The sequence below is a fragment of the Geodermatophilus sp. DSM 45219 genome, assembly GCF_900104025.1.
Taxonomy (GTDB): domain Bacteria; phylum Actinomycetota; class Actinomycetes; order Mycobacteriales; family Geodermatophilaceae; genus Geodermatophilus.
Window position 1 is genome coordinate 616,910 of sequence record NZ_FNIQ01000002.1, and the last position, 229,965, is coordinate 846,874.

Sequence of the window (229,965 nt, forward strand, 5' to 3'; positions counted from 1 at the left end):
CTGTTCGTCCTCACGGCGTTCTCGCCGAGCCAGCTGGTCGGCAACCTGACGGTCTTCGCGCTGGCGGTGGTCGTCGGCTTCTACGTCATCGGCAACGTGCACCACGCGCTGCACACCCCGCTGATGAGCGTCACCAACGCGATCTCCGGGATCATCGTGGTCGGCGCCCTGCTGCAGATCGGCCACACCGGCGCCCTGGTCACCGTGCTCGCCACCGTGGCCGTGCTGGTGGCCAGCATCAACGTCTTCGGCGGCTTCGCCGTGACCCGCCGCATGCTCGGCATGTTCACCCGCGGGCCGGCCCGCGCCACCACGGAGCGCTGACATGACCATCACCTCGGCCGCCGCGGCCGCCTACGTCGTCGCCGCCCTGCTCTTCGTGCTCAGCCTCGCCGGCCTGTCCCGGCACGAGACCGCGAAGTCGGGCAACGCGTTCGGCATCGCCGGCATGGCGATCGCCCTGGCCGCCACCGTGGCGCTGGCCGCGCAGAGCGTCGAGGCCGCCGCCGTCGGGCTGGTCGTCGTGGCCATGGCCGGCGGCGCGGCCATCGGCCTGTGGCGGGCCCGCCGGGTCGAGATGACCGGCATGCCCGAGCTCATCGCGCTGCTGCACAGCTTCGTCGGCCTGGCCGCCGTCCTGGTCGGCTGGAACGGCTACCTGTCGGTCGAGGCCGAAGCCGGCACGCAGACCGAGGTGCCGGCCGACCTGCTCGGCATCCACTCCGCCGAGGTGGTGATCGGCGTCTTCATCGGCGCGGTCACGCTCACCGGCTCGATCGTCGCGTTCCTCAAGCTGTCGGCGCGGATCAAGAGCAACCCGCTCATGCTGCCCGGCCGCAACTGGCTGAACCTCGGCGCGCTGGTCGCCTTCGCCGTGCTCACCGTCGCCTTCGTCGTCTCCCCCGGCCTGGGCCTGCTGCTCGCGGTCACCGTGCTCGCGCTGGCGCTGGGCTGGCACCTGGTGGCCTCGATCGGCGGCGGGGACATGCCGGTCGTCGTCTCGATGCTCAACAGCTACTCGGGCTGGGCGGCCGCGGCGTCGGGCTTCCTGCTCGACAACGACCTGCTGATCATCACCGGCGCGCTGGTCGGCTCCTCGGGTGCCTACCTCAGCTACATCATGTGCCGGGCGATGAACCGCTCGTTCCTGTCGGTGATCGCCGGTGGGTTCGGCAACGAGGGCAGCACCGCCTCGGGCACCGAGGACGGCGAGCACACCGAGACCACCGCCGAGGAGGTCGCCGAGCTGCTGCGCGACGCCGGGTCGGTGGTGATCACCCCCGGCTACGGCATGGCCGTGGCGCACGCGCAGTACCCGGTCGCCGAGCTCACCCGCACGCTCACGGAGAAGGGCGTGGAGGTGCGGTTCGGCATCCACCCGGTCGCCGGCCGGCTGCCCGGGCACATGAACGTGCTGCTGGCCGAGGCCAAGGTGCCCTACGACGTCGTCCTGGAGATGGACGAGATCAACGACGACCTCGCCAAGACCGACGTGGTGCTGGTCATCGGCGCCAACGACACGGTCAACCCGGCCGCGCTGGAGGACCCGGGCAGCCCGATCGCCGGCATGCCGGTGCTGCAGGTGTGGGAGGCCGAGAACGTCGTGGTCTTCAAGCGGTCGATGAGCACCGGCTACGCGGGCGTGCAGAACCCGCTGTTCTTCCGGGAGAACACCCGGATGCTCTTCGGCGACGCCCGCGAGCGGGTCGAGGACATCCTCAAGGCGCTCTGACGGTCCCCGCGGCCCTACGGTCGGGACCCTATCGTCGAGAGATGGACCCCTTCCGCGGGCTGGGCCTGCCCCGCATCCCCGGCCTGTCCGAGCTGGTCGACGTCCTGCGGGAGCAGACCGAGGCGCTGGCCCAGCTGCCGCGGACGATGGCCGACCTGAACACCGCCGTCCGGGAGCTGGTCGCCGCCACGCGGGTGGCCACCGAGGCCATCGCCTCGGCGCAGCGCACCGCCGAGCGGCTCGAGGACCTGGTCGAGGAGCTGGAGGAGCCGGTGCGGGCGCTGCGGCCCGGGCTCGAGCGGGTGGGCCGGGTGCTGGACGACCCCGCCATCGACACCGTGCCCGGCACGCTGCGCACCGTCGCCGACGACCTGCTGCCGCTGGTGCACGGGCTGCGGCAGGCCACCGACCGGGTCGGCTCGGTGACCGGCTTCCTGCGCCGGCAAGCGCCCGGGAACAGGAGACGCGCGGAGGACGAGACCTCTGGCTAGGAGTCCCGCTCCAGGAGGAACGCGAACGGGTCGGGCAGGCCGCGCAGGTCCATCAGGCCGAGCAGCAGGTCGGGGGTGACCCGCCGGAAGACGTCGACCACCGGCAGCCGGTCGTAGACCAGCGCCGCGGTGGGCACGCCGCGGTGCACCACCGTGCGCAGCCGGGCAGCGGGCCGGCGGGTGGTCAGCAGCGGGCGGACGGCGGTGAACGCCAGCCGGGCCGGCCGGCCGCGGACGAGGCCCGGCGCGCGGCGGAGCAGGCCGAGCGGGGCGAGCGCGGGGTCGACCGGGCGCGGCCGCCCGGCCCGGTCGGGGAACAGCAGCGGGTGCACGGTGTCGGGGTCGAGCACCTCCTTGCCCCACCAGCGGTACGCGGTGAGCAGCCCGTCCAGCCGGGAGCCGGTGGGCAGCTCGGAGCCCCGCCAGCGGCCGGTCACCTCCCGCACCGCGACGCCGGGCAGCCGGTCGGCGAACGCCAGGACGTCGGCCGGCGCCGCGCCGCCGCGGTGCCGGTCGAGCCAGCGGACGGCGTCGCTCACCGCGGGCGCCAGTGCGGCGGGTGCTCCAGCCCGGCGGGCAGCAGCGTCGCGGCGTCCCCGACGGCGCCGGCGACCTGCCGCCGGGTCAGGAACAGCGCGCCGGACAGGTCGGCGCCGCGCACGTCCGCGGCGCGCAGGTCGGCACCGAGGAGGTCGGTCAGGTGCAGGTCGGCACCGCGCAGGTCCGCGCCGATCAGGTGCGCCCCGCGCAGGCTCGCGGCGCGCAGCCGCCTGCGGCGCAGGTCGGCCCCGACCAGGTCGGCGTTGCGCCGGTCCCTCCCCCGCGGCCGGACGCCGGAGCGCGCCAGCTCGCTGACCGACAGCAGCAGCGCCCCGGCCTCCCCCTGCAGCAGGGCGGGATCGGCGGCGGCGAGCTCCCCGGCCCCCGCAGCGGTGAGCCGCTCGACCCGGTCGCGGGCTGCGGCCACCTCCGGGTGCAGGGGCGCGGCCGCCGGGAGGGCCAGCGCCTCGGTGAGGTACCAGAGCAGCTCGTGCAGCAGCCGCTGCACCCCGAAGGCCGCGAACACCGCCGGGTCGGCGTGCCAGTCCCGCCCGCCGCCGCCGAAGGTCACCTGCACCGTCTGCTGACCGGCACCGAAGCAGTCGAAGACGGTGCACCCGGGGAAGCCGCGCTCGCGGAGGTCGGCGTGGATCCCGCACCGGGAGTCCGGCTGCAGGTGCGGGCAGGCCTGCCCGGCCGGCTTGTCGATCGCGAAGTCGGCCGAGGCGGCGAAGGCCGGCGCCACGCAGCACAGCCCGGCGCAGCGGGCGCAGTCCGCGCGCAGCCGCGCCCGGGCGTCGACGGTGTCGGGCACGGGCGGCCTCCGGCGAACGGGTCAGGCGGTGGGGCGCTCCAGCGTCACCAGCACGCCCTCGACGCCACCCGGGCCGATCCGGCCCTTGACCTCGACCGACGTGATGGCCTTGAGCTGCCACCCCTCGCGGGCGTGCTGGTTGAGCACCTTCTCCAGCTTGTCACCCGACATCTTCCCGCCGATGAGCCCCTCGCGGAGCTCGACCACCCGGTACTCGTAGCGCTGCGCCACGGGGTCCTCCTCGCCTCGGTGTGCCGGTGCTGCCGCGATGATGCCCCGGTGGACGTGCTCAGCAGCCGGGTCCTGCTCCGGCCGGTCGACCCGGCGCGGTCGCAGGCCTTCTACCGCGACGTCCTCGGGCTGGCGGTGTACCGGGAGTTCGGGTCGCCCGAGCACCCCGGGCTCGTGTTCTTCCTCGGCAACGGGCTGCTGGAGGTCTCCGGCCCCGGCGGGGAACCGCCACGCGGGGTGGCGCTGTGGGTGCAGGTGCGCGACGTCGCCGCCGAGTGCGAGCGGCTGCGCGCGGCCGGGACGGCGGTGCTGCGCGGGCCCCGCACCGAGCCGTGGGGGCTGGTGGAGGCGTGGGTCGCCGACCCCGAGGGCGTGCGGATCGTGCTGGTCGAGGTGCCGGCCGAGCACCCGCTGCGCCGCGATCCGCGCTAGAGAGAGGACCCCGACCTCCTCTCGAAGGACCCCCGTGCCCCCGCCCCTCGCAGGCTCGCGGCGGGACCCTGCACGGGGGCCGTGAGCTCGCGGCGAGCCTCTGGAGGGGGCCGCACATGCAGGCCGTTCCGGGTGGCGGGTCACGGCGCGGGCGGCGTCGGGTCGTCGTCGGGACCACCGGGACGGCGGACCAGGTCGGCGACCGACTCCTCCAGCCGCGCCCAGGTCGTGCTCCACTCGACCAGCGGGTCGAGGATCCGCTCGAAGACGGCCAGCTGCTCGTCGAAGGCCTGCAGCTGGGCGGTCATCGCCGCGATCTGCTGCCGCTGGCTGCGCACCGCCCGGTCGATGGCCCGCAGCTGGGCCGCCGAGAGCGCGCCGGGCGGCGAGGGCAGCCGTGGCATCGAGAAGGGCACCGCCCCGCGCGCGCGATCGGTGAAGGCGCGCAGCTGACCGACGAAGTCCTCGACCGACCGGCTCACCCGGCTGCCCGACCCGCTCTCACGCCCGCCGGCGTCGCTCTCGCTCATGGCCCCATCCTCCCGGCCCCCGGGTGCCTTCCGCGCGCGAGAGGCACCCGGCGTGCCAGGCTGGCGGCGTGCTGTGGGCACACCTGGTCGCGGTGGTGCACGCGCTGGCCGTCGTCCTCATGGTGACCGGCGCGCTGGTCGCGCTGCGCCGGCCGTGGGTCCTGCTGCTCCACGCGCCGGTGGCCGCGGCGATCCTCGCGGTCAACCTGGTGGGCGCGCCGTGCCCGCTGACCACCCTGGAGCTGTCGCTGCGCGAGCGGGGCGGCGGCGAGCCGTACGGCGGTGGCTTCCTCGGCCACTACGCCCTGGCGCCTCTCGGGCTGGACGTCGGCAGCCCCGCCGTCCAGGCCGGCGTCTACGTGGTGGCGGCGACGCCGAACGTGGTCGGCTACGGGCTGCTGGCCGCGCGGGCCGCCCGCGACGGGGTCGGCAGGGGCCGAGGACGGCGAGGGAGCGGGGTGCCCCTGGTGGACACCGCGCGGGGGTTGCGACCCGGTGTCGGGGCGCTGAGGCGGTGACCGACCCGGCGTCGTCAGACTGAGCCGATGACGGCGACGACCTCGCGGGTCCAGACGCTGGGTGGACCGGCGCTGTTCGTCCTGCTGTGGAGCACCGGTTTCGTCGGCGCCAAGTACGGGCTGCCCTACGCCGAGCCCTTCACCTTCCTGGCCCTCCGCCTGGGCGTCGCCGCGGCCCTGCTCGGCGTCCTCGCCGTCGCACTGCGCTCGGCCGGCATGGCCTCCCGCCACCAGTACGGCCACGCCTCGGTCGCCGGGCTGCTGCTGCACGGCGGATACCTGGGCGGCGTCTTCTACGGCATCTCGCTGGGTGTGCCCGCGGGGGTGGCGGCCGTGGTCGTCAGCCTGCAACCGGTGCTCACCGCCGTCCTCGCCGCGGCGGTGCTCGGTGAGCGGCCCGCGCCGCGCCAGTGGCTCGGACTGGCGCTCGGTGTCGGGGGCGTCGTGCTGGTCGTCGGCCCGGGCATCGCCGACGCCGGCTCGGCCGGGCCGCTCCCGGTGGCCGGTCTCGTCGCGTGCCTCGTGGCACTCGCCTCGGGGACGCTCGGCACCGTCTACCAGAAGCGGCACGGCGACTCCATCCCGCTGGTGTGGGGGACGGCGGTGCAGTACGCCGCGGCCGCGGCCGTGCTGCTGGGGATCGCGCTGGCGACCGAGGACACGTCGATCCGGTGGACCGGTGAGTTCGTCGCCGCGTTCGTCTGGCTGGTGCTGGTCCTGTCGATCGGCGCCGTCCTGCTGCTGCTCCTGCTGCTGCGCCGGGGCACGGCCGCGGGCGTCTCCAGCCTCTACTACCTCGTGCCGGTGGCCACCGCCGTCGAGGCGTACCTGCTCTTCGGCGAGCGGGTCGGCGGGCTGTCGCTCGTGGGGATCGCGGTGACCGCTCTCGGTGTCGCGCTGGTGGTGGCGCCGCCGCGGAGGCGGTGACGCGCCGACTCAGGAGCGGACGAGCGCCCGCAGCGTCTCCGCGTTCCGCACGGCGTGCCCGTGCCCGTCGTTGTTGAAGTAGGCGTAGACGTCGCGGCCGTCGCGCGCCCACTCGCCGATCCGGTCGGCCCACCAGCGCAGGTCGGCGCCGGGGTAGGAGCCGGCGTAGAGGGAGGCGCCGTCCGGCCCGTGCAGGCGGACGTAGACGAACGGCGCGGTCGCCCGCAGCACGCACGGCAGTCCTGCCCCGCTCATCACGCAGTACGCCGCGCCGTGCCGCTCGAGCAGGGCGTACACCGCCTCGTCGTGCCAGCTGGGGTGGCGGAACTCGACCGCGACCCGCACCCAGTCGGGCAGCAGGCCGAGGAAGAAGTCCAGGCGGGCGTCGTCCCGGGCCTGCGTGGGCGGCAGCTGCACCAGCAGGACGGCGCGCCGGTCACCGAGCTCGTGCCAGCACTCGGTGATCCGGCCGACCCAGGTCTCCGGCGCGTACAGCCGCTTGGCGTGGGTCAGCCCGCGCGGCGCCTTGACCGAGAGCTGGAACCCCGGGGGCAGCCGGCGGCGCCAGGAGGCGAAGGTCGCCGTCCGCGGCCAGCGGTAGAAGCTCGCGTTGAGCTCGACGGTGCTGAAGCGCCGCACGTAGTGCGCCAGCCGGTCGCGGGGCGGGGTGCCGGGCGGGTAGAGCACGCCGTCCCAGTGGTCGTAGCTCCAGCCCGACGTCCCGACGTGCACGCTCAGGGCAGCCGCCAGACCGTCGTCCGGCGCAGCCCCGGGCCCTCGGTCTCGGGGATCTCGTAGACCGCGACGGCCGTCAGCCGCTCGTGCGGGAGGTAGGGCCGCCCGGGGTCGCCGACGTAGACGTCGCAGCCGGCGGCGCGGGCCCGGTCGAGGAAGGGCAGCACCCGCTCGGTCATCTCCCGGTCGTAGCAGACGTCGCCGGCGAGGACGACGTCGATGCCGACGGGGTCCCGGCCCAGGACGTCGCCGGTGACGCCCACCCCGCCGATGCCGTTGAGGCCGGCGTTGACGCCCACCGCCGTCCGGCTGAACGGGTCGACGTCGCTGGCCAGCACCGACCGGGCACCGGCGAGCCGGGCGGCGAGCGCGACCAGCCCGCTGCCCGAGCCCAGGTCCAGGACGGCGCGCCCGGCCACCGCGTCGGCGTGGTCGAGCACGTAGCGGGCCAGCGCCTGGCCGCCGGGCCACGCGGCCGCCCAGAACGGCGGGGTCTCCCCCGCGCCGCCGTCCTCGGCCTCCATCGCCTCCCACAGCGCGACGACGTCGTCGGCCACGTGCAGCCGGACCTCCGGCACCGAGGAGGGCCGCCGGACCCGGGTGTGCGCGCGCACGAAGGCGGCCGGGACGGAGCGGGCGGTCACGTCCGGCAGTCCACCACGCGGCTGAGAGCATCGCGCGTGCTCATCGCCCGGTCGATCGTCCTGTTCCTCGCCGCCGCCCTGCTGGAGATCGGCGGCGCCTGGCTGGTCTGGCAGGGCGTGCGGGAGCACCGCGGCTGGCTGTGGGTCGGTCTGGGCGTCGTGGCGCTCGGCGCCTACGGGTTCGTCGCCACCCTGCAGCCGGACGCCCACTTCGGCCGGATCCTGGCGGCCTATGGCGGGGTGTTCGTCGCGGGCAGCCTGGCGTGGGGCATGGCGCTGGACGGGTACCGGCCGGACCGCTTCGACGTCCTCGGCGCGGTGATCTGCCTCGTCGGCGTGGCCGTGATCATGTACGTCCCGCGGACCGGCTGAATTTCCCCGACCGGCCAGACGGCTGAACGCCAGAGGCCCAGAACCGGGTCGGTTCTGGGCCTCTGGCGTTCAGCGACCCCACACTGAGGTGCTCAGTACCAGCCCTTGGACTGCGAGTGCGACCAGGCGCCGCACGCGCTGCCGTAGCGGTTCTCGATGTAGATCAGGCCGGCGTCGATCTGGCGGTAGCCGTCCGACGTCTTGGCGATGCCGGTGCTGGCCCACGTGGAGTTGAGGAACTGCGGGATGCCGTAGGCGGTGCTGGTGGGGTTCTGCGCGTTGGGATTCCAGCCGCTCTCCTTGCCCCACAGCTTCTCCAGGCAGCTGAACTGCTCGGCGCTGCCGACCTTGCTCATCGCGTACTCCTTGAACGAGCCCCGCGGCGCCGCGGACGACGAGCTGCTCGGCGCACTGGCGGCGGGTGCCGAGGCCGCGGACGACGCGGCGGCCTCCTGCTCGGCGGCCTCGGCCGCGGCCGCCTCGGCGGCGGCCTCCTCCGCGGCAGCCTTCTCCGCCGCGGCCTTCTCGGCGGCCTCGCGGGCGGCGGCCTCGGCCGCGGCCTTCTCCGCGGCCTGCCGGTCCAGCTCGGCCTGCTGGGCGGCGGCCTGGACCTGCGCGGCCTGCGCCTCGGCGGCCTCGCGCTCGCTGCGGGAGGCGGCGAGGTCCTGCAGCGGGGCCAGGTCGGGGGCGGCCGGGGTGGCGGCCTGCTCGGCGGCCTCGGTGCGCAGGCCCAGCTGCTCGGCGACGCTCACCGAGGCGGTGACCGTCTCGATCTCGGCCTCGGCGGCGGGCTGGTTGCCGGCGACGGTGCCGACGACGATCGCGCCGGCGGCGGCGGTGGCCAGCAGGATGGCGGGCCGGCGGCCGCGGGCGGGCAGCCGCAGGCGGCGGCGGGCGGCTCGGTTCGAGGCGGTGTCCGTGTCGGCCGGGACGGCCGGGAACTGCTTGGTGTCCATGCGGTGGGGGTGCTCCGGGGCGAGAGGGCGCGGGCCGGTCCTCCGGGGGAGGGCAGCCGGATGCGGCGGTCTACGGGGGGCGCCGGCAGCGGGGAGTGCACGTACGCGGCGCCGGCGGGCGCGGTCAGGCGGCGGTCAGCAGCCCGGGGAGGAGGCGCGGGGTGCGCGCAGCCGGGGGTGACCAGCGAGCCGCGAGGGCCCGTGGGCGGGGCATGCGGGTGCTCCGTTCTTCCGTGAGCCGCCTACCGGGTTAGCTGACGGGTTCGGGCGGGAAGCAGCCCTACCGGCCCGCGGATCGAGCTCGCGGGCGGGATTCACCCCAGTACTGCGGTGGGTCCCCGGCTCGCGCCCACTGGCGGCGGACGCGACTCGGCGGCGCCCGGTCAGGCTCCCCGAACGGGGACGAGACGACCGACCGGACGGCTGCCACCGTAGGCGGCGTTACCGGCCCGTGACAATCCCGGGGACCACATCTGACACGTGAGTGACGTCGCACGGCGCCGTCCGCCCCTCCCGGAGGAGGGCGGCCGAGGGAATACCGGGGGCCGCGGTACGTTGCACCGGCCGGTAGTTGCACTCTCAACCACATGGAGGCGGTCATGCAGTTCGGGGTCTTCTCGGTCAGCGACATCACGACCGATCCCACGACCGGCCGCACGCCGACCGAGGCCGAGCGGGTCCAGGCGATCGTGACGATCGCGAAGAAGGCCGAGGAGGTCGGCCTGGACGTGTTCGCGCTCGGCGAGCACCACAACCCGCCGTTCTTCTCCTCCTCGCCGACGACCACGCTGGCCTACATCGCCGCGCAGACCACCCGGCTGCAGCTGTCGACGGCCACGACGCTCATCACCACCAACGACCCGGTGAAGATCGCCGAGGACTACGCGATGCTGCAGCACCTGGCCGGCGGCCGGGTGGACCTGATGATGGGCCGCGGCAACACCGGCCCGGTCTATCCGTGGTTCGGCCAGGACATCCGCAACGGCCTGCCGCTGGCGGTGGAGAACTACGCGCTGCTGCGCCAGCTGTGGGACACCGACGTCGTCGACTGGTCCGGGCAGTTCCGCACGCCGCTGCAGGGCTTCACCTCGACCCCGCGCCCGCTGGACGGCGTCGCGCCGTTCGTGTGGCACGGCTCGATCCGGTCCCCGCAGATCGCCGAGCAGGCCGCCTACTACGGCGACGGCTTCTTCCACAACCACATCTTCTGGCCGGCCGAGCACACCGCCCGGATGGTCGAGTTCTACCGGCGCCGCTACGAGCACCACGGCCACGGCAGTGCCGACCAGGCGATCGTCGGGCTGGGCGGGCAGGTGTTCGTGCGCCGCAACAGCCAGGACGCCGTCCGTGAGTTCCGCCCGTACTTCGACAACGCCCCGGTCTACGGCCACGGCCCCTCGCTGGAGGACTTCTCGCGCGAGACGCCGCTGACCGTCGGCTCCCCGCAGCAGGTGATCGAGCGGACCCTCGGCTTCCGCGACTACGTCGGGGACTACCAGCGGCAGCTGTTCCTCATCGACCACGCCGGCCTGCCGCTGAAGACCGTGCTCGAGCAGCTGGACGTCCTCGGCGAGGAGGTCGTGCCGGTGCTGCGCCGCGAGTTCGCCGCCCTCAAGCCCGCGCACGTGCCCGACGCCCCGACCCACGCCTCGCGCGTCGCCGCCCGGCAGGCCACCAAGGAGGAGGTCCCGGCATGACCGCCCGCACCCTGGCCGTCGTCAGCGCCGGGCTGTCGACGCCGTCGTCGACCCGGCTGCTGGCCGACCGGCTCACCGCCGCGACCGTCGCCGCCCTGCGCGAGCGGGGCGACGACGCCACGGTGGAGGTCGTCGAGCTGCGCACGCACGCCCGCGACCTGGCCGACCACCTGGTCACCGGGTTCGCCAACGGGTCGCTGCGGGCCGCGATCGACACCGTGGTCGGCGCCGACGGGCTGGTCGCGGTCACGCCGGTGTTCTCGGCGTCCTACAGCGGGCTGTTCAAGACGTTCTTCGACGTCCTGGACAAGGACTCCCTCACCGGGACGCCGGTGCTGCTCGGCGCCACCGCCGGCACCGCCCGGCACTCGCTGGTCGTCGAGCACGCCATGCGGCCGCTGTTCGCCTACCTGCGCGCGATCCCGGCACCCACCGGTGTCTTCGCCGCGTCGGAAGACTGGGCCGGCGCCGGCGGTGTGGACGCCGAGCTGGCCCGCCGGATCGACCGCGCGGCCGGGGAGCTCGCCGACCTGGTCGCCGGGCGCCCGTCCGCCAAGCGGCCGGTGGACCCGTTCGCCGACGTCCCCTCGTTCGAGGAGCTCCTTCGCGGGCAGTGAGCCTGCACTCCCCCGCTATCACGGCGTCGTGACCACCTCCGGAGCCGGAGGTGTGGTCACGGCGCCGTGATCGGCGGAGAGGGTCGACCGCGGGTCTACCTCCCCGAGTCGGCTCCGCGCTCGGCGTCGGTGGTCCGCCGGGCCACCGGCACGCCCTCCGGCGCGGCCGGCGCGCCCCCGGGCACCGGCGCCGACGGCGGCACGGCCGGCTCCGGGTGCCCCCGCAGCCGCGGGTAGAACGCCACCAGGCTCAGCGCGAGGAGGACGGCGAGGACCACAGCCGTCGTGCCCAGGTAGTCGTCCCAGACGCCCGTCAGCAGCATGAAGGCCGGCACGGCGCACGTCAGCACGCCGGCGGTCACGGCGATCGCGCCGGTGTAGCGGGTGAGGTCCTCCCGCTTGAGCCCGAGGACGGCGAAGAAGAGCCCCCACAGCACGGCCCAGTAGAGCCAGATGACGCCGAAGGCCGCGTCCCTCGGCTGGACGTAGAGGAAGTTCAGCCCGGCGTAGACGACGGCGCAGGCCGCCACGAACGCCGAGAACCAGCCGAGCCCCGTGCCGTCGAGGTTGCCCAGCAGGTTGATCCCCACGTACAGGTAGGTGAACCCGAAGAGGTACAGACCCGAGGCGCCCAGGATGACGTCCGGGTCACCGTCGGCCGTGAAGATCAGGTACGTCGGCGTCACCACCTGCAGGGCGCCGACGAAGAGGTTGAGCGGTGCGGCGGCCCGGGGGTCCACCCGGCCCAGCAGCATCAGGCCGTTCACCGCCAGCACGGCCCCGACGTACAGCAGTCCGACGCTTCCCATGTGCGTTCATCTCCTCGCGTCCCGCACCGGTGGGTGGTCCCCCGTGGTGTCGGCGGAAGCTCCGGCCGGACCGGCGTCGGCGGTCCCGGACGGGCTCCGCCGGGATCAGGCGCGCGGGTGCGACCGGGGAACGGGGCCCGGTACCGGGGACGGGCGCGGCGCGCGCGCCGGGTGGTGCCCGGTGGTCATCGACGACCTCCCAGCCGGTCGGGGCGCCGCGCCAGGGGGCACGGCGTCGCCCTCGACCGCGTGCGGGACGACGATCGTGCCGCCGTCGGGAGGCGTCAATGACCCCCCGGCCGGCACCCGGCGACCATCCGACCGGTGCGTACCGGCACCGCGCGCCCTCACCCGACGATCAGGCATCGCAGCGCAGAGGCACCTCACGCGCCGGGGCGCGGCCGGGTCCCGTCCGGCATTCCCGCAGGTCCTGCGTCCTCGTCGGCGAGGGCCGCGTCGAGCAGTGCGGCGAGGCCGCCGATGCTGCGGTGCGGGCCTCCGGTGCGCCGGACGACCGGCTCCTCGTCGGCGTCGTCGTTGCCGGCCAGCGCGACGGTGAGCTCGTGCGCCGTCCGCAGCGCGGTCGTGCCGAACCGGTCGGCAGCCTCGTGCTGCGCGATCCGGGGCGGCGCGTCGTGGTCCATCGCCTCAGTGTGGTCCCGCCCGGCGGCCACCGCTGGGGACGGCCCTCGGCATGAGGCCGCGGCGCGCTGGGTACCGGGCGCCGCGGCGCCCGGATCCACGGGCCGCGAGAGCGTACGGAGGAGAGCGGTCCGTGGAGAGCCGGATCGAGGTCAGCTGGACCTGCCGCCCCTGCGAGGTGGCCGGGCAGGACGCCGAGGTGGACGCCGGTGACGGGCCGACGTGCTGGAACTGCGGTGGACCGGTCGTGGTGACCGCCCGGCCCACCGTCCGGACCGGGAGCGGACCGGACACCCGGTAGAGCGCCCGGCCGCTCCACGTCATGCCGTGGTCGGGGTTCCGTCCCGGGTCCCGGTCACGAGGTCACCGCGCACTGCCCCCTGTCCGCCCGGACCGGGCCCGACGCCGACGGCGTGATGTCGAAGTCGAAGATCGCCGTCGGCAGGTACAGCGAGCAGCAGGCGTTCGGGATGTCGACCACGCCGCTCACCCGGCCCTCGATCGGCGCGGACCCGAGCAGCAGGTAGGCCTGCTCGCCCGAGTACCCGAACTTCTCGAGGTACCGGACGGCGTTCAGGCACGCCCGCCGGTAGGCCACCGTGGCGTCCAGGTAGTAGTTCGTGTCGGTGTCGTGGTCGACCGAGACCCCGATGAAGGTCACGAACTCCGAGTACCGGGGCTCCACGTTCCCCGGCATGAACACCGGGTTGGTGGTCACGCCGTAGGTCTCCATGCCGCCCTTGATCAGGTCGATGTGGAAGTCGATGAAGCCGCCCATCTCGATGGCGCCGCAGAACGTGATCTCACCGTCGCCCTGGCTGAAGTGCAGGTCGCCGCCGGACAGCTTCGCGTCCCGCACGTGCACCGGGTAGAAGACCCGTGAGCCACGGGAGAAGTTCTTGATGTCGTGGTTGCCGCCGTTCTCCCGCGCCGGCACGGTGCGCGCGCCGTCGCGGGCGATGCCGTCGAGCACGTCGCCGCCGGCCGTCCCGCCCAGCGTCTGGTCCTCGAGCGGGAGCAGCGCCAGGGCCGGCACCCGGTCGGGATCGGTGTCCGCCAGCGCCTTCTCCCGGCGGTTCCACCGGGCGAGCAGGTCCGCCGACGGGGCGGTCCCGAACAGCCCGGGGTGGGTGAGGCCGGTGTACCGGACCCCGGGGACGTGCCGGGAGGTGGCCACCTGACCCGAGAAGTCCCAGATCGCCTTGTAGGCGTCCGGGAAGTAGTCGGTGAGGAAGCCACCGCCGTTGGCCTTGGCGAAGATGCCGGTGTAGCCCCATCCCTGTCCGGGTGCGTCGCCGTGCTCCTGCGGTGCCTGGACCGGTCCGAGGTCGAGGATGTCGACGACAAGCAGGTCGCCGGGCTCGGCGCCCTCGACCCCGATGGGGCCGCTCAGCATGTGCGCCCGGTTCAGGTCGACGTCCCGGACGTCGTTGGCCGAGTCGTTGTTGCCGATCTGGCCGTCGGTCCACTCCCGGCACTCGACCCGGATGCTCTGCCCGGGCCGCACCATCGTGGCGACCGGTACGTCCGGGTGCCACCTGTTGTGCCCGGGTACGGCCTGGTCGCGCATCGACTTGGCCTGGTCCACCGTGAACACCACGTCTGGCATGTCGCCACTCTCCGATCTGCGTCGATCGTGGGTCAGCCCGCGCGTTCGGCGGGCCGTACGGGGCCGGTCGCGGTCGGCAGCCCGCTGCCGCCGTCGGCCGGGCGGTGGGCCGGTGCGGGACCGGCCCGTCCGTCGTCCTGGTCGCCATCACGCCCTCCTCGGTCGGGGCGGACACGTCCGTCCGGACCGGTCAGGGACGGGGCAGGGCACTCCACCGCGGGTCGCGTGCGACCGGCCGGCGAGCAGCGGGCGGCACGGCCGTGGTCACCGCGGGGGCGTCGCCGCTGGCCTCCTCCCGCAGGCGCGCGGAGGCCTCCGCAGCGGGGGTCCGGTTCAGCAGCGGCGGGGTGTACCAGCGACGGCCGGGTGCACCGCAGGCCGGACACGTGCTCACCGGCTCGGCGGTGCCGATCGGCCGGTGCACCTCCCAGGGGCCGCACGCCCCGCACCGGTACAGGTAGCTGGCCATCAGCGGCTCCAGACCTCGGACGGCTGGGCTCAGCAGGGACCGTAGCCACCTCGCGGCCGGGGTCCACGGCCCTCGACCGCTGTCGGAGGGGTCGATCCCGGCGGTCCGCGCGTCCCTACTCCCGGCCCCTCCGGCATGACGGTCGGTCGGGCTCACGGCCGACCCCTCGGCGCCGGTGCACACGGGCGGCTCCCGTACAGGGTCCCGCCGCGAGCCTGCGGGGGGTGGGGAGGACGGGGTCCGCCGTCAGCGGACGGCGTCCTCCGAGGGGGTCGCCGAACTCCCCTGGGGCGCCTCGGCCGTCATGATCCGGACGATCTCCGCCCGGTCGGCGGCCGAGGGCAGCCCCCAGCCCTCCCGGTACCCGTAGACCTCGGCCAGCGGGGTCGACGCCGTCCGCCCGGTGAGCACCTCGACGGCGGAGGAGTCGATCAGCCCCGGGTGCTCCACCCCGCAGGCCTCGGCGACCTTGAGCAGGTCGCGGCGCAGCGTCCCGATGTAGCCGGCCGCCCGCACCGACTTCAGCTGCGGGTCCAGGCCGTGCGCCAGCCACGGGTTCTGCGTGGCCACACCGGTCGGGCAGGTGTCGGTGTGGCACTTCTGCGCCTGGATGCAGCCGATGGCCAGCATCGCCTCCCGGCCGACGTTGACCATGTCGCAGCCCAGCGCGAAGGCCACGATCGCGTTGTCGGGCAGGCCGAGCTTGCCCGCGCCGACGAAGGTGACCTGCTCGGCCAGCCCGGCGCGGGCGAACACCGAGTGGACGCGGGCGAAGCCCAGCTGGAACGGCAGGGACACCGAGTCGGTGAAGATCAGCGGCGCCGCGCCGGTGCCGCCCTCGCCGCCGTCCACGGTCACGAAGTCCACACCGCGGTCGGTGGTCTCCATGAGCTCGGTGAGCTCGTGCCAGAACGACATGTCGCCGACGGCGGACTTGACGCCCACCGGCAGTCCGGTCTCGGCAGCCAGCAGCTCGACCCAGTCGAGGAGGCTGTCGACGTCGGAAAACTCCGCGTGCCGCGACGGGCTGATGCAGTCCACGCCCTCCTGCACGCCGCGGGCGGCCGCGATCTCGGCCGACACCTTCGCACCCGGCAGGACGCCGCCCAGGCTGGGCTTCGCTCCCTGGCTGAGCTTGACCTCCAGGGCGCGCACGGGCGCGGAGGCCACCAGGTCCTTGAGCCGCTGGAGGTCGAACCGGCCCCGCTCGTCGCGGCAGCCGAAGTAGGCGGTGCCGATCTGGAAGACCAGCTCGCCGCCGTGCCGGTGATGCACCGAGAGCCCGCCCTCGCCGGTGTTCTGCAGGCAGCCGGCCAGCGCCGCCCCGCGGTTGAGCGCCTCGACCGCGGCGCCGGACAGCGAGCCGAAGCTCATCGCCGAGATGTTGACGACCGAGTCGGGCCGGAACGCCCGCGCCCGCCCGCGCGCACCGCCGAGCACCTTGGCCGACGGGAGCCGCACGTCGTGCGCCGAGGCCGGTGTCGACGGCGGCACGGCCCGGCCGAACGTGCGGTGGTTGATGACCGGGTAGCCGGCGGTGTACTCGAGGTCGTTGTCGGTGCCGAACCCGAAGTAGTTGTTCTCGCCCTTGGCCGAGGCGTACACCCAGCGCCGCTGGTCGCGGGTGAACGGGCGCTCCTCGTTGTTGCCGGCCACGAGGTACTGGCGCAGCTCCGGACCGATGGACTCGAGCCAGTAGCGCGCGTGGCCGACCACCGGGAAGTTGCGCAACAGGGTGTGCTCGCGCTGCAGCAGGTCGCGGGCGGCGACCGCGGCCAGGGCGCCCAGCCCGGCGCCGGCGAGACGGAGAGTGCGTCCCATCGGGCCAGGGTGGCACCGCGGGCACGGTTCCGGCGGGTGTGCCGACGTCCCTCCTCCGGGAGCGGCCGGGCGGGCGGGTGCCGGGACCGCTCAGCCGCACGGTGGCCACCACGCGTCCCCGTCCGCCCCGTCCCGGGCGACCTCGGGGCGGCTCCTATCAGGGGTCAGACGGGGTGCGACGGGGTGTCGTCGAGGGCGTCCAGTGCGGTGAGGACGTCGGTGAGCGCGTCGGTGGAGCGCTCCACCAGCGGCCGCAGCTCCCGGTAGACCGCGGCATCGGCGGGGTCGGGCTCGACCGGGTCGTGCACGGTCACCAGCGCGGTCGCGGCGTCCAGGTCCGGCAGCGCGCCCAGCGCGTGCAGGCCCAGCAGGCAGGCGCCGAGGCCGGTGCCCTCCGGGGAGTCGGCGACCCGGACCGGCAGGTCCAGTGCCGCGGCCAGCGTGCGCACCCACAGCGGGGAGGCGACCGCTCCCCCGGTGGCGCGCACCTCGCGCACCGGCACGTCGGTGGCGGAGAACGCGTCACGCACCAGCGCCAGCTGCTGGCAGACGCCCTCCACCGCGGCGCGGACCAGGTGCGGGCGGCGGTGCTCGCGGCGCAGCCCCAGGTAGGCCCCGCGCAGACCCGAGCGCCACCACGGCGCCCGCTCGCCGAGCAGGTAGGGCAGGCACAGCAGCCCCGCGCTGCCGGCGGGGACCGCCGCGGCCTCCTCGAGCAGGCGGGCGTCGAGGGCGTCGGCCTCCTCGCCCTGCGGCTCGGGGTGACCCGGTTCGACGGCCAGCGCCTGGGAGGCCCAGCGCACCACCGAGCCGCCGTTGTTGACCGCTCCCCCGACCACCCAGGCGTCGTCGGTGAGCGCGTAGCAGAACAGCCGGCGCCCGGGGTCGACCGTGGGCGTGGGGACGACGACCCGCATCGCCCCGCTGGTGCCCAGGGACACCGCGGCGACGTCGGGGCGGACCGCGCCGATGCCGAGGTTGGCCAGCACGCCGTCGGCGGCGCCGAGGACGACCGGGGTGCCGGCCGGCAGCCCGGTCGCGGCCGCGACGTCGGCGCGCAGGCCGGGCAGCACCGCGGTCGTGGGCAGCACCTCGCCCAGCTGGCCGGCCCGCACGCCGGCGATCGCCAGCGCCTCGTCGTCCCACCGGCCGGCGCGGATGTCGTAGAGGCCGGTGGTCGAGGCGATCGACCGGTCGACCACCATCGGGCCGCCGCACAGCGCGGCGACGACCAGCTCCTTGACCCCGCCCCAGCGCGGCGTCCCGCTCACCCGGTCGCCGTCCTGCGCCCGCTCCCAGGACAGCTTCACCAGCGGCGACATCGCGTGCACGGGCGTGCCGGTCCGCGCGTGCAGGGCCGGGGCGCGCCCGTCGGCCACCAGGGCCTGCGCCCACTCCGCGGCCCGGGCGTCGGCCCAGGTGACCACCGGGCCCAGCGGCGCGCCGTCGCCGTCCATCGGCACCAGGCCGTGCATGGCCGCGGACAGCGCGATCCCCACGACGCGGTCGCCGCGGTCGCGGGCGAGGGCGGTGATCGCGGTGAGCGCCTCCACGGCGGCCTGCTGCAGGCGGCCGGCGTCGAGCTCGGCGCGGCCGGGGGCGGGCACCAGCAGCGGGTAGCCGACGCTGACCAGGTCGCGGACCCGGGCGTCGGCGCCCGCGGTGACCGCCTTCGTCGCCGTCGTCCCGGAGTCCAGCCCGACGACGACGTCCACGTGCACCTCCCGTCGGGCCTCGGTCCCCTGCGCGTCCCGGCCCGACGCTAGTGGCTCAGCCGGGCAGCGGCGCGCGCTCGGCCGGCTCCGCCGGCTGCTCCTCGGGCAGCAGGCCGACCAGCGCGACCAGCGCCTCGTCGAGCCGGGCGGCGGTCCGGCGCACCTCCGCCCGCGCCCGCGCCACCTGCTCGGCGGCCGCGGCCCGCGTCTGCTCGGCCTCGGCCCGCATGCGCTCGCAGTCGGCCAGGGCGTCCTCCTTGACCTGGCGGGCGCGCCGCAGCAGCGCGTCGGCCTCGGCGCGGGCCACGGCCCGGATCCGGTCGCCGTCGTCGGCACCGGCCTCGGTCAGCCAGGCGGCCTCGTCGGCGGCCAGCCGCAGGATCTCCCCGACCCGCTCGGAGGTGCGCACCTGCTCCCGCCCGGCCGGCGAGCAGGCCAGCAGCCGGCGGGAGATCTCCAGCTCCGCCGAGCAGGCGCCGTAGCGGGCCAGCAGCTCGTCGTTGGCCCGCCGGACGGCGAGCAGCTCGGCCGCGAAGCGGGCGACGTGGTCGTCCACCTGCACCCGGTCGTAGCCGCGCAGCGCGGTGCGGAACGGCGGCCGCGGCGCGAGCAGGGCGTCCAGGGTGCCGGGCGGCTGCACCCGGTGCTGCTCCGCGCGCGGCGCCGGCGCCCCGCCGCCCCCGGTCTGGACCTCGCTGCGTCCGAACACCGCGCCTCCCCGGACTCCGTCCTCGAGCGCCCGGACGGTCCCAGACCGGCAGGCCACGCCGGAAGCCCGGTACAGCGGGCTCCGGGGCCGGGACGGCCTCGTCCGCCGCCTGCGTGCCGGGCCGGCCACGAGGTGTGAGGAAGGACCGTGGGTCCGGCCGGGTCGGCTCAGCGGTAGGCGGAGCGCCCGCGCATCCGCGCGCCGACGGCGGCGACCAGCGGGACCAGGACGACGCCGTCGCGGGCCAGTCGCGCCCGCAGCTGGCGCCGGTGCCGGACGACGCCGACCAGGCCGATCGCCCAGAACAGGTACTGGACGGCGAACGCGGCGCGGAAGGCGTCCAGCGAGTAGTCGGTCGAGGCGCCCGGCGTCAGCAGGTCGAGCACCGCGCCCACGGCCAGCACGGTGAGCAGCGAGGCGACGAAGCCGCCGACGTTGACCACCCCGCTCGCGCTGCCCTGCCGCTCGGCGGGGTTCCAGGTGCGCGCGTAGTCGAACCCGATCATCGAGCCGGGCCCGTTGGTCCCCAGGACGACGACCAGCGCCACCAGCAGCCACAGCGGCGCCGGGCCCGGCCACAGCAGGACGACGGTCCACATCACGACGGTCGCCCCGAGGATGCCGAACACCAGGTCCGAGCGGCGCAGCGGCCAGCGCCCGCACAGCCGGCCCAGCAGCGGGCCGACCCCGATGCCGACCAGCACGAGCAGGGTGAGCAGGCCCGCCGCGGTCGCCGGGCTCAGGCCCTGGCCGAGCACGAGGAAGGGGTAGCCCCACAGCAGCGCGAAGACGGTGCCGGAGAACTGGGTGACCAGGTGGGTGTAGAGGCCGATCCGGGTGCCCGACTCGCGCCAGGTCAGCGCCAGCGCGCGGCGCACCTCCGCGAGGTCCGCCGGCGCGGCCGGCTCGGTGCCGGGCGGTGCGTCGCGCAGCGCGACGAGCACGAGGACGGCGACCAGCACGCTCACCGCGGCCCCGCCGAGGAACGTCGTCTCCCAGCTCGTCCGCTGGAGCAGCGCGACCAGCGGGTAGGCCGCGGCGATCTGGCCGAACTGGCCGAGGATGCCGGTGAGCTGGGTGACCAGCGGGACGGTCCGGCCGGGGAACCAGAAGCCGACCACCCGCAGCACGCTGACGAAGGTCATCGCGTCGCCGGCGCCCACGAGGACCCGGGCGGCCACCGCCGTCGGCACGTCACCGGCCAGCGCCAGCACCGCCTGCCCGGCGGCCATGGTCAGCGCCCCGGCGAGGATCAGCCGGCGGGAGCCGAACCGGTCCAGCGCCACGCCGACCGGCACCTGCATGCCGGCGTAGACCACCAGCTGCAGCACGAGGAACAGCGAGACCGCCGACGCGCCGGCGTCGAAGCGCTCCTGGGCCTGCACCCCGGCGACGCCGAGGGAGGCGCGGTGGAACACCGCGACGGCGTACGCGGCGAGGGCCACCAGCCACACCGCGTAGGCGCGGGCCGTCGGGCGGGAGGTGGTCGGCGTACTCACTCCAGGGACATCGTCACGGCGGTCGCCGTGCGTTCCCGGTCCGCCGGTGAGATCGGTCACGAGCCCGGTGTGCCCTGTCCGGGCACGCCGCGGACCCGGAGCCTGCCAGTGGCGGGGGCAGGGGGTCCTCGACGAGGGGGACGGGGTCCTTCTACGGGTGAGGCAGGAATGACCGCCGCGGCCACCGGGCAGGAGGGACGTCGTCCGCCGCGCCCGACCGGGTCGCGGCCGCACGTCCCCGCGCACGACGACCGAAGTGAGGAGCCCCCGATGGCGTCCGTCATCCACTACACCATCGCGACCGAGGCGGAGAAGTACGCCGACTTCCGCCGCGTGCTGTGGACCGGCACGAACACCCAGCTGGTCATCATGACCATCCCGCCGGACGGCGAGATCGGCGAGGAGGTGCACGAGGACATCGACCAGATCCTCACCTTCGTCAGCGGCACCGGCGAGGCCCGGATCGACGGGTCGAAGAAGAAGGTGGCGCAGGGCGACCTGGTCGTCGTCCCCGCCGGCGCGAAGCACAACTTCGTCAACACCGGCCCGAACCCGCTGGTCCTCTACACCGTCTACGGCCCGCCGGAGCACGCCGACGGCGCGGTGCACAAGACCAAGGAGGAGGCCGACGAGGCCGAGGAGTCGGGGAAGGACGAGCCGCCGACCGGGTGACCCGCCGGGCGGGGGCGGCGCCTGCCTGTTCCGCCACCCCCGCCCTGGCACCGGCCCCGCCCTCGCAGCAGACTGCCAGGCGCAGCACCCGACCCGGCCAGCGTCGATCGAGGAGGGGCCTCCCCCATGGCAGCGTCCAGCTACTCCCCCGCGAACCCCGAGAGCGTCTTCACCTACGGGGCCCCGCAACTGAAGTTCGGCCCCGGCGCGTCCGACGAGATCGGGTACGACCTCGCCCAGACCGGCGCGAAGCGGGTCCTCGTGGTCACCGACCCGGGCGTGGCCGCCACCGGCCACCCGCAGCGGGTCGCCGACCAGATGACCGGCTTCGGCATCGAGGCGCGGGTCTTCGACGGCGCCCACGTCGAGCCGACCGACGAGAGCATGCGGTCCGCCGTCGACTGGGCCCGCGAGCACGGCCCCTGGGACGCGATCGTCGCCGTCGGCGGCGGCTCGAGCATCGACACCGCCAAGGCGATCAACCTGCTCACCACGAACCCCGGCGACCTGATGGACTACGTCAACAAGCCGGTCGGCGAGGGGAAGGCCCCGGTCAACCCGCTGAACCCGCTGGTCGCCGTCCCGACGACGACCGGGACCGGTGCGGAGAGCACGACGATCTGCGTGCTCGACGTCCTCTCGCTGAAGGTGAAGACCGGCATCAGCCACGTCCGGCTCCGCCCGACGCTCGCCGTCGTCGACCCGGCGCTGACCCGCACCCAGCCGGCCGGGGTCACCGCGGCCTCGGGGATGGACATCCTCTGCCACGCGCTGGAGAGCTACACCGCCCGGCCCTACACCACGTACGAGCACAAGCGGCCCGAGGAGCGGGTGCCCTACAACGGCGCCAACCCGATCGCGGACATGTGGTCGGAGCGGGCACTCGCGCTGCTGGCCGAGTCCTTCCGCGCCGCCGTCCGGGACGGCGAGGACACCGAGGCCCGCGGGAAGATGGCGATGGCCGCGACCTTCGCCGGGCTGGGGTTCGGCAACGCGGGGGTGCACATCCCGCACGCCAACGCCTACCCGATCGCCGGGCGGGTCAAGGACTTCCACCCCAAGGACTACCCCGCCGACGAGCCGATGGTGCCGCACGGCATGTCGGTGGCCCTGACCGCGCCCGAGGCGTTCCGGTTCACCTTCGACGCCGACCCCGAGCGCCACCTGCGCGCCGCCCGGCTGCTGGACCCGCGCGCCGAGCAGACCGGCGACCCCGCGGAGTTCCTGCCGACCGTCCTGACCGCGCTCATGCGCGACATCGACATCCCCGGCGGCATCGGTGCGGTGGGCTACGACGAGGGCGACATCCCCGACCTGGTCGAGGGCACCATGAAGCAGCAGCGGCTGCTGGCCACCGCCCCCCGGGACGTCACCGACGACGACGTGGCGGGCATCTACCGCCGGTCCCTGTCCCTCTGGTGAGACCGCGCCGCACCCGGGCGGAGGTCGTACGACCCCCGTCCAGGTGCGGCACCGACCGGCCGGCTGGTGCAGTGCCCCCGGGACCGACCGGGAGGGGTGTGCCATGGCCACGAACGCTGCCGCGTGTCGCCGGCTGCTGTGCGTGGCGCCGCTCGTGCCCGCCGGTGGGGTCGACACCCTGCTGACGGCGTTCGGCATGCTCGCCGACGACCGGCCGGACCTCACCGTGGACGTCCTCGGCGGCGGGGGGCTGTACCGAGTCCTGCGCGCGCACGCGGCGTACCTGGGCGTGGCCGAACGCGTGCACTTCCGCGGCTCGCCGCCCGCCCCGGCGGTGCGGGCGGCGGTGCACGGCTGCGCCGTCCTGGTGCTGCCGCACCGGCACGACGGCGCCGCCGCGGCGCCGACCGTCGAGGTGGCCCTGCTGGAGGCCCTCGCGAACGCCTGCCCGGTGGTGGCGACCCCGTGCGCGACGCGGGGATCGGCCCTGCCCGACACGCAGCTCGTGGTCCGCCCGGACGCACCCACCGTGCTGGCCCAGGCCCTGGAGACCGCGCTGGACGCACCGGGCTCCACCGACCGGCCCGGGGTGTGCGACGGACCGGACCACGACGGGCACCTCCTCCGGCGGGCCTGGCTCCGGGTCGTCCGGTGACACCTGGAGGGCGGACCACCGCTCCCCTGTCCGGGGCAGGACCCCGGCCCGGCCCTTGCGCTCCGGCACCGCGGGGTGGCACAACACCCGGGCAGGCTCCTCCCGCGCCTGCGGGCGACGGGGGTGCGATGACGACGGAGCTGACGGCGGCCGCCCCGCCGTCCGGGCACCCGGGATGGGTGGTCCTCGCGGACGTCGCGACCGGCGACCGGCCCGCGCCGCAGTCCCCCTCGGTGAGCCGGGTCGTCCGCCGGTTCGTGCTGGCCAACCTGGTCGCCGTCGTCCTGCTGCTGGCCGGCGGCCTCTGGGCCGGGGCGGAGGCGGCCGAGGACGAGGCCCTGGTCGACGCCCGGCGCACCACGGACCTGCTGGCCGCCGTCCTCGTGCAGCCGCTCGTCGATGAGGCGCTGCTGGCCGGGGACCCCGCGGCCGTCGCCGCCGTCGACGCCGCGCTGCGGGACCGGCTGGCGGAGACCGCCGTCCTCCGGCTCAAGATCTGGACCGCCGACGGGCGGGTCGTGTACTCCGACGAGGCCCGCCTGATCGGGCTGACCTACCCGCTGGACGACGCCGGCCGGCAGACCCTGCGCGACGGCGTCACCCGCGCCGCGGTCAGCGACCTCAGCCGCCCGGAGAACCGGTTCGAGCCCTCGGCCGGCCGGCTGCTGGAGGTCTACGGGCTGATGGCGGCTCCCGGTGGCGAGCCGCTGCTGCTGGAGACCTACTCGACGTACGAGGAGGCCATCGAGCGCCGGTTCGAGATCTGGGTGCAGTTCGCGCCCATCTCGATGGTCGTGCTGCTGACCCTGGTCGCGGTGCAGCTGCCGCTCGCCTGGCGCATGGCGACCCAGCTGCGCGCGACGCAGCAGGAGCGCGAGCTGCTGCAGGTCCGGGCGCTGGACGCCTCGACGGAGGAACGCCGGCTGATCGCCGGGAGCCTGCACGACGGCATCGTGCAGGACGTCTCGGCCTCGGCGCTGCTGGTCGCCCGCGCCGCCGACGACCTGCGGGCCGGTCCGGGGGACGGGCGGCACCGGCAGGTGGGCGAGGTGCTCGGCCAGGCGGCCCGGGCGCTGCGCGAGTCGGTGGGCTCCCTGCGCTCCCTGCTGGTGGAGATCCACCCGCCGACCCTCGAGCGCGCCGGGCTGCCGGCGGCCCTGGCCGACCTGACCGCGCGGCTGCGGCCGCGGGGCATCGAGGTCCGGCTGGACGTGGCCGGGGACCTCGACGTCGAACCCGAGACCGCCACGCTGCTGCTGAGCACCGTCCAGGAGGCACTGCGCAACGTCGTGAAGCACGCCCGCGCCCGCAGCGTCGCCGTCACCGTCGCGCAGCAGCCCGGGCGGCTGGTCCTGGAGGTCACCGACGACGGCGTGGGCTTCGACGTGGCCCCGGCGGTGGGCCGGTCGCGCACGGGCCACCTGGGACTCCGCCTGCTGGCCGACCGCGCCGCGGCGGCCGGGGCCCGGCTCGCGGTGCGCACCGCCCCGGGTGCCGGGACGACGCTGCGGCTGGAGGTGTCCACCCCGTGATCGACGTGCTGGTCGTCGACGACCACGCGCTCATGCGCACCGGCCTCTCCGGCCTGATCACCGCGGCCGGCGACATGCGCGTGGTCGGAACGGCCGCCGACGGCGCCGAGGCGGTCGCGGAGGTGGCCCGGCTGGCGCCGCACGTGGTGCTCATGGACCTGTCCATGCCGGTCCTGGACGGCGTCGGCGCCACCCGCCGCATCGTCGAGGAGCACCCCGACGTCGAGGTGCTGGTGCTGACCTCCTTCTCCGACCAGCGGCGGGTGATCGAGGCCCTGGACGCGGGCGCCAGCGGCTACGTGCTCAAGGACGCCGAGCCGACCGACCTGCTCGCCGCCATCCGCTCGACCGCCCGCGGCCACTCCCCCCTCGACCCGCGGGTGGCCCGTACCGTGCTGCACGCCCGGCGCTCCCCCGCCCGCGAGGCCGAGCTGACCGACCGGGAGCAGGAGGTGCTCGCACTGGTCGGCCGCGGCCTGGCCAACAAGCAGATCGCCCGCCGCCTCGGCATCCGCGAGAGCACCGTCAAGGCGCACCTGACCAGCGTCTTCCAGCGGATCGGCGTCCGGGACCGCACCTCCGCGGCGCTCTGGGCCCGCACCCACCTCCCCGAGGAGGACGCGCCGGCGGGGCCCCCCGCAGGGGCCCGCCGCGAGCCTGCGGGCGGAGGGGGGTAGGGGTCCTCCCTCACCCCTGCCGGAGACGCTCCACCAGCGGCGCGGTCGAGGCCGGCAGCAGCCGGGCGACCGGGGTGGGCAGCCGCAGCTCGACGGCGACGTCCTCGTCGACCCGGTAGGGCTGGGTCAGCAGCAGCGACCCGAGGGTGCGGCGCAGCCGGGACACCTCGGCCCGCACGGTGACCGTCCGCGTGGGGTCGCCGAAGAGGTCCCCGGCCAGGGCCGCGGCCGAGCGCCCCGCCGGGTGCCGGGTGAGGGCGAGCAGGATCTCGGCGTGCCGCAGGCTCAGCGGGGCCGCCCAGCTGCCGCTGGCCGAGGTCACCTGCACCTGCGGGCGCGGGCCGGCGAGGTCGAGGACCAGCCCGGCCGGCCGGTCGTCGTCCCCCGGGCCGTGCGGGCGCAGCAGCCAGCCGCCGGGCAGCGGCTCGACCGTGCACCGGCCCAGTGCCGGGATCCACAGCGGGCCGGGGTGCACCTCGTCGGGCAGCGCGACGCGGTCGGGTGCGGCCAGGCCGGTGGCGGCGGCGGTGCACCCGTCGACGCCGACGACCAGCGCCGGTCCGGTCAGCCGGGCCAGCATCGGGGCGGCCAGCGTGCGCAGCCGCTCGACGTGCCGCACGTGCGCGCGGGACAGCTCCTGGCCGGCCAGCGCGGCGACCGCGTCGACCAGCGCGATGGTGCTGGGGTGCACGGTGGAGGCCGGGCCGGAGAGGTCCACGACGCCCAGCACCCGCCCGGTGACCGGGTCGCGCAGCGGGGCGGCGGCGCAGGTCCAGGGCTGGTGGCCCTCCGCGTAGTGCTCGGCGGCGTGCACCTGCAGCGGCGCGCGGACCACCACGCTGGTGCCGATCGCGTTGGTGCCCACGACGTCCTCGTCCCACGAGGAGCCCTCGACGAAGCCGAGCCGGTCGGCCAGCCGGCGCACCCCCGGGCCGCCCTCGCGCCACAGCACCCGGCACCCGGCGTCCCCGACGACCAGCACCTGACCGGCGTCGCGGGCCACCGGCAGCAGCCGCTCGCGCAGCAGCGGCAGCAGCGGGACCAGGCCGCTCTCGGCCCGGCGTCGCTCCAGCCCGGGCCCGTCGAGCGGCGCGACGTCCGGAGTGCCCGAGGGGTCCAGACCGCTGCCGCGCAGCCGTCGCCAGGACGCGCCGATGACCGGCCGCGGCGCCGCGGGCGGGGTGCCGCCGGCCAAGGCGGCGGCGCGCACGCGCGCGAGCAGCCGGGTGTGCACCCGCGGGTCGGCCCCCGGCGGGAGGGCGCTCTGCGCGGCGGTCATGGGCGACTCCTCGGCTGTGACCTGCACCACGACTCTATGCCGTGCAACCCCCTGCAACGGCTCCCCCACCTGCGTTCCGGCGGGTCTGCTGGACCGTGACCCGTCCCGCGACGACGCAGGAGGCGCCCCGCATGACCCAGACCGTCGAACGACCCCAGACCACCGGCTCACCCGCCGAGCGCACCGACGCCTGGCTCGCCGCGTTCCAGGACGCGCTCACCGCGCGCGACGCCGACCGGGTGGCCGGGATGTTCGCCGCCACCAGCTTCTGGCGCGACCTCATCGCCTTCACCTGGAACATCACCACGGTCGAGGGCCCCGACGGGGTCCGCGACCTGCTCCGCGCCACCCTCGAGACCACCGACCCGCACGGGTTCCGCACCACCGAGGAGCCCACCGAGGACGGCGGCGTGATCACCGCCTGGATCGAGTTCGAGACCGCCGTCGGCCGTGGCCGCGGACACCTCCGCCTCCAGGAGGAGGGCAGCAAGGCGTTCACCTTGCTGACCACCCTGTACGAGCTGAAGGGGCACGAGGAGCCGCTGCGCCAGCGCCGGCCGATGGGCGCCGAGCACGGCGCGAACCGTGAGCGCACGACCTGGCGGGAGCGCCGCGAGCAGGAGGAGGCCGAGCTCGGGTACACCACCCAGCCCTCCGTGCTGGTCGTCGGCGGCGGCCAGGGCGGCATCGCGCTCGGCGCCCGGCTGCGGCATCTCGGCGTCCCCGCGCTGGTGATCGACAAGCACGCCCGTCCCGGCGACCAGTGGCGCAGCCGCTACAAGTCGCTGTGCCTGCACGACCCGGTCTGGTACGACCACCTGCCCTACCTGAAGTTCCCGGACAACTGGCCGGTCTTCTCGCCCAAGGACAAGATCGGCGACTGGCTCGAGTCGTACGTGAAGGTCATGGAGGTGCCCTACTGGGGCGGCACCGTGGCGCGCTCGGCGAGCTACGACGCGGAGACCGGTGAGTGGACCGTCGAGGTCGAGCGCGACGGGCAGCCGGTCACCCTGCGCCCGAAGCAGCTGGTGCTGGCCACCGGCATGTCCGGCAAGCCGAACGTCCCCCGGCTGCCGGGCCAGGACGTCTTCCGCGGCGAGCAGCACCACTCCTCGGCCCACCCCGGGCCGGACGAGTACAAGGACAAGAAGGTCGTCGTCGTCGGGAGCAACAACTCGGCGTTCGACATCTGCGGGGCGCTGTGGGAGATCGGCGCCGACGTGACGATGGTGCAGCGCACCTCGACGCACATCGTGAAGAGCGACAGCCTCATGGACATCGGCCTGGGGGCGCTCTACAGCGAGGAGGCGGTCGCCAACGGTGTCACGACCGAGAAGGCCGACCTGGTCTTCGCCTCGATCCCGTACCGGATCATGCACGAGTTCCAGATCCCGCTGTACGCCCAGATGAGGGAGCGCGACGCCGACTTCTACCGCCGGATGGAGGACGCCGGCTTCTGGCTGGACTGGGGCGACGACGACTCCGGCCTGTTCATGAAGTACCTGCGCCGCGGCTCGGGCTACTACATCGACGTGGGCGCCGCCGAGCTGGTGGCCGACGGTGAGGTCGAGCTGGCGCACGGGCAGGTCGACCACCTCACCGAGGACTCCGTCGTCCTCGCGGACGGCACCGAGCTGCCCGCCGACCTCGTCGTGTACGCCACCGGCTACGGGTCGATGAACGGCTGGGCGGCCGACCTCATCTCCCAGGAGGTCGCCGACAAGGTCGGCAAGGTGTGGGGCCTGGGCTCGGACACCACCAAGGACCCGGGGCCGTGGGAGGGCGAGCAGCGCAACATGTGGAAGCCCACCCAGCAGGAGGCGCTGTGGTTCCACGGCGGCAACCTGCACCAGTCGCGGCACTACTCCCTGTACCTGGCGCTGCAGCTCAAGGCCCGCGCCGAGGGGATCCCCACCCCGGTGTACGGCCTGCAGGAGGTGCACCACCCGTCCTGAGGCACGGGACGGCGTCGCCGCGGCTCAGGCGGCGGCGCCGTCCCGGCGGGCGTGCGCGGCCGCGACCACGTGCGGCACCAGCGCCTGGGCGATGTGCGCGTAGCCGGCCGACGACGGGTGGAAGCGGTCGGCGGAGAACAGCGCGGGGTCGGTGCCGAAGGCGGCGGTCACGGCGTCGGAGACGGCGGCGACCTGCGCGCCGGCCGACCGGGCGACGGCCGCCTGCTCGCGCTGCAGCAGCGCGGACGCGCTCTGCACCAGCGGTCGCAACGCGGGTGGCACCCACGGCACCGTGGACATGTCCGGTGCGGGGACGACGACCGCGTCGGTGCCGGCCGCGCGCAAAGCCGTGAGCGCTCCCGCCAGGGCCGCGGCCGCCTGCGCCGGCGGGACCAGCCGCGCCAGGTCGTTGGCGCCGACCACCACGACGGCCAGGTCGACGTCCAGGGGCGCGGCCCGGCGGACCTGCGCGCTGAGGTCCCGGGAGACCGCCCCGGGGACGGCGAGCACGTGCAGGTCGACGTCGTAGCCGGCGTCGGTCAGCGCGGCGGCCAGCCGCGGGCCGAGGGCGTCGCCGGGGCCGGCGGCACCGGAGCCGTACGCGAGGGAGTCACCGAGGAGGGCCAGTCGCAGGCCCTCGTGCAGGGCCCCGGCCCCGTCCCGGGTCCCGCCCCGAGCGGAGCGAGGGGTGGGGAGGACGGGGTCCTCCTCCGAGTGGCGGGGGGCGGGAGGGTCCTTCGGCACACCCCGTGCAACGCGGTCGCACGCACCGCCATGCCCGGCCCGCGGGACGCCGCTCGGGCGTCGGTCGAGTGGACGGTGTGCGCCGAGGCGCAGTTCTCGAGCCGGGAACTGCGCCTCAGCGCACACCGTCGGTGGGCTGCGGCCTCAGGCTCTGGGGCCGCCGGCCGCGTAGACCACCTGGCCGGAGACGAAGCCGGCGCCCTCGCTGACGAAGAACGACGCCAGGTGGGCGATGTCCTCGGGCTGGCCGACGCGCTGCACCGGGATCTCCTTGGCGGCGTAGGCGATGAAGTCCTCGAACGCGACGCCCAACCGGTCGGCGGTCGCCTTGGTCATCTCGGTCTGGATGAAGCCGGGCGCGATGGCGTTGGCGGTGACGCCGAACTTGCCGAGCTCGATGGCCAGGGTCTTGGTGAAGCCCTGGAGACCGGCCTTGGCCGTCGAGTAGTTGGCCTGCCCGCGGTTGCCCAGCGCCGAGGTGCTGGACAGGTTGACGATCCGGCCCCACTTCGCGTCGATCATGTGCTTCTGCACCGCGCGGGTCATGAGGAAGGCGCCGCGCAGGTGCACGTTCATGACCACGTCCCAGTCGACCTCGGTCATCTTGAACAGCATGTTGTCGCGGATGACGCCGGCGTTGTTGACCAGCACCGTCGGCGCGCCGAGCTCGGCGGCGACCCGGGAGACCGCGGCCTCGACCTGCTCGGCGTCGCTGACGTCGGCGCCCACGGCCAGTGCCCGGCCGCCGGCGGCCTCGATCGTCTCGACGGTCTCCTTGCCCGCTGCCTCGTCGAGGTCGAGCACGCCGACGGCGAACCCGTCCTGGGCCAGGCGCTTGGCCACGGCCGCGCCGATGCCCCGCGCGGCCCCGGTGACGATCGCCACGCGGGCGCCGGTGCTGTTCGACTCGCTCATGTGTCCTTCTCTCCGTCTCTGCGCCGTCCGGTGCGCTGGACCACACCGTACGGACCGGACCCGCGGGGCTACCGGCGGGTAGCCCCGGCGCGCCGCGGATGTGCGGCGCCCGGGACGTGCGCCCAGCTCAGGGCCAGATGCTCGCCACGACGATGCCGGCGACGGCCAGCTGGACGGCGCCGAGCACCAGGCTCGCCGGGTGGAAGGCGACCTCGGTCACGTGCTGGCCGAGCTTGCCGGGGGTGAGCAGGTCGAGCACCAGGAACGCGACCGCCTGCAGCACCACGCCCAGCAGTCCGAAGACCACGGTGTAGAGCAGCGCCTCACCGAACCCGCTGGTGGCGTTGGTCCAGATGGCGGCGAAGATGACCAGCCCCTGGGCCAGGAACCCCGCGGCGAGCACGATGCCGGCGTTGACCGACCGGTCCTCGTGGATCTGCCGGCCGAGGTGGCCGGGGGTGAGCAGGTCGAGCACGAGGAAGCCGAGGGTCAGCAGCACGATGCCGACCCCGGTGTAGGCGACGGCGTAACCGATGCTGGCCAGCACGAGGAGACCTCCGGGGACGTGGGACGGGGCGCCGGAGTTGTCTACCGCACTCGCGCCCGTCCGTCGGTGCTGGCGTGCCGGGTCAGCCGGCGGTGACCAGGTCCACCCGGTCGACGCGCCTCCTCCGTCGTCGGCGGCACGGACCGGGCGACCGTCCCGAGGAGCCCGGCCGTCGGCACCCGGGCGCGGACATCCTTCAGGCGGTCTGGCGCAGCGGCGTCACGTCGGCGTCGTCGTCCAGCGCCGGCCGCGGCGCCGGGTGCTCGACCAGCGCCAGCACCCGGCCGGCCATGAAGCGGGCGGTGCGGACGGTGGTGCCGCCCCGGGTGGTCTCGGTGACCTCCACGAGCCCGCGGCCGTGGCTCACGTCCACCCGCCGGCCGGCCCGGGTGGCCTCGATCTCGTAGGTGCGGGTGCTCCCGCCGGCGTCGATCACGATCTCGACACGGTCGCCCTTCATCGCGTCCTCCAGACGTCGCGCCGGGCGGTGCGCCCGACATGGTGACAACGTCCTCCCGGGGTCCGACATTCCGACCTGACCTGCGGTTTCAGTCCTCCGGCGGGCGCTTGTGCGGCCGCGGGACGTGCAGCGCGCGGACCGACGCGAGCGCCGCCCGGCGGGCGTGCGCCCGCTGGCGCGCCCGGCTGGTGCGCGGGGCCCGCGGCTCTTCGCGCAGCATCGCGTCCAGCCAGTGCCCGCGCGGGTCGACGTCGACCAGCAGGGCCTTGAGCAGCAGGGTCAGCGGGATGGCCAGCAGCGCCCCGAGCGCGCCGAGCACCCAGCCCCAGAACAGCAGCGCGACGAAGGTGACCGTCATCGACAGGCCGACCGAGTCACCGACGAAGCGGGGCTGGATGAGCGTCTGGACGACGAAGTTGAGCAGCGCGTAGACCGCGACGACGACCCAGAAGTCGGTCCACCCGCCGTCGAGCAGGGCGAGGATCGCCGGCGGCACCAGGCCCAGGACGAACCCGATGTTGGGCACGTAGTTGGTGACGAAGGACAGCAGCCCCCAGACCACCGGCAGCGGGATGCCGATGACCGCGAGCGCGACGGTGTCGCCGACCGCCACGACCGCGCCGAACACGGTGCTGACCCACAGGTAGCTGCGGGTGCCGCGGGCGAACAGCCCCAGCGCGATCGGCAGGTGCGGGCGCTCGGCGGCGATGAGCGCCAGCCGTCGGCCGAACCCCCCGGACTCGATGGACAGGAAGACCAGCGCCGCCAGCAGCAGCACCAGCGTGGAGGCGGCGTCGGTGGCCCTGGCGAGCACGCCGGTGGCCACGCCGACGAGCTGGCTGTAGTCGAACTGCGCGACGAGGTCGGACAGCTGCCCGGAGACGATGCCGCGGTCGTTGAGGTCGGCGACCACCGAGGCGATGAGTGCCTCGGCCTCCTCGGCATAGTCCGGCAGCAGGGCGGCGAACTGGGCGATCGACACCACGAGCAGAGCGACGAAGGCGAGCAGGACGGTCCAGACGAGCAGCAGCAGCACCGAGGTGCTGGCCCAGCGCGGCCAGCCGTGCCGCTGCAGGAAGCGCTGCACGGGGGTGAGCGCGATGACCACCACGAGGGCCAGCAGCACCGGGCCGACCAGCCAGGCGATCGAGCGGACCCCGGCGATCGCGATGGTGGCGGTGGCCGCGCCGATCAGCAGCACCATCCAGCGCGGCATGCCGCCGGTGGCCGGACCCGGCGTCCCCTCGGGCAGCAGGTCGGCGTCGACGACCGCGGTCTCCGCGGCGGCCCGGGCCGCGACCGCGGCGTGCTCGGCCTCCGCGGCGACGGCCGCCGGTACCCCGGTGGCGCCGGCGGTCAGCGGCACGCCCGTCCCGGCGCCCGACACCCCGCGCTGAGCGGTCACGCGCCCCCCTCTCCCCACCCCGGCCCAGCCTGGCACGCCCGTGCGGCGGGGTCAGGTCAGGGACGCGCAGCGTCCAGCAGCGCGGTCATGGCCGGCAGGTCGAAGAAGGCAGCGGTCTCCCGGGCGCTGGGGCCGCCGGCGTCCGGGTCGGCACCGGCCGCGAGCAGGTTCCGCACCGTCTCCTCCGACTGCTTGAAGACCGCCGCGGCCAGCGCCGTCTGGCCGCGGTCGTTGACCCGGGTGGGGTCGGCGCCGCGCTCGAGCAGCGCCGCGACGGTCTCCGGGTGGCCGCGGTAGGCGGCCAGGATCAGCAGCGTGTCGCCCTTGTCGTTGGTCAGGTTCGCCGGCACCCCGGCGTCGACGTAGGCGGCCAGCTCCTCGGTCGCCCCGGCCCGGGCCAGGTCGAAGACCCGAGCCGCCAGCTCGATGACACCCGGGTCGATCCCGCCGTTCTGCTGCTCGGTCACGGCGTCGAGCGTAGGAGGTCGGCCCGGCGGGAGGGACGGCGCGGCGCTCAGCTCCCCGTCACGCCGGCGACGCGGTCGGTGAGCGCGAGCACCCGACGCCAGACGTCGTCGCAGGCCTCGGCCCAGTCGCCGTACGCGCGGTCGAAGAAGGAGTGCGGCGCCCCGTCGTACACGGCGGTCTCCACCTCGGCACCGCCCGCCCGCAGCCGCTCGGCCAGTGCCAGCTGGTCCTCGACGGGCGTGGCGGCGTCGGCCCCGGCGATGACCATCAGGGTCGGGCGGACGGCGGGCGCGTCGCCGGTCACCTCCGGCCTGCCGTAGAAGCCGACGCAGGCGGCGACGTCCGGACCGCTGTCCGGGTCGCTGCCGGCCAGCCTCCAGGAGTGGCTGCCGCCGAAGCAGAAGCCCACGGTGACCACCGGCAGGTCGGCCCGGGTGCGCCCGCGCAGGTAGCCGACGGCGGCGGCCACGTCGGCGTCCACGCCGGCCGCGGTGACCTGCGGGACGTGGGTCTGCCAGTCGAAGTCCCGGTCGCGGGTGCCGGTCACCGGCAGCCCCGCCGTCCGCCCGAACCAGTCGACGGCCAGGGCCGGCAGCCCCGCCTCGGCGAAACGCTCGGCCAGCGCCACGTAGTAGGGGTGCAGCCCGCGGACGTCGGGCAGCAGCACCACCCCGACCCGGGCCTCGCCGGCCGGGGCGGCGTACGCCACGGCGACCTCCGTGCCGTCGGCGGAGGTCAGGGTCAGCGTGCCGCGCTCGGCGACGTCCCCGCTCCGGGGCGGGGCGGGCGGGCGGCTGTCGGGGTCGTGGCACATGGCGCCGGTTGTACCTGCGGCGGACGTCCGCCGCCCGCTCAGGTGTCGGCGGCGGCGTCGGCCGGCTCCGGGGACCCGCCGAAGACGGCGGCGGCGACCTCCCGGCGCACGTCGGCCAGCCAGTGGTGCTGCTTGTCGGCCTGGTCGATGAGCCGGTCGAACAGCGCCCGGTCGATCCGGGGGTCGGCCTCGGCCGCGGCGCGCAGCGTCTCGAAGCCGGCCCGCTTGGCGAGCACCGCGGTGGCGATGAACTCGAACTCGACGAGGTCCGAGAGCGGGGAGCGGGACAGCAGGTGGCCGTTGAGCTTGGCTCGGGACAGCTTCTCGCCCAGCCAGACCGCGGCCTGCTTGTACTCCCGCACCGGCAGGCCGAGCCGCTCCATCTGCGTGCGCAGCGCCGTCCGCTCCTCGCGCAGCTCGTCGAGCAGCTCCTGCAGCCGTGGCTCGTAGGCCGTCCCCCGCCACCGGCCGAGCATCCGGCTCACCAGCTCGACCCCGCCGGTGGCCGAGGCCAGGTGGTCGTTGGTGTAGACGCCGAGCAGCTCGGCGTTGCGGATCCCGCCTGGCGCGGTCGGCTCGGACACGGGTTCTCCCGGGGACGGAGGTGCGATGCGCACCCATCCTCTCCCCGCGGTGATCACCCCGCGCGGCGGCCCCCGGTCAGCCGGCCGCCCGCGCGAGCAGCCGGGCGGCGGTCGGCCGCAGCTCCCGTTCCAGCTCCCAGAGGCCGGCGGCCAGCCGCTGGCCCACCGCCTGCCGGGAGATCCCGAGCGCGGCCGCGGCCGCGGCCTGGCTGCGCCCGGCGCCGACCAGCTCCACCGCCTCCCAGGCCGGGGCGCTGCGGCGCTGCACCACGACGGCCAGCGCGGTGAGCACGGCCTGCGCGTCACCGGCGTCGGCGGGGACGGCGCCGCGGACCGCGAGCCGGACACCGCGCTGCCGGGCGGCGTCCACCGCACGGCGGGCGCCGAGGAACGCCGGCCCGGCGCGGGTGCCCTCGGGTGGCACCGGACCGGCGCCGACGCCCACGGTCCAGCCGCCCTCGCGCACCAGGGCGAGGACGGCGTCGACGACGGCCGCGGGGTCGGTGAGCACGGACTGCACCCCGTCGTCCCCCGCCCGCTCGGCCCTCAGCACGAAGCGCACCGTCGGAGCCTCCGGCCGGGCCTACAGCTGGCCGACAACCTCCGGCGGGAAACCCCCCGTGGCGATCGGGCCCCACCGCTCGACGGTGACGCGCAGCAGCGACTTGCCCTGCCGGGTCATCGCCGCGCGGTACTCGTCCCAGTCCGGGTGCTCGCCGCTGATGGCCCGGTAGTAGTCGACCAGCGGCTCGAGCGCCTCGGGCAGGTCGAGCACCTCCGCGGTGCCGTCGACCTGCACCCAGGGACCGTCGAAGTCGTCGGAGAGCACGCACACCGACACGGCCGGGTCGCGGCGGGCGTTGGCGGCCTTGGCCCGCTGGGGGTAGGTGGAGACGACCACGCGCCCCTCCTGGTCCAGCCCGCAGGTGACCGGGGACAGCTGCACGCCACCCCCGCTGCGTCGGGTCACCAGCACCGCCTTGTGGCGGGGACGGAGGAACTCCTCGAGGGCGCGGCGGTCGACGCGGTCCGCGGTGGCGGTCTTCGGCATGGCCGGGACGTTACGACGGCCACGTCATGATCGTGGCGGCCCGGTCCGGGGTACCGACCTGTGCTGTGATCAGTCGCATGAGGCTCCGTCTGCCCGGCCGACCGGCGCCCGGGGACCCCCCGGGGGACACCGCCGTGGCGCCCCGCGACCGCAGCGAGCCCGAGCGGGCCTCCGTCGCGGAGACCCCGACGCCCGTCCACGGCCGGGGTCCACGCCTGCAGGCCGGGATCCGGACGCTGGCGGTCTTCTCGGCGCAGCTGCTGCTGATCGCGGCGGCGGTGGTCGTCGTCGGGTGGGTGCTCGGCAGGTTCTGGGTGATCCTGCTGCCGGTCGTGCTGGGGCTGCTCATCTCCACCGTGCTCTGGCCGAGCACCCGGTTCCTGCGCGACCACGGCTGGCCTCCGGCGCTGGCCGCGGTCACGGTGCTGCTGGCCTTCCTGGCCGCGCTGTCGGGCATCGTCGTGGCCATCGCCCCGCAGGTCGCCGACCAGGTGGGCGAGCTGGCCGACCAGGCGACGATCGCCCTGGAGGACATCCAGCAGTGGCTGCAGGGCCCGCCGCTGAACCTGCAGCAGGAGCAGATCGGCACCGCGGTCGACCAGGTCATCAACTCCATCCAGGGCAACGCGCAGAACATCGCCGGCTACGCGCTCACCGGCGCCAGCGCGGTCGGCAACGGCCTGATCAACCTGGTGCTGGCCCTGGTGCTGGTCTTCTTCTTCCTCAAGGACGGCCCGCGCTGGGTGCCGTGGCTGGCGGCGCAGACGGGTCACAAGGCCGCGCCGCACGTGGCGGCGCTGTCGTACAAGACCTGGTCGACGCTGTCGGAGTTCATCAAGCAGCAGGCGCTGGTCGGGTTCATCGACGCGTTCTTCATCGGCCTGGGGCTGTGGATCCTCGACGTCCCGCTGGTGCTGCCGCTGGCCCTGCTCACGTTCTTCGCCGCGTTCATCCCGATCATCGGCGCCTTCGTCGCCGGCGCGTTCGCCGTGCTGATCGCGCTGGTCGACGAGGGGCTCACCGTCGCGCTGATCGTGCTCGTGATCGTGCTCGTCGTGCAGCAGATCGAGGGCAACGTGCTGCAGCCGATCATCCAGGGCCGCGGCTTCAACATCCACGCCGCCGTGGTGATCCTCGCGGTGACCGCCGGCGGCAGCCTGTTCGGCATCATCGGGGCCTTCCTCGCCGTGCCGGTCACGGCCCTGATCGCGGTGGTCTACCGGTACGTGCGCGACGAGCTCGACGAGAAGTCACCGGAGGTCGCCGACGACGGCACCCGCACCCGCCTGGCCGACGACGAGGACGGCGAGGGCACCCGGCTGGTCAGGGAGGAGGTCGCCCCGCCGCGCACGGACGACGTCGGCGCCACCGAGCACGACCGGGGCGTGGAGCCCGCCTCCCCCGGGGTGTAGTGCGGTCGCACCGGGAATGCCGGCGGCACGCCGGGAGCTGACCCCGGCGACACACCAGGACGACAGGAGGCACCACCGTGGCGCACCGACCGGAGGAGCTCGTCGAGCTGCTCCCCGAGGCCGAGCCGCTCCTCGCCCGCGAGGCCGCGGTCAGCGAGGCCGGCGACCGCCGCGGCCTGGTCCTCGTGCACGACCTGGCCGGCGAGTTCGACGCGGCCTCGGCCGGCGCGCTGGCCGGCGCGCACCTGCTCAGTGCCCTGCGGCACGAGGTGATCGCCCGCTTCGACGCCGACAGCCTGGTCGACTACCGCGCGCACCGGCCGCGGATGACGTTCCACGGCGACCGCTACGAGTCGTTCACCGCGCCGGAGATCCTGCTGTACGCGCTGGAGGACGACGCCGGAGAGCCCTTCCTGCTGCTGCACGGTGCGGAGCCGGACTTCGCCTGGGAGCGGTTCGTGGCCGCCGTGCGCTGGCTCGTCGAGCGGCTGGGCGTCACCTCGGTGGTGTCGGTGCAGGCCATCCCGATGCCGGTGCCGCACACCCGGCCGGTCACCGTGACCGCGCACGCCACCCGGCGCCAGCTGATCGCCGAGTACCCCGTGTACTGGGGCGAGATGCGCATCCCGGGGTCGGTCTCGGCGCTGCTGGAGCTGCGGATGGGCGAGGCCGGCGTGGACGCGCTCGGCGTGGCCGCGCACGTCCCGCACTACCTGGCGCAGGCGACCTTCCCCGCGGCCTCGCTCACGCTGCTGGAGCACCTGTCCCGGCTGACCGGCCTGCACCTGCCCACCGAGGAGCTGCGGGACGCCGCCGAGGCCCACCGCACCGAGGTCGACGAGCAGATCGCCCGCTCGCCGGAGAACACCGCCGTGGTCGCGGCGCTGGAGCAGCAGTTCGACCAGTTCACCGCCGCCCGGGAGGGCAGCGAGCTGCTCAGCGAGGTGGGCGAGGTCCCCAGCGGGGAGGAGCTGGGGGCCGAGCTCGAGCGGTTCCTCGCCGAGCAGGAGCGCCGCCGCGGGGAGTGAGCGAGGCGCGCGAGAGGCACCTGACGCGGTGAGCGGGGCGCCGATGTGGGGGCGGTTCGACGACGTCGCCGGCGGGACGGCGCGCTGCTTCCCCGAGACCTCCCGCGTGCTCGTGGCCACCACGGCCGAGGACGTCGTCCCCGTGCTGGCCGAGGTCGAGCGGGCCACCGCCGCCGGGAGCTGGGCCTTCGGCTACCTGTCCTACGAGGCGGCGGCCGGGCTCGACCCGGGTCTGGCGGTCGTCCCGCGCCCGCCGGACGACAGCCTGCCGCTGGCCGTCTTCGGGCTGGCCGACCGGCCGGTCGACGTCCCCGTGGTGGGCCCGCCGGCCGGCCGGGAACGCGCGTACTCGGTGGGACCGTGGGCCCGCGGGTGGACCGAGGCGGGCCACCGGTCCGCCGTCGAGCGGGTGCGGGAGCACATCGCCGCCGGTGACACCTACCAGCTCAACCTGACCGTGCGGATGCGCGCTCCCGTGTCCGGCGACCTCGAGCAGCTGTACGCCGACCTGGCCGGCGCCCAGCGCGGCCCGCACGCGGCGTACCTGGACCTCGGCCGGTACGCCGTGCTGTCGGCCAGCCCCGAGCTGTTCTTCCGGTGGCGCGGCGACGAGCTGCTGACCCGGCCGATGAAGGGGACGGCGCGCCGCGGGCCGACGACGGCCGAGGACGAGGCGGCCCGCGCGCGGCTGCTGGCCAGTGCCAAGGAGCGCGCCGAGAACCTGATGATCACCGATCTGCTGCGCAACGACCTGGGCCGGGTGGCCGAGGTCGGCAGCGTCGCCGTGCCGGCGCTGTTCACCGCCGAGCGGTACGGGACGGTGTGGCAGCTGACCTCCGACGTCACCGCCCGCGTGCGGCCGGGTACCGGGCTGACCGACGTGTTCCGGGCGCTGTTCCCGTCGGGGTCGGTCACCGGGGCGCCCAAGCGGCGCTCGATGGAGCTCATCACGGGGCTGGAGGACTCCCCGCGCGGCGTCTACTGCGGCGCGATCGGCTGGGTCGCGCCGCCCGGTGGTCCCGAGCGGGCGGTGTTCAGCGTGGCGATCCGGACGGTGACCGTCGACCGGGCGACCGGGACGGCGGAGTACGGCACCGGCGGGGGGATCACCTGGTCCTCGGAGCCCGCGGCCGAGCACGCCGAGCTGCTGGCCAAGGCGGCGATCCTCACCGAGCGCCCCGAGGAGTTCGCGCTGCTGGAGACGATGGCCGCGGAGCCGGACGGCGGGCTGCGCGACCTCGACCGGCACCTGGCCCGGCTCGCGGGCTCCGCGGCCTGGTTCGGCTTCCCCCTCGACGAGGCCGCGACGCGGGAACGGCTGGCCGCCGCCGTCCCCCCGGGCACGGCCGCGCGGGTGCGGCTGCTGCTGCACCGCGACGGGCGGGTCGACGTCGAGACGCACCCGTTGCCGCCGCCGGCCGAGGGCCCGGTGCGGCTGGCGGTCGACGGCGAGCCGGTCGACCCGGACTCGGTGTGGCTCCGGCACAAGACCACCCGCCGGGAGGTCTACACCGAGCGCGCCGCCCGCCACCCGGGCGCCGACGACGTCGTCCTCGTCAACACCGCGGGCCACGTCACCGAGACGACGATCGCCACCCTCGCCGTCCGGCTGGACGGTCAGTGGTGGACCCCGCCGCTGTCGGCCGGCTGCCTGCCCGGGGTGGCCCGCGGCCGGCTGCTCGAGCAGGGCCGGCTGGCCGAGCGCGACCTCACGCCGGACGACCTGCGCCGCGCCGACGCACTCGCCGTCGTCAGCTCGCTGCGCGGCTGGCGACCCGCCGTCCTCACCTGACCGGGGTGGGCGGCGCCTCAGACCACCGGCCGACGGGACAGCACCAGCACCGCGATCGCAGCCGGGACGAGCGGCGTGGCTCCCAGGAGCAGCCGGCTGCCGCCCCCGGCGAGCTCCCCGGCCAGGAACGGCGCCACCAGACCGGCGACGCCCCACGCGGTGAACACCCGGCCGTAGACGGAGGGGAAGGCGCCGGGCCCCACCCGGTCGGCCGTGGCGGCGGGGACCAGGGCGGACACCGCGCCGTAGGCCGTCCCGACGACCAGGAAGCCGGTCAGGACGACGACGGGGCCGACCGGCCAGGCCAGCGCGGCGAAGGCGACGGCGCTGGCGGCGAGCGCGGTCGCCAGCGCCGGGAGGCGCCCGACGCGATCGGACCACCACCCGGCGGCCAGCCGGCCGGCCAGGTTGCCGGCGGCCAGCAGCGAGACCGCCGCCCCCGCGGCCGCGGCGCCCAGACCCGCGGCGGACGCCAGGGGCGCGGCGGTCGCGAACACCACCAGGCCGGGCGCGGCTCCGCCGGCGAAGACGGTCCACAGGGCTGCCAGCGTCCCCCGGGGCACCGGCGTCCGCCCGCGGGCCGGCGGGTGCCCGGCCGCCGGCCCGCCCGGGGCGAGGGCGGCGGCGAGACCCACCAGCCCGGCGACCAGCACCGCCAGGACGGCGAGGCCGGTGCGCCAGCCGGTGCCGGGCAGGACGCGCGGCGCCACGAGGCCCAGCACCACCGGCCCCGCCGCGTACGCGCCGACGACCAGGCCGCTCGCCGCGCCCCGGCGTCCCTCGGGGACCCGGGCGGCGAGCGACACCGCGACGCCGTAGGCCAGCCCGTTGGCCGCGCCGAAGAGCAGCCCCACGCCGAGCCACGGCGCCGCAGGCCCCTGCCCGCCGGCCGTCAGCCCGAGCCCGGCACCGGCGGCGAGGGCGGCCGCGGCCAGGAGGCGGCGCGGCCCGAAGCGGGCCAGCCCGCGGCCCACGCCGAGCTGCACCACGGTGAACACCGCCAGGGCGAGGGCGAACACCGCCGGGCCGCTGTCCGCCGGTGCCCCGGTGCCGGCCACCACGAGGGGGGCCACGAGGCTCCAGGCGAACAGCGTCCCGACGGCCAGGTTGGCCACGGTGCCCGAGGCGACCAGGCGCACCGTCGCCGGGCCGGGCGCCACCCGGGCGGTCAGGAGGTGACGCAGACCTGCCCGCGGTCCCGGCGCTGCGGGCCCTGCCCGCCGGGCCGGATGTCCTCGTCGAAGATCTCGGTCGGCAGGAAGACCGAGCAGCAGGCGTTGGGGATGTCCACCACGCCGCCGATCCGGCCCTCGATCGGCGAGGTGCCGAGGATCAGGTAGGCCTGCTCTCCCGTGTAGCCCCACTTCTCCAGGTAGCGGATCGCGTTCAGGCAGGCGTTGCGGTACGCCAGGGTGGCGTCCATGTAGGCGTTGGTGTCGTCGCGGTGGTCGACCGAGACGCCGATGAACGTGAGGAACTCCGAGTAGCGCGGCTCCACCCGGCCCGGCATGAAGATCGGGTTGGTGGTGACCCCGTAGGTCTCCATGCCGCCCTTGATCAGGTCGACGTGGAAGTCGATGAAGCCGCCCATCTCGATGGCGCCGCAGAAGTTGATCTCGCCGTCGCCCTGGCTGAAGTGCAGGTCCCCTCCGGACAGCAGCGCGCCGTCGACGTACACCGGGTAGAAGACCCGGCTGCCGCGGGTGAAGTTCTTGATGTCGTGGTTGCCGCCGTTCTCCCGCGCCGGCACGGTGCGGGCGCCGTCCCGGCCGATCGCCGCGAGCAGGTCACCGCTCGCGGTGCCGCCGAGCACGTTGTCCGGCAGCGGCGGCAGCCCCAGGGGCGGCACCCGGTCGGGGTCGGTGGCGATCAGCGCCCGCTCCCGGGCGTTCCAGCGGGCCAGCAGGTCCGCCGACGGCGCGGTGCCGAACAGCCCCGGGTGGGTGATGCCGGTGTACTCGACGCCCGGGACGTGCCGCGAGCTGCAGGTCTGCCCCTTGAAGTCCCAGATGGCCTTGTAGGCGTCCGGGAAGTAGTCGGTGAGGAACCCGCCGCCGTTGACCTTGGCGAAGATCCCCGAGTAGCCCCAGCCCTCACCGCAGTTGGGCCCCTCGGTCTGCGGCACCGGGCCGAGGTCGAGGATGTCGACGACCAGCAGGTCGCCCGGCTCCGCGCCCTCCACGGCGATCGGCCCGGAGAGCATGTGGGCGTGCGAGAGGTCGACGTCCCGGACGTCGTTCGCCGAGTCGTTGTTCAGGATCTGGCCGTCGGTCCACTCCTTGCACTCCACCCGGATGCTCTGCCCCGGCCGGACGGTCACCGCCGGGGGGATGTCCGGGTGCCAGCGGTTGTGGCCGGGGACGGCCTGGTCCCGCATGGACCTGCTCTGGTCGACGCTGAAGACGACGTCGGGCATGACGGTTTCCTCTCAGTGGACGCCCGGCGCCGTGCCGGGTCGGGTGGTGGGACGGGCGGCGGGGGCCGACAGCGACCGGCTCAGCGGGACGCTGGCGGCGAGGACGAGCAGGCCCAGCACGGTCACGACCACGAGGGTGGTGTCCGAGTCCGACCACCAGCCGGCGATGATCAGGAAGGCCGGGACGGCGGCCGTGAGCAGGCCCTCCCCCACCGCCAGGACGCCGATCGCCGGACCCAGGTGGGCCCGGTGCAGGGCCATCAGCAGGAAGAAGGTGGACCACAGGACCGCCCAGAGCAGCCAGATGACGGTGAAGGTCCGGTCCCCGACCTCGACCCACGAGTGGACGGCGAAGCCCACGGCCGCCAGCGCGACGACCAGCGAGAACCAGCCGAGGCCCTCGTTCCCCCAGCCGGTGATCCCGTTGATGCCCACCCAGAGGTAGGTGAAGCCGAAGAAGTAGAGACCCGCGGCGAGCGCGATGAGCCCCGGGTCACCCGCGGCGAAGATGATGAGGTAGGTCGGGGTGACCACCTGGAGCGCGCCGACGAACAGGTTCAACGGCGCCGCGCCGCGCGGGTCCACGTACCCCAGCAGCATGACCCCGTTGACCACCAGGACGGCGCCGACGTAGAGCAGACCGACGGCGGCCACGGGTCACCAGCGCGGCAGTGACGGGTGCGGGCCCGCGGGGCGGTGCGCCGCGTTGACGGGGACGCCCCCGGTGGTGGGGCTCCACCGGCGACTCCGGGGGCGCGGGGCGCCCATGGGGATCGACCGGACGACCTGCGGTGTCTCGGCGCTCGCGTCGGCGACCGCCATCGCGCGGTGCACCCCGGCGGGCGTGGTCGCCAGAGCGGGCGCGGTCCACACCCGGGTGGACTCCGCGGCACACGCCGGACAGGGGTGCGTGGGTCCCACCGAGGACATCGGGACCGCCACCTCGAACTCCGCGCAGGCGGGGCATCGGAACACGTACACAGCCATGGGCCCTCACTTCCTTCCACGTGGAACTTATCCACATGGAAGCTTCTGTCAAGAGGAGCCCGGGAACCGGCTACAGGGTGGCGAGGACGTCGAAGTCGTAGCCGTCGGCGACGGCCAGGTGGACGCGCTGCTGGAGGTGGTTGCCGGTGAAGGACACCGGTCCGCGCGGCCCGTCGTAGCCGAGCCCGTCGGCGACCGCGAGCATCCGCTGCACGTCCAGGCTCCCGGCCCGGTGGGCGAGTGCCGCCAGGGCCATCAGCCCCTCGTAGCAGGACTCCGCGGCGTTGTTCAGCGGCGGCGCGTCGGGGCCGTGCTGGTCGACGTAGGCGCCACCGAACTCCAGTGCCGAGGAGGTCGCCAGCGAGCGGAAGTAGGAGGCGCAGACGAAGAGGTTCCGCGTCGCCTCCGCCCCGCTGGCCAGGAGCATGTTCTCCTCCATGAGCGGGGTGAAGCGGACCATGCTCTCCTGCAGCCCCTGTGCGGCGAACACGCGGTTGAACTGCACGGCGTCCTGGCCGACCAGGTACAGCAGCACGCCCTGGGCGTCACTGCGCCGGATGCGCTCCACCACACCCCGGTAGTCGTCGGTCCCGAGCGGCACGTAGGCCGTCCCGGTCAGGTCCAGGTCCAGTCGCCGGGCGAACTGGCGGGTGACCTCGACCGAGGCCCGGGGCCAGACGTAGTCGTCCCCCACCACGAACCAGCGCCGCACCCCGCAGACGTCCCGCAGCCACCGCAGCGCGGGAGCGATCTGCCGCGCGGGCGTCTCACCGGAGCAGAAGACGCCCGGCCGGGCCTCGCCACCCTCGTACAGGGAGGTGTAGACGTAGGGGATCCGGCCCGCGGTCACCGGCGCCACGGCGTGCCGGACCGCCGAGATGTGCCAGCCGGTCACCGCGTCGATGCGCCCGGCGTCGACCAGGCGGCCGACGTCGGCTCCGACCCGGTCCGGGCTCGCGCCCCCGTCGATGACCTCGACGGCCAGCTCCCGGCCGAGGACCCCTGCCTCGTTGATGCGCCGCACGGCGGTCGCCGCGACCGCCTCGCAGGACGGCCCGAAGATCCCCGCCGGCCCCTGCAGGGGCACGACCAGCCCCACGCGCGCGATCTCGTCGGACCGGCGCATGGATCCCCCCAGGCGTGCCTGACGCAGGCATCGGAGCGGAGCACCTCGGGCCTCTGCGAGAATCGGCACCGAGTAGGGGACCACTATGCTGACCCGCCCCGGCCATGGGAAGGGTCCTCGGCCGATGAGGGGCGGGCATGCTGCAGGAGACGTCAGGGCGGCCGCAGCCGCACGTCGACCTGCTCCGGCAGGTCGCCTCGGGCCTGACCTCGCGCGTCGAGGAGATCCTCGTCGACCACGAGCTCACCTTCGACCAGTGGCGCGTGCTGGACACGCTGACCCAGCAGGGCCCGCTGTCGATGAGCGACCTCGGCGGGCGGACCCGGGTCCCGGGGCCGACCCTGACCCGCATCGTCGACCGCCTGGTGGAGCGCTCGCTGCTCTACCGCAACGTCGACGCGACCGACCGGCGCCGCGTGCTCGTGCACGCCGCCGACCGCGGCCGGGCCCTGTGCCGGTCACTGGCCCCACGGATCTCCGAGGCCGAGCGGAGCGGCCTGGCGGCCCTCTCCGCGGCCGAGGCCGACACCCTGCGCTCCCTGCTGGAGCGCCTGGCGACCGCCTGACGGCCGGCCGCGGGGTTGCGCCCGGCCGGGGCGGGCGTGGAGGCTGACGCACGATGCTTCCACGTGGAAGGAACCGCCGTGCCCGCACCGACCGACGCCGAGCTGTTCGACCTGGGTGACCTGCCGCTGCAGAGCGGTGCGACCCTGCGGAACGCACAGCTGGCCTACAAGACGTACGGCACGCTGAACGCCGACCGGTCCAACGTGATCGTGCACCCGACGTGGTTCAGCGCCTGGCACGACGCCAACGAGTGGTCCATCGGTCCCGGCCTGGCGTGCGACCCGGAGCGGTACTTCATCGTCGTCCCGAACCAGCTGAACAACGGGTTGTCGACGTCCCCCAGCACCACCCCGCCACCGTTCGACGGCCCGCACTTCCCGCCGGTCACCTTCCACGACCAGGTCGAGGCCCAGCACCGCCTGCTCACGCAGCAGTGGGGCATCGAGTCGATCGAGCTGGTGCTGGGCTCCTCCATGGGCGCCGGCCAGACCTACCAGTGGGCCGTCAGCCACCCCGAGATGGTCAGGCGCGCCGCACCGATCGTCGGCTCCAGCCGGACGAGCGAGCACAACCAGGTGTTCATCAAGAGCCTGCGTGCCGCCCTCACCCTCGACCCGGCCTTCCGCGGCGGTGAGTACTCCCGCGACGCCCGCCCCACCGCCGGGATGCGGGCGTTCGCCCGGATCTACGCCGGGTGGGGGCTGTCCCAGGCGTTCTACTGGGAGCGCGAGTACCGGAGCATGGGCTACTCCTCCCTCGAGGACTTCCTGGTCGGGTTCTGGGAGGGGTTCTGGCTCGACGAGGACCGGGACCCGAACAACCTGCTAGCCATGCTGTGGACCTGGGAGCACGGGGACGTCGGCCGGACCCCGGGCTTCGACGGCGACACCGAGGCGGCGCTGCGCTCCATCCGCTGCCCGCTGGTGGCCATGCCGGCGCGGACGGACCTCTACTTCCCGCCCGAGGACGAGCAGTGGGCGTCCCGGTTCATCGAACGGGGTGAGGTGCGGGTCATCGACACCATCTGGGGCCACTTCGCCGGGCTCGGGATGAACGCCGCCGACAACGCCGTGGTCGACGAGACGCTGCGGGAGCTGCTCGCCCGTCCGGTGTGAGCCCGGGACGCGGACGGGCCGCGACCGGGGTGTCCCGGTCGCGGCCCGCCGCGGTGGTGCTGGTCAGCCCCTGATCAGAGGGTGACCTCGACGTGCTCGTTGGGCACGCAGTGCGTCATGGTCAGACCGCTGACGTCCCGGGGGCCGTTCTTGCCGAGGTTGGCGGCGCGCTGGAGCTCTTCCTCGGTCAGCGTCTGGGTCTGCAGCGGCTGCAGGTGCCGGACGTCGTCCGCCGTGATGCCCAGGCCCTCGCCGATGCGCTGGCCCATCTCGTCCTCGGCCATGAAGAAGTGCCAGACCATCCGCTCCTGGATCGGGCGGTCGCACTGGGAGAGCGCGTCGACGAAGTTGGCGACCAGGTCGTCCTTCTCCCACTGCTCCGACAGCAGGTAGCGCTCGCCGGCCTGCGCGTAGTCGTTGGTCCGCGGGATCCGCTTGCGGGTCAGCCGGCCGGTGATCTCGGGGCCCTGCTCGTCGTGCGTGGGGTACTGCGCCTCGCGCAGACCACCGAGGATCGACGGCTCGTAGTTGACGTGCGGGTTCTGCCCCGGGCCCAGGTCCACCGCGTAGGCCATCTGGCCGTCGCGCTGGTTGGTGGCGACCTTCGCACCCTTGGCCTGGTTCACCGGCAGCTGCAGGTAGTTCGGCCCGACCCGGTAGCGCTGGGTGTCGGAGTAGGAGAACGTCCGGCCGACCAGCATCTTGTCGTCGGAGAAGTCCAGGCCGTCGACCAGCACACCGGTGCCGAAGGCGATCTGCTCGTTCTCCAGGAAGAAGTTCTCCGGCGCCCGGTTCAGCGTCATGGTGCCGACCTTGCGCAGCGGGAACTCGTTCTCCGGCCACACCTTGGTGTCGTCGAGCGGGTCGAAGTCCAGCTCGGGGTGCTCGTGGTCGTCCATCAGCTGGACGTGCAGGTCCCAGGACGGGAACTCGCCGCGGCCGATGGCGTCGTAGAGGTCCTTGGTGTGCGCGCCGAGCTCGTTGGCCTGGACCGCCGCGGCGTCCTTCGCCGTCATCGACTTCACGCCCTGCTTCGGCAGCCAGTGGTACTTGACCAGCTTCGTCTCGCCCTCGGCGTTGACCCACTTGTAGGTGTTCACGCCGAAGCCCTGCTGGGTGCGGTAGTTCGCGGGCAGGCCGCGCGGGCTGAACACGAGGGTGAACATGTGCAGCGACTCGGGGGTCTGGCTGGCGAAGTCGAACACCCGGTTGGCGACCTGGCGCTCGAAGGTCACCGGGTCGGGCTTCTGCGAGTGGATGAAGTCGGGGAACTTGATGGCGTCCCGGATGAAGAAGACGCCCAGGTTGTTGCCGACGAGGTCCCAGTTGCCGTCCTCGGTGTAGAACTTCACCGCGAAGCCGCGCGGGTCACGCGCCGCCTCGGAGGAGTCCCGGCCACCGGCGACGGTGGAGAAGCGGACCGCGACCTCGGTCTCCTTGCCCTTCTGCTGGAAGAGCTTGGCGCGGGTGTACGTCGCGACGGGCTCGTCGCCGACGGTGCCGTCGGCGACGAAGACGCCGAACGCGGTGGCGCCGCGGGCGTGCACCACGCGCTCCGGGATGCGCTCGCGGTCGAAGTGGCTGATCTTCTCGAGGAACTGGTAGTTCTCCAACGTGGCCGGGCCGCGGGCACCCACCGTGCGCTGGTTCTGGTTGTCGTAGACCGGGTGGCCCTGACGGTTGGTCAGGACCGCGCGGTCCACCTCGCTCGGCGCAGGGCCCTGCGATGCGACGTCGGTCATCCTGATGCTCCTCCTCGATTGTCGTGCTGATCGACCTGAGCGGTCCCTGCTGGCGTCCCTACCCGGCACTCGCGGCACAGACCCCAGAAGACGACCTCCGCCTCGTCCACGACGAAACCCGCCGTGTCCGAGGGCGTCAGGCACGGAGCCGCCCCCACGGTGCAGTCGACGTCAGCGACCGCACCGCACGAGCGGCAGACCAGGTGGTGGTGGTTGTCGCCGACCCGCAGCTCGAACAGCGCGGGCGCGCCCGCCGGCTCGATCCGGCGGGCCAGGCCGCCGGAGACGAGGGCCTCGAGCACCCCGTAGACCGCCTGGGGCGACAACGTCGGGTGCAGGGCGCGAGCGGCGGTGACGATGGCGTCGACGTCCGCGTGCGGACGCTCGGCGAGCACCTGCAGCACCGACAGGCGGGGCCGCGTCACGCGCAGCCCCGCCGTGCGGAGCTGCTCCTGCCGGGTCGTCTCCATCGACGACCACCCAACCCCGTTTTCTTGTCCGAGTCAAATGAAGGACCCCCGTGCCCCAGCCGCTCGCGCGCTCGCGGCGGCCCCTGCAGGGGCCGTCAGGCGAAGACGATGGTCTTCTCGCCGTCCACGATGACCCGGTCCTCCACGTGCCAGGTGACCGCCTGGGCCAGCACCTGGCGCTCGACGTAGCGGCCGATCCGGCGCATGTCCTCCACCGTCGCGCGGTGGTCCACCCGGGCGACCTCCTGCTCGATGATCGGCCCGGCGTCGAGCTCCGGCGTCACGTAGTGCGCGGTCGCGCCGATCAGCTTCACGCCGCGGTCGTGCGCCGCCCGGTAGGGGTTCGCGCCGACGAACGCCGGCAGGAAGCTGTGGTGGATGTTGATCAGCCGCTCCGGGAAACGGCTGCAGAAGTCCGCCGAGACGATCTGCATGTACCGGGCCAGCACGACCAGGTCGACGTCCCCGACCAGGTCCAGGGCGCGCGCCTCCGCCTCGGCCTTGGTCTCCGGCGTCACCGGGACGTGGTGGAACGGGACCCCGGCCGCGCGGGCCACCGGCTCGAGGTCGGGGTGGTTGGAGACGACGGCGGCGATCTCGGCGCGCAGGTCGCCGGCCCGCACCCGGTAGAGCAGCTCCTGGAGCACGTGGTCGGTCTTCGAGACGAACACCGCCAGCCGCGGCCGGTGCGCGGCCTCGGTCAGCCGCCAGGTGAACTGCCACTGCTGCGCCAGCAGCGCGAGGGCCGCCTCCAGCTGGTGCCGGCGGCCGGGCAGGTCGGCGAGGAAGAACTCCAGCCGCAGCGTGAACGTGCCGCCCACCGGGTCCGACGAGTGCTGCTGCGAGTCGATGATGTTCGCCCCGACGTCGGCCATCAGCCCGCTGAGGACGGCGACGATGCCCGGCCGGTCGGGGCAGCGGACGACCAGGCGACCGACGTCGGCGAGCCGGTCGTCGCGCGGGCCGAGCGGGGGCAGTTCAGCAGGGGCGGACACGGGTGCCGAGGATGCCAGGCCGGGACGCCGGTCCCCAGCGCCCTCCCTCGTCCGAGCCCTCCCTGGGCCGGCTTCCCCGGACGGACCCGGCCCCCTCGACGATCAGCTGGGCTCACCGGCGCGGGTCCTGGCTCAGCACCGGTGGTGAGCCAGGACCCCCGATGGACAGCTCAGCTGATCATCATCGTCAGGCCGCCGGCAGGACGGCGCGCTGCGCTCCGCCGATGTCGAACAGGTCGCCGTACTCCTCGACCCGGGCCAGCACCTCCTCGGTGCGGAAGCGCAGCCAGCCCGGGTCGGCGCCGTCGAGCACCGCCTCGACCTCGTCCCAGCCGATCGGCGTGGACACCGGCGCATCGGGCCGGGCCCGCAGCGAGTACGGGGCGACGGTGGTCTTGGCCGGGTTGTTCTGGCTCCAGTCCACGAGCACCTTGCCCGGCCGCAGCACCTTCTCCATCCGCCACACGACCCGGTCGGGGGTCTCGGCCGACAGCTCCTGCGCCAGCTGCCTGGCGTACCGGCTGGGGTGCTCGCGGTCGGTGACCCGGATCGGCGCGTACACCTGCATCCCCTTCGAGCCCGAGGTCTTCACCACCGGGTCCAGGCCGTCGGCCACCAGCCGCTCGCGCAGCCGGTCGGCGACCTCGCAGCACTCGAGGATCCCGGCGTCCGGACCCGGGTCGAGGTCCAGCACGAGCAGGTCCGGCAGCGCCGGCTGCAGCCGGCTGCCCACCTGCCACTGCGGCACGTGCAGCTCCAGGGCCGCGAGGTTGGCCGCCCAGGCCAGGTCGGCGACGGTCTCCAGGACGACCATCTCGAGGGTCTCCCGGCCGCGGGAGCTGCCCGGGCTGGGCACGGTCACCTTCCGCACCCAGTCGGGCGCGTGCCGGGCGCTGTTCTTCTCGAAGAACGCCTGCCCCTCCACCCCGTCGGGCCAGCGGGTGAAGGTGACCGGCCGGCCGGACAGGTGCGGCAGCAGCACCGGGGCGATCCGCACGTAGTAGTCGATGACCTGGGCCTTCGTGAAGGAGACCTCGGGGAAGAGCACCTTCTCCAGGTTGGACACGTGCAGCTGCCGCCCGTCGACGCGCACCAGCTGCCGGCTCACGGCATCTCCAGTACCCGGCACGCGCTCACCACTCCTCGACCACGTCCTCCGGGACCAGGTCGTCGCGCAGCCCGCGCCACGACGGGTGGCGCATCCGGCCGTCCGCGGTCCACCCGGCGAACGCCACCTCACCCACGAGCTCCGGCAGCACCCAGTGCGCGTCCCGGGTGACCTCGCGCGGCAGCGTGTCGGCGAACGGCGGCCGGTCGGCCCGAGTGAACAGCGGCTCGAGCTCCCTGAGCGCCGCGGCGGTGAACCCGGTCCCGACGTGCCCGGCGTAGCCGAGCCGGCCGGCGTCGTCGTGCACGCCGACCAGCAGCGAGCCCACTCCCCCGGCGCGGCGCCCCTGCCCCGGCCGCCAGCCGCCGACGACGACCGCCTGCGTGCGGACGTTCTTCACCTTGCGCCAGTCCGGCCCGCGGACGCCGGGGCGGTACGGCGAGTCCAGCCGCTTGGCGACGACGCCCTCCAACCCGTTGTCCCGGCTGGCGGCCAGCACCGCGGCCCCGCCGCCGCGGAACCACGGCGTCGGCACCCAGCGCTCCCCCGCGACGCCGAGCGCCTCCAGCCGTTCCCGGCGCTCGGCGTACGGCAGCGCCAGCAGCTCCTCGCCGTCCCAGGCCAGCAGGTCGAACACCAGGTAGGTCACCGGGGCGGCCGCGGCCATCCGGCGGACCTCCGGGCCGGTGCGGTGCATCCGCCCCTGCAGCGCGCCGAAGTCCGGCCGTCCGCGCGCGTCGAGGGCCACCACCTCTCCGTCGATCACCGCGCTGTGGCCGATCAGCGCGTCCGGTAACCGGCTCAGTTCGGGATAACGGACGGTGGTGTCGGTGCCGCTGCGGGCCCAGAGGGTCAGCGACCCGCCCTCGACGACCGCCAGCGCCCGGACGCCGTCCCACTTGAACTCGTAGCCCCACGCGCGGTCCTGCTCCGGTGGGGGGAGCTCCCCGGCGGTGGCGAGCATGGGCACCAGCGGCGGCCCCTCCGCGGGCGGCGCGTCCAGCGCCCGGACCGACCAGCTGCCGTCGGCCTGCCGGGAGAGCACGTGCCGGCCACGCAGCCGGCGGCCGACGAAGGACACGGTGAGCCGGTCCTCGCGCTCCTCCTCGACCGCACAGCGGCCGGCGTCCCAGGTGCGGTACCCCGGGCCCGCGCACCCCGGCACCGGGACGGCGGGACGCGCGGGCCCGCGCCCGGTCGGCGCCCCCGCGGGCAGCTCCCAGCACCGGGGCACGCCGTCCCGTTCCAGGCACAGCTCGACGACCGACCCGTGCCGGTGGACGGCGAACGGCTCGCCCGCCGGAGGGGTGGCCCGTGGGGCACGGTCCCGGGCAGGCACCTCAGGCGGTGCGGCGGGCCCGCTTGGCCGGCGGCTTGTCGGCGGTCGCCTTCTCGGCGGCCGTCGTCCTCTCCGCGGCGGTCTTCTTCGCGGCGGTCTTCGGCGCGGTGGCCTTCCTCGCCGCGGTGGCCTTCCTCGCCGTCGTCCGGCGGGCGGGCGCGTCCTCGTCGGCGGCCGCCGTGGCCGTCCGCGCCGCGGTGGCCTTCTTCGCCGGGGTGCGCTCCGCCGGCGGCTCCCCGGCACCGCCCCGGGCGGCCTCCACGCTGCGGCGCAGCGCGCTCATCAGGTCCACGACGGCGGCACCGGAGTCGGCGGTCTCCGGCAGCGGCTGCACCTCACCGCCGCTCTGCTTGGCCTCGAGCAGCTCGGCCATCGCCTCGCGGTAGTCGTCGGTGAACTCCGTCGGGTCGAACGCACCGGTCATCGACCCGATCAGCGCCTCGGCCATCTGCAGCTCCTGCGGCCGGACGGCGACGTCCTCGTCGAGGAAGGCGAAGTCGGGACGGCGGATCTCGTCGGGCCAGCGCATGGTGTGCAGCACCATCACGCCGTCCTTGACCCTCAGCGCGGCCAGAGACTCCCGCGACCGGATGGCGATCTTGGTGATGGCGACCCGCCCGGCGTTCTCCAGCGCGTCGCGCAGCAGCACGTACGGGCGGGTGGCTGAAGGGTCGGGCTCCAGGTAGTACGTCTTCTCGTACTGGATCGGGTCGATCTCGTCCTGGTCGACGAACTGCAGGACCTCGATCTCCCGCCGCGAGGCCAGCGGCAGCTCCTCGAAGTCCTCGTCGGTGAGCACCACCAGCTGGCCGTCGGGCAGCTCGTAGCCCTTGGCGATCTCGGAGTACTCGACCTCGGCGCCGTCGATCGAGCACACCCGCCGGTACTTGATGCGCCCGCCGTCGGCGGCGTGCACCTGGTTGAACCGGATGTCGTGGTCCTCGGTGGCCGTGTACAGCTTCACGCCGATGCTGACCAGGCCGAAGGACACCGCCCCGCGCCAGATCGACCGCATGCCCGTGCTCCTGTCGAGAGACCCGTCCGTGGACCGCGGGCGGGGAAGGCCGGAGCGGTCAAGATCACCAGGATAGGTGCGCCGCAGCCCCTGCGGCAGGTCGGGCGCCGCGGTCTCCCCCGGACGGAGGGGTCAGTCGCCGCCCTCGCCGTCGTCCCCCGTCGCGGAGCTCTGGACCGCGTCGTAGGCGAACTGGAGGACGTCGGACCCGGCGACCGCGGTCATCGTCAGCGCGGCCAGCCGGGTGGCGTTCGGCGCGGCGACGTAGCCGAAGACGAACACCGTCCCCACCCACTGCGCCAGGCAGAACGGGCAGGTCACCAGCTCGCCGACGGCGTGCTTCCAGCCGCCGTGGGAGCGGACGTCCTCCGACAGCTCGGCCTCCCCCGACGCGCCGTTGAACGTGGCGAACGGCGCGCGCAGCGGGCTGGTGACCGGGTCCTTGGCGATCCGCCGGGCGAGCCGGAACGTGCCGACGGTCAGCAGGACGGCGTCCCCCAGCGGGATGCGCTCGGGCAGCTGCCTCCCGGACGCGCGGACCGCGGCCGCGCCGGCCGCCACCACCGTCGCGTAGACGCTCATCGCGCCGAGGAAGCCGCCGAGCGGCCGGTCCTCCCCGCGCGTGTACGCCTGCTGCTGGGCCTGCGCCCAGCGGCGGACGGGGGTGCCGAGATCTGCGAGGGCCATGGCAGCTGCGCTACCCCGCCGCCCGGGCGGGCATGCGGCGGGCCGGCGCCGCGTCCGCGAGCCGGGTCACGCATGGGGCGGGGTCCGACGGGTAGGGCGAGATCACGACGCCGGTCGACCGACCGGTCCCCGTCCACGGACGGACGCGCGTGCGCACGGCGGGCGCACGCAGAACGGAGGCAACCCGATGACCGAGCCGGACCGCGGAGCGACCCACTCCGCCCTCAACGACGCCGAGTTCCCCGACGACGAGCGCGGCCTCACCGGCACGCGGGACGACGTCCGCGGCGACACCGGGGCCACCGGGCCCGAGGGCCAGACCGCGAGGGACGTCTTCCCCGAGGACGGCGGCGTCCCGGACGTCTCCCAGGACGACTTCCCGACCATGCAGCGGTCGGAGGACCCGCAGTTCGCCCCGGAGCCGGGCGACCGGGAGAGCCACCGGACCGCCGGCTTCGGCACGACCGCGTTCGAGCAGTCCGAGGGCCAGTCGCTCTCCGGGCGGCTGGAGCAGGAGATCGCCGACGACGTCCCGGACGTGCGCCCCGCCGAGGACCCGGACCGGGGCATCGGGCAGCTCGAGCAGGACTACGACACCACCCCGGACACCGACTCCGGCACCAACCGCACCGCCGACGACGTCGAGGCCAGCCGCGACCCGGTGGTCGGCGGCGAGGGCCCCGAGGAGACCGCCGTCCACCTGGTGGACTGAGCCGCGGGCTCCGTCGGCCCACCGGCCGACACCGCGGCCAGGAGCCGTCCCGGCCCCCGCCGAGCACGCCCCGACGCCCCGTCCCTGTACCGACTCCACCCGGCGACGAGCTGCCCCTTCCGGGGGAACGCGCTGCTCACGGCGGTGCGAGGGGTCACCGGATCGGGGCGGTCCGCGGCGTGGGTTGGCGAGTTCCAGATCGGATGTCTACGTTGTTGTTGCGGTTGAGCAGGCAGCCGCGGCCGCGCCGGTCGACCACCGGTTCGGACACGTTCGACGACGTGCGTGTCCGGGGGCCACGACATCCGGGGGGCCGCTCAGCGGTAGATTGTCCGGGCGGTCGTGCCGCCGGGTACGGCCGTTGAGAGGAGCTCAGCCCGTGACCACATCCGACCTGCCCGCCGAGGGGCAGCCCGACGTGTCGACAGAGGGCACGGAGGCACCCTTCGACGACGTGATCACGCTCTCGACCTCCACCGGTGAGGACGGCGTGGTCACGGTGACGGTCGTCGGCGAAGTGGACACGTTCACCGCCCCGGTGCTCCGGTCGTCCCTCGACACCCAGCTCGAGCAGCAGCCCAAGGGCCTGGTCATCGACCTGTCCGGCGTCCAGTTCCTGGGTTCGGCCGGTCTGGCCGTCCTCGTGGAGACGCAGAAGTCGGCCCGCTCCCGCGACGTCGACCTCCGCCTGGTGGCCACCACCCGCGCGGTGACCCGCCCGCTCGAGGTGACCGGCCTGATCGACCTGTTCACCATCGTCGACGGCAGCGCCCGCTGACGAAGGACCCCCTGCCCCCCACCGCTCGCTAGCTCGCGGCGGGCCCTGCAGGGGGCCACGAACGACGAGAGGCCCCGCTCCGGCGGGGCCTCTCGTCGTCATGCGCTCAGCAGTTGGCACACCGCCTGCTCCAGCGCCCGCTGCGCCGACCGGTCGTCGGGCGCCGACGCCGCCTCCTGCAGGGCGTGCTGCACCGTCTCGCCGTTCTCGTACCGGTCGACCACCCGCGGGTCGACGTAACTGGCCTTGCACACCGCGGGGGTGTTGCCCAGCGTCTCCGACACCCGCTCGTAGGCCTGCTTGAGCACCCGCTTGCGGGCGGTCTTCGTGGCCGGCGCCGGCGTCTCGGCCAGGGTCGCGGCCATCAGCACGGTGGCGTTCCAGGTGCGGAAGTCCTTCGCGGTGATCTCCGCGTCGCTGATCTCCTTGAGGTAGGCGTTGACCTCGGCGCTGGTGACGTCGTGCCAGGTCCGCTCCCCGCCGGCCGGGTCCTCCACCCAGTAGCCCAGCAGCTCCTCGCTGCCGTCGGGTCGCTTGAGCAGCTCGCGGACCACGTCGGCGGTCGGCTTGTCGGTCAGCTCCAGCTCCCGGTCGATGCCGCCCTTCGCGGTGTAGGAGAAGAACACCTGCTCTCCGCGCACCCGCACGTGCTCCTTGCGCAGCGTCGCCAGGCCGTAGGTGCCGTTGTCCTCGGCGTACTGCTCGCTGCCGACGCGGAAGGCGCCGAGGTCCAGCAGCCGGACGGCGGCGGCGAGCACCCGCTCCCGGGTCAGCCCCGTGCCGTGGATGGCCTCGACGACGGCGTCGCGCACGTCGGGCAGCTGGTGGGCGATCTCCAGCACCCGCTCGTGCTTCTCGGCGTCCCGGCGGGCCCGCCACTGGTCGTGGTAGCGGTACTGCCGGCGTCCCGCGGCGTCCACTCCGGTGGCCTGGATGTGCCCGTTGGGCCACGGGCAGATCCACACGTCCTGCCAGGCGGGCGGGATCGCCAGGGAACGCAGCCGGTCGAGCCGCTCGTCCTTGATCAGGGTGCCGTCGGTGTCGTAGTAGGCGAAGCCGCGGCCGGCCCGCTTGCGACGCCATCCGGGACCGTGCACGTCGCTGCGGCGGAGTCTCACGGCAGGTGGATGCGCACCGCCGGCGTTCCGCAAACGCGGGGGGACGGCGGTTCGCCCCTCAGCGCAGCTCGACCAGCCCGCCGAGCCCGCTGATCTCCAGGATGTGCCGGGTCACCCCGCCCTCCGGGGCGTGCACCACCAGCCGCCAGCCCTCCTCGCCGGCGATCCGCGCCATCGCGAGGACGACGCGCACCGCGGCGCTGCTGAACAGGGTGACCGCGGTGAGGTCCAGCTCGACCCGGCCGGTGCCGCCGTGGCTGGCCTCCAGCAGCCGGATGCGCATCTGCTCCGCGCCGACCATGTCCACCGCGCCGGCCGCCCGCACCACCGGGCGCTCGGCGCTGCGGTCGACGACGACCTCCGCCGCGCTGGTGCCGCCGGGACGCACCTGGTCCTCCTCGGGGGTGCGGCGCAGCCGCAGGCTGAGCGTCACCGTCGTGCCGTGCTCGCCCTGCAGCACCACGCCGTCGACCAGCTGGCGCATGATCAGCAGCCCCCGGCCGCGGTCGCCGGGGTCGCGGTCGGGCGGCCGCCACCGGCCCTGGTCGCGCACGGTGACGGTCAGCTGCCCGTCGACGTCGACCGCCGCGGTCACCTGCATCCGGCCCGGCTCGACCCCGCGGTAGGCGTGCTCGGCGGCGTTCGCGGCCGCCTCCCCCACCGCGACCATGACGCCGACCCGGTCCTGCTCGCCCATGCCCAGCCCGGACAGCCACGCGCCCAGGTGGCGGCGGACCGCCGGCAGTGCAGCCGGCACGGCCGGCAGGTCGAGCTCGAGCGGGTCGGTCGCCTCCGCGCGGCGGTGCGCGACCAGGACGGCGATGTCGTCGGGCCGCTCCTGGGAGTCCATCAGCCCCTCGACGATGGCCGCGGCCAGCTCACCGGGTGCGTCGTCGGCGAGGGCACCGGGGGCGGTGAGCGCGGCGCGGGACACCTCGGCCAGCCGGTCGAGCCCCATCGCCGACAGCGATCCGGAGGTGGCGACCGCGCCGTCGGAGAACAGCACGAGGGTGGCTCCCTGGGGCAGCTGAGCGGTCGCCACGACGGTCGGCGCGCCGGGCAGGCTGCCCAGCGGCGGGCGCGGCTCCAGCGGCAGGAACTCCGCGCTGCCGTCGGCCTGCACGACCAGCGGGGCCGGGTGCCCGGCCGCGGCGTAGCTCAGCCGGCCGGTCGCCGCCTCGAGCACCCCGTAGAACACCGAGGCACCCTCGACGTCGTCCATCTGCCCGGCGAAGGCGTCGAGCGCGGCGACCACCGCGGCCGGCGACGGGTCGCGCAGCGCGAGGGAGCGCATGGCCCCGCGCAGCCGGCTCATCGCCCCGGCGGCCAGCACCCCGTGGCCGACGGCGTCGCCGACGACGAGTGCGAGCCGGCCGCGGCCCAGTGGGACCGCGTCGTACCAGTCGCCGCCGGCGGCGTGCGGGGAGCTGGCGCGGTGGTAGCTGCCGGACAGCCGGACGTCGGGCAGCAGCGGCAGGGCCGGGGGCAGCAGCGCGAGCTGCACCTGGTCGACGAGGTCGCCCTCCGCGACGGCGACCGGGGGCCCGGGCTCGACGGGGTCGGTCTCGACGATCAGCAGGACACCGGGCCGGCCTCCCACGTGCAGCGGCTGCAGCACGACGGTCGCGGCCCGCCCGTCCGCGTCGAGGTCGCCGTGCACCGTCGCCGACCGGCCGCTGCGGGCCACCTCGCCGGCGAGTTCTGCCACCCGGGGCCCGGGCACCGCGGTCAGGTCGCCGGGTGCCGTGCCGAGGGCGCGTGCCCGCGCGTTGGCCCACACCGGCTCCAGGGCGGGTCCGGCCAGGCACCAGATGGCGGCGGCGGCGTCCTCCAGCGCGGCCACGAGCGCCGCACCGCCGACGTCGTCCATCGGTGCGTGCCCGGACGGCGGGCTCTGCTGGCTGGTGTTCATCCCTGGCCAGCGAACCGCAGGCCCCAGACCCCTGCAACCGCGCCGACCGGCCGTGTGACCTGGGGTTTGGCACATGCGGCGACCGGGGTACCCGGTTTCTTCGGGCGTACCGCCCCCACCGTGCCGGCCGGGACGTTGCGGGCGGTCGGGCAGGATGGACGCGAACCGCACGGACCGGGGTCTCCAGGGCCACCGGCGCGCGGTGGCCACGCGAGGACGAGGAGCGGACGACGGATGGTGGACTCGAGGGGTGCCCTCGCGCAGGACGGGCGGCGCGCCGAGCGACTGGAACTGCGGGTGCCCACCACCCCCACCCAGCTGCCCGCTGTGCGGGCCATGGCCGGTGACCTGGCGATGCGGATGGACTACGACCTGGACGCGGTCGAGGACCTCCGGCTGGCCGTCGACGAGGCCTGCGCCACGCTGTCGGCGATCGTCTCCGACGACCGCCGGCTGACCGTGGTCTTCGAGACCACCCGCCAGGGGCTGCACATCGACGCCTGGGTGCCGACCGTCGACGGCACCGACGTGCCCCGCGACGGCTTCGGCTGGGCGGTGCTGCACACGCTGGTGGACAAGGTCGAGGCGGGCCCCGCCACCCAGGCCACCGTGCCGGCCGGGGACGGCGGCGACTCGCCGGTCGCCGTCATCTCCATGGACAAGTACCTGCCGGGACACCACCCGGACCAGCTGCTCGGGGACACGGGCCAGAACGTCTCGGTCACGCGGTGACCGGGGCGGCAGCCCCGGAGCCCCAGACCGTCGAGGAGGACACCCTGCGCGACGACGAGTCCCCGACCGGCCGCCGTGGCCCCGAGGGAGAGGTCGCGTCCGAGGACAAGCCGGTCGTGGTACCCGACCCGCGCACCGAGCTCGTGCCCGGCCCCGACGTCCCGGCTCCGGCCGGGGACGACGTGGCCGGGGACGACGTGGCCGACGACGCCGCGGAGACCGAGGACGACGCCGAGTCCGCTGCCGACGACGAGACCGCTGCCGACGACGAGGACGAGGCCGCCTCGACCGACGCCGCGTCGCCGAGCGCCCCGCCGATGTCGGAGAACCGGAAGCGGGCCGAGCGCACCGCCCCGCTGTTCGCCGAGCTGGCCACCCTCGACAAGGACGACCCGCGCCGCGAGCGGCTGCGCGAGGTCCTCGTCGAGGAGCACCTGCCGCTCGTCCGGCACTTCGCCCGGCGGTTCAGCAACCGCGGCGAGCCGTTCGACGACCTGCTGCAGGTCGGCACCCTCGGCCTGATCGCGGCGATCGACCGGTTCGACCCGAGCCGCGGCGTGGAGTTCCTCTCCTTCGCCGTCCCGACGATCACCGGCGAGATCAAGCGGCACTTCCGCGACCAGGGCTGGTCGGTCCGCGTGCCGCGGCGGCTGCAGGAGCTGCACCTGTCGCTCAACGCGGCGGTCGGCGAGCTGGCGCAGAAGAACGGCCGGGCGCCCACGCCGTCGGAGCTGGCCGAGCACCTGGGCATCCCGCGCGCCGAGGTGCTCGAGGGCCTGGCCGTCGCCAACGCCTACCGCAGCAGCTCGCTCGACGAGCGGCTGTCGGGCGAGGACGACTCCCCCACCCTCGCCGCCACGCTCGGCGAGGAGGACGCCGCACTGGAGGGCGTGGAGTACCGGGAGTCGCTGCAGCCGCTGCTGGCCACCATCCCCGCCCGCGAGCGGCGGATCCTCATCCTCCGGTTCTTCGGCAACATGACCCAGTCGCAGATCGCCGCCGACATCGGCATCTCGCAGATGCACGTGTCCCGGCTGCTCAGCCAGACCCTGGCCAAGCTCCGCGAGGGCCTGCTCAAGGACTGACGGAGAGCCCCGTCCTCCCCACGCTCCGATAGCTCAGGGGGGCGTCAGCGGCTGTCCGCGGCAGTTGATCATGGGGTTGTCGCACGGACGGACGGCGGGTCCGCGCGCGTCCCCTGCAACAACCCCGTGATCAACCCGCGGTGACGGTCCCGCGGTGACGGTCCCGCGGTGGCGATCCCGGGGGGACCGGTCAGGGGCGGGGCTGGACCTCCCCGCCTGTGGTCTCCTCTTCGGCGGCGCGGGCCAGGGCCGTCGTGTCCGGGATCCCCGGTGCGGGGACGGCGGGCGTGGTGTCGGTGATGCTCGACAACTCGATCCTCGCCTCCGGCTGGTCGGCGGCCCGCGGCAGCGCGGACTCGAACCAGCCCGAGGTGTCCAGCTCCGCCGTCGGCCGGCTCGCGCCGTCCCGGGACGGCTCGACGTCCATCCAGGACCGGCCGTCGCCCTCGGCACCGCCCAGCTTGGCCAGGCCGTCCAGGGCCTTGCTGAACTCGCTGGGGACGATCCACATCTTGTTCGCGTCGCCCTGCGCGATCTGCGGCAGCGTCTGCAGGTACTGGTAGGCCAGCAGCCCCTGGTCGGGCTTGCCGTCGTGGATGGCCTGGAAGACCGTCTCGATCGACTTGGCCTGGCCCTGCGCCTGCAGGTACAGCGCCGCCCGCTCGCCCTCGGCGCGCAGGATGCGGCTCTGCCGCTCGGCCTCCGCCTCGAGGATCGCCGCCTGCTTCTTGCCCTCCGCCGACAGGATCGCCGAGGCCTTCTGCCCCTCGGCGGTGGTGATCGCCGACTGCCGGGCGCCCTCGGCCGTCAGGATGATCGCCCGCTTGTCGCGGTCGGCGCGCATCTGCTTCTCCATGGAGTCGCGGATGGACGGCGGCGGGTCGATCGCCTTGATCTCGACGCGGGCGACCCGCAGACCCCAGGGCCCGGTGGTGCCGTCCAGCACCTCGCGCAGCTGGCTGTTGATGCCGTCACGGCCGGTCAGCGCGCCCTCCAGGTTGAGCCCGCCGACCACGTTGCGCAGCGTCGTGGTGGTCAGCTGCTCCATGCCGGTGATGTAGTTCGCGATCCCGTACACGGCCAGCCGCGGGTCGGTGACCTGGAAGTAGACGACGGTGTCGATGCCCACCTGCAGGTTGTCCGAGGTGATCACCGGCTGCGGCGGGAAGGAGATGACCTGCTCGCGGAGGTCGATCGTCGCGCGCACGCGGTCGACGAAGGGCACCAGCAGCGAGAGGCCGGGCGAGAGCGTGCGGCTGTAGCGGCCGAGCCGCTCGACGACCTTGGCCTGCGCCTGCGGCACGATCGTCACGCTCTTGGCGACGACGACGATCACCAGCAGGGCGACGACGATGAGGGCGATCAGTGCGGGGGTCACGGGAGCACTCCTTGTTCGGCGGTCCGCCGCCGATCCTGCCCTGGTCCGATCACGTTCTGGGCACGACGCTGCACGGCATCACCCGCCGGGAGGGTCACTCCAGCTCGAGGGCGTCCCCGACGACGGCGGTGGCGCCGTCCACCTGCAGGATCCGCACCGTCGCGCCGACCGGGAACCGCTCGGCGCCGTACTGGCTGCGGGCGGTCCACTCGTCGGCGCCCAGCCGGATGCGCCCGCCGCGGCCGTCGACCGCCTGGGTGACCTGCGCGGTGCGGCCGATCACCGCGGCGACGCCGTCCGGCTGGTCCGGCGTCCCCTCGGTGAGGTGCCGCTTGGCCAGCGGGCGGACCAGCGCGAGCAGCAGCGCGGAGACGACGACGAACGCGACCAGCTGCAGCACCACGGGGCCGCCGAGCAGCGCGACGGCGACGCCGCCGGCCGCACCGCCGGCCAGCATCAGCAGGAACAGGTCCCCGCTGGCCAGCTCGCCGGCGGCGAACAGGCCCGACGCGATCAGCCACAGCAGCCAGGGGTCCACGGCGGAATCCTCGCAGACCGCGACCGGACCGGAGCGGACCTGGCCACCGGCGTCACCCGGGCCCGCGACCGGCATAACCTCGCCGGGTGCACGACTTCCCCGCCGGCCGGTTCGCGGTCTGGTCCACCGCCTGGCTCACCGGCCGCACCTCCTACGACGACGCCCTCGACGCCCTGGTCGGCGACACCGCGCACCGCGTCGCCGGCCTGCCCGGCACCGACGAGGCGGTGCCCCTCGGCTGGGCGCTGACCGCGTTGCGCGGCGCCGGCGAGCGCCGCGTCCGGCTGGTGCTGCCGGTGCCCGGCGACGTCCGCGGGCTGCCCCGCGTGCCGGGCCTGGCCGAGCTGGCGCTGGAGGCCGGGCAGGCCGCCGTCGGCGGGCAGGTGGCCCTGGTCCCCGAGCCGCTGGGCCCCGAGGTGGTGCAGTGGACGGCGTTCGACCTGACCGGCGCCCCGCCCGCGCCGCCGCCGGTCGAGGGGTCGCTGCGGGCGGTGTCGGGCGCGCTGGACCTCGCCGTCGGCGACGCGGCCCGCACGCTGGCCGACCTGGACCTGGCGCGGTGGCACCCCGAGGTGCCGGCGCTGCTGGCCGGGCTGGCCAAGGCCGCCCACGTGCCGGGGATGCCGCCGGGCACCGACCCGCTGGCGATGTCGCTGCTGGCGCGGGCCCAGCGGCTGGCCACGGTGCTCGACCTGGCGCTCACCGACGCCCCGGGTGGCGCGGTCACCCACGGGCAGGCCGCGGCCCGGGACGGCGCCCTGCGCCCGCTCGGCGACGCCGTCCGCGAGGCGATCACGGCCGCCTTCAACGACGTCCCGAGGTGACGCCGGACCAACTCGTACGCCGACGCACTCCCGCGCCGTTCCGCCCACTCCCGCGCCGTTGCAGCAGCGCGGGAGCAGGCGGAACAGCGCGAGAGTCCGCCCTCAGCGGGTGGGGCGCGGCCGCGGTGCGGTGAAGCAGCAGCGCGCGGGGCAGTTCGTGCCCAGCCGCGGCGCCGTCCCGGCCCGGCGCTCCTCCACCAGCTCGCGCACCATCGCGACGAACGCCGGGTGGGTCCCGGCGGTGGCCGCACGGGCGAAGGCCAGCCCCAGCTCCTCGGCCGTCTCCCGGGCCTCGTTGTCGAGGTCCCAGATCACCTCGACGTGGTCGCTGACGAAGCCGATCGGGAACAGCACCACGGCCCGCTCGCCGCCCTCGGCGAGGGTGCGCAGGTGGTCGTTGACGTCGGGCTCCAGCCACGGCACGGACGGCGGCCCGCTGCGCGACTGCCACACCAGGTCGAACTCCCGGCCCGGGGCCACCGCGTCCACCACGAGCCGCGCCGAGCGCCGCAGCTCCTCCTGGTAGGCACCGCCGGTCGGCCCGGCGACGGCGGCCATCGCGTCGGGGATGCTGTGCGCGGTGGCGACCAGCCGGGCGCCGTCGCGGACGTCCTCGGGGAGGGCGGCGAGCGCCGCGGCCAGCGCGTCGGCGTTGGCCCGCACGAAGCCCGGGTGGTCGCCGTAGTGCGGCAGCTTCTCCGCCGTCGGGCCGCCGCCGGGCGCGGCGCCGGTGAGCACCGACCGGGCCCGGGCGACGTCCTCGTGGTACTGCCGGCAGCCCGACCAGGACGCGAAGCCCGACGTCGGGAAGACGTAGACGTGCTCGACGCCGTCGTCGGCCATCTGCCGCCAGACGTGCTCGACGTAGGGCTCCCAGTTGCGGTTGCCCCAGTAGACCGGCAGGTCGATCCCGGCGGCGGCGAGTTCCTTCCCCACCGCCGCGGTGAGTGCCCGGTTCTGCTCGTTGATCGGGCTGACCCCGCCGAAGTGCTGGTAGTGCTCGGAGACGTCGAGCAGCCGCTCGGGGGGGATGCCGCGGCCGCGGGTGACGTTCTCGAGGAAGGGCATCACGTCGTCCGGGCCCTCGGGGCCGCCGAAGCCCAGCACCAGGAGTGCCTCGCGCCGTCCCGGCGGCGCGGGCTCGGCGGCGGGCGTCCGCCCGCCGTTGTTGCGGGCGGCCAGCGAGGGGTCCTCGTCGGGACGCTGGCCGGCGGGGGTGATGTCGACGTCGGTGGCGAGCGGCACGGTTCCTCTTCCTCCTGCGGGCGCCGGTGGATGCGGTCGGCGTCGCCTCCTTCATACGCCCGCGGCGGGGGTCACACGCCCACGGCGTGGAAACCCCCGTCGACGTGCACGATCTCGCCGGTGGTGGCCGGGAACCAGTCCGACAGCAGCGCGACGACGGCCTTGCCCGCGGGCTCGGTGTCGGTCACCGACCAGCCGAGCGGGGCGCGGCCCTCCCACGCCTCCTCGAACTGGGCGCTGCCCGGGATGGACTTCATCGCCATGCTGCGCAGCGGCCCGGCGGCGACGATGTTGGACCGCACGCCCTCGGGGCCGAGCTCGCGGGCCAGGTACCGGCTGACCGACTCCAGCGCCGCCTTGGCCGCGCCCATCCAGCCGTAGACCGGCCAGGCGACGGAGGCGTCGAAGGTCAGCCCGACGACCGAGGAGGGGTCGGCCAGCAGCGGCCGGCAGGCCTGGGTGAGCGAGGCGTAGGACCAGGCCGAGACCTGGAACGCCGTCGCCGCGTGCTCCCAGGCGACCTCGGGGAAGCCCTCCCCCATCGCCTCCTGAGGCGCGAAGCCGATGGAGTGCACGACGCCGTCGAGGCTGTCGAAGCCCTGCTCGCGCAGCCGGTCGGCCAGCGTCGCCAGGTGCTCGGTGTCGGTCACGTCGAGCTCGACCACGGCCGCCTCCTGCGGCAGCCGCTTGGCGATCCGCTGGCACAGCGACAGCGCGCGGCCGAAGTTGGACAGGACGACGGTGGCGCCCTGCTCCTGCGCGAGCCGCGCGGTCGCGTACGCGATCGACGCCTCGGTGAGGACCCCGGTGACCAGGATCTCCTTGCCCTCGAGGATGCCGCCGCTCATCAGTGCCCCATTCCCAGTCCGCCGTCGACCGGGACGACCGCCCCGGTGATGTAGCCGGCCGCGTCGCTCGCCAGGAAGCGGACGACGCCGGCGATCTCCTCCGCGGAGGCGTAACGCCCCAGCGGCACCTGCCCGAGGATCTCCTGCTGCCGCTTCTCGGGCAGCTGCGCGGTCATGTCGGTCTCGACGAAGCCCGGGGCCACCACGTTCGCGGTGATGCCGCGGCTGCCGAGCTCGCGGGCGATCGAGCGGGCCAGGCCGACCAGGCCGGCCTTCGACGCCGCGTAGTTGGTCTGCCCGGCCGAGCCCAGCAGGCCGACGACGGAGGAGACGAAGACCAGCCGGCCGCTCCGCGCGCGGACCATCTTCGCGGCGGCCCGCTTGGACACCCGGTAGGCGGCGGTGAGGTTGGCGTCGAGGACCTCGGTGAAGTCCTCCTCCTTCATCCGCATCAGCAGCCCGTCGCGGGTGATGCCGGCGTTGCTGACCAGGACCTCCACCGGCCCCTGGTGCTCCTCCACCTCGGTGAACGCGCGGTCGACGGCGGCGGCGTCGGTGACGTCGCACTGCACGCCGAACAGGCCCTCGGGGGCGCCGCTGCCACGGTGGGTCACCGCCACCGCGTCACCCTGCTCGGCGAACGCGCGGGCGATCGCCAGCCCGATCCCGCGGTTCCCGCCGGTCACGAGCACCGATCTCGCCACGTGCCACCCCTTGCGCCGGTCCGTCCAGTCCGGCTCCCGAACCTAGTCGGTCGGCGCAGGTCACACCCGGTCACCGGGGTGGGCGGCGGGGACCGATGAGTCCGGGCGCCGGCCGCGGTCGGGAGCAGCATGACCGCTCCCGCACTCCCCCGTGCCGCCGTCGACGCGGCGGTGGCCGCCGAACGGCACCGCGTCGCCGACCTCGTCGCCGACCTCACCGACGAGCAGTGGGCGACGCCGTCGCTGTGCGCTGCGTGGACGGTGCGTGACGTCGTCGCCCACCTCACGGTCACCACGAGGACGACCGTGCCGCGGCTGCTGCCGGCCGCGGTGCGGGCGCGTGGCAGCTTCGACCGGATGGCGGTCGACCTCGCGGCGGCGCGGGCGGCGGCGTACACCACCGCCGAGCTGGTCGCGCAGCTGCGCGAGAGCGCGGGTTCGACGCGGAGGGTGCCCGGCAGCACGCCGATGGACCCGCTCATGGACCTCGTCGTCCACGGCCAGGACGTCGCCCGGCCCCTCGGCCGTCGGCACGTCACACCTCCCGACGTGGTGGCGGCCTGCCTGGCCTACGTCGCCGCGAACAGGTTCATGGGTGGGCCCCGGCGACTGGCCGGGGTGCAGCTCGTCTCGACCGACACCGGGTGGACCCACGGCGACGGCGCCGAGCTGCGCGGGCCCGACGTCGACCTGCTGCTGGTGGCGGCGGGACGACGTGCCGGCCTGGACGCGCTGCGCGGTCCCGGCGCCGCGGTGGTGGCCGCCCGCCTGGGCTGAGGAGTCGCCGCCCGGCCGGGCACGTCGTCGTGGTCGGGGCGCCCTCCCCCGCGGGGGAGGCGCCCCGGCCCGGGCTCAGCGCCGGGTGCCGACGGCGACCAGGTACTCCTTCTCGAAGCGCGCCGCGTCCGCCGTCCCGCGGTTCCACTCCTCGCAGAAGCGTTCCAGCGCCTCGTCGAGCTCGGCCTCCCGCCCCTCGCGGGCCGCGTTCGCCCGGGCCGCGATCGTCGGCCCGTAGTACGCCGTGAAGTGCCGGGCGTAGTCCTGCGGGTGGGCGAAGGCGGTGACCTCCAGGACGTCGCGGGTCAGCGTCCGCCACTCGACCCGGTTGCCGAACAGCTCGTGCACGTGGTCCTCGCCGCCCCACAGCGGCGGCGGCTGGGCGCCCGGTGGAGGCGGCGGCGCGAACGGCTTCATGGTGCGGAACAGCGCGCCGATCATGCCCTCCGGCGTCCAGCAGAGCAGCCCGATCGTGCCGCCGGGCCGGCACACCCGGACGAGCTGGTCGGCCGCCTCCTGGTGGTGCGGCGCGAACATGACCCCGATCGAGGACATCACGACGTCGTAGGACCCGTCCTCGAAGGGCAGGTGCTCCGCGTCCGCCTCGGTCCACTCCAGCTCCAGCCCCGCGGCCTCCGCACGACGCCGTCCCTCGGCGAGCAGCTCGGGGGTCAGGTCGCTCGCGGTCACGCGCGCACCCCGTTCCGCGGCGGGCAGCGAGGCGTTGCCGGTGCCGGCGGCGACGTCGAGGACCCGCTGCCCCGCGCGGACGTCGCAGGCCTCCACCAGCCGCGGGCCGAGCGGCAGCAGGAAGGTCTCGACCATCCGGGGGTAGTCCCCGGAGGCCCACATCTTGCGGTGCCGCGCCTTCAGCTCGGAGTCGCTGGTCGTGACGGACATGGCTGTTCCCTCTCCTGGAGTCGGCCGGGTCCCTGGAGACACTGGCCCTCCCCGTCCGCCCGCGACCAGGGACGAACTGCCCCGCTCAGGCGCTCAGGGCCTCGCCGCGTCCGGCCCGGGGATCCGCCGAGGGGGTGCGGGTGTGGTTCCAGCCGCCGCAGCAGGTCGACCGCTGTGGCGGCGACGACGCGGCGCCGTCACCGGTGCCCGGCAGGCCGAGCGCCGGCGCCCCGCCGTGCCCGGACGGCCTCGGCCAGCTCGGCGAGCACCTCCTCGGTCGTGTCCAGGTCGACGCAGGCGTCGGTGACGCTCACGCCGTACTCCAGCCTCTCGGGGTGCCTCCGGTCGAGGTCCTGCCTCCCGGCGACGAGGTTGCTCTCCACCATGACGCCACGGATCGCCCGCTCGCCGGCTGCCACCTGCCCCGCCAGGTCCCGCACGACCTCGCTCTGCCGCCGGTGGTCCTTCCGGCTGTTGCCGTGCGAGGCGTCGACGACGACCACCTCCGGCAGTCCTCGCTGCGCCAGCTTCCGCTTCGTGTCAGCGATGTGGGCTGCGGAGTAGTTGGGGCCGTCCTTGTCACCGCGCAGGATGACGTGGGCGGTGTCGTTGCCGGTCGTCGACAGCTGGGCGCTGACGCCGTGGTGGTCGACGCCGAGGAACTCGTGCGGGGCGCGCGCGGTGAGCACGGCCGAGATGGCGGCCTCGATGCTCCCCTCCGGGGAGTTCTTGAAGCCGACGACCGACGAGAAGCCCGACACCCGCTCCCGGGCGGTCTGGTCGGTGACGTTGCGCGCGCCGACGCCGTTGTAGGTGACCAGTCCGTTGACGTACTGCGGCGTGAGCGCGTTCAGCGGCTCGGCCGCCACCGGCACGCCCAGGGCCGTGATGCGGCACATGAGCATCCGCGTGGCGACGAGGCCGATGCTGATGCGGCTCGAACCGTCGAGGAACGGGTCGTAGGCGAAGCCCTTCCAGTCCACCTCGGTCCGCGGCTTCTCGGTGTACGTCCGCATCAGGATCTCGAGGTCCTCGCCGTGCCGGTCCCGCATGCGCGCGAGGAAGGCGGCGAACTCCAGTGCGGCAGCCGGGTCGTGGATCGAGCAGGGGCCGGCGATGACGGCCAGGCGGTCGTCGAGCCCGGTGACGATGTCGGTCACGGCGCGACGCCCCGCCTGCGTCGTGGCGGCGGACCCCGCCGGCAGCGGGACGACGGTCGCGACGGCGGCCGGGGTGACCACGACGCTCAGGCCGGTGATCCGGGTGTTCACCAGGCCGGAGAGGTCGGCGGCGTCCGAGGGTGAGACGCCCAGCCGCTGCTGGACGCCGGGGAGCAGCTCGGTCAGCGCGGCGTCGATCTGCCCGTTCACCTGCGTCTGGACGTCGAGCAGCAGATCGGCGACCCGCGTCGCCGCGTCCAGGATCCGGTCAGCGGGAATGGTGGGCCTCCTCGTCGTCACCGGCCGTCGGGACCCGACGGGGCCGCCCGCCACTCGGGAGGCCCGGCATGCGTCAGGCAGCCAACCACAGCGAGGGCGCCCCGCTTCGACCATCCGCTGGGAGACCGGAGGCTCTGACAGCCAGACCCGCCGACGTGCGGCGCCCGACCCCGGAGTTCAGCGGTCGTCCAGCAGGTTGCAAGTCGCCGCCGCCAGCGTTGCGGCCATGACGACCTCCTCGGCCACCAGGAATCCCGCTCCGCGCCGGCCGCAGGGTTGGCGGTTGGCCCTGCTCGCCTCCGGAGCCGCCCTGCTCGCCGGCGGCCCCATGCACCCCGACTCCGACGCGTCGGGCTCGATGCGCGAGGAACTGGCGACGATGACCGCCGACGACATGTGGGTGCCCGGGCACGCGCTCGCCGTGGCCGGCACGGTGCTGCTGGTCGTGGGCCTGTGGATGGCCCGGCGCCGGCAGGTCTGGCACCGGATGGCCGATCGACCCCTCGCCGTCGCCGTCGTAGCCCTCGCCCTCTACGCGGTCGAGACGGTCTTCCACCTCGCCGCCGTCGTCGACAGCCACGCGCTGCACCACGGTCACGCCGCCCCGGTCGCCTTCACCCACCTGGGGCTGGCCGCCGTGCTGTACCCCGTCAGTGGCCTGGCCGTCGTGTACCTCGCCGCGACCCTGGTCAGGATCCAGGGTGGCCTGCGCCGCGTCGTGGCCCTGTTCGGCGTCGTCGGCGGGGCTGGCGCACGCCGTGGTGGTGCCACTGACGTTCCTGTCGCCCGACACCGAGTTCACGCCACTGTTCGCGGTCGCGGTCGCGGTCGCGGTCGCGGTCGTGCTGCTGGCGCTGTGGGCGCTGGGTACCGCGGCGACCGGTGCACGCGCCGAGGAGACCGCCCCCACCCAGGAGCTGGCAGCCGTCGGCTGACCGCCGCCACCGGACCCACCTGCCAGGCGGCGCCCGGGAGAACCCGGGCGCCGCCCGCTGCTCGTCCGGGCCCCGATCCGGTCCCGCCGCCCCTGGCATCCGCCCCGTGCAGGTCCGGGTCTTCGGCGAGCTGGCGGTGGAGGTGGACGGCGCGCCTGTCGACCTCGGTGGGCCCACGCCGCGGGCACTGCTCGCGCTGCTCGTCGCCGCCGAGGGCAAGCGGGTGTCGGTGTCGCACCTGGTCGACCGGATCTGGGGCGAGCCGCCGCCGGCCAGCGGGGTGGCCGCGTGTCCTGCGATGTCCCCCGCCTCCACGCGGTGCCCTCATCGACCGAGCCATAGCCTCACGTCATGCGAGCCGTGCAGATCACCCGCTTCCGCGGTCCCGAGGTCCTCGACGTCGTCGACCTCCCCGACCCCACACCGGGCGACGCGCAGCAGCTGTTCGACGTCTCCACCGCCGGCGCCAACTACGCCGATACGCATCACCGGCTGTCGTGACACCTACATGACGGCCGCAGAATCGCGCGGCCACGAACTTGGGTTTGGTTGCCCATCACGCTCACCTTGAAATCCGGAGCGTGCGCTGCACAAGTTGAGTAGCGCCGCACTATGCAAAGTACGACCGCGCATTCAAGAAGAGGCCGCGCTCGAACGAGTCAAGTGGCAAGACCTCACTGTCTAACGCAGACAGTTGACTCAAGAGGTCATCCAGTGACGATGCGGGCGACAGTAGACCGTCAAGCTTAAGTACCAGCTGCGCAGGAATGCCGTACTCTTCCAGATTCGAGAAGTATCGAGGGAGGAAAAGATCTTCGCACCGGCCCGCGAAGTATGTGTAGTCGCCAGGGCGAATCCCCAGGCGGGGCAGTACGGCCTTCTGCAGACTATCGGCGACGCGGAGAAAGCGCGGAAGGTTGTGCCCCGGCCAGTAACGCAGGAACTCAAGGGTGTTCTCGACCGCGTCATCGACGGCCTCCTGACCGAGTCGTTGCAGGACCAACTCGTCTAGGTCGCCCCCGGCGGACCTCAGTCGCGATATGAAGAACGCGAGTTGGGCACCAGAGGACACACCAGCCACTCGCCCCTTTTGCCGCTTGAGCGAATCTAGGATCAGTTGCCCAAGCACCCTGAGCTCATCGTAAGTAGGCTCACCAGTCCAGGCGAGTTGAGTCGCCAGTCCCCTATCCGCCGCCACACGTCGCGCAAACGCCAATTGGTTCTCTGGCTCGACCCCCACGTTATCGGCGAGCAGGCTCGGTGCGATCAAATCTTGACCCACCACATCACCCAAACGCTGCCGGGACGAAGAGGTCAACTCGTCCTCGGGTAGCTGCAGGAGCAGAGACGTGTTGGCATTATCGGACTGAGTGAGAACAGGAATGTCCACGACCGGCAGTTCTGGATCGGGAGGATCGTGAAACATGACGACTCGACCAACGAAGTGTTGAAACATCCGACCCGAGCGGCCACTGATGTTATTGAAAGTAAAGTAGTCATAGGCCGCCTGGCCGATTCGATTATCGAGGATCACAACGTTCTTGGCTCGGGTATTGACCCCCTCGATCAACGTGCTCGTACATACCAGTTGAGCGAGCTGGCCGTCATTGAAAGCTCTGACCATCCACTGACTTATTGAACGGGGCAAGCGTGCATGATGGACGCCGATTCCTCGACGCAAAGCCGCTGGCACATACCAATCGGGGTGAAAGTTTCGCTCAAGCCAGTCCGCCGCCTCAAGCACGGAGCCGTCGACGTCATCGCCACTTCGATTAGTCAGCTGCCATAAACATACGTCCCTAACGCGACGCGGCGATCTACAATACACGAGACTCGGTCCGGTCAGATTGTCCAGTAGCTCGACCAAGGCTTCACGCTTGCTTGCCTCTGGCACACGGATGCGCTCAACATCTGCCGCGACTGTTTTGAAGTCGGTATGCACGAAGCGCGCGCTGAACGTGCCCGGGATATCTGGACTTATGGACTGAACGGCGGGGCCCAGAAGTAAAAACTGGGCGTCGGTACGAAGAAGTCGCTGAAGGGCACTATTGAGTAGAGTTCCTCGCTCTTCATCCTGACGAGTGTCGAGTTTATAGAACTCGTCAATCACGAAGAAGTCGAGCGCCGGCAATCCATCTAGGTCGAGTAGCCGCTCCTGGGTAACAACCAGAACATTCTTTTGGCCCCAGATCTGAGTCTGGTGCGTTAGCACCTTATATCCGAGGTTCAGGTCATGGAGCCTGCGCCTGGTCTCATCGATCAACGCCAGCGTAGGGACAATTATGGCCACGTTGACGTACCGGCCCGAGGCGAGGACCGCATCGATCAGTGCGCTCTTGCCGAAACTTGTGGGCGCGCTGACCATAAGGTTCTCGCCCTGCATGATGGCCCGGTATATCTCAGCTTGCACACGGTGCAGCACCAAATCGGACGCACCGATCGGCCGGTGAGCCTCGAGCGCAATAAGGTCCCGCGCACCTAAGTCATCGCGAAAGAGGTAGGGGTACAGCCCGACCTCACGCAGGAGTCCATCAAGAAGTTCGACGTACTCAGTGAACTCGGAACGTCGCGCGTGCAACCGGACCGCGAGATCGACAGCGTCAGCTTCGGCCAATGACGACAGTTGTCGCCCATGTGCCACGAAACGCAAGAGGTCGAACGCGTCGTCCAGTATGGGTGCCGTATCACGCAGTCGGGCGCGGGCGCCCGCCGCATCTAGATATTCTGCCATAGCATCAGCTGGTTATGCAACACCTTGACAAGTCCAGCCTTGTCTGGCAACGGTAGAAGAAACAGTCGAACTCGGACTTCTGCCGGCAAGTTCTTCGCTGAGAAGGTGGCCCAGTGCCCCCTAACTTCCTCTTCCAAGGCTAAGGCGTAATCGTCCGTGTGCTTCGTGTGAGCCTGTGTCGTCGGGCTGTCGTAAGTAAGAAGGACCGGGATGGTTAGTCGAGCGAAGACCGTATCCAATGACGTGTTGGGGTTCAGGAGACTCTTCACTTTATGAGCATGAGGCCAGGAAGCGTCGATCTTATTAGCGATCAGCGTGAACTCTTGCCGCAAGTAGTCGGCGTCCGTATGTTCATGCAATTCGGACACAACAGCCGCGATGGCTTGCGAGACGCTACTGTAGAGCTTGGCTTCACCTAGCCACAGCTCCAGCACGCCGTCAGCTTCGACTATGTGAACCGCGTCGAAGCCCTTGACCGTGTTGTTGGCGGCATCTTTGAAGTACAGTTTACTGATAGCGGGCTCTGTTCCGAAGACTTGCCGGATGATCGCGTGCAAGATCAGCTCTCCAAATTCGCCTCGCTTTGAGTACTTGTCACTCGAATACACGACAGCCGCAGCCCGGCGGAGTAGCACAACGGCCGTAGCGTCGGAGAAACTTTGGCGCTCAGCCCAGGTGAGGGCAAATTCAGGTAACCACTCGAACAGATGCCGTGCGTACTGCTCGGTTCGCCACGTTCCCAGCTCGTAGCACGCACAGAGTGCCGTAAGCGTGGGGTCCAGGTCGAGGTCGTTGACCAGCACCTCTAGGAAGGGGTCCGGCATACTCACAGTGCCGGTACTGTAACCGTCCGATAGATGTAGTGCTGAGAATCCCGCCGGGCCGCGACGTCCTCCTCGCGCCTCCACCCCAGGGACGGCCATGTGAGGCAGTACCGCCTGTCCCTGGTCAAGCACTTAGCCTCACGAGCATGCGCGCAGTCCAGATCACCCGCTTCGGCGGTCCCGAGGTCCTCGACGTCGTCGACCTGCCCGACCCCACACCGGGCGACGGGCAGCAGCTGTTCGACGTCTCCACCGCCGGCGTCAACTTCGCCGACACCCACCAGATCGAGAACAGCTACCTCGCCGCCCAGCAGCTGCCGCTGGTGCCCGGCGCGGAGTTCGTGGGGACGACGGCCGGCGGCGGCCCGCGGGTGGTCGGCCTGCTCGACGGGGGCGGCTACGCCGAGAAGGTGGCCGCGCACCCGCGGCTGGCCTGGCAGGTGCCCGACGGGGTGACCGACGAGCAGGCGCTGGCCGTCGTCCTGCAGGGCAGCACCGCGTACCACCTGCTGCGCACCAGCGCTCACCTCGCCGCAGGGGAGACCGTCGTCGTCATCGCCGGCGCGGGCGGGGTCGGGTCGCTGGCCGTCCAGCTGGCCCGCCGCTGGGGCGCCGGGCGGGTCATCGCGACCGCGTCCAGCCCGGAGAAGCGGGCGCTGACCGAGGAGCTGGGCGCCGACGCCGCGGTCGACCCGGCGCTGGCCGACGACGACCCCAAGGCGTTCACCGCGGCGCTGCGCGAGGCCAACGGCGGCCGGCCCGTCGACGTCGTCCTGGAGATGACCGGCGGCAACGTGTTCACCGGCTCGCTGTCGGCGCTGGCCCCGTTCGGCCGGGTCGTCACCTACGGGATGGCCGCCCGGCAGGAGACCGCCGCCGTCCCGCCGGGGATGCTGCTGCAGAAGAGCCGCGCGGTCGTCGGCTTCTGGCTGGCGCACTGCATGGCCCGCCCGGCGATGCTGGACGACGCGATGGCCGAGCTGCTGCCGCTGGTCGCCGACGGCGCGCTGCGGCCGGTCGTCGGCGGGCGGTACCCGCTGAGCGCCGTCCGCGAGGCGCACCAGGACCTGCTCGCCCGCCGCACCACCGGGAAGCTCGTCCTCGACCCGAGCCGCTGACCGAGGGTTCCTGGAACGGCCCCGCTGCAGGGGCCCACCGCGAGCGCAGCGAGTGGTGGGGGGCAGCGGGGTCCTTTCAGAGCAGACGGTTGGTCCAGAGCAGGCTGAGGACGACGCCGATCAGCGCGAACAGCACCCCGCCGCGGACGAACCAGTAGCTGACGTCGCGGGGCTCGGTGGTGTAGCCGATCTGGCTGCCGAGGTCTTGGTAGACCTCCTCGAGCTCCGCGGCGCTGGCCGCCTCGCTGTAGCTGCCACCGGTCTGGTCGGCGATCTCCTCGAGCGTCGCGCGGTCCACGGGCACCGGCACCCGCTCGCCGTCGAGGTCGAGGGTGCCGTAGTCGGTGCCGAAGGCGATGGTCGAGACCGGGATGCCGGCGTCGAGCGCGGCGTCGACGGCCTGGGTGTCCGGCCGGCCGACGGTGTTGTAGCCGTCGGACAGCAGCACGACGCGCGCCGGCGGCACCTCCTCGCCGTCGGCGTCCAGCGAGGACTGGAAGTTCTCGATCGCGGTCAGCGAGGTGAACACCGCCTCGCCGATGGCGGTGGACTCGGCCAGCTCCAGGTTGTCGATCGCGGTGCGCACCTGGCCGCGGTCGGTCGTCGGGGTCACCACCGTGGTCGCGGTGCCGGCGAAGGACACCAGCCCCAGGTTGATCCGCTCGGGCAGCACGTCGACGAACTCCTTGGCCGCCACCTGCATCGCCTCGAACCGGCTGGGCTCGATGTCGGTCGCCTGCATCGACAGCGAGACGTCGACGGCCATGATCACCGTCGCCCGCTCCCGCGGCACCCGGACCTCGGTGCTGGGCACCGCCAGCGAGACGATCAGCGCGGCCAGCGCCAGCGCCACCAGCCCGAACGCCACGTGCCGCCGCCAGCCGGGTCGCTTGGGCACCAGCGTGCCGAGCAGCGCGACGTTGGTGAACCGGGCGGCGTAGGCCTTGCGGCGCAGCTGCAGCACCACGTACAGCGCCACCAGCGCGACGACGGCCAGCAGGCCGAGCAGCCACCACGGGGCCTGGAAGGTCATCGGGAGGCTCCTCCGCTGCCGGCGCGCCGGCGGTCGGCGACGAACCGGACGACGTCCATCAGCCAGTCGCGGTCCGTGCGCAGGTGCAGGTGGCCGGCGCCGGCGCGGCGCAGGGCCGCGGCGATCGCCCGCCGCTGGGCCGCGGCGCCCTCGGCGAACCGGGCGCGGAACGCCGCGTCGCCGGTCGGCACCTCGAGGGTCTGGCCGCTCTCGGGGTCGACGACGGTGAGCAGTCCGACGTCGGGCAGCTCCAGCTCCCGCGGGTCGACGACCTCGATGGCCAGCAGCTCGTGCCGGGCCCGGAGGCCGCGCAGCGGGCGCTCCCAGTCGGGCACGTCGGAGGCGTCCGAGCCGAGGAAGTCCGAGACGACGACCACCAGGCCGCGGCGGCGCGGCGGGCGGCGCAGCGACTCCAGCGCGGCGGCCAGGTCACCGCGGCGCCCGCCCTCGGCCCGCGGCGTCCGCACGACCGAGCGCAGCAGCCGGTCGGCGGCCAGCCGGCCGGGCATCGCCGGGTACCGGTCGACGCGCTCCCCTGTCGTGACGACGGCACCCAGCCGGTTGCCGCCGCGGACGGTGAGGTGGCTTACCGCGGCCAGCCCGGCGATGGCCAGGTCGCGCTTGGTGCAGTTGGCGGTGCCGAAGTCGAGGCTGGCGGAGAGGTCGACGACCGCCCAGGTCTCCAGCTCGCGGTCGGCGATCGTCTCGCGGACGTGCGGCACCTGGGTGCGCGCGGTCACCGGCCAGTCCATCCGCCGGACGTCGTCCCCCGGGTGGTAGGTGCGCGAGTCGCCGGCCTCGCTGCCCGAGCCCGGCACCAGCCCCAGGTGGTCGCCCTGGAGCAGGCCGTCGAGCCGGCGGCGCACGGTGAGCTCCAGCCGCTGCAGCAGGACGTCGGCCGGCCCCTCGGCGAAGTGCGGCGGAGCGCCGGTGCCGTCCCCCGCCCCCGGGTCGATGCCGGAGCCGGGCGTGGGTGCGGCGCCGGTCTGCTCCGGCGTCGCGGTGCCGCCGGACCGGCGACGCAGGATCACGCCGGTGCGGGCCCGCGGTCGGCGCCGTCGGCCGACCCGTCGGGACGGCCCTGCGGCGGGCCGGCCGGGCCCGGGGCGCTGAAGGGACCGCCGGCCGGCACCGGGCCGGGGTGCCCGGGGCCCTGCGGACCGGGACCCCCGAACGGCTGACCGGGCTGGCCGTACTGCGGGCCGGGCGGACCGTACTGCGGACCGCCGAACGGCGCGGCGGGCGGGACCGAGGGGCCTCCGGGGCTGCCCGGGCCGAAGCCGCCGGAACGCTGCCGCGGGGCGACCTGGGGCAGCGGCACCGTCTGCAGGATCCGCTTGACCACGTGGTCGGCGGGCACGCCGTCGGCCAGCGCGTCGTAGGAGAGCACCAGCCGGTGGCGCAGCACGTCGGCGGTGACGTCGAGGACGTCCTGCGGCAGCACGTAGTCCCGGCCGCGGACCAGCGCCAGCGCCCGGCTGGCGGCGATCAGCCCGAGCGAGGCACGGGGGCTGGCGCCGTAGGACACCCAGGAGGCGACGTCCTCCATGCCGTGCTCGCGCGGCGCGCGGGTGGCGACCACCAGCCGGACGACGTAGTCGACCAGCGCGTGGTGCACGAACACCTCGGAGGCGGTGCGCTGCATGCGGACGAGGTCCTCGGGGCCCAGGACGGTCTGGGCCACCGGCGGGGTCGACCCCATCCGGTAGATGATCTCCCGCTCCTCCTCCGGGCTCGGGTAGTCGACGAGCACCTTCATGAGGAAGCGGTCGCGCTGGGCCTCGGGCAGCGGGTAGACGCCCTCGGACTCGATCGGGTTCTGCGTGGCCAGCACGAGGAACGGGTTCGGCAGCGGGTGGGTCACCCCGCCGATGGACACCTGCCGCTCGGCCATGACCTCCAGCAGCGCCGACTGGACCTTGGCCGGCGCGCGGTTGATCTCGTCGGTGAGCACGAAGTTGGCGAAGACGGGGCCCAGCTCGGTGTCGAAGGCGTCCTGCCCGGCCTTGTAGATGCGGGTGCCGATGATGTCGGCCGGCACCAGGTCGGGGGTGAACTGCAGGCGGGCGAAGCGGCCGCCGACCACGGTGGCCAGCGTCTCGACCGCGAGGGTCTTCGCGACGCCGGGGACGCCCTCGAGCAGCACGTGCCCGCGGGCCAGCAGCGAGACGAGCATCCGCTCGACCAGCCGGTCCTGGCCGACGATGACCCGCTTGATCTCGAACAGCACCCGCTCCAGGCGGGCGGCGTCGACCGACGGCGGCACCGGCTGCCCGGCGGACTGCTGGAGCGGGGTGCTGGCGGCGCTGCTCACGGAACTCCCTGACGTGCCGGTCCACGGCTCCGTTCCCGGACGGGTCAGGAGGCCGCGACGGGACCTCGTGCCCGTCCCCCGCCAGTGTCCTACACGTTGCCGGACACCAGCTGGACGCGCACGCAGGTGAGCCGTCCGCACACCGTCCGTGGCCGACGCCCGCCCTCGGTGGAGCGCGTGCACAACCCTGCCCGCGGGGCGGGCCGACTGCTAGCCTCGATGATGCGTCGGGCAGCTCCCCCCGTGGCTGCCCGACGCCCCATCTCTCAGGCGGTCGGCCGGACGGCGCCGTAGTAGTCGTCGCCGAACCACATCGTGGAGACCCGCACGACGTCCCCGCTCTGCGGCGCCTGGATCACCTGGTTGCCCCCGATGTAGAGCGCCACGTGGTAGATCGACTGGTAGTCCGAGGTGCTCCCCCAGAACACCAGGTCGCCGGGCCGCAGGTCCCCGGCCGCCACCGTCCGGTCGCGGAAGCGGTGGTACTGCTCGCGGCTGGTGCCGCCGATCCGGATGCCGGCCTGGGCGTAGGCGTACTCGGTGAGCCCCGAGCAGTCGAAGCCGTAGACCGCCGTGTCCGGCGGGATGCCGAGGGTCGGCCCGCTGCTGGTGCCGCCACCCCAGCTGTAGGGCAGCCCGCGCTGGGTCATGGCCGCGGCGATCGCGACGTCGACCGCCGACCCCGAGGGCGCGCCGGCCGTGGTGCTGCTGGGCACGGGGGACGACGGCCGCGAGGTCGAGCCCGAGGTCGAGCCCGAGGACGACGGGCTCCGGGTCGGGGACACCGCCGCCGGCGCCGGCGCCGGCGCCGGCGCCGGCGGGCGGGCCTGCGCCGCGGCGGCGGCGGCCGCCTGCGCGGCGGCCGCGGCCTCGGCGCCCTGGGCTCCGAGCAGGACCGTCTGCGCCGCCGTGAGCTCGGCCTCGAGCACCCGCCGCTGGTCGGCGAGCTGGGCGGCCTGCGCCCTCGCCGAGACCTCCTGGGCCTGGGCGGAGGCCAGCGAGTCGGCCGCCGCGGCCTGGGCCGCGTCGGCGGCCTGCACCGCGACCTGCGCGGCGTCCTCGGCCGCGGTGGCCTCGGCCTCCAGCACGGTCAGCTCGGTGACGACGTCGACGCGGTGGCTGCCGGCGGCGTCGAGCAGCGCGGCCCGCTCGATCAGCTGCGCGGGGCCGTCGGCGGTGACCAGCGCGGCCGCGCCCGGGTTGGTGCTGCCCTGCATGTAGCTGGACCGGGCGAAGGCCACCACCTGGTCGCGGCCGACCTGCAGCTCGGCGGCGGCCTGCACGGCGGCCGCGGCGGCGGCGTCGGCCGCGGCCCGGGCCTCCTGCTGCGCCGCTTGGCGCTCCTCGTACTCCTGCAGCGCGATCTGCGCGCCCTGCCGGGCGGCGTCCACCCGCGCCTGGGCCTGGCTCAGCTGGGCACCGATCTCGGTCACCCGGGCGGCCGCGGCGTCGCGCTCGGCCTGCGCCTCGGCGACCGAGGGGTCACCGGGAGCGGCTCCCGCCGTCCCCGGCACCAGGCCCGCCACCACGAGGGCGGTGACCACCGTCCCCGCACCGCGCACCAGCCAGTGGCGGCTCGCCCGCTCGTCCGTCCTGCCCACGTCCCGACCTCTCCCACGACCTCGTCGACCCGGCGCCCGGAGGCGCACTCCGGTGCCGGAACGACAAGATCAGGAGCGGGGTTGAGCGGTCACTCCCCACATGGGGGGAGACCGGACCCCCTGTGATGGCCCGCGCGGCGTCCCCTGACCCGCGCGGGGACCAGGGGGTCCTCCAGGCGGCGTGCCGCACGCGCGGACCGCGAGCCGCCCACCGGACCCCGCCTGCCGCTCAGACGGCCGCGGCCACCAGGCTGGCCACCAGCACCAGGGGCAGGGAGACGACGGCCCCCAGCGAGGTCGCCATCGTCAGCGTCTTCAGGCTGCCCTTGGTGGAGAGGTCGAGCAGCGTGGTGAACATCCAGAAGAAGTTGCTGTTGACGTGGAGCGCGAACATGGCGCCCGACGCGATCGCCAGCGCGATGACGACGGGGTCGATCCCCAGCGAGCCGACGATCGGCGCGATGATGCCTGCGGCGGTGATCGCCCCGACCGACACCGAGCCGATCGCGAAGTGCAGCACCGCGGCGATGAACCAGGCGAGCAGGACGCTGAGGATCACCGGCGCGTCGGCTTCGGCGGAGAACAGGCCCGCGAGCGTCTCGTCCATGCCGCTCTCGGCGATGACGGCGCCGAGGGACCCGCCGACGCCCGTGACGAGCAGGATCTCCCCGGTCGTGTGGAAGCCCGCGGTGAGCACCGTGCCGACCCCGTTCGCGCCCAGCGACGGCCGGACCATGCCGAAGGCGATCAGCAGCCCCACGAAGAGGGCGATGTTGGCATCGCCGAGGAAGGTGATCACCGGGTTCGAGACCTCGGCCAGGCCGGCGATCGCCCCGGTGGCGATCAAGACCAGCGGTACCAGGATCGGCAGCAGACGCACCCACAGGGGCAACCGGGCGGTGCCCTCGGCCAGCGGCACGTCCTCGGTCTCGTCGTGCGGACGGCCCTCCTCGACGACCACGTCCGGGTCGAAGTCGGTCGTGTCGTTCCAGTAGCCCCGCCCCAGCAGCAGCCGGAACAGGAACGTCGTGACCAGCGCGGTCAGCAGCCCGATCGGCAGCCCGTACAGCAGGTAGGTCCCCAGCGGCACGTCCAGGAGCCCGGCGATGGCGACCGCTGCGAGGCCGGGCACGACGAAGACGTACCCGGCGAAGATGCCGATGCCCATGGCCCCGGCGAGCCACGGCAGGCCGATCCGGCGGTCGACGGCCGGCGCCGACTCCTTGGCCATCGGCGCCGCCAGCACGACCTGCACGTCGACGTAGATGGACGGGAAGATCGTGGAGAGCGTGCCGGCCATCGCGTACGGCAGGCGGCGCCCCACCCGGCGCGCGAGGACCTCCACCAGGTCGTTGAAGGTGCCCATCGCGTGCAGCAGCGCTCCGATCAGCACGCCGAAGCCGATGAGCAGGCCGACCTCGGCCATGATCTCGCCGAACCCCCCGGTGATCTGGGCCACCGTCCCCTCGGCGCCCAGCCCGGTGGCGAGCCCGAGGTACACGCACGCCAGCAGCAGGGAGATCACCGGGTCGACCTTGAACCGGATGATGAGCACGATCGCGCCCAGGATCGCGATCGCGGAGTGCAGGATCTCCATGGGCGATTCCGATCCGAGCGACCAGTGGCGACGCCACGCTGTTGGACGACGTCACGCTATTGGACGACGCCGGAATTGCGGGGCGCTGCTCCCCTTCTCCTCGGTCTCGGCGCGATCGGCATCGACGTCGGCCGGCGACGCCACGCGGAGTCGCACGGGACCGTGCACGTCACGCCCACCATCGGCTTCCGACCGAACCTCGTCGAGGCCTGCTCCGGCACCATTTCCGGCCGAGCCGTACGCCGCGGTCACCCGGCAGCGCCGAGCAACTCGTCGGCGCGAACCGCACCGTCAGCGAGGGCTGGGACGACCGCCCATTCTCGACCCGGACAACGGACGGAATCGTCCGCCCCACGTCACCCGTGAACGGCGATCAGCCGCGCCACACTAGTTCACCCGGCGGTCGGAGTCCGGCCAGAAGGCCTCGCGCAGCTTGAACTTCTGGATCTTCCCGGTCGCGGTGCGGGCCAGCTCGTCGCGGAACTCGACCCGCTTCGGGATCTTGTACCCGGCGATCCGGCCCCGGCAGTGGGCGACGATCTCCTCGGCGGTGACCTGCTGGCCCTCGGCGACGACGATCAGCGCGGTCACCATCTCGCCCCACTTCTCGTCGGGGACGCCGATGACCGCGACCTCGGCGACCGCCGGGTGGCTGAAGACGGCGTCCTCGACCTCGATCGAGGAGACGTTCTCGCCGCCGGTGATGATCACGTCCTTCTTGCGGTCGGAGATGGTGAGGTAGCCGCCGTCGTCGATCGTGCCGCCGTCCCCGGTGTGGAACCAGCCGCCCTCGAGGGCCTCGGCCGAGGCGTCGGGGTTGTTCCAGTAGCCGGCCAGCACGGTGTTGCTCTGCACGAGCGCCTCGCCGCTCTCGCTGGTCCGCAGTCGGGTGCCCAGCGCCGGCACCCCGGCCCGCGACAGCCGCCTGGCCCGCTCCTCCGGCTCCAGGTCGTCGTACTCCGCGCGCGGCCGGTTGACGGTCACCAGCGGGGCGGTCTCGGTCAGGCCGTAGATCTGGTTGAACTCCCAGCCCAGCTCCGCCTCGACCCGGGCGATCGTCTTCGACGGCGGCGGGGCGCCGGCGACGATGATCCGCACCCGGTCGCGCCCGGGGACCTCGCCGTCCCAGTCGGCCGCGGCGTCCAGGACGGCGTTCCACACCGCCGGCGCCCCCGCCATCACGGTCACGCCGTGCTGCTCGACCCGGCGCAGGATCTCCGCGCCGTCGATCTTGCGGATCACCACCTGCCGGGCGCCCAGGCCGGCCGTCGTGTACGGCAGCCCCCAGCCGTTGCAGTGGAACATCGGCAGCGTGTGCAGGTAGACGTCGCGGTCGCTGACCTGCATGTGCATGCCGAAGGTCACCGCGTTGACCCACTCGTTGCGGTGGGTCATCTGCACGCCCTTGGGCCGGGCCGTCGTCCCGCTGGTGTAGTTGATCGTGGCGGTGGCGTCCTCGTCCGGGGACGACCACGGCACCGGCTCGGTGTCGTAGCGGAGCAGCTGCTCGTACTCCTCGCCGATGGTGAACCGGTGCTCGGCCTCGACGCGCTTGAGCGAGGCCTCCAGCTCCGGGTCGACGAACAGCACCCGGGCGCCGCTGTGCCCGACGATGTAGGACACCTCCTCCGGCTGCAGCCGGAAGTTGACCGGGACGACGACCCGCCCGGACGACGGCAGCGCCAGCAGGCACTCCAGCAGCCGGCCGGCGTTGTGGCTGACGACGGCGACCCGCTCGCCCTCCCCCACGCCGAGCGCGTCGAGCCCGGCCTGCAGCGCGCGACCGCGGCGGGCGATCTCGCGGTAGGTGACCTCCCCGAGCGAGGGAGCGGGCTGGTTGGGCTCGTCGACGATGCCGACCCGGTCGCCGTAGACCAGCTCGGCGCGGTCGAGGAAGTCTCGGGTGGTCAAGGGCACGCGCATTCCGGCTCCCGGGTCCTCGGGCCGGCGCGCAGGCCGGCCGCTCGACGTGGCGCCCGTCACGCTATCCGCCGGTGGCGCCCGGCGTACGCCCGGCTCAGCCGAGCAGCGCGGCGACCGCGGCGACCGTCCCCGCCGTGGCCGCGACAGCCCGCACGGTGTCCACCCGCAGCAGCCGCCGGTGCGCGGCGTCGTCCCACGCCTCCTGCAGCCGGCGGTGCAGCGGGACGGCGCCCAGCGCGGTGGCCGCCAGGACGACGGCCAGGCACGCCGCCCCCGCCAGCACCGGCAGCAGCGGCGTCCCGCCCGGCCGGTCGGCCAGCAGCCACAGCGTGGTGACGCCCTGCCCGGCGAACAGCGGGCCGACCACCCGGGAGACGCGCTGCTGGTGGCGCCGCTCGTAGGCCGGGAAACCGGCCGGCGGGACCAGCGCGAACTGCGGGTAGACCAGCGCGCGCACCGTCCACTGGAAGCCCGCGTAGGCCGCGGTCAGCGCCAGGTGCACGGCCAGCAGGGTCACCGTTTCGCGGGCTTCCGGCGCCAGGCCAGGCTCTGCGCGTCCAGCTCGCGCAGCAGCGGGTCACCCTCGGCGAGAACGCGCTCGGCCAGCGCGACCGCGGCGGCCAGGTGGTCGTCGTCCAACTGCGCGGACGCCGGCGAGCGGCGCCGGTCCAGGACGTCGTACCAGCGCCCGCCGACGGCGTGGTCGAGCAGGATCCGCCCGAAGCAGTGGTCGGCGGTGACCACCCAGCGCCCGGCCCGGGCCCGCCGGGGCAGCTCGTCGTCCACCAGCTGCCGGTAGCGGGCGTACAGCTCGCCGCGGGTCACGGTGCCAGCAGGCGGGGCAGCGACGTCCCGATCGGCTCGCGGACCACCAGGTCGGCGACGTGGTCGTAGGACGTGGGCTCGGCGTTGACCACGACCACCCGGGCGCCGCTCTGGGCGGCCAGGTCGGTCAGCCCGGCCGCCGGGTGCACGGTCAGCGAGGTGCCGACGGCGAGGAACACGTCGCAGTCGACGGCCGCCTCCGCGGCTGCCGCGACGACCTCCGGGTCCAGCGCCTGGCCGAAGCTGACCGTCGCGGACTCGAGGATGCCGCCGCAGACGCGGCAGGCCGGGTCCGGCTCCCCCGCCGCCACGCGGGCCAGCGCCTCGGCCATCGTCGTCCGGTGGGAGCAGGACAGGCACTCGACGGCGTGCACCGTGCCGTGCAGCTCGCGCACCAGCTCCGGGGAGGAGCCCGCCGCCTGGTGCAGCCCGTCGACGTTCTGGGTGAGCAGCGCCCGCAGCCGGCCCTGCCGCTCGAGGTCCACCAGCGCGCGGTGCCCGGCGTTGGGGCGGGCGTCGGGTGCGGTGTCCCGGCGCATCAGCCAGGCCCGGCGGCGGACGTCGGGGTCGGCGAGGTAGTAGGACAGCGTCACCAGCTCCTCGGCGTCCGGGTCGCGGGTCCACACGCCGTTCGGCCCGCGGTAGTCGGGGATGCCGCTGTCGGTGGAGACGCCCGCGCCGGTGAGCACGGTGACCCGCCGGGCCTCGGGCAGCCAGCCGGGGACGTCCACGGGCTCCACCGTAGGAGCCCGTGGGCGCCGGTGTCCGGGCGCGGATGATCAGCTCAGCTCACCGTCGCGTGTCCTGGCTCAGCGCCGGAGGTGAGCCAGGACACGCGACGGTGAGCCCACCTGATCATCGGGCCGATGCCCGGGCGGACTCCCGCGGGCGAAGGGAAGGGTCGCCTCACCTCCGCGGGCTGGCGCGTCCCTGGGATGATGCAGGGTGGCAAGCAGCGCGACGGACCAGCTGAGGGGTGGGCGCAGAGAAGTGGCAGCCAGCAAGGACAGCTTCGGGGCCAGGGCGACGCTGAGCGTCGACGGCACCGACTACGACATCTACCGGCTCGACGCGGTGGAGGGCTCCGAGAAGCTGCCCTTCAGCCTGAAGGTCCTCCTGGAGAACCTGCTGCGCACCGAGGACGGCGGGGACATCACCGCCGACCACATCCGGGCGCTGGCGAGCTGGGACCCGAACGCCGAGCCGGACCAGGAGATCCAGTTCACCCCGGCCCGCGTGGTCATGCAGGACTTCACCGGCGTCCCCTGCATCGTCGACCTGGCCACCATGCGCGAGGCCATGGCCGAGATCGGCGGGGACCCGCAGAAGATCAACCCGCTCGCGCCGGCCGAGCTGGTCATCGACCACTCGGTGATCGCCGACGTGTTCGGCACGCCGGAGTCCTTCGAGCGCAACGTCGAGATCGAGTACGAGCGCAACGGCGAGCGCTACCAGTTCCTCCGCTGGGGCCAGGGCGCCTTCAGCGACTTCAAGGTCGTGCCGCCGGGCACCGGCATCGTGCACCAGGTCAACATCGAGCACCTGGCCCGCGTGGTCTTCCCGCGCCAGGAGGGCGACCGCGTCGTCGCCTACCCCGACACCTGCGTGGGCACCGACTCGCACACCACGATGGTCAACGGCCTCGGCGTGCTCGGCTGGGGCGTCGGCGGCATCGAGGCCGAGGCCGCGATGCTCGGCCAGCCGGTGTCGATGCTCATCCCGCGGGTGGTCGGCTTCAAGCTGACCGGCCAGCTGCCGGACGGCGCCACCGCCACCGACCTGGTGCTCACGATCACCGAGATGCTGCGCCAACACGGCGTCGTCGGGAAGTTCGTCGAGTTCTACGGCGAGGGCGTCTCCGCCGTCCCGCTGGCCAACCGGGCCACGATCGGCAACATGAGCCCGGAGTTCGGCTCCACCGCGGCGATGTTCCCGATCGACGAGGAGACCATCGGCTACCTGCGGCTGACCGGCCGCTCCGCCGAGCAGGTCGCGCTGGTCGAGGCCTACGCCAAGGAGCAGGGCCTCTGGCACGACCCGTCCCGCGAGCCGGTCTTCTCCGAGTACCTGGAGCTGGACCTCGGGACGGTCGTCCCGTCGATCGCCGGGCCGAAGCGGCCGCAGGACCGGGTCGCCATCACCGACGCCAAGGCCGCGTTCCGCGCCGCGCTGGCCGACTACGTGCAGGACGACGAGACCGGCGGCGACGACCGCAAGCCCGGCGTGCCCGCCCAGGAGAAGCCCTACGGCGTCGTCTCGTCCGTCGACGAGGCGTCCGCGGAGTCCTTCCCCGCCTCCGACCCGGCCGCCCCGTCCGAGCACGGGAACGGCAAGGAGGGACAGCCCCACCACTACGACGGCGGTGCCGTCGCGGAGCGCCCGTCCAAGCCCACGCGGGTGGTGATGGAGGACGGCACGGAGACCGAGGTCGACCACGGCCACGTCGTGATCGCCGCGATCACCTCCTGCACCAACACCTCCAACCCGCAGGTGATGATCGGTGCCGCGCTGCTGGCCAAGAACGCCGTGGAGCGGGGCCTGACCAGCAAGCCGTGGGTGAAGACGACGCTGGCCCCCGGGTCGAAGGTCGTCATGGACTACTACGAGAAGGCCCAGCTCACGCCGTACCTGGAGAAGCTGGGCTTCTACCTGGTCGGCTACGGCTGCACGACCTGCATCGGCAACTCCGGCCCGCTGCCCGAGCCGGTGTCGAACGCGGTCAACGAGGCCGACCTCGCCGTCGTCTCGGTGCTCTCGGGCAACCGCAACTTCGAGGGCCGGATCAACCCCGACGTCAAGATGAACTACCTGGCCAGCCCGCCGCTGGTCATCGCCTACGCGCTGGCCGGGTCGATGGACGTCGACCTGAACGAGGACCCGCTGGGGCAGGACGCCGACGGCAACGACGTCTTCCTGCGCGACCTCTGGCCCTCGCCGCAGGAGGTCCAGCGGACCATCGACGAGGCCGTGTCGGCCGAGCAGTTCGGCCGCAGCTACGAGGACGTGTTCGCCGGCACCCAGCAGTGGCAGGACCTGCCCACGCCCACCGGTGACACGTTCGCGTGGGACAGCGAGAGCACCTACGTCCGGCGTCCCCCCTACTTCGAGGGCATGCCGGCCGAGCCGGCCCCGGTGCAGGACATCACCGGTGCCCGCACCCTCGCCGTCCTCGGCGACTCGGTGACCACCGACCACATCTCCCCCGCCGGGTCGATCAAGGCCGACAGCCCGGCCGGGAAGTACCTGCGCGAGCACGGTGTGGAGCGGCGTGACTTCAACTCCTACGGCTCCCGGCGCGGGAACCACGAGGTGATGATCCGGGGCACGTTCGCCAACATCCGGCTGCGCAACCAGCTGGTGCCCGGCACCGAGGGTGGCGTCACCAAGGACCACCTGACCGGCGAGACGACGACGATCTACGACGCCTCCCAGGCCTACCAGGAGGCCGGCATCCCGCTGGTCGTGCTGGCCGGCAAGGAGTACGGCTCGGGTTCGTCGCGCGACTGGGCGGCCAAGGGGACGGCGCTGCTCGGGGTCAAGGCGGTCATCGCCGAGAGCTACGAGCGCATCCACCGCTCCAACCTCATCGGCATGGGCGTGCTGCCGCTGCAGTACCCCGCGGGCCAGAACCGCGAGTCGCTCGGCCTGACCGGCGACGAGGAGTTCACCATCACCGGGATCACCGGGCTCGACGAGGGCCGCACCCCGAAGACGGTGAAGGTGAAGGCCGGCGACGTGGAGTTCGACGCCACCGTCCGGATCGACACCCCCGGCGAGGCGAACTACTACCGCAACGGCGGGATCATGCAGTACGTGCTGCGCTCGCTGCGGGGTTCGGCCGCCTGATGGACCTGGGCCTGGGCGGTCGCGGATACCTGCTCACCGGCGCGAGCCGGGGGCTGGGCTTCGCGACCGCCCGCGCCCTGGTCGACGACGGCGCCCGGGTGCTGGTGAGCTCCCGGTCCGCCGACTCCGTGGCCGCCGCCGTCGCGTCGCTCGGCGGCGCGCCGGCGGCGTCCGGCTCGGCCGCCGACCTCGCCGACCCCGAGGCCCCGGCGCGGCTGGTGCAGGAGGCCCGCGAGCAGCTGGGCCGCGTCGACGGCGCGCTGATCTCGGTCGGCGGGCCCGCCACGGGCACCGTCCTCGAGGCCCCGGAGGAGGCCTGGCGGGCCGCGTACGACAGCGTCGTGCTCGGCCCGCTCCGGCTGGTGCGGTCCCTGGTACCGCACCTGGGCGACGGCGCCGTCATCGCCTTCGTGCTCTCCACCTCCGTGCGCCAGCCCATCGGCGACCTCGCCATCTCCAACGGGCTGCGTCCGGGGCTGGCCATGACCGCCAAGGCGCTGGCCGACGAGCTCGGCCCGCGCGGCATCCGGGTGCTCGGGCTGCTGCCGGGCCCGATCGCCACCGACCGGCTGGTCGACACCGAGGCCGCCTCGGGCGACCCGGCCGCCGCCCGGGCCCGCAACGCGGCCCGGGTCCCGCTGGGCCGGGTCGGGTCACCCGAGGAGTTCGCCCGGGTGGCCGCCTTCGCCCTCTCCCCCGCGGCGTCCTACGTCACCGGGACGATGATCGCCGTCGACGGCGGCGCCACCCGCGCGCTGTGACCGGTCCGGCCGCGGCACCCGTGCTCGTCGCGTGCGCGCACGGCACCCGCAACCCCACCGGCCGCCGGCTCGTCGCCGAGCTGGCCCTCGCCGCGCGCACCCTGCGCCCGGGGCTGGTGACTACGGCGGCCTTCGTCGACGTGCAGCCGCCCACGGTCGCCGACGTGGTCGCGGGCCTCGCCGACGGCGGCCGCCCCTCGGTCGTCGTCCCGCTGCTGCTGTCCGGCGGCTACCACGTGCACGTCGACATCGCCCGGGCCGTGCGGGAGCACGCCGAGGCGCGGGCGGCCCGGCCGCTGGGCCCGGACCCCCGGCTGGTCGCGGTGCTGCACGACCGGCTGCTCGCCGCCGGGGCCGACCCCGCGGACCCCGCCACCGCCGTCGTGCTGGCCGCCGCGGGCTCCAGCGACCCGCGCTCGGTGGCCGACGTCGACGCCACCGCCGCCGCCCTGCAGGAGCGCTGGACCGGCCCGGTGACCACCGGCTACGGCTCGGCCGCCCAGCCGCCGGTGGCCGACGCCGTCGCCGCCGCGCGGGCCGCCGGCGCCCGCCGCGTGGTGCTGGCCGCCTACCTGCTGGCGCCCGGCCACTTCCACGAGAAACTCTCCGGGGCCGCGGCCGACACGGTCACCGCTCCCCTGCTGCCCGACGAGCGCATCGCCGCCGTCCTGCTCGACCGCTACGACGCCGCGGTCTCCGGCTGGTCCGTCGCGAGCTGACGTCCGTCGCGGGGTCTGGGACGATCGGGTCGGGCCTCCTCCCGGCCCCCGGACGAGCGGTGCCGTACCCGGACAGCGACAAGACGGCGCCCGTGGAGGCTGTCGTGTCCTGGTTCGTGCTCGTCCTGTCCGGTGTGCTGGAGGCCGTCTGGGCCACCGCGCTGGGTCGTTCCGAGGGGTTCAGCCGCCTGGCCCCGTCGGTGGTGTTCGGCGTCGCGCTGGTGCTCAGCATGGTCGGACTCGCCTACGCCATGCGCGAGCTTCCGGTCGGGACGGCGTACGCGGTGTGGGTGGGCATCGGCGCGGTGCTGACCGTCGTCATCGCCATGGTGACCGGCGAGGAGACGGTGTCCCCGGTCAAGCTGCTGCTGCTCGCGGGGATCGTCGGGTGCGTGGTGGGGCTGAAGGTCCTGCACTGAAGAAGGGCCCCCCGCCTCCCGGCTCGACGTGGGACTGGCGAAAGACCCTTCTCCTGAGCCTCCTCGGTACAGCCGCTGCACCGAGGCGCGCGACCCCGCTCACTGCGGGGTGAGCAGCCCCCGCAGCTCCTGGGTGAGCGCCTCGCGGGCCTCCCGGTGCTGGTGCCAGGCCGCCGGCGTCGCCTGGAGCAGGGAGATCCGCCACCGCCCGGCACCCTCGTCGACCGCGGTCACCGTGTGCAGCGTGTGGTAGCGGGGGTCGATGTCGTTGTCCCCGGGCGGGATCATCCCGGCGTGGGCCACCAGCAGCGCGACGCCCGGCGCCACCGGACGGACCGAGCGGATCACCGCGATGTAGGAGGCGGTCTGGTGGGCGGCGAAGATCTGCCGGAAGTCGGCGGCGATGGCCAGGCGGCCGTGGTGGTGGGTGCCGTCGTACCCGATGACGTCGCCGTCGTCGGCGAAGCCGGCGGCGACCGCCGCGCCGCTGCGCCGGTTCCACCCGTCGAGGAACTGGGCGTAGAGCGCGCGGATCTGGGCGTCGTTCGGGTGCGCGGACGTCACGCTGACTCCTCCTGCGTTGGTGGGACAGGAGTGACGGTAGTGGTCACGCCGCGCCGACCGTCCGCCCCTCGCCGACCGCGAACTGGGTGCGGTGCAGGTCGGCGTACCGGCCGGCGAGCGCCAGCAACTCCTCGTGTGTGCCCGACTCCACGATGCGACCGTCGTCCACCACGAGGATCTGGTCGGCGCTCCGGATGGTGGACAGCCGGTGCGCGATGACCAGCGACGTCCGGCCGGCCAGGGCGGTGTCCAGCGCGTGCTGCACCGCGACCTCGGACTCGCTGTCCAGGTGCGCGGTGGCCTCGTCGAGGATCACGATGCCCGGCGCCTTGAGCAGCACGCGGGCGATCGCCAGCCGCTGCTTCTCCCCGCCGGAGAGCCGGTGGCCGCGGTCGCCGACCACGGTGTCCAGGCCGTCGGGCAGGGACCGGATCAGCCGGGCGATCCGGGCGCCGGCCAGCGCGGCCCAGAGCTCTTCCTCGGTCGCCTCGGGCCGGGCGTAGACCAGGTTGGCGCGGATCGTGTCGTGGAACAGGTGGGCGTCCTGGCTGACCACCCCGATGCTGTCGCGCAGGGAGGCCAGCGTGGCGTGCCGGACGTCGAGCCCGCCGATGCGCACGGTGCCGCTGGTCGTGTCGTACAGCCGCGGTACCAGGGCGGCGATCGTGGACTTGCCCGCTCCGGAGTGGCCGACCAGCGCGACCAGCTGGCCGGGCTCCACTCGGAAGGAGACGTCGTGCAGCACGGCCGTCGTCCCGCCGTGCTCGGGCAGCGTCACGTCCTCCAGTGACGGCAGCGACACGTCGGCGGCCGACGGGTAGCTGAACGAGACGTGCTCGAACTCGATCGACCGGTCGCCGGCCGGCACCGGGACAGCGTCGGGCTCCTCGCGGATCATCGGCTGCAGGTCGAGCACCTCGAAGACCCGGTCGAAGCTGACCATCGCGCTCATCACGTCGACCCGGACGTTGGCCAGCGCGGTCAGCGGGCCGTACAGCCGGGACAGCAGCAGCGCCAGGGCCACGACGTCACCGGGGCTCAGCGAGCCGGTGAAGGCCAGCCAGCCGCCGAGGCCGTAGACCAGCGCGGTGGCCAGGGCGGCCACCAGCGTCAGCGCGGTGAAGAAGGTGCGGCCGTACATGGCCGACAGCACACCGATGTCGCGCACCCGCGCCGCCCGGCCGCTGAAGCCCTCGGCCTCGGCCTCGGGCCGGCCGAACAGCTTGACCAGCAGCGCCCCGGCGACGTTGAACCGCTCGGTCATCGTCGCGTTCATCGACGCGTTGAGCGCGTAGGACTCCCGGGTGATCTCCTGCAGCCGCCGGCCGATGCGGCGGGCCGGCAGCACGAACACCGGCACCAGCACCAGCGACAGCGCAGTGATCTGCCAGGACAGCGAGAACATCACCCCGGCGGTGAGCACCAGGCCGATGACGTTGGACAGCACCCCGGACAGCGTCGAGGTGAACGCCTGCTGGGCACCGATGACGTCGTTGTTCAGCCGGCTGACCAGCGCGCCGGTCTGGGTGCGGGTGAAGAAGGCGACCGGCATCCGCTGCACGTGCTCGAACACGCGGGAGCGCAGGTCGTAGATGACCCCCTCGCCGATCCGCGCGGAGAACCACCGGGTGGCCAGCGAGATCCCGGCGTCGACCACGGCGAGCGCCGCGATGAGCAGCGCGATGCGGACGATGTCGCCCGCCGTCCCCTCCAGGCCGGCGATCCGGTTGACGATCCGGCCGGCCAGCAGGGGGGTGAGCACGCCGATGAGCGACGAGCCGACGACGAGCACGAGGAACCAGGTCAGGTCGCGCCGGTAGGGCCGGGCGATGCCCAGGATGCGCCGGACGGTGCCCTTGGGCAGCCGGCGCGAGGTGACCGACGGGTCGCGGCGGAAGGACCGCATCGCCGCCATGGAGGACATGGGACCGCTCACGTCCATGCCACCTCCTCTCCCGCCCGGCCAACACCCCTACCGGGCGGGCTGTTCCGGAGGCAGTCTGGCAGTGCCCGCCGACAGTCCGGGACCGGACGGTTCAGGGCCCGCCGACCAGCTCCGCCAGTCGGCGGGCTTGAGCGGCGCGCTCGGCCGCGTCCTGGGTCTGCGGGTCGTTGCGGACGGCGGAGCGCACCAGCGCCGCGGTCTCCCGGCTGGCGAGCACCGGAGCGGCGGTGATCGCGGCGACCAGCGAGCCGACCGCCGCGTCGAGCCCGTCGGCCGGGACGACGGCCGTGGCCAGCCCGATGGCCTGCGCCTCGGCCGCGCCGACCGGGCGCCCGGTCAGGCACATCTCCAGCGCCCGCGCGTAGCCGACGAGCTCCACCAGCGTGCTGGTGCCGGTGAGGTCGGGCACCAGCCCGAGCGTCGCCTCGGGCAGCCGCAGGTCGGCGTCCTCGGTCAGCACCCGCAGGTCGCAGGCCAGCGCCAGCTGGGCGCCCGCCCCGATGGCGTGGCCCTGCACCGCGGCGACCGAGACGATGCCCGGCGAGCGCAGCCAGCGGAAGCCGGCCTGGTACCCGCGGATCCGCTCCTGCGCCTCCTCCGCGGGCATCCGGCCGAGCTCACCCAGCCCACCGGCGGTGCCGGGATCGGCGCTGAACAGCGAGCGGTCCAGCCCCGCGGAGAACGAACGGCCCGCGCCCCGGACGACGACCACCCGCACGCCGTCGTCCAGCGAGGCGCCGACGGCGGCGAGTGCTGTCCAGGTGGCCGGGGTCTGGGCGTTGAGCCGGTCGGGCCGGTCGAGGGTGACGGTGAGGACGGCGCCGTCGCGCGCCGTCCTCACCCACCCGTCCTGGTCGGGCCCGCTCAACTCTTCTTGCTGTTCCGGTTGGCTCCCCCACGACTGCGCAGGGTGGCGCCGGACTCCGAGAGGAGCCGGTGCACGAAGCCGTAGGACCGGTTGGTCGAGGACGCCAGCGAGCGGATGCTCTCGCCGCCGTCGTAGCGCTTGCGCAACTCGTCGGCCAGCGACGAGCGGTCGCCTCCGGTGATGCGCTTTCCCTTGCTGAGATCCGCGGTGCTCGAGTCGGCCATGACTCCCCTCCGTCAGCAACCGGCTGCGGGCCAGGGGCCCGCCGAGGCTGCTCGTCCCGTCGGCGCCGGGCCCCGGTGACCTCGGCGTCCCACACGCTCATGATCACCCGGACGGGCGACACCGGCCACGCGAGATCGCAACTCGTTGGGGTCGGTCCACGCAACGGCCGTGCCCTCGCCGGGAACGCCTCAGGACGCCCCGCGGGGAGCCCTGCCGCCGTGCGGTCCCGGTGGGCGGGGGCCGGAGGCTCCCCGAGCCGGGACGGGGGTCCGGGGCTCAGCGCAGCCGGGGGACGGCACCTGGCCGCGGTGCCGTCCCGGTGAGCGGGGGCCGGAGGCTCCCCGAGCCGGGACGGGGGTCCGGGGCTCAGCGCAGCCGGGGGACGGCACCTGGCGGCGGTGCCGTCCGGCAGGACGGCGATGTCGTCGCTACGCCAGCTCGACCAGGTCGGCGAGGTCCTCGCTCCAGGCGTCCTCGGTGCCGTCGGGCAGCAGGATGACCTTGTCCGGGTCCAGCGCCCGCACCGCGCCCTCGTCGTGGGTGACCAGCACGATGGCGCCGGCGTAGGTGCGCAGCGCCTCCAGCACCTGCTCGCGGCTGGCCGGGTCGAGGTTGTTGGTCGGCTCGTCGAGCAGCAGCACGTTGGCCCCGGAGACGACCAGCGTGGCCATCGCCAGCCGGGTCTTCTCGCCGCCGGAGAGCGTGCCCGCCCGCTGGTCGACCGTCTCGCCGGAGAACAGGAAGGCGCCGAGGATCCGCCGCAGCTCGGTGTCGGTGCTCTGCGGGGCCGCCGACCGCATGACCTCCAGCAGCGAGCGGTCCAGGTCGAGGGTCTCGTGCTCCTGCGCGTAGTAGCCGATCCGCAGCCCGTGCCCGGCCTTCACCTCGCCGGTGTCGGGGACCTCGGTGCCGGCCAGCATGCGCAGCAGCGTCGTCTTCCCCGCCCCGTTGAGCCCGAGGACGACGACCCGTGTGCCCCGGTCGACGGCGAGGTCGACGTCGGTGAACACCTCGAGCGAGCCGTAGCTCTTGGACAGTCCCTCCGCGGTGAGCGGCGTCTTCCCGCAGGCGGCAGGGGTCGGGAAGCGCAGCTTGGCCACCCGGTCCTGCTGCCGGACGTCCTCCAGGCCGGCCGCGAGCCGCTCGACCCGCTTGTCCATGCTCTTGGCCGCGCGCGCCTTGGTCGCCTTGGCCCGCATCTTGTCCGCCTGCGAGGTGAGGGCGTCGATCCTGCGCTCGGTGTTGGCCCGCTCCTGCTTGCGGCGGCGCTCGTCGGTCTCCCGCTGCGCGAGGTAGGGCTTCCAGCCGAGGTTGTAGACGTCGACGGCCGCCCGGTTGGCGTCGAGGTGCCAGACCTTGTTGACGACGGCGTCGAGCAGCTCGACGTCGTGGCTGATGACGATGAGCCCGCCCTTGTGCGCGGACAGGAAGCCCTTGAGCCAGCTGATCGAGTCGGCGTCCAGGTGGTTGGTCGGCTCGTCGAGCAGCAGCGTCTCGGCGTCGGAGAACAGGATGCGGGCGAGCTCGACGCGGCGCCGCTGGCCACCGGAGAGGGTGCGCAGCGGCTGCGCCAGCACCCGGTCGGGCAGCCCGAGGGCGGTGCAGATCCGCGCGGCCTCGCTCTCCGCGGCGTACCCGCCGAGGGCGGCGAACTGGTCCTCGAGCCGGCCGTAGCGGCGCACCGCCCGGTCGCGCTCGACGTCGTCGGCCGGCTCGGCCATCGCGACCTGCGCCTTGGTCATCTGCGCGCGGAGGACGTCGAGGCCGCGGCCGGACAGCACGCGGTCGCTGGCCGTGATGTCCAGATCACCGCTGCGCGGGTCCTGCGGCAGGTAGCCGATCTCGCCGGTCACCTCGACCTTGCCCGTGTGCGGCAGCCGCTCACCGGCCAGCGTGGTCAGCGTGGTGGTCTTGCCGGCGCCGTTGCGGCCGACGAGGCCGATGCGGTCGCCGGGCTGCACGCGGAGGGTCGCATCGCTGATGAGGACGCGAGCCCCGGCGCGCAGCTCGAGGCCGGTCGTCGTGATCACCGAGCCCAGGATAGGCGCTCGGACGGGCTCCTCCGACCGCGTTGCAGGTGATGTGGGTGGCAGACCGTCGTCCACAGACGGGCGAACCGTCTCCCACGCAGGTCCGCGACGGGCCACGATCTCGGCCATGACCTCGACGTCCGGTCCGCCCTGGAGCCCGCCGTGCCCCGTGTGCGGCCTGCCGAGCGCCGGGCCGGGGCCTGCGCCGTGCCCGTCCTGCGGGCTGCCGGCCGTCGGTGAGGCGGCCCGCGTCGTCGCGCGCATCGGCGCCACCATCGACGAGCTCACCCGGGACCGCGACCGGCTGCTGGCCACGCTGAGGACGACGGTCCCGCCGTCACCGGCGGCCGCGGCCGCGCCACCGCGCCCCGCCGCCGCTCCCCCGGTCTCAACCGTGGCACCCCCGCCACCGCTGTCCCCTGCGTCGCGACTCTCGATCGACGAGCGCTACCCGGTGCCCCCACCGCCGCGCCGGGTGAGCCCGCAGCAGGTGCTCCTCGCCCTCGGCGCGCTGCTGGTGGTGGCCGCGGGCATCGCCTTCGTCGCGGTCGCCTGGACCCGCCTCGGCCTGGTCTTCCAGTCCGCCGTCATGGCCACCGTGACCACCACCGCGTGCGCGGTGTCGGCGTGGACGGCGCGGCGCGGGCTGCGGGCCACCGAGGAGGCGCTGGCCGCCGCCGGGGCCGCACTGCTCGCCGTCGACCTCGGCGCGGCCCACGCGCTGGGCCTGTGGGGGCTCGACGGCGTCCCGGGTCGGCTGTGGACGGCGGGCTCCTGCGGTGTCGTGACGGCCGTCGCCCTCGGCCTCGGTCGGCTGACCCGCAGCACCGTCACCTGGCCGCTGGTGGCGCTGCTGGCCATCCAGCCCGTCCCGCTGCTGCTCCTGCCGCCCGAGGTCGCCGCGGGCGCCGCCGGGGTCGCCGCCGTACTGGGCACCGCGCTGCTCGACGTCGTGGTGCTGCTGCGCCTGCGCCCGGTGCTCGTCCCGGTCGCGCGGGCCCTGGCCGGGCTGTGGGCGGCCGCGGGGGCACTGGGCGGCGTGCTGGTCGCCTGGGTCGGAACGGCGGTCGACGCCTGGACCGTGACCGCTCTGCTCGCCGCCGCCGGTGCAGTCGGCTGGCTGCTCCGGCGCGACCCGCGGCTGGCCCACCGGCTGCCTGCCGACGTGCCCCTCGCCGGCGCGGCCTCCGCGGTGACCGCCCTGGCGCTCACCGGAGCGCTCGCCCGCGCCGACCTCGCCGGATGGGTCGCCACGGCCGGGCTGGGCCTGGCCTTGGTGACCGCCGCGGTCCTCGTCGCGCCCCGGCGGACGGCGCTGGCCGCGCTGCTCCCGGCCGGCGGGGTGCTCGCTGCGGGCGGCAGCGGGCTGCTCGGGGTCGACGGCCGCCTCGGCATCCTCGCCCTGGTGGTCCTCGCGGGCACCGTGCCCGCCGCGCTGGCCGCCGTCCGGCTGCCCGCGCTCCGGGCGAGGGCCGTCGTGGTGGTCCTGCTGTGCCCGGTCGGCGCGGCGCTGCTCGCCCTCGACGACGGGTGGCTCGGCACCGCCGTCGCCGGGCTGCTCATCGTGCTGGTCGCAGCTGCCGGCTTCGCCCTGGCCGCCGCACGGGCCGGCACTCCCGAGGAGGCGACGGCGGCCGGCACGGCTGCACTGGCCGCGTTGCTGGCTGCCGGATCGACGGCGGAGACCGGCGCCTGGGGACAGGTCGCCGTCCAGTTGGCGATCGCGGGGGCGGCGGGCGGTGCGTACGCGCTGGTCGTGCACCGTCGTGACGTCGCGGTGCTGGCTGTCGCCGACCTGGTGGTCGCGAGCTGGGTGGCCGCCGGTGGTGCGCAGGTCCAGACGCCGGAGGTCTACACGCTGCCCGCGGCGGCCGGCCTGCTGCTCCTCGCCCTGCCGCGGCTGCGGTCCGGTCAGCGGTCGTGGGCGGCGGAGGGCGCGGCGGTGGCCACCGCGCTGGTCCCCTCGGCGCTGGTGGTCGTCGCCGAGCCGTCGGCGCTGCGCCTGGTCCTGGTCGTCGTGGCCGCCGGGGCACTGACCGTCGCCGGCACGCTGACCCACCGGCAGGCGCCGTTCGTGGTGGGCGCCGCCTCGCTGGCGTTCGTGGTGCTGGGGCGGCTGACGCCCTACGCCCCGCTGGTGCCGCGCTGGCTGACCCTGGCGGTCGTCGGCCTGCTGCTCCTCGCCCTGGGCGCGACCTACGAGCGCCGGCGGCAGCAGACCCGCGAGGCGGTGGCCTGGGTGGCGCAGATGCGCTGAGCCCCGCGGGGCGCAGCCCGGGGCGGCCCGCCCTACCGTGGACCGGTCGCACGGATGCAGGAGGGGGACCGTGGGATGACCGACGCTCCGGCCCCGTCGCTGGACCGCGCGCGCCCGCCGCTGCTGCTGCTGGTCGTCGGCGCGGTGCTGGTGGTCAGTGCCGGCGGGACCGCCGCCGCGGTCTACGGCGGCGGGTCGGCCCGGGTGCTGCTGCTGGTGCTGGCCGCCGCGGCCGCCGGCGCCTCGGCCTGGGGCTCGCACGCCCGGCTGCGGGCGACCGAGGAGACGCTCGCCGCCGCCGCAGTCGCGCTGGCGGTGCTCGGCACCGACGTCGGTGGCTCCCTGCTCCGCGGCCCCGTCGTCCCCCCGCTGGTGCTCGGCGTGGTGTTCCTCGCCCTGCGGTGGCTGCTGCCGCGCCCCGCGACCTGGCCGCTGGCCGCGTGGCTGGTCCTGCAGCTGGCCGCCGTGCGCGCCCTGGACGGCGCCGACTCCGGCCTGGCCCGCACCGTCTGGCTGCTGACCGCGGCGCTGACCGGCCTCGGGGTCGCGGTGGCCGCCCGGCGGCTCGTCGCCCGGGTCGCCCTGGGAACCACCGCGCCGTGGTGGGTCGCCGGCGTGGTCGGCGCCGTGGGGACGGCGTGGACCGACGGCGCCTCCGCCCGCTGGACCTCGGCCGCGCTCACGGTCGCCGTGGCGCTCGCGCTCGTCGTCGCCCGGCTGGCCCGCGCGCTGGAGCCGCTGCTCGGGCCGCCGCGGACCGTCCCGGTGCTGGCCGGCTCCGTCTCGGGGGCCGCGCTCGGCGGTGCCCTGGGCGCGCCCGGGCCGGCCGCGGTGCTGCTCGCCGGGTACACCGGGGTGCTGCTGGCCGCGGTCGCCGCGGCCCTGCTGACCGGCTGGGTGCGGGGGTTGTTCCTACCCCTGGCACTCGCGGCGGGCGGGACGATGGTCGTGCTCAGCGTGGGCCAGCTGGTCGCCGGGTCCCGGTGGGTGGAGCTGGTGCTCCTGCTGGTGCTCACCGCGCTGCCGTGCGTGCTCGTGGCGGCGCTGCGGCGCGACGACCGTCCCGTGGCCGCCCCCGCGGCGGTCGGCTGCCTGGCCGCGGCCGCCGTGGTGGCGACGGCGAGCGGCCTGGTGGGGGCCGGTGTCGCGGCGGTCCTCCTCGGCGTGCTCTACGCCGTGTCCCTGGGTGCGGGTCTGGTGCTCGACCGCGACACGCGGCGGGCCACCGTGGTCACCGGGGCGGTGTGCGCGGTCCTGGCGGCGGTGCTGCTCGTGGCCGCCGGGGACCGGAGCGCGCTGGCGGTCCAGCTGGCCGCGCAGGGGCTGCTGACCTGCGCCTGGGGCTGGCACGTGTGGCGCAGCCGGGACCCGGACGGCGGGCCGGAGGGCTCACCCGCGTGGCGGGCCGGTGCCGCGCAGCTCGTGCTGGCCGCGTGGACCACGTCGGCGCTGGCGGGCGCCTCCGTCGTGGAGGCCTGGTCCCTGCCGGCGGCGCTGGGGTTGCTGCTGGCCGCGGGCCCGCGGCTGGTCGACGGCCCGTCGTGGCCGGCGTGGGGGCCGGGGCTGGTGGTCGCGGCGGTCCCGTCGGTGGTGTGGGCCGTCGTCGCACCGGGGAGCACGCGACCGGTGCTGGTGCTGCTCGTGGCCGCCGCGGTGATGGGCGCGGCGGCGTGGCGGGCGGTCCGCGCACCACTGGTCGTCGCCACGTGGACGGCGATCGCGCTGGCGCTGGGGCTGGCCGTGGTCGAGCTGCCGCTGCCGGTCGCCGGCGCACTCGTCGTCGGGGTGGTGCTGCTCGCGGTCGGCGCCCGCAAGGAGCGGTACCCCGTGGCCGGCTTCGGCGCCCGCCTGGCGGAGATGCGCTGACGGGGTCCCCGAAGACGATCATGGCGCCGTGACCACTCCACCCGGTCGGATGGAGTGGTCACGGCGCCATGACCGCGCGGAGTCGGGGTTACACGCGGAAGCCGAGGGCGCGCAGCTGCTCGCGGCCGTCGTCGGTGATCTTGTCCGGGCCCCACGGCGGCATCCACACCCAGTTGATCCTGATGTCGTCCACCAGGCCGGGGCCGGGGCCGCCGGTGAGGGCCTGGCGGGCCTGGTCCTCGATGACGTCGGTCAGCGGGCAGGCCGCCGAGGTCAGCGTCATGTCGATGACCGCGACCTGGTTGGCGTCGTCGCTGTCCACGACGTCGATGCCGTAGACCAGACCGAGGTCGACGACGTTGACCCCCAGCTCGGGGTCCACGACGTCGCGCATGGCCTCCTCGACGTCCTCGAGCAGCGCCGACTTGTAGGCCGGCAGGTCGCCCGCGGCCCCGTCGGTCGCGGGGGTGGCGTTCTCCGTGGTCTCGCTCATGCCTGCTGTCCTCCAGCCGGGGTCGTGGACGTGGCCGACAGCGCGCGGGCGGACGCGTCCTTGAGGGCCATCCAGCTCATCAGCGCGCACTTGATCCGCGCCGGGTACTTGGACACGCCGGCGAACGCGACGGCGTCCTCCAGCTCGTCCTCGAGCTTCTCGGCGACCGACGCGTCGCCCTTGCTCTGCATCAGGGTCATGAAGTGCTCGCCGGTCGCCAGCGCCTCGTCCACGGGCTTGCCGATGACCAGCTCGTACATCGCGGAGACCGACGCCTGGCTGATCGAGCAGCCCATCCCCTCGTAGGAGACGTCGGCGAGGGTGTCGCCGTCCAGGTGGACCCGCAGGGTCACCTCGTCGCCGCACGTCGGGTTGACGTGGTGCACCTCGGCCTCGAACGGCTCGCGCAGCCCGCGGCCGTGCGGGTTGCGGTAGTGGTCCAGGATGATCTCCTGGTACATCGACTGCAGCTGCATCAGCTCACCTCACCCTGTCCAACACCGAAGAAGCGCTGGGCTTCCCGGATGCCGTCGGCCAGGGCGTCGATGTCGTCGTAGCCGGTGTGCACGTAGAAGGTGGCCCGCGTCGTGGCCGGGACGCCGTAGCGGCGCACGACCGGCCAGGCGCAGTGGTGGCCGACCCGCACCTCGACGCCGAGGTCGTCGAGGACCTGGCCGACGTCGTGCGGGTGGATGCCCTCCACGGTGAAGGAGACCGCACCCCCGCGGGCGACGGTGTCGGGCGGGCCGATCACCGTGACGCCGGGGATCCCGGCGAGCTTCTCCAGCGCGTACCCGGTCAGCGCCTCCTCGTGCGCCTGCACGCGGTCCATGCCGAGCCGCTGCAGGTACTCGACGGCCGCGGCCAGCCCGATCACCTGCGCGGTCATCGGGACGCCGGCCTCGAAGCGCTGCGGCGGCGGCATGAAGGTGCTGCCCTCCATGCGCACGACCTCGATCATCGACCCACCGGTGAGGAACGGCGGCAGCGCGTCGAGCACCTCGTAGCGGCCCCACAGGACGCCGACGCCGGTGGGCCCGAGCATCTTGTGCCCGGAGAACACCAGGAAGTCCGCGCCGAGCGTGGTGACGTCGACCGGCTGGTGCGGCACCGACTGGGCGCCGTCGACCAGCAGCAGGGCGCCGACCTCGCGGGCCCGCGCCGAGATCTCCCCCAGCGGGTTGATCGTGCCGAGGATGTTCGACTGCTGGGTGACCGCGACGAGCTTGGTGCGCTCGTTGACCACCGTGCCGAGGTCGGACAGGTCCAGCCGGCCGTCGTCGGTCAGGCCGAGCCAGCGCAGGGTCGCCCCGGTGCGCTCGCACAGCTGCTGCCAGGGCACCAGGTTGGCGTGGTGCTCCATCTCGGTCACGACGATCTCGTCGCCCTGGCCGACGGCGTACCGCCGGAACGCGGGCTCCTTGGCCGTGGCCGCGTTGGACAGCGCGTAGGCGACCAGGTTGATCGCCTCGGTGCTGTTGCGGGTGAAGACGACCTCCTCCGCGGGGGCACCGATGAACGCGCCGATGGTGGCCCGGGCCGCCTCGTACCGGCCGGTCGCCTCCTCGGCGAGCTGGTGCGCCCCGCGGTGGGGTGCGGCGTTGCAGGTCTCGTAGAAGTCGCGCTCGGCGTCCAGGACGCTGCGCGGCTTCTGCGAGGTCGCGCCCGAGTCCAGGTAGACCAGTCGCTTCCCGTCCCGGACGGTGCGGGTCAGGATCGGGAAGTCCGCCCGGATCGCCTCGACGTCCAGAGGCAGGGGCGCCTGCTGCGCCCCGGCGGGACGCGAGACGGTCTGGGTCATGCCTGAACGACCTCCGCGGCGGCCTTCTCGATGCTCGCCTGCTCGTTGGAGTCCTTGACGTAGGCGGCGTAGCCCTCTTCCTCGAGCTTGGCCGCCAGCTCCGGGCCGCCCTCGTCCACGACCCGGCCGGCGACGAAGACGTGCACGAAGTCAGGCTTGATGTAGCGCAGGATCCGCGTGTAGTGGGTGATCAGCATGACGCCGACGTCCCCCTCCTCGCGGGTGCGGTTGACGCCCTCGGAGACCACCCGCAGCGCGTCGACGTCGAGGCCGGAGTCGGTCTCGTCGAGGATCGCGATGGCCGGCTTGAGCAGCCGCATCTGCAGGATCTCGTGCCGCTTCTTCTCACCGCCGGAGAAGCCCTCGTTGACGTTGCGCTCGGCGAACGCCGGGTCCATCTCGAGGCCGGCCATCTCGGTCTTGACGTCCTTGACCCAGCTCCGCAGCTTGGGGGCCTCGCCTTTGATGGCGGTGGCGGCGGTGCGCAGGAAGTTCGACACCGAGACGCCGGGGACCTCGACCGGGTACTGCATGGCGAGGAACAGGCCGGCGCGGGCGCGCTCGTCGACGGTCATCGCGAGGACGTCCTCGCCGTCGAGGGTCACCGTGCCGCCGGTGATCGTGTACTTGGGGTGGCCGGCGATCGAATAGGCCAGGGTCGACTTGCCCGACCCGTTCGGCCCCATGATCGCGTGCGTCTCGCCCGACCGGATGGTCAGGTCGACGCCGCGGAGGATCTCCTTGGCGTCGTCACCCTCGCCGACGGTGACGTGCAGGTCGCGGATCTCCAGAACGGACACTTCTCTTCTCGCTCCTCAGTTGCCGGCCGCGCGGGGCAGGACGTCGTCGGACAGGGCGCTTGCCTCCGTGTCGACGAGCACGTCCTCCCCCTCCACGCGGACCGGGTAGACGTCGACCGGCTCGGTGGCCGGCAGGTTGGTGGGCTCGCCGGTGCGCAGGTCGAAGCACGACCCGTGCAGCCAGCACTCGATGGTGGGGGCCCCGTCGAACTCCTCGACGTCGCCCTCGGACAGCGGCACCTCGGCGTGCGAGCACACGTCCTGGATCGCGTAGACGTCGTCCTCGTACCGGACGACGGCCACGTCGACGTCGGCCAGCTCGACCCGGAGGGCGCCGTTCTCCGGCACCTCCGAGAGCGCGCAGACCCGCTCGAAGGCCATGGGTCAGGCCACCTCGACCGGCTGCTCGTCCAGGCCGGGCAGCGCACCGAGACGGGTCTCGATGGTGCCCATCAGCCGGTCCTGGAGCGCGTCGATCCCGATCCGCTGGACGACGTCGGCGAAGAAACCGCGGACGACCAGGCGGCGTGCGGTCTCGGCGTCGATGCCCCGCGAGCAGAGGTAGAACAGCTGCTCGTCGTCGAAGCGGCCGGTGGCGCTCGCGTGGCCGGCACCGACGATCTCGCCGGTCTCGATCTCCAGGTTCGGCACCGAGTCGGCGCGGGCGCCGTCGGTGAGCACCAGGTTGCGGTTGAGCTCGTAGGTGTCGGTGCCGGTGGCGTCGGGGCGGATGCGGACGTCGCCGATCCAGACCGTGCGGGCGCCCTCGCCCTGCAGCGCGCCCTTGTAGAGCACGTTGCTGGTGCAGTTGGGCACCGCGTGGTCCACCCAGAGCCGGTGCTCCTGGTGCTGGGTCTCGTCGGAGAAGTAGACGCCGAAGAGCTCCGCCCTCCCGCCGGGACCGGCGTACTGCACGTTGCTGACCAGGCGGACCAGGTCGCCGCCGAGGGTGACCACGACCTGCGTGAAGGTCGCGTCCCGGCCGACGACGGCGTCGAACTGCCCACCGTGGACGGCACCGGGCGCCCAGTCCTGCACGGAGACGAGGGTGACCTGCGACCCGTCCCCAGCGAGGACGGCGACGCCCGCGGCGTACCGGGCCAGGCCCGCATGGTCGAGGACGACGGTCGCCTTCGCGAACGCGCCGACGTCGATGACGAGCTGGCACCAGACGACGTCCTCGGAGCCGGTGCCCGACAGCCGCAGCGTGACCGGACGGTCCAGCTGGGCCTCGGCCGGCACGCGGACGACGGCCGCGCCGCCGCTGCGCTGCCGGGCGAGGGCAGCCAGCCGGTCGACCGGCTCGGGCAGGCCCTTCAGCAGCGGGTCGTCGGCCTCGACGCTGGTCAGCTCGACGCCCTCGGGCAGGTCGGTGTCCCACTGCAGGTGGGCATCGGACGGGGCGCCGTCCAGCAGCGGGCGGATGCGCTTCATGGGGGTGAAGCGCCAGGTCTCCTCGCGGCCGGTGGGCACGCCGAAGGCGTCCGGGTCGGTCGAGGTGAGGCGCTCGGCCGGCGAGCCGGTGGGGGCCGGTCCGCCGTGCGAGTGCGCACCCGGCGCGGCCTGCCCGGCGCTGCCGGTGCCGGCGGCCGGGGTGGTGGGCGGGCCGGCCTGGGCGCCGACCCCCTCGCCGAACAGCTCGCCGGCGAGGGTGGCCGACTCCGTGGTCAGGCCCGTGGTGTTCGCGTCGTCGTTGGCCGACATCAGCCGACGGCACCTTCCATCTGCAGCTCGATCAGGCGGTTCAGCTCGAGGGCGTACTCCATCGGGAGCTCGCGGGCGATGGGCTCCACGAAGCCGCGGACCACCATCGCCATCGCCTCGTCCTCGGACAGACCGCGGCTCATCAGGTAGAAGAGCTGGTCGTCGCTCACCCGGGAGACGGTCGCCTCGTGGCCCATCGCGACGTCGTCCTCGCGCACGTCGACGTAGGGGTAGGTGTCCGACCGGCTGATCGTGTCGACCAGCAGCGCGTCGCACTTCACCGTCGACTTCGAGCCGTGCGCGCCCTCGTCGACCTGGACCAGGCCGCGGTAGGAGGTCCGGCCGCCGCCGCGGGCGACGGACTTCGACACGATGGTCGAGGAGGTGTTCGGCGCCGCGTGCACCATCTTGGCGCCGGCGTCCTGGTGCTGGCCCTCGCCGGCGAAGGCGATGGAGAGCACCTCGCCCTTGGCGTGCTCGCCGGTCATCCAGACCGCCGGGTACTTCATCGTCACCTTGGAGCCGAGGTTGCCGTCGACCCACTCCATGGTCGCGCCCTCGTGGGCGATCGCCCGCTTGGTGACCAGGTTGTAGACGTTGTTCGACCAGTTCTGGATGGTCGTGTACCGGCAGCGCGCGTTCTTCTTGACGATGATCTCGACCACCGCGGAGTGCAGCGAGTCCGACTTGTAGATCGGCGCGGTGCAGCCCTCGACGTAGTGCACGTAGGCGCCCTCGTCGACGATGATCAGCGTCCGCTCGAACTGGCCCATGTTCTCGGTGTTGATCCGGAAGTAGGCCTGCAGCGGGATGTCGACGTGCACGCCCTTCGGCACGTAGATGAACGAGCCACCCGACCAGACGGCGGTGTTCAGCGCGGCGAACTTGTTGTCGCCGGAGGGGATCACCGAGCCGAAGTACTCCTGGAAGATCTCCGGGTGCTCCTTCAGGGCCGAGTCGGTGTCCAGGAAGATCACGCCCTGGTCCTCCAGCTCCTTCTGGATCTGGTGGTAGACGACCTCGGACTCGTACTGCGCCGCGACACCGGAGACCAGCCGCTGCTTCTCCGCCTCCGGGATGCCGAGCTTGTCGTAGGTGTTCTTGATGTCGTCGGGCAGGTCCTCCCACGAGGCCGCCTGGGCCTCGGTGGAGCGCACGAAGTACTTGATGTTCTGGAAGTCGATCCCCGACAGGTCCGAGCCCCAGTCCGGCATGGGCTTCCGGCCGAACAGCTTCAGGGCCTTGAGCCGCCGCTCGAGCATCCACTCGGGCTCGTTCTTGCGCGCCGAGATGTCCCGGACGACGTCCTCGCTGAGCCCGCGCTTGGCGGCGGAACCGGCGACGTCGGCGTCCGCCCAGCCGTACTGGTACCGGCCGAGCTGCTCGATCTGCTCGTCCTGGGTCAGCGGCGTGCCGGTCACCGGCTGCTGGGTGCTGGTCATGCGGGCGTCCTCTCCCGGTCGTTCGTGGGGGTGCTGCTGGGGGACGGTGCGGGGTGCGTGCCGGCTCGGAGCCGGTGCGCCGCGCGCTCGTCCGGTACAGGGCTCGCGGGGGCCGATCTGTTCCCCTCGCGGGTGTGTCCACCGCCGCTCGCGCGGCGGACCGGCCCCGGGATGTGCGTGGTGCACACCCCGTCGCCGTGGGCGATGGTGGCCAGCCGCTGCACGTGCGTGCCGACGAGCCGGCCGATCACCGCCGTCTCGGCCTCGCACAGCTGCGGGAACTCCGCAGCCACGTGCGCGACCGGACAGTGGTGCTGGCAGAGCTGCCCACCACCGGAGATGGCCGAGGTCGAGGCAGCGTAGCCCTCGGCCGTGAGCGCTCCGGCGAGGGCCCGGGCGCGGTCGACCGGGGCGTCCGGCGCAGCCTCCACCGCGGCCGAGCAGCGCTGCTCCAGCCCGGCGAGCTGCGCCTCGGCCACCGAACGGACGGCGTCCGGACCGCCGTGGGCGGCGACGAAACGCAGCGCGGTCAGCGCCAGGTCGTCGTAGGCGTGCGGGAAGGCCGAGCGGCCGGCGTCGGTCAGGTGGAACAGCCGGGCCGGTCGCCCCCGTCCCCGGGGGGTGCCGGGCGCGTGCCGCTCCTCGACCCGGCCGGCGGCCACGAGCGCGTCGAGGTGTCGGCGGACGGCGGCCGACGAGACGCCCAGCCGCGTGGCGAGCTCGGTCGCGGTCTGCGGGCCGTGCTCGAGGAGCAGCGCGGTGACGCGGTGCCGGGTGCGGCCGTCGTCGGCGGACGGCACGGGTCGGGTCGGCGCCGTCGCCACCCCGCCCACCTGCACCGGACCGCTTTCCACAACACGAGTCTCACCTATTTCGCGACGCGTGCAAGCAAGGGTCACCTAAGCCCGAGGCCGGCGGGCGGGGATCACCATCGGCGTCCGCCGGGACCGTCGCCGGCACCGCCTAGCATCGGGTCGTGCCGGTCTCCCCTGCCGTCGTCTCGCGCCTCGCCCTGGCCAACGCCGTCGCCAACGGCGCGATCGTCGTCACCGGCGGCGCCGTGCGGCTCACCGGCTCGGGCCTGGGCTGCCCCACCTGGCCGCGGTGCACGACCGAGAGCTTCGTCGCCACCCCCGAGCTGGCCGGCCACGGCGTCATCGAGTTCGGCAACCGGCTGCTCACCTTCGTCCTCGCCGGGATCGCCGTCGCCACGGTCGTCGCGGTGTGGCGGTCCGCGCGCCGCGACCTGCGCCCGCTGGCCGTCCTCACCTTCCTCGGCATCCCGGCCCAGGCGCTGCTGGGCGGGGTCACCGTGCTCACCGGCCTGAACCCGTACACGGTCGCGGCGCACTTCCTCGTCTCGATCGTGCTCATCGCGCTGGCCACCGTGCTCTGGTCGCGGTCCCGCGAGCCGGGGGTGGGCCGGCCGCTGCTGCGCCGTCCGCTGGCCCTGCTGGTGACCGGCATCGCCGCGGTCACCGGCGCCGTCCTGGTGCTCGGCACGCTCGTGACCGGCAGCGGGCCGCACAGCGGCGACGTCGACGAGGACGACGTGCCGACCGGCGACCGGATGGGCTTCGACGTCGAGCTGGTCAGCCAGTTGCACGCCGACGCCGTGTTCCTGCTCCTCGGGCTCACCGTCGCCCTGCTGGTGGCCCTGCACGCGACCGATGCCCCCGGCCGGGTCACGCGGGCCGCGCGCGACCTGCTCGTCGTCCAGCTGGCCCAGGGCGTCGTCGGCTACGTGCAGTACTTCACCGACCTCCCGGTCGCGCTGGTGCTGCTGCACATGCTCGGCGCGGTGCTGGTCACGGCGTTCACGGCTCGGCTGGTGTGGTCCGTGCGCGGACCGGCGTCCGAGGCTCCGCTGAGTCCCTCGCAGGTCCCGGCCTCCGCCACTCGCTGACGCCCGCTCCCGCACCGCTCCCCCCGGTCGTGCGCCGGTGCACGAGCGCGGAGGTGGGAGGAACCGCGCGAGAGTCGGCGCCTCGCGCTCAGCCGCGCTCGTCGTGGTCGTGGGTGGGGGTCAGCGGTGCCGGCAGCCGGGCAGGTCCTCGATCCGCCAGATCTCGCCGTCGTAGGTGATCACGTAGGCGTCGCCGTCGACGACCTCCATCGACGTCGGGCGGTCCAGTCCGTCGGCGACCACGTCCAGGCCGCCGTCCCGGTCCGCGACCAGCAGCTGACCGGTGTCCGGCAGGGCCGGTGACCCCTCCGGTGCACCCTCGGGGAAGTCGCCCTGGGCCAGCGCGTACAGCGCGTGCCGGCCCGCCTCGACATCGATGAGCAACGGTCCTCCCGAGGCGACGAGCTCGGGCTCGGCCGACCGCACGTGGAACGACACCACCTGGCCGTCCTCCGGCAGGTGGGGGACGGGGCCGGCCAGGGCCACGTGCACCGTGCGGTCCACCAGGTCGAGCCCGAGCGGGACGACGTTGCCGAGCTGCAGCACCGTGCGGACCTCCCCGTCCAGGGTGACCTGCAGCACGCGGTTGGCGTGCCCGTCGGTGACGAGGAACCCGTCCCGGTACGCCTCCATCGCGTACGGCACACCGGTGGGCACGAAGAAGTCGAAGTCCGGGGGCGGCGGGTTCTCGATCGTCCACGTGCCGATGTCGGCGACGACCTCGCAGGTGTCGTCCTCGACGCGGAAGACGCCGGTGACGGCGCTGCCACCGACGTCCGCGCTGACCATCGAGGTGAGGGCGTACATCGTCGAGTCGAGGAACGCGACGTCCATGGCGCCGCCGGCATCTCCCACCAGCACCTGCGGGGGCAGGCACGAGGCGACGACCGTCCTCTCCCCGGTGTCCGGGTCGATCCGGGACACCTCGCCCGAGACGGGTTCGGGCACGTACAGCGCGCCGTCGGGCCCGACCGTGCTGCCCGAGCCGCCCGCCAGGCCGGTGACCAGCAGCTCAGGGGCGTCGGCCCCCGGGGGTGGGTCCGCCTGGGCCGCGGGCGGCGCGGCGAACGCGCCGAGCAGCGTGGCCAGCACGAGCAGCGGTGCCCGTCGACGGTTCCGCATGACGACCTCCGCTCCTAGCGTCCGGCGGGCGCCGACGCTAGGACCGGAGGCGTCACGACCGCGTCACCCCCGCGTCACTGCAGGAGCGGCCCTCTCGCAGCCCCCCGCCACGAGCTCGCGAGCGGCGGGGGGCGAGGGGCCGTCGTCAGACCAGGACGTCGACGATGATCGCGACCGACAGCAGGGCCATGTAGGAGATCGAGACGTGGAACAGCTGCATCGGCCGGGTCTCCGCACCCGAGCGGATGCGGCGCAGCAGCCGGTGCGCCTCGACGACGAACCACGCGCCCAGCGCGGCGGCGGCGCCGGTGTAGATCCAGCCGATGCCGTACCCGTCGGCGACCGGCCACAGCAGCAGCGAGACCGCGACGGTGAGCCAGGTCCAGACGACGGTCTGCCGGCCGACCGACAGCTCGCTGGCCACGACCGGCAGCATCGGGACGTCGGCCCGCGCGTAGTCGGCGCGGAAGCGCACGGCGAGCGCCCAGAAGTGCGGCAGCTGCCAGCAGAAGACGACGCCGAAGAAGACCACCGCGGGCCAGGACACCGTGCCGGTGACCGCGGCCCAGCCGATCAGCACCGGAGCCGCTCCGGGCACCCCGCCGAACAGCGTCGAGTGCCGGGTGTGCCGCTTGAGCACCATCGTGTAGACGACGGCGTAGTAGGCGATCGCGCCGGCCGCCAGCACCGCGGCCAGCGGCGTCGTCGCCACCCACAGCAGCGCGATCGACAGCACGGTGAGCACCCCGCCGAAGACCAGCGCGGCGCGCGGGGTGACCTCCCCGGTGACCAGCGGACGCCGCTCGGTGCGGTGCATCAGCCGGTCGATGTCGCGGTCGTACCAGCAGTTGAAGACGTTGGCGGCCGCGGCGGCGAGGGTGCCGCCGGCCATCGTGGCCAGGAGCAGCTCCCAGGAGGGCAGGCCCCCGACGGCCAGCATCATCGCCGGCAGGGTGGTGATGAGCAGCAGCTCGATGATCCGGGGCTTGGTCAGCGCGACGTACGCGCGGACCGTGCCCGACAGGCGGCGGGCCTGGACGGCCGGGCGCTCGGAGAGCGTCGTCACCGGGCGGCCACCGACGGGGCGTCGGCACACGGGCAGGGCACCACCGGGCACGGCTCCACCAGGTGCGGGAACAGCACGGGGTCCCTTTCGACCGGGGACGGGAGAACGGACCAACTGTAGCCCGCGGCGCCCCCCGCCTCCTCCGGGCATGACCAGGGTCTCGTCCCCGGGACCGACCACTAGGGTCGACCACGTTGGTGCTGCGCACGCAGCGGGTAGGGCCGACGTCGACGACGACGGCGCGTCCTGGTGACGGGCAGCCGGGCCGTGACCGACGCGGGGCCGGTCGCTGGGGCCACGCACCGCCGTCCGCCCGGGCCGTACGAGGTCGCCGCAGATCACCCGGGCGGGTCCCGCACGGCCGACCCGAGGAGCACGACACATGGGAACCCAGAGCACCGAGTCCGAGGCCCCGGCCGAGGCAGCCACCGACACCCCGACCGGCGACCCGCGCCAGCCGGACCCGACGCTGCCCGAGGGCTTCGGGGAGCTCGACCGCCGCGCCATCGACACCGCGCGCGTGCTTGCGATGGACGCCGTCCAGAAGGTGGGCAACGGCCACCCGGGGACGGCGATGAGCATGGCCCCGACCGCCTACCTGCTGTTCCACAAGTGGCTGCGCCACGACCCGAGCGACCCGAACTGGGTGGGCCGGGACCGGTTCGTCCTCTCGATGGGCCACTCCAGCCTGACGCTGTACGTGCAGCTGTACCTCTCCGGCTACGGCCTGGAGCTCGAGGACCTGCAGGCGCTGCGCACCTGGGGCTCGAAGACCCCGGGCCACCCCGAGGTCAACCACACCCCCGGCGTGGAGACGACCACCGGTCCGCTGGGCCAGGGCGTCGGCAACGCCGTCGGGATGGCCATGGCCGCCCGCCGCGAGCGCGGCCTGCTCGACCCCGACGCTCCCGAGGGCGAGAGCCTCTTCGACCACACGATCTGGTGCTTCGCCTCCGACGGCGACCTGGAGGAGGGCGTCAGCGGCGAGGCGTCGTCGCTGGCCGGCACCCAGCAGCTGGGCAACCTGGTCCTCGTCTACGACGACAACCGCATCTCCATCGAGGACGACACCAACGTCGCCTTCACCGAGGACGTCGGCAAGCGGTACGAGGCCTACGGCTGGCACGTGCAGCGCGTGGACGACGGTGAGGACCTCGCCGCGGTCGACGCCGCCTTCGCCGCCGCCCGGGCCGAGACCGGCCGGCCGTCGATGATCGTGCTGCGCACCGTCATCGCCTGGCCCGCGCCGAACAAGCAGAACACCGGCGCCGCGCACGGCTCGGCGCTGGGCGAGGACGAGGTCCGGGCCACCAAGGAGATCCTGGGCTTCGACCCCGAGCAGACGTTCCAGGTGGACGACGAGGTGCTGGCCCACGCCCGCTCGGTCGTCGAGACGGGCCGCAAGGACCGCGCCGAGTGGGACGAGCGGTTCGCGGCCTGGCAGCGGGAGAACGCCGACGCCGCCGCGCTGCTGGAGCGGATGCGCACCCGCACGCTGCCCGAGGGGTTCGCCGCGGAGCTGCCGAGCTGGGACGCCGACCCCAAGGGCGTGGCCACCCGCAAGGCCTCCGGCGAGGTGCTGGCCGCGCTCTACCCGGTGCTGCCCGAGCTCTGGGGCGGGTCGGCCGACCTGGCGGAGAGCAACAACACCGCCGTCAAGGGCGAACCGTCGTTCCTGCCGGCCGACCGCCAGACCAAGATGTGGTCCGGTGGCCCGTACGGGCGCACGCTGCACTTCGGCGTCCGCGAGCACGCCATGGGCGCGGTCATGAACGGGATCGCCCTGCACGGCGGCACCCGCGTCTACGGCGGCACCTTCCTCACCTTCTCCGACTACATGCGCGGCGCGGTGCGCCTGGCGGCGCTCATGCAGCTGCCGGTGACCTACGTCTGGACGCACGACTCGATCGGCCTGGGCGAGGACGGCCCGACCCACCAGCCGATCGAGCACTTCGCCGCGCTGCGGGCGATCCCCGGGCTGGACGTCGTCCGCCCGGCCGACGCCAACGAGGTCGCCGTCGCCTGGCGGACGGTGCTGGAGAACAACGACCGCCCGGCCGGCCTGCTGCTGTCCCGGCAGAACCTGCCGGTGTTCGACCGGTCGGAGTTCGGCTCCGCCGAGGGCGTGGCCCGCGGGGCCTACGTCCTGGCCGAGGCCTCGAACGGCACGCCTGAGGTGATCCTGCTGGGTACCGGCTCGGAGGTGCAGATCGCCGTCGCCGCCCGGGAGCGGCTGGAGGCCGACGGCGTGCCGACCCGCGTGGTCTCGGTGCCCTGCGTCGAGTGGTTCGCCGACCAGGACCAGGCCTACAAGGACCAGGTGCTGCCGCCCACCGTGCGCGCCCGGGTGAGCGTCGAGGCCGGCGTGCCCATGGGCTGGCGCGAGTTCGTCGGCGACGCCGGCCGGATCGTCGGCCTCACCCACTACGGGGCCAGCGCCGCCTACAGCGTCCTGTACGAGCAGTTCGGCCTCACCGACGAGGCCGTCGTCGCCGCCGCCCGGGAGAGCATCGAGTCCGCGCGGTCGGGCACCGCCGTCCCGGCCGGTCCGGTCGCGGCCACCGGCGGCCTGTCCAACCCCACCGGCGACCTGTAAACCCTGGCCCCCTTGCAGGGTCCCGCTGCGAGCGTGCGAGCGGTGGGGAGCAAGGGGGTCCTTTCTCCAGGAAGGCAAGGACATGGCACAGAACGAGAAGCTGGCCGAGCTGTCGTCGGCCGGGGTCGCCGTCTGGCTCGACGACCTCTCCCGCGACCGCATCCGCAGCGGGAACCTGCAGGCGCTGGTCGACGAGCACTCGGTCGTCGGCGTCACCACCAACCCGACCATCTTCGCCGCGGCGATCAGTGGCTCGGACTCCTACGACGACCAGGTCCACGCGATGGCCGTCCGCCGGGTGGGCGTGGCCGAGGCGCTGCGCACCATCACCGCCGCCGACGTCCGCGACGCCTGCGACCTGCTGGCGCCGGTGGCCGAGCGCACCGGGCGGGACGGGCGGGTCTCCCTCGAGGTCTCCCCGGACATCGCCCACGACACCGACGCCACCGCCGCCGAGGCCGCGCACCTGTGGTGGCTGGTCGACCGCCCCAACCTGTTCATCAAGATCCCGGCCACCCAGGAGGGGCTCGCGGCGATCACCACGTCGATCGCCCGCGGGATCAGTGTCAACGTCACCCTCATCTTCAGCCCCGAGCGGTACCGGGCGGTCATGGACGCGTACCTGTCCGGGCTGGAGCAGCGGCTGGCCGACGACCCCGAGGCCGGCTTCGAGGGGATCGAGTCGGTGGCCTCCTTCTTCGTGTCCCGCGTGGACAGCGAGGTCGACAAGCGGCTGGACAAGGCCGGTGCCGACCCCGCGCTGAAGGGGAGGGCGGCGGTGGCCAACGCCCGGCTGGCCTACCAGGCCTACGAGGAGGTCTTCTCCTCCGACCGCTGGAAGGCGCTGGCGGCCAGGGGCGCCTCTCCCCAGCGTCCGCTGTGGGCCTCCACCGGCGTCAAGGACCCCGCCTACCCCGACACCCTCTACGTCAGCGAGCTGGTCGCACCCGACACCGTCAACACGATGCCGGAGAAGACCCTGATGGCCTACGCCGACCACGGCAGCCTCGGCACGCCGGTGCAGAAGGCCTACGACGAGGCCGCCGCCACGATGCAGGCCATCCGCGACGCCGGGGTCGACCTCGACGACGTCTTCCGGGTCCTGGAGGACGAGGGCGTGCAGAAGTTCGCCGACTCCTGGAACGAGCTCGTCGAGTCGGTGAGGAGCGAGCTCGAGGACAAGGCCTGACCTCCCGGTCCGCCGTGTCCGCCGCGCTCGGCTGACCCTCTCGGGGAGGATCAGGGTCTGCCGAGCGCACCTGCCCGACCCCGCCGTCCGGTCCACCGCCGGGCCGGACGGCGGGTCCCCTCCGACCTCTCCCCTCCGACCTCGAGGACGGACGATGACCCTCTCCCCGCTTCGCGGCCCGCGATGATCACCAACCCGCTGCGCGATCCGCGGGACCGGCGGCTGCCCCGGGTCCCCGAGCCCTGCGCCCTGGTCGTCTTCGGCATCACCGGCGACCTGGCCCGCAAGAAGCTGCTGCCGGCCGTCTACGACCTGGCCAACCGCGGGTTGCTGCCGACCAACTTCGCCCTCCTCGGCTTCGCCCGCCGCGACTGGGGCGACGAGGACTTCGCCGAGCTGGCCCGCGACGCCGCCCGCAAGGCCGCCCGCACCCCGTGGCGCGAGGAGGTCTGGGAGCGGCTGGCCGGCAGCGTCCGGTTCGTGCAGGGCTCCTTCGACGACGACAACGCCTTCGACGAGCTGGCCGCCACCCTCGGCGAGCTCGAGGGCACCCACGGCATCGGCGGCAACGCCGCCTTCTACCTGTCCATCCCGCCGGCGATGTTCCCGATCGTGCTCAAGCAGATGCAGCGCACCGGCATGGCCGACAGCACGCCCGACCGCTGGCGCCGGGTGGTGGTGGAGAAGCCGTTCGGCACCGACCTGGCCTCCAGCCGGGAGCTCAACGAGCTGGTCGACTCGGTGTTCACCGCCGACGACGTCTTCCGCATCGACCACTACCTGGGCAAGGAGACCGTCCAGAACCTGATGGCGCTGCGGTTCGCCAACTCGCTGTTCGAACCGGTCTGGAACGGCCACCACGTCGACTCGGTGCAGATCACCATGGCCGAGGACGTCGGGATCGGCGGTCGGGCGCAGTTCTACGAGCAGACCGGCGCCGCCCGCGACGTGCTGCAGAACCACCTGCTGCAGCTGCTGGCGCTCACCGCGATGGAGGAGCCGGTCGAGTTCTCCGCCGAGGAGATCCGCACCGAGAAGCTCAAGGTGCTGCGCGCGGTCTCGCTGCCCGAGGACCTGGCCACCTCCGCCGTCCGCGGCCAGTACGAGCAGGGCTGGCTGGCCGGCCAGCGGGCCACCGGCTACCGGCAGGAGGAGGGCGTCGACCCGCACTCCACCACCGAGACCTACGCCGCCGTCCGGCTGGGCGTGGAGACCCGCCGCTGGGCAGGCGTGCCGTTCTACCTGCGCACCGGCAAGCGGCTGCCACGGCGGGTCACCGAGATCGCGCTGGTGTTCAAGCGCGCGCCGCACCTGCCCTTCGCCGACACCGACACCGAGGAGCTGGGCAACAACCAGCTGGTCATCCGCGTGCAGCCCGACGAGGGGATGACCCTCAAGTTCGGGTCGAAGGTGCCCGGCAGCGTGATGGAGGTCCGCGACGTCGCGATGGACTTCCTCTACGGCGAGCAGTTCACCGAGGCCAGCCCCGAGGCCTACGAGCGGCTGCTGCTCGACGTCCTGCTCGGCGACGCCACGCTCTTCCCGCGCAACGCCGAGGTCGAGGCCTCCTGGGCGGTGATCGACCCGCTGGAGGAGTTCTGGGAGGGGACCACGCCGCAGGCCTACCGGGCCGGCGAGTGGGGGCCGCGCGCGGCCGACGAGATGCTCGCCGCCGAGGGCCGCCGGTGGCGGCGCCCGTGACGCCCACCCGCGAGGAGACGATCCGATGACGACGCTGTGGGACACCACCGGCTCGGCCGTGGTGAAGGAGCTGGCCGCGCAGCGGCGCACCGGCGGAGCGGTGCTGTCCGGTGTCGCGCTGACCCTCGTGGTCGTGGCCGACGAGAACCGCGTCGCCGAGGCGGAGGAGGCCGCGACCGCTGCCGCCGCGCAGCACCCGTGCCGGCTGCTGATCGTCGTCCGCCGGCAGATCGAGTCGCCGGCGCCCCGGCTGGACGCCGAGGTGCTCATCGGCGGGCGGCTGGGCCCCGGCGAGGCCGTCGTCATGCGGATGTACGGCCGGCTGGCGCTGCACGCCGAGTCGGTGGTCCTGCCGTTGCTGGCCGCCGACGCCCCGGTGGTCACCTGGTGGCACGGCGCCCCACCGGAGCGGCTGGCCACCGACGCGCTCGCGGTGATCGCCGACCGGCGGATCACCGACAGCTCGCTGGCCGGCGACCAGCTGGCCGCGCTGCGCACCCGCGCCGAGGACTACGCCCCCGGTGACACCGACCTGGCCTGGACCCGCAGCACGCCGTGGCGGTCCACGCTCACCTCCACCGTCGACTCGGTGTCCGGGCGCCGCGGCGAGGCCGTCCGGGTGCTGGGCGGCCGCGTCGAGGGCGACCCCGGCCACGCCACCGCGCTGCTGCTGGCCGGCTGGCTCGGCGCGCGCACCGGCTGCGAGATCGCGGTGGTCTCCGGCGAGCGGCGCCCGGGCCCCAGCGGCGTGTCGGCCGTGGTGCTCGAGCTCGACCAGGACGAGGTCGTGCGGGTGGAGGCCGACCGGCGCGGCGGGGCGGTGATCAGCCAGCCCTACCGGCCGGACGCGACCGTGGCCCTGCCCGACCACCAGCTCGGTGACCTGGTCGGCGAGGAGCTGCGCCGGCTGGACCCCGACGAGCCCTACGCCGAGGCGCTGGAGTCCACCACCGGCGTCCCGGACCTGGCACGCCGCGCCGCCGAGCGCGAGTACGTGTGGTTCGACCCCGCCGAGGACTACGCCGGCAGCGGTGGCGAGACGCTGCCGGCCGTCCCGCCGGATTCGGAGGGCACCGACGAGGTCGCCCAGCAGGGCGTCGAGGACGCCGACCAGGGCGCCCGGGACGCCGGGCAGGCCGTCCCGTGACGGTCCCACCGAGAAAGGACCCTCCTGCCCCCCACCGCTCGTCGAAGGACCCCGTCCTCCCCACCCCTCGCACGCTCGGCGCGGGACCCGGGACGGGGCCGGGGCCCCTGCAGGAGGGCCAGGTGCCCGACGTCGTCGTGGAGCCCGACGCCGACCGGCTGGCCCGCGCCGTCGCCGCGGCGCTGGTCGCCCGGCTGGCGGCGGCCCAGGCCGTGCACGGGACGGCGTCGGTCGTGCTCACCGGCGGGGGCATCGGCACCGCCGTCCTCGAGCGGGTCGCCGACCTGGTCCGCGAGCCGGCGCGCGAGCGGGTCGACTGGACCGCGGTCGACGTGTGGTGGGGCGACGAGCGCTTCGTGCCCGCGGACGACGACCAGCGCAACGAGCTCGGCGCCCGGCGGGCGCTGCTGGACCCGGCCGGGGTACCGGCCGAGCGGGTCCACGCCATGCCGGCGTCCGATGCGGGTCTCACCGAGCCGGAGGACGCCGCGGAGTGGTACGCGGGTCAGCTGGCCGCCGCCGCCCCGGAGGGCGCGTCCCTCCCCCGCATCGACCTGCTGCTGCTCGGGATGGGCCCGGAGGGGCACGTGGCCTCGATCTTCCCCGGGACGCCGGCGGTGTCCGACGAGCGGACCGTGCTCGCGGTGCGCGACTGCCCCAAGCCGCCGCCGACCCGGGTCAGCCTCGGCTTCGCCGCCCTCAACGCGGCCGAGGAGGTGTGGCTGCTGGTCAGCGGCTCGGCCAAGGCACCCGCCGTGGCGCAGGCGCTGGCCGGGGACGCGACGCCCGACGAGCTGCCGGCGGCCGGGGTGCGCGGGCGGCGGGCGACCCGCTGGCTGCTGGACGCCGAGGCCGCCGGGCAGCTTCCCCGGGAGGCCTGAGGACCCTGGTGGGCGGCGTCGTCCGCGAGGAGAGTGCGGGCCGCGACCGGCAGTTCCCCGCTCGCCCCCCTCCCCCGTGGAGCCCGCGATGACGCTCCCCACCGCCCTTCCCGTCCCTCGCTCGCAGCCGGGCCTCGTGCCCGAGCCGCAGCCCGCGCCGGGGCGTCCCGGTTGCTGGTGGAACTGGGAGCGGGCGGCCTGGGTCCGCTGGGTGCCGATCCCCCCGCCGCGGCGTCCCCTGGACTAGCCACTCGATCGGATCTCCCCAGGGTGGCCCCCCTGCACGGCCCTGCCGCGAGCGTGCGAGTGGCCGGGGGCGAGGGGGTCCTCCCTCAGGCGCCGCGGCGGGCCCGCAGCTTCGCCAGCGCCTCCTCGAGGAGGGCGTCGCCGTCGGCGTCGCTGCGCCGCTCGCGCACGTAGGCCAGGTGGGTCTTGTACGGCTCGGTCCGCGGGGCCGGCGGCGGGGTCGCCTGGTCCTGGCCGGCGGGCAGGCCGCACCGCGGGCAGTCCCAGAGGTCGGGCACCTCCGCGTCGGAGGCGAAGGCCACCTCGGTCTCGTGGGCCTGCGCGCACCAGAAGGACACCCGGCGGCGGGGGGCGGCCTCGCCGCGCTCTGCCTCGCCCACCGGACCCGCGCCCACCCGCGTACCCCGGATCGCGTTACCACCAGCCACCAGTGCCCCCTGTGCGTCTCAGCGGTCCGCGGCCGACAACGGCCGTCGGCGCAGTCTAGGGCCTGGAACGGGGGCCAGAGAGGACTTTGGTCCCGATGACCTCGGCGTTCGCCGGACCGCCGTCGGCTGCCTGCCGGGCCCGCCGCGAGCTCGCCGGCGGACTGGGACGGCCCCGCTGCGGGGGCCCGCGGCGAGCTCCGGTGACGTGCTGGAACAGCCCCGCATCAGGGTCCCGCCGCGAGCTCCGGCGACGTGCTGGAACGGCCACCCTCCAGGGTCCCGCGTCGAGCCTGGTGAGCGGATGGAACGGCCCCCTGCAGGGTCCCGCCGCGAGCTCCGGTGACGTGCTGGAACGGCCACCCTTCAGGGTCCCGCGCCGAGCGGGCGAGGCGTGGGGGGAAGGGTGGTCCTCTTTCAGACCTTGAGCAGGATGCCCAGGCCGATGATGCAGACGGTCCAGATCAGGCCGATGAAGACGGTGAGCCGGTTGAGGTTCTTCTCCACCACGGAGGAGCCGGACAGCTGCGAGGAGACCGCGCCGCCGAACATCGAGGACAGGCCCCCGCCCTTGCCGCGGTGCAGCAGGATCAGCACCACGAGGAGCACGCTGGTGAGCACCAGCAGCACGTTGAGGACCAGCTCGACCATGTCCCGAGGGTAACCGACCGCCGTCCGGCCTCCGGTCAGCGCACGCGGACCGGCCGGTGCCGGTCGTTACAGCGACAGCAGTCAGCGGACGCCGGCGGTCGCCAGGTCGTAGCTCGTGTACGGCCCCATGACCACGCCGTTGCGCAGCCGCTGGCCGGCGAGCAGCTGCGCCCGCGACTCGGCCAGCGGCACGTACGCGCCGGTCGCGGTGGCCGCCGTCGCCACCTCGCGCCACGCGGCACGGGCGGCCTCCGGGTCGCCGGCGGCCGCACGGGCGGCGTCGACCAGCCCGTCGATCGCCGGGTCGGCGAGCCGGGCGAAGTTGGTGTTGCCGACCGAGCTGACCGACCGGCCGTCGACCAGCGGCACCAGGAAGGCGCCGGGGGTCGGGAAGTCCGCGGTCCAGGTGGCCAGCACGATGCCGATCCCGTTCTCGCGGACCCGGTCGGGGTTGCCGACCTCGGTGGCGTAGAAGCTGGGCGCGTCCAGCGGGCGCACCTCGGCCCGGATGCCGATGCCCGCCAACTGGGCGGCGACCTCGTCGGCGACCGCGACGCTGTTCGGCGCGTCCGGGACGGCCAGCACGGTGCTGAAACCCTCCGGCTGGCCGCACTCGGCCAGCGACGCCTCGGCCTCGGCCGGGTCCGCGGCCGGATCCGGGTCCTCCGGCCCGCCGCCGATGCCCTTCGGCCAGAGCTGGGAGGTGCGGACGGCCTCCGCCGGCCCGCCCAGCGCCTCCTGCACGGCGGCGCGGTCCACCACCGCGGCCACCGCGGCCCGGCACGCCGGGGCGTCGAACGGCGCCACGTCGGTGGGCAGGGCGAGCAGCCGGACGACGTTGGCGGTGACCTCGTCGATCCGGTCGACCAGCGCGACGTCGCCATCGGTGTCCTCACCGAGCCGCGCCGTCGTCGGGGCCTGGATGCCGGTGCCGGAGATGTCGACGTCCGCGGACCCGGCGAGCAGTGACTGGTCCCGCTCGACACCGGTCAGCCCGGTGCGGACGACGACGCGGTCGGGCAGCGCGGTGCGGACCTCGTCGCTCGCCGGGTCCCACTGCGGGTTGCGCTCCAGCACGATGCCGGTGACGTCGTCCCGCGTGGCGATCGCGTACGGGCCGGAGGACACCGGGTCGGTGCCGTAGTCGGCGCCGGTGTCGTTGTCCACGGGGACCGGGCTGCTGGAGGGCAGCGCCATGACGTACGGGAAGTCCGGCTGCGGCGCGCGCAGCCGGAAGGTGATGGTGCGGTCGTCGGGGGTCTCCACCGAGGCGAGCCCCAGCCTGCCCGGCGTCTCGTCCTGGTAGGGGCCGGCGTAGGGGTTCGCGGGGTCGTCGAGCAGCTCCACCACCCGGGTGGGCCCGCCCACGACCACGTCGGAGGCGAACGAGCGCTCGATGCCGTACTTCACGTCGCGCGAGGTGATCGGCTGGCCGGTCTCGAACCGGACGCCCTCGCGCAGGGTGAAGGTCCAGGTCGTGCCGCCGTCGGGCGTGGTGCCCAGGTCGGTGGCCAGGTCGGCCACCAGCTCGTCGGTGCGGCCGGGCTCGGAGGAGTAGCTGACCAGCGTGCGGGTGTAGAGCCGCATCAGGTTCCACACGCCGGGGAGGTAGGAGCGCTGCGGGTCGAGGCTGTCGACCTCGCCGGTCACCACGCGCAGCGTGCCGCCGGTGGCGTCCGACGGTGCGCGGACGCCGGTGACCCCGGTGTCGGGGCCGCCGCCGAAGACGGGGAGGGTGGCGCGGTCCTCGCCGGCGTTCGCGCAGCTGACCGCCACCCCGACCACCAGCAGGACGACGGCGGCGATGCCGGCGACCCGGCCGCGCGCCCCCCGCGCCCAGGCGGGGCCCCGCTCCAGCGTGCTGTCCACCCCACCCGCTCCCCGCCTGTCCGGCGGCGGCGGTCAGCCGACGTCGGCGGCTGTCCGACAGATCTGCGTGAACTCGTCGGCGTCCAGGCTGGCGCCACCCACGAGTGCTCCGTCGACGTCCGGCCCGGCCAGGATCCCGGCCGTGTTGGCGGCCTTCACCGACCCGCCGTAGAGGATACGGACCACTCCGGCGGTCTCGGCGCCGAAACGCTCGGTGAGTCGTGACCGTAGGGCACCGCACACCTCCTGAGCGTCCTCGGGTGTGGCGACCTCGCCGGTACCGATCGCCCACACCGGCTCGTACGCGAGGACGACCCCCGTGCCCTCGCCGGGCGCGGTGAGCTGCTCGGCGGTCAGCCCCTCGAGCGCGGCGTCCAGCTGGCGCGTGCAGTGCGCGACGTGCTCACCGGCGCGGCGCACCTCCAGCCCCTCCCCCACGCAGAGGATCGGGACCAGGCCGTGCCGCAGCGCCGCCTGCACCTTGCCGGCCACCACCGCGTCGTCCTCGCCGTGCAGCGCGCGCCGCTCCGAGTGGCCGACGACGACGTAGCGGCAGGCCAGCGCTGCGAGCATGGCGCCGCTGACCTCGCCGGTGTAGGCGCCGGAGTCCTGGACCGAGAGGTCCTGGGCGCCGTAGCCGACCTCCAGCTTGTCCCCGGTGACCAGCGTCTGGACGCTGCGCAACGCGGTGAACGGCGGCAGGACGACGACCTCGGCCGCCTCCAGCTCGGGCTCCTTGAGGCTGAAGGCCAGCTTCTGCACCAGCCCGATCGCCTCGAGGTGGGTGAGGTGCATCTTCCAGTTGCCGGCGATGAGCGGCCGGCGCCCCTCCCGGCGGACCGGCGTCCCCCTGCGTGCCACTACGCCTCCCCTCGCTCGGTGAGCACCGCGAGACCCGGCAGCTCCCGGCCCTCGAGGTACTCCAGCGACGCGCCGCCGCCGGTGCTGATGTGGCCGTAGGCCGCCTCGTCGAGCCCGAGCTGGCGGACCGCGGCGGCCGAGTCGCCGCCGCCGACGACCGACAGGCCGTCGACCGCGGCCACCGCCTGGGCCACGCCTCGGGTGCCCGCCTGGAACGGGGCGAGCTCGAACACGCCCATCGGGCCGTTCCAGAAGACGGTGCGGGCACCGCCGAGCTCGCGCCCGAAGGACTCCACCGTGCGCGGGCCGACGTCGAGGCCCATCTGGTCGTCCGGGATGCCGTCGACCGGCACGGTCGTCGTCTCCACCTCGGCGCTGAACTCGGGTGCGCAGACGACGTCGACCGGCAGCACGATCCGCTCGCCGGCCTCGGCCAGCAGCCGCCCGCAGGTGTCGACCTGGTCGGCCTCCAGGAGGGACCTGCCGACGCCGTGCCCCTGCGCGGCCAGGAAGGTGAAGCACATCCCGCCGCCCACCAGCAGCCGGTCGACCTTGGGCAGCAGCGCCTCGATGACCGCCAGCTTGTCGCTGACCTTGGAGCCGCCGAGCACCACGACGTAGGGCCGCTCCGGGTCCTGGGTCAACCGGGTGAGGACGTCGAGCTCGGTGGCCACCAGCCGGCCGGCGACGTGCGGCAGCCGCAGCGCGACGTCGTACACCGAGGCGTGCTTGCGGTGCACCGCGCCGAAGGCGTCGTCGACGTAGACGTCGGCGAGCCCGGCCAGCCGGTCGGCCAGCCCGCCCCGCTCGGCGTCGTCCTTCGACGTCTCGGCGGCCTCGAAGCGCACGTTCTCCAGCAGCAGCACGTCGCCGTCGCCCAGTGCCCCGGTCCGGGCACGGGCGTCGTCCCCGGCCACGTCGCCGGCCAGCGGGACGTCGGTGCCGAGCAGGTCGCCGAGCCGCACGGCGACCGGGGCCAGGGAGTACTGCGGGTCCGGGGCGCCCTTGGGCCGGCCGAGGTGGGCGGCGACGACGACGCGGGCACCGGCGTCCCGCAGCGCCTGCAGGGTGGGCAGGCTGGCGCGGATCCGGCCGTCGTCGGTGATCTCGCCGGTGCTCTTCTCCAGCGGGACGTTCAGGTCGGCGCGCACGAGCACGCGCCGGCCCGAGACGCCCTCGGCGAGCAGGTCGTCGAGGGATCGCATGGCGCGCCGCGTCAGAGCGAGCGGCCGACGAGCTCGACGGAGTCGACGAGGCGGTTCGAGTAGCCCCACTCGTTGTCGTACCAGCCGAGCACCTTGACCATCGGGCCGAAGACCTTGGTCAGCTTGCTGTCGTAGATGCAGCTGGCCGGGTCGGTGACGATGTCGGAGGAGACGATCGGCGCGTCGGTGTACCTGAGGATCCCGGCCAGCGGGCCCGCGGCGGCCTCGCGGTACGCGGCGTCGATCTCGTCGGCCGACACCTCGCGGGAGAGCTGGACGGTGAGGTCGGTGGCCGAGCCGGTGGGCACGGGGACACGGACGGCGTAGCCGTCGAGCTTGCCCTGCAGCTCGGGCAGGACCAGGCCGATCGCCTTGGCCGCTCCGGTCGAGGTGGGGACCATGTTGAGCGCGGCGGCACGGGCGCGGCGCAGGTCCTTGTGCGGGCCGTCCTGCAGGTTCTGGTCGGCGGTGTAGGCGTGGATCGTGGTCATCAGACCGCGCTCGATGCCGAAGCCGTCGTTGAGCACCTTGGCCAGCGGGGCCAGGCAATTCGTGGTGCAGGACGCGTTGCTGATGATCGTCTGCGAGCCGTCGTACTTCTGGTCGTTGACGCCCATGACGATGGTCAGGTCGTCACCGGTGGCCGGCGCGGAGATGATGACCTTCTTGGCGCCCCCCGCGTCGACGTGCTTGCGGGCGTCGTCGGCCTTGGTGAAGAAGCCGGTGGACTCGACGACGACGTCGACGCCCAGGTCGCCCCACGGCAGGTTGGCCGGGTCGCGCTCGGAGAGCACCTTCATGGTGTTCCCGGCGATCTTGATGCCCTCGCCGTCGGCGGCGACGTCCTCGGACAGCACGCCCAGCACGCTGTCGTACTTGAGCAGGTGCGCGAGGACCTCGGGGCTGGTCAGGTCGTTGACCGCCACGATCTCGACGTCCTTGCCGCTGGCCGCGGCCGCCCGCCAGAAGTTGCGCCCGATCCGGCCGAACCCGTTGATGCCCACCCGTACGGTCACAGCTGACCTCCATGTGCTCGACTGTCGCCTCGATCGGCCGCACGGTCGCGCGGCCGCGATCTGCGACGACCCTATCGGCCGGGGCGCGAGCCGTCCGGCCCAGCCTCGGGGACGGCGCGACCGTGAGCGCGGCGCCGTGAGCACGGCCCTGGGCGCCGGCGACCGCCCTCGCCATCGGAGGGGTGCGACCACCGTGGGACGACGGCGGTCACGGGAGCACCGGGCCCCGGTGGGCGACCGGGCGCGGGGAGGCCCCGGCGCACGCGCAGGGACCTCCCGCGGACCGCTACTGGGTGAGCATGTCCTCGGTGACCACGGACTCGGTGTCCGGGATGCCGAGGTCCTTGGCGCGCTTGTCGGCCATCGCCAGCAACCGGCGGATCCGCCCGGCGACGGCGTCCTTGGTCATCGGCGGGTCGGCCCGCTGGCCGAGCTCCTCGAGCGACGCCTGCCCGTGCTCCAGGCGCAACCGGCCCGCGACGAGCAGGTGCTCGGGGGCGTCGCCGTCGAGGATCTCCAGGGCCCGCTCCACCCGCGCGCTGGCGGCCACCGCGGCCCGGGCCGAGCGGCGCAGGTTGGCGTCGTCGAAGTTGGCCAGCCGGTTGGCGGTCGCCCGGACCTCGCGGCGCATCCGCCGCTCCTCCCAGGCCATGACCGCGTCGTGGGCGCCCATCCGGGTCAGCAGCGCGCTGATCGCGTCGCCGTCCCGGACGACCACCCGGTCGGCTCCGCGGACCTCGCGGGCCTTCGCGGCGATGCCCAGCCGGCGGGCCGCGCCGACCAGCGCCATCGCGGCCTCCGGGCCGGGGCAGGTGACCTCCAGGGAGGAGGACCGGCCGGGCTCGGTCAGCGAGCCGTGCGCCAGGAAGGCCCCGCGCCAGGCGGCCTCGGCGTCGTTGAGGCCGCCGCTGACCACCGACGGCGGCAGCCCGCGCACCGGCCGGCCGCGCTGGTCGACCAGCCCGGTCTGCCGGGCCAGGCCCTCGCCGTGCTTGGCGATGCGGACCAGGTAGCGCACCCCGCGGCGGATGTTGCCGCCGGCCAGCACGCTCACCCCGCTGGTGTAGCCGTAGACCTCGCTGATGTCGCGGCGCAGGCGGCGGGCCACCGAACCGGTGTCCAGCTCCGCCTCGATGACCACCCGGCCACCGACGATGTGCAGGCCGCCGCTGAAGCGCAGCAGCGCGGTGACCTCCGCCTTGCGCTCGGAGGTCTTCGTGCACTCCACACGCGACAGCTCGTCCTTGACCATGGCCGTCATCGCCACGTCGTCCACCCCCACGTTCCCCCGGGCTCACCAAGCCCCATGTGCGGCGTTCCCTTCGTCTCCCCCGCGCACCGGTTCCGGTACGCGGGGTTGCGATACCCGCTCGTGCCCTTCCATGCCCCGCTGCTTCCCGAGCGCCTCCCGGAGTGCTCCGGCGAGGCGGGCCGGGTCGTGCCGCGGAGCGCCGCCGTCCTCGGCGACCGGGGTCAGCACGAGCTCGGCACCGCACTCACGTACCGCAGACAGGAGACCACAGCGGTCAACCACCGATTCCGCATCGGCGATCACCGTGTGCAACGCCACTCCGCCGAGATGGCCCTGCAGCACGGTCAGGTGCTCCTCGGGCGAGAAGCCGTCGGTCTCCCCCGGCTGCGGCTCCAGGTTGAGGACGACGACCACCCGGGCACTGCTCGCGGCGAGTGCGGCGCGCAGCCGCGGCACCAGCAGGTGCGGCAGCACGGAGGTGTACCAGGAACCCGGGCCGAGCGACACCACGTCGGCGCCCGCGATCGCCTCGAGCACCGCGGGGTGCACCGGGGGGTCGGCCGGCGAGACCAGGATGTCGCGCACCCGCCCCGGCGTGGCGGCGATCGCCGCCTGGCCGCGGATCCGGCGGCTGCGCGCGGGGTCGTCGGGGTCGGTGCTCTCCACCGTGGCCACCAGGTCGAGGGGGACGTCGGCCATCGGCAGCACCCGGCCCCGGGCGCCCAGCAGCCGGCACAGGTCGTCCAGCGCCCGCACGGTGTCCCCGCCGTGCATCTCGACCAGCCCGGTGAGCACGAGGTTGCCGACCGGGTGCCCGGCGAGCACGCCGCTGCCGCCGAGGCGGTGCTGCAGCAGCTCGGCCACCTGGCGGGTCTCGGCGCCCTCACCGGCCAGCGCGCTCAGCGCCATCCGCAGGTCCCCGGGCGGCAGCACCGGCATCTCGCGCCGGATGCGCCCGGAGGAGCCGCCGTCGTCGGCCACGGTGACCACCGCGGTCAGGTGCGGGGTGATCCGGCGCCAGGCGGCGAGCGCGGCGGCCAGCCCGTGACCGCCGCCGAACGCGACGACCCGCGGGGGACGGCCGGCGGACCCCCCGGCGTCCGCCGGCCGCTGCTGCGGGGCGCCCACTACTCGCGGCCCAGGTCGCGGTGCTGGACGGTGGCGTCGATGCCGTCGGCCCGGAGCCGCCGGGCGAACTCCTCGGCGATGGCGACGCTGCGGTGCTTGCCGCCGGTGCAGCCCACGGCGAGGGTCAGGTAGCGCTTGCCCTCGCGCCGGTAGCCGGGGACCAGCGTCCGCAGCACCTCGGTGTAGCGGTCGAGGAACGGCCGGGCGTCGTCCTGGCCCAGGACGTAGTCGCGGACGTCGGGGTCCTGACCGGTGTGCGGGCGCAGCTCGGGCAGCCAGTGCGGGTTGGGCAGGAAGCGGGCGTCGACGACCAGGTCGGCGTCCAGCGGCAGGCCGTACTTGAAGCCGAAGCTGAGCACGGTCGCGGTCAGGGGCGGCGCCTGCCCCTCGCGGGCGAAGGCGTTCTCCAGGGTGGCGCGCAGCTGGTGGACGTTGAGGTCGCTGGTGTCGACCCACAGGTCGGCCTCGCCGGCGATGCCGGTGAGCAGCGCCCGCTCGGCGGTGATCCCGTCGATCAGCGTGCCGCTGCCCTGCAGCGGGTGCTCGCGGCGGTTGGACTCGTAGCGGCGGACCAGCACCTCGTCACGGGCGTGCACGTAGACGACCCGCGGCCGGTGCCCGGCCCCGGCCAGCACCCGGATCGCCTCCTGCAGGTCGCTGGAGAACGCACGGCTGCGCACGTCGACGACGGCGCCGAACCGGCGCACGTCGCCGCGGGCGCCCAGCTGGACCATCGGCAGCAGCAGCGCCGGCGGCAGGTTGTCGACGACGAACCAGCCCAGGTCCTCCAGCACCCGCCCGGCGCTGTTCTTGCCGGCCCCGGACAGCCCGGTGACCACGACGACGTCCAGCGGCGGGATCTCGGTGGAGGCCGGATCCAGCGGCGGCGGGACGTCGCTGTGCGGGTGGCCCGGAGGGCCCGGCGGCAGGCCGAGGTGTGCCGTCTCGGCCTGCTCGGCCTGCTCGGCCTGCCCGGTCACGAGGCCACCAGGCCGACCTCGGCGGTCGCCCCGGAGCCCTCGCGGCGGGTGCCGCGCTCGGCCGGGCCGGCCGGGGCGGTCGTCGTCTCCACGGACTCCACCTCGACCGCGGCCCCGGCCGCGACGTCGGCGGGCTGCTGGGCGGGGTCCGCCACGGCGGCGAGCACCGCCTCTGCCGTCCGCCGTCCGATGCCGGGCACCGCCACCAGCTCCTCGACGGTGGCGGCCCGCAGCCGCTTGAGCGATCCGAACTCCTTCATCAGCGCCTTCCGCCGCGTGTCCCCGAGCCCGGGGACGTCGTCCAACAGGGAGACCAGCATGCTGGTCGACCGCTTCTGCCGGTGGTAGGTGATCGCGAACCGGTGGGCCTCGTCCCGGACCCGCTGCAGCAGGTAGAGCGCCTCGGAGGTGCGCGGCAGGACCACCGGGTCGGACTCCCCGGGAAGCCACACCTCCTCCATCCGCTTGGCCAGGCCGCAGACGGCGACGTCGACGATGCCGAGCTCGTCGAGCGACCGGGCGGCGGCCGCCACCTGCGGGGCGCCGCCGTCGACGACCAGCAGGTTGGGCGGGTAGGCGAACCGGCGGGGGCGGCCCTCCTCCGCCGCGATCCCCTGCTCGTCCCGGCGGTCGGCCTCCTCCTTGAGGTGCCGGGCGAACCGGCGGCGGACCACCTCGGCCATCGCGGCGGTGTCGTCGGTCCCGTGGGTGACGGAGAACCGGCGGTAGTCGGACTTCTTCGCCAGGCCGTCCTCGAACACGACCATGCTGGCCACCACGTTGGTCTGCTGCACGTGGGAGACGTCGATGCACTCGATCCGCAGCGGCGCGTCGGGCAGCTCGAGGGCCTCCTGCAGCTCGGCGAGCGCCAGCGAGCGCGCGGTGAGGTCGCTCGACCGCTTGACCCGGTGCCGCGCGAAGGCCTCCTTGGCGTTGCGCTCCACCGTCTCCAGCAGGGCGCGCTTGTCACCGCGCTGGGGCACCCGCAGCGAGACCCGGCTGCCGCGCAGCTCGCTGAGCAGCTCCTCGTAGACGTCGGCGTCGTCGGGCAGCTCGGGGACCAGCACCTCCTTGGGCACCGCCTCCCCCGCCTCGCCGATGCCGGTCGCCTCGTCGACGCCGCCGTAGACCTGCAGCAGGAACTGCTCGACGAGCTCGCCGGTGGTGACCTCCTCGACCTTGTCCACGATCCAGCCGCGCTGGCCGCGGACCCGCCCGCCGCGGACGTGGAAGACCTGGACCGACGCCTCCAGCTCGTCCTGCGCGAAGGCGACGACGTCGGCGTCCGTGCCGTCGCCGAGGACGACGGCCTGCTTCTCCATCGCCCGCCTGAGGGCACCGAGGTCGTCGCGCAGCCGGGCGGCCTTCTCGTACTCCATCGCCTCGGCGGCCTCGGCCATCTCCCGCTCGAGGCGGCGGACCATCTGGTCGGTGCGGCCGGCCATGAACTCGCAGAAGCCGTCGACGATCTGCCGGTGCTCCTCGGCGCTGACCCGGCCGACGCACGGCGCGGCGCACTTGCCGATGTAGCCGAGCAGGCAGGGCCGGCCGATCTGCCCGGCGCGCTTGAAGACGCCGGTGGAGCAGGTGCGGGCCGGGAACACGCGGGTGAGGGTGTCGAGGGTCTCGCGGATGGCCCAGGCGTGCGCGTAGGGGCCGAAGTAGCGGACGCCCTTGCGCTTCGGGCCGCGCATCACCTGCAGCCGCGGGTACTCCTCGTTCAGCGTCACGGCGAGGCTCGGGTAGCTCTTGTCGTCGCGGTAGCGGACGTTGAACCGCGGGTCGAACTCCTTGATCCAGTTGTACTCGAGCTGGAGGGCCTCGACCTCGGTGCCGACGACGGTCCACTCCACGCTGGACGCCGTCGTCACCATCTGCCGGGTGCGCGGGTGCAGGCCCGCGACGTCGGCGAAGTAGCTGTTCAGCCGCTGCCGGAGGCTCTTGGCCTTGCCGACGTAGACGACCCGGCCGCCCGGGTCGCGGAACTTGTAGACGCCGGGCGACTCCGGGATGCTGCCGACCGCGGGTCGGTACGTGGACGGGTCGGGCATGTACCCCAGGTTAGGTGCGGCGGACGACGGTTCGCCGTCCAGATGACACCGGTGTGGTTCGGCGCTCGTCGACTGCCTTTCGCGCGCGGGAGGCGGTCGAGCGGTCTCAGCCGCCCAGGCGGGCGCCGATCCAGGCGAGCAGGTCGCCGGTGACCTCGTCGCGGTTGGTCTCGTTGAACACCTCGTGCCGGGCGTCGGGGTACACCCGCAGCTCGACCGGCAGGCCGCGGTCGCGGAGCAGACCGGCGAGCGCGGTGACCTGACCGGCGTCGACGCCGCCGACCGGGTCCCGCTGCCCGGCCAGCAGCAGCACCGGCAGCCCGTCGGGCAGCGCGGCGACCGCCTCGGCGGTGGCCGAGTGGACCGCCAGGCCGAAGACCCCGGCCGCGTAGCCGGTGGTGAGCGGCATGCGGTCGCCGCAGTACGGGTCGGCGAGGTAGGCGTCGACCTCGGCCGGGTCGCGGGAGAGCCAGTCGTACGGGGTGCGGGCCGGCTCGAAGGCCTGGTTGAAGGCGCCCAGCGCGTCCAGCGGGACGTCGCCGGCGCCGGCCGCGGTGGACGCCTCCAGCGCGGTCACCGACTCGGCCAGGTGCGGGGCGACCCCGATGGGGCCGGAGAGCACCAGCCCGGCGAGGTCGCCGCCGTACCGCTCGGCCGCGGCCAGCGCGACGATCGAGCCCATCGAGTGCCCCAGCAGCAGCCGGGGGACGCCGGGGTGCTCGGCGGCGGCCACCTGGTGCAGCGCACGGACGTCGTCCAGCAGCGCCTCGGCACCGGCGCCGTCGCCGAACCGGCCGGCCCCGGTCTGCTCCGCCGTCCGGCCGTGGCCGCGCAGGTCCATCGCGTGCACGGCCAGGCCGCGGGCGGTGAGGGCGGCGGCCAGCCGGCCGTAGCGGCCGGGGTGCTCGGAGGCGCCGTGCACGACCTGGACGGTGCCCCGGACCTCGCCCCGCGGCAGCCAGCGCCGGTAGACCGGGCGCACGTCGTCGAGGGTGTCGAGCCGGTGCAGCTCGCCGGACGTCGTCATCGGCTCCCCTCCACCTCGTAGGTGTGCCCGGCGGCGCGCAGCCGCTCCACCAGCACCGGGCCGAGCGCGGTGGCCGGGGTGAGGGAGCCGGTGCGGCCGGGCAGCCGGTCGCCGTCCAGCGCGAGGGCGAGGGCCGTCTCCCCGAGCATGACGGCGGTGGCGGCGTAGCCCGGGTCGCCCTGGCCCGCGACGGTGGCGCGGTAGCGGCGGCCGCTCTCGGTGGTCGCGTCGACGACCGAGCGGAACCAGCCCCGGGCCCGGGTCTGCTCGCCGGGGCCGGTGCCCGGATCGGGCAGCACGCGGTCGAGCAGGGCGCGGGTGGGCGGCAGGCTCATCGCGGCGGCGAGGCCGGCCAGCCCGGCCGTCACCGCGGACGCCGTCACGGCGCCGGGGAGCCCGCGACCGCAGCCCATGACCTCCCCGTAGCGCAGCCCGCGGCCGTACGCCCAGTCCTGCAGGGCGTTGCTCCGCCGGACGACGCGGGTGTTGAACGGGGCCATGACGAACGGCGCGGTCCACCGGCCGTCCGGGGTGCGCGACGGCGGGCCGGCGTCCCGCGGCTGGCGGGTGTCGGGCTCGGCGTCGCGGTCGGGGCTCAGCGCGTACGGGTCGCCGGCGAGCCTGCGGGCCGCGGCGTCGCGGCCCATCTCCTCGAACTGGGCGCGGGCCGAGTCGACGGTGCCGCCGCTGAACCCGCCGCGGGCGGTGGCGACCAGCTGGACGTCCCGCAGCCCGCCGGCGCCGTCGGCCCGCGCCTGCTCGGCGAGCAGCAGGGCGGACAGGTCGGAGGGGATGGAGTCGTACCCGCAGGCGTGCACGATCCGGGCGCCGGTGTCCCGGGCGACGGCGTCGGTGCGGTCGATGGCCCGGCGGACGAAGAGCACCTCGCCGGTGAGGTCGGCGTAGTGCGTGCCGGCCCGGGCGCAGGCCTCGACGACCGGCAGGCCGTACCGCAGGTAGGGCCCGACCGTGGTGGCCAGCACCCGGGTGGAAGCAGCCAGCGCGGCGAGCGAGGCCTCGTCGGTGGAGTCGGCCTCGACCAGCGGCCAGTCCCGGGCGGCCGCCGGCAGCTCGCCGCGGACCTGCGCGAGCCGGTCGCGCGACCGGCCGGCGAGGGCGACGCGGAGACCGGCCGGGGCGGCTCCGGCCAGGTAGCCGGCGAGCAGCCGGCCGACGAAGCCGGTGGCGCCGTAGACGACCAGGTCGTGGGTGCGCGCGGGATCGGCCACCGGGCCATCCTCACCCCGGGGGCGGCCGCCCGCTCAGCCGGCTGGCGCCCGCCTGCCGAGCCCGTTCCGGCCCGCTGCGGTCAGCCGGCCGGACGCGACCGGTGCACCGCACCCGCCCACGGGCCGCGCGCCGCGATCGCCGCGCCGGCCCGCCGGCCGAGCCGGACCGCGCGCCCGGCCAGCACGAGGGCCGACACCAGGCCCACGCCGCCGGCGAGGAACGCCACCCCGCCCGGCACCGACCCGCCGGTGACCGCGAGCACCGCGACGGTCACCAGGACGAGCAGCACGACGGTGGACCGCACGCTGGGTGGACCCGTCGGCGAGCCGCAGTTGGACAGGTCGGGGTCGCAGTCGGGCGTGAGCGCACTCACGGGCGCCTCCTCCATCCGGGGACCGCCCACGCCGGCGGGACGGCGTGATGTCGGTCACACGGAGAGTAGGGCCGGGCTCGCCCTCCGCTCAAGTCCGGGGTGACCCCACGATCGGGGGAGGGCCGGCGACCGGCCCTCCCCCGTCAGCTCGCCTTCCGCCGGGCCCGCTTCTTCGGCGCCGCCGCCGCGGCGACGGCCTCGGGGTCGAGCACCGGGACCAGGTAGCGGCCGGTGTGGCTCTCCGGGACCGTGGCGAGGAACTCCGGCGGCCCCTCGGCGACGACCGTGCCGCCGCGGAACCCGCCCTCGGGGCCCATGTCGATGAGCCAGTCGGCGCTCTTGATGACGTCCAGGTTGTGCTCGATGACGACCACCGAGTTGCCCTTGTCGACCAGCCCCTGCAGCACGAGCAGCAGCTTGCGGATGTCCTCGAAGTGCAGCCCGGTGGTGGGCTCGTCGAGGACGTAGATGCTGCGGCCGTTGGACCGCTTCTGCAGCTCGCTGGCCAGCTTCACCCGCTGCGCCTCGCCGCCGGAGAGGGTCGTCGCGGGCTGGCCGAGCCGGACGTAGCCGAGCCCGACCTCGGTGAGCGTGCGCAGGTAGCGGGAGATCGCGGGGATGGCCGCGAAGAAGTCGGCGGCCTCCTCGATCGGCATGTCGAGGACCTCGGCGACCGTCCGGCCCTTGTAGTGCACCTCGAGGGTCTCCCGGTTGAACCGGGCACCCTTGCACACCTCGCACGGCACGTAGACGTCCGGCAGGAAGTTCATCTCGATCTTCAGCGTGCCGTCGCCCGAGCAGGCCTCGCAGCGGCCGCCCTTGACGTTGAAGGAGAAGCGGCCGGGCTGGTAGCCGCGGATCTTCGCCTCCGACGTCTGGGCGAACAGCTTGCGGACGTGGTCCCACACGCCGGTGTACGTCGCCGGGTTGGACCGCGGGGTGCGGCCGATCGGCGACTGGTCGACGTGCACGACCTTGTCGAGCTGGTCGAGGCCGGTGATGGTGCGGTGCCGGCCGGGCACCATCCGCGCGCGGTTCAGCTCGTTGGCCAGCGTCGTGTAGAGGATGTCGTTGACCAGGCTGGACTTGCCCGAGCCGGAGACCCCGGTGACCGCGACGAGCAGGCCCAGGGGGAACGTCACGTCGACGCCCTTGAGGTTGTGCTCGCGGGCGCCCTTGACCACCAGCTCGCGGCCGGGCGTGGGCTCGCGCCGCTGCGTCGGGACGGTGATCTCCCGGCGCCCGGACAGGTACGCACCCGTCAGCGACCGCTCGCTGGCGAGCAGGTCCTCGACGGTGCCGCTGACGACGACCTCGCCGCCGTGCTCGCCGGCGCCCGGGCCGATGTCGACCACCCAGTCGGCGGTCTTGATGGTGTCCTCGTCGTGCTCGACGACGATGAGCGTGTTCCCCATGTCGCGCAGCCGGACCAGGGTCTCGATCAGCCGGGTGTTGTCCCGCTGGTGCAGCCCGATGGAGGGCTCGTCGAGCACGTACAGGACGCCGACCAGCCCGGACCCGATCTGGGTGGCCAGCCGGATCCGCTGCGCCTCGCCGCCGGCCAGGGTCGCGGCCGGCCGGTCGAGGGACAGGTAGTCCAGGCCGACGTCGACGAGGAAGGACAGCCGGGCCTGGATCTCCCGGAGCACGCGGTCGGCGATGGCCCGCTCCCGCTCGCCCAGCTCCAGGCCGCCCAGCCACTGGGAGGCGTCGCCGATGGACAGGCCGGTGACGTCGGCGATCGAGCGGCCGTTGAGCTTGACGGCGAGGATCTCCGGCTTGAGCCGGGTGCCGTGGCAGACGGGGCAGGGCACGTCGCGCATGTAGCCCTCGTACTTGTCCCGCATGTACTCGCTGTCGGTGTCCTCGTGCCGCCGCTCGAGGAAGGGCAGCACGCCCTCGAACGCCGCGTAGTAGCTGCGCTCGCGGCCGTAGCGGTTCTTGTAGCGGACGTGCACCTGGTCCGGCGAGCCGTGCAGGACGGCCTTCTGCACCTTCGCCGGCAGCCGCTCCCACGGGTCGTCCATGGAGAAGCCGAGCTGCTGGGACAGGCCGGTGAGCAGCCGGGTGAAGTACTCGTTGCTCATCGAGGTGGTCCACGGGGCGATCGCGCCCTGGGCCAGGCTCTTTCCCGGGTCCGGGACCACGAGGTCGGGGTCGACCTCCTTGCGGGTGCCGATGCCGGTGCACTCGGGGCACGCGCCGAACGGGGAGTTGAAGGAGAACGACCGCGGTTCCAGGGCCTCGAAGGACAGCCCGTCGTCCACGCAGGCCAGGTGCTCGGAGAAGGTGCGCTCGCGCTGGGCGTCGTCCTCGGGCAGGTCGACGAAGTCGAGGACGACGAGGCCGCCGGCCAGGCCGAGCGCGGTCTCCACCGAGTCGGTGAGCCGCCGCTTCGCGCTCTCCTTGACGGTGAGCCGGTCGACGATCACCTCGATCGTGTGCTTCTCCTGCTTCTTCAGCTTGGGCGGGTCGGTCAGCTGGTGGACGACGCCGTCGACGCGGACGCGGGAGAAGCCCTGGGTCTGCAGCGAGCTGAACAGGTCGACGTACTCGCCCTTGCGGGCCCGGACGACGGGGGCGAGCACCTGGAAGCGGGTGCCCTCCGCCATGGCGAGCACCTGGTCGACGATCTGCTGCGGGGTCTGCCGGGAGATCGGCTTGCCGCAGTTGGGGCAGTGCGGCTGACCGGCGCGGGCGTAGAGCAGCCGGAGGTAGTCGTAGACCTCGGTGATCGTGCCGACGGTCGACCGCGGGTTGCGGTTGGTCGACTTCTGGTCGATCGAGACGGCGGGCGAGAGCCCCTCGATGAAGTCGACGTCGGGCTTGTCCATCTGGCCCAGGAACTGGCGGGCGTAGGCCGACAGCGACTCGACGTAGCGGCGCTGCCCCTCGGCGAAGATCGTGTCGAAGGCCAGGCTGGACTTCCCCGAGCCGGACAGCCCCGTGAAGACGATCAGCGCGTCGCGGGGCAGGTCGAGGTGGACGTCCTTGAGGTTGTGCTCGCGGGCGCCGCGGACGACGAGGCGGTCCATGTGATCCCTGTCGGTCGTGCTCGGTGGAGGCCAAGCCGGGTGAGGTGCTGCCGTGTGAGGTGCTGCCGGGTGAGGTGCTGCGGAGCGGGTCGTGCAGGGGCGGACGGCGCGCGGACGCGGCCGGCGGCGGTGCCGGGACTCAGGCGGGTGCGGGGACCGAGGGAGCGGTCGGGTCGAACACCGGTGCGTACCGGCGCCACGGCAGCCGCCGCTCCAGCTCCCCGGCGGTCCAGAGTAGTCGCCCCTCGCTGCCCGGGGGGCCGGCGAGCTGGACGGCCAGGGGCTGCCCGGAGGGCCGGGTGCCGGCGGGCAGGACGAGGGCCGGGAGGCCGGTCAGGTTCCAGGCCGCGGTCCACGGGCCCCAGTGCGCGTCGGCCACCACGTTGGCCAGGAAGGAGCGCTCGTGCCACGGGCGGGCCGGCAGCGGCGGGCCGGTGGTCACGGGGGTGAGCAGCAGGTCGACGTCGGCGAAGAAGCCGGTGATCCGCTCGCGGAGCCGCTCGGCCGTCCGCGGGCGGACCAGCCCGGCCGCCCGCACCGCGCGCCCCACGCGGGCGTGCGTGCGGCTGCGCGGCTGGAGGTCGCCGGGCGCGAGACCGAGGTGCGCGGCGTCGTCGGCGGCGCCGGTCATCCAGCGAGGGAGCGCCGCGGCCGTGGCGGCGAGGTTGCCCGGCGGGTCGCGGCGGACGACGGTGTGCCCGGCCGCGGTGAGGACCGCCGCCACCGCGGCGACCGCCGCCCGGGCCGGCCCGTCGGCCCGGGCGCCCGGCACGGGTGAGCGGGTCGAGACCGCGATGCGCAGCGGCCGGCCGGGCGCCCCGAGCGGAGCCGGCTCCTCCCCCGCCAGCACCGCGTGGGCCACGGCGAGGTCGGCCACGGTGGTGGCCAGCGCACCGTTGACCACCATCCCCGACCAGTCGTCGGCACCGATGCCGGCGGGCACCACGCCGCGGCCGGGTTTGAGGGTGACCAGACCGCAGGCGGCGGCGGGCAGGCGCAGCGAGCCCAACCCGTCGTTGCCGTGCGCCAGCGGGACCGCGCCGGAGGCGACCGCCGCCGCGCTGCCACCGGAGCTGCCGGCGGCCGAGCGCGCGGTGTCCCAGGGGTTGCGGGTGACGGTGCCCGGGCCGTCGGTGGCGGCGTAGAGGCACAGCTCCGGGACGCGGGTGATGCCCACGACGATGGCGCCGGCCCGGCGCAGCCGGGTGACGACCTCGTGGTCGCGGGTCTCCACCGGCCCGGTGCGCGCGGCCGAGCCGTCGGTGCAGACCTCCCCGGCCACGGCGACGTTGTCCTTGACCGCGACCGGCACCCCGGCCAGCGGCATGGCGAAGCGGGTCAGCGCGGTGTCGACGGCGTGCGCCTCGGCGAGGGCCGCCTCGCGCCGGACGACGCGGAACGCCCCGACGCGCGGTTCGACCTCGTCGAGGTGCGCCAGGTGGGCGCGGACCACCTCGACGGCGGTCACCTCGCCGGACCGGACGAGGGCGGCCAGCTCGGTGGCCGGCCGGCCGACCAGCGGGCCGCCGCGGCCGTCGCCGTCCGGCCCGGCGCCGACCCGCAGACCTCCGCTAGCGTCCATGCCTGGACCGTAACCGCGGCAACCGACACTCCACGAACGGGAGGCTGGGGATGAGCTCCGGGGGCTACACGGGCGACGTCGAGGTGGGCGGACCGGCCGACGTCCGGGAGCTGCCGGGGCTGACGATCAGCAAGCTCGCGGTCAGCGAGATGGCCAACAACGCCTACCTGCTGCGCGACCCGACGACCGGCGAGGCGGTGCTGATCGACGCCGCGGCCGAGCCGGAGGCGCTGCGCGCCCTCATCGGCGACGCCGACGTCCGGGCCGTCGTCACCACGCACGGGCACTGGGACCACCACCGGGCGCTGCCGGAGGTCGTCGAGGCGACCGGCGCGGTCACCGTCGCGCACCCGGCCGACGCCGCCGACCTGCCCGTGCCGGTCCAGCGGCCGGTCGAGCACGGCGACACCGTGCGGGTCGGCGGGCAGACGCTCGAGGTCGTGCACCTGCGCGGCCACACGCCGGGCAGCATCGCGCTGGTCTGGCGCGGCCCCGAGGGCGCCGGGACGCACGTCTTCACCGGCGACAGCCTCTTCCCCGGCGGGGTGGGCAAGACCTGGTCGGCGGAGGACTTCGCCAGCCTCGTCGACGACGTCGAGGAGCGGCTGTTCGGCGCCCTGCCCGACGACACCTGGGTCTACCCCGGGCACGGCAAGGACACGACGCTCGGTGCCGAGCGCCCGCACCTCGGCGAGTGGCGCGCCCGCGGCTGGTGACCCGACGACGGCTCGCCGGGTGACGAGGTCGCGCGACCGCGTGCGCGACCGCGCGAGCCCGGGACCCGGCCGGCGCGCCACCGGCGCCCCGCTCCGGTTCGCCTGCGCCCGACCGGGTAGTGGCCAACCGATGACGGCGTCGAGTGCGACGGCGCCGCCGTTCGGTGCGGTCTGCCCGGTCGACACCGCCCCCACCACCCACGAGGGAAGCGCCATGACGATGACGAGCAACGACGCCGCGACCGCGGGCCGGGACATCAAGTCCCACGAGACCACCAGCTTCGCCGACCTCGGCAAGGAGATGTGGACGTACCTGACGGGGAAGGGTGCGGCGATCGACTACCAGTTCGTGGACATGATCGTCGAGGTGCCGCGGGAGACCGGCTCCGACGCTCCCCGCGCGACCTGGCGGCTCCACGGCACGCTGCGCATCACCACGGCGGAGAACGCCGACCAGGGATGAGCTCGGACGGTGCCCGCCTCGACGTGACCGCCGACCTGTCGATCGAGGTCGACGGCGCGCCCGTGCGGGTCACCGCCGAGGGCGGCGACCTGCGCGTGGTGGCGGCCGACGTCCGCGGCTTCGTGCTGGGCCTGCGGGAGGCGGCGACCGCCCGGAACGGCACCCGGCCCGGCCGGGCGGACGTCGGCGACCTGGCCGGGGCCCTGGCCGACGCAGGGCTCACCGCCCGGTTGGACTCGCCGTCGCGTTCCGTCGTCACCCTCGGCGCGGGTGTCGACTCCGCTCTCGGCGGCCTGCTGCTCGGCACCCGGAAGGCCCGGCCCGACGCGCTCGGCATCCTCCGGGCCAGCGGCCGGGCGCGCTCCGTGGGGGCCGCGGTGACCGGCGCCCTGCTGCTCGGCCTCGCGGTGGTCCGCCGACGGGGACGGGCCGACCGGGGTACGGCGACGAGCTGAGCGGTCCGGGCAGCCTCAGGCGGCCACGGGGCGCGGGTCGTGCACGTCGGCCCGGTCGGCGAACAGCGGCGGCAGGAAGCGCAGCATCAGCGCCGACCAGGTGACGTGGGTGAGCACCGAGGCCTGGATGCCCCCGGTGACCCGCCGCTGCACCCCGAAGAGCGCCCCCATGACCAGCGAGGCGAGCAGCAGAGCAGGGTTGCGGGTGGCCGCGGTGGCCAGACCGTAGACCGCGGTCGAGACGACCACCGGACGACCCACGCCGATGGCGGCGTACAGCGCGCCGCGGAAGAAGACCTCCTCGGCCACGGCGTTGGCCAGGGCCGTCGTCGCCACCAGGGGCGTCGAGCCCTGGTGCGCGTAGCGCAGGACCCGGGTGACCGCCCGGTCGAGGACGGGCACACGGCGGACCGCCAGGGCCGCGCCGTAGAAGGCGCCGAAGGCGCCGATCCCGAGGACCACCGGTGTCACCACCGGCCGGCGCAGCTGGTGGTCGGGCGTGAGCATCCACCCCAGGTGCAGCGGACCCGAGGCCAGGCCACCGGTCACCCAGGTGCCCGCGACGGCCATGGTGAGGCCGTAGAAGGCCGGCGACCCGGGCCTCGTCGACAGCGAGGCCCCGAGCAGCCCAGCGCCTCCCACCGCCACCGCGGCGGTCACGCGCCGGCGGCGGCAGAAGGCCCCGTCGGTCTCCCGGTGGTCGCGCGGTACGGGCTCGACCAGCCAGCCCGGCAACCGCCCGGCCGCTCGTGCCGGCAGGCCGCTGCGCCGCCGGCTCACGAGCGGGCGCCGCGCGCGAGCAGGCCGGCGCGGCGGACGCGTGCCGCGCGCCGGCGGGCCGCGGCCCGCTCACCCAGGGCCACCAGCACCATCTCGTCGTAGTCCATCGGCTCGAAGGGGACCACCGTGCGGATCGCGTCGTCGGTGACGACCACCTCGTTGATCATCGAGTCGACCAGCGAGCGGCCGGTGGTCACGTCGACATCGGTGACCAGCGCGAGCCAGCGCGAGGAGAGCCGCGGCGTCAGCAGCGGTACGGGGACGACGAACAGGTGCCTGCCCTGGATGTCGGCCACCCGGCTGAGCATCTGCAGGTAGGTGAGCACGTCGGGGCCACCGACCTCGAACACCCGGCCCGCGGCGTCGGGCGCCTCGAGGACGCCGACCAGGTACCGGACGACGTCGGCGACGGCGATCGGTTGAGTGCGGGTGTGCACCCAGCGGGGGGTGACCATCGCCGGCAGGTGCGCCACGAGCTGCCGCGTCATCTCCCACGAGACGCCGCCGTGCCCGACGATGATGCCCGCACGCACGGTCGTGACCGGGACACCGGTCGAGGCGAGCAGCCGCTCCACCTGGCGGCGGCTGCGCAGGTGCGCCGAGAGCTCGTCGCCGTCGCGGCCCAGGCCACCCAGGTACACGATCCGCTCGAGCCCCTCGTCGGCGGCGGCGCGGGCGAAGGTGCGTGCGGCCTCCTCGTCCTTGCGCTGGAAGTCGCGGTCGCCGAGGGAGTGCACCAGGTAGTAGGCGGCCGTGCAGCCGCGCAGTGCCCGCCGCAGCGACGCCTCGTCGGTGACGTCAGCGGCCACCGGCGTGCCCGCGCCGTCGTAGTCGTCCGGACGGCGGGTCATGGCGCGCACGTCGTGGCCCGCCTTCACCAGGGCCGGCGCGAGCCGGCCGCCCACGAATCCGGACGCGCCGGTGAGGAGGAGTTGCACGCGTACCGGGTACCCGGGCGCGCTGACCGGAACCTCGCCGGTCGCCGGGGGCTCCGGTGGCCGAGGCCCTTGCGCGCGCCCGCGTGGGGGGAGCACGGTTCCCCTCACCCCGGGATCGAGGGGCGGACCGTCGCCGGGATGGCGACCTCTCCGCGCGTGGAGGGCACGATGCACGCGGTCATCCGGCACTACAGGGAGAACTCGCCGCTCTTCGACGAGTTGGAGCGGCGGACCGACGAGGTGGAGACGGTGATCCGGAGCGTCTCCGGGTTCGTGGGCTACTACCTCGTCCGGACCGAGGACGGCGGGTTCTCCGTCAGCGTCTTCGAGGACGAGGCGGGGACGGACGAATCCGTCCGCGTGGCGGCGGACTGGGTCCGGCAGAACGTGCCCCACGCTGCGGGGAGTCCCCCCGAGGTCATCGAGGGCAGGGTCGTCCTCCAGATGGGCAGGTAGCCCGCGCTCCGGTCCGGCGCAGCCCTCAGTCGCTGCGGCGGAAGATGGCCAGCAGCTCGTCGACCTCGTGGGCGGCGGTGCTGGGGTGCCGGAAGGGCCGGTGCGGCTGCAGCTCGTAGTGGGTGCGCCGGCCGTGGCGGGTGCGGACGAGGTACCCGGCCTCCTCCAGGTCGCGCAGGATCGCCAGCGTCGCCCGCGCGGTGATGCCGACCCGGGCCGCGATCTCCTCGACGCGCGCGTCCGGGTCGGCGGCGACCGCGAGCAGCACGTGCCCGTGGTTGGTGAGGAAGGTCCACGAGGGACGCCGGCGCGCTCCTTCCTCCTCCGCCGAGGTCGGTGCACCGGCCACTGCGCTCGCCTCCATTCATGAAGTGTGCTTCACTTGTCGTGCGGAGGGGAGTACCCCCCAGCACCTCGTCGCCAGTACGGGCCCGCGTGGGCACCCGGCGGGGTGGGCCCAGGTCCTCGGGCCGGGGGAGACCTCCGGTTGGCAGAACACCGACCGGAGGAGTTCGACCGTGGATGTCTCGTCGTGGCTGTGGCTGGCCGTGCTGGGCGGCATCGTCGCCATGCTGGCCGTCGACCTGTTCGCGCACCGGCGGGCGCACGTCATCGGTGTGCGCGAGGCGGCGGCCTGGTCGGCGGTCTGGGTCACCATCGGGGTCGCCTTCGGCGCCTGGATCTGGGTGACCTACGGCGCCGAGCTGGGTCAGCAGTACTTCGCCGGTTACCTGATCGAGAAGTCCCTGGCCGTGGACAACGTCTTCGTCTGGGCGATCATCTTCACCTACTTCGCCGTTCCCCGGGAGTTCCAGCACCGGGTGCTGTTCCTCGGCGTACTCGGCGCGCTGGTGTTCCGAGGGGTGTTCATCGCCGGCGGCTCCGCGCTGATCGCCAGCTTCGGGTGGGTGCTCTACCTGTTCGCCGCGTTCCTGCTGTGGACCGGCTACCGGATGCTCCGCCAGCGCGACGAGCACCTCGACCCGGAGCGCTCCCGGGCGCTGCGGCTGTTCCGTCGCTGGGTGCCGATGACCGACGCCTACCACGGCCAGCGCTTCCTGGTCCGCCGCGGCGGCCGGCTGCTGGCCACCCCGCTGCTCGCGGTGCTGGTGCTGGTCGAGGTCACCGACGTCGTCTTCGCCGTCGACTCCATCCCGGCCGTCTTCGCCGTCACTGACGAGCCGTTCCTCGTCTTCACCGCCAACGCCTTCGCGATCCTCGGACTGCGCGCCATGTACTTCCTGCTGGCCGACCTCATCCACCGGTTCGTGTACCTCAAGACCGGCCTGGCGCTGGTGCTGATCTGGGTCGGCATCAAGATGGTGCTCAAGATCGACGTCGTCTACGTGCCCACCACGGTCAGCCTCGCGGTCGTCACCACCATCATCGGCACCTCCATCTGGCTCAGCCTGCGGGCCACCCGCGGCCAGGGCCGCCGCGCCCTCGACGCGCCCACCACACCCCCGTTCCGGATGGCCACCGCTGCCGAGGTCGCGGCCCTGGAGCCCCTCTGGCGGCGCCGTCCGCGTCGGGCGGACGACGACAGCGGCACCCCCGCCCGGCCCGGGGAGCAGGTGCTGCCGGTCGGAGCGCGGCGGTCGGACCAGGAGGCATCGCCGTGACGTCGTCCGCCCGCGGCCGGTGAGGCCGCGCGCAGTGCCCGGACCGCCGCGAGCGGGGCGCTCCACGGCGTGCGCCCGCGGCCGACCATCCGTGCACGGCAGAGCAGCCAGGAGCAGGCGCCCCGACCCGGTCCCCGCACGAGGACGGCCTCGGCCGCGGGCACTGGAGACAGCCGCGTAGACCGCCCGGCGACGGCTCGTCGTGCTGCCCGGGACGGTGGCGGGGCCGGGACCCCGCCACCGTCGCGGTCAGGCCGCCGTGTGTCAGGCCACGGTGTCGTGCGCGTGGTGGTGGTCGTGGTCGTGTGCCAGACCGCCGCCACCCGCGGCCTCCTCGAAGGTGCCCTCCGGACCGGCCGGGGCCGGCAGCTCGAACGGCGGACCCGGGACCTCCTTGCCGGGGACGCCGTTCACCGACTCGGTGGAGTAGGAGAACGTCAGCATCGCGAAGGCGATGAGGTCGCTGTTCACGTCGAAGGCGTCGTGGGCCAGGTTGTCGATGGTGTCGCACTCCTGGTGGTAGCACGGGTCGAAGGACTCACCCGCGGTGCCGCCCCAGATCGCTGCCTGCTCCTCGGTCTTGACGACCTCGGCGCCGGTGAACAGACCACCGGAGGGGATGTCGGCGAGGATGAACGCCTCGTAGTCGCTGCGGCCCGAGTACTCCGCGTCGTCGTAGGGGACGCCGACCTTGGTGTAGTACGACTCGTAGAGGTCCTCGATGGCGTTGGAGCCGTCGGGGATGGCGACCGGGGCGGTCCAGGTCGACTGGTCCGAGTCGTAGACCATCTGCACGTAGTTCGGCGAGGCGACCATGTCGTAGTTCATGTAGAGCGCGATGCGGTCCCGCTCCTCCTGCGACAGGCCCTCGACGTACGCCGCGGACCCGAGCAGGCCCAGCTCCTCGGCGGCCCACCAGCCGAAGCGGATGGTGTTCTGCGGCTTGCTGTTGGCCATCATCAGCGCGGTCTCGAGCAGGGCCGAGGAGCCCGAGCCGTTGTCGTTGATGCCCGGGCCGGCCGGGACGCTGTCGAGGTGGGCACCGGCCATCACGACGTTGCCGGTGTTCTCGCCCGGCAGCTCGGCGATGACGTTGTAGTCGGTGCGGGTCTCCGGCTGGCGCACCTGCACCCGGGCGGTCGAGCCCGCGGCGGCCAGCGCCTCCCCCGCGGCGAAGCTCGCGCCGACGACCGGGACGGTCGCCTCGTACGGGGCGAGCGTGCCGAGGGCCACGCCCTCGCGGTCCGGGGTGTTGCCCTGGTTGAAGATCACGACGGCTTCCGCGCCGGCCGCGGTCGCGTTCTGCACCTTGACCGCGAAGTTGCAGGTGCCGCGCTGGACCAGCGCGATGTCGCTCGTCCCCGAGAAGTCCAGCCCGGTGAAGTCGGCGGCCTCGCAGCCGCTCGTGGACGCGCGCGGCGGGGCGAGGGCGAGGTCGACCGGGACGACCCGGCCGGTGACGTCCCCGGCGCCGCTGTTGGTGAAGACACCGCTGTCGTACTCGGCTTCGGTCGGCGTCAGCTGCTGCAGGACCGCCGGGTAGTCGAACCGGAACTCCACCGGCGTCTTCGTCACCTCGTAGCCGGCGTCCTCGAGGAGCTCGGACACGTAGTCGACGCTCGCGGCGTAGCCCTCGGTGCCCGCCGCCCGGCTGTCCGGGTAGACGGGGTCGGTGCTGTTGTCGGCGATCTTCTGGAAGGCGCGCTCGTGCTCCAGGACGCCGTCCAGCGTCACGCACTCGAGCAGCTTCGCGTAGGTGTTGTTGTTCCGGTCGTCGCACCCCTTCCCCCCGGCCGCACTGGCCGCGGTGGCCGGGAGCGCCAGGGCCAGCAGCAGTCCGCTGCTCCCCAGCGCGATGGCCCGAGACGTCGTCCGTCGTTGGCTCACACTCATCCCTCCACTGACCGTCCGGCGGCGGGATCGACGCCGGACGCCGACTCCGTTGTCGGCTTGGGGACTCTCACCCGACCTGGTGACAGTTGCCTAGAGCCAGATGGTCACTGCTCAGCGTCACCGGAGGTGACGGACAGCGGTCGTCGGGCGCCGACAGGCCGCTGGCCTGCACGTTGACCGAGCAAGGACGTGTGACACGCCGCACACGTGGAACTACGGTCAGCGATGCCCGTTCAGCACAGAGTCACGGACTACTCGTCCTCGAACAGGGCGACGAGCTCGTCCGGAGTGCCGGCGACGTGCAGCGGGACGACGGACACCGTCCACTCCGGACGCCGCTCGTCGATGCCCAGCGCGAGGTCCCACGCCGCCCGGGCAGACAGCGGGCCGAAGCAGGCGTCGTCCCCGTCGTCGCCGAGGGCGACCTCGACCAGCCAGGCGTCGGAGAGATCGGCGGCCAGCTCGGCGAAGTCCGGGTCGGTGCCGTCCTCGGGCTCCGGCGAGTCGGCCTGGACGGGGTAGACGAGTGCCATGGCTCAGCCTCCCAGAGTCGCCCGGTCAGAGCTGGATGCCACGGGTGAGGGCGCCGTCCACCACGAGGTTGGTGCCGGTCGTGAAGCTGGACACCGGGCTGGACAGGAACACCACCGCCCGGGCCATCTCCTGCGGCGTACCCATCCGACCGGTCGGGTTCAGGCCCAGGGCCGTCCCGTACAGGTCCGGCATGGCCGTCTCGGCGCCCTGCCAGAACCCCTCGTCGAAGTAGGTGTTTCCCGGCGAGACGACGTTGGCCCGTACACCCCGGCCGGCCAGCTGCAGCGCCAGCCCGGAGACGTAGCCGACGATCGCGGTCTTCATCGTCCCGTAGGGGCCGGAGGCGAAGTCGGCCTCCCGTCCGGAGACGCTGGAGATCGCCACGATCGAGCCGCGCCCGCTGGCCTCCAGGTGCGGCAGCGCGGCCTTGGACAGGCGCACCGTGTGCATCAGGTCGACCTCGAAGCCCGTGTACCAGTTCTCCTCGGTGTCCGGGACGGCGATTGCGCTGACGTTGGCGACGACGGCGTCGATGCCGCCCAGCCGCCCGGCCGCGGCCTCGACCCAGCCGGTCAGCGCCGGACCGTCCCGGACGTCCAGCTGGACCCCGGTGGCCCGCCCCCCGCGCCCGGCGATCGCCTTCTCCGTGGCCTCGATCTCGGCCGCGTCGCGGGCGCAGAACTCGACCACGGCGCCCTCGTCGACGAAGGTCTCCACGATCGCCCGGCCGATGCCGCGGGTGCCCCCGGTGACGAGCACGCGGGAGCCGGTGAGCTGCAGGTCCATGGACGGTCCTCTCGGGGGTGTCTCTGGGGTCAGCGCAGGGTCAGCGCGCGGCGGCGGAGGTCGTCGTGCAGCCCGCCGTAGGCGGACGCCCGGGGCAGCAGCGACTTGCGCACCTTCACCACCGAGCTGTAGTTGGCGTCGACGACGTTGGCGATCGGCGCCTCGACCGTCTGGGAGAGCAGCTGGTAGGCGTCCATCGGCTGCAGGCCGTAGAGCTCGCCGAACCAGCGCACGAGCTCGACCGAGCTGATCCGCCAGGCGTCCTCCAGCGGCCGGCTGGAGCCCACGGTCATCCAGTGGCTGTCGTCCTCGAGGCGCGGCCAGGCCGGCGCCCCGCCCTTGATCAGCTCCACGATCAGCGTGGTGGTCATGGCCCCCTCGACGGCGGTGCCGCAGGCCTCCCCCTCGCCCTGCCGGTAGTGGCCGTCACCGATCGAGAACAGCGCCCCCTCGACGTTGACGCCGAGGAAGCAGGTCGTGCCCGGCTTCATCTGCGGGGTGTCCATGTTGCCGCCGAACCGCTCGGGCACCAGCGAGCTGCGCACCTCACCGCCGGCCGGCGCCACCCCGACCGTGCCGAGCATCGGCTCGACCGGCAGCGCGATCTCCAGGTCGCTGTGCCGGGCGGCGAAGGTGACCGTGCCGGCCGCCCGGTCCAGCTCGTAGATCCACGTCGTGTCCGGCAGCGGTTCCTGGAGGGTGGCGACGCGGTCGGTGCTGGTCAGCCCGCCGAAGAAGGGGATCGCCGCGGAGGCGCCCCAGTCCCGGGCGGGCTCCATCGCGACGAAGTGCAGCGCCAGGGTGTCGCCGGGCTCGGCGCCCTCGACGTGGAAGGGGCCGGTCTGCGGGTTCACGAAGCGCAGGTCGACCTTCTCGCTGGACAGGTCGGAGGTCTTGCGCAGCACGCCGCCGAACGCGTCGTCGGACCACACGCGCAGCGCCGTCCCCGGGGATACCCGCAGGAGGGGCGCGACGCCGCCGAAGGTGTAGGCGTACTGCTCGGCCGTGGGGATGACCTCGACGACGTCCATGGCCGCACCCTAGGGACGCGCTGCTCCGGTCGGCAACGCCACGTCACCGCCCCGCAGCCGGACGCGGTCGGGCGTGAGCTCCGCGACCGAGGGGACGCCGAGCAGCTGGAGCGTGCGGGTGACCTCCCTGGAGAGGACGTCGGCGGCCCGCTGCACGCCGCGCTCCCCGCCGGCCATCAGCCCGTACAGGTAGGCGCGCCCGACCAGGCAGGCCCGGGCACCGCAGGCGACCGCGGCGACGACGTCGGCCCCGTCGAGGATGCCGCCGTCCAGGTACACCTCGGCCCGGTCGCCCACCGCCGCGACCACCGCGGGCAGCTCCTCCAGCGGCGTGGGGGCGCGGTCGAGCTGGCGGCCGCCGTGGTTGGACACGACGACGGCGTCGGCGCCGGCGTCCACGACCGCGCGGGCGTCGTCCGCCGTCTGGACGCCCTTGACGACGAGCGCCCCCCGCCAGGTCTCCCGCAGCTCCGCCAGGTCGGCGAGGGTGGCGGCCGGCTCGAAGACCCGGTCGGCCAGCTCGGCGACCGTCCCGCCCCAGGAGCGCAGCGAGGCGAACTCCAGCGGCTCGGTGGTGAGCAGGTCGACCCACCAGCGGGGGTGGACGGCGGCGTTGGCCATCGTCCGCAGGGTCAACGCCGGTGGGATGGTGAACCCGTTGCGGACGTCGCGCAGCCGCGGCCCGGCCACCGGGGTGTCCACGGTGAGCACGAGCGCCTCGTAGCCGGCCCGCGCGGCCCGCTCGACCAGCGCGGCGCTGGCCTCGCGGTCGCGCCACAGGTACAGCTGGAACCACCGGCGGGCGCCGGGGGCCGCCGCGGCGAGCGCCTCGATCGTCGTCGTCCCCATGGTGGACAGCGCGTACGGGATGCCGATCCGTTCGGCCACCCGGCCGACCGCGGACTCGCCCTCGGTGTGCATGAGCCGGGTGAACCCGGTCGGCGCGAACACCAGCGGCAGGGCCGACGGCCGCCCGAGGACGGTGGTCGCGGGGTCGACCTCCGAGACGTCGCGCAGCACGCTCGGCCGGAACTCCACACGGGCGAACGCCTCCCGCGCGCGGCGCAGGCTCAGCTCCGCGCCGGCCGCGCCGTCGGTGTAGTCGAAGACCGCGCGCGGCACCCGGCGGCGGGCGATCTCGCGGAGGTCCGCGACCGTGGCCGCCGTGGCCAGCCGCCGGTCGGTCACGTCGCCGGGCAGCCGGCGCGGGCGGATCAGCTCGCGCAGCTCGGACCAGCGGGGTGCGCGGCGTTCGACCACCGGGACCTCCTCGTGTCGGTCGGCCCACCCTGCCAGGCGGCACGTCACCCCGCAGGCGGCACCCCGGTCGGCGGCCGGTCGAGCAGCCGGCGGATCCGTCCGGCCTGCCGGCCGGCGAGCCAGTGCAGCCACAAGGCGAACAAGGCGATGGCCACGGCGGCGACGAGCCACCAGACGGCGTCGATGTCGTTGAGGACCGCGACGAGCACCCAGGCGACGGCGAAGACGAGGCTCACCCCCCGGCTGATCACCCTCATCCCCCGCTGCTGGGTGTGCAGTTCTCGCTCGAGCAGCGGCCGCCAGACGGCGGGGTCGGCGTCGTCGGGCAGCCGCCCGGTGCGCATCGCCCGGTCGTACTCACGCATCCGCTGACGGCCGCCGAGGCGCCGGCGCTGCAGCCGCACGCCGAGGTAGCCGCCGAGGAACCCCGCGAGGAGGCCGGGCACGGGCTGTATCCAGTCGACCGGGTCGTCCCCGACTAGCCGCAGCAGCCACACGTTCAGCAGGTAGGCGGCGGCCAGCAGGGCGACCGCCGACAGCCGGACGACCACCCGGCGACGGCGGGGCGGCAGACGGTCGAGGCGGCGGCGGACTGCCGCGACGGGACCGCGGTCCGGGGACGGGGGCACGAGCGTCTCCTCTCCACCCCCGCCGGAGATCATCGGCCGGGTCGGCGCGTCCCGCGACCCGGCCTCAGGACTCGGGCGTGCCCGGGTCCGACACCTGGTCGAGCAGCCGCTCGACCGGCGGGACCTGCGCGCGCACCATCCCCCACATCGCCGCGACGACCAGCACCCCGCCCACGGTGGCCAGTACCCGACCAGCTGGTCCGGGGTCGGACAGGTCGGCCGTGATCGCCATGCCGACCGCAGCGACCACCAGACCCAGCGGCACGACGCCGACGCGGGCCCGCCTGCGCCTGCGCAGCTCAGCCTCCAGGAGCGGCCGCCAGACCGCCGGGTCGGCGCCGTCCGGCAGCCGGCCAGCACGTGCCGCCGAGACGTACTGCTCCAACCGGTCCCGGGCGCCCCACTGCCGGCGCCGGACCCAGCGGGAGAGGACCACGCCGGTCAGGCTCCCGGAGACGATGAGCGGCAGCACGGTCGCCAGCCCGCCGAGGACTGCCACCCAGAGGGCAGCGAGCACGATGCGCGGCCACCGCGGACTCGAGGCGGCGGGACCGGGTACCGGGTCCGACACGGGCTCCTCCACGACGACCGGCGACCGCCTCCTCAGTCCAGCCGGGTCGCCCGCACGGTCAGCGGTTCCCCGCCGTGATCGTCGCCGGGCAGCGCGTCGAGGTCCACGACCTCCCCCGGCAGGTCCTCATCAGGAGTGACCGGCAGCCAGCGCGCCCACCAGCGCAGCAGGTGCTCCAGACGCGCCCGGCGCTGCCGGGGCCGGCCGGTGCGACCCAGGTCCGCGCCCGCGCCGGGGAACAGCAGCAGCTCCGCCGGGACGCCACGGCGCCGGAGCTCGGCGTGCAGGCGCATGCCCTGCCCGGCCGGGAACCGCCGGTCGTCCTCGCCGTGCACCACCAGGGTCGGGGTGGTGGGGTCCGCGGGGAGGCCCGGCGGATCGGCGCCCAGGTGCTGCTCGGCGAACCACCAGCCGACCTCGGAGGTGCCGAGCAGGCCGGCCGGGTCCATGAACGCTCCCTCGACGACGGCGGCGGCGAAGCGCGTCGTCCGCCCGGTGAGCACGGTCGCCAGCCAGCCGCCGTAGCCGGTGCCGGCCACCCCGACCCGGTCGACGTCGAGCGCCGGGTCGGCGAGCACGGCGTCGAGGAAGGCGAGGACGTCGTCGGCGTCCACCGTCCCGCCCGCGCCCCGGGCCGCGCGGGCGTGCTGCTGCCCGTAGCCCGACGACCCGCGCGGGTTGCACCGGACGACGGCGTGGCCCGCGGACACCAGCACCTGGGTGTCGACCTCGAGCGACCAGCCGTCCTGCCGGTGCGGCCCGTCGTGCAGCCACAGCACCACAGGGTGCGGGCCGGGGCCCTCCGGTGCGGTCACCCACCCGTGCACCTCGGTGCCGTCAGGCGCGGTCGCGGTGCGCTGCTGCGCGCGGTGCAGCCGTCCGGTGGCCCCCAGCGCCCGGCCGAAGCCGGTGAGCAGCCGGCGCCGGCCGGGGGTGACGGCGATCAGCTCACCAGCGGAGCGGTCGTGCCCCACGGTGGCGACGACGACGACCCCGGCCGCCGCCACCCCTCGCGCGGTGAACGGCCCGTCGACCAGCGCCTCGGCCGGCCGGCCGTCCAGCGGCACGCGCAGCAGCTCGACCGCGCCGCACCGCTGGACGCCGAGGTGGGCCGCTCCCCCGGCCAGCACGGTCGCCGGTGTCGCGTCTCCCCGGTCGGTCGAGGCGGGGTCGAGCACCGGCTCCAGCACGCCGCCCGCGGCCCGCACGCGGCACAGCGTGGCGCCGCGACCGGCGACGTCCAGCCCGTCGGGACCGAGGTCCGGCCGGGCGGTGAGCCAGATCCGGTCCCCGGAGGGGTCGTAGGCGGGCAGCGCGCAGTCCGCCCGCCCGTCGGTCACCCGGCGCAGCGTCCCGCCCGCGGCCGGGACGACGTACACGTCGCGGACCAGGTCGCGGTCGGCGCGCGCGTGCCGGGCGGAGACGAACGCGAGCTCGGCGCCGTCCGGGCTCCAGGTGACGTCGGCGTCGTCCGCCGCGCCGTCGGTGACCTGCTGGGGCCGCGGCGGCGGCGTGCCGTCGTCCACCCCGTCGGGCGGCAGGTCGAGGACGAAGACGTGGCTGCGCCCGTCGGCCGGCCGGCGCAGCGTGGTGACCAGCAGGGGCTGACCGCCGGAGCGGTCGGCCCCGGGCACCGGCGCGGTGTAGGCGAGCCGGCGGGAGTCCGGCGCCCAGACCGGGCGGCCGGCGCCCAGCGGGTGGTCGGTCAGCCGCCGCGGCGCCCCGCCGGCCGTGGGGAGCAGGTGCAGCTGCGGCTGCCCGCCCGGCTCGGCGCCCCGGTAGGCCAGCCAGCGGCCGTCCGGGGAGAACGCCGGGTCGGTGTCGCGGGCCCCCGACGTCAGCGGGCGGGCCGGCGCCGACCCGTCGGTCGGCACCGCCCACAGCTGGCTGCGGTCGGCGTCGGCCTCGAGGTCGGCGCGGCCGACGGCGACGACGGCCATCCGCCCGTCCGGGCTGACGGTGGGGACACCGGGGGTGCGCAGCAGCGCCAGGTCGTCGAGGCGCACGGTCGTGGTGCTCCGCGGGCGCAGGCCTCAGCGGCGGCGGGTGTCCTCCCCCACGCCGCCCTGCTGCTCCCGGGCCTGCTCGGCGATCTTCTCGGCCTCGGCGAGCGCCTCGGGGCCGGTGGACTCGACTTGCCCGGCGACCTCCGGGTCGGTGGGGGCGGGCTCGACCATCTGGCCGCGGGTCTTGATCAGGCTGGCGACGGTGGCGATGACCAGGACGCCGAGGATGATCGTCAGCGACAGCCAGATCGGGATGGTCGGGACGGCGTCGATGTGCTCACCGCCGTTGATGAACGGCAGCGTGTTCTCGTGCAGCGCCTCCATCACCAGCTTGACGCCGATGAAGGCGAGGATGACCGCCAGGCCGAGGGACAGGTAGACCAGCCGCTTGAGCAGCCCGCCCAGCAGGAAGTACAGCTGCCGCAGACCCATCAGTGCGAACACGTTCGCGGTGAACACGATGAACGGCTCGCGGGTCAGCCCGAAGATCGCCGGGATGCTGTCCAGGGCGAAGACCAGGTCCGTCGTCCCCAGGGCGAGGATGACGATGATCATCGGCGTCCACAGCTTCTTGCCGTTCTCGGTGACCCGGATCTTCGCGCCCTGGAAGTCCGAGGTCATCGGCAGCACCCGGCGCATCCGCCGGATGAACGCGTTCTCCTCGTAGTCCTCGTCCTCGTCGCGGTGCCGGACCAGGTTGATGGCCGTGTACACCAGGAAGGCGCCGAAGAAGTAGAAGACCCAGGTGAACCGGGAGATCAGCGCGGCGCCGAGGAGGATGAAGATGCCGCGCAGCACCAGCGCGATGATGATGCCGATCATCAGGGCCTCCTGCTGCAGGTGCCGCGGCACCCGGAAGCGGGCCATGATGATCACGAAGACGAAGAGGTTGTCCACCGAGAGCGAGTACTCGGTGAGCCAGCCGGCGTAGAACTCGGTGGCGTACCGGCCGTTGGTGAAGGCGAGCAGCAGCACGCCGAAGGCCAGCGCCAGCGCCACGTAGAAGCTGACCCACAGCCCCGCCTCCTTGAAGGAGGGTTCGTGCGGGCGACGGGCGACGATGGCGAGGTCGGCCAGCAGCAGGGCCGTGAGCCCCACGAACGTCGCGATCTCGAACCAGACCGGGAGCTCCACGGGCCAGAACTGTACGGGGCCGTCGCGGTGATCGTCCGGCGGAGGTCCGGCGTGCCCCCTGGCGACCGGTCCCGGACCCGCCGTCCACGCGCACCGGGCCCGCCCTCCGGGAGGAGGACGGGCCCGGTGCGGGGTGCTGCGGGGTCAGCCGCGGTGACGCGTGGCACCGCCGCTGCCGGCGGGCTCGTCGGCATCGGTGACCAGCGCGTCGTGCGGCGAGGGCGGCGCCTCGTCCGGCCCGACGGCGTGCGGGTCGTGGTCGCCGGGGCCCTGGGCGATGAGCCCCTCGCGGCCGGCGGCCTCGTCGCCCGCACCGGTCGGCGGGGTCGTGCCGCGGGCCTGGTCGCGGCGGTTCTTCGCGAGGCTGGCCACCGTGGTGATGACCAGGGTCGCCAGGATGACCGTCAGCGACAGCCAGGTCGGCACCTCGGGGATCACGGTGACGTGCTCACCGCCGTTGATGAACGGCAGCTCGTTCTCGTGCAGCGCGTGGATGAGCAGCTTCACGCCGATGAAGCCGAGGATGACCGCCAGGCCGTAGGACAGGTAGACCAGCCGGTCGAGCAGACCGTCGATGAGGAAGAACAGCTGGCGCAGGCCCAGCAGGGCGAAGGCGTTGGCGGTGAAGACCAGGTAGGTCTCCTGGGTCAGCCCGAAGATCGCCGGGATCGAGTCGACGGCGAAGAGGATGTCGGCGCTCGCGATGGCGACCAGGGCGATGGCCAGCGGGGTGATGTGCCGCTTGCCGCCGACCTTGGTGAGCATCTTGTCCGAGTGGTAGTCCTCGGTGGTCGGGAAGAACCGGCGGGCCAGCCGCAGTACGGAGTTCTCCTTGAACTCCTCGTCGTGCGAGTGCCCGCCGCTGCGTGCCTGGGCGATCGCCGTCCAGATCAGGAAGCCACCGAAGACGTAGAAGATCCAGCTGAACTGCTCGATCGCGGCGGCGCCGATGAAGATGAACAGCGTCCGCAGCACCAGCGCGAAGGCGATGCCGAACAGCAGAACCTTCTGCTGCAGTTCCCGGGGCACCGCGAAGCTGGCCATGATCAGGACGAAGACGAACAGGTTGTCCACCGAGAGGCTCTTCTCGGTGATGTACCCCGCGAAGTACTCACCGGCGTACTGGCCACCGGCGAACCACAGGACCAGCAGGCCGAAGAGCACGGCGATGCCGATGTAGATGGCCGACCAGGTGGCCGACTCGCGCAGCGTGGGCGCGTGCGGGGTGCGTACGTGGCCGACGAAGTCGAACACGAGCATCCCGACGATCGCGCCGACGGTCAGCGCCCAGACCCAGAAGGGCACGTCCAAAGCAGATACCTCCGGTGACTCGGCGGCGCGCACGGCGCCGCGGTGCCTGACCGGAGGTCTCTCCCGCCCCCTCGTCGCTGAGGTGGCCGACGGCGCCGGGGGCCCTCGGGGACCCCGTACTGACGACACCGTCGCGCGGGGATACTCCCCTCCACGAACGAACCGCGGACGCCGACCCACTCTGGGGCCGCCATCGAGCGGTTCCTTCCCCTCAGACACTACCGGGATGCGATCTGTTCCCCGGATGAGAACGAATTCATCTCGGCGTGACCCGCGCCACGCGTCGAGGTGCGCCAGTACCGGTGCACGCCAGCGGCCCAGGACCGAGGTGGTCCTGGGCCGCCCGCGTCCACCGCTCCTTCAGGCGTGCGCGGCGTCGAGCTGGCGCAGCTCCTTCTTCAGCTCGGTCAGCTCGTCGCGCAGCCGGGCGGCCACCTCGAACTGCAGCTCCCGGGCGGCGGCCAGCATCTGGTCGTTCATCTGCGTGATGAGGTCGGCCAGCTCGGCGCGCGGCAGCCCCTGCGTGTCGATCCCACCGGCCTTGCCGGCCTTCTTCGACGACAGCCCGGGCACCGGGGCCTTGCCGCGGGACTGCTGCCGGCCCGATCCGCCGAGCAGCTCGGTCGAGGCCTCGGCGTCCTCCGCGGCGCGGTAGATGCCGTCGAGGATGTCGACGATCTTCTTGCGCAGCGGCTGCGGGTCGATGCCGCGCTCGCGGTTGTAGGCGATCTGCTTCTCGCGGCGCCGGTTGGTCTCCTCGATGGCCGTCGCCATCGACGGGGTGACGGTGTCGGCGTACATGTGCACCTGACCGGAGACGTTGCGCGCCGCGCGGCCGATGGTCTGGATCAGCGAGGTGCCGGAGCGCAGGAAGCCCTCCTTGTCGGCGTCGAGGATGGCCACCAGGGAGACCTCCGGCAGGTCCAGCCCCTCGCGCAGCAGGTTGATGCCGACCAGCACGTCGTACTCGCCCTGCCGCAGCTCGCGGAGCAGCTCGACCCGGCGCAGGGTGTCGACCTCGGAGTGCAGGTAGCGCACCTTGATGCCGAGCTCGAGCAGGTAGTCGGTGAGGTCCTCGGACATCTTCTTGGTCAGCGTGGTGACCAGGACCCGCTCGTCCTTCTCCGTGCGCAGCCGGATCTCGTGCACGAGGTCGTCGATCTGGCCCTTGGTCGGCTTGACCACGACCTCCGGGTCGACCAGGCCGGTCGGGCGGATGACCTGCTCGACGACGTCGCCCTGGACCCGGCCCAGTTCGTAGGGACCCGGGGTCGCCGACAGGTAGACGGCCTGCCCGATCCGGTCGGTGAACTCCTCCCACTTCAGCGGGCGGTTGTCCATCGCCGAGGGCAGCCGGAACCCGTGCTCGACCAGGGTGCGCTTGCGGCTCATGTCGCCCTCGTACATGCCGCCGATCTGCGGCACGGTCACGTGCGACTCGTCGATGACCAGCAGGAAGTCGTCGGGGAAGTAGTCGATGAGGCAGGCGCCGGCGCTGCCCGGCGATCGGCCGTCGATGTGCCGCGAGTAGTTCTCGATGCCGGAGCAGAAGCCGACCTGGCGCATCATCTCGATGTCGTAGGTGGTGCGCATGCGCAGCCGCTGGGCCTCCAGCAACTTGCCCTGCCGCTCCAGCTCGGCCAGCCGCTGCTCCAGCTCGGCCTCGATGGAGCCGATCGCCCGCTCCATCCGCTCCGGGCCGGCGACGTAGTGGGTGGCCGGGAAGACGAACAGCTCGTCGACCTCGCGGACCACCTCGCCGGTGAGCGGGTGCAGGTAGTACAGCCGCTCGACCTCGTCGCCGAACATCTCGATCCGGCAGGCGAGCTCCTCGTACACGGGGAAGACCTCGATCGTGTCGCCGCGCACCCGGAAGGTGCCGCGGGTGAACGACAGGTCGTTGCGGGTGTACTGCTCGGTGACCAGGGTGCGCAGCAGCTCGTCGCGGTCGCGCTCCTCCCCCACCCTGATCTTGAGCGCGCGGTCGACGTACTCCTCCGGCGTCCCCAGGCCGTAGATGCAGGAGACGGTGGAGACGACGACGACGTCGCGCCGGGTGAGCAGGCTGTTGGTGGCCGAGTGGCGCAGCCGCTCCACCTCCTCGTTGATCGAGGAGTCCTTCTCGATGTAGGTGTCGGTCTGCGGGACGTATGCCTCGGGCTGGTAGTAGTCGTAGTACGAGACGAAGTACTCGACGGCGGCGTCGGGCAACAGCTCCCGGAACTCGTTGGCCAGCTGCGCGGCCAGCGTCTTGTTGGGGGCCATGACCAGCGTCGGCCGCTGCACCTGCTCGATCAGCCAAGCCGTCGTCGCCGACTTGCCGGTGCCGGTGGCGCCGAGCAGCACGGTGTCGGTCGCCCCCGAGCGCACGCGCTCGGCCAGCGCCGTGATCGCGGCCGGCTGGTCGCCCGCGGGCTGGTACTCGCTGACGACGCGGAAACGCCCGCGGGTGGGCCGGAGGTCGGTGGTCGCGCGCACGCGTCGACGGTACGACCCGCCAGTGACAGGACGGCGTCCGTGAGCCGCCCGGCACGCGAGGGGCGGAAGGGGCGGCGGGACTGGCGCCCGGTGCTTGCACGTGGTGGGGTCGCCGCCTAGCGTCCCCGGTCGCAGGAGCGGTCACGCCGCGGACCAGCGCCACCCGGGGCCGGCGCCCCGGACGAGGTCGGTCCCGGCGACACTGCCCGGCCGGACCTGCGCACGACGCCCCCCACGGAGACCTCCGCGGGGGGCGTCGTCGTCCGGGCGCCGACCGGCGTGAGCGACGTCTCCGACCCCCGTGACCAGCGGAGGGTTGGACCGCGCCGCGCCCGGGAACCGAGGGCCGGAAACCCACGCGCACCGACCTCTCCGCCGACGCCCCGCGGTGGGGAGGCCACCGGCCCCCGGCCTCCCCGGGGGCGCCAGCACAGGAGGACCCGTCCATGACCCAGGTGTGGCCTGGAACCGCCTACCCCCTCGGCGCGACCTTCGACGGCACCGGCACGAATTTCGCGATCTTCAGCGAGGTCGCCGAGAAGGTCGAGCTGTGCCTGTTCGACGACGACGGGACCGAGACGCGCATCCGGCTCCCCGAGATGGACGGCTACGTCTGGCACGCCTTCCTGCCCGGCATCCAGCCCGGCCAGCGCTACGGCTACCGCGTGCACGGCCCCTACGACCCGTCCCAGGGCCTGCGCTGCAACCCCAACAAGCTGCTGCTGGACCCCTACGCGAAGGCCATCGACGGCCAGATCGACTGGGACCCGTCGGTCTTCGGCTACGTCTTCGACAGCGGTGAGCGCAACGACGAGGACTCGGCCGTGCACATGCCGAAGTCCGTCGTCGTCAACCCGTACTTCGACTGGGGCGTGGACCGCCCGCCGAGGACGCCGTACCACAAGACCGTCATCTACGAGGCCCACGTCAAGGGCCTGACGATGACCCACCCCGACGTCCCGGAGGAGCTGCGCGGCACCTACGCCGGCATCGCCCACCCCGCGGTCATCGGCTACCTGCAGGACCTCGGCGTCACCGCCATCGAGCTCATGCCGGTGCACCAGTTCGTGCAGGACGACACCCTCCAGCAGAAGGGCCTGCGCAACTACTGGGGCTACAACACCATCGGGTTCTTCGCGCCGCACAACGAGTACGCGAGCAACACCGACAACGGCATGCACGTGCAGGAGTTCAAGGGGATGGTCCGCACCCTGCACGAGGCGGGCATCGAGGTCATCCTCGACGTGGTCTACAACCACACCGCCGAGGGCAACCACCTGGGCCCGACGCTGTCGTTCAAGGGCATCGACAACCGGGCCTACTACCGCCTGGTCGAGGACGACCCGCAGTACTACATGGACTACACCGGCACCGGGAACTCGCTCAACGCCCGCACCCCGCAGGCGCTGCAGCTGATCATGGACTCGCTGCGCTACTGGATCACCGAGATGCACGTCGACGGGTTCCGCTTCGACCTGGCCTCGACGCTGGCCCGCGAGCTGCACGCCGTCGACCGGCTGTCGGCGTTCTTCGACCTGGTGCACCAGGACCCGGTGGTCAGCCAGGTCAAGCTGATCGCCGAGCCGTGGGACGTCGGCGAGGGCGGTTACCAGGTCGGCAACTTCCCGGCGCTGTGGACGGAGTGGAACGGCAAGTACCGCGACACCGTCCGCGACTTCTGGCGCGGCGAGCCCTCGACGATCGGCGAGTTCGCCAGCCGGCTCACCGGCTCGGCCGACCTCTACCAGCACTCCGGCCGGCGTCCGGTGGCCAGCATCAACTTCGTCACCGCGCACGACGGGTTCACCCTCAACGACCTGGTCTCCTACAACGAGAAGCACAACGAGGCCAACGGCGAGGGCAACAACGACGGCGAGAGCCACAACCGCAGCTGGAACGGCGGCGTCGAGGGCCCGACCGTCGACAAGAAGGTGCTCACCCTGCGCGCCCGGCAGCGGCGCAACTTCCTGGCCACGCTGATGCTCAGCCAGGGCGTGCCGATGCTGCTGCACGGCGACGAGCTGGGCCGCACGCAGGAGGGGAACAACAACGGCTACTGCCAGGACTCGCCGCTGACCTGGATCCACTGGGACGAGGTGGACGAGGGGCTGCTGGAGTTCACCAAGCTGGTGACCCGGCTGCGCCACGACCACCCGACGTTCCGCCGCCGCCGGTTCTTCCACGGCCGGCCGGTGCGCCGGGGGCAGGACGACCCGGTGCAGGACGTCGCCTGGCTGACCCCGGCCGGTGACCTGATGACCGAGGACGACTGGGACGCCGGCTTCGCCAAGTCGCTGGCGATGTACCTCAACGGCCACGGCATCCGGTCCACCGACGAGCGCGGCGAGGCCGTGGTCGACGACCACTTCTACCTGGCCTTCAACGCCTCGCACGAGCCGATGGACTTCTGCCTGCCGTCGGAGGAGTACGCCGGCGCGTGGACCGTCGTCCTGGACACCGCCGAGATGGACGCGGTGGAGCCGCGGGAGCTCAAGCCCGGCGAGACGCTGACCCTGCAGGACCGCTCCATGGTCGTGCTCAGCGCCCCCCGGCGGTCGTGAGCGTGTCCGAGCCGCTCAGCGCGGACCGCCGCCGCGACGTCCCCACCGGGACCTACCGGCTGCAGGTCACCGCCGACTCCACCCTGGACCACGCCGCGTCGCTGGCCGGCTACCTGGCCGACCTGGGCGTCAGCCACGCCTACGCCTCGCCGCTGCTGCGGGCGGCGTCGGGCAGCACGCACGGCTACGACACCGTCGACCACGCGCACATCGACGAGTCGCGCGGTGGCCGGGCCGGCTTCGACCGGCTGGTCGCGGCGCTGCACGAGCGCGGCCTGGGCCTGGTGCTGGACCTGGTCCCCAACCACATGGGCATCGCCGACCCGGCAGAGGCGCCCTGGTGGTGGGACGTGCTGCGGCACGGGCGCGACAGCGCCCACGCCGCCGCCTTCGACGTCGACTGGGACGCAGGCGGCGGCCGGGTGCGCATCCCGGTGCTGGGGACGGCGGACGACGTCGAGAAGCTGGAGGTCGTCGGTGGGGCGGGTGGGGGAAGCGCGGACGGCGAGCTGCGGTACTACGACAACCGCTTCCCCCTCGCGCCGGGCACCGGTGAGGGCACGCCGCAGGAGGTGCACGACCGGCAGCACTACGAGCTGGTCGACTGGCGGCGGGCCGACCGCGACCTGAACTACCGGCGGTTCTTCGCCATCAACACCCTCGCCGGGCTGCGCGCGGAGGACCCGGAGGTCTTCCGCGCCACCCACGAGCTGGTGCTGCAGCTGGTCGCCGACGGCGCGGTCGACGGGCTGCGGATCGACCACCCCGACGGCCTCGCCGACCCGAAGGGGTACCTGGACCGGCTGGCCGAGGCCTCCGGTGGCCGGTGGACCGTGGTGGAGAAGATCCTCGAGCCCGGGGAGGACCTGCCGGAGTCGTGGCGGACCGCCGGGACGACGGGCTACGACGCGCTCGCCGAGGTCGACGACGTGCTGGTGGACCCGGCCGGCGCGGCGGTGCTCAGCGCGCTGGACACCGAGCTCGTGGGGGCCCCGGTCGACTACGCCGAGCTGGTCCACGACTGCAAGCGCGAGGTGACCGACGGGATCCTCGGCTCGGAGGTGGCGCGGCTGGTGCGGGTCATCGGCGAGCTGCCCGGCATCGACACGGACACCGAGAAGGAGGCGCTGGCCGAGCTGCTGGCGTCCTTCCCGGTCTACCGCACCTACCTGCCCGACGGCCGGGAGCACCTGGACGCCACCGTGGCCGCGGTGCGGGAGCGCCGTCCCGACCTCACCGCGGCGCTGGACGCGCTGCACCCGGTGCTGTCCCAGGCCGGCACCGAGGCGGCGACCCGGTTCGAGCAGACCAGCGGCCCGGTCATGGCCAAGGGCGTGGAGGACAGCGCCTACTACCGGTGGGCGCGCTTCGTGGTGCTCAACGAGGTCGGGGGCGACCCGGCCCGGTTCGGCAGCACGGTCGAGGAGTTCCACGAGGCCCAGCGGCGCCGGGTGGAGCGCAGGCCGGAGTCGATGACCACGCTGACCACCCACGACACCAAACGCAGCGAGGACACCCGTGCCCGGCTGGTCGTCCTGGCCGAGCTCGGGGCCGAGTGGGCGGACCTGGTCCGCGGGCTGGTGCTCCGCCACCCGCTGCCGGACCGCCCACTGGCGCACCTGGTGTGGCAGAACCTGGTGGGCGCCTGGCCGCTGTCGCGCGACCGCGCGCACGCCTACGCCGAGAAGGCCGCCCGCGAGGCGGGGACGTCGACCACGTGGACCGACGTCGACGAGGAGTTCGAGTCGGCGCTGCACGCGATGGTCGACGCGGCGTACGACGACGAGCGGACCAACGCCGAGATCGAGCGGTTCGTCGCCCGCATCGCACCGTTCGGCCGGTCCAACTCGCTGGCCCAGAAGCTGCTGCAGCTGACCATGCCCGGCGTCCCGGACGTCTACCAGGGCACCGAGCTGTGGGACCTGTCCCTGGTCGACCCGGACAACCGCCGTCCGGTCGACTACGACCTGCGTCGCCGGCTGCTGGCGCAGCTGGACGACGGTGAGGTCCCCGCGGTCGACGACACCGGCGCGGCCAAGCTGCTCGTCGTCTCCCGCGTGCTGCGCGCCCGCCGGGAGCACCCGGAGTGGTTCGGCGGGTACGAGCCGGTGACGGCGACGGGGATCGAGAGCGACCACCTGGTCGCCTTCGACCGCGGCGGGGTGGTCGCCGTGGCCACCCGGCTGCCGGTGGGCCTGTCGATCGCCGGCTGGGGCGACACCGCGCTGCAGCTCCCCACCGGCGCCTGGCGGGACCTGCTCACCGGCGGCCGGTTCGTCTCCGACGCCGACGGGCTGCCGGTCGCCGGGCTGCTCGAGCGGCTGCCGGTCGCCCTGCTCGTCCGCGACTGAGAGAGGACCACCCTTCCCCCCACGCCTCGCGAGCTCGGCGCTAGCCCCTGAAGGGTGGCCGTTCCAGCACCTCACCGAGCCTCCGGACGGGGCCGGTCCGGGACGGGGCGGCAGGGCGGAACTGAGAGGCAGCTCACGTCCCCGCGGGTGCGGCCGTGCCCGCGGGGACGTGACCAGGTGGTCTGCCCGGTCCCGGTCCCGACGGCCGGGCGCGTCACCCCGGTTGCCCCTGGGGCGCGAGGTGAACCGCCGTGACCCGGCCGTTACCTTGTTGCGGCGCCCCCCATCCGGGGCCGGGCGCCGGAGCCGATCCGCCGAACCCCGTCCGTCGGCTGCCGTACCTCCTGCACAGCCAGGACGGGGGTGGGGGACCCATCTCGGCGCCCGGCCGGTCCGGCCGGGTGCCTCGGGGTGAAGCCGTGTGCGCACGGCCGGGGCACCGATCGCTCCGAACCCGACAGCTCACCTCGCAGGCGGCGGATCGGGAGTCCCCCATGCGTTCGTCCTCGTCTTCCCGCGTGCCCGCACGCGCCCTGCGCCGCGGTGCCGTGGTGCTCGGCGGCGCCGCCGCCGTCTCCCTCGGCGTCCTCGCCGCCCCGGCCTCGGCGGCCGCCCCCAACGACTGGGACGCCGTCGCCCAGTGCGAGTCCAGCGGCAACTGGGCCATCAACACCGGCAACGGCTACTACGGCGGCCTGCAGTTCAGCGCGAGCACCTGGGCTGCCTACGGCGGCACCGAGTACGCCCCCAATGCCCACCTGGCGACCAAGGCGCAGCAGATCGCCGTCGCCGAGCGCACCCTCGACGGGCAGGGCAAGGGCGCCTGGCCGACCTGCGGGAAGGCACTCGACCCCTCCGCCCCGGAGGCGGGCGCGGCACCCGCGGCCGCAGCGCCCGCGGCGCCGTCCGGCGGATCCTCCTACGCCGTGCAGTCCGGTGACACGCTCGGCCGCATCGCCCAGCAGCAGGGCGTCGCGGGCGGCTGGCAGGCGCTGCACGCCGCCAACCCGCAGCTGAGCGACCCGAACCGGATCTCCGTCGGCCAGGTGCTGCAGCTGCCCTGACCGCCGGGAGCCCGGAGGGTTGGACGCCAGAGGCCCAGGACCTGCCGGGTCCTGGGCATCTGGCGTTCACCGGCCGGCCGCAGGGCGGGGTCCGGTCAGAAGCGGATGGCGTCGATGACCTTGGCCCGGACGGCGATGACCGCGGGCAGCAGCCCGGCCAGCGCGCCGACCGCGGTGGCCGCCACCAGCCCCTCCACCGCCGCGGCCAGCGGGAAGGCCGGGACGTCGGCCAGCGGGACGCCGCTGTTGAGCAGCGACTCCAGCGGCAGGTTCCGCACCAGCACGACCGACAGCGCGACCGCCGCCAGGCCGGCGAGGAACGTGGCGCAGACGCTCTCCAGCATGATCGCTGCGAACACCCGCGACGAGGTGGCGCCGAAGCTGCGCCGCACGCCGATCTCCCGGATCCGCTGGCGGACCGTCACCAGCCCGATGTTCAGCACGCCGAGCCCGCCGAGGGCGAGCACGACGACGCCCACGCCGCGGATGGCCAGCCGGAGCATGCCGAGGGTCTCTTCCAGGTCCGGCGAGTCCTGCCGGTAGGCGTCGACCTGCGCGCCGCCGAGCGCCAGGCCGAGGTCGTGGGAGACGACCGCCATGACCTCGTCGGCCTGGTCGGCCCCGACCCAGAGCTCGAGCGTGCTGGGGCCGTACACCGAGGCCGCCGGGGTCGCGGTGGTCGGCTCGTCCCAGGGACCGGCCGAGCGGTCCACCCGGTAGGCGAGCAGCTCGTCGCCGTATCCCTCGCGGACGACGCCGACGATCGCGGCCCGCACCGGGGTCTGCCCGCCGATGACGACGGTGGGCCGGCCGGCCAGGTCCGGGACGCCGAGTGCGCCGAGGAACGCCTCGTTGACCACGACGGCCGGGGCGAGGCTGTCCCGGTCGCCCGCGCGCAGCCACCGGCCCTCGATCGGCTCGATGCGGTGCAGCTGCCCGTAGGACGGCGAGACGCGCTTGGTCTGCACCAGCTGGGTGCCGCCGGGCATCCGGAAGCGGGTCTCCTCGTAGCCGATGCTCGCCGTCGTGGTGATCCCGTACCGCTCGGTGAGGCCGGCGACGGCGGCGTCCCACTCCGCTGCGTCCGGCGGCATGCCGGTCTGCGGGTCGTAGGCGGTGACCCCGATGGTGGCCGAGCGTCCGCTCATCCGCTCGCTCTGCTCCTGCTGCACCTGGGCGACGATCAGGCCGAGCGCGGTCACCGTGGTCATCGCGAAGACGGCGAGGAAGACGCCGACCAGGGAGAGCACGACGCGGGCCTTGTGCACCCGCACCTCGCTCCACGCCTCGGCGAGGGTGGCCAGCACGGGGGTCACGGGTGGACCTCCGCGAGCGGGACGGGCGCGGGGGCCGGTACCACCGGGGTCGGCGCCGGGTCGGCCAGCGGCGCGAGCCGGCCGGCGTCCAGCCGGTAGCGGCGGTCGGCCAGCCGGGCGACGTTCAGGTCGTGGGTGATGGTGACCAGCGCGGCGCCGCCCTCGGCGGCGGCCGACGCCAGCAGCGCCATCACCTGGGCGCCGGTCTCCACGTCGAGTGCCCCGGTCGGCTCGTCGGCCAGCACGACCCGCGGCGAGCGGACCAGTGCGCGGGCGATCGCCACCCGCTGCTGCTCGCCGCCGGAGAGCTTCTCGGGCACGGTGTCCCCGCGGGTGCCCAGGCCGACCCGGTCGAGCATCTCGCGGGCCGTGCGGCGCCGGCGCAGGTAGTCCCGGCCGCGGGCGTAGAGCAGCGGGGCGGCGACGTTCTCCTCCGCGGTGCGCCGCGGCAGCAGGTTGAACTGCTGGAAGACGAAGCCGAACACCTCGCCGCGCAGCCGGGCCCGGCGGCGGGCGCGCAGCGCGCCGGTCGGCTCCCCGTCGAGCAGGTACTCCCCGTCGGTCGGGGTGTCGAGCAGGCCGAGGAGGTTGAGCAGCGTCGACTTGCCCGACCCGGAGCGGCCGACGATCGCCACGTGCTCCCCCGCGGCGACGTCGAGGTCGACCCCGGTGAGGATCGGCAGCACGCCGCCGTCGGGCAGCCCGACCTCGCGGCTGATCCCGCGCAGCGCCAGCAGGGTCATCCGAACGGCCCTGCCATGCCCGGGACCGGCACGGTGTCGTCGGGCACCGGTACGAACTGCAGCACCTGGTCGCCCTCGGCCAGGCCCTCGCGGACCTCGACCTGGTCGCCGTCGGTGAGCCCGAGGACGACGGCCCGCTCCTCCTGCGTGCCGTCGGCGCCGACCACCCAGACGTTGCCCTGCCGGACCGAGCCCTGCACCGCGGTCACCGGGACGACGAGCACGTCCTGGGCGACCCCGGCGTCCACGACCACCGTGGCGGCCATGCCGGCGAAGACCGTCGTCCCACCGGGGACGGCGCAGCGGGCGGTGGTGCCGCCCTGGGCGGGGGGCGCGGCGGCCGGGTCGGCGACCGGGGTGCCCTGGCCGGCGGCGTCGTCCCCGGTGGGCGCTGCGCCCAGCGTGAGCCCGGTGCAGGTGAACGGGGCGGGCCCGCCCTGGACCTCCACCTCCGCGGTGGACGGCGGGGCGAGCAGCCGGAACTGGTCGCCCTGGGTCAGCGGTGCGGTGACCGACAGCGTGCCCGGGGAGATGCCGGCGACCCGGTCGCCGACCGCGACCACCTGGTCGGCGAGCACGTCCACGCCGGTGACCGTGCCGGCCGTGGGCGCGACGACGGTCGCGGTGCGCACGACCGGCTCGCGCGGGGTGCTGGTCGGGTTGCCCTCGGCGTCGGTGCCGGTGAGGGGCGCGCGCTCCTCCTCCCAGCGGACCTCGACGACCGCGTCGCCCTGGCCGACCACCTCGCCGGGCTCGACCAGCACGCGGCGGACCGTGCCGGCCTTGGTCGCCTTCACCGGGACCGTGGCGTCGGCGACGACGGTGCCCTGGACGGTCACGGTGTTGGCGACGGTGCCGCGGGCGACCGGGACCACCGGCGAGGTGAGGTCGACCGGCGGCGCGCCGGCCGACGCCGGTGCGGCGTCCCCGCTCCCGCCGCGGAAGGCGAGCGCCACGAGGGCGACGGCGATCACCGTCCACACCAGCAGCCGGAGCGCCGGCAGGACGACGGTGCGGACCACGCTCATGGCGCTCCTCGGGGGCGGTGCGGTGCTGTCCCGCACCGTTCAGGGCGCACCGTAACGACACCAGGACGCTCCGGAAGGCCTGTGGCGCGCGGCACGCCGGGAACGCGTGGTTGGCGGCCGTCGGGCCGGGCACAACCCCCCGGACCGCGCACGATCCTGGGAGGCCCCTGCATGTCCGCTGCCGTCGAGTTCGCCGTCTGGGCGCCGGTCCCGGAACGGGTCCGGCTGCAGGTCGACGGGTCGGTCCACGAGATGCGCCGGGAGGGGGACGGCTGGTGGCGGGCCGAGGTCGAGGCCGGCCCGGAGGCCGACTACGGCTTCCTCCTGGGGGACGACGACACTCCGCGTCCCGACCCGCGCTCGCGCCGCCAGCCCGAGGGCGTGCACGGGCTCTCCCGCCGCTACGACCCGGCCTCCTACGAGTGGGGCGACCGCGCCTGGACCGGGCGGCCGCTCGCGGGTGGCGTGGTCTACGAGCTGCACGTCGGCACCTTCACGCCCGAGGGCACGCTGGACGCCGCGGTCGCGAAGCTGGACCACCTGGTCGACCTCGGTGTCGACTTCGTCGAGCTGCTGCCGGTCAACGGCTTCGACGGCACGCACAACTGGGGCTACGACGGCGTCCTCTGGTACACGGTGCAGGAGAGCTACGGCGGCCCGGCGGCCTACCAGCGCTTCGTCGACGCCTGCCACCAGCGCGGCCTGGGTGTCATCCAGGACGTCGTCTACAACCACCTGGGCCCGTCCGGGAACTACCTGCCGCTGTTCATGCCGGTCTTCAGCGAGGGCGGCGCCAACACGTGGGGCAGCTCGGTCAACCTCTCCGGCCCGGACTCCGACGAGGTGCGGCGCTACGTCCTCGACAACGCGCTGATGTGGCTGCGGGACATGCACGTCGACGGGCTGCGGCTGGACGCCGTCCACGCGCTGGTCGACGAGCGGGCCACCCACGTGCTGGAGGAGATGGCCCAGGACGTCGACCGGCTGTCGGTCGCCGTCGGCCGGCCCCTGACGCTCATCGCCGAGAGCGACCTCAACGACCCGCGGATGGTCACCCCCCGGGCGGCCCACGGCACGGGCATCCACGCCCAGTGGAGCGACGACTTCCACCACGCGCTGCACGCCGTCCTCACCGGCGAGGGCCAGGGCTACTACGGCGACTTCGCCGCCGCCGGCCTGTCCGGGCTGGCCAGGACGCTGACCGGCGCGTTCTTCCACGACGGCGCGTACTCCAGCTTCCGCCGCCGCCACCACGGCCGGCCGGTGGACACCGCGCTGCTGCCCGGCTGGAAGTTCGTCGGGTACCTGCAGGACCACGACCAGATCGGCAACCGCGCGGTCGGCGACCGCGTCTCGGCGTCCCTCTCCCCCGGCCTGCTCGCGGTCGGCGCGACCCTGGTGCTGACCAGCCCGTTCACGCCGATGCTGTTCATGGGCGAGGAGTGGGGCGCCTCGACGCCGTGGCAGTTCTTCACCAGCCACACCGACCCGGAGATCGGCCGGGCGACGGCGGAGGGGCGCAAGGGCGAGTTCGCCGAGCACGGCTGGGACGCCGACGAGGTGCCCGACCCGCAGGACCCGGAGACCTTCACCCGCTCGAAGCTGGACTGGTCCGAGCGTGAGCAGGAGCCGCACGTGCACCTGCTCGCGGTGCACCGGGCGCTGATCGCGCTCCGGCGCGCCCACCCCGACCTGGTCGATCCCGACCTCTCGGCGGTCGACGTCCACTGGGACGACGCGGACCGGTGGCTGGTCGTGCACCGCGGGTGCCTGCGGGTGGTGGTCAACCTCGCCGACCGGCCGCGGGAGGTGCACCTCGACCGCTCGGCCACCGACGTCCTCTTCAGCACCGGGGAGCTCCCGGAGCTGGACGGGACGACGGTGACCGTGCCGGCCGAGAGCGCGGCCGTGCTGACCACCGCCTGACGTGCGGCGGCTGCTGCCCGACCCGGCACCGGTCCCCGACGACGAGGCACTCGTCGAGGCCTACCGGCTGCCGGCCGGCCGCTCGTTGCGGGTGGACTTCGTCGCCTCGCTCGACGGCTCGGTGACCGTCGACGGGCGCAGCGGTGGCCTGGGCTCGCCGGGTGACCAGCGGGTGTTCCGGGCGCTCCGGGCGCTGGCGGACGTGGTGCTCGTGGGCCACGGGACGGCGGCGGCCGAGGGCTACCGCCCGGTGGCCGCCGACGCCGCCGTCGGCCGGCTGCGGACCGCGAACGGCCGGCCGGCGTCGGCCCCGGTCGCGGTGGTGTCCCGGCGGGCGTCGCTGGCGCCCGGGGACCGGCTCGCCGTGCCCTCGACGGTCCTGGTCACCTGCGCCGCTGCCGACGCCGGACGGCGGGCGGCCCTGGAGGCCGCCGGGGTGACCGTGCTGGTGTGCGGGGACGACGACGTCGACCTGCCCGCGGCGCTCGACGCGCTGGCCGACCGCGGGCTGGAGCAGGTGCTCTGCGAGGGCGGCCCGGCACTGCTGTCCGCCGCGCTGGCCGCCGGGGTGGTCGACGAGCTGGACCTGACGATCACCCCGGCCCTCGTCGGCGGTCCCGACCGGCTCCTGGCCGGCGCCCTGGCCGACGTCGTCCGCCCCCGGCTCCTGCAGGTGCTCGAGGAGGACGGCGTCCTGTTCACCCGGTACGCGATCGACCGGTAGGACGCCGGGCGACCGCCACCGCCCAGGCGACGTAGCCGAGGTCGACGGCCACCCGCGCCGCGACGCCGGCCGGCCGGTCGGACGCCTGCTGCAGCGTGCGCCGGTGGCGGAGCGGCTCCAGGTGCGCCGGCAGGTAGGCCGTGATCAGCCCGGCGGTCGCCCGTGCGCCGGTCCGCCGGGTCGCCGGCACCGCGACCAGGACTCCCACGGCGACGTCGGCCAGCCCGCTGACGGCGACCACCGCCGAGCGCGCCGGCAGCCACGACGGGACCAGGCTGCGGAAGTACTGGGGCCTCGTGAAGTGGGTGACCCCGCTGACCACCATGAACGCGGCCAGCGCCCAGGCCGCCGCGTCGTCGGTCCTCGAGCGGGTCACGGGTCAGCCGACCAGCCGCACGGCGTCGCCGTACCCGGTGAGCCGGTCAACGGGGTCCCGGTGCACGTCGGGCAGGTGCTCGACCGCGGCGGGACCGAGCCGCTCGGGTGTGGTGGAGGCCCAGGCCAGCACGTACGTGTCGAGGAGGTAGGTCACCACTCCTCGAACGCCTTCTGCAGGTCCTCCCGCAGCGGGGTGTCGAAGTCGTCGGCGATCCAGACGTTGCCGCGGTCGAAACCGAAGTTGGGCGTCCGCCGGGCCGGACCGACCAGGCGGGCGACCACCTTCCCGCGGTTGGTGATCTCGACCTCCTCGCCGGCCGCGACCTGCTCGAGCAGCCGCGACAGGTGCGTCTTCGCCTCGTGGACGCCGACGGATGTGGTCACGGCACGTAGTCTGCCCGGCGCCGTGCTCGGCGAGGAGGCGTCACCCCCTCCAGCTACCGAGCGGCACGGCCGCCGCCGTCCGTCTGCGGTGACTGCTTGACTGCGCGCATGGACCTGCCCCTGCTGCCGCCGGTGAAGCCGATGCTGGCCAAGGCCGTGACCAAGGTGCCCACCGCCGAGGGCATGTTCTACGAGCCGAAGTGGGACGGCTTCCGGTGCATCGTCTTCCGGGACGGCGACGAGGTGGAGCTGGGCAGCCGCAACGAGCGCCCGCTGACCCGCTACTTCCCCGAGGTCGTCGAGGCGGTCAAGGCGGCGCTGCCCGAGCGCTGCGTCGTGGACGGCGAGATCGTCGTCCCCCGGGGTGACCGGCTGCACTTCGAGGCGCTGCTGCAGCGCATCCACCCGGCGAAGTCGCGGGTCGACCTGCTGGCCGAGCAGACGCCGGCGTCCTTCGTCGCCTTCGACCTGCTGGCCATCGGCGACGAGTCGCTGCTGGAGGTGCCGTTCGCGCAGCGGCGGGCCCGGCTGCAGGAGGTCGTCACCGTCACCGACTCGGTGCACCTCACGGCGATCACCCAGGACGCCGGCACCGCGCAGCGCTGGTTCGAGGAGTTCGAGGGCGCCGGGCTCGACGGCGTCGTCGCCAAGGCCCCCGACCTGCCCTACGGGCCCGACCAGCGGCTGATGACCAAGGTCAAGCACGTGCGCACCGCCGACTGCGTGGTGGCGGGTTTCCGGTGGCACAAGAGCGGGCCGATCGTGGGGTCACTGCTGCTCGGGCTCTACGACGACGCCGGCGACCTGCAGCACATCGGCGTGGCCGCGTCCTTCCCGATGGCCCGGCGGGCCGAGCTGGTCGAGGAGCTGGCGCCCTACCGGGCCGAGGCGCTCGACGGTCACCCGTGGCAGTCGTGGGCCAACGCGCAGGTGGTGAACGGCGCGAACGGCGAGGAACACCGGATGCCCGGGGCGCAGAGCCGCTGGAACGCCGGCAAGGACCTCTCCTGGGTGCCGCTGCGCCCGGAGCTGGTCGTGGAGGTCAAGTACGACCAGCTGGAGGGACGCCGGCTGCGGCACACCGGGCAGTTCCTGCGCTGGCGTCCCGACCGTGAGGCCCGGAGCTGCACGTACGACCAGCTGGAGGTGCCGGTGCGGTACGACCTGGCGGAGGTCTTCGCCGGCTGACGACCCTCCCCGAGGTGCCTTTCGCGCGCGGAAGGCACCTCGGGGAGGGGTCACGGCGTCGCGGAGTGACGGTCCCGTGACGATCGGCTGAGGGCTGTGTCACCCGGTCGGATGAAGGACCTCCCTGCCCCCCGGCCACTCGCGGGCTCGCGGCGGGCCCCGGCGGGCGGGCCGCATACCCTCGTGACCCATGCGCCTGTCCCGCGGCCTGGTCGCCGCCGCCTCCGGCCTGCTCGTCGCGGTCTCCGGCTGCACCTCCTCCTCCGAGGACACCGCGGCGGAGTCCTCGGCCGCCACGCCGTCGACGCCGGCCGAGCCGGTGGCCGCGGAGATCGCCTGGCGCGACTGCGATGCCGAGATCACCGGGCTGCTGGCCGGCGCCCCGGGCAGCGAGCGGGACCTGGCCTTCGAGTGCGGCAGCACCGAGGTGCCGATCAGCTACGACGAGCCGGAGGGCGAGACCCTGCCGCTGTTCCTGCTCCGGGCCCGGCTGGCCGGTCAGACCGACCGCATCGGTTCGCTGGTCGTCAACCCGGGTGGACCGGGCGCGTCGGGCGCCGACGCCGCGATCGGCTCGGCGCTCACGCTGCCCGAGGACGTGCTGCGCCGCTTCGACGTCGTCGGCTTCGACCCGCGCGGGGTGGGGCTGTCGACGCCGGTCGAGTGCATCCCGGCCGAGCTCAAGGAGCGGGTCATCGCGTCCGAGCCGCGCCCGACCACGCCGGAGCAGATCGACGAGGCGTTCGCGCTGCAGCAGGAGGTGGCCGACGGTTGCGCCGAGGAGTACCCCGACTCGTTGGGCACCTTCAACACCGTCGACACGGCGCGGGACATGGACCTGCTGCGCCAATCGCTGGGCGACGAGCAGCTGACCTACCTGGGGTACTCCTACGGCACCACGCTGGGCTCCACCTACGCGGAGCTGTTCCCCGACCGGGTGCGGGCGCTGGTGCTCGACGCCGCCGTCGACCCGGACGACGACCCGCGGGCCGAGGCCGAGCAGCAGGCCAGCTCGCTGGAGGCCGGGTTCGACGCGTTCGCGGCCAACTGCGTGGGCCTGGTCGCCGGCTGCCCGCTCGGCGCGGAGCCGCGCCGCTTCGTCGAGGAGCTGGTGGCCCAGGCGGCCACCGCGCCGATCCCGAGCGCGCTGCCGGGTGAGACGCGGCAGGCGACGCCGGGTGTCATCGGCACCGCGATCGTCTCCGCGCTGTACGACACCGGCCGCTGGCCGCAGCTGGCCCAGAGCCTCGCCGCGGCCCGGAACGGCGACGCGCAAGGCGTGTTCTCGCTGGCCGACACCTACTGGAGCCGGCTGCCGGACGGGACCTACACCAACCTCATGGACGCCCTCGTGGCGATCAACTGCGCCGACACCGACCCGGAGAACGCAGTGCCGGAGGAGGAGATCCGCAGCCTGGCTGCCGAGTGGGGCCAGCGCTTCCCGCTGTTCGGCGCGGGATCGGCCGTCGGTCTCCACAGCTGCCAGGTGTGGGAGGCCGAGCGCACCCCGATCCCCGAGCGGGACGCCGAGGGCGCGGCGCCGATCCTCGTCGTCGGCACCTCCGGCGACCCGGTGACCCCGCTGCCCGGTGCGGTCGACATGGCCGAGGACCTGGCCTCCGGCGTCCTGCTGACCTGGCAGGGGCAGGGGCACACCGCCTACCCGAAGACCGAGTGCGTGACCGCCGCGGTCAACGCCTACCTGATCGACCTGGTGGTGCCGCAGGACGGCCAGACCTGCCCCGCCTGAGTGGTGCGGCGGGCCGGGTCGGCACACGATCCGGCCCGGGCGGCCTAGGGTGCGCCGGGTGATCACTCCACCTGGGTCCGGTCGGTGATGGCGTCGTCGAAGGACGCCGTCCTGCTGCAGGTCGACGGCCACGAGGTGCGCGTCTCCAACCCGGAGAAGCCGTACTTCGCCGAGCGCGGCATCCGCAAGATCGACGTCGTCGAGTACTTCGTCGCCGTCGGCGAGGGGATCCTGTTCGCCCTGCGCGACCGGCCGACGACCCTGGAGCGCTGGCCGGGTGGGGTGTTCGAGGGCGCGCGGCTGTCGACCCGGGTGGACAACACCGGCGACGCCTTCTACCAGAAGCGGGTGCCCAAGAACGCCCCCGACTGGGTGCCGACGGCGCACATCACCTTCCCCAGCGGGCGGACGGCGGACGAGATCGCGCCGGACTCGGTGGCCGTCGTCGCCTGGTGCGCGAACCTCGGGACGCTGACGTTCCACCCGTGGCCGGTGTCCAGGTCCGACGTCGAGCAGCCCGACCAGATCCGCATCGACCTGGACCCGCAGCCGGGCACCGACTTCTCCGACGCCGTGTGGGTGGCGCCGCACGTGCGCGAGCTGCTGGCGGAGTTCGGCATGCAGGGCTGGCCGAAGACCTCCGGCGGCCGCGGGGTGCACGTCTACGTGCCGATCCAGCCGCGGTGGACCTTCCCCGAGGTGCGCCGGGCGGTCATCGCCTTCGGCCGCGAGCTGGAACGGCGGATCCCCGAGCGCGTGACGATGTCGTGGTGGAAGGAGGAGCGCGGCGAGAAGATCTTCATCGACTACAACCAGATGGCCCGGGACCGCACGATCGCCTCTGCGTACTCCATCCGGCCCAAACCGCACGCCCCGGTGTCCGCCCCGGTCGACTGGGACGAGCTGCCCGACGTGCTCCCGACGGACTTCGACGTGCTCACCATGCCGGCGCGCTTCCGCGAGGTGGGCGACAAGCACGCGGGGCTGGCCGACCACGCGTTCGGCATCGAGCCGCTGCTGGAGCTGGCCGAGCGGCAGGCGAGGGACGACGGTCTCGGCGACCTGCCCTATCCGCCGGACTACCCGAAGATGCCGGGCGAGCCGATGCGCGTGCAGCCCAGCCGCGCCAGGCGTCCTACCGACACGGACAGCTGAGACCGCGGTCGGCGGGCGGCCGGCACAGGGCTTGGTCCGCCGGACGACCCACCGCCGTGGCGATCCGCATGCAACTCCTCACCGACGCGCGGGGTCACCGACATCCCCCGTGCCGTCGCCGTTGGAGACCTCGCGGCGACGTGGCCGGCTCCCGCGGAACGACACGTCCGCCGGCGCACAGAGGCCTCCCGGCGATGGAACGGCACGCGGCAGCTCCATCGCCGGGAGGCCTCCACCCGCCGGTCGAGTTCCTAGCCGCGCGGATCCTGCGGACGACCGACGGTCCCCACCCTGGGTTGCCCCTGCGCGGGGACGGATGCGTCCCCCGCCGACGCCACGAAATTGCCGCCCGGGCTGACCGACAGCTGGCCGTCGGCCTCCGAGCCCGCCGTGGACGTCTGCGGCGCCAGGGCCGCAGCGTCCCGTGATGGGCTCGGGGTCCGCTCCACGACGATGACGAAGTCGTCGCCGTGGCGGCTGATGCCGTCGACGACGGCCTGCTCGATCGCCACGGTGGCGTAGTTGCCGCGCAGGACGATGGGATCGCGGCGGAGGTCCTTGACCAGGCTCACGGCCATCGCCGCCATCACCAGCGCGAACGGCAGGGCTGCGATGATCGTCAGGTTCTGCAGTCCCGTCAGTGCCGCGCCGTCCTCGCCCAGGAGCAGCATGATCGCTGCGACGGAGCCCATCACGACGCCCCAGAAGACGACGACCCAGCGACTCGGTTCCAGGGTGCCGCGCTGCGAGAGCGAACCCATGACGATCGAGGCCGCGTCCGCACCGGACACGAAGAAGATCGCCACGAGGAGCATCACGAGCACGGTCGCTGCCGTGGCCAGGGGGTACTGACCCAGGACGGCGAACAGCTGCCCCTCCGTGGTGCCCTGGCCGGCGACGTCGACGCCGCCGCGCTGGGCGGCGATGCCGGCACCGCCGAACACGGCGAACCACAGCAGGCTGACCAGGCTGGGCACCAGGAGCACGCCGGTCACGAACTGCCGGATGGTGCGGCCTCGGCTGATGCGGGCGATGAACAGCCCGACGAACGGCGTCCAGCTGATCCACCAGGCCCAGTAGAAGACCGTCCACCCACGCAGCCAGGCAGCCATCGGGTCACCGCCGGTGGCCTCCGTGCGCGCGGCCATCTCGCCGAGGTCGGAGAAGTAGCTGCCGACCGCGTCGGGGATCAGGTTGAGGATGAAGATCGTCGGGCCGAGGACGAACACGAAGACCGCCAGGACCAGGGCCAGGACCATGTTGGTGTTGGACAGCCACTGGATGCCACGGGCGATGCCGGAGACGGCTGAGGCGACGAACGCAGCGGTCAGCACCGCGATGATCGCGACGAGGATGCCGTCACCGACGCTGCCGAACCAGCCGAGGATCTCGACCCCGCTGCCGATCTGCAGTGCACCCAGGCCCAGGGAGGCCGCCGACCCGAAGAGGGTGGCGAAGATGGCCAGGACGTCGATGACCCGGCCGGCCGGACCGGCGGCCCGTCGCTCCCCCAGCAGCGGGATGAACACCGAGCTGATCAGCTGACGGCGCCCCCGCCGGAAGGTGCCGTAAGCGACGGCCAGCCCGACGACGGCGTACATCGCCCACGGGTGCAGCGTCCAGTGGAAGAGCGTGGTGGCCATCGCCGTCTGGATGGCCTGGGACGACTCCGCCTCGGTCGTGAGCGGCGGCGGCGAGACGTAGTGCGAGAGCGGTTCGGCGACCCCGAAGAACATCAGCCCGATGCCCATGCCGGCGCTGAACATCATCGCGATCCACGAGATGGTGCGGAACTCCGGCCGCTCGTCGTCGCGCCCCAGGGGGATGCGCCCGTACTTGCTCGCCGCCAGCCAGATCACGTACACCACGAACGCCGACGCCAGCAGGACGAACAGCCAGCCGAGGTTGCCGGTGACCCATCCGAGGACCGAGCCACTCACGGAACCCAGACCCGTGGGCGTGGCGAAGCCCCAGACGACGAAGCCGAGCGCCATGACCGCGGCGACGGCGAACAGGACCCTGTCCACGGCCCAGTGCCGATCGGCGATGCAGGGTGGCGGCTCCGTGATGGCCGGGTGTGTCCCCGTCACCGACACATCCGTGATCCTGATGGCTGAGCGCTCCCCCGACCCACCGGCTCCACCGCCGGCCGTCGGATCGGTCCCCACGGCGTCCGAATGGCTCAGCCGGTAGGGGGGCGATGCTTGTTCGCCGCGCGGTTGCTCCATGACACTCCTCAATCCTGTTGCGCCATCCGAGACCGGCTTCGCATGAGGGAACCAGAGGGCCCGCCCCGGAACAAGGGTCGGACGTGATTGTCCACACAGTTTCGCCCCGACGAGACCCGGCGGAGCGCGCGCGTGACGAGGCGGACGCCTGTCGGCCCGCCGGTCCCGACGCGAACGCCGTCCCGGTCCGAGCCGCGGCCGCCGGCCACAGTGGGAGGGAGCCTGCTCCCGGGGACGACGAGCGGCGCGGTCGTCGAGCCGTGGCCTGGGGACGTGCCCGCCGGGCTCCCGATCCGCGTCGCACGCGGTCCGCGCGGATCCCGGAGCGGGCCTGTCGGGCGATCGCGGGGAGGCCCGCTCCTCCGACGCCCGTCCCCGTGCGCCCACCCGGAGCCCGCGAGACGGAGACGGACGATCCCGGAGCGGGGGCGATGAGCGCTCGGTCGTCGTCAGGACCGGACCGCGCCGCCACCGAGGGAACGGACGCCTGCCCTCCGGGGCTGGACGGCCACGACATGCGCCCGAGGCGTGTCCTCGTGGGAGGCCGTGGCCGGCCTGGCCACACCCACGCGGATCCGGGGTCGACCCGGGCTCAGTCCGCCAGGCGCTGCGTCAGCCAGTCGTGGAACTCCCCGATGTGGTGCTCGGAGGGGACCAGGACTCCGCCGTTGGCGTAGGCGCGGGAGGACATCGCCGGCTGGGTCCGCTCGCAGGCCGCGAAGTCCTGCTCGTTGACCCGGTGGAACAGCTCCACCGACCGGGACACGTCCTTGCCCGAGTCCACCACCTCGCGGGTGTAGAGCCAGTCGCACTCCACGATCGTCCGGTCCGCCGAGATCGGGAACATGCGGTGGACGATCACGTGGTCGGGCACCAGGTTGACGAACACGGTCGGCCTGACCGTGATGGCGTAATAGCGGCGGTCCTGGTCGTCGGCCACACCCGGGAGCTTGTCGAAGCCCTCGCTGCCGTCGACGGTGAAGCCCTGGACGTCCTCGCCGAACTCCGCGCCGTGGCCGACGTAGTACTGCGCGGCGTAGCCGTCGGCGAACTCCGGGAGCACCTCGGTGAGCTCCGGGTGGATCGTCGCGCAGTGGTAGCACTCCATGAAGTTCTCGATGATGAGCTTCCAGTTGGCCTGCACGTCGTAGGTGATGCGGCGGCCCACCGAGAGGGAGTCCAGCTCGTAGCGCTCGATGGCCTCCAGGTCCCCGAGCCGCTCGGCGATGGCGCCCATGACGTCGTCCTCGAACGACGGGGGCTCCGCGGCCAGGCACAGCCACGCGTACCCCAGCCACTCCCGCAGGTGCACCGGGACCAGGCCGTACTGCACCCGGTCGACGTCGGGCATCTTCGTCAGGTTCGGGGCGGCGATCAGCTTGCCCTCGAGGTCGTAGGTCCAGGCGTGGTACGGGCACTGGAAGGCCCGCTTGACCTCACCGGAGTCCTCCGTGCAGATCTGCGCGCCGCGGTGCCGGCAGATGTTGAGGAAGGCCCGCAGCTGCCCGTCCCGGCTGCGGACCACCAGGACGCTCTCCCGGCCGACCTGGACCTTCTGGAACGAGCCGGGGGTCGGCAGGTCCGCCGACCGCACCGCGCAGAACCACATGGTCTCGAAGACCCGGGTCTGCTCGAGGGAGAAGATGGCCGGGTCGGTGTAGTACTGGCCCGGCAGCGTGGAGATGAGGCTCGCGGGCAGGTCGGTGGCGGTCATGCGGGCACCTCGGTGGCGTCGGGCGTATGGCGGGTACGCCGGCGGTCGGACTGTGGGGAGCAGGGTGGACCCGGTCGTCGTCGGGGAGGGGCTCCGACGGGCGACTGTGTTGCAGATTACGGTTTGTGTTGCGCCTTGCACAACCGCTGTCAGGAAAAGAAGCCGAGTCGCCGGCTCAGGGCGTCGGCCGCCTCGACCACCAGGGGGGCGACCAGGTCGCCCAGGGATGCCGGCGTCATCCGGAACGACGGGCCCGACACGCTCACCGCCGCGGTCACCTGCCCGTCCGCGTCGCGCACCGGCGCCGCGACGGCGTTGAGGCCGACCTCGAGCTCCTCCACGGTGACCCCCCAGCCGCGTGCCGCCACCTCCTCGAGCTGCCCCTGCAGCACGTCGGCATCGGTGATCGTGGCGTCGGTGTAACGCTCCAGGACGCCGGACAGCACCGCCTTCCGCACGGCCTCAGGGGCGTGCGCCAGGAGCACCTTGCCGCTGGACGTGGCGTGCAGTGGCGTCCCCCGCCCCACCCAGTTGTGGGTGCTGATCGTCGCCCGGCCCCGCACCTGGCTGATGTTGACCGCCCTGGTGCTGTCGAGGATGGCGAGGTTGACCGTCTCCCCGACGTCGTCCGCGAGGACCTCGCAGATCCGGCGCCCCTCCTGCGTGAGGTCGAGCTGAGCCGCCGTGGCGCCGGCCAGCCGGACGATCCCGAAGCCCAGGCGGTACTTGCCGCGGTCGGCCAGCTGCTCGACGAACCCCCGGCCCTCGAGGACGGCGACGAGCCGGAACGCCGTCGACTTGTGCACCCCGAGCTCCGCCGCGATCTCGGTGACACCGGCGTCCCCCCGGACCGCGAGGATCTCCAGGATGCTCAGCGCACGGTCGACCGACTGGACCAACGCGGCCGGGCCGCGCTCTCCTCCGGAACTCTCCTCGACGCTCACGGCCCCAGCCTAGAGATCGAATTCACACCAGACCCTTGACGAGCCTCTCGGCGGGCGGCCACCCTGTTTCGCGAAGAGAAGGTCGTTGCGCCCAGCGCAACCAGCGAACCGGAGTGTCCATGGTCCCGGTGTGCCCGACCAGCGCGCTGCCCCCCGGCGAGGCGATCCGCGTGACGGACGGCGTGCCCGCGCCGATCGCCGTGTTCAACGTCGACGGCGAGTTCCTCGCGATCGACGACACCTGCACCCACCAGGACGCCTCGCTCGCCGACGGGTGGCTGGAGGGCTGCGAAGTCGAGTGCCCGCTGCACGCGTCGTGCTTCGACCTGCGGACCGGGATGCCGTCCGGACCACCGGCCAAGGCGCCGGTGCGCACCCACCCGGTCACCGTCGTCGACGGGACGGTCCACGTCCAGGTCGGTGGCGCCGCGGAGGGAGCGGCGTGACCGCGACCGTCGCGGTCGTCGGCGCCTCCCTCGCCGGGCTGTCGGCGGCCCGGGCGTTGCGCGCGCGGTCCTACGACGGACGGGTCGTCGTCATCGGCGACGAGGTGCACGCCCCCTACGACCGGCCCCCGCTGTCCAAGGAGTTCCTCGCCGGCACGTACAGCCTGGAGGACCTCGTACTCGGCACCGCGGCCGACGAGGCGCTCGACCTGGACTGGCGGCTGGGCACCGCCGCGGTCGGCCTGGACCGCGCCACCCGGTCCGTGCGGCTGGCCGACGGGAGCGAGGTCCGGGCCGACGGCGTCGTCCTGGCCACCGGTGCCCGCGCCCGCCGGCTCCCCGGGACCGAGGGCCTCGCCGGCGTCCACGTCCTGCGTTCCCTGGACGACGCCGTGGCGCTGCGGGCCGACCTGCTCGCGGCCGGGCACCTGGTCGTGATCGGCGCCGGGTTCATCGGGGCCGAGGTGGCCTCCACCGCCCGGGCCCTCGGGCTGGACGTCACCGTCGTCGAGACCCAGCCCGTGCCGCTCGCCGGCCCGCTCGGTGCCCGGATGGGCGGGGTGTGCGCCGAGCTGCACGCCGACCACGGGACGCGCCTGCTCGCCGGCACGGGGGTGGCGCGCCTCGTCGGCCGGACCAGGGTCGAGGCCGTCGAGCTGGCCGACGGGCGACGGCTGCCCGCCGACGTCGTGGTCGTCGGCATCGGCGCCGTCCCGAACGTCGAGTGGCTCGCCGGCTCGGGCGTGACCCTGGAGGCGGGCGTCCGCACCGACGCCCGGTGCGCGACCAACGTCCCGGGGGTCGTGGCCGTGGGCGACTGCGCGTCCGCCTGGTCCCCCGACGCGGGGCGAGCCGTCCGCGTGGAGCACTGGACGCACGCCCTGGAGCAGCCCACCACCGCGGTCGCCACCCTGCTCGGCACCGACCCGGGGACGAGGCCGACGGTCCCGTACTTCTGGTCGGAGCAGTACGGCCGCCGCATCCAGTTCGCCGGGACCCGCCGCGACGGCGACGACGTGCGGGTGGTCGAGGGCAGCTGCGCGGACCGCAGCTTCCTCGCTGTCTACGAGCGCGACGGCCAGCCGGTCGCCGTCCTCGGGGTCGACCAGCCCCGCCTGTTCACCCGGTGGCGGCGGCAGCTCCGGTCCGCCGAACCGGCGACCCCGCTCACCGCCTGACGCCGGCCGTGGCCGCCGGTCCGGCGCAGGGCGGCCGCGAGCACCACCGGGCCGGGCAGCCCGCGCCCGACCCGGATCCCCGGTCCGGGCCTCCCCGGCCCCGGCCGCCGCACCATCTCCTGACAGCGAAGGGGCACGACGTGAGCCAGCAGCAGTACGACTTCGTCATCGTGGGCGGCGGATCGGCGGGCAGCGCCCTCGCCAACCGGCTCAGCGCCGACCCCGGCAACCGGGTGCTGGTGCTCGAGGCCGGCCGGAAGGACTCCCTCTGGGACGTCTTCGTGCACATGCCGGCCGCGCTCACCATCCCCATCGGCAACCGCCTCTACGACTGGAAGTACGAGAGCGAGCCGGAGCCGTGGATGGGCGGCCGGAAGGTCTACCACGCCCGCGGCAAGCTGCTCGGCGGCTCCAGCAGCATCAACGGGATGATCTTCCAGCGCGGCAACCCCATGGACTTCGAGCGCTGGGGTGCCGACGAGGGCATGGGGACGTGGGACTTCGCGCACGTCCTGCCCTACTTCAAGCGCATGGAGAACTGCACGGCCGCCGCCGACGACGACCCGTTCCGCGGCAAGGACGGCCCCCTGGTCCTCGAGCGCGGCCCGGCCACCAGCCCGCTGTTCCAGGCCTTCTTCTCCGCCGTCCAGCAGGCCGGCTACCCGCTCACCGACGACGTCAACGGCCACCGGCAGGAGGGTTTCGGGCCCTTCGACCGCAACGTGCACCGCGGCCGCCGGCTGAGCGCGGCCCGCGCGTACCTGCACCCGGTGGTGTCCCGCCCGAACCTGACGGTGGAGACCCGCGCCTTCGTCACCCGGGTCCTCTTCGAGGGCGACCGCGCCGTCGGCGTCGAGTACCGCCGCGGGCGCGGACCGGTGCGCACCGTGCGCGCCGGCGAGGTGGTGCTCAGCGGCGGCGCCATCAACACCCCGCAGCTGCTGCAGCTCTCCGGCGTCGGCAACGGCGCGGAGCTGCGCGCCCTCGGCATCGACGTCGTCGCCGACCTGCCCGGCGTCGGCGAGAACCTGCAGGACCACCTCGAGGTCTACATCCAGCACGGGTGCAAGCAGCCGGTGTCCATCGCCCCGGGCATGAAGTGGTGGAACAAGCCCAGGATCGGCGCGGAGTGGCTCTTCCTCCGCAAGGGCCTCGGCGCCACCAACCACTTCGAGGCCGGCGGGTTCGTGCGCAGCAACGACGACGTCGCCTACCCGAACCTCATGTTCCACTTCCTGCCGATCGCCGTCCGCTACGACGGGTCGATGCCCGAGGGCGACCACGGTTACCAGGTGCACATCGGGCCCATGTACTCCGACGCCCGCGGCACGCTGAAGATCACGTCGACCGACCCGCGGGTGAAGCCGGCCATGCGGTTCAACTACCTCTCCACCGAGCAGGACCGCCGGGAGTGGGTGGAGGCGGTGCAGGTGGCCCGGCGGATCTTCGAGCAGCCGGCGTTCGCCGAGTTCAGCTCGGGTGAGATCTCCCCCGGACCGGAGATCGAGACCCCCGAGCAGATCCTCAGCTGGGTGGCCAAGGACGCCGAGACGGCGCTGCACCCCTCCTGCACGGCGAAGATGGGCACCGACCCCCTCTCGGTGGTCGACCCGACGAGCATGCGGGTGCACGGGCTGGAGGGCCTGCGGGTCGTCGACGCATCGGCCATGCCGTACGTGACCAACGGCAACATCTACGCACCGATCATGATGATGGCCGAGAAGGCCGCCGACCTGATCCTCGGCAACACCCCGCTCGCCCCCGAGCACGTCGAGTTCCACCGGCACCAGCCGGCTCCGGTCCGCGAGGCCGCCGGCCAGGCCTGACCGGACGACGACGGCCGCTGCCGACTCCGCGGGAGCCGGCAGCGGCCGTCGTCGTCCTCAGACCGGCTGCACCCGCAGGCGCGCCTCGGCCCCGGCCAGCGTGCCCACCGTCTCGGGGCCGCCCGACTCCAGCAGCGTGGCCAGCGCGACGAACACCTGGGCGGTCGTGAACGCGTCCCCGCTGGCCTCGTGCGGCCGGGAGCTGGGCACACCCAGGGCCGCCGCCAGCCCCGCCAGGGACAGTGCCGGTGGCGGGGTCCGGCCGGTCCCGGCCAGCCACAGCCGGCCCAGCGCGCAGGTGTCGAGGACGGGGTTCCGCAGCCGCACCCCCCGGGCCCGCAGCGCGCGGCCGAGGAAGCCCCGTTCCACCCAGGCCGCGTGGGCCACCAGGACCCGCCCGGTCATGACCTGCAGCAGGCCGTCGAGCGCCTCTGCCAGCGGCGGCGCGCCGGCGAGGTCGGCAGGACGCAGCCCGTGGATCCGCACCGCCTCCGCCGGCACCCCCCGCTCCGGGCGCGCCAGGCCCTCGGCGGCGGTAGCGCAGACCACCCGGCCACCCTCCACGCAGACCGCTCCCCAGGACACGATCTCGTGGTGCCGGGGGTCCAGACCGGTGAGCTCGAGGTCGACGACGCAGAACGACGCCTCCCGCCACGGCGTGCGGTCGGCGATCCGCGCGGCATCCCGGTAGGCCCGCGCCGCCTCGCTCCCCGGTCGCATCGGCAGGCCGCGCATCACACCACGCCCTGCCGGAGCTGGACGGCCACCCGGCGCTGGACGGCGGACACGGCGCGGAAGGCCTCCCTGAGCGCTCCGCGGGTCACCGGGTCGAGGTCGGCCGGGGCCAGGTGGTCGTCGGGCCGCCGGCCGGCGCGCAGCTGCTCGACCTGGTGGTCGACCCGGAGCTCCAGCAGCAGGTCGAACGCCTCGGTGAGCGTCCGGGCGTCGTCCGCCGGGAGCGTGCCCGCGTCCGCGGCGGCCCGCAGCCGGGCCGGGGTGGAGGCGCTGGTGACGCCGGCGGCCATGCCGGCCCACCGCGCCAGGTCGACGACGGGCTGCAGCCCACCGCGCTTGAGGTCGAGCCGCCCGGCGTGCTCCCCGCCGTGCTCCACGACGAAGTCCCGCAGGAACCCGGTCGGCGGGCGGTGGCCCAGCGCGAAGCGGGCGAGCAACGCCAGGAACCCGGGGTGGCGCCGGGCGTCCCGGAAGACCTCCGGCAGGGCCGGCCCGCTGCGGATGCCCCACACCGGCCGGCCGTCGACCATCATCGAGACGAGCACCAGCGCCTTCTCCTGCGTCGGGTCGGCGAGCCAGCTGTGCGCGGCGTCCCGCCACCCCGCGTAGGACCGCATGAACAGCGGTGCGGTCGCCACCGCGCCCTTGGTGTCCGCCGGGAACCCGCACGCCTCCAGGCCCGCGACGACGGCCTCGGCGACGGCCCGCAGCTCCGCCCGCATCCCCTCGTCGGCGGTGCCGTACCAGACCAGCGCGCTGTCGACGTCGGACGACGGCACGGCCTCCCGGCGGGCGAGGCTCCCCAGCGCCAGCCAGGTGAACGGCACCGACGGCTCCCCCACCTCGGCGACGGTGAGCTGGACCAGCCGCCGGGTCAGCGCGTCGGAGACCACCGAGTGGATCCCGGCGATGTCGGTGGCGGCCACGCGGGCGTCGTGGAGGGCGAGCACCGCCGGCCGCAGCTGGGCCGACGCGGTCACCAGGTCCTGCACCGTGCGCGCCCGGGCGATCGCCGACCGCAGGTGGAAGCTGCTGCGCGGGGCGGCGGCGAGCAGGTCGGCGTCCTCGAGCACGCCGAGCACCCGGCCCCCGGGGTCGAGGACCGGCAGGTGCCGGATCCCCCGCTCCAGCATGTCCAGGAGCACCTCGCCGCTCATCCGCTCGGCGTCGACCGTGTGCGCCGGGAAGGTCATGACCTCCTCGACGGGCGTGTCGGTGCCGAGCGCGCGGGCGACGACGCGGGCCCGCAGGTCCCGGTCGGTCACGATGCCGAGCCCTCCCCCGCGCACCGCCACGACGGCCGCGGTCGCGCCCGCGTCGGTCATCCGCTCGGCCGCCTCGCGCACCGGCGTGCCGGGGGCGCAGACGACGGGCTCGGTGCGCAGCAGGTCGGCCACCGGGCGGTGGGCGGCGTCCACGACCGGCTCGACCTCGTGCCGGCGGGGCACGGGGTCGGCGAGCAGGGAGCGGGCGACGAAGCGCAGCCCGGCCGGCTGCGCCAGCACCCGGCGGGCGGACGCGGCCGGGATGCGGTAGCAGAGCGTGTCCTCGGCGGCCACCACGCTGAACCGGGCCGGGAGCCCGGACAGCATCGACGCCTGCCCGAACAGCTCGCCCGGACCCAGCTCGTCGAGGACCCGGCCGTCGTGGACGATGTCCAGCGCACCCCGGCGGACCACGCGCAGGTGCTCCACCGGCGCCTCACCCTGCTCGATGAGCAGGGTGCCGGCCGGGAGGTACTCGACCTCGGCGACCGCGGCGACCTGCTGCAGCTCCTCGGCGCAGAGCGCGTCGAACGGTGGCCGGCCCCGCAGGAACTCCGCGACGTCCCTCACCGCCCCGCCCGGCCCCCCTGCAGGGCCCCGCCGCGAGCTCGCGAGTGGTGGGGGGCAGGGGGGTCCTTCTTCAGCGGACGCCGCCGACCGGGACGTCGGTGCGCCCCGGGTCCTCGTCCGGGTCGACGAGGCGTGCGACCGGGACCCCGGTCGCGAGGCCCGACGGGGCCGGGGCAGCGGACAGCGTGTCGACCGCGTGCTCGGGCAGCACCCCGCTGTTGTGCCGGGCGCGCAGCAGGTAGTAGGCCAGCCCGACCAGCGCAATGACGCCGATGAAGACGAAGGCGCCCCACTGCAGGTACCAGTGGTACGGCTCGGTGGCGTTGTAGATCTCCCGCCGCGGCCAGGCCAGGTTAAGCGCCATGCCCGCACCCCACAGCACCGCGAGGATGTTGACCGGCAGGCCCCAGCGGCCCAGCGAGAAGTACTTCCCGTCGTTCCGCTCACCGGGCAGCGGCCAGCGACCCCGGAGCCGGCTGAGCAGCATCGGCACGGTGACCAGCAGGTACGCCAGGTAGATCATGATGATCGCGATGCTGGTGATCACCGTGAAGATCTGCGGCTGCCGGATGTTGATCAGCAGGATGCTGATCGACAGGACGCCGATGACGATCGCGGGCACCACCGGCGTCTTGCGCTTCGGGTCGACCTTCGCCAGCCGGGCGCTGAACGGCAGGTTGTTGTCCCGCGCCATCGCGAACATCATGCGGATCGTCGCGGTGTGCACCGCCAGGCAGCAGACGGTGATGGCGATGACGATGCAGGCCAGGAACACCTTGCCCAGCCCGGTGCCCGCGACCTGGAGCAGCACGTACTGCAGGCCGCCGGTGCTCGACGACAGCTGCGGGTCGTCCAGGTCGCGCACCGCCATGAGGCCGAAGAGCAGGATCAGGCCGCCGAGGACGAACGACGCGGTGACCGCGCGGACGATGGCCTTGGGCGCGGTGCGCCGCGGGTCGATCGTCTCCTCACCCAGCGAGCTGGCGGTGTCGAAGCCGTACATCACGTAGGCCGAGGCCAGCGAGGCGACGAGGAAGGCGCCCAGGTAGCCCAGGTCCCGGCCCTCCCCCATCCCGGCGGTGTCGGTGAGCACCTCGACCGGGCTGCGGGTCATCGCCACGGCCAGGATCACGATGATCAGCACGGCCGCGACCAGCTCGATGAAGACGCCGGCGCTGTTGATCCGCGACATCAGCTTCACGCCGTAGGCGTTCACCACCGTGGTGAACAGGATGAGCGCGCTGCCGAGGATGACGGCGTTGATCGCGAAGTCGTAGGTGCCGGTGCCGTCACCGACGACCTGGAAGCCCGACCACAGCTGGGGCAGCGTGATCTGGTAGGCGAGGACGGTCGCCGACAGCGTCACGATCGATGCCGTGAGCATGATCCAGCCGGCCATCCACGAGGTGGTCCGGCTCCCCAGCCGCTTGGTCCAGTTGTAGAGCGACCCCGCCACGGGGTACTTCGCGGCCAGCTCGGCGAAGCACAGCGCCACCATCAGCTGACCGAGGAAGACCATCGGCCAGGACCAGAGGTAGGCCGGCCCGCCGGCGCCGAAGCCGAAGTAGAACAGCTGGAACGTGCCGGTCAGGATCGAGATGTAGCTCACGCCGGCCGCGAAGCTGGAGAACTTGCCGATGCTCCGGTCGAGCTCCTGCTTGTAGCCGAACTCGGCGAGGTGGGACTCGCCGTCCTGCGTCGTGTGCGCGCTCATGGGCGTCCGTCCGGTGGAGGGGGTGGGGGGAGGGATCAGCCCTGGAACCAGCGAGCCGGCGCCGGGGCGGTGTTGTGCCAGATGTGCTTGGCCTCGCGGTACTCGGCGAGGCCGGACGGGCCGAGCTCGCGCCCGTTGCCCGACCGTCCGAACCCGCCCCACTCCGCCTGCGGCAGGTAGGGGCCGAAGTCGTTGATCCAGACCGTCCCGTGCCGGAGGGCGCGGGCGACCCGCTCGGCCCGGGCGGTGTCGGCGGTCCACACCGCGCCGGCGAGCCCGTAGTCGGTGTCGTTGCCGAGCGCGATCGCCTCCTCCTCCGTGCTGAACCGCTCCACGGTCAGGACGGGCCCGAAGGACTCCTCCTGCACGATCCGCATGTCGCGCCGGCAGTCGGCGAACACCGTCGGCAGGTAGAAGAACCCGCCGGCCAGCTCCGGCTCGTCGGGACGGCGCCCGCCGGTGACCAGCCGCGCGCCCTCGCGGACGCCGGCCGCGACGTACTCCTCCACACCGGCCCGGTGCTCCCCGGACACCAGGGGCCCGCTCTCGGTCGCCGGGTCGAACCCGCTGCCGAGGCGGATGCGCTCGGCGCGCTCGGCCACGGCCGCGACGAACTCGTCGTGGATCTCCTCCTGCACGATGAGCCGGGTGCCGGCCGAGCACACCTGGCCGGAGTGCAGGAAGACCGCCGTCAGGGCGTTGTCGACGGCGGTGTCCAGGTCGACGTCGGCGAAGACGATGTTGGGGTTCTTGCCGCCCAGCTCGACGGTCACCTTCTTCACCGTCTCGGCCGCGGCGCGCAGGATCCACTGCCCCGTGCTCAGGCCGCCGGTGAACGACACCATGTCCACGTCGGGGTGCTCGACCATCGCCGCACCCACCTCCCGGCCACCGAGGACGAGGTTGACCACGCCCGCCGGGGCGCCCGCCTCCTCGAGCAGCTCGGTGAGCCGGATGGTGGTCAGCGGGGTGACCTCGCTCGGCTTGACGACGATCGTGTTGCCGGCCGCGAGCGCCGGTGCGACCTTCCAGGACACCTGCAGGAGCGGGTAGTTCCACGGCGTGATGAGCGAGCAGACGCCCACGGGCTCGTAGACGACGCGGCTGACGACGTCGGGGCGGCCGGCGTCGACCAGGCGGCCAGGGTCCTTGTCCGCCAGGTCCGCGTAGTAGCGGAAGACGGCGGCCACGTCGTCGACGTCCTGGCGGCTCTCGCCGACGGTCTTGCCGGTGTCCAGGGTCTCCAGCCGGGCGATGTCCTCCCGGTCCCGCAGCAGGAGGTCGGCGACGCGGCGCAGCAGGGCACCGCGCTCGGCCGCCGGGGTGCCGGACCACTCCCCCGCGTCGAAGGCCGCGCGCGCGGCGCCGACGGCGGCGGTGACGTCGTCGGCGGTCGCCTCGTCGACCTTCGCGACGACGCTCTGGTCGAAGGGGTTGACGACCTCGCGCTGGTCCGAGGAGGACCCCGCGCGCCAGGTGCCACCGATGAAGAGGTTGGCCATGACACTCCCCGTTCTGTTGCGGTATCCGGCACTGTTGTCGTCGGCGAGACAGCTTGGTCGGTGACTCAAGTCACCGTCAAGATCCCGACCGGAGCGGGCTCGGCCCGCTCCCCCGTCCAGGCGCAGGGAGTACCCGCCCCCTCCCCCAGGCGACCCGGCCGACCGGCCGGGTCCGGCGTCCACCAGCCTGGCGCATCGCCGTCCGCGGAGTGGACCGGGGACGGCGAGCTCCTCCGCGGACACCCGGTCCGCCACGGTCAGCACGCGCTGTCCGAGCTGGCCCGGGCCCAGCAGCCGGGCGCGCTCGACCCCCGGCAGGTACCCGGGGTCCCGGGGCGGCGTCCACCACCGGCCGTCGTCCACGACCGCGGTCCGGATGGCGACGCCGAACCGCGCCCGCACGGGTGCGTCCGGCGGGCCGACGAGGCCGATGGCGCCGCAGTGGACGCCGCGGAGACCGTCCTCCAGGCCCCCGAGACGGCCGTGGAGCCGGCCTCGGGCGCCCCGGTGACCGAGCCGCACGGGACAGCGCGCGGACGAGGTCGACCAGCCCGGTGCCCGGCCGCAGCCGCGCGGTGACCTCCGAGGTCAGCGGCAGCACGGTCCCGGAGCGCTCCACCGTGGCGAGGGGACGTCCTCGGCCCGCTGCATGGCGCTCGCCATCAGCCGGTGAGGTCGCACCGGTGGGCGTCGCCGCCGCTGTCCGTTGCCGGATCCGCGCGACCCCTGACGGGCGTCCACGCCGGACCGCGGACCGCCGTGCCGGCGCGCAGGTCGTCGGAGCGGACCCACGCCTGCGGAGCCGGGTCGGTCAGCGGAAGACGACCGTGCTGGACCCGTTGAGCAGCACCCGGCGCTCGCAGTGCCAGCGGACCGCGCGCGAGAGGGCCAGTGCCTCGGCGTCCCGCCCGACCGTGGCCAGCGCCCGCGGGTCGTGGGTGTGGTCGATGCGGATGACCTCCTGCTCGACGATCGGCCCCTCGTCGAGGTCGGGGGTCACGTAGTGGGCCGTCGCGCCCACCAGCTTGACCCCGCGATCGAAGGCCTGGTGGTAGGGCTTGGCGCCCTTGAAGCCGGGGAGGAAGGAGTGGTGGATGTTGATCGCCCGTCCGTGCAGCGCGGCACATGCCTCGTCGGAGAGGACCTGCATGTAGCGGGCCAGCACCACCAGGTCGGCCCGGTGCTCGTCGACCAGCTCGAGCAGCCGGGCCTCCGCGTCACGCTTGGTCGCCGGGGTCACCGGGACGTGGACGAAGGGCAGGCCGGCGGCCTCGGCCATCGGGCGCAGGTCCTCGTGGTTGGACACCACGGCCACGAGCTCGCCGCCGAGGCTGCCGGCCCGCCACCGGAAGACGAGGTCGTTGAGGCAGTGGCCGAGCTTGGAGACCATCACCAGCACCCGCTGCGGCTTGCCCCCGGTGACCTCGTAGGTCATGCCGAACTCGTCGGCCACTGCCCGGAAGGCGTCCGACAGGCGGTGCGCGTCGGCGTCGTCCCGGCCGACGAACGCCGTCCGCAGGAACAGCTGGCCGCGCACCGCGTCGTCGAACTGCTGGTGCTCGACGATGTCGCAACCGTGTTCGAACAGGAACGAGCTCACCGCGCGGACGATGCCCGGGCGCTCCCGGCAGCTGAGCGTGAGGGTGAAGGGGTGGGACACGGGTGCCTCCTCAGCACTCGACGACGTTGAGCGCGAGCCCGCCACGAGCGGTCTCCTTGTACTTGTCCTTCATGTCCGCACCGGTCTCCCGCATGGTCTTGATCGCCTTGTCGAGGGAGACGTGGTGCCGGCCGTCACCGCGCACGGCCATCCGGGCGGCGGTGACGGCCTTGACCGACCCGACGGCGTTGCGCTCGATGCACGGGATCTGCACCAGCCCCCCGACGGGGTCGCAGGTGAGGCCCAGGTTGTGCTCGATGCCGATCTCGGCGGCGTTCTCCACCTGCTCCGGCGTCCCGCCGAGCACCTCGGCGAGACCGGCGGCGGCCATCGAGCAGGCCGACCCGACCTCCCCCTGGCAGCCGACCTCGGCACCGGAGATGGAGGCGTTCTCCTTGAACAGCAGGCCGATCGCCGCGGCGGTGAGCAGGAAGCGGACCACGCCGTCGTCGGAGCAGGAGTCCACGAAGTCGCGGTAGTAGTGCAGGACGGCGGGCACGATGCCGGCGGCGCCGTTGGTCGGGGCGGTGACCACCCGGCCGCCGGCGGCGTTCTCCTCGTTCACCGCGAGCGCGTAGAGGGTCACCCACTCCATGGCGCGCAGCGGGTCGGTGTCGTCCCGGGCGGCCTCCAGCTGCGCCCGCAGCGTCGCGGCCCGCCGGCGCACCTTCAGCCCACCGGGCAGCACCCCGGGCGTGCGGGTGCCGCGCTCGACGCACTCCTGCATGACCGACCAGATGTGCAGCAGGCCGGCGCGCACCTCCGCCTCGCTGCGCCAGGACAGCTCGTTGGCCAGCATCACGTCGCTGATCCGCAGCCCCGTCTCGCGGGTGCGGGCCAGCAGCTCCGCCCCGGTGCGGAACGGGAAGCGGACGGGTGTGGGGTCCTCGACGATGGCCGGGCGGCCGGCCTCGTCCTGGTCGAGCACGAAGCCGCCGCCGACCGAGTAGTACTCGCGGCGCTGCAACTCGGCGCCGTCGGCGTCCAGGGCCCGGAACACCATGCCGTTGCTGTGGAACTCCAGCCGCTTGCGCCGGTGCAGCACGACGTCGTCGTCCACCGAGAAGGCGATGGGGTGCTCGCCGGCCAGCCGGAGCTTGCCCCCGGTGCGCACGCCTTCCACGCGCGGTCGGGCGGCGACCGGGTCGACGGCGTCCGGCTGCTCCCCCTCCAGACCGAGGACGACGGCCCCGACGCTGCCGTGCCCGTGGCCGGTCGCGCCCAGCGACCCGAACAGCTCGCAGCGCACGCCCGCCGTCCGGGGCAGCAGACCCTGCTCGCGCAGCCCGGCGGCGAACGTCGCGGCCGCCCGCATCGGGCCGACGGTGTGCGAGCTCGAGGGCCCGATGCCGACCGTGAAGAGGTCGAAGACGCTGATCGTCATGCGGAGTCCGCCGCCCGCCGTCGCACACCCAGTCGCGCCATGCCGGCCTCCCCGGTGTAAGCTTGATATATCAGTGAGGGGCTGACGATATGTCGCTCCCTCCGAGGGGGCAAGACCCCGCGTCGGACAGGACTTACGATGCACGCCGTGACTGCTGCCCCGTCGGACCTCGAGATCGTCGGGACGTCGCTGGCCGACCGGGCCTACGTGGCGATCCGCGACCAGTTGATCATGCTGGAGATCCGTCCCGGTGAGCCGATCGACGACGACGAGCTGGCCCGGTCGCTTGGGGTCGGCCGCACGCCGGTCCGCGAGGCCCTCAAGCGCCTGGAGGGCGACCGGCTGGTCGTCACCTACCCCCGCCGCGGGACCTTCGCCACCGGCATGGACATCACCGACCTGGCGCACATCTCCGAGATCCGGGTCCAGCTCGAGCCCCTCGCCGCCCGCCGGGCCGCCGGGCACGCGGCGCGGCACGTGCGCGACGAGCTGGACCAGCTGGCCGTCCGGATCGAGGAGCTGGACGTGAGCCGGGCCGAGCGCGACGAGCTGATGCGCTGGGACCTCGCCGTCCACCGATCGATCTACCGGGCGGCCGGGAACCCGCACCTGGAGGACGTGCTGGTCCGCTACGACAACCTGGCGACCCGGATCTTCTGCCTGTTCCTCGATCGGCTGCCCACGGTCGACCAGCACGTCGGGGAGCACGTCGGGCTGCTCCGGGCGATCGCCGCCGGGGACGCCGACCGCGCGGAGGACCTCGCCCGCGGTCACGTCGTCGGCTTCGAGCGGACCATCCGCGCGGTCCTGTAGCCGAGCGGAGGTCCCCGTCCCTCCTCCCCTCGCAGGCTCGGGGTGAGCCTCCGGACGGGGCCGGCGGAGTGCTGGCGCGTCAGCCGGCCGCCACCGCGAGGGCCACGGCGAGCGCGTCCCGCGTGGCGGCGACGTCGTGGACCCGCACCAGCGAAGCACCCCGCTGCACGGCGAGGACGGCGGCGGTTACCGACCCGGCCAGCCGCTCCCCCACCTCCCGGCCGGTCAGCTCGCCCAGCATCGACTTCCGCGACAGCCCCACCATGACCGGCGCCCCGAGGCTGCCGAACCGCGGCAGCGCGGCGAGCAGGGCGAGGTTGTGGGCGAGGGTCTTGCCGAAGCCGAAACCGGGGTCGACCACCAGGTGCGCGGGCCGGATGCCCGCCGCGACGCAGGCCGCCAGCCGCGCGGCGAGGAAGGCGTGCACCTCGGCCACCACGTCGCCGTAGCGCGGGTCCCGCTGCATGTCCGACGGGGAGCGCTGCATGTGCATGAGCGCGACCGGGATGCCGAGCTCGGCGACCGCCCGCAGCGCGCCGGGCTCGCGCAGCGCCCGGACGTCGTTGACCATGCCCGCGCCCGCCGCGACCGCGGCCCGCACGACCTCCGGCCGCGAGGTGTCCACCGACACCGGCACCGCCACCCGGGCGGCCAGGGCCTCGACCACCGGCACCACCCGCTCCAGCTCCTGCTCGGCCGTCGGCCGTCGGGAGCCGGGGCGGGTGGACTCCCCGCCCACGTCGAGGACGTCGGCACCCTCGTCGGCCAGCCGGCAGCCGCGCTCCACGGCCGCCTCGGGACGCAGGAAGCGCCCGCCGTCGGAGAACGAGTCCGGCGTGACGTTGAGGACCCCGCACACCAGCGGCCGTCCCGACCGGAGCAGCCCGGCGACCGGGTGCACCGCCGGTGACGGAGCCGGGACCGGCAGCTGATCGGTGCGCACGGGCGGTCCTCGGGAGTCGGCGGGGCAACGGGCGACGGGCGTGGGCGCCCTCCTGCACGGTCCCGCCGCGAGCCTGCGCGTGGCGGGACCGTGCAGGAGGGTCCTTCCGCTAGCCGCGGATGCGGGTCATCTCCGGGTCGACGAGCGGCTCCGCCGTCACGGTGGCCGCGATCCGGCGGTCGAAGTACTGGATCTCCACCGCCGACCCGACGCCGGCCGTGGCGGGCAGCCAGGCGTAGGCGATCGGCCGGCCCACCGTGTGCCCGAAGGCCGCGCTGGTGACGTACCCGGCCGGCTCGCCGTCGACGAACACCGGCTCGTGGCCGAGGACGACGCTGGTGCCGTCGTCGATCGTCAGGCAGGACAGCCGCCGGCGCACCGTCTCGTCACCGCGGTCGGCGACCGCCGCGCTGCCGACGAAGTCGCCCTTCTGCTTCCGGACGGCGAAGCCCAGGCCGGCCTCGTACGGGTCGTGCTCGGTGGTCATGTCGGAGCCCCAGGAGCGGTAGCCCTTCTCCAGCCGCAGGCTGTTGAAGGCCGCCCGGCCGGCGGCGACCACGCCGAGGTCCTGGCCGGCCGCCCAGAGCACGTCCCACAGCCGCTGGCCGTGCTCGGCGCTGGTGTAGATCTCCCAGCCCAGCTCGCCGACGTAGGACAGCCGCATCGCGGTGACCGGGACGCCGCCGATCGTGGCCCGCTTGGCGCGGAAGTACTTCAGCCCCTCGTTGGTGAAGTCGTCGTCGGAGACCCGCTGCACCAGGTCGCGGGCGCGCGGCCCCCACAGCCCGATGCAGCACGTTCCGCCGGTGGTGTCGCGGACCTGCACGGAGCCGTCGGAGGGCGCCTGCCGGCGCAGGTGGTCGAGGTCCAGGTTACCGTTGGCGCCGACCTGGAACAGCTGCTCCCCCAGCCGGGCCACGGTGAGGTCGCTGCGCACACCGCCGGCCTCGTCCAGCGCCAGGGTGTAGGTGACCGAGCCGACCGACTTGTCCATCTGGCCGGTGGTGAGCCGCTGCAGCAGGTCCAGGGCGCCGGGGCCGCTGACCTCGAGGCGCTTGAGCGGGGTCATGTCGTACATCGCCACGGCGGTGCGGGTCTTCCACGCCTCGGCGGCCGCGATCGGGGACCAGAACCGCGCCGCCCAGTCGTCGCGCGCCGGCGGCGCCCACTCCTCGGGGAGCTGGTCGACCAGGTGCGCGTTGGCCTCGTACCAGTGCGGCCGCTCCCAGGCGGCGGCCTCGAGGAAGACCGCGCCGAGCTCCCGCTGCCGGGCGTGGAAGGGGCTGACCCGCAGGTCGCGGGGGGAGAGCTTGGGCTCCAGCGGGTGCAGGATGTCGTACACCTCGACGAAGTTCTGCTGCGAGGTCTCCCGGACGTACGCGTCGGTGGTCTGCACCTCCTCGAAGCGGGCCACGTCGCAGCCGTGCAGGTCCAGCTCGCTGCGCCCCTCGACCAGCAGCTGGGCCACCGACCGGGCGACGCCCGCGGAGTGGGTCACCCAGACCGCCTCGGCGATCCAGAAGCCGGCCACGTCCGGGGACTCACCGATGAGCGGTCCGCCGTCCGGGGTGAAGGAGAAGATCCCGTTGAAGCCGGAGTCCACCTTGGTGCCGCGCAGCGAGGGCAGCAGCTCGCGGCTGTGCTCCCACGCCTCGGCGAAGTCCTCCTCGGTGAAGGGCAGCATGGAGGGCATCGCCGAGTCGCTGACGTCGCCCTCGGGCAGGTCGGTGAGCTCGACGGGCATCGGCCGGTGCGCGTAGGAGCCGATGCCCAGCCGGTCGCCCCGCTCGCGGTAGTACAGGTCGCGGTCCTGGTGGCGCAGGATCGGCAGCCCGGCCTCGGTCAGCTCGTCGTTGCGGCCGGCCAGCTCGGCCACCTGGCCGGTCCACACGAGCTGGTGGGCCAGCGGCAGCAGCGGGACGCGCATGCCGACCATGGCCCCGATCGCCGGCCCCCAGAAGCCGGCGCAGGAGACCACGACGTCGGCGGGGATCACGCCGTCCGCAGTCCGCACCCCGGTGACCCGGCCGCCCGCCTGCTCGATGCCGGTGACCCGGGTGTCGCCCTGGAACACCGCGCCGCGGGACTCGGCCCGGCGGGCCAGCGCCACGACGGCGCGGGATGCCTTGGCCAGCCCGTCGCTGGGGATGTGCAGCCCACCCAGGATGCGGTCGCGGTCGACCAGCGGGTGCAGCCGCACGCACTCCTCCGCGTCGACCACCTGCGCTCGGACGCCCCAGGAGGTGGCCCAGCCCTGGCGCCGGTGCAGCTCGGCGAGCCGCTCCGGCGTGGTCGCCAGCTCGAGCCCGCCGACCTGGTTGAAGCACCAGGCGCCGTCGACGTCGAGGCCGAGGAACTTCTCGACGGTGTAGGTGGCGAACTGCGTCATGGTCCTCGACCCGTTCGTCTGGAAGACCAGGCCCGGGGCGTGCGAGGTGGAGCCGCCGGTGAGCGGCAGCGGGCCCTGGTCGACCACGGTGACCCGGTCCCAGCCGCGGGCGGTGAGCTCGTCGGCGAGGTTGGCCCCGACGATGCCGGCGCCGATGATCACCACGCGAGGGGTGCTGGACATGGCGGTTCCTCTCAGGAGGTCGGGGCGGAGTCGGCGTACTCGAGGCAGGCGTCGAGCAGCCAGGTGGCGAGGTAGCCGGCGAAGGACGAGCGGACCAGGACGGCGAACTCCGCGTCGTCGTCCCGGCCGTCGAGCGCCAGCAGGACGACGCCGGCCTGGCCGAGGGTGGTCTGGGCGCTGCTGCCGGGGACGAACACCCGCGGGTGCAGGTCGATCGCGCAGCCCTTGGCGAGCACCTGGCGGGCGCGCGGACCGCTGATGCGCAGGCCGATCCGCTGGGCGGAGACGTCGACGGCGACGCCGCCGACCGGCCGCAGGACGCCGGCCACCTCGGCCTCCAGCGCCTCGGGGGCGGTGCCGGGGCTGGTGACCAGCCACTCGTCGGGGCCGAGCCAGACGAGCCGCCCGTCCCCGGCCGGCACCCAGGTGTTCGGGGTGGTCGGCAGGGCGGCGCCGCGGAGCTGCACCCCGGACGCCGGGTCGACCCGCAGGCCGGCGAGCGCCACGAACGGCTCGGCGGTGACCCGCAGGCCGTCCGGGAGGGCGTCGAGCGCGGTCAGGTACGGCTCCAGCGGGTGGCTGCGGGTGAGCAGGTCAGCCATCGCGGCGGGCTCCTTCCGGGTCGACCAGCACCGAGCCGGTCACCTCGACGGGGACGAGGGTGCCGTCGACGGGCACGTGGACGGTCTCGCCGATCCGCGACCGGCCGCCCTTGACCAGGGCGAGCGCGAACGGCCGCCCGAGCTCGGCGCTGCGGTAGCTGGAGGTGACGTGGCCCAGCATCGGCACCGGGGGCGGTGGCAGCTGGCCGCCGTCGGCGAGCTCCACGATCTGCGAGCCCTCGGGCAGCACGGTGTCCCGGTCGACCGGCAGCAGGCCGACCAGCTGCTTGCGCAGCGGGTCGGAGTTGGCCGGGCGGGCGAAGGACCGCTTGCCGATGAAGTCGGGCTTCTTCTTCGACACCGCCCAGGCCATGCCGAGGTCGTGCGGCGTGACGGTGCCGTCGGTGTCCTGCCCGATGATCGGGTAGCCCTTCTCGGCGCGGAGCACGTGCATGGTCTCGGTGCCGTAGGGCGTGATGCCGTGCGGGCGGCCGGCCTCGATGAGCCGCTCCCACACCGCGCGGGCGTACCAGGAGTTGACGTAGACCTCGTAGGCCAGCTCGCCGGAGAAGCTGATCCGGGCCAGCCGCACCGGCACCCCGCCGAGCGCGGTGTCCCGCCAGGTCATGAACGGGAACGCCTCGTTCGAGACGTCGACGTCGGGGAAGACGGCGCCGACCACGTCGCGGGAGCGGGGCCCGACCACGGGGAAGGTCGACCACTGCTCGGTCACCGAGGCCAGCCGCACCCGCAGCTGCGGCCACTCGGTCTGCAGCCACTCCTCCATCCAGTCGAGGACCTTGGCCGCGCCGCCGGTGGTGGTGAGCACCAGGAAGCGGTCCTCGGCCAGCCGCAGCACGGTGCCGTCGTCGATCACCATGCCGTCGACGCCGCACATGACGCCGTACCGGACCGAGCCGACCTTGAGGCTGCTGATCATGTTCGTGTACAGCCGGTCGAGGAACTCGGCGGCGTCCGGGCCCTGGACGTCGATCTTGCCCAGCGTGGAGCCGTCGAGGATGCCCACACCCCCGCGGGTCGCCGCGCACTCCCGCAGGACGGCGGCGTCCATGTCCTCCCCCGGCCGCGGGTAGTAGCGCGGGCGCTTCCACTGGCCGACGTCCTCGAAGACCGCGCCCTCGGCAACGTGCCAGTCGTGCACCGCGGTGACCCGCTCGGGGTCGAACAGGCGGCCGCGGTCGCGGCCGGCCAGGGCCGCGAAGGCCACCGGCGTGTACGGCGGCCGGAAGGTCGTCGTACCCGTGGCCTGGACCGGGACGCCGAGCAGCTCGGCGGTGATGCCCGAGGCCAGGACGCCGGAGGTCTTGCCCTGGTCGTGCGCGGTCCCGATCGTCGTGTAGCGCTTGACGTGCTCCATCGAGCGGAGGCCGGCGCCGGTCGCCCGGGCGAGGTCGGCCACCGTGGCGTCCCGCTGCAGGTCGACGAACGACGTGCTGCCGTCGCCGCCGTCCGGCACCCGCCACAGCGTCATCGGCGCCGACCCGGCCGGGGTGGCCTCGACGGCCGGCAGGGCCGACTGCTCCCCTGCCGCGAGGCCCAGCGCGGCCAGCGCCGCGTCCGCCACGCGCCGTCCGTCGGCCAGGCAGCCGGCCAGGTCGAGCACCCCGGCGGCGGAGCCGGCGACCGCCACGCCGTCGAGCTCCTCGGCGGGCAGGAAGGCGCCGAGCGCCTCGTCGTAGCGGAGCCGCCCGCGGGCCTGGCTGAACAGGTGCACGGCGGGGTTCCAGCCGCCGCTGACCAGCAGCAGGTCGCAGCCGATCGCGCTGCTGGCGCCGACCTCGCCGGCCGCGAGGGGGGCGACGAGGGCGTGCGTGACCCGCTCGACGCCCTGCGTTCCGGTGACGACGGCACCGGACAGGACACGGATGCCGGCGCGCTCGCAGTCCTGTCGACGCTGCGGTGAGCCCTCCGGCCGGGCGTCGACCACCGCCTGCACCCGCACGCCGGCACGGTGCAGGTCGAGCGCGGCGTCGTAGGCGCTGTCGTTGGTGGTGAAGAGGACGGCCTCGCGACCGGGCAGCACGCCGTAGCGGTGCAGGAACGTGCGGGCACCCCCGGCCAGCATGATCCCGGGCCGGTCGTTGTCCGCGAAGACCACCGGGCGCTCGTGCGCGCCGGCGGCGACGACGACCCGGCGGGCGCGGATGCGCCAGACCCGCTGCCGGGAGACGTTGCGCGGGGCGGCGGTCCCGAGGTGGTCGGTGCGCCGCTCCAGCGCGAGCACGAAGCCGTCGTCGTAGAGGCCGAACGCCGTCGTCCGCTGCAGGTGCAGGACGTCGGGGTGCGCGGCGAGCTCGGCGACCGCCGCCGCGACCCACTCCGGGGCGGGGGCGCCGTCGAGGACGTCGTCGGTGCCGAGCAGCGCGCCGCCGGCCTCGGCCTGCTCGTCGACCAGCGCCACGCGGGCGCCGGCCCGGGCGGCGGTCAGTGCGGCGACCAGCCCGGCGGGGCCGGCCCCGACGACGAGCACGTCGACGTGGTGGTGCACGGCGTCGTACCGGGCGGAGTCGGGGACCTCCGCCAGCCGGCCCTGGCCGGGCAGGCCGTGGGCGACCAGGCCGTCGTACAGCTCGACGGTGGTCGCCAGCAGCATCGGCTCGGGGAAGGGCTCCTCGATCTGCACCAGGCTGCCCGGGTCCTCGGCCCAGGCCGCGGCCACGCCGCGGGGGCGGCCCAGCTTGACGCTGGTGGCGATCGAGTGGCGGCCGGCGGCGAGCAGCGCCGAGGCGAGCGTGTCGCCGGGGTGCCCGGTGTGGGTCTGCCCGTCGAAGGTGAACTCGAGCGTGGTGCTGCGGTCGATGCGGCCGCCCTCGGGCGTGCGGAACGGGGCGCTCATCGGGTGCCCGCCTGGGTGGTGTCGGGGCGCTGGACGCGCTCGAAGCGGTAGGTGGCGGTGTCGCGGACGGCGTTGAACCAGCGCCGGCAGCCGGCCGCGTGCGACCAGCGCTCCTCGAAGCGGCCCTTGGGGTTGTCGCGGAAGAAGACGTACTGCGCCCACTGGACGTCGTCCAGGGCGGCCGGGTCCTCGGGGTAGGGCACGCCGGCCTGGCCGCCGTAGTGGAACTCGACCTCCTCGCGGGGGCCGCACCACGGGCATTCGATGAGCTGCACGGGGATCTCCTGCGGTGGGGTCAGTGGGCCACGGCGGCGGCGCCGTGCTCGTCGACGAGCGCGCCGGTGACGAAGCGGTCGAGGGCGAACGGCGCGACGTGGGGGTGCGGCTCGTCGAGCGCGATGGTGTGCGCCATGCAGTCGCCGATGCCGGGGGTGGCCTTGAAGCCGCCGGTGCCCCAGCCGCAGTTGAGGTAGACGTTCTCGTACGGCGTCCGACCCACGATGGGCGAGGCGTCGGGGCTGGTGTCGACGATCCCGCCCCAGGTGCGCAGCAGGTGCGCGCGGGCGAAGACCGGGAACAGCTCGACCGCCGCGGCCATCTGCCGCTCGATGATGGAGAACGCGCCCCGCTGGCCGTAGCCGTTGTAGGAGTCGACGCCGGCGCCCATGACGAGCTCGCCCTTGTGCGCCTGCGAGACGTAGACGTGCACCGCGTTGGACATGACCACCGTGGGGTGCACCGGCTCGAGCAGCTCGGAGACCAGCGCCTGCAGCGGGTGGCTCTGCACCGGGACCCGGAAGCCGAGCATGTCGGTGAGCGTCGTGGTGTGCCCGGCGGCGCAGAGCGCGACCTTGCCGGCGGCGATGGTGCCGCGGGTGGTCTGCACGCCGGTGACCCGGTCGCCGTCGGTCGTGAAGCCGGTGACCTCGCAGTCCTGGATGAGGTCGATGCCGGCCTCGTCGGCGCGGCGGGCGAAGCCCCAGGCGACGTAGTCGTGCTTGGCGATGCCCGCGCGCGGCTGGTAGGTGGCCCCGAGCACCGGGTACCGGATGTCGGACGAGGTGTTGACGATCGGGCAGATCTTGCGGACCTCGTCGGGCTCGACCCACTCCGCGTCGACGCCGTTGAGCTTGTTGGCCTCGACGCGGCGCACGCTGTCCCGGACGTCCTGCAGGGTGTGCGCGAGGTTGAGCACGCCGCGCTGGCTGAAGAGGATGGGGTAGCCGAGGTCCTCCTCGAGCCCCTCCCACAGCTTGAGCGAGTGCTCGTAGATCGCCGAGCTCTCGTCCCACAGGTAGTTCGACCGGATGATCGTGGTGTTACGGGCCATGTTGCCGCCGGCCAGCCAGCCCTTCTCCAGCACCGCCACGTTCGTGATGCCGTGGTTCTTCGCCAGGTAGTGGGCGGTGGCCAGGCCGTGCCCGCCGCCACCGACGATCACGACGTCGTAGGACTTCTTCGGCTCGGCGTCCCGCCAGAGGAAGTCGGGGTGCTCGGGCAGGTCGGCACCGGGGGTCCGGGGGGTCATCGGTCGGCCTCCGCCAGGTCGGGGTAGAGCGGGTGTCGGTCGGCGAGGCGGGTGACCCGCTCGCGCAGGCGGGTGAGCCGGTGCTCCCCCACGGTGGGCCGCAGGGCCTGGGCGATGACGTCGGCGACCTCGAGGAAGTCCTCGGCGTCGAGACCCCGGGCGGCCAGGGCCGGGGTCCCGATGCGCACACCCGAGCTCACCATCGGCGGCCGGGGGTCGAAGGGCACCGCGTTGCGGTTGACCGTGATGCCGATGGAGTGCAGCCGGTCCTCGGCCTGGCGGCCGTCCAGGGGCGACTCGCGCAGGTCCACCAGCACGAGGTGGACATCGGTGCCGCCGCTCACCACGCCGATCCCGGCCTCGCGGCAGTCGGCGGCCAGCAGCCGGTCGGCGAGGATCCGCGCCCCGGCGAGGGTGCGCTCCTGGCGCTCGCGGAACTCCGGCTCGCCGGCCAGCTTGAAGGCCACCGCCTTGGCGGCGATGACGTGCTCGAGCGGCCCGCCCTGCTGGCCGGGGAAGACCGCGGAGTTGAGCTTCTTGGCCAGGTCGGCGGTGGCGAGGACGACACCGCCGCGAGGGCCGCCCAGGGTCTTGTGGGTGGTGGAGGTGACCACGTGCGCGTGCGGGACCGGTGAGGGGTGCAGCCCGGCGGCGACGAGGCCGGCGAAGTGCGCCATGTCGACCATGAGGTAGGCGCCGACCTCGTCGGCGATCCGCCGGAACTCGGCGAAGTCCAGGTGCCGCGGGTACGCCGACCAGCCGGCCACGATCAGCTTCGGCCGTCGCTCGTGGGCCAGCCGCTCCACCTCGGCCATGTCCACGAGGTGGTCGTCGGACCGCACGTGGTAGGCCGCGACGTCGTAGAGCTTGCCGGAGAAGTTCAGCTTCATCCCGTGGGTCAGGTGGCCACCGTGGGCCAGGTCCAGCCCGAGGATCGTGTCGCCGGGCTGCAGCAGGGCGGACATCGCTGCGGCGTTGGCCTGTGCCCCCGAGTGCGGCTGCACGTTGGCGTACTCCGCGCCGAACAGCGCCGTGAGCCGGTCGATGGCCAGCTGCTCGACGACGTCGACGTGCTCGCAGCCGCCGTAGTACCGCCGGCCCGGGTAGCCCTCGGCGTACTTGTTCGTCAGCACCGACCCCTGGGCCTGCATCACCGCGACGGGGGCGAAGTTCTCGCTCGCGATCATCTCCAGCGTGGCCTGCTGCCGTCCCAACTCGGCGGAGATCGCCTCGGCGACCTCCGGGTCGGCGTCGGCGAGGGACCGGTCGAGCACGCGGTCCAGGACCGCCGTGGCCGGCGGAGCTGGGTGAACCTGGACGGTCATGCCGCCGTCTCCTCTGTCATGGTACGAAGCCGAAGACTGGTATATCAGTCGTCCAGCACAGTAGGGCGGGCGTCGGGCAGGGTCAAGGGGTGCGGCGTGACCGACGTGCCGCCGTCCGCGGTCGGGACCCGTCCGGTCGACGGCCGACGGTCAGCCGGGTCCTCCACCACCGGACGTCGCCGGCTGTCGAGGAGGGTCCGTCGGTCGTAGGTTGGTCAGGTCGCGTGGACCGGCCGTCCCCCCGTCCGCGCGGAGTGCTCGACACGAGCTGGAGGAACGGATGGCGACCAACCGGCCCGACCCGGGCGAGTTCCTCGAACTGGCGCAGCGGATGCTGCGCGAGCTGTTCGGCGATCCGCGGAGCGACGACGAGCCGTGGGCGCAGGCGACGCGTCGTCCGCGCGAGCGCGCCGGGATCCCGCCGGGTGACCACGAGCCCAGCGCCGAGCAGCAGCGCGAGAACCTCACGTTCGCACTCGCCACGCGCGCCGTCGAGGCGCTCGAGGACCTGGCGCTCAACGTCGCGGCGATCCGCCAGCGCCTCGAGCGCACGGACCCGCAGACCTCGGGAGCGCGACCCGAGGACGGGGGCACGACCCGGACGGAGCCGACGCCACCGGGCGGTGACCCGGGTCTCGACCCGACCTGACCGGTAGTCCGACCACGGCCCGACGACGAGGCGGCCGGGCGGCAGCGGTCCGGTCGGCAGTCCGGTGCCGGTTCCGTCCGCAACGGCTCCGAACCGTCCACGACGTGCACGGCCCCACCACCGCTCCCCCGACCGATCTCCGGACGGCGGATCGCCGAGCAGCTCAGTCGTCGTCCCAGTCGTCGTCCCAGTGGTCGTCCCGGTGCTCGTGCCAGCCGCCACCCCCACCGCCGTCCCCGCTGTCGGACAGCGCCGCCCCACCCAGGGCGCCGACGAGGACGAGGACGAGGGAGGCGACGGCGAGCACGACCGCCACGCGCGCCGCCCTCAACCGGCCGGTGGCGGCGGTGGTCAGGGAGGCCCGCACCTGCTCGACCGCGAGCGTCCCGAGCGACCGCCAGCCCGGCGCCGTGCACGCGGGCGGCGCCGGCGGGAGGTCCTCGGTCAACGGGTCCAGGTCGGTCAGGTGGACCGCGGCGAAGGCATCGGCCATCCGCTCGCTGCCCTCGTCCGGCGTGAGCAGGCCGCGGGCCACCGCGTCCTGCAGGTGCTCGACGGTGACCAGCCGGTCGGCGTCCGACGCGCGCATCCGCGGTGCCGACGTGGCCGCGCTGTCCAGATCGATCAGGGGTGGCATGGCTGCTCCTGCCCGAGTGCGACGTGGGGAGCCACAGCCTGCACCCGTGCCCCGGGGACGCGGCAGGTTCCGGCGCGCGCGGGTCCGTGACGACACGAGGCCCCGCGCGGTGGGGCCACCGTGCAGGGCCTCGTGTCGTTCCGTGCCCTCGGGCGCCCCCGGTGCTCGGAGCGGCTGCGGATGCCGGGTGTCCCGGAAGGTGGCGCCACAGCCGGTCCGGCGTGGCTCGCCGTGCCCTGCCGGACGGTCCGGACCGGATCCGACCGGCGTTCGGACCGGCGGGCGACGGGACCGGGACTCAGGCCGGTGCGGGCGCCGCGGCCTCGACCGCCTCGAGGATGAGCCGGGTCGCGGCCTCGGGCTGCGACACCATCGCGGCGTGCGAGGCCGGCACCTCCTGGATCCTCGCGTGCGCGCGCTCGGCCATGAACCGCTGGGTCGCCGGAGGGATCGCCTCGTCCTCGGTGCAGAGCAGGTACCAGCACGGCAGCGTCTTCCAGGCCGGCGGGCCCGACGGCTGGTAGAACCCGGTGCCGCTCCAGGGCCGCTGCGTCGCGGCCATGACGTCCGACGTGCCGCGGTCGACGTCGGCGGCGAAGACCGCGTGGAACTGTTCGGCATCGAGGTAGAGGTCCTGGCCCCCGTCGCCCCCGTCCGCGCCGGTGAACGGCAGGAGCCTGAGCGCGGGCCCCGCGAGGCTGCCCTCGGACGTCTCGAAGACCTGCGCGATGCTCTCGCCCTCGTCGGGCATCCACCCGCTGAAGAACACGAGCGCCTCGACCTGCTCGTTCCCGGTCGCCGCAGCAGAGATCACCGCGCCGCCGTAGGAGTGGCCCACGAGCACGAGCGGACCGGACAGGCTCCGCAGGAAGTCGGCCAGGTACCTCGCGTCGTCAGCGAGTCCCCGGAGCGGGTTGGCGAACCCGATGGCGCGGAAGCCCCGGTCCCGCAGGGCGCGGATCTGCTCCGCGAAGCCGGAGGCATCGGCCCAGGCGCCGTGGACGAGGACGATCGTCGGCTTGGTCCGGGCGGGCTGCGTGGGCATGTCAGCTCCTCGCCTGCGAGGGGGATGGGAGCAGGCAACGCTTCTCCCGCTCCCGGCGACCCGCCAGACCGTCGCGGGCCCGTCCGCGTGCTCGCCGCGCGGGATCCCACCGCGCCCGGCGTGCCACAGCTGTCAGTCGACCGCTGTCTGCTGAGCGGCACGTCGACGTCATCGGCCGGCGAGCTGCGGCGGGCCGGACGGATGGCCGGGTCGGCCACGTGGGGCAGGGGATCGATGCCGAGGACCAGGGCATGCCGCCGCCGGTAGCGCGCCCGGTCACCGCGAGGCGGTCACCCTCGTGAGCCGTCCACGGGGCACGGGCTCGCGACCGCGCACGTGGAGCTGAGACGACACGGCTACGCGGATCCGAGCAGCGCCCGGCACAGGTCCATCACGTCGACGATGCCCACGACCCCGCCGTCCCGGACGACGACCAGGTGGTGGAGCCCCGTCTCCAGCACCGACCGGGTTGCCTCGTCGACGGGTGTGTCGGGTGCGACGGTCGCCGGCTGCCTGGGGAGGAGGTCGCTGATCCGTACCGTCTCGAGGTCCTCCTCGCGCGCGACGGCCCGGGTGATGTCCCGGTCGGTGATGACCCCGAGGGGTGCCCGGAGGCTGCCGTCGGTGGTGACGACGAGGGCGCTGTCGCCGGACGTGTGCATGAGGTAGGCGGCCGCGGCGAGGTGCGCGCGCGTCTCCACGGTCGTGGTGGCCGGTCGCATCACCTCCCCGACCGTCGGTCGCCGGACCGGGTCCGCCACCGGCGTCGTCTCCGGGCGTCCGCTGGTGGACACGTCTGCTCCTTCCCGAGCGGCCCGTCGCCCTGGCGGCGGGCCACTCCGTCGGCGTCGGCCCGGCAGCGGCCCCGGGTGGCCGGCTCGCGCCGATCGGCGAGTGGGGCGACCGGCGACCCCGGCCCCCCTGTGGTCAGGGCCGCGGCAGCACGGTCAGGACCCGGATCACGTGGTCGCGGAACTCGGTCATGTAGTCCTTGAGGAAAGCGGCCAGTGACTCATCGGTGATCTCCCCGTCGTCGCGGAAGACCTCCGGCGAGTACCGGATGTAGGCCTCGGGTGCGGTCATCTGCCGTGCGTTGCAGAAGCACAGCACGCCGCGGAGGCTCTGCTGGGCCAGCGCGGTGCCGATCGCACCGACGGACGCCCCGATCACGCCGGCGGGGATGTGGTGGAAGGAGTTCTGACCCCACGGCCGTGATGCCCAGTCGATGGCGTTCTTGAGCCCTCCGGGGATGGAGCGGTTGTACTCGGGCGTCACGAACAGCACGGCATCCGACCGGGCGATCGCGTCCTTGAGGGCCAGCGCCTCGGGCGGGTAGTCGGTGTCGTGGTCCGGGCTGTACAGCGGCAGGTCGCCGATGGGGATCTCGGTGAAGCGCAGGTCCTCCGGAGCGATGCGGATCAGCGCGCGGGAGAGGATCCGGTTGATCGACGTGGAGGAGAGACTCCCGACGAAGTAGCCGACGTCGTAGCTCGTCTTCGGATGTGCCATCTGCATCCCCTCACAGCCGTCGGTGCCGCGCCCCCGGCGGAGGTCGCGGCGGCCCTGGCGCCGCTCACCGGGAGGCCGCACCGAGGGCCGTCGTCCCCCGTGGCCGTCGGTCCCGCCCCCCGGGGGCGCGTGCGGGGACGTTCGTCGCTCGGCGACGGCCGGGGCAACGGTCAACCGACCCTCGGATGCGGATCGCCGGTGCCGCCGTCCGGAGATGGCCGACCGGGCCGCGTCTGCGGCGACCCGTGGACACCACGGAGGGCGGCCACCGTCCCCAGCCGGTGCTCCTCCGCTCGATGCGCCGTTCCGGGAGCCGGTGCGACGACGAACGCCCTCGTGCCGGGACCACGGCACACGGGGGCACGGGCGCGGGCCCGGACCCCACCGGTCGATGGCCTCCCCGACCGCGAGCTGCCGGACCCCCGACGCGGGCCGCGCAGCCTCCGGGGACCGGCGCCCGGAGGCCCTCGGGTCACATGACTCGCCGGTGGCCGGGCCTGAAGGCACTAGGCGCCCCGCCGTCGGCCGGGACAGACTTCCGCGACGCGTCGGTCCTGCATCCGGTTGCCCGACCGAGGGGATCCCCGATGAGAGACCTGGACGGTTCGGGAGGCACAGCGGTCCCGGAGCTGATCGGACGGACGGCGGAGTTGCGGCTGGTGGAGAGCTTCGTCGGCCGGGCGTTCGGGCACGGTGGTGCGCTCCTGCTCACAGGCGAAGCGGGTGTGGGCAAGACCGTGCTGCTCGACGCCGTCTGCCGGATCGCCGCGACCGGAGGCGCACAGCTCGTGCGGGCGGCAGGCGTCCGGTTCGAGGCCGAGGTGGGATTCGCCGGCCTGAACCAACTGTTCCTCTCCCTGCGTGATCGGCTCGACACCCTCTCGGAGCTGCACCGGGAGGCGCTGTCGGCCGCCCTCGGCATGGGTGCCGGACCGACGGCCGGGCCACTGGTGGTGTCCACCGCTGCGCTCGCCCTGCTCCGGGACGTCGCTGAGCGTGAACCCGTGCTCGTCGTCGTCGACGACGCGCAGTGGCTGGACCGGTCGAGCGCCGGGGTCCTGGGTTTCATCGCCCGGCGGCTCGAGGGGAGCCGCATCGGACTGCTCACCGCCGTCAGGACCCCGGCGGACAGCGTGCTGCTGCAGGCCGGCCTGCCCCGGTCCCGGGTGCCGCCGCTCGACGAGCAGGCGACGACCGAGCTGCTGGACAGCGAGTTCCCCGACCTCGCCGCGTCGGTTCGCCACCGTGTCATGGCAGCGGCGCAGGGCAACCCGCTCGCACTGCTCGACCTGCCGGCGTCGATGACCGATGAGCAACGCCGCGCCGTCGTGCCGCTCCCGCGGGTCCTGCCCCTGGGTGATCGGTTGCAGGAGCTCTTCGCGCACCGCCTGCAGAGGTTGCCGGCCGTCACCCGGAGGATGTTGCTGCTCACCGCGCTCGACGGCACGGGCGACCTCCGGGCACTGCGCGACGGGTCGTCGGGGGACGGCTGGCTGGACGGCCTGGCGCCGGCCGAGCGAGACCGGCTGATCCAGGTCGAGGCGAGCGCGAACCGCTTCCGGTTCCGCCATCCGCTCATCGGCGCAGCTGCGGTCGGCCTGGCGACCAGCGGTGAACGCCGACGGGCCCACGCCGTCCTGGCCGACCTGTCCACCGACGATCCCGAGCGGCGCGCCTGGCACCTCGCCGAGGCCGTCGTCGGTCCCGACGAGCCGGCGGCCGCGCTGCTGGAGGTGGCCGCGGAGCGCGCCCTGCGCGAGGGGGCCGCCGTCCGGGCCGTCCACGCCCTCCTGCGCGCTGCCGAGCTCAGCCCGAGCGGCGCGGACCGGGCGCGCCGCCTGGCCGCGGCCGCCTGCGTCGGCGCCGACGCCGGCGGGCACCTGAGGAGCGTGCCGGAGTGGCTGGGGGCCGCCCGCAAGGCGGACCCGGACGCCGTCGGATCCCTCGAGGTCACGGTGGCCGCCGCCCATCACCTGCTCAACGGGGAGGGCGATGTCGACACGGCGCACCTCGTGCTCGTCCGCGCGCTCGACGACGCCCTCCTGCGCGGGCTCCGGGGGCGTGCGGTCGAGGAGGCGTTGCACCTGCTGGTGCTGGTCTGCCACGTCAGCGGGCGGGACGAGCCCTGGCGGCCGGTCGAGTCGGCGCTGGCCCGCCTGGGGGACGGCTCCCCGGCGGAGCTGTCGGTGTCGGCGCGGCTGTACGGGGACCCGGCGCACGCCTCGGCGGCGCAGCTCGACCGCCTGGAGGGCCTCGTCAGCACACTCGACGACGAGGTGGACCCCACGCGCGTCCTCCGCGTGGCCACCGCGGCCTCCTACGTCGATCGGCTGGCCGCCTGCCGATCGTCGCTGTGGCGGGTCGTGGAGAACGGGCGCGACGGTGGGGCGCCCGGCTCCGCCGTGAACGCCTTGGTGCTGCTGGCCCACGAGGCCTACCGCGAGGGCCGGTGGGACGTGGCCGCACGCGCAGCCGCGGAGGGGATCACCTGGAGCGAACGGCTCGGGTACCGGCTGATCGCCCTGCCGGGGTCGTCCTGCCAGGCACTGCTCGCGGCGGCCCGGGGGGACGACGAGGCCACCCGCACCTCGGCTGACGCCCTCGCGACCTGGGCCGCCTCCCGTGGGGCGGGGATGCTCGACCACTTCGCCGCCTGGGCACGCGCTCTCGCGGCGCTGGGCCGACGGGACTACGAGGACGCCTACCGGCTCACCACCACCATCAGCCCGCCCGGCCGCCTGGCGCCGCACGTCCCGGTCGCCCTGTGGGTCGCCAAGGACCTGGTCGAGGCAGCGGTGCGGACCGGACGCGCGCAGGAGGCACGGGCGCACGTCGCCGCGATGCAGCGAGCCGAGGTCTTCCGGCTGCGTCCCCGGCTCACCCTGCTCCGCGCCGGCGCCGCGGCGCTGGTCGCCACCGGAGGCGACGCGGAGAACTGCTACCGCGAAGCCCTCGCCGTCCCCGGCGCCGAGCGGTTCCCCTTCGAGCAGGCCCGGGTGCAACTGGCCTACGGAGAGCACCTGAGACGGACTCGATCGACCTCCGCTGCCCGGGTGCAGCTGGCTGCGGCCCTGGAGACCTTCGAGCGGCTCGGCGCCCGTCCCTGGGCCGACCACGCGCTGCACGAGCTGCGCGCCACCGGCCAGACGCCCCAGTCGCGCTCCGAGCAGCACCACGATCCTGCGGCGCTCACCCCTCAGGAGCACGAGATCGCTTCCCTGGCCGCCTCGGGACTGTCCAACAAGCAGATCGGCAGCCGGCTCTACCTGTCCCCACGCACGGTCTCAGGTCACCTGTACCGGGCGTTCCCCAAGTTGGGCATCACGACCCGGGCCGCGCTCCGCGATGCACTGTCCCGAGCAGCGCCTCCGCCGGTGTCCGCGGACGACTGACCTCGGTGCCCGGAGTCGAGTCATCCGGCGGATGGAACCCGCACACCTCGACCCCTTACCGTCGCGGCCGTCGTCGGGGATCGGGCTCGCGCGGGCCGGGGTGCAGTCGACTCTGCTGCCACCTCCCGCAGACGGGCGGGGAGGAGCCGTCATGGCGGTGCTGACACGTGGGTTCCGCGGGAGGAGCCAGGACCGCGGCGACCAGCGTCTGCCGCCCGGCCAGTACGACGTCGGGGACGGCTTCCCGGTGCTGTCCGCCGGACCCACACCCCGCACGCCGCCGGCCCGCTGGGACCTCACGGTCCACGACCAGACCGGCGAGCTGCGCCGGTGGAACTGGGAGGAGTTCCGCGCCCTGCCGCGCGAGGCGCTGTCGGTCGACATCCACTGCGTCACCACGTGGTCGAAGTTCGACACCCGTTGGGAGGGCGTCTCCCTCGACACCCTGCTGCAGGACGCGCCGGCCACGGCACGCCACGTGCTGGCCTCGTCCGACGGCGGCTACACCACCAACCTGCCGCTCGAGGAGCTCACGGGGGGCCGGGCATGGGTGGTGGACACGTACGAGGGGCAGCCCCTCGCGCCTGAGCACGGCGGACCGGCTCGGCTGCTCGTACCGCACCTGTACCTCTGGAAGAGCGCGAAGTGGGTGCGGCGCCTGACGCTGCTGCCGCACGACGAGCCCGGCTTCTGGGAGACCTTCGGCTACCACAACCACGGTGACCCATGGCGCGAAGAGCGGTACAGCGGCGACTGACCTGGTTGCGCGCCCGGCTGCTGGAGAACCGGCCGGAGAGCTCCCGCGTGCACCGGCTGGTGTTCGACGTGCCCGACTGGCCCGGGCACCTGCCGGGCCAGCACCTGGTCGTCCGGCTCACCGCCGAGGACGGGTACACCGCCATGCGGAGCTACTCCGTGGCCTCGCCTCCCGAGACCCCCGAGCTGCACCTGCTGGTCGAGCGCCTCGAGGGCGGTGAGGTGTCGCCCTACCTCGTCGACGAGCTGACCGGGGACGACGAGATCGAGCTGCGCGGACCCATCGGCGGCTACTTCGTGTGGTCCTCGGCCGCCGACCGCCTCGGTACGGAACAGGCGCGGCGGCCGGTGCAGCTGGTGGCGGGTGGGTCGGGCGTCGCCCCGTTCGTCGCCATGCTGGACCACCACCGTCAGGTGGACGGCGCCACCCGCGTGCGCCTGCTCTACTCCGCGCGCACCGAGGACGACGTCCTGGCCCGGGACGTGCTCGGGCCCGAGACGACGGTGACGCTGACCCGGCAGTCGCCTGCCGGCTGGGCCGGGGAGTCCGGCCGGGTCGACGCCGACATGCTGCGCCGGTGCACCTTCGGGCCGGAGGAGGACCCCCGGATCTTCGTCTGCGGCGCCACGGCGTTCGCCGAGGCCGTGAGCTCGACCCTGCTCGATCTCGGCCACCCACCGTCGTCCATCAGGATCGAACGCTACGGGAGCTCCGAGGAGCCGCCATGACCGAACCGACCGCCACCGTGGACACCACCGCTGCCCGGCGGCTCGACGGCAACGCTGCCGCCGGCATGCTCGCCGAGCTCTTCGCGGTCGACGTCACCACCGCACGTTCCCGCTGCGCCTCCTGCGGGACGACGTCGATGCTGGGTGCCCACCACCTGTACGCGGACGCGCCGGCGCTCGTGCTGCGGTGCCCGGACTGCACCGACGTGGTCCTCCGCTACGCGGTGCAGGAGGGACGCATCCTCCTCGACCTGCGCGGCGCGCAGCTGCTCACCGTCCCCGCGCCCGCCGCGACGGACGAGTCGAATGGCGCATGAAGGCGTCGCCTCCCCACCCCTAGCGTGGCGCCCTGCCCGCATCTCCCCACCCACCGCTCTCGACCAGGGTGCGGGCCGCATCGAGCGCACTGGGCCGATGGCGCCGTCGTTCCCGGGTTCCCACCAGGAGGATCGGATGTCGACGCACACCACTGACCTCTTCCTCCTCGAGGACCTCGAGGAGGTCGGGCGGACCGGTGAGCTCGCGCAGAGCGATCTGGACGCGCTGCGCGCCGTCGCGGACTGGATCACGACCTTCGTGGTCAGCCCGCACGAGGACCTCGGCCGCGCAGGGCCCGTGTGCCCCTTCGTCCCCGGCGCCCTGGAGCGCAGGACGCTCTGGCTCGCTCCCGAGCGGATCGCCGACCGGGACGTGCCCCAGGTCGTCGAGCTCGTGAACGGCTACAGGAGCCGCTTCCTGGCCACCGGACCCACTGACGGGGACGACGCGGACCACAGCGTGATCGTCGTCGTCTTCCCCGACCTGTCGGCAGATCGCGCGCGAGGCGTCTTCGACGAGGTCCTGCGGGAAGTCGCAGCCCCGTCGTACGTCGAGGACGGGATCGTGTTCGGGCCGTTCTACGAGGGCCATGCGGGCACGGCGATCCACAACACGAGCTTCCACCCGTTCCGGTCACCCGTGCCGTTCCTGTTCGTGCGGCGCGGCGTGATCGGCGACTGGGAGTTCTTCCTGGACGAACCGGACTGGCTCGACCACTGGGCCCACCGCTTCGGAGCGTCCGCAGTCCACGCGCTCGCCGAGCAACTACGCCGCTCACCCTGGCGCGCGCGGCGCGACTGACAGCCCGGCCGCTCCCGGCACCTGGACGGAGGAACGCGTCATGGAGACGCCGCACCCCCTGCTCGCCGCGATCCGCGAGGCGGTCCGCGGCCCGGGCTGGGCGCCCGGACGGCGACCCACCGGCGGGAGGATGCCGTCCCTGGACGGGGCCACCGCATGGCTCAACTCGCCGCCGCTGACGACCGAGGGTCTGCGCGGCCGGGTGGTCGCCGTCGACTTCTGGACCTACACCTGCATCAACTGGCTGCGCACCGCGCCCTACGTCCGCGCCTGGGCCGATGCCTACCGGGACGCCGGACTGGTCGTGCTCGGCGTGCACACCCCCGAGTTCGCGTTCGAGCACGACGTCGACAACGTCCGCCGGGCGATCGGGGACCGGCAGATCACCCACCCCGTCGCCGTGGACGACGACTACGGGATCTGGACCGCCTTCGCCAACATGTACTGGCCGGCCCTGTACGTCGTGGACGCGCAGGGGGACATCCGCTTCACCCACTTCGGCGAGGGCGCCTACGAGGAGTCCGAGCAGGTCATCCGGCACCTGCTCGGCGAGGCGGGTGTCGGCGACCGGCTCCCGGAACCGGTCACCGTCGACGCCTCCGGCATCGAGGCCCCCGCCGACTGGGCCGACCTGGGATCGGCGGAGAACTACCTCGGCGCCGAGCGCACGGACGGCTTCTCCTCGCCGGAGCTCGCGGCCATCGGCGCGACGCGTCGCTACAGCACCCCGTCGCGGCTGGCTCCCGGCTCCTGGGCCCTCGACGGGGCGTGGACGGTGCAGCCGGACGCCGTGCGGCTGGACGAGCCCGGCGGACGGATCGCCTACCGGTTCACCGCCCGCGACCTGCACCTGGTCCTGGCGCCGCCGTCCTCCGGGACTCCGGTCCGGTTCGGCGTGCGCCTCGACGGAGCCCCGCCGGGCCCGCACTCCGGTGACGACGTCGACGACGACGGCGCCGGCACGGTGAGGGAGCCGCGGCTGTACCAACTCGTCCGCCAACGCGGCCCCGTGCCGGAGCGCACGTTCGAGATCACCTTCCTCGACGCGGGCGTGCAGGCCTACGCCGTGACCTTCGGCTAGGCCGGCCCGCGCCGGATCCCGACCCCCGCACAGAGAGGCACAGCTGTGACCGCAGTCGCGCAGGAGACCGGCCAGGCCATCCGCCCGTTCACCGCGGACGTGCCCGAGGAGGCGCTCGCCGACATGCGCCGGCGCATCGCCGCGGCGCGCTGGCCCACCCGGGAGCTGGTGACCGATCGCGAGCAGGGCGTGCAGCTGGCGACGATGCAGGAGCTCTGCCGCTACTGGACGACCGACTACGACTGGCGCCGGTGCGAGGGGAAGCTGAACGCGCTCCCCCAGTTCGTCACCGAGATCGACGGGGTGGACATCCACTTCGTCCACGTGCCGTCGCCGCACGCGGAGGCGCTGCCGTTGATCATGACGCACGGCTGGCCCGGCTCGGTCGTCGAGCTGCTCGAGACCGTCGGCCCACTCACCGACCCGGCTGCCCACGGCGGACGTGCCGAGGACGCCTTCCACCTCGTGCTGCCGTCCCTGCCCGGCTACGGCTTCTCCGCCGAGCCGACCGAGCTCGGCTGGACCTCCGGCCGCGTCGGGCAGGCCTGGGCGGAGCTGATGCGCCGCCTCGGCTACTCCCGGTACGTCGCCCAGGGCGGCGACGTCGGCGCCGGCGTCACCGACGCGATGGGCCGGCAGGCCCCCGAGGGTCTGCTCGGCATCCACCTCAACCTGCTGGTCACCGCGCTGGCGGGCCCCCTGCCGGGCGACACCGAGGAGGAGCGTGCGGCGCTCGAGGCGATCTCGACGTTCCAGGCCAGCGGCTTCGCGTACTTCCTGGAGCAGGCCACCCGGCCCCAGACGATCGGCTACGCCCTGCTGGACTCCCCCGTGGCGCTCGCCGCCTGGCTGCTCGACCACGACACCGACAGCTACTACAAGATCGCCCGCGCCTTCGTCGACGGGCAGCCCGCGGGCAACCTCACGCGGGACCACGTCCTCGACAACATCACGCTGTACTGGCTGACCGGCACCGGCGCCTCGGCCGCCCGGTCCTACTGGGAGGACTTCGGAGTCGCCGCCCGGGCGGCCGCTGCGGGCCAGGCCCGACCGGAGGTCTCGGTCCCGGTCGGCTTCACCACGTTCCCCGGCGAGATCTGGCGGACGCCACGCAGCTGGGCCGAGCACAGCTACGCCACGCTCGCGTACTTCAACGAGGTCGACCGGGGCGGCCACTTCGCCGCCTGGGAGGAGCCGGAGCTGTTCGCGACCGAGCTGCAGGCCGCGTTCCGTCCGCTGCGCGCACCCCAGGTCCCCGAGCCGCGCCGCTGATCACCGGCCCGGCGGCGTCAGGGACGCCGGCCGTCCCTGACGCCGCCCTGCAGTTTCCCCGCAGATCGCCAGCAGAGGGGCAGGACCATGACCGCAGTCGCAGAAGAGACGGGCCGGGCCATCCGCCCGTTCCGGGTGGACGTGCCGGACGAGGCGCTCACCGAGCTGCGCAGACGCATCGCCGCGACCGTCTGGCCCGACCGGGAGACGGTCCCGGACTCGTCGCAGGGCGTGCCGCTGGCGACCATGCAGGAGCTCGCGCGCCACTGGGCGACCGAGTACGACTGGCGCAGGTGCGAGGCGAGACTGAACGCGCTGCCGCAGTTCGTCACCGAGATCGACGGGCTGGACATCCACTTCGTCCACGTGCGGTCACGGCACGACGACGCGCTGCCGCTGGTCGTCAACCACGGCTGGCCCGGCTCGATCATCGAGCAGCTGAAGATCATCGACCCGCTGGTGGACCCGACAGCGCACGGGGCGAGCGCATCCGACGCCTTCCACGTGGTGATCCCGTCGATGCCGGGCTACGGGTTCTCCGGCAAGCCGACGAGCACGGGCTGGGGCCCCGAGCGCATGGGCCGGGCCTGGGCGGAGCTGGTGCAGCGGCTGGGGTACACCCGCTACGTCGCCCAGGGCGGCGACTGGGGCGCGTTCGTCGTCGACCAGATGGGGCTGCAGCAACCGCCGGGACTGCTCGGCATCCACACCAACATGCCCGCCACCGTGCCCGCCGACGTCAACACCGCCGCACAGGCGGGCGACCCCCCGCCGCCCGGCCTCTCGGCCGAGGAGCGACGCGCCTACGAGCAGCTGATCAGGACGTTCGGGCAGGTCGAGTACGCCAGGTACATGGCTGCCCGCCCGCAGACCCTGTACGGCATCGCGGACTCCCCCGTCGGCCTGGCCGCCTGGCTGCTGGACCACAACGACGCCGACGGCCAGCCGGCCGCGGCGATCGCCGCGGCCCTGGACCGGACCACGAGCGCCACGGGCGAGCTGACGCGCGACGAGGTCCTCGACAACATCACGCTCTACTGGCTGACCGGCACCGGCGTCTCGGCGTCCCGGCTGTACTGGGAGTACCGGGGCGGCTTCTTCGACGCCAAGGGCGTCACCATCCCGGTGGCGGTCAGCGTCTTCCCCGGCGAGCAGTACGAGGCTCCGCGCAGCTGGACGGAGCGGGCCTATCCCCAGCTGGTCCACTACAACCGGCTCGACAGGGGCGGTCACTTCGCCGCATGGGAACAGCCGCAGCTGTTCGCGGCGGAGCTGCGCGCGGGCTTCCGGTCCCTGCGCGGACCCGACATCCCCGGACCGCGCCGCTGACCACGGCGCGCCCACCGTCTCGGAGGACATCCCCCGCGACGGGGCGGTGCTCCGCTGCCCGTGGGTCCCCGGTGGCCGACGGGCACGGACGAGGTCGACGGCCGAGGGGCCGGTGCGGTGCTGGTCCCCGCGGTCCGCTCGTGGCGCACGCCCGGGCCGGGGTGCCGGAGCGGCACCTCCCGCGGCGTGACCGCGACGGCCGATCACACCGGAAGGCGGTTCCGATGGCGACGGACCGGCAGGACCCCGCGGAAGCCGGCCGGCCCCGACGCGGGTCACCGGACCGGCGCCGACCCGAGCCCGACCGGCCACCGCCGTGGCGCACGGAGGGTGCCCCGAGCGGGCGAGGCGACCAGCCCCCGCACCGCCCACGCAGCGGCGGGTTCCTGTGGTGGGTGGCGGCGGCGCTGGCCGTCAACTGGGTCCTGATGTCGCTGCTGGTCCGTCCGGAGCCGCGCACCGACGTCTCGTACACGTTCTTCGTCGAGCAGGCGGACGCGGACAACGTGCAGACCATCACCGCGACCGGCAACGCGATCCAGGGGGTCTTCGACCGGCCGGTGTCCTACACCGCGGGCGAGGGGACCGCGACCGACGTCACCACGTTCGCCACCCAGCGCCCCGCGTTCGCCGAGGACGACCTGTTCCGGACGCTGGAGGACAACGGCGTCGAGGTGAACGCGACCCCTCCGGACGCTCCGCCTCCGTTGTGGCAGCAGGTCCTCCTCGGGTTCGGCCCCACCCTGCTGGTCGTCGGTCTGCTGCTGTGGTTCCTGCGGCGCAGCGCCTCGGGGCTCAGCGGGGGGCTCGGCAGCTTCGGCCGGTCCCGAGCGACCCGTCACCAGCCGGAGACCGGGCCGCGGACGACGTTCGCCGACGTGGCCGGGATCGACGAGGTCGAGCACGAGGTGCGCGAGATCGTCGACTTCCTCCGGGACCCGCAGCGCTACAGCCGGCTGGGCGCGCGGATCCCGCGGGGCGTGCTGCTCTCCGGCCCGCCGGGCACCGGGAAGACGCTGCTCGCCCGGGCCGTGGCCGGGGACGCCGGGGTGCCGTTCTTCTCCGTCTCGGCCTCGGAGTTCATCGAGGCGATCGTGGGGGTCGGCGCCAGCCGGGTGCGCGACCTGTTCGACCAGGCCAAGCAGGTGGCGCCGTCGATCGTCTTCATCGACGAGCTCGACGCGATCGGCCGGGCCCGTGGCGGTTCCTTCTCGGCGGGCGGGGTCGATGAGCGGGAGCAGACGCTCAACCAGATCCTCACCGAGATGGACGGGTTCGAGGGCAACCAGGGCGTCGTCGTCCTGGCGGCCACCAACCGCCCGGAGATCCTCGACCCGGCCCTGCTGCGGCCCGGACGCTTCGACCGCCGGGTGGGCATCAGCCCACCCGATCGGAGCGGCCGGCTGGAGATCCTGCAGGTGCACACCCGGCACGTGCCGCTCGCACCCGACGTGGACCTCGCCGGGCTGGCCGCCGCGACGCCGGGCATGGTGGGGGCCGACCTCGCCAACCTGGTCAACGAAGCGGCCCTGGCGGCGGCCAGGCACCACCGCGACCTGGTCTCCGCCGCCGACTTCGGCGAGGCACTGGAGAAGACCCTGCTGGGCAGCGTGCGCGGCATCATGCTCTCGCCCGAGGAGAAGCTCACCACCGCCTACCACGAGTCCGGCCACGCCCTGCTCGGCATGCTGACCCCCGGAGCGGACCCGGTGCGCCGCGTGACCATCATCCCGCGGGGGCAGGCGCTCGGCGTGACCGTGCAGACCCCGCAAGCCGACCGGTACGGCTACACGGAGAGGTACCTGCGCGGCCGCATCACCGGGGCGCTCGGGGGCCGCGCCGCCGAGCGCATCGTCTACGGCGAGGTCACGACAGGAGCCGAGAGCGACCTCGAGCAGGCCACCCAGCTGGCCAGGCAGATGGTCGGCCGCTGGGGCATGTCCCCGGTGGTCGGACCGGTCACCGTCCTGCCCCGACCCGGGCAGGAGCAGCCGTTCGGCCTCGACGGGGTCGCGCCGGCCACCAGGGAACTCGTCGACGAGGAGGTCCGGCGCCTCGTCGAGGAGTGCTTCGGAGAGGCGGTCGAGACGCTGCGGGGCAACCGGGAGCGGCTCGACCGGCTGGCGCACACGCTGCTCGAGCGGGAGACCGTCGACGAGGACGAGGCGTACGCCGCCGCCGGCGTCGCCCGCGACACCGCACCGGCCGCCGTCGCCCGCGGGGAGGTCCCCGGCGCCCGCCGGGCGCCGGGGCTGCCGCCCGACGCGGAGGCCGTGGCCGGCACCGGGCAGCCGCTGCTCTCCGACCGGTGACCGGGCCGCGGGTGCCGGGAACCCGGGTCCCGTGGGTCGGGCGACCGGGTCGAGGAGGACGGTGTGGCCGCCGGTGACGTCCACCGTCGCGACCGAGCCGCGGGTGCCCCCAGTCAGATGACCGATGCCCGGCTGCCGGGCCGGACCGGATGCTCGGCGGACCAACGGGACGTGCGGTCGGCCGGCCCCTCACGGGCGGTGGCCGCCCGTCCCCCGACCGGGAGGTGTGCCGGCATGGGGACCGGGATCTTCGGTACCGACGGGACGGATCCGGAGGAGGACTCGGGCGTCCTCGACGCCCGGGACACGCTGGAGGACCTCGACGGGGTCGCGGACGTCCTCGACAGGGGCTGGTCCCCGGCGGAACGGCCGTGGGGCGTGGACGAGTGGGGGATCACCGAGCGGGAGGAGTCCACCGGGGAGAGCCTGAGTGGTCGCCTCGCCCGCGAGCTGCCGGAGACCGACCGCACCGAGGGCGACGGCCTCGGCGACACCTCGGACACCGACGGCGAACCACTCGACGACGAGGTCGGTGACCGGCGTGCCGGGCGGCTCGTGGAGGACGACGGTCGCTGGGACGACGACGAGCCGGAGCTGCACGCCTCGGACGTCGGCATCGACTCCGGCGCCGCCTCGGCGGAGGAGGCGGCCGTGCACGTCGTCCCCGAGCGGGACGCGGACCGGTTCGCCACCTGGGGGGACCCGTCCTGAGCGCGGGCGTCACGGTGCTCCCGGTCGCTCTCCTGCGATCACCACGAGCCATCCGTGGCCCTCGTGGACGCGGAGTGCGTGCTCGGCGCGCTCCAGCGGGGTGGGATGCCGGTCCCCCGCCGGGGCGACGGCCGCGTCGCCGGGCGCTGACCCTGGTGCACGCGGAGGACCGACCACGCGGGAGACGTGACCGAGGCCCGGTCACGGCCGAGGCCGAGACCGGGGTCGCCGGGCGGCCGGCACAGCGCTCACCACCCCGGAGGACCTGCCGCAGCGGCAGGTCCTCCGGGCCGGTGTGTGTGCGGCTACGGCGCCATCACGACGGCCCCGCTGTCCCGGACCTGGGTGGTCCGGTCGAGGAGCTCCCCGACCGAGATCCGACGGGCCGACGGCGGTGGGTCACCGGCTCCACCGCAGGCGGCGGGCGGACGGGCGTCCGGTGTCACGGCCCGCCCGGCACGTCGACGGCCCCTGGCCGGCCCCTCGGTCCCCGGGGGCCTGCGGACCGTGCTGCTCACGGCGCCGGACTCGGCGCCTCGTCGGAGAGGACGGCCTCGCGCGTCGGCTGCTCCTCGCCGTCGCTCGCCTTGGCGCGCTGCCGCCACGTCGTCAGCGCCCGCTCGGTGTAGCCGTTGGGTTCCCGGCGTCCGGAGAAGACCAGGTCCAGCGCGGCCTGGAAGGACGGGCTGGCGTCGAGGTCGGCGCACATCGGCTGGTAGCCCGGCTCGTTCGCGTTCTGCTCGTCGACCACGGCGGCCATCCGGGCGAAGGTCTCCCTGACCTGGCCCTCCTCGACCAGGCCGTGGTGCAGCCAGTTCGCGATCTGCTGGCTGGAGATCCGCAGCGTCGCGCGGTCCTCCATCAGGCCCACGCCCTCCAGGGTCGGCACGGTGGAGCAGCCGATCCCCAGGCCGACCCAGCGCACCACGTAGCCCAGGATCGACTGCGCGTTGGTCTCCAGCTCGTGGCGCTTCTCCTCCTCGGACAGGGCGGCGCCGCCGTCGGGCAGCACGGGGGGCACGAGCAGGCCGCGCCGGTCGGCCAGGGGGCGCTGCTTCAGCTCCTCCTGCACCGCGAGCACGTCGGTCTCCAGGTAGTGCAGCGCGTGCAGCGTCGCGGCGGTCGGCGAGGGCACCCAGGCCGTGTTCGCCCCGGCCTTCGGGTGCCCACCCTTGGTGTCGAGCATCTCCCGCATGGCCGCGGGCTTGGCCCACATGCCCTTGCCGATCTGCGCCTGCCCGGCGAAGCCGGCGCGCAGCGCCACGTCGACGTTGCGGTCCTCGTAGGTCTTCAGCCAGGTCTGCGACCGCTGGTCGTCCTTGCGGACGACGGGGCCGGCCTCGAAGTCGGTGTGGATCTCGTCGCCGGTGCGGTCGAGGAACCCGGTGTTGATGAAGATGACCCGGTCGGCCGCGCGGGCGATGCAGGTCTCCAGGTTGGTCGAGGTCCGCTTCTCCTCGTCCATGATCCCGATCTTGAGCGTCGTCGGCTCCAGGCCCAGCGCCTCCTCGACGGCGGCCAGCAGCTCCACCGACAGCGACACCTCGTCGGGGCCGTGCATCTTGGGCTTGACGATGTACACGCTGCCGGTCCGGGTGTTGGAGTACCGCCCGCCGCCGCGCAGCTCGTGCAGCGCGGCGGTCGCCGAGACGAGGGCGTCGAGCACCTCCTCCAGCAACGGCTCGCCGTCGGCGGTGCGGACGGCGTCCAGGCGCATGTGGTGCCCGACGTTGCGCACGAGCAGCAGCGCCCGGCCGGGGAGGACGAGCTCCTGGCCGTCGGCGCCGACGTAGGTGCGGTCGCCGTGGATCGAGCGCGTCACCGTGCGCCCGCCCTTGCCGAAGCTGGCGGTCAGCTGCCCCGTGCGCAGACCGAGCCAGGTCCGGTAGGCGCCCACCTTGTCAGGGCCGTCGACCGTGGCGACGGAGTCCTCCAGGTCCACGATGGTGGTCACCGCGGACTCCAGCGCGACGTCGGACACCCCGGCGTGGTGCTGCTTCCCGACCGGTGTCGACGGGTCGACCGTCAGCTCCAGGTGCAGCCCGTGGCGGCGCAGCAGCACCCCGCTGGGCCGGTCGCCGTCCCCGTCGCCGGGCCGGTGGCCGGCGAACTGGGCAGGATCGGCCAGGCCGGTCGTGCCGGCGGCGGTGTCCACGGCGAGTTCCCCGGGTGAGGGGACGCGGTAGGCGACGGCGTCCGCGTGGCTGCCGTCGGCGAGCGGGAAGAAGCGGTCGAGCAGGCGGTCTGCCTCGGCGATGACCTGCGCACCGCGCCGCTCGTCGTAGCCGGGTGCCAGCTCGTGCTCCAGGGGCAGGGCGTCGGTGCCGTAGAGCGCGTCGTACAGCGAGCCCCAGCGGGCGTTCGCGGCGTTCAGCGCGTACCGCGGCACGGTCGCCGGGACCACCAGCTGGGGACCGGGCACCTCGGCGATCTCGCGGTCCACGTTCTGCACCCGGACCGTCGGCTCCTCCAGCGGCAGCAGGTACCCGATCTCGGACAGGAACGCCTCCAGCGCCTCGGCGTCGCCGGCCCCGTTCTCCCGGTGCCACGCGTCGATGCGCTCCTGCAGCTCGTCCCGGCGGCGCAGCAGCTGGTCGACCCGCCCGGCGAACCGCTCGTGCAGGGCGGCGACGGTCGACCAGAACCACGCCGGCTCCAGGTCCAGGCCGACGAGCAGCTCGTCGGCCACGAAGTCCCGCAGCGCGGGGTCGATCCGAAGTCCTCCGTCAGCGGTTCCGTCGCTCACGATCTCCACACTCGTCTCCCTCGTCGTCCCCGGGACCCACCGTCCCGCTGGTCAAGGTCTACTCCCGGCCGGATCACCGACGTGTCCCGCCCCTGTTCCCGTGCCCGCCGCCCGCCCGGAAGGTGCGGGGCTCGGCGGTACGAGTGTCGGGGACGGCGAGTCGCGGAGCCCGGCTCCGCGAGCGGCCTCGGCCCGCGGACGCAGGCGTCCCGCAGCTCGACGCCGTCGGACGCCGGCCCGCCGCCGGGCCGTCCCGGCGGACCTGCATCGTGCCTGGCCGAGGATGGTCAGCGGCTCCCCCGCAGGCGTCCATGGCTCAGCCGGGCCCGGAGCCGCCCCATCCGCTCGTGGTGGAGGTCGACGTCACGCAGCTCGGCCTCGTCGTGGCCGCGGACCATGCCGGGCAGCCGAGCCAGGTCGACGGCCACCCCGTGGTTGCCGGCCGTGGGACGGTCGACGATCTCCGCCCGTGGGTCCTGGCCGCCGTGGTCGACGTCGGGGTGCGGCACGTCCGGACGGCCGGCGGCGTCACCGCCGCCGGCCGTACCCGGGGTCAGAAGTTGCCGCGCTTCTCCTGCTCGCGCTCGATCGCCTCGAACAGCGCCTTGAAGTTGCCGATGCCGAAGCCCAGCGAGCCGTGCCGCTCGATCAGCTCGAAGAAGACGGTCGGCCGGTCGCCGAGCGGCCTGGTGAAGATCTGCAGCAGGTAGCCGTCCTCGTCGCGGTCGACCAGGACGCCGCGCTCCTGCAGTTCCTCGATGGGCGCACGGACCTCGCCGATGCGCGCCCGCAGCTGCGGGTCCTCGTAGTAGGAGTCCGGCGTGGTGAGGAACTCGATGCCCTCCGCGCGCAGCGCGTCGACCGTGGCGAGGATGTCGTTGGTGGCCAGCGCGACGTGCTGGGCACCCGGGCCGCCGTAGAACTCCAGGTACTCGTCGATCTGGGACTTCTTCTTGCCGACCGCCGGCTCGTTCAGCGGGAACTTGACCCGGTGGTTGCCGTTGGCGACGACCTTGCTCATCAGCGCCGAGTAGTCGGTGGCGATGTCCTCGCCGACGAACTCGGCCATGTTGGTGAAGCCCATGACCCGGTTGTAGAAGTCGACCCACCGGTCCATGGCGCCGAGCTCCACGTTGCCGACGACGTGGTCGACGGCCTGGAACAGCCGCTCGGGGGCGCCGTCCCGCTTGACGTGGGTGGAGCGGCGCGCGACGTAGCCGGGCAGGTACGGGCCGGTGTAGCGGGAGCGGTCGACCAGGGTGTGCCGGGTGTCGCCGTAGGTGGCGATCGCACCGATCCGGACGGTGCCGTGCCCGTCGCTGAGGTCGTGCGGCTGCTCGAGGACCGTGGCCCCCTGGGCGGCGGCGTGCGCGATGCACCGGTCGACGTCCGGGACCGACAGGGCGATGTCGACGATGCCGTCGCCGTGCTCGCGGTGGTGGTCGGCCAGCGGGCTGGCGGGGTCGTAGGCACCCGTGATGACGAAGCGAGCCGCGCCGGACCTCAGGACGTAGGCGAGGTGGTCCCGGTTGCCCGTCTCGGGGCCCGAGTAGGCGACCAGCGCCATGCCGAAGGCCGACTGGTAGAAGTGCGCGGTCTGGGTGGCGTTGCCCACGATCCACACCAGCGCGTCCCACCCCGAGACGGGGAAGGGGTCGCCGGAGGCGTCGTACTCGACCAGCCCGACGAGCTGCTTGAGCTGGTCGAGGTCCAGCTGCGCCAGGCGCTCCTCGTCGTTCAGTGCCTGCTCGAGGCTCATGCTCGTCTCCTCTCGCCCAGGGGTGCACCGGGGTGCTCGCTCCACTGGACACGACCGGAGAGGACCTGCGCAACCAGCACCGCTCACCCTGCGCTGAGCGCCTCACCGGAACAGCGGATGACCACCCGAGCTGGGCACGATGTCCAGCTGGGAAGCTGCTGCGTGGAACAGGGAGGACGACCGGAGTGACCGACAGACGAACACTCGACGCTCTGGACGTGGCCCTGGTCGCGGCACTCCAGGAGCACCGCCGGGCCGGGATCCTCGAGCTCTCCCGGATCACCGGGGTCGCCCGGGGGACGGTCTCCGCGCGGCTGCAGCGCCTGGAGGACAGTGGCGTGATCACCGGCTACGGGCCGGACGTCGACGTCCGCGCGGCGGGGTTCGGCGTGCAGGCGTTCGTCACCCTGGAGATCGCCCAGGGGGCGATCGAGGACGTCCGGCGGGACCTGGAGAGCATCCCCGGCGTGCTGGAGGCGCATGCCACCACCGGCAGCGGGGACGTGCTGTGCAGGGTGGCCGCCAGCTCCCACGAGGCCCTCCAGCAGACCCTCGTCGACCTCAACAGGTCGGCGTCCGTGGTCCGCTCGACCAGCGTCGTCGCGCTCTCGCAGCTGGTGCCGTGGCGCACCCTGCCTCTCCTGGCGTCCGAGGCCACGCCTGACGCCGGACGCTCCGGCATGCACACCGAGGCCGGCAGCACCTGACGTGGCGGCGCCGGACCCGGCCGGCCACGCACCTCGCCGCGACCACGAACGGGCGCAGCACGGCGACGTCGCTGTACGCGCTGGTGCGGGGCCTGCAGCTGGACCTGCTGGAGTCCGGCGACGGACAACGGGTGGACGCGGCGTTCGACTCGGCCGCCGGCGTGCTCCTGTCCCGGGTACCGGTGGGGGCCGCCAGCCCGGACGACCGCGGCCCCGGACCTCCGGCGCTGACCGAACCGACCCTCCAGGAGCGGTCATGACCTGCTCCGCCATCGCCCGCCTGCCTCGCTTCGCCGTCGCTGCGCCGACGGGACGGGTGGCCGCCCGATGGCCGGTCAGCAGGGCCGCCGAGCCATAGCCTGGGAGCGTGCCCGCCTGGCTCCCGAACCGTCGCATGCCCGCCGCGCGCATCCCGGAACGGGCCTGGCGGGCGATCGCCGGGATCGACCCGCCGACCGCGCCGATCGGCCTGCGCGCCCAGCCCAGCCGGATGGACGACCTCACCGCGCACGCAGCGTTGGGGCTGGCCCTGCGGATCGGGGCGTCCATGCTGGCTGTCGGCGCCTCCGCCGCCGACGTGACCGCGACGGTGCTGCGGGTCGCCGCCGCCCACGGGCTGGCCAGCTGCCAGGTCGACATCACCTTCACGTCGATCACCGTCAGCTACGACCGCGAGAACGCGGTGCCGCTGACCGCGATGCGGATCGTGCGCACCAGTCGGCACGACTACTCCCGGCTGCAGGGGATCAACGACCTGGCCCGTGCGGTCGGCGCGGGCGGCCTCGACGTGGAGGAGGCACACCGCCGGCTGGACCAGGTGGTGTCGGCACCGGCCACCTACCGCCGCACCGTGCACACGCTGGGCTGGGCCGGCGTGGCCGGTTGCTTCGGGCTCGTCCTCGGCGGCGGGTGGCTGGAGGCCCTCATCGCGGCGCTGACCACGGCCCTGGTCGAGCAGGTGCTGCGCGCCCTCACCCGGCGCAGCCTGCCGCCGTTCTTCCAGCAGGCGGCCGGGGCCGCACTGGCCACCGGGGTCGCCGTCCTCCTGCTCGCGTGGGACGTCGACGTGCGGACCTCCCTCGTCGTCGCCGCCGGCATCGTCGTGCTCCTGGCCGGACTGTCCCTGGTGAGCTCAGCCCAGGACGCGATCAACGGGTTCCCGGTGACCGCCGGGGCGCGGGCCTTCGAGGTGGTGACGCTGACCGCCGGCATCGTCGTGGGCATCGCCGCCGTGCTCGACCTGGCCCAGCGCGCTCAGCTCCCGCTGACCGTCGTCGACACCTCACCCTCCCCCGTGCCGTTCACCGTGGCGCTGGCCGCGTCGGCCGGCATCGCCGGGTTCTGGTCCCTGGCCTGCCACGCCCGGCCGCGCGCCGTCGGCCTCGCCGCGGCCGCGGGAGCGCTGGCCTGGACGACGTTCTGGGCGACCAGCGGAGTGGGTGCCGGACCCCCGCTGGCCAGCGGGGTCGCGGCCGTCGTCCTCGGGTTCTCCGGCGAGGTGCTGACCGAGCGGCTCCGGATCCCGTCGCAGCTGGTCGCCGTCTGCGGCATCGTCCCGCTGCTGCCCGGGCTGGCCATCTACCACGGACTGTTCGCCATCGTCGTCGACGCCGACATCGAAGGCGGGCTCAGCGCCCTCGTCGGGGCCGCCGCCGTCGGGCTCGCCCTCGCCGCCGGCGTCACGCTGGGTGAGTACCTCGGCAGGCCACTCGGCGGGCGGGACCGCTACGACGAGCGCGTCCGCCGGCGGGCCATGACCACCGACTGAGCCGTCGGCCGCATGGCTGTCCCTCGGGAGCGTCCGGCCGGCACCGGCTCGATCGGGCGCTCGAGCGGCCGCCAGGCCCGCCCGAGCGCCCGAGCGCCCGAGGACAGCTGACGGCTCAGGCCGACAACCGGTCCACTGCTCCCTCGCTGAGTACCAGCCCGGCCGTGGTGAGCGCGGCGACCAGCCGGTCGGCCCGCTCGCGGAGCAGCCCGGCGGCCGCTGCGTCGAGGCCCGCGGACCCGTCGTCCAGACACTGCGCGAGCAGGGCCAGGACCTCGGGCGGGGGTCCGGCAGCGGGTCGCTTGCGGGCGGGGATGCGGGTGACCATCCCGCACGGGCAGGACCCACCGGCCTTCGCCGCCAGGTGCTTGCCGCCGGAGCACGTACCAGGTTCGAACATCGCCGAACTCAACTCCTCATCGAGCCAGGCCCCTACGCCGTCCGTGGAGGGCCGGGCACAAGAGTCCCGGGCGCCACTCCTGTCACATGGCGCGCCGCACCGCCCCGTGTCCGTGTCGTGACCTGCGACACACGATCGTCATCAAGACCCGGGTCGGCGGCTCGCCCGCCCGACCGGAGCGTCGACCGACGAGCAGGCGGGACCGGGTCAGCGCCAGGTCGCGCGAGACGCCGGCCGCCGCCGAGAGCGGCACGGCTCACCACGCACCGCTGTGCCGGCTGCGGCGCCCCGCCCCGCGTCCTCGGGGCCCGGGTCCGTCAGGTCTCAGGCCGTCACCGCGGGAGCGGCCCGCCCGCGGAACGCGCCGCCAGCTCCGAGCGCGACCGGACCCCGAGCTTGGCGTAGACCCGCGTGAGGTGGAACTGGACGGTCTTGACCGACAGCAGCATCGACGCGGCCACCTCCTTGTTGGTCAGGCCCGTCGCCACGAGCCTGGCGACCGTCCGCTCCTGCTCGGTGAGGCCCTGCGCGTCGGCCCCGGTCCCCCGTGGCGCCGGGCGACCGGTCTTCAGCTCCCGGTCGCAGCGCTCCACGTAGACCCGCGCGCCCAGCGCCGCGAAGGACTGGCGCGCCGTGGCGAGCAACGCGGCGGCGTCCCGGCGCCGGCCGGCCCGGCGGAGGGTGATGCCGTGGGCGAAGTCGACCCGGGCCCGCTCGTACGGCAGCGGCAGCGTGGCCAGCCGGGCCCGCGCCTCCTCGAAGGCCGCTTCCGCGCCGGGGAGGTCCCCGCGTCCGGCCAGCAGCCGGCCCCGGACGTACCCGAGCCGGGCGCCGGCGGAGCGGTGACCCCGGCGGAGCACCGTCGTCTCGAGCGGGCCCAGGAACTCATCGGCCTCGGCGAGCCGGTCGGTCACGACGAGGGCGTTGGCGTAGACGTCGTGCCAGGGCCAGAACCCCGGCTCGTCGAGTCCGCCCCGCGGCGTCCGGGTGGCGAGCGGGGCGAGGTGCCGGACGACCGCGGCGTAGTCCGACGCCGCCTCGGCGACGTGTGCCCGGCCGAGCAGCGCCGGCACGGTCATGACCGTGTAGTCCTGCTCCCCTGCCCCGCCCAGCTGCAGGTGCCGCTCCGCGGCCTCCCGCTCGCCGCGCAGCGCCCGGACCTGCGCGCCGGTCCAGTGGACGAGGGGTCGCAGCAGCTCCAGCCCGGTGGTGCCGAGCAGGACCTCGCCCTGGCCGACGGCGTCCAGCGCACCGTCCCAGTCGCCCAGCGCGAAGCGGGTGCGGGCCAGCCACACCAGTGCCCACAGCGAGATGCGGTTGGAGCCGGCCTGCCGGGTGGTGGGGACGGCGAACTCGAGCTCGCGCCGGGCCGCCTCGGGGTCGTCCTGCGCGAGGTGCAGCCAGCCCAGGCCCATGCGCGCCCGCTGGTGCTGAGGGCCCGACGGGCTCTCGGCCACGGCATGCCGGTAGGCGGTGAACGCCGCGGCGAGATGCCCGCGGGCGGCGTGACCGAGGCCGACGATCGCGCGTGACTCCACGCCGGCCGGCGAGCCGGGCTCGGCGTGCTCGACCGCCCGGCCGGCCCACCGGACCAGCGCCTCGCCGTCCCAGTCGGCCAGGGCGTGCAGCACGTGGCGCTGGCAGACGACGGCGGCGCTCCCCCGGTCCGCACCCCGGCGGCGCCAGGCCGTGTCGAGGTGGGTGGCCGCCTCGGCGCGGCGGCCGCGCTGGATCGCGACGTGGGCGAGGACGGCGTCGCGGCGCGGGCCGGACGGGAGGGCCTCCACGTCGGGGAGCGCGTCGACGGCCTGCCCGATCAGGCCGGCGCCGGCCAGCGCGTCGACGGCCCGGATGAGGCGGTCCTCGCGGTCGGCGCGAGTGGGGCTGATCCGGGCGGCGTCGACGAGCGCGCCGGCGACGACCGCCCAGGCCCCCTCGTCGGCCTTGCGCCGCGCGAGCTCGACGAGCTCGGCGGCGAGGCGTGCGTCCGGGAGCGGCGCGGCCTCGACCCGGTGCCGGAGCCGCTCGGTCTCGTCGGGGACGAGGCCGGCCGCCCGGAGGTGCAGGTCGTGCCGGGCCCGGGGCGTCAGGGTGGCGTGCACCGCTGCCCGGTCGAACCGTCCCGGGAAGGCGAGCACGTCCAGGCCGTGCCCGGGGGCGGGTGCCAGGAGGCCGGCGGCGCAGGCCTCGTCGAGGGCGTCGAGCGGATCGGCGAGACCGGCCAGCGTCGCGGCGTCGGCCAGCACGGGCCTCTCCCCGAGCACGGCGGCGGCCTCGACCAATCCCCGGGCCGACGCCGAGCAGCTGTCGAGGGCCCGCTGCACCCGGCGCTGGACCGCGCCCGGCGCGGGCAGCCGGGTCTGCCGGTCCGACCAGCGTGCCGGCGGGGTCTCCCGGAGGATCTCCAGGAGGTGCCGGGGGTTCCCGGCGGTGTGCTCGCCGAGCCGGCGGGCGACCGGCGGGGGCAGGTCGACCGCCGCGACCCGCGCCGCCAGCAGGCGGGTGTCCTCCGGTCCCAGCGGCGACACGGGCAGGTGGACCGCCGCGAGCCGGTCGAGCACGTCGACGGCCTCGGGATCGCCGGAGGCCGGCTCCCCGACCGTCCGGAACAGCAGCAGCAGGACGCCGGCTGCGCGGAGGCGGTCGGCCGCCGACGCGATCGCCTGGAGCGAGAGCAGGTCCGCGCAGTCGGCGTCGTCGACGGCGACCACCGCCGGTCCTCCCCCGGCCGCCGCCTCCCACCGCCCGGCGAGCTCGGCGCCGAGGTCCACCGGGTCGAGCTGCGCCGGTCGCGGACGGGGGTCACCGGCACCTCCGCCGATCAGCCGGCCGGCCAGTTCCCCGGGACGGCGGCTCTCCCAGGGCAACCCGGCCACCGCGGTCACCCGCAGTCCCGGGTGCCGGCGGAGGAAGCGGCGGAGCAGGGTCGTCTTGCCGCTGCCGGCCAGCCCCTCGACGACGGCGACCACCGGCTCCCCGGCCGCCGCGCGGCCCAGCCACGCGTCGAGCTGCGCGGCCTCGGCGACCAGCCCCACGACGTGGACGTCGTCGTCCCCCGGGTTCACGCCGCCACCGTAGGTCCGCAGCAGCGGGCGGTCCTCGGTCCGGGCCGCCTCGGGCCGGGCTCAGCCGAGGTCGCCACCGGCCACGGGCAGGACGGTGCCGGTGATGTACGAGGCCTCCTCCGAGGCGAGGAACGTGATCGCCGCGGCCTGCTCGTCCAGGGTGCCGTACCGCTTCATCAGCGAGGAGTCCACGGTCTGGTCGACGATCGTCCGGTACCAGGCCTGCTCCTGCTCGCTCTCCGGTGCCGGGCCCCGGGGCGTCCGGCGGGGTGGGGCCTCGGTGCCGCCGGGGGCGGTGGCGACGACCCGCACACCGTGGGGCGCCATCTCCAGCGCCAGCGCGCTGGTGATCGCGTTGACCCCGCCCTTGGCGGCGGCGTACGGGACCCGGTTGAGCCCCCGGGTGGCCACCGACGACACGTTCACGATGGTCCCGCGGCCGCGCTCGACCATGTGCGGCACGACGGCGCGGCAGCACCACAGCGTCGGCCAGAGCGACCGGTCGATCTCGGCCCGGACCTGCTCGGGCGGGTAGTGCTCGAAGGGCTTGGCCCAGATGGTGCCCCCGACGGTGTGGACGGCGACGTCGATGCGGCCGAACCGGGCGAGCGCGGCGTCCACCACCGCCGACGCCCCCTCCCAGGTCTCCAGGTCGGCGACCACCGGGACCGCCTCCGCCCCGGGGGAGCCGAGCTCGACGGCCAGGTCGCGGACCAGCTCGGCGCGGTCGGCCAGGACCAGCGCGCCGCCCTCGGCGCTGATCCGCCGGGCCGTGCACTCGCCGATCCCCTGCCCCGCGCCGGTCACCAGCACCACCTGGCCGGCGAACCGGCCCGGCGTGACGAACCGGGGGCGGCGTCCCTCGGCGAGGTCGCGCATGGCCCGGCGGGTCGTCTGCTTGGACCGCTCCGCGTGCTCGGCGATCAGGACCCGCGCGCGCTCCCGGTCGCCGTCCGAGAACGCCGTCACGATGTCGAGGTGGTCCTGGGTGCACCGCGGGTGGATCCAGGTGGCGGCGCGCAGCGACTCCTCCATGTGCCCGGTGACGCCGAGCGCCTGGTACGCGCGCAGCAGGTGCTCGTTGCCGGTGAGGCTGAACAGGTGGTCGTGGAAGGCGGCGTTGGTCTCGGTGTACGAGGCCGCGTCGACCAACCGGTCGCCCTCGACGTAGGGCAGCGCGGCCTCGGCGAGCAGCCGGTAGCCGGCCAGCTGCTGGTGCGTCAGGCGCCCGATGGTCAGCTCCAGCGCACCGAGCTCCAGCGCGCGGCGGGCGTCGAAGAGCGCGTCGGACCCGGTCACCGCCGGGTGCTCCTCCCCGATCTGGTAGCCGTCGACGGTTCCGGTCGGCGGGCCGGCCGGCCGGTCCGCCGGGGCCGCGGGTGCCGGCGGCCGGAGGAGCGGCTCGATCCGGGCCTCCGGCAGCAGCTCCTGACCGGCGACGGCGCGGGCGCCGGCGGCGGGCAGCAGGTCGTCGGCGTCCGCCACGGGCAGGACGTCGCCGACCGCGGTCGGCTCACCCACCCGCTGTCCGGCGAGTCGCCACAGGTCCGCCGGCGAGTCGGCACCCCGGCCGGCCGCACCGGCGCCCACCGGGGACAGCTCGACCGGCGGCAGCAGGAGCTGCCCGGCCGACGTGCGGCCCTCGCGCCCGTCCAGGCCGAGGAGCTCGGCCACGGTGTCCGGGACGGCGACCGGCACCGGCGGCGGCTCGACGGCGACCTCGGCCGGCTCCGGGACGACCGCCCCCGGCTCCGGTGCGGCGACCTCCTCCGCGACCTCGGCCGGCGCTGCGGCCAGGGCGAACTTCTCGTAGTAGAAGCCCGAGGGGGCGACGCCGAGCCCGGCGACGTGCGTGCGTACGGCCTCGACCATGGCCGGCGGACCGCAGAGGTAGACCGCGGCGTCCCCACCGTGCAGGTGCTCGAGTCCCACCAGCCCCGTGACGTAGCCCTGGTTGCGCGCCGTGGTCGCCGGGTCCGCGACGCAGTGGTCCCAGCTGAGGCCGGGGAGGGAACCCGCCAGCCGCTCGAGGGTGTCGGTCTCGACGAGGTCGTCGTCGGTCGTGACGCCGTAGACCAGGTGGGTCCGGCGGGTGCTGCCGCCCGCCGCCAGCGTCCGCAGGATCGACAGGATCGGCGCCAGCCCGGTCCCGCCGGCCAGCAGCACCAGCGGGGCGTCGGACTCGCGCAGGAAGAAGCTGCCGTGCGGCCCGGTGAAGGTGAGCTCGTCGCCGACGGCGGCGCGCTCCTCCAGCCAGGTCGACATGACCCCGCCGGATGTCAGCTTGACCAGGAAGGTCAGCGCCGCGTCGTCCGGGGCGCTGCTGAAGGAGTAGGAGCGGGACTCCTCCGTGCCGGGCACGGCGATGTTGACGTACTGGCCGGGGAGGAACGCCAGGGCGTCCCGGTCCTCGATCCCGACGGTGAGGGCGACCGTCGTCGGGGAGAGCCGGTCGAGGGCGGTGACGGTGCCGCGGTGGGTGGCGGCGCTGGTCTTGGCCACGGCCGACGTGGTCGCGATCTGCAGCACCAGGTCCGAGCGCGGCTTCATGCTGCAGGGCAGCACGTAGCCGTCCGCCGCCTCGTCCGGCGACAGCGCGTCCTCGAGGTAGGCCCCGCCGTCGAACTCGCCGGACTCGCAGAGCGCCTTGCAGGTCCCGCAGGCGCCGTCCCGGCAGTCCAGCGGGATGTTGATCCGTGACCGGTAGGACGCGTCGGCGACGGTCTGGTCCTCCCGGCAGGTGATGAAGCGGGTGACCCCGTCCTCGAACGCGAGTGCCACGCGGTGGTCCATGGGAGGTCGCTCCCCAGCTCAGAGGTGGTAGACGTCGACGACGTGGTGGATGTAGTCGTTCTTCAGCACCACGGTCTTGCGCCGGATCAGCGGCGCGGGCCCGGAGAAGTCGATCGTGTAGAACGACGTCCCGTAGTAGGGGTCCACGGTCTTGTACCGGAAGTACATCGTGTGCCAGTTGAACCGGACGTCGACCAGGTCGCCGCGGCGCTCGATGACCTCGACGTTGGCGATGTTGTGGCTCGTCCGCGGCTCGGGGATGGACGTCGCGCTGGAGCGCTCGGTGCGGATGCGGAAGACCCGGTCCTCCAGACCACCCTTGTTCGGGTAGTAGATCAGCGAGATGTCCCGCTGCGGGTCCTCGGTGAGCCGGTCGTCGTCGGCCCACGACGGCATCCAGAAGACGACGTCGTCGGCGTAGCACTCCAGCCACTTCTCGAACTCGCGGTCGTCGAGGTAGCGGGCCTCGCGGTAGAGGAACTGCTCGATGGCGTTCTGGGTGATCAGCGTCGTCCCGGCGGGCGCCTCGGCGGCGGGGGTCGGCACGGTCGTCTGCGTCGTGGTCACGGGAGTCAGCCCCTCGGAGCGGCGGTGGAGGTGCCGGCCCGCTCCTCGAGGGCGGCACGCATGGTCTGCAGCCAGTAGCCGTGCTGGACGGGGTAGAGCCCCTCGTCCTCGTTGCGCACCCCCGCGGAGATGACGCCGTCCATGCCGAGGGACTCGGCGACCGGGTCCGGCCCGGTGAGCCAGTGCTCGGCACCGCGGCTCATGTCGTTCCACGGCGCGGCGGTCGCCCGGAAGGTGAGCTGGCAGGACCGGAACTCCTCCAGGTCGTCCGGGGTGGCCATGCCCGAGGCGTTGAAGAAGTCCTCGTACTGGCGGATCCGGTGCTCACGCGCCTCGGCGCTCTCGCCCTTGGGGGCGATGCAGTAGATGGTGACCTCGGTCCGGTCCGGCGCGACCGGCTGGAAGTGCCGGATCTGGGTGCTGAACTGGTCCATCAGGTAGACGTTCGGGTAGAGGCACAGGTTGCGGGAGCCCTTGACCATGAACTCGCCCTTGGCCTCGCCGAACTGCTCCTTGAGCTGGTC

Annotated in this window: 208 protein-coding genes, 1 pseudogene and 3 riboswitches (2 of these 212 only partly in view); of the genes and pseudogenes, 73 read left to right on the forward strand and 136 right to left on the reverse strand. The window is 74.2% G+C overall.

Translation table 11 applies throughout. The features are described from left to right. The 3 genes in view from BLR12_RS07955 to BLR12_RS07965 are tightly spaced (at most 41 nt apart) and all read left to right on the forward strand, a layout consistent with a single transcriptional unit that may run on beyond the window. Positions 1-324 carry the 3' portion of a Re/Si-specific NAD(P)(+) transhydrogenase subunit alpha gene (locus BLR12_RS07955; protein ID WP_091376607.1) on the forward strand. The gene continues 1,242 nt to the left of window position 1, outside the view, so the window shows 324 of its 1,566 coding nt (coding positions 1,243-1,566); its start codon lies off the left edge, out of view; its stop codon occupies positions 322-324. Between the two features lies 1 nt (position 325). Continuing rightward, complete coding sequence (gene pntB / locus BLR12_RS07960) at positions 326-1,732, forward strand: Re/Si-specific NAD(P)(+) transhydrogenase subunit beta (RefSeq protein ID WP_091375884.1); 1,407 nt, start codon at positions 326-328, stop codon at positions 1,730-1,732. A gap of 41 nt (positions 1,733-1,773) precedes the next feature. Next, positions 1,774-2,223 (forward strand): hypothetical protein, encoded by a 450-nt coding sequence (locus tag BLR12_RS07965; protein ID WP_091375887.1) that lies wholly within the window; start codon positions 1,774-1,776, stop codon positions 2,221-2,223. Here the strand turns inward: BLR12_RS07965 and BLR12_RS07970 are convergent. The 3 genes from BLR12_RS07970 to BLR12_RS07980 are packed head-to-tail and all read right to left on the reverse strand — an operon-like array spanning position 2,220 to position 3,808. Further along, on the reverse strand, positions 2,220-2,762 hold the full coding sequence (locus BLR12_RS07970; RefSeq protein ID WP_091375888.1) for a DUF4334 domain-containing protein: 543 nt from the start codon (positions 2,760-2,762) through the stop codon (positions 2,220-2,222). The genes BLR12_RS07965 and BLR12_RS07970 overlap by 4 nt on opposite strands. Then, entirely contained in the window at positions 2,759-3,577 is an 819-nt protein-coding gene (locus BLR12_RS07975) for a pentapeptide repeat-containing protein (protein ID WP_091375891.1), read from the reverse strand. Before BLR12_RS07975 ends, BLR12_RS07970 begins: the two co-directional genes overlap by 4 nt. 21 nt (positions 3,578-3,598) lie before the next feature. Further along, complete coding sequence (locus BLR12_RS07980; protein ID WP_012948287.1) at positions 3,599-3,808, reverse strand: DUF4177 domain-containing protein; 210 nt, start codon at positions 3,806-3,808, stop codon at positions 3,599-3,601. Positions 3,809-3,856: 48 nt separating this feature from the next. On the opposite strand from BLR12_RS07980, the gene BLR12_RS07985 reads away from it, so the two are divergent. Then, positions 3,857-4,240 carry a VOC family protein gene (locus BLR12_RS07985; RefSeq protein WP_091375894.1) on the forward strand — a complete coding sequence of 128 codons (384 nt, stop codon included), beginning with the start codon at positions 3,857-3,859 and terminating at the stop codon, positions 4,238-4,240. A gap of 140 nt (positions 4,241-4,380) precedes the next feature. Here the strand turns inward: BLR12_RS07985 and BLR12_RS07990 are convergent, their stop codons facing one another. After that, entirely contained in the window at positions 4,381-4,770 is a 390-nt protein-coding gene (locus BLR12_RS07990; protein WP_091375896.1) for a hypothetical protein, read from the reverse strand. 68 nt (positions 4,771-4,838) lie between these two features. Here BLR12_RS07990 and BLR12_RS07995 point away from each other — a divergent pair, with 68 nt between their 5' ends. Together BLR12_RS07995 and BLR12_RS08000 are read left to right on the forward strand one after the other, a co-directional pair. Next, positions 4,839-5,288: a DUF2784 family protein gene (locus BLR12_RS07995; RefSeq protein WP_091375898.1), complete on the forward strand. Its 450-nt coding sequence runs from the start codon at positions 4,839-4,841 to the stop codon at positions 5,286-5,288. A 27-nt stretch (positions 5,289-5,315) separates the two neighbouring features. Next, positions 5,316-6,215, forward strand: a complete 900-nt coding sequence (locus tag BLR12_RS08000; protein ID WP_091375900.1) for a DMT family transporter — start codon at positions 5,316-5,318, stop codon at positions 6,213-6,215. A gap of 9 nt (positions 6,216-6,224) precedes the next feature. On the opposite strand, the gene BLR12_RS08005 is transcribed toward BLR12_RS08000, so the two are convergent. Together BLR12_RS08005 and BLR12_RS08010 are read right to left on the reverse strand one after the other, a co-directional pair. Continuing rightward, entirely contained in the window at positions 6,225-6,947 is a 723-nt protein-coding gene (locus BLR12_RS08005; protein ID WP_218120584.1) for a DUF72 domain-containing protein, read from the reverse strand. A 2-nt stretch (positions 6,948-6,949) separates the two neighbouring features. Then, positions 6,950-7,594 carry a class I SAM-dependent methyltransferase gene (locus tag BLR12_RS08010; RefSeq protein ID WP_091375903.1) on the reverse strand — a complete coding sequence of 215 codons (645 nt, stop codon included), beginning with the start codon at positions 7,592-7,594 and terminating at the stop codon, positions 6,950-6,952. A gap of 36 nt (positions 7,595-7,630) precedes the next feature. Between BLR12_RS08010 and BLR12_RS08015 the strand changes: the two genes are divergently transcribed. Continuing rightward, entirely contained in the window at positions 7,631-7,966 is a 336-nt protein-coding gene (locus tag BLR12_RS08015; protein ID WP_091376612.1) for a YnfA family protein, read from the forward strand. Positions 7,967-8,058: 92 nt separating this feature from the next. On the opposite strand, the gene BLR12_RS08020 is transcribed toward BLR12_RS08015, so the two are convergent. Next, positions 8,059-8,922, reverse strand: a complete 864-nt coding sequence (locus BLR12_RS08020) for an aggregation-promoting factor C-terminal-like domain-containing protein (RefSeq protein ID WP_091375906.1) — start codon at positions 8,920-8,922, stop codon at positions 8,059-8,061. Between the two features lie 224 nt (positions 8,923-9,146). Beyond that, a riboswitch (cyclic di-AMP (ydaO/yuaA leader) is annotated at positions 9,147-9,290 on the reverse strand. Positions 9,291-9,509: 219 nt separating this feature from the next. Between BLR12_RS08020 and BLR12_RS08025 the strand changes: the two genes are divergently transcribed. Continuing rightward, entirely contained in the window at positions 9,510-10,619 is a 1,110-nt protein-coding gene (locus BLR12_RS08025; protein ID WP_255363363.1) for an LLM class flavin-dependent oxidoreductase, read from the forward strand. Continuing rightward, on the forward strand, positions 10,616-11,236 hold the full coding sequence (locus tag BLR12_RS08030) for an FMN reductase (protein WP_091375909.1): 621 nt from the start codon (positions 10,616-10,618) through the stop codon (positions 11,234-11,236). Before BLR12_RS08025 ends, BLR12_RS08030 begins: the two co-directional genes overlap by 4 nt. A gap of 95 nt (positions 11,237-11,331) precedes the next feature. On the opposite strand, the gene BLR12_RS08035 is transcribed toward BLR12_RS08030, so the two are convergent. Together BLR12_RS08035 and BLR12_RS08040 are read right to left on the reverse strand one after the other, a co-directional pair. Further along, positions 11,332-12,045: an AmiS/UreI family transporter gene (locus BLR12_RS08035; RefSeq protein WP_143018738.1), complete on the reverse strand. Its 714-nt coding sequence runs from the start codon at positions 12,043-12,045 to the stop codon at positions 11,332-11,334. A gap of 383 nt (positions 12,046-12,428) precedes the next feature. Next, complete coding sequence (locus BLR12_RS08040; RefSeq protein ID WP_091375912.1) at positions 12,429-12,689, reverse strand: hypothetical protein; 261 nt, start codon at positions 12,687-12,689, stop codon at positions 12,429-12,431. Positions 12,690-12,820: 131 nt separating this feature from the next. On the opposite strand from BLR12_RS08040, the gene BLR12_RS24425 reads away from it, so the two are divergent. Continuing rightward, positions 12,821-12,988, forward strand: coding sequence for a hypothetical protein (locus BLR12_RS24425; RefSeq protein ID WP_176832412.1), 168 nt, complete (start codon positions 12,821-12,823; stop codon positions 12,986-12,988). 54 nt (positions 12,989-13,042) lie between these two features. Here the strand turns inward: BLR12_RS24425 and fmdA (BLR12_RS08045) are convergent, their stop codons facing one another. The 6 genes from fmdA (BLR12_RS08045) to BLR12_RS08070 form a co-directional block, all read right to left on the reverse strand. Continuing rightward, on the reverse strand, positions 13,043-14,296 hold the full coding sequence (gene fmdA / locus BLR12_RS08045) for a formamidase (RefSeq protein ID WP_091375915.1): 1,254 nt from the start codon (positions 14,294-14,296) through the stop codon (positions 13,043-13,045). Positions 14,297-14,486: 190 nt separating this feature from the next. Then, on the reverse strand, positions 14,487-14,765 hold the full coding sequence (locus BLR12_RS08050) for an FmdB family zinc ribbon protein (protein ID WP_091375918.1): 279 nt from the start codon (positions 14,763-14,765) through the stop codon (positions 14,487-14,489). A gap of 246 nt (positions 14,766-15,011) precedes the next feature. Further along, the gene (locus BLR12_RS08055; RefSeq protein ID WP_091375921.1) at positions 15,012-16,586 is read right to left on the reverse strand and encodes an FMN-binding glutamate synthase family protein; all 1,575 of its coding nucleotides are present in this window, start codon (positions 16,584-16,586) and stop codon (positions 15,012-15,014) included. Positions 16,587-16,750: 164 nt separating this feature from the next. Then, positions 16,751-18,301 (reverse strand): gluconokinase, encoded by a 1,551-nt coding sequence (locus BLR12_RS08060; protein WP_091375923.1) that lies wholly within the window; start codon positions 18,299-18,301, stop codon positions 16,751-16,753. 55 nt (positions 18,302-18,356) lie between these two features. Further along, positions 18,357-19,010 (reverse strand): DivIVA domain-containing protein, encoded by a 654-nt coding sequence (locus BLR12_RS08065; protein WP_091375926.1) that lies wholly within the window; start codon positions 19,008-19,010, stop codon positions 18,357-18,359. Positions 19,011-19,177: 167 nt separating this feature from the next. Further along, positions 19,178-20,509: an MFS transporter gene (locus BLR12_RS08070; protein WP_091375928.1), complete on the reverse strand. Its 1,332-nt coding sequence runs from the start codon at positions 20,507-20,509 to the stop codon at positions 19,178-19,180. Between the two features lie 270 nt (positions 20,510-20,779). Between BLR12_RS08070 and BLR12_RS08075 the strand changes: the two genes are divergently transcribed. The 5 genes from BLR12_RS08075 (at position 20,780) to BLR12_RS08095 (ending at position 25,467) form a co-directional block, all read left to right on the forward strand. Then, positions 20,780-21,181 carry a cupin domain-containing protein gene (locus BLR12_RS08075; RefSeq protein ID WP_091375931.1) on the forward strand — a complete coding sequence of 134 codons (402 nt, stop codon included), beginning with the start codon at positions 20,780-20,782 and terminating at the stop codon, positions 21,179-21,181. Between the two features lie 126 nt (positions 21,182-21,307). After that, positions 21,308-22,603, forward strand: coding sequence for a hydroxyacid-oxoacid transhydrogenase (locus tag BLR12_RS08080; RefSeq protein WP_091375934.1), 1,296 nt, complete (start codon positions 21,308-21,310; stop codon positions 22,601-22,603). 103 nt (positions 22,604-22,706) lie between these two features. Beyond that, positions 22,707-23,258 carry a glycosyltransferase gene (locus tag BLR12_RS08085; RefSeq protein WP_091375937.1) on the forward strand — a complete coding sequence of 184 codons (552 nt, stop codon included), beginning with the start codon at positions 22,707-22,709 and terminating at the stop codon, positions 23,256-23,258. A 128-nt stretch (positions 23,259-23,386) separates the two neighbouring features. After that, entirely contained in the window at positions 23,387-24,790 is a 1,404-nt protein-coding gene (locus BLR12_RS08090) for a sensor histidine kinase (protein WP_091375940.1), read from the forward strand. Then, positions 24,787-25,467 (forward strand): response regulator, encoded by a 681-nt coding sequence (locus BLR12_RS08095; RefSeq protein WP_091375944.1) that lies wholly within the window; start codon positions 24,787-24,789, stop codon positions 25,465-25,467. Before BLR12_RS08090 ends, BLR12_RS08095 begins: the two co-directional genes overlap by 4 nt. A gap of 10 nt (positions 25,468-25,477) precedes the next feature. Here the strand turns inward: BLR12_RS08095 and BLR12_RS08100 are convergent, their stop codons facing one another. Beyond that, complete coding sequence (locus tag BLR12_RS08100) at positions 25,478-26,746, reverse strand: GAF domain-containing protein (protein WP_091375946.1); 1,269 nt, start codon at positions 26,744-26,746, stop codon at positions 25,478-25,480. Between the two features lie 131 nt (positions 26,747-26,877). Between BLR12_RS08100 and BLR12_RS08105 the strand changes: the two genes are divergently transcribed. Continuing rightward, positions 26,878-28,701: an NAD(P)/FAD-dependent oxidoreductase gene (locus BLR12_RS08105; protein WP_091375949.1), complete on the forward strand. Its 1,824-nt coding sequence runs from the start codon at positions 26,878-26,880 to the stop codon at positions 28,699-28,701. A gap of 24 nt (positions 28,702-28,725) precedes the next feature. Here the strand turns inward: BLR12_RS08105 and BLR12_RS08110 are convergent, their stop codons facing one another. From BLR12_RS08110 to BLR12_RS08155, 10 genes are all read right to left on the reverse strand, one after another. Next, positions 28,726-29,445, reverse strand: a complete 720-nt coding sequence (locus BLR12_RS08110; RefSeq protein ID WP_255363364.1) for a GDSL-type esterase/lipase family protein — start codon at positions 29,443-29,445, stop codon at positions 28,726-28,728. A gap of 144 nt (positions 29,446-29,589) precedes the next feature. Then, positions 29,590-30,360 carry a 3-oxoacyl-ACP reductase FabG gene (fabG, locus tag BLR12_RS08115; RefSeq protein WP_091375950.1) on the reverse strand — a complete coding sequence of 257 codons (771 nt, stop codon included), beginning with the start codon at positions 30,358-30,360 and terminating at the stop codon, positions 29,590-29,592. 127 nt (positions 30,361-30,487) lie between these two features. Then, positions 30,488-30,907, reverse strand: a complete 420-nt coding sequence (locus BLR12_RS08120) for a DUF350 domain-containing protein (protein WP_091375953.1) — start codon at positions 30,905-30,907, stop codon at positions 30,488-30,490. A 196-nt stretch (positions 30,908-31,103) separates the two neighbouring features. Beyond that, positions 31,104-31,367 carry a hypothetical protein gene (locus BLR12_RS08125; RefSeq protein ID WP_091375956.1) on the reverse strand — a complete coding sequence of 88 codons (264 nt, stop codon included), beginning with the start codon at positions 31,365-31,367 and terminating at the stop codon, positions 31,104-31,106. 88 nt (positions 31,368-31,455) lie between these two features. Next, positions 31,456-32,772 (reverse strand): AI-2E family transporter, encoded by a 1,317-nt coding sequence (locus BLR12_RS08130; RefSeq protein WP_255363365.1) that lies wholly within the window; start codon positions 32,770-32,772, stop codon positions 31,456-31,458. 56 nt (positions 32,773-32,828) lie between these two features. After that, entirely contained in the window at positions 32,829-33,239 is a 411-nt protein-coding gene (locus BLR12_RS08135) for an ankyrin repeat domain-containing protein (protein WP_176832413.1), read from the reverse strand. 47 nt (positions 33,240-33,286) lie between these two features. Next, positions 33,287-34,054, reverse strand: coding sequence for a dienelactone hydrolase family protein (locus BLR12_RS08140; RefSeq protein ID WP_091375958.1), 768 nt, complete (start codon positions 34,052-34,054; stop codon positions 33,287-33,289). 38 nt (positions 34,055-34,092) lie between these two features. Further along, positions 34,093-34,638, reverse strand: a complete 546-nt coding sequence (locus BLR12_RS08145) for a hypothetical protein (RefSeq protein WP_091375962.1) — start codon at positions 34,636-34,638, stop codon at positions 34,093-34,095. 76 nt (positions 34,639-34,714) lie between these two features. Continuing rightward, positions 34,715-35,200 carry a hypothetical protein gene (locus BLR12_RS08150; RefSeq protein ID WP_255363366.1) on the reverse strand — a complete coding sequence of 162 codons (486 nt, stop codon included), beginning with the start codon at positions 35,198-35,200 and terminating at the stop codon, positions 34,715-34,717. Between the two features lie 21 nt (positions 35,201-35,221). Beyond that, a complete protein-coding gene (locus tag BLR12_RS08155; RefSeq protein ID WP_091375965.1) occupies positions 35,222-35,689 on the reverse strand; it encodes a PPOX class F420-dependent oxidoreductase in 468 nt (155 codons plus the stop codon). Positions 35,690-35,823: 134 nt separating this feature from the next. Here BLR12_RS08155 and BLR12_RS08160 point away from each other — a divergent pair, with 134 nt between their 5' ends. The 3 genes from BLR12_RS08160 (at position 35,824) to pabB (ending at position 39,921) form a co-directional block, all read left to right on the forward strand. Next, positions 35,824-37,101, forward strand: coding sequence for an AI-2E family transporter (locus tag BLR12_RS08160; RefSeq protein WP_255363367.1), 1,278 nt, complete (start codon positions 35,824-35,826; stop codon positions 37,099-37,101). A gap of 77 nt (positions 37,102-37,178) precedes the next feature. Then, a complete protein-coding gene (locus BLR12_RS08165; protein WP_091375966.1) occupies positions 37,179-38,129 on the forward strand; it encodes a proteasome assembly chaperone family protein in 951 nt (316 codons plus the stop codon). 28 nt (positions 38,130-38,157) lie between these two features. After that, positions 38,158-39,921 carry an aminodeoxychorismate synthase component I gene (gene pabB, locus BLR12_RS08170; protein WP_255363368.1) on the forward strand — a complete coding sequence of 588 codons (1,764 nt, stop codon included), beginning with the start codon at positions 38,158-38,160 and terminating at the stop codon, positions 39,919-39,921. A 17-nt stretch (positions 39,922-39,938) separates the two neighbouring features. Here pabB and BLR12_RS08175 read toward each other — a convergent pair whose 3' ends face one another. The 5 genes from BLR12_RS08175 to BLR12_RS08195 all read right to left on the reverse strand — a co-directional run bounded on the left by BLR12_RS08175 (position 39,939) and on the right by BLR12_RS08195 (position 44,450). Beyond that, a complete protein-coding gene (locus BLR12_RS08175; protein WP_176832414.1) occupies positions 39,939-41,081 on the reverse strand; it encodes an MFS transporter in 1,143 nt (380 codons plus the stop codon). Positions 41,082-41,089: 8 nt separating this feature from the next. Then, positions 41,090-42,337 carry a formamidase gene (gene fmdA, locus BLR12_RS08180; protein WP_091375971.1) on the reverse strand — a complete coding sequence of 416 codons (1,248 nt, stop codon included), beginning with the start codon at positions 42,335-42,337 and terminating at the stop codon, positions 41,090-41,092. A gap of 12 nt (positions 42,338-42,349) precedes the next feature. Beyond that, positions 42,350-42,991: an AmiS/UreI family transporter gene (locus BLR12_RS08185; protein ID WP_091375974.1), complete on the reverse strand. Its 642-nt coding sequence runs from the start codon at positions 42,989-42,991 to the stop codon at positions 42,350-42,352. Between the two features lie 3 nt (positions 42,992-42,994). After that, positions 42,995-43,324: a zinc ribbon domain-containing protein gene (locus BLR12_RS25635; RefSeq protein WP_091375977.1), complete on the reverse strand. Its 330-nt coding sequence runs from the start codon at positions 43,322-43,324 to the stop codon at positions 42,995-42,997. Between the two features lie 70 nt (positions 43,325-43,394). Next, entirely contained in the window at positions 43,395-44,450 is a 1,056-nt protein-coding gene (locus tag BLR12_RS08195; RefSeq protein ID WP_091375979.1) for a substrate-binding domain-containing protein, read from the reverse strand. A 137-nt stretch (positions 44,451-44,587) separates the two neighbouring features. Here BLR12_RS08195 and BLR12_RS08200 point away from each other — a divergent pair, with 137 nt between their 5' ends. Together BLR12_RS08200 and BLR12_RS08205 are read left to right on the forward strand one after the other, a co-directional pair. After that, positions 44,588-45,016, forward strand: coding sequence for a MarR family winged helix-turn-helix transcriptional regulator (locus BLR12_RS08200; RefSeq protein ID WP_091375981.1), 429 nt, complete (start codon positions 44,588-44,590; stop codon positions 45,014-45,016). 78 nt (positions 45,017-45,094) lie between these two features. Next, complete coding sequence (locus BLR12_RS08205; RefSeq protein WP_091375983.1) at positions 45,095-46,132, forward strand: alpha/beta fold hydrolase; 1,038 nt, start codon at positions 45,095-45,097, stop codon at positions 46,130-46,132. Positions 46,133-46,206: 74 nt separating this feature from the next. Here BLR12_RS08205 and BLR12_RS08210 read toward each other — a convergent pair whose 3' ends face one another. The 7 genes from BLR12_RS08210 to BLR12_RS08240 all read right to left on the reverse strand — a co-directional run bounded on the left by BLR12_RS08210 (position 46,207) and on the right by BLR12_RS08240 (position 53,488). Then, a complete protein-coding gene (locus BLR12_RS08210) occupies positions 46,207-47,874 on the reverse strand; it encodes a catalase (RefSeq protein WP_091375986.1) in 1,668 nt (555 codons plus the stop codon). Further along, positions 47,871-48,344, reverse strand: coding sequence for a Fur family transcriptional regulator (locus BLR12_RS08215; protein WP_091375989.1), 474 nt, complete (start codon positions 48,342-48,344; stop codon positions 47,871-47,873). Before BLR12_RS08215 ends, BLR12_RS08210 begins: the two co-directional genes overlap by 4 nt. A gap of 95 nt (positions 48,345-48,439) precedes the next feature. After that, positions 48,440-49,339 (reverse strand): formyltetrahydrofolate deformylase, encoded by a 900-nt coding sequence (purU, locus tag BLR12_RS08220; protein ID WP_255363369.1) that lies wholly within the window; start codon positions 49,337-49,339, stop codon positions 48,440-48,442. Between the two features lie 187 nt (positions 49,340-49,526). Further along, complete coding sequence (gene ligD, locus BLR12_RS08225) at positions 49,527-50,447, reverse strand: non-homologous end-joining DNA ligase (protein WP_091375992.1); 921 nt, start codon at positions 50,445-50,447, stop codon at positions 49,527-49,529. Positions 50,448-50,472: 25 nt separating this feature from the next. After that, on the reverse strand, positions 50,473-51,786 hold the full coding sequence (gene ligD / locus BLR12_RS08230; RefSeq protein WP_091375994.1) for a non-homologous end-joining DNA ligase: 1,314 nt from the start codon (positions 51,784-51,786) through the stop codon (positions 50,473-50,475). A 1-nt stretch (position 51,787) separates the two neighbouring features. Continuing rightward, entirely contained in the window at positions 51,788-52,801 is a 1,014-nt protein-coding gene (locus BLR12_RS08235; protein ID WP_091375997.1) for a non-homologous end joining protein Ku, read from the reverse strand. Positions 52,802-52,933: 132 nt separating this feature from the next. Beyond that, on the reverse strand, positions 52,934-53,488 hold the full coding sequence (locus BLR12_RS08240) for a DUF1360 domain-containing protein (protein ID WP_091375999.1): 555 nt from the start codon (positions 53,486-53,488) through the stop codon (positions 52,934-52,936). A 187-nt stretch (positions 53,489-53,675) separates the two neighbouring features. On the opposite strand from BLR12_RS08240, the gene BLR12_RS08245 reads away from it, so the two are divergent. Together BLR12_RS08245 and BLR12_RS08250 are read left to right on the forward strand one after the other, a co-directional pair. Then, complete coding sequence (locus tag BLR12_RS08245; RefSeq protein ID WP_091376001.1) at positions 53,676-54,200, forward strand: hypothetical protein; 525 nt, start codon at positions 53,676-53,678, stop codon at positions 54,198-54,200. Positions 54,201-54,579: 379 nt separating this feature from the next. Beyond that, positions 54,580-54,978, forward strand: coding sequence for an STAS domain-containing protein (locus BLR12_RS08250; RefSeq protein WP_091376003.1), 399 nt, complete (start codon positions 54,580-54,582; stop codon positions 54,976-54,978). 98 nt (positions 54,979-55,076) lie between these two features. On the opposite strand, the gene BLR12_RS08255 is transcribed toward BLR12_RS08250, so the two are convergent. Both BLR12_RS08255 and BLR12_RS08260 read right to left on the reverse strand, forming a co-directional pair. Continuing rightward, the gene (locus tag BLR12_RS08255) at positions 55,077-56,096 is read right to left on the reverse strand and encodes a DNA topoisomerase IB (RefSeq protein WP_255363370.1); all 1,020 of its coding nucleotides are present in this window, start codon (positions 56,094-56,096) and stop codon (positions 55,077-55,079) included. Positions 56,097-56,154: 58 nt separating this feature from the next. After that, positions 56,155-58,008 (reverse strand): SpoIIE family protein phosphatase, encoded by a 1,854-nt coding sequence (locus tag BLR12_RS08260; protein WP_091376009.1) that lies wholly within the window; start codon positions 58,006-58,008, stop codon positions 56,155-56,157. A 234-nt stretch (positions 58,009-58,242) separates the two neighbouring features. Between BLR12_RS08260 and BLR12_RS08265 the strand changes: the two genes are divergently transcribed. Then, positions 58,243-58,740: an ATP-binding protein gene (locus tag BLR12_RS08265; RefSeq protein WP_091376012.1), complete on the forward strand. Its 498-nt coding sequence runs from the start codon at positions 58,243-58,245 to the stop codon at positions 58,738-58,740. Continuing rightward, entirely contained in the window at positions 58,737-59,825 is a 1,089-nt protein-coding gene (locus tag BLR12_RS08270) for an RNA polymerase sigma factor SigF (protein WP_176832415.1), read from the forward strand. The genes BLR12_RS08265 and BLR12_RS08270 overlap by 4 nt, the downstream gene beginning before the upstream one ends. 190 nt (positions 59,826-60,015) lie before the next feature. Here the strand turns inward: BLR12_RS08270 and BLR12_RS08275 are convergent, their stop codons facing one another. Then, positions 60,016-61,203 carry an SPFH domain-containing protein gene (locus tag BLR12_RS08275; RefSeq protein ID WP_091376015.1) on the reverse strand — a complete coding sequence of 396 codons (1,188 nt, stop codon included), beginning with the start codon at positions 61,201-61,203 and terminating at the stop codon, positions 60,016-60,018. 94 nt (positions 61,204-61,297) lie between these two features. Continuing rightward, on the reverse strand, positions 61,298-61,741 hold the full coding sequence (locus tag BLR12_RS08280; protein WP_091376639.1) for an NfeD family protein: 444 nt from the start codon (positions 61,739-61,741) through the stop codon (positions 61,298-61,300). 86 nt (positions 61,742-61,827) lie between these two features. Between BLR12_RS08280 and BLR12_RS08285 the strand changes: the two genes are divergently transcribed. Then, positions 61,828-62,565: a hypothetical protein gene (locus tag BLR12_RS08285; protein ID WP_091376019.1), complete on the forward strand. Its 738-nt coding sequence runs from the start codon at positions 61,828-61,830 to the stop codon at positions 62,563-62,565. Positions 62,566-62,667: 102 nt separating this feature from the next. Here the strand turns inward: BLR12_RS08285 and BLR12_RS08290 are convergent, their stop codons facing one another. The 3 genes from BLR12_RS08290 to fabG (BLR12_RS08300) all read right to left on the reverse strand — a co-directional run bounded on the left by BLR12_RS08290 (position 62,668) and on the right by fabG (BLR12_RS08300) (position 65,362). After that, a complete protein-coding gene (locus BLR12_RS08290) occupies positions 62,668-63,810 on the reverse strand; it encodes a ferrochelatase (protein WP_091376023.1) in 1,143 nt (380 codons plus the stop codon). A gap of 71 nt (positions 63,811-63,881) precedes the next feature. Then, positions 63,882-64,658: an enoyl-ACP reductase FabI gene (gene fabI / locus BLR12_RS08295; protein ID WP_091376026.1), complete on the reverse strand. Its 777-nt coding sequence runs from the start codon at positions 64,656-64,658 to the stop codon at positions 63,882-63,884. Beyond that, positions 64,658-65,362 (reverse strand): 3-oxoacyl-[acyl-carrier-protein] reductase, encoded by a 705-nt coding sequence (gene fabG, locus BLR12_RS08300; protein ID WP_091376029.1) that lies wholly within the window; start codon positions 65,360-65,362, stop codon positions 64,658-64,660. Before fabG (BLR12_RS08300) ends, fabI begins: the two co-directional genes overlap by 1 nt. 129 nt (positions 65,363-65,491) lie before the next feature. On the opposite strand from fabG (BLR12_RS08300), the gene BLR12_RS08305 reads away from it, so the two are divergent. Further along, on the forward strand, positions 65,492-66,139 hold the full coding sequence (locus BLR12_RS08305) for a maleylpyruvate isomerase family mycothiol-dependent enzyme (RefSeq protein WP_091376032.1): 648 nt from the start codon (positions 65,492-65,494) through the stop codon (positions 66,137-66,139). A gap of 75 nt (positions 66,140-66,214) precedes the next feature. Here the strand turns inward: BLR12_RS08305 and BLR12_RS08310 are convergent, their stop codons facing one another. Continuing rightward, complete coding sequence (locus BLR12_RS08310; RefSeq protein ID WP_091376034.1) at positions 66,215-67,039, reverse strand: class I SAM-dependent methyltransferase; 825 nt, start codon at positions 67,037-67,039, stop codon at positions 66,215-66,217. Between the two features lie 197 nt (positions 67,040-67,236). Further along, a complete protein-coding gene (locus BLR12_RS08315) occupies positions 67,237-68,499 on the reverse strand; it encodes a 3-deoxy-7-phosphoheptulonate synthase (protein WP_255363371.1) in 1,263 nt (420 codons plus the stop codon). Positions 68,500-69,242: 743 nt separating this feature from the next. On the opposite strand from BLR12_RS08315, the gene BLR12_RS24430 reads away from it, so the two are divergent. Next, a complete protein-coding gene (locus BLR12_RS24430) occupies positions 69,243-69,413 on the forward strand; it encodes a hypothetical protein (RefSeq protein WP_176832416.1) in 171 nt (56 codons plus the stop codon). A 351-nt stretch (positions 69,414-69,764) separates the two neighbouring features. Next, positions 69,765-69,914 carry a Zn-dependent oxidoreductase gene (locus BLR12_RS08330; RefSeq protein ID WP_091376043.1) on the forward strand — a complete coding sequence of 50 codons (150 nt, stop codon included), beginning with the start codon at positions 69,765-69,767 and terminating at the stop codon, positions 69,912-69,914. Positions 69,915-70,023: 109 nt separating this feature from the next. Here BLR12_RS08330 and BLR12_RS08335 read toward each other — a convergent pair whose 3' ends face one another. Next, positions 70,024-72,144, reverse strand: coding sequence for a DEAD/DEAH box helicase (locus BLR12_RS08335; protein ID WP_091376046.1), 2,121 nt, complete (start codon positions 72,142-72,144; stop codon positions 70,024-70,026). After that, the gene (locus BLR12_RS08340; protein WP_091376644.1) at positions 72,129-72,968 is read right to left on the reverse strand and encodes a HamA C-terminal domain-containing protein; all 840 of its coding nucleotides are present in this window, start codon (positions 72,966-72,968) and stop codon (positions 72,129-72,131) included. Before BLR12_RS08340 ends, BLR12_RS08335 begins: the two co-directional genes overlap by 16 nt. 146 nt (positions 72,969-73,114) lie before the next feature. Between BLR12_RS08340 and BLR12_RS08345 the strand changes: the two genes are divergently transcribed. Continuing rightward, entirely contained in the window at positions 73,115-74,086 is a 972-nt protein-coding gene (locus tag BLR12_RS08345; RefSeq protein ID WP_091376050.1) for a quinone oxidoreductase family protein, read from the forward strand. 76 nt (positions 74,087-74,162) lie between these two features. On the opposite strand, the gene BLR12_RS08350 is transcribed toward BLR12_RS08345, so the two are convergent. The 9 genes and pseudogenes from BLR12_RS08350 to BLR12_RS08390 form a co-directional block, all read right to left on the reverse strand. Then, positions 74,163-75,119, reverse strand: coding sequence for a VWA domain-containing protein (locus BLR12_RS08350; RefSeq protein ID WP_091376053.1), 957 nt, complete (start codon positions 75,117-75,119; stop codon positions 74,163-74,165). Further along, on the reverse strand, positions 75,116-76,150 hold the full coding sequence (locus tag BLR12_RS08355) for a DUF58 domain-containing protein (protein WP_091376055.1): 1,035 nt from the start codon (positions 76,148-76,150) through the stop codon (positions 75,116-75,118). Before BLR12_RS08355 ends, BLR12_RS08350 begins: the two co-directional genes overlap by 4 nt. Positions 76,151-76,428: 278 nt before the next feature. Beyond that, positions 76,429-77,358: pseudogene (locus BLR12_RS08360) on the reverse strand (AAA family ATPase); the annotation flags it as partial. A 341-nt stretch (positions 77,359-77,699) separates the two neighbouring features. Continuing rightward, entirely contained in the window at positions 77,700-79,034 is a 1,335-nt protein-coding gene (locus BLR12_RS08365; RefSeq protein ID WP_091376060.1) for a C40 family peptidase, read from the reverse strand. Between the two features lie 229 nt (positions 79,035-79,263). After that, positions 79,264-80,631 carry a GntP family permease gene (locus BLR12_RS08370; protein WP_091376062.1) on the reverse strand — a complete coding sequence of 456 codons (1,368 nt, stop codon included), beginning with the start codon at positions 80,629-80,631 and terminating at the stop codon, positions 79,264-79,266. A 387-nt stretch (positions 80,632-81,018) separates the two neighbouring features. Further along, the gene (locus BLR12_RS08375) at positions 81,019-82,554 is read right to left on the reverse strand and encodes an AMP-binding protein (protein ID WP_091376065.1); all 1,536 of its coding nucleotides are present in this window, start codon (positions 82,552-82,554) and stop codon (positions 81,019-81,021) included. A 94-nt stretch (positions 82,555-82,648) separates the two neighbouring features. Next, positions 82,649-83,071, reverse strand: coding sequence for a DUF1772 domain-containing protein (locus BLR12_RS08380; RefSeq protein ID WP_091376067.1), 423 nt, complete (start codon positions 83,069-83,071; stop codon positions 82,649-82,651). Beyond that, positions 83,068-83,379 (reverse strand): hypothetical protein, encoded by a 312-nt coding sequence (locus BLR12_RS08385; RefSeq protein ID WP_091376069.1) that lies wholly within the window; start codon positions 83,377-83,379, stop codon positions 83,068-83,070. Before BLR12_RS08385 ends, BLR12_RS08380 begins: the two co-directional genes overlap by 4 nt. After that, positions 83,376-84,110 (reverse strand): SIR2 family NAD-dependent protein deacylase, encoded by a 735-nt coding sequence (locus BLR12_RS08390; protein WP_091376072.1) that lies wholly within the window; start codon positions 84,108-84,110, stop codon positions 83,376-83,378. Before BLR12_RS08390 ends, BLR12_RS08385 begins: the two co-directional genes overlap by 4 nt. A gap of 259 nt (positions 84,111-84,369) precedes the next feature. On the opposite strand from BLR12_RS08390, the gene BLR12_RS08395 reads away from it, so the two are divergent. The 4 genes from BLR12_RS08395 to BLR12_RS08410 all read left to right on the forward strand — a co-directional run bounded on the left by BLR12_RS08395 (position 84,370) and on the right by BLR12_RS08410 (position 89,124). Further along, positions 84,370-87,225, forward strand: a complete 2,856-nt coding sequence (locus tag BLR12_RS08395) for an aconitate hydratase (RefSeq protein WP_091376073.1) — start codon at positions 84,370-84,372, stop codon at positions 87,223-87,225. After that, positions 87,225-87,986, forward strand: coding sequence for an SDR family oxidoreductase (locus tag BLR12_RS08400; RefSeq protein ID WP_091376075.1), 762 nt, complete (start codon positions 87,225-87,227; stop codon positions 87,984-87,986). The genes BLR12_RS08395 and BLR12_RS08400 overlap by 1 nt, the downstream gene beginning before the upstream one ends. Then, positions 87,983-88,705 (forward strand): sirohydrochlorin chelatase, encoded by a 723-nt coding sequence (locus BLR12_RS08405; protein ID WP_255363372.1) that lies wholly within the window; start codon positions 87,983-87,985, stop codon positions 88,703-88,705. The genes BLR12_RS08400 and BLR12_RS08405 overlap by 4 nt, the downstream gene beginning before the upstream one ends. Positions 88,706-88,733: 28 nt before the next feature. Next, positions 88,734-88,798: riboswitch (guanidine-III (ykkC-III) riboswitch) on the forward strand. 11 nt (positions 88,799-88,809) lie between these two features. After that, positions 88,810-89,124, forward strand: a complete 315-nt coding sequence (locus BLR12_RS08410; RefSeq protein ID WP_218120586.1) for a DMT family transporter — start codon at positions 88,810-88,812, stop codon at positions 89,122-89,124. 99 nt (positions 89,125-89,223) lie between these two features. Here BLR12_RS08410 and BLR12_RS08415 read toward each other — a convergent pair whose 3' ends face one another. From BLR12_RS08415 to BLR12_RS08435, 5 genes are all read right to left on the reverse strand, one after another. After that, entirely contained in the window at positions 89,224-89,688 is a 465-nt protein-coding gene (locus BLR12_RS08415; protein ID WP_091376081.1) for an SgcJ/EcaC family oxidoreductase, read from the reverse strand. Positions 89,689-89,731: 43 nt separating this feature from the next. Beyond that, a complete protein-coding gene (locus BLR12_RS08420; RefSeq protein ID WP_091376083.1) occupies positions 89,732-91,630 on the reverse strand; it encodes an ABC transporter ATP-binding protein in 1,899 nt (632 codons plus the stop codon). Positions 91,631-91,724: 94 nt separating this feature from the next. Then, positions 91,725-92,474: an enoyl-CoA hydratase/isomerase family protein gene (locus BLR12_RS08425; protein ID WP_255363373.1), complete on the reverse strand. Its 750-nt coding sequence runs from the start codon at positions 92,472-92,474 to the stop codon at positions 91,725-91,727. A gap of 23 nt (positions 92,475-92,497) precedes the next feature. After that, entirely contained in the window at positions 92,498-92,725 is a 228-nt protein-coding gene (locus BLR12_RS08430; RefSeq protein ID WP_091376089.1) for a helix-turn-helix domain-containing protein, read from the reverse strand. Positions 92,726-93,154: 429 nt separating this feature from the next. Further along, positions 93,155-94,756 carry an ABC-F family ATP-binding cassette domain-containing protein gene (locus tag BLR12_RS08435; RefSeq protein ID WP_091376093.1) on the reverse strand — a complete coding sequence of 534 codons (1,602 nt, stop codon included), beginning with the start codon at positions 94,754-94,756 and terminating at the stop codon, positions 93,155-93,157. 127 nt (positions 94,757-94,883) lie between these two features. Here BLR12_RS08435 and BLR12_RS08440 point away from each other — a divergent pair, with 127 nt between their 5' ends. Continuing rightward, the gene (locus BLR12_RS08440; RefSeq protein ID WP_091376096.1) at positions 94,884-97,013 is read left to right on the forward strand and encodes a DUF2157 domain-containing protein; all 2,130 of its coding nucleotides are present in this window, start codon (positions 94,884-94,886) and stop codon (positions 97,011-97,013) included. A gap of 75 nt (positions 97,014-97,088) precedes the next feature. Continuing rightward, positions 97,089-98,879 (forward strand): SCO7613 C-terminal domain-containing membrane protein, encoded by a 1,791-nt coding sequence (locus tag BLR12_RS08445; RefSeq protein WP_091376098.1) that lies wholly within the window; start codon positions 97,089-97,091, stop codon positions 98,877-98,879. Between the two features lie 88 nt (positions 98,880-98,967). On the opposite strand, the gene BLR12_RS08450 is transcribed toward BLR12_RS08445, so the two are convergent. The 8 genes from BLR12_RS08450 to BLR12_RS08485 are packed head-to-tail and all read right to left on the reverse strand — an operon-like array spanning position 98,968 to position 105,973. Then, positions 98,968-99,372, reverse strand: a complete 405-nt coding sequence (locus tag BLR12_RS08450; RefSeq protein WP_091376102.1) for a metal-sulfur cluster assembly factor — start codon at positions 99,370-99,372, stop codon at positions 98,968-98,970. After that, complete coding sequence (gene sufU / locus BLR12_RS08455) at positions 99,369-99,848, reverse strand: Fe-S cluster assembly sulfur transfer protein SufU (RefSeq protein ID WP_091376104.1); 480 nt, start codon at positions 99,846-99,848, stop codon at positions 99,369-99,371. Before sufU ends, BLR12_RS08450 begins: the two co-directional genes overlap by 4 nt. Beyond that, positions 99,848-101,173, reverse strand: a complete 1,326-nt coding sequence (locus tag BLR12_RS08460) for a cysteine desulfurase (RefSeq protein WP_091376107.1) — start codon at positions 101,171-101,173, stop codon at positions 99,848-99,850. The genes sufU and BLR12_RS08460 overlap by 1 nt, the downstream gene beginning before the upstream one ends. Continuing rightward, on the reverse strand, positions 101,170-101,973 hold the full coding sequence (gene sufC, locus BLR12_RS08465) for a Fe-S cluster assembly ATPase SufC (protein ID WP_091376109.1): 804 nt from the start codon (positions 101,971-101,973) through the stop codon (positions 101,170-101,172). The genes BLR12_RS08460 and sufC overlap by 4 nt, the downstream gene beginning before the upstream one ends. Before the next feature lie 15 nt (positions 101,974-101,988). Beyond that, the gene (locus BLR12_RS08470) at positions 101,989-102,354 is read right to left on the reverse strand and encodes a non-heme iron oxygenase ferredoxin subunit (RefSeq protein WP_091376111.1); all 366 of its coding nucleotides are present in this window, start codon (positions 102,352-102,354) and stop codon (positions 101,989-101,991) included. Between the two features lie 3 nt (positions 102,355-102,357). Beyond that, positions 102,358-103,677, reverse strand: coding sequence for a Fe-S cluster assembly protein SufD (gene sufD / locus BLR12_RS08475; protein ID WP_091376113.1), 1,320 nt, complete (start codon positions 103,675-103,677; stop codon positions 102,358-102,360). Next, complete coding sequence (sufB, locus tag BLR12_RS08480) at positions 103,677-105,119, reverse strand: Fe-S cluster assembly protein SufB (RefSeq protein WP_091376114.1); 1,443 nt, start codon at positions 105,117-105,119, stop codon at positions 103,677-103,679. The genes sufD and sufB overlap by 1 nt, the downstream gene beginning before the upstream one ends. Next, positions 105,116-105,973, reverse strand: a complete 858-nt coding sequence (locus BLR12_RS08485; protein WP_255363374.1) for a helix-turn-helix transcriptional regulator — start codon at positions 105,971-105,973, stop codon at positions 105,116-105,118. Before BLR12_RS08485 ends, sufB begins: the two co-directional genes overlap by 4 nt. Before the next feature lie 122 nt (positions 105,974-106,095). Here BLR12_RS08485 and BLR12_RS08490 point away from each other — a divergent pair, with 122 nt between their 5' ends. After that, complete coding sequence (locus BLR12_RS08490; protein ID WP_091376118.1) at positions 106,096-107,025, forward strand: COX15/CtaA family protein; 930 nt, start codon at positions 106,096-106,098, stop codon at positions 107,023-107,025. A gap of 120 nt (positions 107,026-107,145) precedes the next feature. On the opposite strand, the gene BLR12_RS08495 is transcribed toward BLR12_RS08490, so the two are convergent. Continuing rightward, positions 107,146-108,147 carry a ScyD/ScyE family protein gene (locus tag BLR12_RS08495; protein WP_091376119.1) on the reverse strand — a complete coding sequence of 334 codons (1,002 nt, stop codon included), beginning with the start codon at positions 108,145-108,147 and terminating at the stop codon, positions 107,146-107,148. Positions 108,148-108,292: 145 nt separating this feature from the next. Continuing rightward, a complete protein-coding gene (locus tag BLR12_RS08500) occupies positions 108,293-109,213 on the reverse strand; it encodes a heme o synthase (protein WP_091376648.1) in 921 nt (306 codons plus the stop codon). A gap of 382 nt (positions 109,214-109,595) precedes the next feature. On the opposite strand from BLR12_RS08500, the gene tkt reads away from it, so the two are divergent. The 5 genes from tkt (at position 109,596) to pgl (ending at position 116,727) form a co-directional block, all read left to right on the forward strand. Further along, a complete protein-coding gene (tkt, locus tag BLR12_RS08505; protein WP_091376121.1) occupies positions 109,596-111,809 on the forward strand; it encodes a transketolase in 2,214 nt (737 codons plus the stop codon). An 82-nt stretch (positions 111,810-111,891) separates the two neighbouring features. After that, the gene (gene tal, locus BLR12_RS08510; RefSeq protein WP_091376123.1) at positions 111,892-112,998 is read left to right on the forward strand and encodes a transaldolase; all 1,107 of its coding nucleotides are present in this window, start codon (positions 111,892-111,894) and stop codon (positions 112,996-112,998) included. A gap of 183 nt (positions 112,999-113,181) precedes the next feature. After that, complete coding sequence (gene zwf / locus BLR12_RS08515) at positions 113,182-114,699, forward strand: glucose-6-phosphate dehydrogenase (protein WP_091376126.1); 1,518 nt, start codon at positions 113,182-113,184, stop codon at positions 114,697-114,699. A 25-nt stretch (positions 114,700-114,724) separates the two neighbouring features. After that, the gene (locus BLR12_RS08520; RefSeq protein ID WP_091376131.1) at positions 114,725-115,846 is read left to right on the forward strand and encodes a glucose-6-phosphate dehydrogenase assembly protein OpcA; all 1,122 of its coding nucleotides are present in this window, start codon (positions 114,725-114,727) and stop codon (positions 115,844-115,846) included. A 122-nt stretch (positions 115,847-115,968) separates the two neighbouring features. Next, on the forward strand, positions 115,969-116,727 hold the full coding sequence (gene pgl / locus BLR12_RS08525) for a 6-phosphogluconolactonase (protein WP_255363375.1): 759 nt from the start codon (positions 115,969-115,971) through the stop codon (positions 116,725-116,727). Positions 116,728-117,059: 332 nt separating this feature from the next. Here pgl and BLR12_RS08530 read toward each other — a convergent pair whose 3' ends face one another. The 15 genes from BLR12_RS08530 to BLR12_RS08600 all read right to left on the reverse strand — a co-directional run bounded on the left by BLR12_RS08530 (position 117,060) and on the right by BLR12_RS08600 (position 135,658). Beyond that, a complete protein-coding gene (locus BLR12_RS08530) occupies positions 117,060-117,401 on the reverse strand; it encodes an RNA polymerase-binding protein RbpA (RefSeq protein WP_091376134.1) in 342 nt (113 codons plus the stop codon). A 414-nt stretch (positions 117,402-117,815) separates the two neighbouring features. Next, complete coding sequence (gene secG, locus BLR12_RS08535) at positions 117,816-118,049, reverse strand: preprotein translocase subunit SecG (protein WP_091376136.1); 234 nt, start codon at positions 118,047-118,049, stop codon at positions 117,816-117,818. Positions 118,050-118,130: 81 nt separating this feature from the next. Further along, positions 118,131-119,918, reverse strand: coding sequence for an ABC transporter substrate-binding protein (locus BLR12_RS08540; RefSeq protein ID WP_091376138.1), 1,788 nt, complete (start codon positions 119,916-119,918; stop codon positions 118,131-118,133). Between the two features lie 33 nt (positions 119,919-119,951). Then, positions 119,952-120,779: a triose-phosphate isomerase gene (tpiA, locus tag BLR12_RS08545; protein ID WP_091376141.1), complete on the reverse strand. Its 828-nt coding sequence runs from the start codon at positions 120,777-120,779 to the stop codon at positions 119,952-119,954. Next, positions 120,779-121,984: a phosphoglycerate kinase gene (gene pgk / locus BLR12_RS08550; protein ID WP_091376143.1), complete on the reverse strand. Its 1,206-nt coding sequence runs from the start codon at positions 121,982-121,984 to the stop codon at positions 120,779-120,781. Before pgk ends, tpiA begins: the two co-directional genes overlap by 1 nt. Before the next feature lie 11 nt (positions 121,985-121,995). Further along, positions 121,996-123,000 carry a type I glyceraldehyde-3-phosphate dehydrogenase gene (gene gap, locus BLR12_RS08555; RefSeq protein ID WP_091376146.1) on the reverse strand — a complete coding sequence of 335 codons (1,005 nt, stop codon included), beginning with the start codon at positions 122,998-123,000 and terminating at the stop codon, positions 121,996-121,998. Positions 123,001-123,286: 286 nt separating this feature from the next. Further along, the gene (gene whiA / locus BLR12_RS08560) at positions 123,287-124,267 is read right to left on the reverse strand and encodes a DNA-binding protein WhiA (protein WP_091376653.1); all 981 of its coding nucleotides are present in this window, start codon (positions 124,265-124,267) and stop codon (positions 123,287-123,289) included. Positions 124,268-124,294: 27 nt separating this feature from the next. After that, a complete protein-coding gene (gene yvcK / locus BLR12_RS08565; protein WP_091376149.1) occupies positions 124,295-125,380 on the reverse strand; it encodes a gluconeogenesis factor YvcK family protein in 1,086 nt (361 codons plus the stop codon). Next, positions 125,380-126,360, reverse strand: a complete 981-nt coding sequence (gene rapZ / locus BLR12_RS08570) for an RNase adapter RapZ (protein WP_255363376.1) — start codon at positions 126,358-126,360, stop codon at positions 125,380-125,382. Before rapZ ends, yvcK begins: the two co-directional genes overlap by 1 nt. Then, on the reverse strand, positions 126,357-128,411 hold the full coding sequence (uvrC, locus tag BLR12_RS08575) for an excinuclease ABC subunit UvrC (RefSeq protein WP_091376152.1): 2,055 nt from the start codon (positions 128,409-128,411) through the stop codon (positions 126,357-126,359). Before uvrC ends, rapZ begins: the two co-directional genes overlap by 4 nt. 106 nt (positions 128,412-128,517) lie before the next feature. Continuing rightward, positions 128,518-129,438, reverse strand: coding sequence for an alpha/beta fold hydrolase (locus BLR12_RS08580; RefSeq protein WP_091376154.1), 921 nt, complete (start codon positions 129,436-129,438; stop codon positions 128,518-128,520). Continuing rightward, positions 129,435-130,667, reverse strand: coding sequence for a saccharopine dehydrogenase family protein (locus BLR12_RS08585; protein ID WP_091376157.1), 1,233 nt, complete (start codon positions 130,665-130,667; stop codon positions 129,435-129,437). Before BLR12_RS08585 ends, BLR12_RS08580 begins: the two co-directional genes overlap by 4 nt. Before the next feature lie 80 nt (positions 130,668-130,747). Next, positions 130,748-131,041, reverse strand: a complete 294-nt coding sequence (locus BLR12_RS08590; RefSeq protein ID WP_091376159.1) for a hypothetical protein — start codon at positions 131,039-131,041, stop codon at positions 130,748-130,750. A gap of 143 nt (positions 131,042-131,184) precedes the next feature. Continuing rightward, positions 131,185-134,076 (reverse strand): excinuclease ABC subunit UvrA, encoded by a 2,892-nt coding sequence (uvrA, locus tag BLR12_RS08595; RefSeq protein WP_091376162.1) that lies wholly within the window; start codon positions 134,074-134,076, stop codon positions 131,185-131,187. A gap of 139 nt (positions 134,077-134,215) precedes the next feature. Beyond that, positions 134,216-135,658 (reverse strand): amidase, encoded by a 1,443-nt coding sequence (locus BLR12_RS08600; protein WP_091376165.1) that lies wholly within the window; start codon positions 135,656-135,658, stop codon positions 134,216-134,218. 50 nt (positions 135,659-135,708) lie between these two features. Here BLR12_RS08600 and BLR12_RS08605 point away from each other — a divergent pair, with 50 nt between their 5' ends. The 3 genes from BLR12_RS08605 (at position 135,709) to BLR12_RS08615 (ending at position 137,292) form a co-directional block, all read left to right on the forward strand. After that, positions 135,709-136,374, forward strand: coding sequence for an MBL fold metallo-hydrolase (locus BLR12_RS08605; RefSeq protein ID WP_091376168.1), 666 nt, complete (start codon positions 135,709-135,711; stop codon positions 136,372-136,374). A 130-nt stretch (positions 136,375-136,504) separates the two neighbouring features. Further along, positions 136,505-136,837: a hypothetical protein gene (locus tag BLR12_RS08610; RefSeq protein WP_255363377.1), complete on the forward strand. Its 333-nt coding sequence runs from the start codon at positions 136,505-136,507 to the stop codon at positions 136,835-136,837. Beyond that, on the forward strand, positions 136,834-137,292 hold the full coding sequence (locus BLR12_RS08615; protein WP_091376170.1) for a hypothetical protein: 459 nt from the start codon (positions 136,834-136,836) through the stop codon (positions 137,290-137,292). Before BLR12_RS08610 ends, BLR12_RS08615 begins: the two co-directional genes overlap by 4 nt. Positions 137,293-137,307: 15 nt before the next feature. On the opposite strand, the gene BLR12_RS08620 is transcribed toward BLR12_RS08615, so the two are convergent. Continuing rightward, a complete protein-coding gene (locus BLR12_RS08620) occupies positions 137,308-138,072 on the reverse strand; it encodes a CPBP family intramembrane glutamic endopeptidase (protein ID WP_091376172.1) in 765 nt (254 codons plus the stop codon). After that, complete coding sequence (locus BLR12_RS08625) at positions 138,069-139,010, reverse strand: NAD(P)H-binding protein (RefSeq protein ID WP_091376175.1); 942 nt, start codon at positions 139,008-139,010, stop codon at positions 138,069-138,071. Before BLR12_RS08625 ends, BLR12_RS08620 begins: the two co-directional genes overlap by 4 nt. Before the next feature lie 168 nt (positions 139,011-139,178). On the opposite strand from BLR12_RS08625, the gene BLR12_RS08630 reads away from it, so the two are divergent. Next, positions 139,179-139,466 (forward strand): hypothetical protein, encoded by a 288-nt coding sequence (locus BLR12_RS08630; protein ID WP_091376661.1) that lies wholly within the window; start codon positions 139,179-139,181, stop codon positions 139,464-139,466. A gap of 25 nt (positions 139,467-139,491) precedes the next feature. Here BLR12_RS08630 and BLR12_RS08635 read toward each other — a convergent pair whose 3' ends face one another. Beyond that, complete coding sequence (locus BLR12_RS08635; protein ID WP_091376178.1) at positions 139,492-139,830, reverse strand: helix-turn-helix transcriptional regulator; 339 nt, start codon at positions 139,828-139,830, stop codon at positions 139,492-139,494. Between the two features lie 154 nt (positions 139,831-139,984). Here BLR12_RS08635 and BLR12_RS08640 point away from each other — a divergent pair, with 154 nt between their 5' ends. Further along, entirely contained in the window at positions 139,985-141,088 is a 1,104-nt protein-coding gene (locus BLR12_RS08640) for a TerC family protein (RefSeq protein WP_091376180.1), read from the forward strand. A 264-nt stretch (positions 141,089-141,352) separates the two neighbouring features. Here BLR12_RS08640 and BLR12_RS08645 read toward each other — a convergent pair whose 3' ends face one another. The 11 genes from BLR12_RS08645 to uvrB form a co-directional block, all read right to left on the reverse strand. Beyond that, complete coding sequence (locus BLR12_RS08645) at positions 141,353-142,981, reverse strand: M28 family metallopeptidase (RefSeq protein WP_091376182.1); 1,629 nt, start codon at positions 142,979-142,981, stop codon at positions 141,353-141,355. Between the two features lie 251 nt (positions 142,982-143,232). After that, the gene (locus BLR12_RS08650; RefSeq protein WP_091376184.1) at positions 143,233-143,514 is read right to left on the reverse strand and encodes a hypothetical protein; all 282 of its coding nucleotides are present in this window, start codon (positions 143,512-143,514) and stop codon (positions 143,233-143,235) included. 25 nt (positions 143,515-143,539) lie between these two features. Next, complete coding sequence (locus BLR12_RS08655) at positions 143,540-144,301, reverse strand: SDR family NAD(P)-dependent oxidoreductase (protein WP_091376186.1); 762 nt, start codon at positions 144,299-144,301, stop codon at positions 143,540-143,542. Positions 144,302-144,330: 29 nt separating this feature from the next. Continuing rightward, the gene (locus BLR12_RS08660; protein WP_091376189.1) at positions 144,331-145,332 is read right to left on the reverse strand and encodes an acetamidase/formamidase family protein; all 1,002 of its coding nucleotides are present in this window, start codon (positions 145,330-145,332) and stop codon (positions 144,331-144,333) included. A 9-nt stretch (positions 145,333-145,341) separates the two neighbouring features. Then, entirely contained in the window at positions 145,342-146,592 is a 1,251-nt protein-coding gene (locus BLR12_RS08665) for an alpha-hydroxy acid oxidase (protein ID WP_091376192.1), read from the reverse strand. A 44-nt stretch (positions 146,593-146,636) separates the two neighbouring features. Beyond that, on the reverse strand, positions 146,637-147,221 hold the full coding sequence (locus BLR12_RS08670; RefSeq protein ID WP_091376194.1) for a hypothetical protein: 585 nt from the start codon (positions 147,219-147,221) through the stop codon (positions 146,637-146,639). Between the two features lie 64 nt (positions 147,222-147,285). After that, positions 147,286-147,738: a hypothetical protein gene (locus BLR12_RS08675; RefSeq protein WP_143018739.1), complete on the reverse strand. Its 453-nt coding sequence runs from the start codon at positions 147,736-147,738 to the stop codon at positions 147,286-147,288. Between the two features lie 86 nt (positions 147,739-147,824). Continuing rightward, positions 147,825-149,798 (reverse strand): S9 family peptidase, encoded by a 1,974-nt coding sequence (locus BLR12_RS08680; protein ID WP_091376201.1) that lies wholly within the window; start codon positions 149,796-149,798, stop codon positions 147,825-147,827. Positions 149,799-149,825: 27 nt separating this feature from the next. Further along, positions 149,826-150,932 (reverse strand): TerC family protein, encoded by a 1,107-nt coding sequence (locus BLR12_RS08685; protein ID WP_091376205.1) that lies wholly within the window; start codon positions 150,930-150,932, stop codon positions 149,826-149,828. A 144-nt stretch (positions 150,933-151,076) separates the two neighbouring features. Continuing rightward, a complete protein-coding gene (locus tag BLR12_RS08690) occupies positions 151,077-152,237 on the reverse strand; it encodes a TerC family protein (RefSeq protein WP_255363378.1) in 1,161 nt (386 codons plus the stop codon). Between the two features lie 366 nt (positions 152,238-152,603). After that, positions 152,604-154,721 (reverse strand): excinuclease ABC subunit UvrB, encoded by a 2,118-nt coding sequence (gene uvrB, locus BLR12_RS08695; protein ID WP_091376211.1) that lies wholly within the window; start codon positions 154,719-154,721, stop codon positions 152,604-152,606. 446 nt (positions 154,722-155,167) lie between these two features. On the opposite strand from uvrB, the gene glgX reads away from it, so the two are divergent. The 3 genes from glgX to BLR12_RS25515 all read left to right on the forward strand — a co-directional run bounded on the left by glgX (position 155,168) and on the right by BLR12_RS25515 (position 160,697). After that, entirely contained in the window at positions 155,168-157,282 is a 2,115-nt protein-coding gene (gene glgX / locus BLR12_RS08700; RefSeq protein WP_091376214.1) for a glycogen debranching protein GlgX, read from the forward strand. Positions 157,283-157,284: 2 nt separating this feature from the next. After that, a complete protein-coding gene (gene treY, locus BLR12_RS08705) occupies positions 157,285-159,633 on the forward strand; it encodes a malto-oligosyltrehalose synthase (protein WP_091376217.1) in 2,349 nt (782 codons plus the stop codon). 323 nt (positions 159,634-159,956) lie between these two features. Further along, a riboswitch (cyclic di-AMP (ydaO/yuaA leader) is annotated at positions 159,957-160,124 on the forward strand. Between the two features lie 27 nt (positions 160,125-160,151). Beyond that, positions 160,152-160,697, forward strand: a complete 546-nt coding sequence (locus tag BLR12_RS25515) for a LysM peptidoglycan-binding domain-containing protein (RefSeq protein ID WP_304440644.1) — start codon at positions 160,152-160,154, stop codon at positions 160,695-160,697. Between the two features lie 95 nt (positions 160,698-160,792). Here BLR12_RS25515 and BLR12_RS08715 read toward each other — a convergent pair whose 3' ends face one another. From BLR12_RS08715 to BLR12_RS08725, 3 genes are read right to left on the reverse strand one after another with little or no spacing between them, the layout of a single operon-like run. Continuing rightward, positions 160,793-162,013, reverse strand: a complete 1,221-nt coding sequence (locus BLR12_RS08715) for an ABC transporter permease (RefSeq protein WP_091376223.1) — start codon at positions 162,011-162,013, stop codon at positions 160,793-160,795. Next, positions 162,010-162,756 (reverse strand): ABC transporter ATP-binding protein, encoded by a 747-nt coding sequence (locus tag BLR12_RS08720; protein ID WP_091376226.1) that lies wholly within the window; start codon positions 162,754-162,756, stop codon positions 162,010-162,012. The genes BLR12_RS08715 and BLR12_RS08720 overlap by 4 nt, the downstream gene beginning before the upstream one ends. Continuing rightward, positions 162,753-163,784, reverse strand: coding sequence for an efflux RND transporter periplasmic adaptor subunit (locus BLR12_RS08725; protein WP_091376229.1), 1,032 nt, complete (start codon positions 163,782-163,784; stop codon positions 162,753-162,755). Before BLR12_RS08725 ends, BLR12_RS08720 begins: the two co-directional genes overlap by 4 nt. Before the next feature lie 171 nt (positions 163,785-163,955). Here BLR12_RS08725 and treZ point away from each other — a divergent pair, with 171 nt between their 5' ends. Both treZ and BLR12_RS08735 read left to right on the forward strand, forming a co-directional pair. Beyond that, positions 163,956-165,710, forward strand: a complete 1,755-nt coding sequence (treZ, locus tag BLR12_RS08730; protein ID WP_091376231.1) for a malto-oligosyltrehalose trehalohydrolase — start codon at positions 163,956-163,958, stop codon at positions 165,708-165,710. A 1-nt stretch (position 165,711) separates the two neighbouring features. Further along, positions 165,712-166,434, forward strand: coding sequence for a dihydrofolate reductase family protein (locus tag BLR12_RS08735; RefSeq protein WP_091376234.1), 723 nt, complete (start codon positions 165,712-165,714; stop codon positions 166,432-166,434). Here the strand turns inward: BLR12_RS08735 and BLR12_RS08740 are convergent. The 3 genes from BLR12_RS08740 to BLR12_RS08745 are packed head-to-tail and all read right to left on the reverse strand — an operon-like array spanning position 166,409 to position 167,196. Then, complete coding sequence (locus tag BLR12_RS08740) at positions 166,409-166,810, reverse strand: DoxX family protein (protein WP_091376237.1); 402 nt, start codon at positions 166,808-166,810, stop codon at positions 166,409-166,411. The genes BLR12_RS08735 and BLR12_RS08740 overlap by 26 nt on opposite strands. Positions 166,811-166,813: 3 nt before the next feature. Next, on the reverse strand, positions 166,814-166,966 hold the full coding sequence (locus tag BLR12_RS23995) for a PIN domain-containing protein (protein ID WP_143018740.1): 153 nt from the start codon (positions 166,964-166,966) through the stop codon (positions 166,814-166,816). After that, the gene (locus BLR12_RS08745; RefSeq protein WP_091376240.1) at positions 166,963-167,196 is read right to left on the reverse strand and encodes a type II toxin-antitoxin system Phd/YefM family antitoxin; all 234 of its coding nucleotides are present in this window, start codon (positions 167,194-167,196) and stop codon (positions 166,963-166,965) included. The genes BLR12_RS23995 and BLR12_RS08745 overlap by 4 nt, the downstream gene beginning before the upstream one ends. Before the next feature lie 108 nt (positions 167,197-167,304). Here BLR12_RS08745 and BLR12_RS08750 point away from each other — a divergent pair, with 108 nt between their 5' ends. From BLR12_RS08750 to BLR12_RS08760, 3 genes are all read left to right on the forward strand, one after another. Next, positions 167,305-168,384 (forward strand): ATP-dependent DNA ligase, encoded by a 1,080-nt coding sequence (locus tag BLR12_RS08750; protein WP_091376243.1) that lies wholly within the window; start codon positions 167,305-167,307, stop codon positions 168,382-168,384. A gap of 190 nt (positions 168,385-168,574) precedes the next feature. Further along, positions 168,575-170,134, forward strand: a complete 1,560-nt coding sequence (locus tag BLR12_RS08755) for an alpha/beta hydrolase (protein ID WP_091376245.1) — start codon at positions 168,575-168,577, stop codon at positions 170,132-170,134. Positions 170,135-170,221: 87 nt separating this feature from the next. Continuing rightward, positions 170,222-171,289: a DNA polymerase domain-containing protein gene (locus tag BLR12_RS08760; protein WP_091376247.1), complete on the forward strand. Its 1,068-nt coding sequence runs from the start codon at positions 170,222-170,224 to the stop codon at positions 171,287-171,289. Between the two features lie 251 nt (positions 171,290-171,540). Here the strand turns inward: BLR12_RS08760 and BLR12_RS08765 are convergent, their stop codons facing one another. From BLR12_RS08765 to BLR12_RS08775, 3 genes are all read right to left on the reverse strand, one after another. Continuing rightward, positions 171,541-173,316: a BCCT family transporter gene (locus BLR12_RS08765; RefSeq protein ID WP_255363379.1), complete on the reverse strand. Its 1,776-nt coding sequence runs from the start codon at positions 173,314-173,316 to the stop codon at positions 171,541-171,543. A gap of 793 nt (positions 173,317-174,109) precedes the next feature. Further along, the gene (locus BLR12_RS08770) at positions 174,110-175,231 is read right to left on the reverse strand and encodes an aromatic ring-hydroxylating oxygenase subunit alpha (RefSeq protein WP_091376253.1); all 1,122 of its coding nucleotides are present in this window, start codon (positions 175,229-175,231) and stop codon (positions 174,110-174,112) included. Positions 175,232-175,380: 149 nt separating this feature from the next. Continuing rightward, positions 175,381-176,175, reverse strand: a complete 795-nt coding sequence (locus BLR12_RS08775; protein ID WP_091376256.1) for an IclR family transcriptional regulator — start codon at positions 176,173-176,175, stop codon at positions 175,381-175,383. A gap of 119 nt (positions 176,176-176,294) precedes the next feature. Between BLR12_RS08775 and BLR12_RS08780 the strand changes: the two genes are divergently transcribed. The 3 genes from BLR12_RS08780 to betA all read left to right on the forward strand — a co-directional run bounded on the left by BLR12_RS08780 (position 176,295) and on the right by betA (position 179,625). Next, positions 176,295-176,621, forward strand: coding sequence for a bifunctional 3-phenylpropionate/cinnamic acid dioxygenase ferredoxin subunit (locus BLR12_RS08780; protein ID WP_091376259.1), 327 nt, complete (start codon positions 176,295-176,297; stop codon positions 176,619-176,621). Next, entirely contained in the window at positions 176,618-177,799 is a 1,182-nt protein-coding gene (locus BLR12_RS08785; RefSeq protein ID WP_091376262.1) for an NAD(P)/FAD-dependent oxidoreductase, read from the forward strand. Before BLR12_RS08780 ends, BLR12_RS08785 begins: the two co-directional genes overlap by 4 nt. 140 nt (positions 177,800-177,939) lie before the next feature. After that, positions 177,940-179,625: a choline dehydrogenase gene (gene betA, locus BLR12_RS08790; protein WP_091376665.1), complete on the forward strand. Its 1,686-nt coding sequence runs from the start codon at positions 177,940-177,942 to the stop codon at positions 179,623-179,625. Between the two features lie 57 nt (positions 179,626-179,682). Here the strand turns inward: betA and BLR12_RS08795 are convergent, their stop codons facing one another. The 6 genes from BLR12_RS08795 to BLR12_RS08820 all read right to left on the reverse strand — a co-directional run bounded on the left by BLR12_RS08795 (position 179,683) and on the right by BLR12_RS08820 (position 188,455). After that, positions 179,683-180,360, reverse strand: a complete 678-nt coding sequence (locus BLR12_RS08795; RefSeq protein WP_218120588.1) for a 3'-5' exonuclease — start codon at positions 180,358-180,360, stop codon at positions 179,683-179,685. Beyond that, positions 180,360-182,195, reverse strand: a complete 1,836-nt coding sequence (locus BLR12_RS08800) for a putative nucleotidyltransferase substrate binding domain-containing protein (protein ID WP_176832417.1) — start codon at positions 182,193-182,195, stop codon at positions 180,360-180,362. The genes BLR12_RS08795 and BLR12_RS08800 overlap by 1 nt, the downstream gene beginning before the upstream one ends. Positions 182,196-182,265: 70 nt before the next feature. Further along, the gene (locus tag BLR12_RS08805; RefSeq protein ID WP_091376267.1) at positions 182,266-183,909 is read right to left on the reverse strand and encodes an APC family permease; all 1,644 of its coding nucleotides are present in this window, start codon (positions 183,907-183,909) and stop codon (positions 182,266-182,268) included. A 35-nt stretch (positions 183,910-183,944) separates the two neighbouring features. Then, complete coding sequence (locus BLR12_RS08810; protein ID WP_091376271.1) at positions 183,945-185,411, reverse strand: aldehyde dehydrogenase family protein; 1,467 nt, start codon at positions 185,409-185,411, stop codon at positions 183,945-183,947. 811 nt (positions 185,412-186,222) lie between these two features. Then, the gene (gene purU / locus BLR12_RS08815; protein ID WP_091376273.1) at positions 186,223-187,071 is read right to left on the reverse strand and encodes a formyltetrahydrofolate deformylase; all 849 of its coding nucleotides are present in this window, start codon (positions 187,069-187,071) and stop codon (positions 186,223-186,225) included. A gap of 10 nt (positions 187,072-187,081) precedes the next feature. Beyond that, the gene (locus BLR12_RS08820; protein ID WP_091376275.1) at positions 187,082-188,455 is read right to left on the reverse strand and encodes an L-serine ammonia-lyase; all 1,374 of its coding nucleotides are present in this window, start codon (positions 188,453-188,455) and stop codon (positions 187,082-187,084) included. Positions 188,456-188,602: 147 nt separating this feature from the next. On the opposite strand from BLR12_RS08820, the gene BLR12_RS08825 reads away from it, so the two are divergent. Beyond that, positions 188,603-189,268: a GntR family transcriptional regulator gene (locus BLR12_RS08825; protein ID WP_255363380.1), complete on the forward strand. Its 666-nt coding sequence runs from the start codon at positions 188,603-188,605 to the stop codon at positions 189,266-189,268. 79 nt (positions 189,269-189,347) lie between these two features. On the opposite strand, the gene folP is transcribed toward BLR12_RS08825, so the two are convergent. The 7 genes from folP to glyA all read right to left on the reverse strand — a co-directional run bounded on the left by folP (position 189,348) and on the right by glyA (position 199,095). Then, complete coding sequence (folP, locus tag BLR12_RS08830) at positions 189,348-190,211, reverse strand: dihydropteroate synthase (RefSeq protein ID WP_218120589.1); 864 nt, start codon at positions 190,209-190,211, stop codon at positions 189,348-189,350. Between the two features lie 109 nt (positions 190,212-190,320). Continuing rightward, positions 190,321-192,783, reverse strand: a complete 2,463-nt coding sequence (locus BLR12_RS08835; protein WP_091376280.1) for a GcvT family protein — start codon at positions 192,781-192,783, stop codon at positions 190,321-190,323. Positions 192,784-192,794: 11 nt separating this feature from the next. Next, positions 192,795-193,385, reverse strand: coding sequence for a sarcosine oxidase subunit gamma (locus BLR12_RS08840; protein WP_091376283.1), 591 nt, complete (start codon positions 193,383-193,385; stop codon positions 192,795-192,797). Beyond that, positions 193,378-196,242, reverse strand: coding sequence for a 2Fe-2S iron-sulfur cluster-binding protein (locus tag BLR12_RS08845; protein ID WP_091376286.1), 2,865 nt, complete (start codon positions 196,240-196,242; stop codon positions 193,378-193,380). Before BLR12_RS08845 ends, BLR12_RS08840 begins: the two co-directional genes overlap by 8 nt. Then, the gene (locus tag BLR12_RS08850) at positions 196,239-196,517 is read right to left on the reverse strand and encodes a sarcosine oxidase subunit delta (RefSeq protein ID WP_091376289.1); all 279 of its coding nucleotides are present in this window, start codon (positions 196,515-196,517) and stop codon (positions 196,239-196,241) included. The genes BLR12_RS08845 and BLR12_RS08850 overlap by 4 nt, the downstream gene beginning before the upstream one ends. Before the next feature lie 20 nt (positions 196,518-196,537). Continuing rightward, positions 196,538-197,770 (reverse strand): sarcosine oxidase subunit beta family protein, encoded by a 1,233-nt coding sequence (locus BLR12_RS08855; protein WP_091376291.1) that lies wholly within the window; start codon positions 197,768-197,770, stop codon positions 196,538-196,540. Continuing rightward, positions 197,767-199,095: a serine hydroxymethyltransferase gene (gene glyA, locus BLR12_RS08860; RefSeq protein ID WP_091376294.1), complete on the reverse strand. Its 1,329-nt coding sequence runs from the start codon at positions 199,093-199,095 to the stop codon at positions 197,767-197,769. Before glyA ends, BLR12_RS08855 begins: the two co-directional genes overlap by 4 nt. A 280-nt stretch (positions 199,096-199,375) precedes the next feature. Between glyA and BLR12_RS08865 the strand changes: the two genes are divergently transcribed. Continuing rightward, positions 199,376-199,744: a hypothetical protein gene (locus tag BLR12_RS08865; RefSeq protein ID WP_255363381.1), complete on the forward strand. Its 369-nt coding sequence runs from the start codon at positions 199,376-199,378 to the stop codon at positions 199,742-199,744. Between the two features lie 163 nt (positions 199,745-199,907). On the opposite strand, the gene BLR12_RS08870 is transcribed toward BLR12_RS08865, so the two are convergent. From BLR12_RS08870 to BLR12_RS08885, 4 genes are all read right to left on the reverse strand, one after another. Beyond that, on the reverse strand, positions 199,908-200,381 hold the full coding sequence (locus BLR12_RS08870; RefSeq protein WP_091376296.1) for a DUF1707 SHOCT-like domain-containing protein: 474 nt from the start codon (positions 200,379-200,381) through the stop codon (positions 199,908-199,910). Between the two features lie 298 nt (positions 200,382-200,679). Further along, on the reverse strand, positions 200,680-201,426 hold the full coding sequence (locus BLR12_RS08875; protein ID WP_091376299.1) for an alpha/beta fold hydrolase: 747 nt from the start codon (positions 201,424-201,426) through the stop codon (positions 200,680-200,682). 356 nt (positions 201,427-201,782) lie between these two features. Continuing rightward, a complete protein-coding gene (locus BLR12_RS08880; RefSeq protein ID WP_091376302.1) occupies positions 201,783-202,220 on the reverse strand; it encodes a CBS domain-containing protein in 438 nt (145 codons plus the stop codon). Between the two features lie 133 nt (positions 202,221-202,353). Then, complete coding sequence (locus BLR12_RS08885) at positions 202,354-202,935, reverse strand: NADPH-dependent FMN reductase (protein ID WP_091376674.1); 582 nt, start codon at positions 202,933-202,935, stop codon at positions 202,354-202,356. A 587-nt stretch (positions 202,936-203,522) separates the two neighbouring features. On the opposite strand from BLR12_RS08885, the gene BLR12_RS08890 reads away from it, so the two are divergent. From BLR12_RS08890 to BLR12_RS08935, 10 genes are all read left to right on the forward strand, one after another. Then, a complete protein-coding gene (locus tag BLR12_RS08890) occupies positions 203,523-206,327 on the forward strand; it encodes a helix-turn-helix transcriptional regulator (protein ID WP_091376306.1) in 2,805 nt (934 codons plus the stop codon). Positions 206,328-206,478: 151 nt separating this feature from the next. After that, on the forward strand, positions 206,479-207,084 hold the full coding sequence (locus BLR12_RS08895; RefSeq protein WP_091376309.1) for a molybdopterin-dependent oxidoreductase: 606 nt from the start codon (positions 206,479-206,481) through the stop codon (positions 207,082-207,084). Then, a complete protein-coding gene (locus tag BLR12_RS08900) occupies positions 207,054-207,812 on the forward strand; it encodes an FAD-binding oxidoreductase (protein WP_091376312.1) in 759 nt (252 codons plus the stop codon). The genes BLR12_RS08895 and BLR12_RS08900 overlap by 31 nt, the downstream gene beginning before the upstream one ends. Continuing rightward, positions 207,809-208,129, forward strand: coding sequence for a DUF6510 family protein (locus BLR12_RS08905; protein WP_091376315.1), 321 nt, complete (start codon positions 207,809-207,811; stop codon positions 208,127-208,129). The genes BLR12_RS08900 and BLR12_RS08905 overlap by 4 nt, the downstream gene beginning before the upstream one ends. A gap of 136 nt (positions 208,130-208,265) precedes the next feature. Continuing rightward, entirely contained in the window at positions 208,266-208,931 is a 666-nt protein-coding gene (locus BLR12_RS08910; protein ID WP_091376318.1) for a DUF6875 domain-containing protein, read from the forward strand. A 40-nt stretch (positions 208,932-208,971) separates the two neighbouring features. Beyond that, positions 208,972-210,012 (forward strand): thioredoxin family protein, encoded by a 1,041-nt coding sequence (locus BLR12_RS08915; protein WP_091376321.1) that lies wholly within the window; start codon positions 208,972-208,974, stop codon positions 210,010-210,012. A gap of 45 nt (positions 210,013-210,057) precedes the next feature. After that, positions 210,058-211,284, forward strand: coding sequence for an epoxide hydrolase family protein (locus BLR12_RS08920; protein ID WP_091376323.1), 1,227 nt, complete (start codon positions 210,058-210,060; stop codon positions 211,282-211,284). Positions 211,285-211,371: 87 nt separating this feature from the next. Further along, a complete protein-coding gene (locus BLR12_RS08925; protein ID WP_091376325.1) occupies positions 211,372-212,613 on the forward strand; it encodes an epoxide hydrolase family protein in 1,242 nt (413 codons plus the stop codon). A gap of 395 nt (positions 212,614-213,008) precedes the next feature. Beyond that, a complete protein-coding gene (gene ftsH, locus BLR12_RS08930) occupies positions 213,009-214,925 on the forward strand; it encodes an ATP-dependent zinc metalloprotease FtsH (protein WP_218120590.1) in 1,917 nt (638 codons plus the stop codon). A gap of 234 nt (positions 214,926-215,159) precedes the next feature. Continuing rightward, positions 215,160-215,636 carry a DUF5709 domain-containing protein gene (locus tag BLR12_RS08935; protein WP_091376328.1) on the forward strand — a complete coding sequence of 159 codons (477 nt, stop codon included), beginning with the start codon at positions 215,160-215,162 and terminating at the stop codon, positions 215,634-215,636. A 514-nt stretch (positions 215,637-216,150) separates the two neighbouring features. On the opposite strand, the gene BLR12_RS08940 is transcribed toward BLR12_RS08935, so the two are convergent. The 3 genes from BLR12_RS08940 to hppD form a co-directional block, all read right to left on the reverse strand. Next, positions 216,151-218,382: a malate synthase G gene (locus tag BLR12_RS08940; protein WP_091376679.1), complete on the reverse strand. Its 2,232-nt coding sequence runs from the start codon at positions 218,380-218,382 to the stop codon at positions 216,151-216,153. Between the two features lie 287 nt (positions 218,383-218,669). Further along, the gene (locus tag BLR12_RS08945) at positions 218,670-218,891 is read right to left on the reverse strand and encodes a hypothetical protein (protein ID WP_091376331.1); all 222 of its coding nucleotides are present in this window, start codon (positions 218,889-218,891) and stop codon (positions 218,670-218,672) included. Between the two features lie 44 nt (positions 218,892-218,935). Continuing rightward, complete coding sequence (gene hppD / locus BLR12_RS08950) at positions 218,936-220,141, reverse strand: 4-hydroxyphenylpyruvate dioxygenase (protein ID WP_091376335.1); 1,206 nt, start codon at positions 220,139-220,141, stop codon at positions 218,936-218,938. A gap of 185 nt (positions 220,142-220,326) precedes the next feature. Here hppD and BLR12_RS08955 point away from each other — a divergent pair, with 185 nt between their 5' ends. The 3 genes from BLR12_RS08955 to BLR12_RS08960 all read left to right on the forward strand — a co-directional run bounded on the left by BLR12_RS08955 (position 220,327) and on the right by BLR12_RS08960 (position 222,616). Next, a complete protein-coding gene (locus BLR12_RS08955; RefSeq protein WP_091376338.1) occupies positions 220,327-220,848 on the forward strand; it encodes an Lrp/AsnC family transcriptional regulator in 522 nt (173 codons plus the stop codon). Positions 220,849-220,931: 83 nt separating this feature from the next. Further along, positions 220,932-221,108 carry a hypothetical protein gene (locus BLR12_RS24435; protein ID WP_176832418.1) on the forward strand — a complete coding sequence of 59 codons (177 nt, stop codon included), beginning with the start codon at positions 220,932-220,934 and terminating at the stop codon, positions 221,106-221,108. Between the two features lie 107 nt (positions 221,109-221,215). Next, entirely contained in the window at positions 221,216-222,616 is a 1,401-nt protein-coding gene (locus BLR12_RS08960; RefSeq protein ID WP_091376341.1) for a threonine/serine exporter family protein, read from the forward strand. Positions 222,617-222,731: 115 nt separating this feature from the next. Here BLR12_RS08960 and BLR12_RS08965 read toward each other — a convergent pair whose 3' ends face one another. From BLR12_RS08965 to benA, 5 genes are all read right to left on the reverse strand, one after another. Beyond that, positions 222,732-223,016: a hypothetical protein gene (locus tag BLR12_RS08965; RefSeq protein ID WP_091376344.1), complete on the reverse strand. Its 285-nt coding sequence runs from the start codon at positions 223,014-223,016 to the stop codon at positions 222,732-222,734. 332 nt (positions 223,017-223,348) lie between these two features. Beyond that, on the reverse strand, positions 223,349-226,081 hold the full coding sequence (locus tag BLR12_RS08970) for a LuxR C-terminal-related transcriptional regulator (RefSeq protein WP_091376347.1): 2,733 nt from the start codon (positions 226,079-226,081) through the stop codon (positions 223,349-223,351). Between the two features lie 60 nt (positions 226,082-226,141). After that, positions 226,142-228,862 (reverse strand): benzoate 1,2-dioxygenase electron transfer component BenC, encoded by a 2,721-nt coding sequence (gene benC / locus BLR12_RS08975; RefSeq protein ID WP_255363382.1) that lies wholly within the window; start codon positions 228,860-228,862, stop codon positions 226,142-226,144. A gap of 30 nt (positions 228,863-228,892) precedes the next feature. Beyond that, positions 228,893-229,441, reverse strand: coding sequence for a benzoate 1,2-dioxygenase small subunit (gene benB, locus BLR12_RS08980; protein WP_091376352.1), 549 nt, complete (start codon positions 229,439-229,441; stop codon positions 228,893-228,895). Positions 229,442-229,446: 5 nt separating this feature from the next. After that, positions 229,447-229,965: the end of a benzoate 1,2-dioxygenase large subunit gene (gene benA, locus BLR12_RS08985; protein WP_091376355.1), read on the reverse strand. It continues 858 nt past the right edge of the window; 519 of the gene's 1,377 nt are visible here — the last part of the coding sequence; its start codon lies off the right edge, out of view — the gene reads right to left on this strand; it ends in the stop codon at positions 229,447-229,449.

Coding starts and splice junctions, on each gene's coding strand:
- pntB (WP_091375884.1), top strand. CDS start 326: ATGACCATCACCTCGGCCGCCGCGGCCGCCTACGTCGTCGCCGCCCTG.
- BLR12_RS07965 (WP_091375887.1), top strand. CDS start 1,774: ATGGACCCCTTCCGCGGGCTGGGCCTGCCCCGCATCCCCGGCCTGTCC.
- BLR12_RS07990 (WP_091375896.1), bottom strand. CDS start 4,770: ATGAGCGAGAGCGACGCCGGCGGGCGTGAGAGCGGGTCGGGCAGCCGG.
- BLR12_RS08000 (WP_091375900.1), top strand. CDS start 5,316: ATGACGGCGACGACCTCGCGGGTCCAGACGCTGGGTGGACCGGCGCTG.
- BLR12_RS08020 (WP_091375906.1), bottom strand. CDS start 8,922: ATGGACACCAAGCAGTTCCCGGCCGTCCCGGCCGACACGGACACCGCC.
- BLR12_RS08025 (WP_255363363.1), top strand. CDS start 9,510: ATGGAGGCGGTCATGCAGTTCGGGGTCTTCTCGGTCAGCGACATCACG.
- BLR12_RS08030 (WP_091375909.1), top strand. CDS start 10,616: ATGACCGCCCGCACCCTGGCCGTCGTCAGCGCCGGGCTGTCGACGCCG.
- BLR12_RS08035 (WP_143018738.1), bottom strand. CDS start 12,045: ATGGGAAGCGTCGGACTGCTGTACGTCGGGGCCGTGCTGGCGGTGAAC.
- BLR12_RS08040 (WP_091375912.1), bottom strand. CDS start 12,689: ATGGACCACGACGCGCCGCCCCGGATCGCGCAGCACGAGGCTGCCGAC.
- fmdA (WP_091375915.1), bottom strand. CDS start 14,296: ATGCCAGACGTGGTGTTCACGGTGGACCAGGCCAAGTCGATGCGCGAC.
- BLR12_RS08050 (WP_091375918.1), bottom strand. CDS start 14,765: ATGGCCAGCTACCTGTACCGGTGCGGGGCGTGCGGCCCCTGGGAGGTG.
- BLR12_RS08055 (WP_091375921.1), bottom strand. CDS start 16,586: ATGGGACGCACTCTCCGTCTCGCCGGCGCCGGGCTGGGCGCCCTGGCC.
- BLR12_RS08075 (WP_091375931.1), top strand. CDS start 20,780: ATGGCGTCCGTCATCCACTACACCATCGCGACCGAGGCGGAGAAGTAC.
- BLR12_RS08080 (WP_091375934.1), top strand. CDS start 21,308: ATGGCAGCGTCCAGCTACTCCCCCGCGAACCCCGAGAGCGTCTTCACC.
- BLR12_RS08085 (WP_091375937.1), top strand. CDS start 22,707: ATGGCCACGAACGCTGCCGCGTGTCGCCGGCTGCTGTGCGTGGCGCCG.
- BLR12_RS08090 (WP_091375940.1), top strand. CDS start 23,387: ATGACGACGGAGCTGACGGCGGCCGCCCCGCCGTCCGGGCACCCGGGA.
- BLR12_RS08100 (WP_091375946.1), bottom strand. CDS start 26,746: ATGACCGCCGCGCAGAGCGCCCTCCCGCCGGGGGCCGACCCGCGGGTG.
- BLR12_RS08105 (WP_091375949.1), top strand. CDS start 26,878: ATGACCCAGACCGTCGAACGACCCCAGACCACCGGCTCACCCGCCGAG.
- fabG (WP_091375950.1), bottom strand. CDS start 30,360: ATGAGCGAGTCGAACAGCACCGGCGCCCGCGTGGCGATCGTCACCGGG.
- BLR12_RS08125 (WP_091375956.1), bottom strand. CDS start 31,367: ATGAAGGGCGACCGTGTCGAGATCGTGATCGACGCCGGCGGGAGCACC.
- BLR12_RS08140 (WP_091375958.1), bottom strand. CDS start 34,054: ATGTGCCACGACCCCGACAGCCGCCCGCCCGCCCCGCCCCGGAGCGGG.
- BLR12_RS08155 (WP_091375965.1), bottom strand. CDS start 35,689: ATGCCGAAGACCGCCACCGCGGACCGCGTCGACCGCCGCGCCCTCGAG.
- fmdA (WP_091375971.1), bottom strand. CDS start 42,337: ATGCCCGACGTCGTCTTCAGCGTCGACCAGAGCAGGTCCATGCGGGAC.
- BLR12_RS25635 (WP_091375977.1), bottom strand. CDS start 43,324: ATGGCTGTGTACGTGTTCCGATGCCCCGCCTGCGCGGAGTTCGAGGTG.
- BLR12_RS08195 (WP_091375979.1), bottom strand. CDS start 44,450: ATGCGCCGGTCCGACGAGATCGCGCGCGTGGGGCTGGTCGTGCCCCTG.
- BLR12_RS08200 (WP_091375981.1), top strand. CDS start 44,588: ATGCTGCAGGAGACGTCAGGGCGGCCGCAGCCGCACGTCGACCTGCTC.
- BLR12_RS08210 (WP_091375986.1), bottom strand. CDS start 47,874: ATGACCGACGTCGCATCGCAGGGCCCTGCGCCGAGCGAGGTGGACCGC.
- BLR12_RS08215 (WP_091375989.1), bottom strand. CDS start 48,344: ATGGAGACGACCCGGCAGGAGCAGCTCCGCACGGCGGGGCTGCGCGTG.
- BLR12_RS08235 (WP_091375997.1), bottom strand. CDS start 52,801: ATGCGGTCGATCTGGCGCGGGGCGGTGTCCTTCGGCCTGGTCAGCATC.
- BLR12_RS08240 (WP_091375999.1), bottom strand. CDS start 53,488: ATGGCCCTCGCAGATCTCGGCACCCCCGTCCGCCGCTGGGCGCAGGCC.
- BLR12_RS08245 (WP_091376001.1), top strand. CDS start 53,676: ATGACCGAGCCGGACCGCGGAGCGACCCACTCCGCCCTCAACGACGCC.
- BLR12_RS08260 (WP_091376009.1), bottom strand. CDS start 58,008: ATGAACACCAGCCAGCAGAGCCCGCCGTCCGGGCACGCACCGATGGAC.
- BLR12_RS08265 (WP_091376012.1), top strand. CDS start 58,243: ATGGTGGACTCGAGGGGTGCCCTCGCGCAGGACGGGCGGCGCGCCGAG.
- fabI (WP_091376026.1), bottom strand. CDS start 64,658: ATGAGCGGCGGCATCCTCGAGGGCAAGGAGATCCTGGTCACCGGGGTC.
- BLR12_RS08305 (WP_091376032.1), top strand. CDS start 65,492: ATGACCGCTCCCGCACTCCCCCGTGCCGCCGTCGACGCGGCGGTGGCC.
- BLR12_RS08310 (WP_091376034.1), bottom strand. CDS start 67,039: ATGTCCGTCACGACCAGCGACTCCGAGCTGAAGGCGCGGCACCGCAAG.
- BLR12_RS08330 (WP_091376043.1), top strand. CDS start 69,765: ATGCGAGCCGTGCAGATCACCCGCTTCCGCGGTCCCGAGGTCCTCGAC.
- BLR12_RS08335 (WP_091376046.1), bottom strand. CDS start 72,144: ATGGCAGAATATCTAGATGCGGCGGGCGCCCGCGCCCGACTGCGTGAT.
- BLR12_RS08340 (WP_091376644.1), bottom strand. CDS start 72,968: ATGCCGGACCCCTTCCTAGAGGTGCTGGTCAACGACCTCGACCTGGAC.
- BLR12_RS08345 (WP_091376050.1), top strand. CDS start 73,115: ATGCGCGCAGTCCAGATCACCCGCTTCGGCGGTCCCGAGGTCCTCGAC.
- BLR12_RS08350 (WP_091376053.1), bottom strand. CDS start 75,119: ATGACCTTCCAGGCCCCGTGGTGGCTGCTCGGCCTGCTGGCCGTCGTC.
- BLR12_RS08370 (WP_091376062.1), bottom strand. CDS start 80,631: ATGGAGATCCTGCACTCCGCGATCGCGATCCTGGGCGCGATCGTGCTC.
- BLR12_RS08375 (WP_091376065.1), bottom strand. CDS start 82,554: ATGCGCGTGCCCTTGACCACCCGAGACTTCCTCGACCGCGCCGAGCTG.
- BLR12_RS08400 (WP_091376075.1), top strand. CDS start 87,225: ATGGACCTGGGCCTGGGCGGTCGCGGATACCTGCTCACCGGCGCGAGC.
- BLR12_RS08420 (WP_091376083.1), bottom strand. CDS start 91,630: ATGGACGTGAGCGGTCCCATGTCCTCCATGGCGGCGATGCGGTCCTTC.
- BLR12_RS08430 (WP_091376089.1), bottom strand. CDS start 92,725: ATGGCCGACTCGAGCACCGCGGATCTCAGCAAGGGAAAGCGCATCACC.
- BLR12_RS08440 (WP_091376096.1), top strand. CDS start 94,884: ATGACCTCGACGTCCGGTCCGCCCTGGAGCCCGCCGTGCCCCGTGTGC.
- BLR12_RS08445 (WP_091376098.1), top strand. CDS start 97,089: ATGACCGACGCTCCGGCCCCGTCGCTGGACCGCGCGCGCCCGCCGCTG.
- BLR12_RS08450 (WP_091376102.1), bottom strand. CDS start 99,372: ATGAGCGAGACCACGGAGAACGCCACCCCCGCGACCGACGGGGCCGCG.
- sufU (WP_091376104.1), bottom strand. CDS start 99,848: ATGCAGCTGCAGTCGATGTACCAGGAGATCATCCTGGACCACTACCGC.
- BLR12_RS08460 (WP_091376107.1), bottom strand. CDS start 101,173: ATGACCCAGACCGTCTCGCGTCCCGCCGGGGCGCAGCAGGCGCCCCTG.
- BLR12_RS08470 (WP_091376111.1), bottom strand. CDS start 102,354: ATGGCCTTCGAGCGGGTCTGCGCGCTCTCGGAGGTGCCGGAGAACGGC.
- sufD (WP_091376113.1), bottom strand. CDS start 103,677: ATGTCGGCCAACGACGACGCGAACACCACGGGCCTGACCACGGAGTCG.
- sufB (WP_091376114.1), bottom strand. CDS start 105,119: ATGACCAGCACCCAGCAGCCGGTGACCGGCACGCCGCTGACCCAGGAC.
- BLR12_RS08495 (WP_091376119.1), bottom strand. CDS start 108,147: ATGCGGAACCGTCGACGGGCACCGCTGCTCGTGCTGGCCACGCTGCTC.
- tkt (WP_091376121.1), top strand. CDS start 109,596: ATGGGAACCCAGAGCACCGAGTCCGAGGCCCCGGCCGAGGCAGCCACC.
- tal (WP_091376123.1), top strand. CDS start 111,892: ATGGCACAGAACGAGAAGCTGGCCGAGCTGTCGTCGGCCGGGGTCGCC.
- zwf (WP_091376126.1), top strand. CDS start 113,182: ATGATCACCAACCCGCTGCGCGATCCGCGGGACCGGCGGCTGCCCCGG.
- BLR12_RS08520 (WP_091376131.1), top strand. CDS start 114,725: ATGACGACGCTGTGGGACACCACCGGCTCGGCCGTGGTGAAGGAGCTG.
- secG (WP_091376136.1), bottom strand. CDS start 118,049: ATGGTCGAGCTGGTCCTCAACGTGCTGCTGGTGCTCACCAGCGTGCTC.
- pgk (WP_091376143.1), bottom strand. CDS start 121,984: ATGCGATCCCTCGACGACCTGCTCGCCGAGGGCGTCTCGGGCCGGCGC.
- uvrC (WP_091376152.1), bottom strand. CDS start 128,411: ATGCCCGACCCGTCCACGTACCGACCCGCGGTCGGCAGCATCCCGGAG.
- BLR12_RS08580 (WP_091376154.1), bottom strand. CDS start 129,438: ATGACGACGTCCGGCGAGCTGCACCGGCTCGACACCCTCGACGACGTG.
- uvrA (WP_091376162.1), bottom strand. CDS start 134,076: ATGGACCGCCTCGTCGTCCGCGGCGCCCGCGAGCACAACCTCAAGGAC.
- BLR12_RS08600 (WP_091376165.1), bottom strand. CDS start 135,658: ATGGACGCTAGCGGAGGTCTGCGGGTCGGCGCCGGGCCGGACGGCGAC.
- BLR12_RS08605 (WP_091376168.1), top strand. CDS start 135,709: ATGAGCTCCGGGGGCTACACGGGCGACGTCGAGGTGGGCGGACCGGCC.
- BLR12_RS08610 (WP_255363377.1), top strand. CDS start 136,505: ATGACGGCGTCGAGTGCGACGGCGCCGCCGTTCGGTGCGGTCTGCCCG.
- BLR12_RS08615 (WP_091376170.1), top strand. CDS start 136,834: ATGAGCTCGGACGGTGCCCGCCTCGACGTGACCGCCGACCTGTCGATC.
- BLR12_RS08630 (WP_091376661.1), top strand. CDS start 139,179: ATGCACGCGGTCATCCGGCACTACAGGGAGAACTCGCCGCTCTTCGAC.
- BLR12_RS08635 (WP_091376178.1), bottom strand. CDS start 139,830: ATGGAGGCGAGCGCAGTGGCCGGTGCACCGACCTCGGCGGAGGAGGAA.
- BLR12_RS08645 (WP_091376182.1), bottom strand. CDS start 142,981: ATGAGTGTGAGCCAACGACGGACGACGTCTCGGGCCATCGCGCTGGGG.
- BLR12_RS08650 (WP_091376184.1), bottom strand. CDS start 143,514: ATGGCACTCGTCTACCCCGTCCAGGCCGACTCGCCGGAGCCCGAGGAC.
- BLR12_RS08655 (WP_091376186.1), bottom strand. CDS start 144,301: ATGGACCTGCAGCTCACCGGCTCCCGCGTGCTCGTCACCGGGGGCACC.
- BLR12_RS08660 (WP_091376189.1), bottom strand. CDS start 145,332: ATGGACGTCGTCGAGGTCATCCCCACGGCCGAGCAGTACGCCTACACC.
- glgX (WP_091376214.1), top strand. CDS start 155,168: ATGACCCAGGTGTGGCCTGGAACCGCCTACCCCCTCGGCGCGACCTTC.
- BLR12_RS08720 (WP_091376226.1), bottom strand. CDS start 162,756: ATGACCCTGCTGGCGCTGCGCGGGATCAGCCGCGAGGTCGGGCTGCCC.
- BLR12_RS08725 (WP_091376229.1), bottom strand. CDS start 163,784: ATGAGCGTGGTCCGCACCGTCGTCCTGCCGGCGCTCCGGCTGCTGGTG.
- treZ (WP_091376231.1), top strand. CDS start 163,956: ATGTCCGCTGCCGTCGAGTTCGCCGTCTGGGCGCCGGTCCCGGAACGG.
- BLR12_RS08750 (WP_091376243.1), top strand. CDS start 167,305: ATGGACCTGCCCCTGCTGCCGCCGGTGAAGCCGATGCTGGCCAAGGCC.
- BLR12_RS08755 (WP_091376245.1), top strand. CDS start 168,575: ATGCGCCTGTCCCGCGGCCTGGTCGCCGCCGCCTCCGGCCTGCTCGTC.
- BLR12_RS08760 (WP_091376247.1), top strand. CDS start 170,222: ATGGCGTCGTCGAAGGACGCCGTCCTGCTGCAGGTCGACGGCCACGAG.
- BLR12_RS08770 (WP_091376253.1), bottom strand. CDS start 175,231: ATGACCGCCACCGACCTGCCCGCGAGCCTCATCTCCACGCTGCCGGGC.
- BLR12_RS08780 (WP_091376259.1), top strand. CDS start 176,295: ATGGTCCCGGTGTGCCCGACCAGCGCGCTGCCCCCCGGCGAGGCGATC.
- BLR12_RS08795 (WP_218120588.1), bottom strand. CDS start 180,360: ATGCGCGGCCTGCCGATGCGACCGGGGAGCGAGGCGGCGCGGGCCTAC.
- BLR12_RS08805 (WP_091376267.1), bottom strand. CDS start 183,909: ATGAGCGCGCACACGACGCAGGACGGCGAGTCCCACCTCGCCGAGTTC.
- BLR12_RS08810 (WP_091376271.1), bottom strand. CDS start 185,411: ATGGCCAACCTCTTCATCGGTGGCACCTGGCGCGCGGGGTCCTCCTCG.
- BLR12_RS08820 (WP_091376275.1), bottom strand. CDS start 188,455: ATGACGATCAGCGTCTTCGACCTCTTCACGGTCGGCATCGGGCCCTCG.
- BLR12_RS08835 (WP_091376280.1), bottom strand. CDS start 192,783: ATGTCCAGCACCCCTCGCGTGGTGATCATCGGCGCCGGCATCGTCGGG.
- BLR12_RS08840 (WP_091376283.1), bottom strand. CDS start 193,385: ATGGCTGACCTGCTCACCCGCAGCCACCCGCTGGAGCCGTACCTGACC.
- BLR12_RS08845 (WP_091376286.1), bottom strand. CDS start 196,242: ATGAGCGCCCCGTTCCGCACGCCCGAGGGCGGCCGCATCGACCGCAGC.
- BLR12_RS08855 (WP_091376291.1), bottom strand. CDS start 197,770: ATGACCCCCCGGACCCCCGGTGCCGACCTGCCCGAGCACCCCGACTTC.
- glyA (WP_091376294.1), bottom strand. CDS start 199,095: ATGACCGTCCAGGTTCACCCAGCTCCGCCGGCCACGGCGGTCCTGGAC.
- BLR12_RS08865 (WP_255363381.1), top strand. CDS start 199,376: ATGGCGACCAACCGGCCCGACCCGGGCGAGTTCCTCGAACTGGCGCAG.
- BLR12_RS08870 (WP_091376296.1), bottom strand. CDS start 200,381: ATGCCACCCCTGATCGATCTGGACAGCGCGGCCACGTCGGCACCGCGG.
- BLR12_RS08875 (WP_091376299.1), bottom strand. CDS start 201,426: ATGCCCACGCAGCCCGCCCGGACCAAGCCGACGATCGTCCTCGTCCAC.
- BLR12_RS08885 (WP_091376674.1), bottom strand. CDS start 202,935: ATGGCACATCCGAAGACGAGCTACGACGTCGGCTACTTCGTCGGGAGT.
- BLR12_RS08890 (WP_091376306.1), top strand. CDS start 203,523: ATGAGAGACCTGGACGGTTCGGGAGGCACAGCGGTCCCGGAGCTGATC.
- BLR12_RS08895 (WP_091376309.1), top strand. CDS start 206,479: ATGGCGGTGCTGACACGTGGGTTCCGCGGGAGGAGCCAGGACCGCGGC.
- BLR12_RS08900 (WP_091376312.1), top strand. CDS start 207,054: ATGGCGCGAAGAGCGGTACAGCGGCGACTGACCTGGTTGCGCGCCCGG.
- BLR12_RS08905 (WP_091376315.1), top strand. CDS start 207,809: ATGACCGAACCGACCGCCACCGTGGACACCACCGCTGCCCGGCGGCTC.
- BLR12_RS08910 (WP_091376318.1), top strand. CDS start 208,266: ATGTCGACGCACACCACTGACCTCTTCCTCCTCGAGGACCTCGAGGAG.
- BLR12_RS08915 (WP_091376321.1), top strand. CDS start 208,972: ATGGAGACGCCGCACCCCCTGCTCGCCGCGATCCGCGAGGCGGTCCGC.
- BLR12_RS08925 (WP_091376325.1), top strand. CDS start 211,372: ATGACCGCAGTCGCAGAAGAGACGGGCCGGGCCATCCGCCCGTTCCGG.
- BLR12_RS08935 (WP_091376328.1), top strand. CDS start 215,160: ATGGGGACCGGGATCTTCGGTACCGACGGGACGGATCCGGAGGAGGAC.
- hppD (WP_091376335.1), bottom strand. CDS start 220,141: ATGAGCCTCGAGCAGGCACTGAACGACGAGGAGCGCCTGGCGCAGCTG.
- BLR12_RS08965 (WP_091376344.1), bottom strand. CDS start 223,016: ATGTTCGAACCTGGTACGTGCTCCGGCGGCAAGCACCTGGCGGCGAAG.